The sequence below is a fragment of the Aquicella siphonis genome (assembly GCF_902459485.1).
Lineage (GTDB): Bacteria > Pseudomonadota > Gammaproteobacteria > DSM-16500 > DSM-16500 > Aquicella > Aquicella siphonis.
The window spans coordinates 862,240-1,092,925 of sequence record NZ_LR699119.1 but is presented as its reverse complement, the minus strand read 5'-3'; the positions used below and the strand labels follow the sequence as shown (position 1 = coordinate 1,092,925).

218 protein-coding genes, 4 tRNA genes and 2 pseudogenes (2 of these 224 running past the window's edge) are annotated in these 230,686 nt (G+C 47.7%); 91 read left to right on the top strand and 133 right to left on the bottom strand.

Annotated elements, in window-relative coordinates:
- Positions 1–1,049, top strand: partial view of an FAD-dependent oxidoreductase gene (locus AQULUS_RS05150; protein ID WP_148339023.1) — the 3' portion only. Its footprint begins 418 nt before the window's first position; the window shows 1,049 of its 1,467 coding nt (coding positions 419–1,467); its start codon lies off the left edge, out of view; it ends in the stop codon at positions 1,047–1,049.
- 15 nt (positions 1,050–1,064) lie between these two features.
- Here AQULUS_RS05150 and AQULUS_RS05145 read toward each other — a convergent pair whose 3' ends face one another.
- Entirely contained in the window at positions 1,065–1,811 is a 747-nt protein-coding gene (locus tag AQULUS_RS05145; protein WP_148339022.1) for a class I SAM-dependent methyltransferase, read from the bottom strand.
- A gap of 133 nt (positions 1,812–1,944) precedes the next feature.
- Positions 1,945–2,346: a heavy metal-responsive transcriptional regulator gene (locus AQULUS_RS05140; RefSeq protein ID WP_148339021.1), complete on the bottom strand. Its 402-nt coding sequence runs from the start codon at positions 2,344–2,346 to the stop codon at positions 1,945–1,947.
- Between the two features lie 75 nt (positions 2,347–2,421).
- On the opposite strand from AQULUS_RS05140, the gene AQULUS_RS05135 reads away from it, so the two are divergent.
- The gene (locus AQULUS_RS05135; RefSeq protein ID WP_148339020.1) at positions 2,422–3,180 is read left to right on the top strand and encodes a hypothetical protein; all 759 of its coding nucleotides are present in this window, start codon (positions 2,422–2,424) and stop codon (positions 3,178–3,180) included.
- Between the two features lie 71 nt (positions 3,181–3,251).
- Here the strand turns inward: AQULUS_RS05135 and AQULUS_RS05130 are convergent, their stop codons facing one another.
- Complete coding sequence (locus AQULUS_RS05130; RefSeq protein WP_172622746.1) at positions 3,252–4,130, bottom strand: alpha/beta fold hydrolase; 879 nt, start codon at positions 4,128–4,130, stop codon at positions 3,252–3,254.
- A gap of 304 nt (positions 4,131–4,434) precedes the next feature.
- Here AQULUS_RS05130 and AQULUS_RS05125 point away from each other — a divergent pair, with 304 nt between their 5' ends.
- Positions 4,435–5,292 carry a hypothetical protein gene (locus AQULUS_RS05125; RefSeq protein ID WP_148339018.1) on the top strand — a complete coding sequence of 286 codons (858 nt, stop codon included), beginning with the start codon at positions 4,435–4,437 and terminating at the stop codon, positions 5,290–5,292.
- Positions 5,293–5,357: 65 nt separating this feature from the next.
- On the opposite strand, the gene AQULUS_RS05120 is transcribed toward AQULUS_RS05125, so the two are convergent.
- Positions 5,358–6,209 carry an Lpg0189 family type II secretion system effector gene (locus AQULUS_RS05120; protein ID WP_148339017.1) on the bottom strand — a complete coding sequence of 284 codons (852 nt, stop codon included), beginning with the start codon at positions 6,207–6,209 and terminating at the stop codon, positions 5,358–5,360.
- 114 nt (positions 6,210–6,323) lie between these two features.
- Entirely contained in the window at positions 6,324–6,809 is a 486-nt protein-coding gene (locus AQULUS_RS05115; protein ID WP_148339016.1) for a GNAT family N-acetyltransferase, read from the bottom strand.
- A gap of 317 nt (positions 6,810–7,126) precedes the next feature.
- Between AQULUS_RS05115 and AQULUS_RS05110 the strand changes: the two genes are divergently transcribed.
- Together AQULUS_RS05110 and AQULUS_RS05105 are read left to right on the top strand one after the other, a co-directional pair.
- Entirely contained in the window at positions 7,127–7,273 is a 147-nt protein-coding gene (locus AQULUS_RS05110) for a hypothetical protein (RefSeq protein WP_172622745.1), read from the top strand.
- Between the two features lie 39 nt (positions 7,274–7,312).
- The gene (locus AQULUS_RS05105; protein ID WP_148339015.1) at positions 7,313–8,065 is read left to right on the top strand and encodes a MerR family transcriptional regulator; all 753 of its coding nucleotides are present in this window, start codon (positions 7,313–7,315) and stop codon (positions 8,063–8,065) included.
- A gap of 83 nt (positions 8,066–8,148) precedes the next feature.
- On the opposite strand, the gene AQULUS_RS05100 is transcribed toward AQULUS_RS05105, so the two are convergent.
- The 4 genes from AQULUS_RS05100 to AQULUS_RS05085 form a co-directional block, all read right to left on the bottom strand.
- Entirely contained in the window at positions 8,149–9,072 is a 924-nt protein-coding gene (locus AQULUS_RS05100) for a putative glycoside hydrolase (protein WP_148339014.1), read from the bottom strand.
- Positions 9,073–9,331: 259 nt separating this feature from the next.
- A complete protein-coding gene (locus AQULUS_RS05095) occupies positions 9,332–10,081 on the bottom strand; it encodes a hypothetical protein (RefSeq protein WP_148339013.1) in 750 nt (249 codons plus the stop codon).
- A gap of 311 nt (positions 10,082–10,392) precedes the next feature.
- Positions 10,393–10,590 carry a hypothetical protein gene (locus AQULUS_RS05090; RefSeq protein WP_148339012.1) on the bottom strand — a complete coding sequence of 66 codons (198 nt, stop codon included), beginning with the start codon at positions 10,588–10,590 and terminating at the stop codon, positions 10,393–10,395.
- A 164-nt stretch (positions 10,591–10,754) separates the two neighbouring features.
- Positions 10,755–11,456 carry a response regulator transcription factor gene (locus AQULUS_RS05085; protein WP_172622744.1) on the bottom strand — a complete coding sequence of 234 codons (702 nt, stop codon included), beginning with the start codon at positions 11,454–11,456 and terminating at the stop codon, positions 10,755–10,757.
- 531 nt (positions 11,457–11,987) lie between these two features.
- Between AQULUS_RS05085 and AQULUS_RS05080 the strand changes: the two genes are divergently transcribed.
- From AQULUS_RS05080 to AQULUS_RS05060, 5 genes are all read left to right on the top strand, one after another.
- Entirely contained in the window at positions 11,988–13,379 is a 1,392-nt protein-coding gene (locus AQULUS_RS05080; RefSeq protein WP_148339010.1) for a glycosyltransferase family 2 protein, read from the top strand.
- Positions 13,376–16,171, top strand: coding sequence for a tetratricopeptide repeat protein (locus tag AQULUS_RS05075; protein WP_148339009.1), 2,796 nt, complete (start codon positions 13,376–13,378; stop codon positions 16,169–16,171). Before AQULUS_RS05080 ends, AQULUS_RS05075 begins: the two co-directional genes overlap by 4 nt.
- 30 nt (positions 16,172–16,201) lie before the next feature.
- Positions 16,202–17,488, top strand: coding sequence for a nucleotide sugar dehydrogenase (locus tag AQULUS_RS05070; protein ID WP_148339008.1), 1,287 nt, complete (start codon positions 16,202–16,204; stop codon positions 17,486–17,488).
- 10 nt (positions 17,489–17,498) lie between these two features.
- A complete protein-coding gene (locus AQULUS_RS05065) occupies positions 17,499–18,470 on the top strand; it encodes an NAD-dependent epimerase/dehydratase family protein (protein ID WP_148339007.1) in 972 nt (323 codons plus the stop codon).
- A gap of 96 nt (positions 18,471–18,566) precedes the next feature.
- The gene (locus AQULUS_RS05060; RefSeq protein WP_148339006.1) at positions 18,567–18,986 is read left to right on the top strand and encodes a hydrogenase; all 420 of its coding nucleotides are present in this window, start codon (positions 18,567–18,569) and stop codon (positions 18,984–18,986) included.
- A gap of 71 nt (positions 18,987–19,057) precedes the next feature.
- Here AQULUS_RS05060 and AQULUS_RS05055 read toward each other — a convergent pair whose 3' ends face one another.
- Positions 19,058–19,951, bottom strand: a complete 894-nt coding sequence (locus AQULUS_RS05055) for a PAS domain-containing protein (protein ID WP_148339005.1) — start codon at positions 19,949–19,951, stop codon at positions 19,058–19,060.
- A gap of 181 nt (positions 19,952–20,132) precedes the next feature.
- Here AQULUS_RS05055 and AQULUS_RS05050 point away from each other — a divergent pair, with 181 nt between their 5' ends.
- Positions 20,133–20,369: a helix-turn-helix domain-containing protein gene (locus AQULUS_RS05050; RefSeq protein ID WP_232051842.1), complete on the top strand. Its 237-nt coding sequence runs from the start codon at positions 20,133–20,135 to the stop codon at positions 20,367–20,369.
- 130 nt (positions 20,370–20,499) lie between these two features.
- Here AQULUS_RS05050 and AQULUS_RS05045 read toward each other — a convergent pair.
- From AQULUS_RS05045 to AQULUS_RS05015, 7 genes are all read right to left on the bottom strand, one after another.
- Positions 20,500–20,572, bottom strand: a tRNA-Lys gene (locus AQULUS_RS05045).
- A gap of 65 nt (positions 20,573–20,637) precedes the next feature.
- A tRNA-His gene (locus AQULUS_RS05040) sits at positions 20,638–20,710 on the bottom strand.
- A gap of 16 nt (positions 20,711–20,726) precedes the next feature.
- A tRNA-Arg gene (locus AQULUS_RS05035) sits at positions 20,727–20,800 on the bottom strand.
- 29 nt (positions 20,801–20,829) lie between these two features.
- A tRNA-Pro gene (locus AQULUS_RS05030) sits at positions 20,830–20,903 on the bottom strand.
- Between the two features lie 91 nt (positions 20,904–20,994).
- Positions 20,995–21,534, bottom strand: a complete 540-nt coding sequence (locus tag AQULUS_RS05025) for a GNAT family N-acetyltransferase (RefSeq protein ID WP_148339003.1) — start codon at positions 21,532–21,534, stop codon at positions 20,995–20,997.
- 50 nt (positions 21,535–21,584) lie between these two features.
- Entirely contained in the window at positions 21,585–22,370 is a 786-nt protein-coding gene (locus tag AQULUS_RS05020; RefSeq protein WP_172622743.1) for a helix-turn-helix domain-containing protein, read from the bottom strand.
- Between the two features lie 93 nt (positions 22,371–22,463).
- Positions 22,464–23,258 (bottom strand): SDR family NAD(P)-dependent oxidoreductase, encoded by a 795-nt coding sequence (locus AQULUS_RS05015; RefSeq protein WP_148339001.1) that lies wholly within the window; start codon positions 23,256–23,258, stop codon positions 22,464–22,466.
- A 185-nt stretch (positions 23,259–23,443) separates the two neighbouring features.
- Here AQULUS_RS05015 and folD point away from each other — a divergent pair, with 185 nt between their 5' ends.
- Positions 23,444–24,304, top strand: a complete 861-nt coding sequence (gene folD / locus AQULUS_RS05010; protein WP_148339000.1) for a bifunctional methylenetetrahydrofolate dehydrogenase/methenyltetrahydrofolate cyclohydrolase FolD — start codon at positions 23,444–23,446, stop codon at positions 24,302–24,304.
- A 171-nt stretch (positions 24,305–24,475) separates the two neighbouring features.
- Entirely contained in the window at positions 24,476–24,706 is a 231-nt protein-coding gene (locus AQULUS_RS05005; protein WP_232051841.1) for a helix-turn-helix domain-containing protein, read from the top strand.
- Between the two features lie 105 nt (positions 24,707–24,811).
- Here AQULUS_RS05005 and AQULUS_RS05000 read toward each other — a convergent pair whose 3' ends face one another.
- The 4 genes from AQULUS_RS05000 to rocD all read right to left on the bottom strand — a co-directional run bounded on the left by AQULUS_RS05000 (position 24,812) and on the right by rocD (position 28,106).
- A complete protein-coding gene (locus AQULUS_RS05000; protein ID WP_148338998.1) occupies positions 24,812–24,997 on the bottom strand; it encodes a hypothetical protein in 186 nt (61 codons plus the stop codon).
- Positions 24,998–25,261: 264 nt separating this feature from the next.
- Positions 25,262–25,390: a hypothetical protein gene (locus AQULUS_RS13135; protein WP_269472866.1), complete on the bottom strand. Its 129-nt coding sequence runs from the start codon at positions 25,388–25,390 to the stop codon at positions 25,262–25,264.
- Positions 25,391–25,418: 28 nt separating this feature from the next.
- Positions 25,419–26,819: a sugar porter family MFS transporter gene (locus AQULUS_RS04995; RefSeq protein WP_172622742.1), complete on the bottom strand. Its 1,401-nt coding sequence runs from the start codon at positions 26,817–26,819 to the stop codon at positions 25,419–25,421.
- 81 nt (positions 26,820–26,900) lie between these two features.
- Positions 26,901–28,106 (bottom strand): ornithine--oxo-acid transaminase, encoded by a 1,206-nt coding sequence (gene rocD / locus AQULUS_RS04990; RefSeq protein WP_148338996.1) that lies wholly within the window; start codon positions 28,104–28,106, stop codon positions 26,901–26,903.
- A gap of 562 nt (positions 28,107–28,668) precedes the next feature.
- Between rocD and rlmD the strand changes: the two genes are divergently transcribed.
- The 3 genes from rlmD to AQULUS_RS04975 all read left to right on the top strand — a co-directional run bounded on the left by rlmD (position 28,669) and on the right by AQULUS_RS04975 (position 32,011).
- Positions 28,669–30,003 carry a 23S rRNA (uracil(1939)-C(5))-methyltransferase RlmD gene (rlmD, locus tag AQULUS_RS04985; RefSeq protein ID WP_148338995.1) on the top strand — a complete coding sequence of 445 codons (1,335 nt, stop codon included), beginning with the start codon at positions 28,669–28,671 and terminating at the stop codon, positions 30,001–30,003.
- 19 nt (positions 30,004–30,022) lie between these two features.
- Positions 30,023–30,373, top strand: coding sequence for an Hpt domain-containing protein (locus AQULUS_RS04980; protein ID WP_148338994.1), 351 nt, complete (start codon positions 30,023–30,025; stop codon positions 30,371–30,373).
- A 78-nt stretch (positions 30,374–30,451) separates the two neighbouring features.
- Positions 30,452–32,011, top strand: a complete 1,560-nt coding sequence (locus tag AQULUS_RS04975) for a peptide MFS transporter (RefSeq protein ID WP_232051840.1) — start codon at positions 30,452–30,454, stop codon at positions 32,009–32,011.
- 55 nt (positions 32,012–32,066) lie between these two features.
- Here AQULUS_RS04975 and AQULUS_RS04970 read toward each other — a convergent pair whose 3' ends face one another.
- The 4 genes from AQULUS_RS04970 to AQULUS_RS04955 form a co-directional block, all read right to left on the bottom strand.
- The gene (locus tag AQULUS_RS04970; RefSeq protein WP_172622741.1) at positions 32,067–33,239 is read right to left on the bottom strand and encodes a glycosyltransferase family 4 protein; all 1,173 of its coding nucleotides are present in this window, start codon (positions 33,237–33,239) and stop codon (positions 32,067–32,069) included.
- 13 nt (positions 33,240–33,252) lie between these two features.
- Positions 33,253–34,080: a tRNA 2-thiocytidine(32) synthetase TtcA gene (gene ttcA, locus AQULUS_RS04965; protein WP_148338992.1), complete on the bottom strand. Its 828-nt coding sequence runs from the start codon at positions 34,078–34,080 to the stop codon at positions 33,253–33,255.
- A 274-nt stretch (positions 34,081–34,354) separates the two neighbouring features.
- Complete coding sequence (locus tag AQULUS_RS04960; protein ID WP_148338991.1) at positions 34,355–34,567, bottom strand: cold-shock protein; 213 nt, start codon at positions 34,565–34,567, stop codon at positions 34,355–34,357.
- 127 nt (positions 34,568–34,694) lie between these two features.
- Complete coding sequence (locus tag AQULUS_RS04955; protein WP_148338990.1) at positions 34,695–35,540, bottom strand: ChbG/HpnK family deacetylase; 846 nt, start codon at positions 35,538–35,540, stop codon at positions 34,695–34,697.
- 37 nt (positions 35,541–35,577) lie between these two features.
- Between AQULUS_RS04955 and AQULUS_RS04950 the strand changes: the two genes are divergently transcribed.
- Positions 35,578–37,335 carry a glycosyltransferase family 39 protein gene (locus tag AQULUS_RS04950; protein WP_172622740.1) on the top strand — a complete coding sequence of 586 codons (1,758 nt, stop codon included), beginning with the start codon at positions 35,578–35,580 and terminating at the stop codon, positions 37,333–37,335.
- A gap of 51 nt (positions 37,336–37,386) precedes the next feature.
- On the opposite strand, the gene AQULUS_RS04945 is transcribed toward AQULUS_RS04950, so the two are convergent.
- Positions 37,387–37,794 carry a GtrA family protein gene (locus AQULUS_RS04945; RefSeq protein ID WP_148338988.1) on the bottom strand — a complete coding sequence of 136 codons (408 nt, stop codon included), beginning with the start codon at positions 37,792–37,794 and terminating at the stop codon, positions 37,387–37,389.
- Positions 37,787–38,755: a glycosyltransferase family 2 protein gene (locus AQULUS_RS04940; RefSeq protein ID WP_232051839.1), complete on the bottom strand. Its 969-nt coding sequence runs from the start codon at positions 38,753–38,755 to the stop codon at positions 37,787–37,789. The genes AQULUS_RS04945 and AQULUS_RS04940 overlap by 8 nt, the downstream gene beginning before the upstream one ends.
- Before the next feature lie 257 nt (positions 38,756–39,012).
- Between AQULUS_RS04940 and abc-f the strand changes: the two genes are divergently transcribed.
- Together abc-f and AQULUS_RS04930 are read left to right on the top strand one after the other, a co-directional pair.
- Entirely contained in the window at positions 39,013–40,626 is a 1,614-nt protein-coding gene (abc-f, locus tag AQULUS_RS04935; RefSeq protein ID WP_148338987.1) for a ribosomal protection-like ABC-F family protein, read from the top strand.
- Positions 40,604–41,815 (top strand): multidrug effflux MFS transporter, encoded by a 1,212-nt coding sequence (locus AQULUS_RS04930; RefSeq protein WP_148338986.1) that lies wholly within the window; start codon positions 40,604–40,606, stop codon positions 41,813–41,815. Before abc-f ends, AQULUS_RS04930 begins: the two co-directional genes overlap by 23 nt.
- An 18-nt stretch (positions 41,816–41,833) precedes the next feature.
- Here AQULUS_RS04930 and AQULUS_RS04925 read toward each other — a convergent pair whose 3' ends face one another.
- Positions 41,834–46,618 carry a hypothetical protein gene (locus AQULUS_RS04925; protein WP_148338985.1) on the bottom strand — a complete coding sequence of 1,595 codons (4,785 nt, stop codon included), beginning with the start codon at positions 46,616–46,618 and terminating at the stop codon, positions 41,834–41,836.
- 226 nt (positions 46,619–46,844) lie between these two features.
- On the opposite strand from AQULUS_RS04925, the gene AQULUS_RS04920 reads away from it, so the two are divergent.
- From AQULUS_RS04920 to AQULUS_RS04910, 3 genes are all read left to right on the top strand, one after another.
- Positions 46,845–47,159, top strand: coding sequence for a DUF4286 family protein (locus AQULUS_RS04920; RefSeq protein WP_172622739.1), 315 nt, complete (start codon positions 46,845–46,847; stop codon positions 47,157–47,159).
- Between the two features lie 86 nt (positions 47,160–47,245).
- A complete protein-coding gene (locus AQULUS_RS04915) occupies positions 47,246–47,542 on the top strand; it encodes an ArsR/SmtB family transcription factor (RefSeq protein ID WP_148338983.1) in 297 nt (98 codons plus the stop codon).
- A 61-nt stretch (positions 47,543–47,603) separates the two neighbouring features.
- A complete protein-coding gene (locus AQULUS_RS04910) occupies positions 47,604–48,656 on the top strand; it encodes an alkene reductase (RefSeq protein ID WP_148338982.1) in 1,053 nt (350 codons plus the stop codon).
- Positions 48,657–48,727: 71 nt separating this feature from the next.
- Here AQULUS_RS04910 and AQULUS_RS04905 read toward each other — a convergent pair whose 3' ends face one another.
- From AQULUS_RS04905 to AQULUS_RS04895, 3 genes are all read right to left on the bottom strand, one after another.
- Complete coding sequence (locus tag AQULUS_RS04905; RefSeq protein WP_197737292.1) at positions 48,728–49,984, bottom strand: DNA polymerase Y family protein; 1,257 nt, start codon at positions 49,982–49,984, stop codon at positions 48,728–48,730.
- Between the two features lie 146 nt (positions 49,985–50,130).
- A complete protein-coding gene (gene lexA, locus AQULUS_RS04900; RefSeq protein ID WP_148338981.1) occupies positions 50,131–50,727 on the bottom strand; it encodes a transcriptional repressor LexA in 597 nt (198 codons plus the stop codon).
- Positions 50,728–51,245: 518 nt separating this feature from the next.
- A complete protein-coding gene (locus tag AQULUS_RS04895) occupies positions 51,246–51,698 on the bottom strand; it encodes a Crp/Fnr family transcriptional regulator (RefSeq protein ID WP_148338980.1) in 453 nt (150 codons plus the stop codon).
- A 228-nt stretch (positions 51,699–51,926) separates the two neighbouring features.
- On the opposite strand from AQULUS_RS04895, the gene AQULUS_RS04890 reads away from it, so the two are divergent.
- Entirely contained in the window at positions 51,927–53,537 is a 1,611-nt protein-coding gene (locus tag AQULUS_RS04890) for a protein kinase domain-containing protein (RefSeq protein ID WP_148338979.1), read from the top strand.
- Between the two features lie 179 nt (positions 53,538–53,716).
- On the top strand, positions 53,717–54,691 hold the full coding sequence (locus tag AQULUS_RS04885; protein WP_148338978.1) for a quinone oxidoreductase family protein: 975 nt from the start codon (positions 53,717–53,719) through the stop codon (positions 54,689–54,691).
- A 138-nt stretch (positions 54,692–54,829) separates the two neighbouring features.
- On the opposite strand, the gene phnW is transcribed toward AQULUS_RS04885, so the two are convergent.
- The 8 genes from phnW to AQULUS_RS04845 form a co-directional block, all read right to left on the bottom strand.
- Positions 54,830–55,966, bottom strand: coding sequence for a 2-aminoethylphosphonate--pyruvate transaminase (gene phnW, locus AQULUS_RS04880; RefSeq protein WP_148338977.1), 1,137 nt, complete (start codon positions 55,964–55,966; stop codon positions 54,830–54,832).
- Positions 55,956–56,777, bottom strand: a complete 822-nt coding sequence (phnX, locus tag AQULUS_RS04875; protein WP_148338976.1) for a phosphonoacetaldehyde hydrolase — start codon at positions 56,775–56,777, stop codon at positions 55,956–55,958. Before phnX ends, phnW begins: the two co-directional genes overlap by 11 nt.
- On the bottom strand, positions 56,764–58,098 hold the full coding sequence (locus tag AQULUS_RS04870; RefSeq protein WP_148338975.1) for an MFS transporter: 1,335 nt from the start codon (positions 58,096–58,098) through the stop codon (positions 56,764–56,766). Before AQULUS_RS04870 ends, phnX begins: the two co-directional genes overlap by 14 nt.
- Positions 58,099–58,222: 124 nt before the next feature.
- Positions 58,223–60,439 carry a hypothetical protein gene (locus AQULUS_RS04865; RefSeq protein ID WP_148338974.1) on the bottom strand — a complete coding sequence of 739 codons (2,217 nt, stop codon included), beginning with the start codon at positions 60,437–60,439 and terminating at the stop codon, positions 58,223–58,225.
- 73 nt (positions 60,440–60,512) lie between these two features.
- Positions 60,513–61,994: a hypothetical protein gene (locus AQULUS_RS04860; protein WP_148338973.1), complete on the bottom strand. Its 1,482-nt coding sequence runs from the start codon at positions 61,992–61,994 to the stop codon at positions 60,513–60,515.
- A 170-nt stretch (positions 61,995–62,164) separates the two neighbouring features.
- A complete protein-coding gene (locus tag AQULUS_RS04855) occupies positions 62,165–62,710 on the bottom strand; it encodes a L,D-transpeptidase (protein WP_148338972.1) in 546 nt (181 codons plus the stop codon).
- 200 nt (positions 62,711–62,910) lie between these two features.
- Complete coding sequence (locus AQULUS_RS04850) at positions 62,911–63,669, bottom strand: tetratricopeptide repeat protein (RefSeq protein ID WP_148338971.1); 759 nt, start codon at positions 63,667–63,669, stop codon at positions 62,911–62,913.
- Positions 63,670–63,874: 205 nt separating this feature from the next.
- Positions 63,875–66,406 carry a hypothetical protein gene (locus AQULUS_RS04845; protein ID WP_148338970.1) on the bottom strand — a complete coding sequence of 844 codons (2,532 nt, stop codon included), beginning with the start codon at positions 66,404–66,406 and terminating at the stop codon, positions 63,875–63,877.
- A 428-nt stretch (positions 66,407–66,834) separates the two neighbouring features.
- Between AQULUS_RS04845 and AQULUS_RS04840 the strand changes: the two genes are divergently transcribed.
- Positions 66,835–68,127: a hypothetical protein gene (locus AQULUS_RS04840; protein ID WP_148338969.1), complete on the top strand. Its 1,293-nt coding sequence runs from the start codon at positions 66,835–66,837 to the stop codon at positions 68,125–68,127.
- Between the two features lie 109 nt (positions 68,128–68,236).
- Here the strand turns inward: AQULUS_RS04840 and AQULUS_RS04835 are convergent, their stop codons facing one another.
- The 7 genes from AQULUS_RS04835 to AQULUS_RS04805 all read right to left on the bottom strand — a co-directional run bounded on the left by AQULUS_RS04835 (position 68,237) and on the right by AQULUS_RS04805 (position 75,188).
- Positions 68,237–68,974 (bottom strand): hypothetical protein, encoded by a 738-nt coding sequence (locus AQULUS_RS04835; protein ID WP_148338968.1) that lies wholly within the window; start codon positions 68,972–68,974, stop codon positions 68,237–68,239.
- 228 nt (positions 68,975–69,202) lie between these two features.
- The gene (locus AQULUS_RS04830) at positions 69,203–70,603 is read right to left on the bottom strand and encodes a metallophosphoesterase (protein WP_172622738.1); all 1,401 of its coding nucleotides are present in this window, start codon (positions 70,601–70,603) and stop codon (positions 69,203–69,205) included.
- A 74-nt stretch (positions 70,604–70,677) separates the two neighbouring features.
- Positions 70,678–71,415 carry a M15 family metallopeptidase gene (locus AQULUS_RS04825; protein ID WP_148338966.1) on the bottom strand — a complete coding sequence of 246 codons (738 nt, stop codon included), beginning with the start codon at positions 71,413–71,415 and terminating at the stop codon, positions 70,678–70,680.
- 51 nt (positions 71,416–71,466) lie between these two features.
- Complete coding sequence (locus tag AQULUS_RS04820; protein WP_148338965.1) at positions 71,467–72,648, bottom strand: exo-beta-N-acetylmuramidase NamZ family protein; 1,182 nt, start codon at positions 72,646–72,648, stop codon at positions 71,467–71,469.
- A 20-nt stretch (positions 72,649–72,668) separates the two neighbouring features.
- Positions 72,669–73,991, bottom strand: a complete 1,323-nt coding sequence (locus tag AQULUS_RS04815) for a serine hydrolase domain-containing protein (RefSeq protein WP_148338964.1) — start codon at positions 73,989–73,991, stop codon at positions 72,669–72,671.
- 216 nt (positions 73,992–74,207) lie between these two features.
- The gene (locus AQULUS_RS04810; RefSeq protein ID WP_148338963.1) at positions 74,208–74,657 is read right to left on the bottom strand and encodes an Hsp20/alpha crystallin family protein; all 450 of its coding nucleotides are present in this window, start codon (positions 74,655–74,657) and stop codon (positions 74,208–74,210) included.
- 114 nt (positions 74,658–74,771) lie between these two features.
- A complete protein-coding gene (locus AQULUS_RS04805; RefSeq protein ID WP_148338962.1) occupies positions 74,772–75,188 on the bottom strand; it encodes a CBS domain-containing protein in 417 nt (138 codons plus the stop codon).
- 227 nt (positions 75,189–75,415) lie between these two features.
- On the opposite strand from AQULUS_RS04805, the gene msrB reads away from it, so the two are divergent.
- The 3 genes from msrB to AQULUS_RS04790 all read left to right on the top strand — a co-directional run bounded on the left by msrB (position 75,416) and on the right by AQULUS_RS04790 (position 78,227).
- Positions 75,416–75,946 carry a peptide-methionine (R)-S-oxide reductase MsrB gene (msrB, locus tag AQULUS_RS04800; RefSeq protein ID WP_232051837.1) on the top strand — a complete coding sequence of 177 codons (531 nt, stop codon included), beginning with the start codon at positions 75,416–75,418 and terminating at the stop codon, positions 75,944–75,946.
- A 69-nt stretch (positions 75,947–76,015) separates the two neighbouring features.
- Entirely contained in the window at positions 76,016–77,758 is a 1,743-nt protein-coding gene (locus AQULUS_RS04795) for a SulP family inorganic anion transporter (protein ID WP_232051836.1), read from the top strand.
- A gap of 16 nt (positions 77,759–77,774) precedes the next feature.
- Positions 77,775–78,227, top strand: a complete 453-nt coding sequence (locus AQULUS_RS04790) for an F-box protein (protein ID WP_148338961.1) — start codon at positions 77,775–77,777, stop codon at positions 78,225–78,227.
- Positions 78,228–78,241: 14 nt separating this feature from the next.
- Here AQULUS_RS04790 and AQULUS_RS04785 read toward each other — a convergent pair whose 3' ends face one another.
- From AQULUS_RS04785 to AQULUS_RS04750, 8 genes are all read right to left on the bottom strand, one after another.
- Positions 78,242–80,185: a hypothetical protein gene (locus tag AQULUS_RS04785; RefSeq protein ID WP_148338960.1), complete on the bottom strand. Its 1,944-nt coding sequence runs from the start codon at positions 80,183–80,185 to the stop codon at positions 78,242–78,244.
- 214 nt (positions 80,186–80,399) lie between these two features.
- Positions 80,400–80,816 carry a hypothetical protein gene (locus AQULUS_RS04780; RefSeq protein WP_148338959.1) on the bottom strand — a complete coding sequence of 139 codons (417 nt, stop codon included), beginning with the start codon at positions 80,814–80,816 and terminating at the stop codon, positions 80,400–80,402.
- 9 nt (positions 80,817–80,825) lie between these two features.
- Positions 80,826–81,572: a sulfate transporter CysZ gene (gene cysZ, locus AQULUS_RS04775; RefSeq protein WP_148338958.1), complete on the bottom strand. Its 747-nt coding sequence runs from the start codon at positions 81,570–81,572 to the stop codon at positions 80,826–80,828.
- Between the two features lie 32 nt (positions 81,573–81,604).
- Positions 81,605–82,861, bottom strand: a complete 1,257-nt coding sequence (locus AQULUS_RS04770) for an MFS transporter (protein WP_148338957.1) — start codon at positions 82,859–82,861, stop codon at positions 81,605–81,607.
- A gap of 179 nt (positions 82,862–83,040) precedes the next feature.
- The gene (locus AQULUS_RS04765; protein ID WP_172622737.1) at positions 83,041–83,691 is read right to left on the bottom strand and encodes a M15 family metallopeptidase; all 651 of its coding nucleotides are present in this window, start codon (positions 83,689–83,691) and stop codon (positions 83,041–83,043) included.
- A 79-nt stretch (positions 83,692–83,770) separates the two neighbouring features.
- Positions 83,771–84,649 carry a TSUP family transporter gene (locus AQULUS_RS04760; protein ID WP_148338955.1) on the bottom strand — a complete coding sequence of 293 codons (879 nt, stop codon included), beginning with the start codon at positions 84,647–84,649 and terminating at the stop codon, positions 83,771–83,773.
- A 107-nt stretch (positions 84,650–84,756) separates the two neighbouring features.
- The gene (locus AQULUS_RS04755; RefSeq protein ID WP_148338954.1) at positions 84,757–86,250 is read right to left on the bottom strand and encodes a carboxypeptidase M32; all 1,494 of its coding nucleotides are present in this window, start codon (positions 86,248–86,250) and stop codon (positions 84,757–84,759) included.
- 18 nt (positions 86,251–86,268) lie between these two features.
- A complete protein-coding gene (locus tag AQULUS_RS04750) occupies positions 86,269–87,537 on the bottom strand; it encodes a hypothetical protein (protein WP_148338953.1) in 1,269 nt (422 codons plus the stop codon).
- Positions 87,538–87,722: 185 nt separating this feature from the next.
- Between AQULUS_RS04750 and AQULUS_RS04745 the strand changes: the two genes are divergently transcribed.
- Positions 87,723–88,694, top strand: coding sequence for a cytochrome-c peroxidase (locus AQULUS_RS04745; protein WP_148338952.1), 972 nt, complete (start codon positions 87,723–87,725; stop codon positions 88,692–88,694).
- 109 nt (positions 88,695–88,803) lie between these two features.
- Here AQULUS_RS04745 and AQULUS_RS04740 read toward each other — a convergent pair whose 3' ends face one another.
- From AQULUS_RS04740 to AQULUS_RS04725, 4 genes are all read right to left on the bottom strand, one after another.
- Positions 88,804–89,766, bottom strand: a complete 963-nt coding sequence (locus tag AQULUS_RS04740) for a hydrolase (protein ID WP_148338951.1) — start codon at positions 89,764–89,766, stop codon at positions 88,804–88,806.
- A gap of 269 nt (positions 89,767–90,035) precedes the next feature.
- Entirely contained in the window at positions 90,036–90,899 is an 864-nt protein-coding gene (locus AQULUS_RS04735) for an outer membrane protein (protein ID WP_172622736.1), read from the bottom strand.
- A gap of 353 nt (positions 90,900–91,252) precedes the next feature.
- Entirely contained in the window at positions 91,253–91,882 is a 630-nt protein-coding gene (locus AQULUS_RS04730; protein WP_148338949.1) for a PsbP-related protein, read from the bottom strand.
- Between the two features lie 248 nt (positions 91,883–92,130).
- Complete coding sequence (locus tag AQULUS_RS04725) at positions 92,131–92,610, bottom strand: hypothetical protein (protein WP_148338948.1); 480 nt, start codon at positions 92,608–92,610, stop codon at positions 92,131–92,133.
- Between the two features lie 194 nt (positions 92,611–92,804).
- On the opposite strand from AQULUS_RS04725, the gene AQULUS_RS04720 reads away from it, so the two are divergent.
- Entirely contained in the window at positions 92,805–94,040 is a 1,236-nt protein-coding gene (locus AQULUS_RS04720; protein ID WP_172622735.1) for a dicarboxylate/amino acid:cation symporter, read from the top strand.
- 52 nt (positions 94,041–94,092) lie between these two features.
- Here the strand turns inward: AQULUS_RS04720 and AQULUS_RS13130 are convergent, their stop codons facing one another.
- Positions 94,093–94,221: a hypothetical protein gene (locus AQULUS_RS13130; protein ID WP_269472865.1), complete on the bottom strand. Its 129-nt coding sequence runs from the start codon at positions 94,219–94,221 to the stop codon at positions 94,093–94,095.
- 141 nt (positions 94,222–94,362) lie between these two features.
- On the opposite strand from AQULUS_RS13130, the gene AQULUS_RS04715 reads away from it, so the two are divergent.
- Positions 94,363–94,554, top strand: coding sequence for a hypothetical protein (locus tag AQULUS_RS04715; RefSeq protein ID WP_148338946.1), 192 nt, complete (start codon positions 94,363–94,365; stop codon positions 94,552–94,554).
- Here the strand turns inward: AQULUS_RS04715 and AQULUS_RS04710 are convergent.
- The 6 genes from AQULUS_RS04710 to AQULUS_RS04685 form a co-directional block, all read right to left on the bottom strand.
- Entirely contained in the window at positions 94,526–95,080 is a 555-nt protein-coding gene (locus AQULUS_RS04710; RefSeq protein WP_148338945.1) for a hypothetical protein, read from the bottom strand. The two genes, AQULUS_RS04715 and AQULUS_RS04710, sit on opposite strands and share 29 nt — an antisense overlap.
- A 93-nt stretch (positions 95,081–95,173) precedes the next feature.
- A complete protein-coding gene (locus AQULUS_RS04705; protein ID WP_148338944.1) occupies positions 95,174–95,647 on the bottom strand; it encodes a DoxX family protein in 474 nt (157 codons plus the stop codon).
- A gap of 31 nt (positions 95,648–95,678) precedes the next feature.
- Entirely contained in the window at positions 95,679–96,455 is a 777-nt protein-coding gene (locus AQULUS_RS04700; protein WP_148338943.1) for an HvfC/BufC N-terminal domain-containing protein, read from the bottom strand.
- Positions 96,397–97,281 carry an MNIO family bufferin maturase gene (gene bufB, locus AQULUS_RS04695; RefSeq protein ID WP_232051835.1) on the bottom strand — a complete coding sequence of 295 codons (885 nt, stop codon included), beginning with the start codon at positions 97,279–97,281 and terminating at the stop codon, positions 96,397–96,399. The genes AQULUS_RS04700 and bufB overlap by 59 nt, the downstream gene beginning before the upstream one ends.
- Before the next feature lie 5 nt (positions 97,282–97,286).
- Positions 97,287–97,595, bottom strand: coding sequence for a BufA1 family periplasmic bufferin-type metallophore (locus AQULUS_RS04690; protein WP_232051834.1), 309 nt, complete (start codon positions 97,593–97,595; stop codon positions 97,287–97,289).
- Positions 97,596–97,873: 278 nt separating this feature from the next.
- A complete protein-coding gene (locus AQULUS_RS04685; RefSeq protein WP_148338941.1) occupies positions 97,874–98,935 on the bottom strand; it encodes an SGNH/GDSL hydrolase family protein in 1,062 nt (353 codons plus the stop codon).
- 126 nt (positions 98,936–99,061) lie between these two features.
- Here AQULUS_RS04685 and corA point away from each other — a divergent pair, with 126 nt between their 5' ends.
- Complete coding sequence (gene corA, locus AQULUS_RS04680) at positions 99,062–100,129, top strand: magnesium/cobalt transporter CorA (RefSeq protein WP_172622734.1); 1,068 nt, start codon at positions 99,062–99,064, stop codon at positions 100,127–100,129.
- 11 nt (positions 100,130–100,140) lie between these two features.
- Here corA and purT read toward each other — a convergent pair whose 3' ends face one another.
- Positions 100,141–101,328: a formate-dependent phosphoribosylglycinamide formyltransferase gene (gene purT / locus AQULUS_RS04675; RefSeq protein WP_148338939.1), complete on the bottom strand. Its 1,188-nt coding sequence runs from the start codon at positions 101,326–101,328 to the stop codon at positions 100,141–100,143.
- A 190-nt stretch (positions 101,329–101,518) separates the two neighbouring features.
- Between purT and AQULUS_RS04670 the strand changes: the two genes are divergently transcribed.
- The gene (locus tag AQULUS_RS04670) at positions 101,519–102,460 is read left to right on the top strand and encodes an F-box protein (protein ID WP_148338938.1); all 942 of its coding nucleotides are present in this window, start codon (positions 101,519–101,521) and stop codon (positions 102,458–102,460) included.
- Here AQULUS_RS04670 and AQULUS_RS04665 read toward each other — a convergent pair.
- Positions 102,452–103,660, bottom strand: a complete 1,209-nt coding sequence (locus AQULUS_RS04665) for a phosphoglycerate dehydrogenase (RefSeq protein ID WP_148338937.1) — start codon at positions 103,658–103,660, stop codon at positions 102,452–102,454. The two genes, AQULUS_RS04670 and AQULUS_RS04665, sit on opposite strands and share 9 nt — an antisense overlap.
- A gap of 66 nt (positions 103,661–103,726) precedes the next feature.
- Between AQULUS_RS04665 and AQULUS_RS04660 the strand changes: the two genes are divergently transcribed.
- The gene (locus AQULUS_RS04660; RefSeq protein ID WP_148338936.1) at positions 103,727–104,485 is read left to right on the top strand and encodes an HAD-IB family phosphatase; all 759 of its coding nucleotides are present in this window, start codon (positions 103,727–103,729) and stop codon (positions 104,483–104,485) included.
- A gap of 21 nt (positions 104,486–104,506) precedes the next feature.
- Here AQULUS_RS04660 and AQULUS_RS04655 read toward each other — a convergent pair whose 3' ends face one another.
- Positions 104,507–105,355, bottom strand: coding sequence for a carbon-nitrogen hydrolase family protein (locus tag AQULUS_RS04655; RefSeq protein WP_148338935.1), 849 nt, complete (start codon positions 105,353–105,355; stop codon positions 104,507–104,509).
- A 121-nt stretch (positions 105,356–105,476) separates the two neighbouring features.
- Here AQULUS_RS04655 and AQULUS_RS04650 point away from each other — a divergent pair, with 121 nt between their 5' ends.
- The 7 genes from AQULUS_RS04650 to AQULUS_RS04620 all read left to right on the top strand — a co-directional run bounded on the left by AQULUS_RS04650 (position 105,477) and on the right by AQULUS_RS04620 (position 109,712).
- Positions 105,477–105,785 carry a hypothetical protein gene (locus AQULUS_RS04650; RefSeq protein ID WP_148338934.1) on the top strand — a complete coding sequence of 103 codons (309 nt, stop codon included), beginning with the start codon at positions 105,477–105,479 and terminating at the stop codon, positions 105,783–105,785.
- A 225-nt stretch (positions 105,786–106,010) separates the two neighbouring features.
- Positions 106,011–106,481 (top strand): hypothetical protein, encoded by a 471-nt coding sequence (locus tag AQULUS_RS04645; protein ID WP_148338933.1) that lies wholly within the window; start codon positions 106,011–106,013, stop codon positions 106,479–106,481.
- A gap of 33 nt (positions 106,482–106,514) precedes the next feature.
- A complete protein-coding gene (locus AQULUS_RS04640) occupies positions 106,515–106,742 on the top strand; it encodes a DUF1059 domain-containing protein (protein ID WP_148338932.1) in 228 nt (75 codons plus the stop codon).
- The gene (locus tag AQULUS_RS04635) at positions 106,739–107,212 is read left to right on the top strand and encodes a BON domain-containing protein (protein WP_148338931.1); all 474 of its coding nucleotides are present in this window, start codon (positions 106,739–106,741) and stop codon (positions 107,210–107,212) included. Before AQULUS_RS04640 ends, AQULUS_RS04635 begins: the two co-directional genes overlap by 4 nt.
- A 256-nt stretch (positions 107,213–107,468) precedes the next feature.
- A complete protein-coding gene (locus AQULUS_RS04630) occupies positions 107,469–107,678 on the top strand; it encodes a hypothetical protein (protein WP_148338930.1) in 210 nt (69 codons plus the stop codon).
- Positions 107,679–107,939: 261 nt separating this feature from the next.
- Positions 107,940–108,941, top strand: coding sequence for an adenylate/guanylate cyclase domain-containing protein (locus tag AQULUS_RS04625; protein ID WP_232051833.1), 1,002 nt, complete (start codon positions 107,940–107,942; stop codon positions 108,939–108,941).
- A gap of 45 nt (positions 108,942–108,986) precedes the next feature.
- Positions 108,987–109,712: an SDR family oxidoreductase gene (locus tag AQULUS_RS04620; RefSeq protein ID WP_148338929.1), complete on the top strand. Its 726-nt coding sequence runs from the start codon at positions 108,987–108,989 to the stop codon at positions 109,710–109,712.
- A gap of 33 nt (positions 109,713–109,745) precedes the next feature.
- Here the strand turns inward: AQULUS_RS04620 and AQULUS_RS04615 are convergent, their stop codons facing one another.
- From AQULUS_RS04615 to AQULUS_RS04590, 6 genes are all read right to left on the bottom strand, one after another.
- Entirely contained in the window at positions 109,746–110,348 is a 603-nt protein-coding gene (locus AQULUS_RS04615) for a YceI family protein (RefSeq protein WP_232051832.1), read from the bottom strand.
- The gene (locus tag AQULUS_RS04610) at positions 110,345–110,887 is read right to left on the bottom strand and encodes a cytochrome b (protein ID WP_148338928.1); all 543 of its coding nucleotides are present in this window, start codon (positions 110,885–110,887) and stop codon (positions 110,345–110,347) included. Before AQULUS_RS04610 ends, AQULUS_RS04615 begins: the two co-directional genes overlap by 4 nt.
- Positions 110,888–110,899: 12 nt before the next feature.
- Positions 110,900–111,484 carry a YceI family protein gene (locus AQULUS_RS04605; protein WP_148338927.1) on the bottom strand — a complete coding sequence of 195 codons (585 nt, stop codon included), beginning with the start codon at positions 111,482–111,484 and terminating at the stop codon, positions 110,900–110,902.
- A 188-nt stretch (positions 111,485–111,672) separates the two neighbouring features.
- Entirely contained in the window at positions 111,673–112,233 is a 561-nt protein-coding gene (locus tag AQULUS_RS04600; protein WP_148338926.1) for a disulfide bond formation protein B, read from the bottom strand.
- A gap of 19 nt (positions 112,234–112,252) precedes the next feature.
- Positions 112,253–112,408, bottom strand: coding sequence for a DUF5993 family protein (locus tag AQULUS_RS04595; RefSeq protein WP_172622733.1), 156 nt, complete (start codon positions 112,406–112,408; stop codon positions 112,253–112,255).
- A 56-nt stretch (positions 112,409–112,464) separates the two neighbouring features.
- A complete protein-coding gene (locus AQULUS_RS04590) occupies positions 112,465–113,007 on the bottom strand; it encodes a hypothetical protein (protein ID WP_148338925.1) in 543 nt (180 codons plus the stop codon).
- Between the two features lie 161 nt (positions 113,008–113,168).
- Here AQULUS_RS04590 and AQULUS_RS04585 point away from each other — a divergent pair, with 161 nt between their 5' ends.
- Positions 113,169–114,023: a hypothetical protein gene (locus AQULUS_RS04585; protein ID WP_148338924.1), complete on the top strand. Its 855-nt coding sequence runs from the start codon at positions 113,169–113,171 to the stop codon at positions 114,021–114,023.
- 41 nt (positions 114,024–114,064) lie between these two features.
- Here AQULUS_RS04585 and AQULUS_RS04580 read toward each other — a convergent pair whose 3' ends face one another.
- Both AQULUS_RS04580 and mltA read right to left on the bottom strand, forming a co-directional pair.
- Positions 114,065–114,358: a putative signal transducing protein gene (locus tag AQULUS_RS04580; RefSeq protein ID WP_148338923.1), complete on the bottom strand. Its 294-nt coding sequence runs from the start codon at positions 114,356–114,358 to the stop codon at positions 114,065–114,067.
- Between the two features lie 70 nt (positions 114,359–114,428).
- Positions 114,429–115,628: a murein transglycosylase A gene (gene mltA / locus AQULUS_RS04575; RefSeq protein WP_172622732.1), complete on the bottom strand. Its 1,200-nt coding sequence runs from the start codon at positions 115,626–115,628 to the stop codon at positions 114,429–114,431.
- A gap of 492 nt (positions 115,629–116,120) precedes the next feature.
- Here mltA and AQULUS_RS04570 point away from each other — a divergent pair, with 492 nt between their 5' ends.
- The 3 genes from AQULUS_RS04570 to AQULUS_RS04560 are packed head-to-tail and all read left to right on the top strand — an operon-like array spanning position 116,121 to position 119,379.
- A complete protein-coding gene (locus AQULUS_RS04570; RefSeq protein WP_148338921.1) occupies positions 116,121–117,326 on the top strand; it encodes a cation:proton antiporter in 1,206 nt (401 codons plus the stop codon).
- Positions 117,327–118,460 carry a YbdK family carboxylate-amine ligase gene (locus tag AQULUS_RS04565; RefSeq protein ID WP_148338920.1) on the top strand — a complete coding sequence of 378 codons (1,134 nt, stop codon included), beginning with the start codon at positions 117,327–117,329 and terminating at the stop codon, positions 118,458–118,460.
- On the top strand, positions 118,447–119,379 hold the full coding sequence (locus AQULUS_RS04560) for an aminoglycoside phosphotransferase family protein (protein WP_148338919.1): 933 nt from the start codon (positions 118,447–118,449) through the stop codon (positions 119,377–119,379). Before AQULUS_RS04565 ends, AQULUS_RS04560 begins: the two co-directional genes overlap by 14 nt.
- A gap of 35 nt (positions 119,380–119,414) precedes the next feature.
- Here AQULUS_RS04560 and AQULUS_RS04555 read toward each other — a convergent pair whose 3' ends face one another.
- Complete coding sequence (locus AQULUS_RS04555) at positions 119,415–120,794, bottom strand: M64 family metallopeptidase (protein WP_232051831.1); 1,380 nt, start codon at positions 120,792–120,794, stop codon at positions 119,415–119,417.
- Positions 120,795–120,968: 174 nt separating this feature from the next.
- Here AQULUS_RS04555 and AQULUS_RS04550 point away from each other — a divergent pair, with 174 nt between their 5' ends.
- Positions 120,969–121,877 carry a cation diffusion facilitator family transporter gene (locus AQULUS_RS04550; protein ID WP_148338918.1) on the top strand — a complete coding sequence of 303 codons (909 nt, stop codon included), beginning with the start codon at positions 120,969–120,971 and terminating at the stop codon, positions 121,875–121,877.
- A gap of 51 nt (positions 121,878–121,928) precedes the next feature.
- A complete protein-coding gene (locus tag AQULUS_RS04545; RefSeq protein WP_148338917.1) occupies positions 121,929–122,615 on the top strand; it encodes a DJ-1/PfpI family protein in 687 nt (228 codons plus the stop codon).
- 48 nt (positions 122,616–122,663) lie between these two features.
- Here AQULUS_RS04545 and AQULUS_RS04540 read toward each other — a convergent pair whose 3' ends face one another.
- Positions 122,664–123,029, bottom strand: coding sequence for a DUF1304 domain-containing protein (locus AQULUS_RS04540; RefSeq protein WP_232051830.1), 366 nt, complete (start codon positions 123,027–123,029; stop codon positions 122,664–122,666).
- A 64-nt stretch (positions 123,030–123,093) separates the two neighbouring features.
- Entirely contained in the window at positions 123,094–123,543 is a 450-nt protein-coding gene (locus AQULUS_RS04535; protein WP_148338915.1) for a universal stress protein, read from the bottom strand.
- Between the two features lie 119 nt (positions 123,544–123,662).
- On the opposite strand from AQULUS_RS04535, the gene AQULUS_RS04530 reads away from it, so the two are divergent.
- Positions 123,663–124,058 carry a DUF302 domain-containing protein gene (locus AQULUS_RS04530; RefSeq protein ID WP_148338914.1) on the top strand — a complete coding sequence of 132 codons (396 nt, stop codon included), beginning with the start codon at positions 123,663–123,665 and terminating at the stop codon, positions 124,056–124,058.
- Positions 124,059–124,130: 72 nt separating this feature from the next.
- On the opposite strand, the gene AQULUS_RS04525 is transcribed toward AQULUS_RS04530, so the two are convergent.
- The gene (locus AQULUS_RS04525; RefSeq protein WP_232051829.1) at positions 124,131–124,793 is read right to left on the bottom strand and encodes a class I SAM-dependent methyltransferase; all 663 of its coding nucleotides are present in this window, start codon (positions 124,791–124,793) and stop codon (positions 124,131–124,133) included.
- Between the two features lie 87 nt (positions 124,794–124,880).
- Here AQULUS_RS04525 and AQULUS_RS04520 point away from each other — a divergent pair, with 87 nt between their 5' ends.
- The 7 genes from AQULUS_RS04520 to fghA all read left to right on the top strand — a co-directional run bounded on the left by AQULUS_RS04520 (position 124,881) and on the right by fghA (position 130,838).
- On the top strand, positions 124,881–125,762 hold the full coding sequence (locus tag AQULUS_RS04520; protein ID WP_172622731.1) for a metal ABC transporter solute-binding protein, Zn/Mn family: 882 nt from the start codon (positions 124,881–124,883) through the stop codon (positions 125,760–125,762).
- Positions 125,759–126,571, top strand: a complete 813-nt coding sequence (locus AQULUS_RS04515; RefSeq protein ID WP_148338912.1) for a metal ABC transporter ATP-binding protein — start codon at positions 125,759–125,761, stop codon at positions 126,569–126,571. The genes AQULUS_RS04520 and AQULUS_RS04515 overlap by 4 nt, the downstream gene beginning before the upstream one ends.
- 4 nt (positions 126,572–126,575) lie before the next feature.
- On the top strand, positions 126,576–127,373 hold the full coding sequence (locus AQULUS_RS04510) for a metal ABC transporter permease (protein ID WP_197737290.1): 798 nt from the start codon (positions 126,576–126,578) through the stop codon (positions 127,371–127,373).
- A 121-nt stretch (positions 127,374–127,494) separates the two neighbouring features.
- Positions 127,495–128,127 carry a hypothetical protein gene (locus tag AQULUS_RS04505; protein WP_148338911.1) on the top strand — a complete coding sequence of 211 codons (633 nt, stop codon included), beginning with the start codon at positions 127,495–127,497 and terminating at the stop codon, positions 128,125–128,127.
- The gene (locus AQULUS_RS04500) at positions 128,042–128,719 is read left to right on the top strand and encodes a GGDEF domain-containing protein (protein ID WP_148338910.1); all 678 of its coding nucleotides are present in this window, start codon (positions 128,042–128,044) and stop codon (positions 128,717–128,719) included. Before AQULUS_RS04505 ends, AQULUS_RS04500 begins: the two co-directional genes overlap by 86 nt.
- A 155-nt stretch (positions 128,720–128,874) precedes the next feature.
- Positions 128,875–129,987, top strand: coding sequence for an S-(hydroxymethyl)glutathione dehydrogenase/class III alcohol dehydrogenase (locus AQULUS_RS04495; protein WP_148338909.1), 1,113 nt, complete (start codon positions 128,875–128,877; stop codon positions 129,985–129,987).
- Entirely contained in the window at positions 129,984–130,838 is an 855-nt protein-coding gene (fghA, locus tag AQULUS_RS04490) for an S-formylglutathione hydrolase (protein ID WP_148338908.1), read from the top strand. The genes AQULUS_RS04495 and fghA overlap by 4 nt, the downstream gene beginning before the upstream one ends.
- Positions 130,839–130,911: 73 nt before the next feature.
- On the opposite strand, the gene AQULUS_RS04485 is transcribed toward fghA, so the two are convergent.
- From AQULUS_RS04485 to AQULUS_RS04470, 5 genes and pseudogenes are all read right to left on the bottom strand, one after another.
- Positions 130,912–132,372, bottom strand: coding sequence for a hypothetical protein (locus AQULUS_RS04485; protein WP_148338907.1), 1,461 nt, complete (start codon positions 132,370–132,372; stop codon positions 130,912–130,914).
- 216 nt (positions 132,373–132,588) lie between these two features.
- Positions 132,589–133,305: pseudogene (locus tag AQULUS_RS13025) on the bottom strand (MetQ/NlpA family ABC transporter substrate-binding protein); the annotation flags it as partial.
- Positions 133,306–133,404: 99 nt separating this feature from the next.
- Positions 133,405–134,043: pseudogene (locus AQULUS_RS13020) on the bottom strand (methionine ABC transporter permease); the annotation flags it as partial.
- Positions 134,036–134,812 (bottom strand): methionine ABC transporter ATP-binding protein, encoded by a 777-nt coding sequence (locus tag AQULUS_RS13125; protein ID WP_148338906.1) that lies wholly within the window; start codon positions 134,810–134,812, stop codon positions 134,036–134,038. The gene AQULUS_RS13125 and the pseudogene AQULUS_RS13020, both read right to left, overlap by 8 nt.
- Positions 134,766–135,068, bottom strand: coding sequence for an ATP-binding cassette domain-containing protein (locus AQULUS_RS04470; RefSeq protein ID WP_148338905.1), 303 nt, complete (start codon positions 135,066–135,068; stop codon positions 134,766–134,768). Before AQULUS_RS04470 ends, AQULUS_RS13125 begins: the two co-directional genes overlap by 47 nt.
- Before the next feature lie 456 nt (positions 135,069–135,524).
- On the opposite strand from AQULUS_RS04470, the gene AQULUS_RS04465 reads away from it, so the two are divergent.
- Positions 135,525–136,481, top strand: coding sequence for a 2-hydroxyacid dehydrogenase (locus tag AQULUS_RS04465; protein ID WP_172622729.1), 957 nt, complete (start codon positions 135,525–135,527; stop codon positions 136,479–136,481).
- 79 nt (positions 136,482–136,560) lie between these two features.
- On the opposite strand, the gene dinB is transcribed toward AQULUS_RS04465, so the two are convergent.
- A complete protein-coding gene (dinB, locus tag AQULUS_RS04460) occupies positions 136,561–137,661 on the bottom strand; it encodes a DNA polymerase IV (protein WP_232051828.1) in 1,101 nt (366 codons plus the stop codon).
- Positions 137,662–137,786: 125 nt separating this feature from the next.
- Here dinB and AQULUS_RS04455 point away from each other — a divergent pair, with 125 nt between their 5' ends.
- The 3 genes from AQULUS_RS04455 (at position 137,787) to AQULUS_RS04445 (ending at position 140,383) form a co-directional block, all read left to right on the top strand.
- Complete coding sequence (locus AQULUS_RS04455; RefSeq protein ID WP_148338903.1) at positions 137,787–138,296, top strand: LexA family protein; 510 nt, start codon at positions 137,787–137,789, stop codon at positions 138,294–138,296.
- A gap of 165 nt (positions 138,297–138,461) precedes the next feature.
- Positions 138,462–138,839: an SET domain-containing protein-lysine N-methyltransferase gene (locus tag AQULUS_RS04450; RefSeq protein ID WP_148338902.1), complete on the top strand. Its 378-nt coding sequence runs from the start codon at positions 138,462–138,464 to the stop codon at positions 138,837–138,839.
- On the top strand, positions 138,836–140,383 hold the full coding sequence (locus AQULUS_RS04445) for a DUF2779 domain-containing protein (protein WP_148338901.1): 1,548 nt from the start codon (positions 138,836–138,838) through the stop codon (positions 140,381–140,383). Before AQULUS_RS04450 ends, AQULUS_RS04445 begins: the two co-directional genes overlap by 4 nt.
- Before the next feature lie 183 nt (positions 140,384–140,566).
- On the opposite strand, the gene AQULUS_RS04440 is transcribed toward AQULUS_RS04445, so the two are convergent.
- From AQULUS_RS04440 to AQULUS_RS04430, 3 genes are all read right to left on the bottom strand, one after another.
- Complete coding sequence (locus AQULUS_RS04440; RefSeq protein WP_232051902.1) at positions 140,567–141,205, bottom strand: SGNH/GDSL hydrolase family protein; 639 nt, start codon at positions 141,203–141,205, stop codon at positions 140,567–140,569.
- A complete protein-coding gene (locus tag AQULUS_RS04435; RefSeq protein WP_148338899.1) occupies positions 141,205–141,876 on the bottom strand; it encodes an SGNH/GDSL hydrolase family protein in 672 nt (223 codons plus the stop codon). Before AQULUS_RS04435 ends, AQULUS_RS04440 begins: the two co-directional genes overlap by 1 nt.
- 223 nt (positions 141,877–142,099) lie before the next feature.
- Positions 142,100–142,498 (bottom strand): VOC family protein, encoded by a 399-nt coding sequence (locus AQULUS_RS04430; RefSeq protein ID WP_148338898.1) that lies wholly within the window; start codon positions 142,496–142,498, stop codon positions 142,100–142,102.
- A gap of 241 nt (positions 142,499–142,739) precedes the next feature.
- Between AQULUS_RS04430 and AQULUS_RS04425 the strand changes: the two genes are divergently transcribed.
- Entirely contained in the window at positions 142,740–143,315 is a 576-nt protein-coding gene (locus tag AQULUS_RS04425) for a TetR/AcrR family transcriptional regulator (RefSeq protein WP_148338897.1), read from the top strand.
- 48 nt (positions 143,316–143,363) lie between these two features.
- Here the strand turns inward: AQULUS_RS04425 and AQULUS_RS04420 are convergent, their stop codons facing one another.
- Positions 143,364–145,610 (bottom strand): hypothetical protein, encoded by a 2,247-nt coding sequence (locus AQULUS_RS04420; protein WP_148338896.1) that lies wholly within the window; start codon positions 145,608–145,610, stop codon positions 143,364–143,366.
- 380 nt (positions 145,611–145,990) lie between these two features.
- Between AQULUS_RS04420 and AQULUS_RS04415 the strand changes: the two genes are divergently transcribed.
- A complete protein-coding gene (locus AQULUS_RS04415; RefSeq protein WP_148338895.1) occupies positions 145,991–146,374 on the top strand; it encodes a hypothetical protein in 384 nt (127 codons plus the stop codon).
- Between the two features lie 162 nt (positions 146,375–146,536).
- Positions 146,537–148,417 carry an adenylate/guanylate cyclase domain-containing protein gene (locus AQULUS_RS04410; RefSeq protein ID WP_148338894.1) on the top strand — a complete coding sequence of 627 codons (1,881 nt, stop codon included), beginning with the start codon at positions 146,537–146,539 and terminating at the stop codon, positions 148,415–148,417.
- Between the two features lie 18 nt (positions 148,418–148,435).
- Here AQULUS_RS04410 and AQULUS_RS04405 read toward each other — a convergent pair whose 3' ends face one another.
- From AQULUS_RS04405 to AQULUS_RS04385, 5 genes are all read right to left on the bottom strand, one after another.
- The gene (locus tag AQULUS_RS04405; protein WP_148338893.1) at positions 148,436–149,989 is read right to left on the bottom strand and encodes a glycine betaine ABC transporter substrate-binding protein; all 1,554 of its coding nucleotides are present in this window, start codon (positions 149,987–149,989) and stop codon (positions 148,436–148,438) included.
- Between the two features lie 10 nt (positions 149,990–149,999).
- Positions 150,000–150,764, bottom strand: a complete 765-nt coding sequence (locus tag AQULUS_RS04400; RefSeq protein ID WP_148338892.1) for an ABC transporter ATP-binding protein — start codon at positions 150,762–150,764, stop codon at positions 150,000–150,002.
- Positions 150,765–150,933: 169 nt separating this feature from the next.
- Positions 150,934–151,590 carry a hypothetical protein gene (locus tag AQULUS_RS04395; protein WP_148338891.1) on the bottom strand — a complete coding sequence of 219 codons (657 nt, stop codon included), beginning with the start codon at positions 151,588–151,590 and terminating at the stop codon, positions 150,934–150,936.
- Between the two features lie 107 nt (positions 151,591–151,697).
- Positions 151,698–151,910, bottom strand: coding sequence for a hypothetical protein (locus AQULUS_RS04390; protein WP_148338890.1), 213 nt, complete (start codon positions 151,908–151,910; stop codon positions 151,698–151,700).
- Positions 151,907–152,248, bottom strand: a complete 342-nt coding sequence (locus AQULUS_RS04385) for a hypothetical protein (protein ID WP_148338889.1) — start codon at positions 152,246–152,248, stop codon at positions 151,907–151,909. The genes AQULUS_RS04390 and AQULUS_RS04385 overlap by 4 nt, the downstream gene beginning before the upstream one ends.
- A 134-nt stretch (positions 152,249–152,382) precedes the next feature.
- Between AQULUS_RS04385 and AQULUS_RS04380 the strand changes: the two genes are divergently transcribed.
- Positions 152,383–153,261: a hypothetical protein gene (locus AQULUS_RS04380; RefSeq protein WP_148338888.1), complete on the top strand. Its 879-nt coding sequence runs from the start codon at positions 152,383–152,385 to the stop codon at positions 153,259–153,261.
- Between the two features lie 80 nt (positions 153,262–153,341).
- Here the strand turns inward: AQULUS_RS04380 and AQULUS_RS04375 are convergent, their stop codons facing one another.
- On the bottom strand, positions 153,342–155,966 hold the full coding sequence (locus tag AQULUS_RS04375) for a hypothetical protein (protein WP_148338887.1): 2,625 nt from the start codon (positions 155,964–155,966) through the stop codon (positions 153,342–153,344).
- Between the two features lie 353 nt (positions 155,967–156,319).
- Here AQULUS_RS04375 and AQULUS_RS04370 point away from each other — a divergent pair, with 353 nt between their 5' ends.
- On the top strand, positions 156,320–156,748 hold the full coding sequence (locus tag AQULUS_RS04370; RefSeq protein WP_148338886.1) for a hypothetical protein: 429 nt from the start codon (positions 156,320–156,322) through the stop codon (positions 156,746–156,748).
- A gap of 176 nt (positions 156,749–156,924) precedes the next feature.
- Here AQULUS_RS04370 and AQULUS_RS04365 read toward each other — a convergent pair whose 3' ends face one another.
- Positions 156,925–158,019 (bottom strand): alkane 1-monooxygenase, encoded by a 1,095-nt coding sequence (locus AQULUS_RS04365; RefSeq protein WP_148338885.1) that lies wholly within the window; start codon positions 158,017–158,019, stop codon positions 156,925–156,927.
- A gap of 187 nt (positions 158,020–158,206) precedes the next feature.
- On the opposite strand from AQULUS_RS04365, the gene AQULUS_RS04360 reads away from it, so the two are divergent.
- Entirely contained in the window at positions 158,207–158,917 is a 711-nt protein-coding gene (locus AQULUS_RS04360) for a hypothetical protein (protein ID WP_148338884.1), read from the top strand.
- Positions 158,918–159,000: 83 nt separating this feature from the next.
- On the opposite strand, the gene AQULUS_RS04355 is transcribed toward AQULUS_RS04360, so the two are convergent.
- The gene (locus AQULUS_RS04355) at positions 159,001–159,483 is read right to left on the bottom strand and encodes a L,D-transpeptidase (RefSeq protein WP_148338883.1); all 483 of its coding nucleotides are present in this window, start codon (positions 159,481–159,483) and stop codon (positions 159,001–159,003) included.
- A 318-nt stretch (positions 159,484–159,801) separates the two neighbouring features.
- Between AQULUS_RS04355 and AQULUS_RS04350 the strand changes: the two genes are divergently transcribed.
- Genes AQULUS_RS04350 through AQULUS_RS04335 form a run of 4 tightly spaced genes read left to right on the top strand, consistent with a single transcriptional unit; the run spans position 159,802 to position 162,545 of the window.
- Positions 159,802–160,326, top strand: a complete 525-nt coding sequence (locus AQULUS_RS04350; protein ID WP_148338882.1) for a GspH/FimT family pseudopilin — start codon at positions 159,802–159,804, stop codon at positions 160,324–160,326.
- Entirely contained in the window at positions 160,317–161,003 is a 687-nt protein-coding gene (locus tag AQULUS_RS04345; RefSeq protein ID WP_148338881.1) for a hypothetical protein, read from the top strand. Before AQULUS_RS04350 ends, AQULUS_RS04345 begins: the two co-directional genes overlap by 10 nt.
- Positions 160,984–162,105 carry a pilus assembly PilX family protein gene (locus tag AQULUS_RS04340; protein ID WP_148338880.1) on the top strand — a complete coding sequence of 374 codons (1,122 nt, stop codon included), beginning with the start codon at positions 160,984–160,986 and terminating at the stop codon, positions 162,103–162,105. Before AQULUS_RS04345 ends, AQULUS_RS04340 begins: the two co-directional genes overlap by 20 nt.
- 2 nt (positions 162,106–162,107) lie before the next feature.
- Positions 162,108–162,545: a PilV family protein gene (locus AQULUS_RS04335; protein ID WP_148338879.1), complete on the top strand. Its 438-nt coding sequence runs from the start codon at positions 162,108–162,110 to the stop codon at positions 162,543–162,545.
- On the opposite strand, the gene AQULUS_RS04330 is transcribed toward AQULUS_RS04335, so the two are convergent.
- Together AQULUS_RS04330 and AQULUS_RS04325 are read right to left on the bottom strand one after the other, a co-directional pair.
- On the bottom strand, positions 162,538–163,206 hold the full coding sequence (locus AQULUS_RS04330) for a hypothetical protein (protein WP_148338878.1): 669 nt from the start codon (positions 163,204–163,206) through the stop codon (positions 162,538–162,540). The genes AQULUS_RS04335 and AQULUS_RS04330 overlap by 8 nt on opposite strands.
- 112 nt (positions 163,207–163,318) lie before the next feature.
- Positions 163,319–164,902 (bottom strand): hypothetical protein, encoded by a 1,584-nt coding sequence (locus tag AQULUS_RS04325; RefSeq protein WP_148338877.1) that lies wholly within the window; start codon positions 164,900–164,902, stop codon positions 163,319–163,321.
- Positions 164,903–165,088: 186 nt separating this feature from the next.
- Between AQULUS_RS04325 and AQULUS_RS04320 the strand changes: the two genes are divergently transcribed.
- From AQULUS_RS04320 to AQULUS_RS04295, 6 genes are all read left to right on the top strand, one after another.
- A complete protein-coding gene (locus AQULUS_RS04320) occupies positions 165,089–166,804 on the top strand; it encodes a hypothetical protein (RefSeq protein ID WP_148338876.1) in 1,716 nt (571 codons plus the stop codon).
- A 143-nt stretch (positions 166,805–166,947) separates the two neighbouring features.
- The gene (locus AQULUS_RS04315; RefSeq protein ID WP_148338875.1) at positions 166,948–168,636 is read left to right on the top strand and encodes a GNAT family N-acetyltransferase; all 1,689 of its coding nucleotides are present in this window, start codon (positions 166,948–166,950) and stop codon (positions 168,634–168,636) included.
- 295 nt (positions 168,637–168,931) lie between these two features.
- Positions 168,932–169,768 (top strand): cytochrome c oxidase subunit II, encoded by an 837-nt coding sequence (coxB, locus tag AQULUS_RS04310; protein ID WP_148338874.1) that lies wholly within the window; start codon positions 168,932–168,934, stop codon positions 169,766–169,768.
- A 31-nt stretch (positions 169,769–169,799) separates the two neighbouring features.
- Positions 169,800–170,078, top strand: coding sequence for a c-type cytochrome (locus AQULUS_RS04305; RefSeq protein ID WP_232051827.1), 279 nt, complete (start codon positions 169,800–169,802; stop codon positions 170,076–170,078).
- A 14-nt stretch (positions 170,079–170,092) separates the two neighbouring features.
- A complete protein-coding gene (ctaD, locus tag AQULUS_RS04300; protein WP_148338872.1) occupies positions 170,093–171,667 on the top strand; it encodes a cytochrome c oxidase subunit I in 1,575 nt (524 codons plus the stop codon).
- A gap of 14 nt (positions 171,668–171,681) precedes the next feature.
- Positions 171,682–173,256 (top strand): c-type cytochrome, encoded by a 1,575-nt coding sequence (locus tag AQULUS_RS04295; protein ID WP_172622728.1) that lies wholly within the window; start codon positions 171,682–171,684, stop codon positions 173,254–173,256.
- 46 nt (positions 173,257–173,302) lie between these two features.
- Here AQULUS_RS04295 and AQULUS_RS04290 read toward each other — a convergent pair whose 3' ends face one another.
- Positions 173,303–173,905 carry a cytochrome c oxidase assembly protein gene (locus tag AQULUS_RS04290; protein ID WP_148338870.1) on the bottom strand — a complete coding sequence of 201 codons (603 nt, stop codon included), beginning with the start codon at positions 173,903–173,905 and terminating at the stop codon, positions 173,303–173,305.
- A 134-nt stretch (positions 173,906–174,039) separates the two neighbouring features.
- Between AQULUS_RS04290 and AQULUS_RS04285 the strand changes: the two genes are divergently transcribed.
- Complete coding sequence (locus AQULUS_RS04285) at positions 174,040–174,912, top strand: cytochrome c oxidase subunit 3 (RefSeq protein WP_148338869.1); 873 nt, start codon at positions 174,040–174,042, stop codon at positions 174,910–174,912.
- Between the two features lie 29 nt (positions 174,913–174,941).
- Here AQULUS_RS04285 and AQULUS_RS04280 read toward each other — a convergent pair whose 3' ends face one another.
- From AQULUS_RS04280 to AQULUS_RS04255, 6 genes are all read right to left on the bottom strand, one after another.
- Positions 174,942–175,934, bottom strand: a complete 993-nt coding sequence (locus AQULUS_RS04280; protein WP_148338868.1) for a methyltransferase — start codon at positions 175,932–175,934, stop codon at positions 174,942–174,944.
- A 101-nt stretch (positions 175,935–176,035) separates the two neighbouring features.
- The gene (locus tag AQULUS_RS04275; RefSeq protein WP_148338867.1) at positions 176,036–177,535 is read right to left on the bottom strand and encodes an ankyrin repeat domain-containing protein; all 1,500 of its coding nucleotides are present in this window, start codon (positions 177,533–177,535) and stop codon (positions 176,036–176,038) included.
- A 177-nt stretch (positions 177,536–177,712) separates the two neighbouring features.
- Entirely contained in the window at positions 177,713–178,771 is a 1,059-nt protein-coding gene (locus tag AQULUS_RS04270) for a hypothetical protein (RefSeq protein ID WP_148338866.1), read from the bottom strand.
- Positions 178,772–178,912: 141 nt separating this feature from the next.
- Complete coding sequence (locus tag AQULUS_RS04265) at positions 178,913–180,013, bottom strand: hypothetical protein (protein WP_148338865.1); 1,101 nt, start codon at positions 180,011–180,013, stop codon at positions 178,913–178,915.
- 185 nt (positions 180,014–180,198) lie between these two features.
- A complete protein-coding gene (locus tag AQULUS_RS04260) occupies positions 180,199–180,588 on the bottom strand; it encodes a hypothetical protein (protein WP_148338864.1) in 390 nt (129 codons plus the stop codon).
- Positions 180,589–180,681: 93 nt separating this feature from the next.
- Positions 180,682–182,376, bottom strand: a complete 1,695-nt coding sequence (locus AQULUS_RS04255; protein WP_148338863.1) for a thiamine pyrophosphate-dependent enzyme — start codon at positions 182,374–182,376, stop codon at positions 180,682–180,684.
- A 263-nt stretch (positions 182,377–182,639) separates the two neighbouring features.
- On the opposite strand from AQULUS_RS04255, the gene AQULUS_RS04250 reads away from it, so the two are divergent.
- Both AQULUS_RS04250 and AQULUS_RS04245 read left to right on the top strand, forming a co-directional pair.
- The gene (locus AQULUS_RS04250; protein WP_148338862.1) at positions 182,640–184,022 is read left to right on the top strand and encodes an FAD-binding oxidoreductase; all 1,383 of its coding nucleotides are present in this window, start codon (positions 182,640–182,642) and stop codon (positions 184,020–184,022) included.
- Between the two features lie 30 nt (positions 184,023–184,052).
- Positions 184,053–185,117, top strand: coding sequence for a TQO small subunit DoxD (locus tag AQULUS_RS04245; protein ID WP_148338861.1), 1,065 nt, complete (start codon positions 184,053–184,055; stop codon positions 185,115–185,117).
- A 67-nt stretch (positions 185,118–185,184) separates the two neighbouring features.
- On the opposite strand, the gene AQULUS_RS04240 is transcribed toward AQULUS_RS04245, so the two are convergent.
- Together AQULUS_RS04240 and AQULUS_RS04235 are read right to left on the bottom strand one after the other, a co-directional pair.
- Positions 185,185–186,840 (bottom strand): M28 family peptidase, encoded by a 1,656-nt coding sequence (locus tag AQULUS_RS04240; protein WP_148338860.1) that lies wholly within the window; start codon positions 186,838–186,840, stop codon positions 185,185–185,187.
- A 162-nt stretch (positions 186,841–187,002) separates the two neighbouring features.
- Positions 187,003–188,631, bottom strand: a complete 1,629-nt coding sequence (locus AQULUS_RS04235) for a hypothetical protein (RefSeq protein ID WP_148338859.1) — start codon at positions 188,629–188,631, stop codon at positions 187,003–187,005.
- A 181-nt stretch (positions 188,632–188,812) separates the two neighbouring features.
- Here AQULUS_RS04235 and AQULUS_RS04230 point away from each other — a divergent pair, with 181 nt between their 5' ends.
- Complete coding sequence (locus tag AQULUS_RS04230; RefSeq protein WP_148338858.1) at positions 188,813–190,207, top strand: hypothetical protein; 1,395 nt, start codon at positions 188,813–188,815, stop codon at positions 190,205–190,207.
- 58 nt (positions 190,208–190,265) lie between these two features.
- On the opposite strand, the gene AQULUS_RS04225 is transcribed toward AQULUS_RS04230, so the two are convergent.
- From AQULUS_RS04225 to AQULUS_RS04205, 5 genes are all read right to left on the bottom strand, one after another.
- Positions 190,266–191,429, bottom strand: coding sequence for a hypothetical protein (locus AQULUS_RS04225; protein WP_148338857.1), 1,164 nt, complete (start codon positions 191,427–191,429; stop codon positions 190,266–190,268).
- A gap of 194 nt (positions 191,430–191,623) precedes the next feature.
- Complete coding sequence (locus AQULUS_RS04220; RefSeq protein WP_148338856.1) at positions 191,624–193,057, bottom strand: carbon-nitrogen hydrolase family protein; 1,434 nt, start codon at positions 193,055–193,057, stop codon at positions 191,624–191,626.
- 136 nt (positions 193,058–193,193) lie between these two features.
- Positions 193,194–193,859, bottom strand: a complete 666-nt coding sequence (locus AQULUS_RS04215; RefSeq protein ID WP_148338855.1) for a GDSL-type esterase/lipase family protein — start codon at positions 193,857–193,859, stop codon at positions 193,194–193,196.
- A gap of 281 nt (positions 193,860–194,140) precedes the next feature.
- Positions 194,141–195,016 carry a glycosyl hydrolase family 18 protein gene (locus AQULUS_RS04210; RefSeq protein ID WP_172622727.1) on the bottom strand — a complete coding sequence of 292 codons (876 nt, stop codon included), beginning with the start codon at positions 195,014–195,016 and terminating at the stop codon, positions 194,141–194,143.
- 96 nt (positions 195,017–195,112) lie between these two features.
- Complete coding sequence (locus AQULUS_RS04205; protein ID WP_148338853.1) at positions 195,113–195,472, bottom strand: cupin domain-containing protein; 360 nt, start codon at positions 195,470–195,472, stop codon at positions 195,113–195,115.
- Positions 195,473–195,754: 282 nt separating this feature from the next.
- Here AQULUS_RS04205 and AQULUS_RS04200 point away from each other — a divergent pair, with 282 nt between their 5' ends.
- On the top strand, positions 195,755–196,489 hold the full coding sequence (locus AQULUS_RS04200; protein WP_148340273.1) for an HAD family hydrolase: 735 nt from the start codon (positions 195,755–195,757) through the stop codon (positions 196,487–196,489).
- A gap of 130 nt (positions 196,490–196,619) precedes the next feature.
- Positions 196,620–197,156, top strand: coding sequence for a hypothetical protein (locus AQULUS_RS04195; protein ID WP_148338852.1), 537 nt, complete (start codon positions 196,620–196,622; stop codon positions 197,154–197,156).
- A gap of 76 nt (positions 197,157–197,232) precedes the next feature.
- Here the strand turns inward: AQULUS_RS04195 and AQULUS_RS04190 are convergent, their stop codons facing one another.
- From AQULUS_RS04190 to AQULUS_RS04175, 4 genes are all read right to left on the bottom strand, one after another.
- Positions 197,233–199,407, bottom strand: coding sequence for a hypothetical protein (locus AQULUS_RS04190; RefSeq protein WP_148338851.1), 2,175 nt, complete (start codon positions 199,405–199,407; stop codon positions 197,233–197,235).
- 191 nt (positions 199,408–199,598) lie between these two features.
- Positions 199,599–200,747: a hypothetical protein gene (locus tag AQULUS_RS04185; RefSeq protein ID WP_148338850.1), complete on the bottom strand. Its 1,149-nt coding sequence runs from the start codon at positions 200,745–200,747 to the stop codon at positions 199,599–199,601.
- A gap of 2 nt (positions 200,748–200,749) precedes the next feature.
- Positions 200,750–202,051: a DUF5624 domain-containing protein gene (locus AQULUS_RS04180; protein ID WP_148338849.1), complete on the bottom strand. Its 1,302-nt coding sequence runs from the start codon at positions 202,049–202,051 to the stop codon at positions 200,750–200,752.
- A gap of 149 nt (positions 202,052–202,200) precedes the next feature.
- On the bottom strand, positions 202,201–202,590 hold the full coding sequence (locus AQULUS_RS04175) for a hypothetical protein (protein ID WP_148338848.1): 390 nt from the start codon (positions 202,588–202,590) through the stop codon (positions 202,201–202,203).
- Between the two features lie 241 nt (positions 202,591–202,831).
- Between AQULUS_RS04175 and AQULUS_RS04170 the strand changes: the two genes are divergently transcribed.
- Both AQULUS_RS04170 and AQULUS_RS04165 read left to right on the top strand, forming a co-directional pair.
- Complete coding sequence (locus AQULUS_RS04170; protein ID WP_148338847.1) at positions 202,832–203,797, top strand: hypothetical protein; 966 nt, start codon at positions 202,832–202,834, stop codon at positions 203,795–203,797.
- An 85-nt stretch (positions 203,798–203,882) separates the two neighbouring features.
- Positions 203,883–205,037: a site-2 protease family protein gene (locus AQULUS_RS04165; RefSeq protein ID WP_148338846.1), complete on the top strand. Its 1,155-nt coding sequence runs from the start codon at positions 203,883–203,885 to the stop codon at positions 205,035–205,037.
- 48 nt (positions 205,038–205,085) lie between these two features.
- Here the strand turns inward: AQULUS_RS04165 and AQULUS_RS04160 are convergent, their stop codons facing one another.
- Positions 205,086–206,408 carry an erythromycin esterase family protein gene (locus tag AQULUS_RS04160; protein WP_148338845.1) on the bottom strand — a complete coding sequence of 441 codons (1,323 nt, stop codon included), beginning with the start codon at positions 206,406–206,408 and terminating at the stop codon, positions 205,086–205,088.
- Between the two features lie 142 nt (positions 206,409–206,550).
- Between AQULUS_RS04160 and AQULUS_RS04155 the strand changes: the two genes are divergently transcribed.
- From AQULUS_RS04155 to AQULUS_RS04125, 7 genes are all read left to right on the top strand, one after another.
- Entirely contained in the window at positions 206,551–207,078 is a 528-nt protein-coding gene (locus AQULUS_RS04155; protein ID WP_148338844.1) for a GNAT family N-acetyltransferase, read from the top strand.
- Positions 207,079–207,142: 64 nt separating this feature from the next.
- Complete coding sequence (locus AQULUS_RS04150) at positions 207,143–207,967, top strand: ATP cone domain-containing protein (RefSeq protein ID WP_148338843.1); 825 nt, start codon at positions 207,143–207,145, stop codon at positions 207,965–207,967.
- Positions 207,968–207,983: 16 nt separating this feature from the next.
- Positions 207,984–208,520 carry a flavin reductase family protein gene (locus AQULUS_RS04145; protein WP_148338842.1) on the top strand — a complete coding sequence of 179 codons (537 nt, stop codon included), beginning with the start codon at positions 207,984–207,986 and terminating at the stop codon, positions 208,518–208,520.
- Between the two features lie 39 nt (positions 208,521–208,559).
- Entirely contained in the window at positions 208,560–210,278 is a 1,719-nt protein-coding gene (locus AQULUS_RS04140; protein ID WP_148338841.1) for an acyl-CoA dehydrogenase family protein, read from the top strand.
- A 300-nt stretch (positions 210,279–210,578) separates the two neighbouring features.
- On the top strand, positions 210,579–211,862 hold the full coding sequence (locus AQULUS_RS04135; RefSeq protein ID WP_148338840.1) for an MFS transporter: 1,284 nt from the start codon (positions 210,579–210,581) through the stop codon (positions 211,860–211,862).
- A gap of 25 nt (positions 211,863–211,887) precedes the next feature.
- Complete coding sequence (locus tag AQULUS_RS04130) at positions 211,888–213,192, top strand: M20/M25/M40 family metallo-hydrolase (RefSeq protein ID WP_148338839.1); 1,305 nt, start codon at positions 211,888–211,890, stop codon at positions 213,190–213,192.
- 143 nt (positions 213,193–213,335) lie between these two features.
- Positions 213,336–215,255, top strand: coding sequence for a hypothetical protein (locus tag AQULUS_RS04125; RefSeq protein ID WP_148338838.1), 1,920 nt, complete (start codon positions 213,336–213,338; stop codon positions 215,253–215,255).
- A gap of 48 nt (positions 215,256–215,303) precedes the next feature.
- On the opposite strand, the gene AQULUS_RS04120 is transcribed toward AQULUS_RS04125, so the two are convergent.
- From AQULUS_RS04120 to AQULUS_RS04055, 14 genes are all read right to left on the bottom strand, one after another.
- The gene (locus tag AQULUS_RS04120; protein WP_148338837.1) at positions 215,304–215,783 is read right to left on the bottom strand and encodes a hydrogenase maturation protease; all 480 of its coding nucleotides are present in this window, start codon (positions 215,781–215,783) and stop codon (positions 215,304–215,306) included.
- A complete protein-coding gene (locus AQULUS_RS04115; RefSeq protein ID WP_148338836.1) occupies positions 215,780–217,072 on the bottom strand; it encodes a Ni/Fe hydrogenase subunit alpha in 1,293 nt (430 codons plus the stop codon). Before AQULUS_RS04115 ends, AQULUS_RS04120 begins: the two co-directional genes overlap by 4 nt.
- A complete protein-coding gene (locus AQULUS_RS04110; protein ID WP_148338835.1) occupies positions 217,062–217,862 on the bottom strand; it encodes an NADH-quinone oxidoreductase subunit B family protein in 801 nt (266 codons plus the stop codon). The genes AQULUS_RS04115 and AQULUS_RS04110 overlap by 11 nt, the downstream gene beginning before the upstream one ends.
- Position 217,863: 1 nt before the next feature.
- The gene (locus AQULUS_RS04105; RefSeq protein ID WP_148338834.1) at positions 217,864–218,709 is read right to left on the bottom strand and encodes an FAD/NAD(P)-binding protein; all 846 of its coding nucleotides are present in this window, start codon (positions 218,707–218,709) and stop codon (positions 217,864–217,866) included.
- Positions 218,709–219,872, bottom strand: coding sequence for a 4Fe-4S dicluster domain-containing protein (locus tag AQULUS_RS04100; protein WP_148338833.1), 1,164 nt, complete (start codon positions 219,870–219,872; stop codon positions 218,709–218,711). Before AQULUS_RS04100 ends, AQULUS_RS04105 begins: the two co-directional genes overlap by 1 nt.
- Before the next feature lie 11 nt (positions 219,873–219,883).
- Positions 219,884–220,972 (bottom strand): hydrogenase expression/formation protein HypE, encoded by a 1,089-nt coding sequence (gene hypE / locus AQULUS_RS04095; protein ID WP_148338832.1) that lies wholly within the window; start codon positions 220,970–220,972, stop codon positions 219,884–219,886.
- A complete protein-coding gene (hypD, locus tag AQULUS_RS04090; RefSeq protein ID WP_148338831.1) occupies positions 220,969–222,090 on the bottom strand; it encodes a hydrogenase formation protein HypD in 1,122 nt (373 codons plus the stop codon). The genes hypE and hypD overlap by 4 nt, the downstream gene beginning before the upstream one ends.
- Complete coding sequence (locus AQULUS_RS04085; RefSeq protein ID WP_232051826.1) at positions 222,087–222,332, bottom strand: HypC/HybG/HupF family hydrogenase formation chaperone; 246 nt, start codon at positions 222,330–222,332, stop codon at positions 222,087–222,089. The genes hypD and AQULUS_RS04085 overlap by 4 nt, the downstream gene beginning before the upstream one ends.
- Before the next feature lie 58 nt (positions 222,333–222,390).
- Positions 222,391–224,655, bottom strand: coding sequence for a carbamoyltransferase HypF (gene hypF, locus AQULUS_RS04080; protein WP_148338830.1), 2,265 nt, complete (start codon positions 224,653–224,655; stop codon positions 222,391–222,393).
- Positions 224,652–225,392: a hydrogenase nickel incorporation protein HypB gene (gene hypB / locus AQULUS_RS04075; RefSeq protein ID WP_148338829.1), complete on the bottom strand. Its 741-nt coding sequence runs from the start codon at positions 225,390–225,392 to the stop codon at positions 224,652–224,654. Before hypB ends, hypF begins: the two co-directional genes overlap by 4 nt.
- Positions 225,392–225,733 carry a hydrogenase maturation nickel metallochaperone HypA gene (gene hypA, locus AQULUS_RS04070; protein ID WP_148338828.1) on the bottom strand — a complete coding sequence of 114 codons (342 nt, stop codon included), beginning with the start codon at positions 225,731–225,733 and terminating at the stop codon, positions 225,392–225,394. Before hypA ends, hypB begins: the two co-directional genes overlap by 1 nt.
- 6 nt (positions 225,734–225,739) lie before the next feature.
- Complete coding sequence (locus AQULUS_RS04065) at positions 225,740–226,417, bottom strand: HoxN/HupN/NixA family nickel/cobalt transporter (RefSeq protein WP_148338827.1); 678 nt, start codon at positions 226,415–226,417, stop codon at positions 225,740–225,742.
- Between the two features lie 142 nt (positions 226,418–226,559).
- Positions 226,560–227,936 carry a polyhydroxyalkanoate depolymerase gene (phaZ, locus tag AQULUS_RS04060; RefSeq protein ID WP_148338826.1) on the bottom strand — a complete coding sequence of 459 codons (1,377 nt, stop codon included), beginning with the start codon at positions 227,934–227,936 and terminating at the stop codon, positions 226,560–226,562.
- Positions 227,937–228,170: 234 nt separating this feature from the next.
- A complete protein-coding gene (locus AQULUS_RS04055; RefSeq protein WP_148338825.1) occupies positions 228,171–229,403 on the bottom strand; it encodes a hypothetical protein in 1,233 nt (410 codons plus the stop codon).
- Positions 229,404–229,589: 186 nt separating this feature from the next.
- Between AQULUS_RS04055 and AQULUS_RS04050 the strand changes: the two genes are divergently transcribed.
- On the top strand, positions 229,590–230,686 hold the 5' portion of the coding sequence (locus AQULUS_RS04050) for a hypothetical protein (RefSeq protein WP_148338824.1). The gene runs 775 nt beyond the window's last position; only the first 1,097 of its 1,872 coding nucleotides appear in the window; its start codon is at positions 229,590–229,592; the stop codon falls past the right edge of the window.

Sequence of the window (230,686 nt, the reverse complement as noted above, 5' to 3'; positions counted from 1 at the left end):
CAGCGTCGCAAATCCGTCAGCTGGCTGCGCAGATAAAACAGTTTGAAAACTTCATTTCAGGCAATCAGGACAAGTTCAGAAATTTGTCTATTGAAGATGCCTTCGTCTCATTTACAAAGGCCCATCCCATGAACAGGCAGTCCCGCCGCTTGCTGCATTATATCATCACGAATGTTTATGTATTTGAATTCGCCAGCGATCTGCAGACTCTGTCAGCCCGGGCTGATGCACCGTATAAAAACTCCACTATATACGGCGATAATGTTATCTTTCCCTATGGGTACGGCCAGATATTGCCCAAACTGGTACGGAACATTCCGATAAAGCTCAACCAGACAGTGAAAAAAATCGTCTACGGACATCATGGTGTCATCGTGGAAACACAAAACAGAAAATACCTGGCAGATAATGTCATCATCACTGTGCCGTTGGGTGTGTTAAAATCCGGGGCCATTACGTTTAACCCGCCGCTTCCCCCTAATAAACAGGTGGCCATTAACCAGCTCCGCATGGGTGTCTACAACAAAATCTATTTGTTTTATGATTCTCCATTCTGGGACAAGCAGAGTGAATGGATAGGTTTTTTGCCAAACGGCGATGAAACAGCGAACATGCTGGATATCATGAATCTCTATAAATTCACAGGCGTGCCCATTCTGCTGGTTTTCACCGGAGGCAGCTTTAGCAAACAGATGGAGCAAAAAAATGATATGCAAACGATTGCCATGATCACAACAGTATTGAAAAAGCTTTATGGCAGCCACATCCCGCAGCCTTCATCTTATGTTATCACGCGCTGGCACAGTGATCCGTACAGCAAGGGCTCATATTCCTATATACCCAAAGGAGTTGATGTCAATCAATATCAGCAATTGGCGGCACCCGTAGCGTCACGCTTGTTTTTTGCTGGCGAAGCTACTGCTGTTAACGCGCCTTCCAGCGTGCACGGCGCCTACCAGTCAGGCATCCGGGCTGCCAACGAAGTCCTGGCCGTTCTGTTAAAACAAAACGATAAACGTCTGAATCACCTCCCCAAACCGGCAGGTTGAAACGCATCCATTATTTTATTTTCCGGCCACAAACGTCATATGATTCGATCCGTTGATCACACGCTCGCGATAGATCAGATTTTTGAAACCATGTTTTTCCAGCATATACGCGGCTTCATATTGATAATACCAGTTGACGCGCATGATTTCATTTTCCTGGGCGATGAGCTTATCATTGACATGCTTAGTATAGGTATTTTCATTAATATAATACTGTTCATATTTATGAGCCGTGTTGACAGACCTGACCGTAATAGTCGTTCCGTCATGAGCGGCAACACTACGCTCATACGATTCCACTTGCGCATGTTCACACAAGGCTTCCCAGGGAACAAACAAATCGAGCACCAATTTGCCGCCGGGCAGCAGCATGTCCCTGAATTTATCCAGCGCCGATTCAGCTGACGCGCGCGGATAAATCAGCTGAAATGAGCCGACAGGTATTACAATGCCGCTGTATCGCCGCTCCACAGCCATGTCTTCTATTGATGATTCAATCAGGACAGGACGCAGGCCGTATTCCAGCGCGCGTTTTTCACAGTTATCCAGCATGGACCTGGAGTTATCCATGCCATGAATCTGATAACCACCACGCATGAGCGGGATCAGCAGACGGCCAGACCCGCACATGGGTTCCAGGATCAAATCACGGTTTGTAAAAATTTGACGATAAAACGCCGTCTCTTCGGTGGAAGCATATTGCTTGTCCAAATCATAAAACTCCGCACACAGCTTGCCATACATCATATTTTTCACTTTCATAAAGAGCGTCTAGCCGCCCCAGGTGAGGTCTAAAATTGCTTGATCCTGCCATGAATATAAATAACATAAACAGTTGTTTTGAGCGTATCCACGGCGCGCTCATCATGTGTCCGGAAATCGTATTTCTCACGCATTAGCGGCGGGAAAGGGATTTCAAAATTGGGCAGTCAGAAACCGTCTGCGTACCATCACAAGAAACATTGAGTTTTTCGAGCACGGATTTCACGCTCAAAAGTGACCGGATCTTTTCATCAACCATTTTGATTTTCTTGTCCATGATGATTTTGACATTTTTGGAACTGGAATTGGACGTTGATTTCAACTTGATAAGCTCCATGATTTCCGCCAGGGCAAAGCCGGCAGTTTTGGCATTCTGAATGAAATGAAGAAGCTCCATTGTTTCAGGAGAATAATAGCGGTAGCCGGATTCTGTGCGCCGAGCCGAGGGTATCAACCCGACTTTTTCATAATATCTTAGCGTCACCGTACTCATTTTGGCCTGTTTTGCCAAACGACCAATTGTTAGAAAGCGCATACAAGCTTGACCTTAACCTAAAGGTAAAGGTTTATTCTAGCACGGTTGTCAAAATTATCCAAACAGGAGACATTTATGCATAGCCATCATCATCAACAAACAACTGATCAGCCTGAAGTAACGCTCTGGAAGAGTATATTGTCAGCCGTGCCTGTCGTGGGAGCATTTGTTAATCCTGCGCATCACACCAAGGCGGAAGCACTTGACCAGGCATTAAGTGATACCGCCAGTCTGAGCGGCCAAACCTTAGCCATGTATACTTTTCCGGCTCAACTGACAAAAAAATTTCCTCATGTAAGCAATGACATGCAAACACAAATGCAGGTTCAAATGGGAACTGAAATGGCATTACGCATGTGGATAGGCGATGTCCTGGGCAGAGGAGCATACAGCATTGCATCCAAGCCGGTTAAAATGCTCATAAAATCCATGGACAGTGACAGCTTTTCCAAGGAGAAATGGAACAGACTGGCCCTGGAGCTCGGGCAATTGCTGCCTCTTATCGGCCCTTACCTGGGCAAGCAGACCTGGAAGGAATCACTGACACAAGGCACCGTACAAAATATCGAATATATTGCCATGCTCACGGGCGGAACAATCATGATGATGTTATCACCGGCCGGTATGGAAACAGACCCCTTAAGCGTTACAGTCAGCACTTCGCTGATGATCGCAGGAATGACTGCAACCATGCTGGCAGAAACATTGTTACACATAGCCATCAGTAAAAGCGCGGCCTATCTGCCGTCATTAACATTCTGGAAGCGGTCAGATGAAAGAAAGCCTTTGCTAACCGAAGAAGCAGATCAGACACTTTCCATTCAGATTGTATAAGCCAAGCAATGCTGTGAGCATTAGGAGTCAGACGGGGCCAGACGCGGCCCCGCCTGGTGTCTTATGGCAATTTAGCTTTTCAAAAACAGCTCAATAATTTCACTCATATATTCAGGGTCTTGAAATAATATCCCGTGCCCAGCACCCTGGATGCGCACCAGCCAAGCTCCGGGAATGGCCTCGGTAATCAACACAGCATTTTGAACCGGAGCCAGGACGTCATCCGTACCGCTTAAAACCATCACTTTGTTTTTGATGCCCGGCAACTGATCCCAGATGCCGGGTCCGGTATTTTCATCTGTGACTGCTTCAGCCTGGGCTTTCAAAGCCGCGCCATCCATTTTTTCCTGCGGCAAACCGCTCACGATCTTGAGATAAGCATCGGCCTGCTTGGCTGCATCTGCGGGAAAGAGCAGCGTTTTTACCGCCACATCGGGAGAAATACTCGGATCACTCAGCATATTGAAATATTTCGGATCAGGGGTGACCGTTTTTTTACCTCCAGCCTTTGCGCCCACAACAATGACGTGATCAAAATCAACGCCGTTATTCGCCGTCATATAAAGAAGCAGACTACCGCCCATTGAAAATCCCAGCATGTCGGGCTTGTGCAGTTTTTGAGCCTTCATGAACGATCGAATCAGGCTGGAAAGCTGCTCCATGCGGTTAGGATAAGCGCCTTGTATAGAAGACTTGCCTATGCCGGGATAATCAAACATGATGATTTCGTGATTTTTGCTTAATTGCTTCAGAAATGCGGGATGCCACATCATCATCGTATCGCCATGCCCCGTCATTAATAATAGCGGCTTGCCGTGACCAAAGCGAAAATAGGATATGCTGGCATTACCCATATTTGCTTTTTTCATGGGGCCATAAAACGTAGGAACCGAACCCGCATAACTGATTGACCCTATGAGCATAAACAAAATTAATAACCAGTTTTTCATGACATGCATCCTTGTGATCAATTCCATTATCATCCCTGAGCACGCTAACAAAGATTTAGTCTCAACGTGAAAAATGCACCAGGCTACTATAAAGTTTATCCGACTCCGCCATGTTTCCCAAGAAAAGATTAGCGCCAGGTTATTGAGTTGACCCCACTTCCGCTCTCTTCCATTTGAAAAATCAAAAATGTAATGCCTGTTTCGGGAATAAAGATGATCCGGCCCGTGCACGACTTCTTAATGCAGTCTTAAGCCGCGCATGATATGATGCCATGCAAATAATAATCAGGCAGATTATCACAGCATGAAACCATTACAAGATACCCGGCAAGACGAACTTCTTCATCATCTCCTGCAGGTCGGCAACGCAGTTAATGAAAAGACCAGACAGGAATCCTTGAAAAAGATCCAGCAGATCGTGATGAAGCTTCAGGATGAAACCGCTATTGCCCGCATGCTGCTGGATAAATATTATCGATCCATCGAAAACCACTCGGAACGTGAAGAAACCGTACAACATCTGAAAAGCAAGCTTCATGCACTTAAATTATTAGGCGACGCGATCAACAGTAAAGATTGCGAACATTTCCTGCAGGCACTTTCTGAAAGCCCCTATAGTCGCCTGAAAAAACATATTGAACATACAAAATATCTCGCCGCCGCAGAGTCATATGAAGCCAAGACCGGCACCCGTCTTCCCAAAGACACAGTCGAAACAGTGAACAATCATACACAATCCGACTCCAGACCACTTAATCCGCGTGCGTCATCATCCGCCAGACCTGATCCCGAGCCCCTCAACCATGACGGCAAACCGCCCGTCTTCATCGACAAAAAAGAATACCAGAATGGCTCAGTCAGCATAATTAAAGGGTTGACGCATCAGCAGATGTTAGCCTTGTACGAAGAAACCCTGGACGAGTTAAAACGCACACATCCAAATGCAAAATTCGATTTTAAAGCAACAGAGAAATCCATACGGATTGAAGCCAAAAGTGAAGATTTCGAAATTTTTACCGCGCTTCATGACCGCAAGATGCGGGAAAAATATGGTGTATTTTTATATTCAACCGCGAAACCCCACCCTCTGCCGTCCAAATATCTTGACTCACAAGATCAAGCTGCGCCTGCATTGAGGCAACCGACAGCTGCCTTCAGTTAAAACCGCCAGCTTTTGAACAATCAGCCTTGGATGCCGCCACCGCGGCATCTACGGCTGTCAATCCATTACAAGCAGTGTCTGCTTGCATATTTTGAGCAGTGATGCGCATAGTACAATCTAAGGAAAGGCGTAAAAATTTTTGGATTCTTATCCATGAGAAATATCAGCTCCGGCTGCAATTCAACGTAATCCGAATTTTTCAGGACACGCTCATAAATCCATCCCGAGGTGAAAAACCATTTATCTATAAACGGCAGTATCAAGCCAGGGTCATTAGAATAAAAACGCTGTCTGACATCACTGATCAAATCCGATTGCATGGCGTAATTGCTGGTGAAATAATGACTGGAATTGTCGTGCTGCAACCGCAGAAGCGTGGACGCGTTGCGGCTATCTTCCAAACCGGAATCAATATTCAAGGAAACAATCAATCCCTGAGCATTTTCAACATGAAATGTCGACCCCAATAAATCCCGTCCGTTATGTTGCGCAAGATAGGTTTCCAGATAGGTAATCGCCTCATCATCAAGAGGATCAAAATAACTGTTGATAATGAATTTTTTTGCAAAATTGGTGTTGGGATCGTAAACACAATAATTAATCGTGTTATAAAAAAACCTGTCATAAGTAATATGATCATTGAAAAACTCATCAATTTTTTGAAACACTTCGTCGCAATTCTGCGGCGGCCCCTTCAATTCCGCCTCCATGCGCACAATTTGTGTAGGATAATCTGTTGTCCGCTTCGGCAATGTGGCACGTGCCGCCCCCTCCTTCAGACTGGAATGTTCTCTTATAATGGTATTGGGCGAAAGAGGTCTGGCCATGGCAGTGATTTTTATGGGCTGGTCAATAGCCGCTGCGAAAGCAGGTAATGCAAAAAACAAGGATGCGAATGCCAGTATCTGTTTTTTCATGTCTTAAGTCCTTTTAAGATGGAATAACGTGTGAGGAACTGATTATATCTTTTATTGGTAATAAAAACATCCTCAGGCGGCTTTCTCGGCGATATCCGCATGGATAAAAACCGGTTACAAATACAATTCAAGGTCTATTTCATCACGCACGGGTATTCCATGATCACCTGTCATCCCTATGGAAGGTTTGATTTTTCTGGACACTGCAACCGAGTTGATATGTATGCCGCAGATATGAAAGCCTCTTTTTTGATAAAAGCGCAACGCATCCAGATTATCATTGGTAGTCATTAGATAAATGCGTTGACAACCTCTGTTTCTGGCGACATCTTTCAACCAGTCCAGCATCCTGGTGCCCGTTCCTTTGAATTTGTCAAAAACCTCAAATACGATGATTTCACAATCGCCATCCTGAATTTCATAAAAGAGAAACCCCGCCATTCCCTCCCTGCTTTCAGCTATGATTCCATCCAGGGAGGCAGGAAAATATTTTTTCCCGCGTATGACCAAAGGCAAGCCGCCCCAGTCATCATTCATGCGGCGCTCAAGTCTGCGGGAATCTTCGCTGGTTGCAAATCTGATTGTCAGTGTATCAGCCATACTTGTTTCTTCCTGTAAACAAAAAAATCAATCTGCCTGTTTAATCAAGGATGATGATTGTCGTTTCAGATATCAGCATGCCCAGAATGTCTGTTTTATTTCATGTTATGGAAAATAACCGTGCGAATTATACGCCGCGGTTCAAAATCGCTCAAGGCAATCACAGCTATGACACAAACGCCAATTCCTATATTAGTGATTGATTTATAAATATTTTATACTCTTTATTTGAAATCAAAGCCGCAGCCCATGACAAATAATTGCTTGTCAGCTATGATCTGGCCTGACACTCAATTGACTACTGCAGGAATCCCGGAATGACATATCAAATCACTTATGAAGCTAATCCGCGCAGCAAAGACATTCAATGTTTGAACGATGGAATCATGGCACATGCAAAAAAAATGAAAGACATGCGGCAATTGGATTTTTTCGCATTAAAAGAAATCTTGACTCTCACGTAACGTCATCCCTTATGGTGTTATCGACAGTCAGAGGAAACCATGGCATATACTGTAAAAAAACTTGCAAAACTTTCCGGTGTCAGCATTCGCACCTTGCATTTTTATGATGAAATCGGGCTGCTGAAACCGGCATATTATGGCGATAACCGATATCGTTATTATCAAGAAGAACAACTCTTGATGTTGCAACAAATCCTGTTTTACCGTGAACTTGGTTTTGCTCTTGACGATATACAAAGGATAATTGACAGTGATGATTTCAACCAAATTGATGCCTTGAATTCACACAGACAAGTCCTTGAACGGAATCTTGATCGAACAAAACAATTGATCAAAACTATCGATAAAACCATAGACCATTTGAGAGGTAAGACCACAATGAAAAATGAAGAATTATATTACGGCTTTGACTCTGAACGACAAAAACAGTATGAAAAAGATCTTGTGAAAGAAGGCGTTGTCACACAACGTTTTATGGATGAGTACAGGAAAAAAATCGATAAGTGGAGCCAGGAGGAAAAAGACCGTTTTATCGAAGAAGGCAGGCTAATCAACCAGGATTTAATCCACGCCATTGAAAACCATCTCCGTCCTGATTCAAGCGAAGTACAGACCATCATCAAAAAACATCATGGATGGGTGGGCTGGACACCGACGCGGGAGGGTTATATCGGATTGAGTGAAAAATATCTGACACCCGAATTCAGGCAATTCTATGAAAAGCTGCATCCAGGGCTGACCGAATTTATTGTGGAAGCTATGAAGATATTTGCTAACCGTGAATTATCCTGACAATCATCACGGCGGACCTTGCATTTGACGGTCCGCCGTACTACCGTAATTCTTGCCTTTATCATACATCAACACCCAGCCCATTATTTTTGCGCGGTTTCAGTTTTGGGAAGGTCGGCTCCCCGAATTTTATTGGTTTTCAGGACGTGGAACAAATTGTCATACACATTATTGGCGCTCCATACATACCATCCTGAAACGCCTTTCGCGTCTTCAACCGCGCGGATTTCCTGCAGCAAGTATCGCTGTTTTTCGGCGTTTGAAGTCTTTTTGAGATAATGATAATTCGCTGCCTCTATAAACGCATGCACTTTGAATGGCGGATTGTCATCAAATTGTCTCACCAGCGCATTCAACGAGTTATTGATGGTTTTGTAAGGTTCAGCTGAATATTTTTGATAGGGCCAGAAATGCGACGGATAAACCATAGGATTCACACCATCCACGCTGTCGGAAAACATTTTTATATCCTGGCCGATATGCATGGAGGGGTAATAGCTAACCTCGCCAAATATGTCTATTTCCATTGGCACGCGCTCTGCGTTGATTTTTGTCTTGAACCATCTGATTACCTGATAAACATCCTTGGCATGCTGAGGATTCGCAGGCTGTTTGGAACTATAACGTATATAATCCAGTTGAATGACGTCCGCACCCGCCTTGATTGCATCATAGACTAGTTTGAACTTATCTTCCCAATGCGCTTTCGAACGCACCTGTTGAGCATTGCCGCCATCAGCAAAAACAACAACACGCGTGACATTCTTGATGCCGGCAGCTTTGACTTTCGCAATCGCTGGCGCATAGCGTGAACTGAAATATTCGTGATCAATTACAAAGGTATTAATGCCTGTTGCCTTGGCTTCACGAATCAGATAATCCAGTTTCTGTGGGTTTTCCAAGGTATATTGTGTCAGATAAATACCTTTGTCCCATGCGTATGCCGAAGAAATACCGATGAAAATAAACAATGCGGGAAAGATCAATCTGAGGCAGATTTTCCACATAGCGACTCCCTTTCGGTTGTCATTTATATCTTTAGATTACCACATTTCACCGGCATACCGAATTTGCGCGTGTAACACGAGGATAAATTGAATAATACTATTCGTGAGATATTCATACGAAATTAAGATTACGAAATGATGCGCGCATTAAATCAGGTAATGTCAAAAATATTTCACAGAAAAAATTTTCACAAAATGATATAATGTTTGTTTTCAGATAATCTCTTTTTTTCCACTGCGATATGCGCGAATGGATCCACTATGCGGCTTTCGCACTTTTTAATCCATACACTTCTCTAAACAATACACCGCCCAGGGTGAATGTCATTGGCAGCAGCCATATCATTCCGACTATCAGCATTAAGGCAATCAGAGCAAACAAGCCTACGTGAACCTGACGTAAAAAAATCATTCCTATCATGTTTACAAAATACGGAATCGCCAGCAAGATAAAATACGAACCAATGATTTCCTTCCAGTACAAAATCATATTTCTGTAGGCACTCTCCAGGCCGGCGGAAACATTCGTCTTGCGAATAATGATTAACGGCAAGGCAAAGATAAACAAAGGAAGTGAAAATAAAAATAAGACACAATACAGGGAAACATGAAAAAGCAGGACAATCATATCGTGTCCCGGCGTCAGTGATACAAGCAGGTCAATAATAGTCGCCATTGCTGAATACATCACGATGATATTGAGCAGGCCTGATTGTACGCTTTTGCACTCGGCTTTAACCTGATTGATATCCAACGACATATTTATTGCTTTTCGCACGCCCAAAATAATAGCCGAAACCCAAATGTAAGCTCCAATGATGCCTTCAAAAAAGAGCAGCAAGGAAAATATGGCTTTTGCTCCCGTGAAACCGGTCATTACCTGCGCACCAAACAAAAGCAACGATATCGCGACGGTGACAAGAACCAGCAGCATGGTTAACATATAACGCTTGAATATCAGCCATTTCAACCCCGAAACAAGACGCCAGGATTCTGAAAGCATATCCATGATATTCACTCTTTTGATAGCTTGACTCATATGCATGATTACCCTGTTTATTGTGCACAAAGATTAATTATGGTCATATATTATACAGGCCATCGCGCCCGCAAGCAATCTATTTATTTGTCAGACCAGCACTGAATCAGCTTTAAAATGCTTTTAAGGAGTCTCGTGCGACGGGTTCAAGTTGAACTGGTTGATCAATACGCTGCATCGCATGGTTGCGAAAAAACCGATTTATTCGGACACGAGAGGTACAAGTCATATGAGATGTGGTTGTAAATGGAGTGACCTGATATTGCCTGTTACAATGGATGTCAGCTTTTACCATTGTATATACATAAGACATAAAAATCGGTAGTTACAATCTGTTTATTAAAATCACACCATGCTGCAATCTGATCATCTGTCTTGGTGGCAATGACATCACCTTGTTTGTGTCCTTGTATGCCTGGCGTCATTCCAAAAGCACATGGAATGAATAATAAGAACAATAATATTCTGATGACATTCATGATGGCCTGCTTCCTTGATTTGCGCTTAACTCATCAAGTATTACATCATAATCCTCTAAAAAAGAAAAATCGTCTTCCCAAACAGGTCTCGTACACACCAAACATGACAACGTGAAACATACGCATGAAGATACGCTGAAATATCACACAAATATTGATGGAAATCAGGATAGACAGAGATGATGAAAATTGAGCAGTTTGATGATCAATTGAGCTTTTGTGCGCACCTTGAATTTGGATTTGAGGATATTGATATAAGCTTCAACTGTTCGCTGCGATAAATTCAATGCAGCAGACATTTCCTTGGCCGACTTGCCTTGTAACAACAGCCTGATGCATTCTGACTGCCTGGCTGAAATGGATATCAGATTTCTTCCGGGCAGCTCTGAAATATTGGCATTATCATGACACTTAAGTGTTTGCGTATGATAGGGAACAAAAATTTGCTGTGATTCAGCCTGTGCCAACAATGACTCTCCCTGAGATAAAAAATGATCACAAAATCCCTGCAGGAAATCCAAATTATTAATGCAAAAATTAAGCGCCTGAGGATTGTCTGCAGAAGTGGCAAAACTGAAAAATTCGGTATAATGATCGTATTTGCGGATGAGTGAAATTCCATGATAAATCCTGAAATTTTCCCTTGCCCATTGAACGACCTGCTGATTAGGAAAAGCAGCAAACAAAACAATCTGGTTTTGATACAAATCAGGTTGAGCATCCAGATTTCCAGATAAATAAAATTTGTTTTCCAGAAACGCACTCAAATGATCCGGTGTGGTCGTCAAGAGTACCCGTGAACCGTTTGTATAGGATTTCCTGTAAGTAAACCAGTCGATATCATATTTTTGTAATGGTTTACTCATTATTATCATATCTGGGCTTGAAGTAAGAAAGATGTGATTTTCGCTTAACTGCATGGAGTATTCGGCTTGTCAGATGACGGATAGGTTTGGTCACATTTTATACACATTGCATTTCAAAATCAATATCGCTTTTTTATCGTTGAAATAATTAAATATTTCAATTAGTTATAGTTAATAATTCCTGTATTCTCCTAGAATATTATATCGACCACCTTAACACGCCTAAAAATATGAAAGAATGAGTGTAGAAGTTATTCAGCAGAAATTATTAGCTTATTAATACCAAACTGTTCTGGAGCAAGAAAATGCTCTCAAAGAAATTGCATTGATGACATTTTCGCGTTCCGGATTTTTTCGAATTGCAGCTTTTCAGATCAATATTGCGATACACGGTTTGATTATGCGCACAAATGAATACTAACTTTTGTTAAGGAGTACTGGATTAAATTATTTACTTTATATACAGTAAAACAATATGCAGTAAGAATTTGAAAAATAGCTAGTTCGTATAATTTAAGGAAGAATGACGATATGGCTGCCATTTCCTATTTTATTCTCGGCCCGAGTGCAATCTTAAGCATCATCGGTCTCCTTCATGGCCCCGATAAAACCAAACCAACGCCTGCGGAAGATTATCGAAGTGCGACCATAGATCTTGTTATTCCCGCCCGCAATGAAGAGAAAAATATTGTTTTATGTTTGGAATCCATTTCCAAACAAACAAGAAAACCGAACAATGTCATTTTAGTTGATGATGCAAGTGAAGACAGAACAAGCCAATTCGCAAAAGAGTATGCAGAATCGATAGGATTAAATCTTAAAATTGTACGAAACGAGAAACCAATAGGCAAAACGCCCGCCCTGGATAAGGTCGCACAAGAAAGCACTGCGGATGCCTTATTCGTACTGGATGCCGATACCACGCTGCGCTCTGAAAACTATATCGAAAAACTGATCAAGGAACTCTACGAAGGCGTAGGTATCGCTTGTGCCTGTGGAGTCATCCTGCCCGAATATGAACGTGATCGAAGACTTATTCTCCAGTCACCACAGATCGCACAATTCTCCAATACATACCCTGAAATTAGCAAAAGCTTAAGTCCGTCCTTATTACGAAAAATACAACGCAGTTTAACCAATAATTACCGGGAAGAATTATATTTATTCCTTCAAAAATTCGTTTATCGCGGAGAAATGGTTTTCTTCGGGACATTGATCAATCCGGTAGGCTGCGCTGTCGCATACAGACGTCAATATTTATTGGATGTCTTGACACATTATAAAAAACTATTCGGTTATGATTTGACGACATCTGAGGATATTTTTATTGGCTTTGCCTTTGCTGATATAGGGTATCGAAATATCCAGGTCAATGATGTTTATGCGCTGACCGTTGAACCAAAACTATCACGCCTGCCCAGGCAGATTTATATGTGGTCTTCGGCCTTTCTACAAAGCTGTTATTATTTTGATGACCTTGTCAAAACACCATTAAAATCCCTTCGCGCTCTGATAAGAGGCATAAGAAACAAGTATAGTGCGGCAGCAAAAGCCATCGTTGAAAAAAGAAAAATCAAGGAAGCATACCGCCAATCATTCAGTCCAGAGATAACCAAAAAGTATGGACGGCCGATAGGCTGGTTTATTTTCACCTCCTTGTTTGAAAAGATAGCCTATCCGACGGTGTTGATCATATTCGCAATTATGGGTCTATGGGAGCCTTTGTTAATCACCATACTTGCTGAAACGGCAATTTATACTGTTTTTATCGCATTTATGCACAAAAACAGGCGTATTCGTAACTTTATAAAGAGCATTCTTTATACCCCGATTCGTTATGCCGTCTTGTTTTACGATTACTTGGTCATATTAAATTTTGCTAAAGATCTGTGGATCACAGGTAACAGAAGGTGGAGAAAATGAATAAGCTACGGTCAATTCTATTATGTTATCTTGCACTGCCTTATTGCGCGTTCGCTGACACCAATACGGATTCGAACAACAATAAGGGATTTTTTAGCAGCATACTTTCTAAAATTCCCTATTTATCACAAGATACAGGTGATAAATCAGAAGAAAAGAAAACGGCGATTGCTCTCATACAAAAATATTCGCTGGCTGGAGATTATAAGAACGCAGAGCATCAGCTGAGCGAATATAAAAATAAGTACGGTGAAGATGACCAGTATCTTACTGAACAAGCAAGATATTTTGCGTTAACACATCAATCTGCCCGCGCCTTGGATTTGATCAAGCCGCTTTTGCAAAAATATCCGGATAACAAAACATTAGTGGACATTAAAAATTATGCATTAACGCATCCCGCAAGCTCTGCTGAGCTTACTACGCCAGCAGTGTCCGCCGGCTCACAATCCGCAAGTTATTCGAAAAGTGTTCAATTTTATCAACAAGCCGTTCAAAAAGATCCCAATGACAAAGCCGCAGCAATCGGGCTTGTCCGTACTCAACTTTTAATGGGAAACTATTCGGACGCTAGTGCTTCACTTGAAGCATATAAAAACAAATTCGGCGAAGACGACGCATATACAACAGAAAGAGCGCGTTATTACGCCTTGCAAGGAGATTCCCAACAGGCATTAACACTGATTGAACCGCTCTTGCAAAAGGATCCCGCGAACAAGACCTATCTCGATATTAAAAATTATGCCGCAACTCACCAAAGACCTGCGGAAGGTTTCAATATACAACATATTCAACTCAGCCCTGAAAATGCCGCGGCTGCGGAAGCCATGGGTGAAGGTGATTACAACAAAGCCATTAAACTTTATAAGGATGCGCTCAAAAAAGATCCTGCAGATAAAAGCGCCGCCATTGGACTAGTGAGAGCGCAGTTATTCAAAGGTAAATACAAAGCCGCCAAGAAAGGCTTGAATCATTACAAAAAACAATTTGGTTCTGACGATCAGTATTTGACTGAAAAAGCGCGATATTATGCTCTGACAGGCCAGCGTTCCCGCGCGCTCAAAATTGTTAATCCACTCATAGAAAAAGATCCGTCTAACAAAACCTTACTCGATATAAAGAATTATGCGGAAACAGCTAAAGTAGCGGGCCCAGGCAAAGCTAGAGTTGTCTCCCCTATTGAAAATGCAACTAATCTTGCCAGGAAAGCCCAGGCTAAAAAGACGGATCCGGAATTATTCTTCAACGCGGCACAGGCATATTCTTTCGCTGGCGACAAACATAATGCTTATGCCATGATCAATGACGCATTGCAACTTTCGCCTGCGAATGTCAAATATCTTAAATTCAAGGCCGCCATTGCAAGCCAGTTGGATTATAAAACTGTCGCGTATTGTACTTATCTTAGGCTTTATTATGCCTATCCGAATGATCCCGAAGTCCATTTGGGATTGGCGCGCGCCGCGGGAAGACTGGGCAACCTCGATGAATCAGCTTATCTATATGAATCCTATATAGGTAAATATCCAAATGAATCCCAACCCTGGATAGAATACGCTTACATTCAAAGCTGGCGTGGTAATTACCGAGCCGCCGTTTATGTGCTAGATCAGTACCGATGCCATTTCGCGGAATCGCAAGAATATCTGGTTGCGCGCGCACGCATAGTCGCAACAGCGGACCGTCCCACGGAATCACTCGCTATCATCAATCAGTTAATGCCCATTATTCCTGATAACTACGACCTTAATTACGCCAATACAGTGGCGCTTTATTATAATAATCAGCCCATAGAAATGTTCCAAAGCCTGGCCAAGGTAAACCAATTGGCGCCCGGCACCCAAGAAACTCAAGGTTTAATTGATTACGTTCGCACACCGTATCGCTCTAATATCTACCTCGATGGCTACCATTCCTATGACACAGATACTGTCAAAATTACACGCGGCACGCTTGGAGGACAATATTTCCTGTCTCCGGTTGCTTCGCTGTTAGGTGATATCTCAGCGGAAAGCTTGAGTGCCAGCATACGAAGCGGTTTAAATCCGGTTGAAGGCGGAAATTCATTGGAATTGTACGGGTTAAACGTTGGAGGAAATTATCGATTCAACCCTCACCTTCTCTTGCAAGGTTTGATTGGTGGCCAACATGCCAGTGATGGTGAAGGTGCGTTCACCTATAAGGGCGATGCCTTTGTGAAAGTGAATGATACACTGGAGTTTGATATTGATTTAAAACGGTCATTTTATGACGTGTCAGCACGTGCCGTATCTTTAGGGGTGAAACGCAATCTTAACCAACTCCAGGTATATTGGCAGCCTTGCATTCAATGTTATGTCAATCTGAATACTTCTTATTCAACGTTCTCTGATTCAAACACCATGAAATATCTGAACATCATGCCGGCTGTACAAGTTCTCTCCACACAATGGTTTAATCTGCGATTGGGCGTGGATGGCATGTGGTATGGATTTTCCAAACAATTAAACAACGGGTATTATAATCCAGAAAATTACCGATATTATAGCTTCGTCACAGATCTTTATATCAAACAAAGCGAAAACATTGGATATGAATTCACGATCGGACTGGGAACGCAAAAGGACGAAACATTCGTCGCCTACAGAAAAGCCAATGATTTCGCAGGTAAGGCATACATCGGAATTTATCAGGACTGGTATTTGGTATTATCCGCCGCCGAATCAACACGCGGCCGGGCAATCGGAAATAACCCAAGCCTCAGTGATTATAGAGCGTATGCGTTCGATGCCATGTTAATGAGACGGTTTTAACTGCATATAGATAATGAAGGTAATGATGTTATGGCGCATCGTAGAAAAATATCTGTAGTAGGATTAGGTTATGTTGGCTTAACAATTGCAGCCGCGTTTGGCAAGGCGGGTGAAGTTGTAGGCTACGATATTAACCAGCAACGAATTAACAACCTCAAAAATTCCATTGACACGAGTGGAGAAATCTCTTCTGAAGAGCTAAAAAAAACCAACATCCTCTACACCACTAATCCGGATGATTTAAAACAAGCTGACTTCCATATTATCACCGTACTGACTCCTATAGATAAAAACAAGTTACCGGATCTTTCCCAACTTTTGAGCGCAACCGAGACATTGGCAAAACGACTTAAAAAAGGAGATATTGTCGTTTATGAAGCCACGGTTTACCCGGGAGCGACTGAAGAAAAATGCATTCCCACCCTTGAAAAACATTCAGGTTTAAAATGCGGCGTTGATTTTCAGGTTGGATATTCTCCCGAACGTGTTAATCCTGGCGACAAAGAACATACTTTTTATAATATTATCAAAATCATTTCTGCAACCAATGATGAAACCGTCCGGGTTATGAGTGATGTATACAAAAGTGTTGTCAAGGCGGGTGTTTATCCTGTGTCATCGATTAGAGTAGCGGAGGCAACCAAGGTCGTTGAAAACACACAAAGAGATTTAAATATCTCTTTAATCAACGAGATTGCCATTATACTCAGCAACCTGGGCATGGATAGCGCAGAAGTCATCGCTGCCTCTAGGACAAAATGGAACTATCTCCCCTTTTATCCCGGTCTCGTGGGCGGCCATTGCATAGGTGTAAACTCCTATTATTTGACTTATAAATCCCAAGAATCTGGCTATTATCCTGAAGTCATACATGCCGGCAGGCGGGTAAACGAATATATTCCCAAATTCATCACTGAACGAATAGTTAAAAAGCTAATTCAGTTGGACAAAAAGGTCAGTGCCGCCAAAGTGGCTGTATTGGGGATCACTTATAAGGAAAATCTGCCTGATATCCATGATACAAAAGTGATAAATTTAATCCGGGAATTTGAAACTTATAATATCAAGGTCAAAGTTCACGATCCCATCGCCAATAAAGATGAAGTAAGAAAGGAATTTGGCATTGATCTTAGCACATGGGATAGCTTAACTGATTTGGATGTTGTCATTATCGCGGTCGCAGACAAGGAATACATGCAATTGCATAAGCCTGAATTGACCAAAATGCTGAAATCCAACGGCATTATCATGGATGTAAAGGGAATTTTAAATCAAAATGAATATCAGGATACTGATATCACCATTATGAGATTATAAGGACATATTAATGCATATTTTAGTAACCGGCGGATGTGGATTTATAGGCTCGCATATCGTAGAGCACCACATTGCTTCCGGTGATTCTGTCCACGTTGTTGATGATCTCACTACCGGCTCCTTAAAAAATATTGAACCATTTAAATCTCATCCGAATCTTCGATTTGACCAGGCTGACATTGTCACCTGGCCCGAGCTCAATAACTCCGTCGCAAAAGCGGATCTTGTATATCATATGGCTGCCGTCGTCGGTATATACCGCGTTCTTGCTGAACCAATAAAAGTTATTTCCACCAACATAGCGGGTACTGAGCGGGTTCTCAGAGCTGTTGCGGCACGAGGCAATCATCAACGTATTATTATTGCCTCATCATCCGAGGTATACGGTCATAGTCAGAAAGATTTATTAAGCGAAACAGATCATTTAATAGTCGAATCAGCCGCGCAGCCGCGGTGGAGTTATGCAATCAGTAAATTGGCTGACGAAGCATTAGGCATAGCGTATAGCAGGGCGGCAGGGATGAAACTGACAATCATACGCCTGTTTAATACCGTCGGACCAAGACAAAGCGGACGATATGGGATGGTGCTGCCTCGATTTATCAAACAAGCTGTCAGCGGCGAACCTATGACAATTTTTGGCGACGGCACTCAGACTCGCTGCTTTAGCGATGTCCGAGACATAGTGGCTTCACTGGCTAAGCTAGCTGAAAACCCGAAGGCAATCGGAGAAATCGTGAACGTCGGGAAAGATCATGAAATCACTATCAACGAATTAGCCACGATTGTGCGAGAACGTGCAAACAGCAATTCAAACATGGTCTATATTCCATATGAAAAAGCCTATACCAGCGATTTTGTCGACATTAAAAAACGTCATCCCGATTTAACCAAATTCAAATCTCTCACAAATTATAATTATAAGTGGACACTGGAAAAAACCATAGATGACCTGATTACCATGGAGTTAGAAACGAAGTAATGTTGCTGAATATTGATACGGCAGATCAAAGTATTACCTTCACTGCTACATGATAATTGATTTGTAATCAAAAAATATCGCGCGGAGATGCGGGCCATGAATCTTAATTTAATAAGGTCTGGTGTTTTTCTGTTTTTGTTAGGTTTGTTGACCGGCTTTGTTATTCCATACATGCAAAATCCCCGCCTGGGGCTTTCTAGCCATCTTGAGGGCATTCTTAATGGAATGTTTCTAGTAATTTTAGGGCTTATTTTTAAATACTTAACCTTATCATGCCATTCATCGCGCTTAGTATTTTTTCTTTCTCTATACGCCGCCTATGCCAACTGGGCCACCACTCTGCTGGCGGCAATTTGGGGGGCCGGCCGAACTCTTATGCCCCTCGCAGCAGGGAATTTTAAAGCTCTTCCATGGCAAGAAGGCCTGATAAATTTCGGCTTGATTTCATTGTCAATCTCAATGGTTATGGCGTGTCTTTTGGTTCTTTGGGGATTGCGAAAAAATATTCCTGTTTAATCCATGCTTTTTCCCGCGTCACTAACTGCTTTGCTGCAACAGATGCGGCAGACATGCATGTCAGCATTGCGTTAATGCAGCTGGTTAGATAGCGCATCATGACGCGGCGCACAGTCTTCAAATGAATTTTTATATGTCTGCGTGATAAGCTGATCAAGATGTGTGTGAATATTAGGCAGCGTGGCCATGTAATTAATCTTGGATGAATAAGCAAGATATACCGGAGTTATTTTATTACTGTCAGCAATGATTTTGGATATTTTTTTGGTAAACCAGAGCGGATTATCGCTGTCAACAATAAGGCCGAATAAAAAATTCTTATCGCCGAGCCGGGTTATAACATCCTCACTTTTAAATTCATTCAGGAATGTTTTACTCAGGCTTGTCAATATGTTATTGATAAACAAATAGGAAGAAACCTCATCAATGAGATGGTGGAATTCGACAGCCACAATGCCAATGGCAAAATATTTCTGCTTTGACTGCGCTTCTGCAATTAATTCGCGGGACTTAAGATAAAATGTTCGATAATTATATAGCCCGGTTTCATGATCACGCTCTGGTATCTGGGCTATTTCTTGACTGCTATTAATTTTTACCTCGGTCAAAATGCCGGCTATATATTGGGAATTGCGGCCATTTTCCTTGATCGGCATGATTGTAATATCATTGAGAAAGGGGGAATTATTTTTTTTAAAATTTAAGATAATTTCACGACACTGGATACCGCTCTTAATTGCTTGACGAATATTGAGCAAGCCTTGTTGATGCGTATGACCATTCTGCAGGAAACGACAATTTCTCCCTAACACTTCACCGACCTTATATCCTGTAATATGTTCAATGGCCGCATTTGCGAAAACTATTGGTTCATCATTTAAAGATTGATCACAAATCACTATTCCCACATGGATAAGATCAATAAATTGTAACAACAGAGATAACTTATTATCTAACTTTCCCATCCAGGCTGTTTCTCCTTAGCACATTGCTTGATTACAAGAATGGCAATATTTTTATATTAATTGGCAAGAGATGATTAAATATAATACATATGAAACTTAAAGTCTGTATGACTATAGACTGTTGACAAGAAATAGTCAAATGATTTATGATTCAATATTTATACAAAATAAGGTGTTTTGCGTGCCTAAAAACCAATCCAATTACAAACAATTATTCAGTCATAATTTACGTCGCTTACGAGAATCAAAAAATATCTCTCAAGAAAATCTAGCAAATCTTGCCGGTCTTCATAGAACATATGTTTCATCTGTAGAACGGGGCGAACGAAATATTTCTATCGACTCCATGGAGAAATTGGCAAACGCGCTTAATGTTGATATTCGCGAATTACTAGATCCAAAGTTACTTAAAGAATAAGGTTCTTAGAGCACAGTGCTCATAGCTGAGTGCCTCCCCCTGAAATGGGAAAGACCCAAGACCCGAAAGACCACGCTTCTACATGGCTAATAGATTTTCGAGGAGAGTAACGTAATTTATTGATTTTTAATGGGCCGCGTAGGGATCGAACCTACGACCCGATGATTAAGAGTCATCTGCTCTACCAACTGAGCTAGCGGCCCAACATTTGCAAGCCGGAGAAGCAAGCATAGCTGATGCTTGCCCCACCGTATACTAAAATTACCTGGGTGAACGACGGGGATCGAACCCGCGACAACCGGAATCACAATCCGGGGCTCTACCAGCTGAGCTACGTCCACCATATTCAAACCCTATCGCGCCCGGCAGGACTCGAACCTGCCACCCTCGGCTTAGAAGGCCGATGCTCTATCCTACTGAGCTACGGGCGCAATGGCTAAGCGGCACTGCCTTACAGTTTTCGGGGTAGAGGGATTTGAACCCCCGACATCCTGCTCCCAAAGCAGGCGCGCTACCAGACTGCGCTATACCCCGTTCATCACTCTAATATACGCGAAAAAATTGAGTTCGGATGATACTCAGTGCCAGGGAGATCGTCAATGGTCTTGTTGTAGGATCAGGAAAATTATGTACTTTTTAATTCCAGCTGATAGCAGATTTCCCTAAGTTCAATCTGGTCCCGTATTCTCTCTATTCTCTCGCAGGCCATAGGTTTAAAGTCCAGCTGCTCGTAAAACCGAATGGACGGCCGGCTGCATGACGGTACCCAAACGACCACATTATCAAAACCGCCCTCCCTGATTTTTACGAGCGCCGCGCGGCAAAGCCGTGAGCCCAGGCGCTTGCGCCGTATATCGGGCAGGATATACAAATGGCTGATTTCAGCTGCCCGCAGCAGGCTGCGCGCAGGATCTTCATAGGCTGAATAACTGACAAACCCTACAATCTGCCGATCCGCGGTGATTAGCAATGTATCAACCCCCTGCTTCAAGCGGATTTCCCAGCGTTTTTTAAATTCTCTTAGAAATAATTCCTGCATCATGCCGTCCAGAGGATGCACAGGTTCACCTACATGCAGTTTGTCAATTTTGATATCAACCATTTCCTGGATATCATCCAGCGCCGCAAGGCGTATCTCTATTGTTTGCAAGGAATAAGCTTTCATAAGTTCAATTTCATTAAATGGCAGCAAGAATACACTGGCTGACGTCAGTATCAAAGGGTATCAAATACCCCGCTGTCGGGAGATTCAAGCAGCCAGTCTATCACCTTATCTATCAACTCGGCCCGGGAAGTGACATTGAGCTTGAACTTGATTTTTTCCAGACGATGTTCAACCGTTCGATGCGACACCCCCAGCTTTCTGGCGATATGCTTGGCCGTCTGTCCGCGTACAAGCCAATATAATATCTCTCTTTCCCGTTGGTCAAAATGCATGCCCGACGATGAATCCTGTCCTGACATGACATCTACCTTCTTCATTACAGAAGGCGCAAGCAGGCCGGTTTGTATCAGAAAAGCCAGCACTTCAGCCAGCGGCATAACAGCGTCGCCTTGTGTCAGAATGGAGCAGCCGAATATTCCCGCCACCTCATCTTCATGAAACCAGGGAAACTTCACGGATACTGCGGATAAATCCACATCATCTTTGCGCGTATAAGCCTCGGTGACTACCCTGAGTGTCTGCGTATCAATAATTTCGCGGTCATTTTTAATAATACGCTGAGCTGTATCTCTTTTTGAAACATCCCGTACTGATTTACCTATTGCATCTCTAACCGAAACATATCCGCAAGTTTGCGCAGTGTGTTCGTTGAGGTCTTGCATCATACTATCCTGGTCCATGAAGTAAAAATTGATAGGCTGCCGCATGACGTGTGACACCGTTATATAATCACCCGTCCGAATCCGTTCCTTGACAGGATTAACAAGACGGATGCCCTGCTTCCAGCGCTGGATCAGGAAATCGTGGTGGACTTGTCTGGCCGTCTTGTTTGTCATTCTCTTCATCCGGTTAAAATCGGATTGACATTTTACACCAGACATCTTAAGACACGATTAAATTATGCACAACAATAAATTATCTTAAATCAATTACTTGCTTATATCTTTGGGCTTATCCAGCCAGCCGGTGATTTTCGCTGACAGCCAGCCCGGAGACAGCCGCATTGATAAAACCAGCAGTTTGTTCATGACACCGGGTATAATGAGGCGCTGTTTTTTTATCATCCCCTTGTAAGCAAGCTGCGCTACTTTTTCAGCCGTCATAACAGGCAGCATCCCGCTGACCATCAAGGTATCCTGCATGCCTGCGCGTTCCTGGAATGAAGTTCTGGTTACGCCCGGGCACAAGACCGAAATACTCACGCCTGCATTTTTGTATTCTTCATATAGCGCTTCCGAGAAGGACAAGACATACGCCTTGGAAGCGTAATAGACAGCCATATACGGTCCCGGAGCATAGGCTGCGGTCGAGGCAACATTGAGAACATGCCCTCTTCTTCTGGCTTGCATATAAGGGAGAACAGCGTGTGACAACCTGGTCAGGGCGCTCACATTCACATCCAGCATGGCCGTGGTGTCCTCAAGAGAAATATCAGTGAAGGATTTGGCAAAACCGAAACCGGCGTTATTGATGAGTACGTCAACCTGGTTCATCTCATCCCGAAACGTTTCCATGATCAGCGTGATGCTGTCCGCTTTGGCCAGATCCGCGGACAGAATCCGGGATTGGCATTGAAACCGGGTTTGCAAGTCAGCCTGTATTTGCCGGAGCTCCTCGGCATTGCGCGCAATGAGAATCAGGGAATATCCATGACGCGCGAATATTTCCGCCAGCGCCTTGCCAATCCCCCGGGTTGCCCCGGTAATCAACGCTATTTTTTCCATGTTAAAACTCCTTTCTGACGATTGCGCGCCGCCTCCGATCCTGTTGCCTGTCCAATCCCGGCAGCGCCTTCTTTCCCTTCCATACCCCGGCCGCAATAAGAAAATGCGGATTTTATATAGTATGTTATGCTACGGCGATATTTTGAAGACTCCTGTATAATCTAAATAAACGAGCGGCGTTACAGATGACAGCACAGTTAATAGATGGAAAAGCGATCGCAGCACAACTTAAAGCAGAGCTGAGCGAGAAAATAAGCGAAAAAATGACCGCGGGCCACCGTCGGCCAGGCTTGGCCGTGATCCTGGTTGGCGCAGATCCGGCCTCCGGCATTTATGTCAAGAACAAGCGGGAATCCTGCGAGCAAATCGGGATACAGTCATTCTTTTACGCACTGCCAGACAACATTGAGGAAAGCGAACTGCTCAAGCTGATCACTGATCTGAACCAGGACACACAGGTTGACGGCATTCTGATACAGTTACCTCTGCCGCATCACATACACGCCAGCAAAATCCTTGAACATATTGATCCGCGCAAGGATGTGGACGGCTTCCATCCCTACAATATCGGCCGGCTGGCACAAAGACGCCCCCTGCTTAGACCGTGCACACCATATGGCATCATGTTGCTATTGAACCATATAGGGCAGCGATTCAAGGGTTGCCATGCCGTTGTTGTGGGCGCATCAAATATTGTGGGCAGACCCATGTCGCTGGAGTTACTCATAGCAGGCTCCACGGTGACGGTCTGTCACCGTTTCACTCATGACCTGCCCTATTTTGTCAGACAGGCCGATATCCTGGTTTCCGCTGTCGGAAAACCCGGTTTGATCCACAGTGAGTGGATCAAACCGGGTGCCACTGTCATTGACGTGGGAATTACCCGTCTTGCAGACGGCACCATCACCGGGGATATTGAATTCGCGGGCGCAAAAGAGCGGGCAGCGTGGATTACTCCTGTGCCGGGCGGTGTCGGACCCATGACAGTCGCCGTCCTGATGAGAAACACACTGGTCGCGGCCGGATATTATGACCATCATCACTGATGCCAGGACGTGAAACTGCCCGGCATTCAGACCGGCCGTTTTCACTCACGCCTTCCAGCCCGGAAAAAAACGTGATGGGACAACTATGAATAAGGGAAAGGGTTATTCATTATTGCTCACTGTGTAGTCCCTAAGTATACTCATTCTTAGCCGATGCCAAGGAGGAAAGTCGTGCCGCAGAGTACAAGACTCTTTTCAGAGCGATTAAACCACTGTCTGGATGACACAGACGCACCACCATCAGCACGCGAGCGCGCCGCGATCCTGAGTAAGATGATAGACATTCCCAAACAGCTCGCCTGGAGCCTGGTTGAAGGCCAGCAATTTCCTGATTCCGAGATTCTGCAAAAAATTGCGAATGAGTTCGAAGTTGATCCTAAATGGCTTTCTGGAGAAAAATAAATTAAGGATGAGTCAATGACAAACCATAATTACTTACTGCCTGTTTTTGAAACCATTGAAGCAGCCTGGAACAAGGTCAAAGGCAGCAAAGCGACTATCTGGGGATCATTGATTCTTGTTTTCATCAGCATGTTCTTGCTCGGAATGATCGACAGCATACTGCAAGAAACCGCGCCCTCCATCGCTGTTGGTTTTGATTTCCTGGTCCAGGTCTTCGCTTTTCTGCTGCAAATGGGAATGATGTACATAGGCATCAAACGCGCACAAGACCTGCCCATCTCTTATCGACAAGTCTTGTATCCGTTTAACGGCAGGGTCGCGATCCGGGTCATCGCACTTTATTTACTGCAAGTCCTCCTGTTGATTTTTCCCATCGCCATATTGATATCAGGCGGCATCATTTTCACCTCACAACAAAGCGCGGGGTTCATTGTTCTGGGGGTGGTCTTGTGCGCCGTCGGATTCGCCGCCCTTTTTTATATCGGCGTACGCATGACTTTTTCCATGGCGTTTGTGCTGGATAAACTCACCGGCCCCTGGCAGGCAGTCGTACAATCATTCTCCATTACCCGCGGCAATTTCCTGAGAATAGTTGCTCTCATTGGCCTTCAAGGCTGCATTATCCTGATCAGCGTCATCCCCCCTCGGAATAGGATTGATCTGGACCATCCCTTTTTCATTCATTCTGTACGGCCTGATGTACCAGCGTCTGTCACTCAACAACCTTGGCGGCCAGTAATTCCGGGTTCCCATTTTTTTGCTGAAACTGAGACTGAAACTGAGACTGAATTTCTTCCAAGGATCTGGTTTTGGTTTCAGGCAACAGAAAATATGCCGCAAGCAAATAAACAAATGAAAAGGCGGCAAACAGCCAATAGGTACAGCCCATGCCTAACGCGTGCGAAACAGGCAGAAAAAATGTCGCCAGCAAGGTCGAAGCCAGCGAGTTGAAAAAGAGGCATAATGCGATTCCTTTTCCACGCACGCGCGTTGGAAAAAGTTCAGATATCGCAAGCCACACCACGACACCAGGACCAATGGCAAACGATACAATAAACGCAAACAATCCCGCCAGTGACAATATTCCCTGCGCGAACGGACTCCAGCCTAACGATTGAATCGCACCCAGATAGATTTCAGATATCATGACGCCCGTCACACCTGCCAGCAATAAAGGGCGCCGTCCCACGGTGTCAATCAGCATAACCGCCAAAAAAGTACAGAGAAAGTTCAGGACGCCGATGCCGGCAGACCCCAGCATGGATATCATGTCCGAACCGATGCCGGCATTTTTTAAGATCAGCGGTGCGTACTGCAGAAAGGAATTGATGCCGGTAAGTTGATTAAAGATGGCAATAGTCACAGCCGCCGCCGCAGGCACCCAAAATTCACGGGACAATAATTCCCGCAGCGTGCCATGCGTTTGACGCAGGCTTGCACGTATCAGACGGATATCTTCATCAGCCTGCGCAACGGAGGGGGAAAGACGCAATAAAACCGCCCGTGCACGCTGTTCCTGATTGTTTGCGACCAGCCATCGCGGCGATTCAGGAAGAAAAAACATCCCGGCCAGTAATACCGTCGCGGGCACCAGCACAACAGCAAACATGGCGCGCCAATTTCCGGAAGGTGTAAACAATAAATCCACAACATAAGCGAGCACAATGCCGAACGTGAGCAAAAGTTGAAAAAAAGTCATATATTTTCCGCGGTCATTCGCCGGAACCATTTCCGTTACATAAAGAGGCACTGCGACAGAAACAATACCGACTCCGGCTCCCAGAAACAGACGCGCTCCCAGTATCATAGCGAATGAATGCGCGAACAAGACCATTCCCACACCCAGGATAAAAACCACGCTCGACGTCATGATCAATAATCGCCGTCCATACCGGTCGCCAATTGGACCCGCCGCCAGCGTGCCTATCAATCCTCCACCCAATACCGCGCCGACTATCAGACCCGTCTGGGTGTCACTCATGGGAATCGAATTTTTCATGAATAACAATGCGCCGGAAATCACACCCACGTCATAACCATAAAGGATGCCGCCCAGACTGACCAGACCGGCAATCCAAAACATGAATGTGTGATTCTTGATCTTTGCTATCATATGTTTCTCCCTTTCCGCAAAAAATTCCCTTGCACGCAGACAGCCGCGCCATGCGCGGCGCCACATAAATGTATCAGCGGCTCATGCTTGTTCAGCTTCAGCAATAACATCCGCCAGTGTCGCCGCAACGGATTGAATTTGCTCTTCCGTGATGATAAGCGGCGGAGCGAAGCGGATAACCGTCTGATGCGTTTCTTTGGTCAAGATACCGCGTTTCAGCAGCTTAAGGCAGAGGTCGTGCGCGGAATAACGTTCATCGATTTCAAGACCGATCAAAAGTCCCTTGCCGCGCACTTCCTTGATGAGCGGAGAATGGATCGCTTTCAGCTGAGACTGAAAATAATCTCCCAGTTTTGCCGCGCGTTCGGAAAACTTTTCACTTACCAGTATATCTAGTGCAGCGCTGCCCACCGCTGCCGCGAGCGGGTTGCCGCCAAACGTGCTGCCGTGATCACCCGGGGTGAATACATCCATGACTTCCCTGCGGCTCAGAAATAATGAGACCGGCAAAATACCCCCTCCCAGGGCTTTACCAAGCACTATTCCATCCGGCTGTATTCCATCATGCTGGCACGCCAGTAATTTTCCGGTCCGTCCGAGGCCGGTCTGGATTTCATCACAAATCATAAGCACACGATGTTTTTGGCAAATTTCCGCGCAAGCCTTGAGATAGCCCGCGGGCGGCACGACTATTCCACCCTCTCCCTTGATAGGTTCCACCAGAAAGGCGGCCGTATTGGGAGTGATTGCCTTGTCCAGTTCCGAAGCGTCACCATAGGGAATAACTTTCAATCCGGGCGGGAAAGGTCCAAATCCGGCTTTATATTGCGGAACAGTAGACATGCCGACAATGGTGATGGTGCGCCCATGAAAATTGCCAGCGCAGGCAATAATTTCCGCCTGGTCCTTGGGAACCCCTTTAACGGTATAAGCCCATTTCCTTGCCGCCTTGAGGGCAGTCTCAACTGCTTCCGCACCGGTATTCATAGGCAGCGCTTTTTCATATCCAGTCAGTTCACAGACACGCTGGAGAAACAGTCCCAGCTTATCGGTATAAAATGCGCGCGATACGATATTTAGTGCGGCCGCCTGCTCACACAAGACTTTGACCAGTTTGGGGTGGCAATGGCCATGACTGACGGCAGAATAAGCACTCATCATATCAATATATCGATTGCCTGCGTCATCCCATACATAAACGCCCTCGCCGCGCACGAGCACAACCGGCAGAGGATCATAGTTACAAGCACCATACGATAATTCTCGGTCAATACATGGATTTGTCATAAGCTGTCTCGCATTAATTAAATGTTTACTCAGCAATATCACACAGCCGGCCAAGCAAATCACTTGATCATTGGATAATTGGGAATAGTGCGGCCTGATAGCGGAACCTGCCTCAAGTCTCGCACTTGTCTGGTAACTTACGTAAATCCACTTCAATATACAAGACGGAAATAAAAAACGCCTTCGAAAAGGCGTGAGATGAGAAGCAATCAGACTAATAAAAGAGTGTTTTCGAAGGAACGTCTCAAAAACCCGCTTTACCAATTTTGGAAACCTCAGAGCGCTTTAGGCTTTCCTCTTAAGCATGCCTGCAAAGAGTACATACTCGAGGACATGCACACCACGCTACAATCATGTTTCCCTCAATCATCACTGAAAGGTTTTGGATCTATTTCTTGCGAAAACACTCATTTATTAATCCCTTATTTTTAGTATAGGTACTTTTTTACACTTTTCAATTTTTATACAAGTTTGTATTTTTTTATCAATCATTATATAGTCTTAACTATTATTACAATCGCGCATTTATTAAAGTAATATCTATGCTATTATTTTCATCCTTATGAATCAGTTTGTAAAACTTGACAACGAAAAAGATTGTGCTACTGCCAGGACGCACGCGCTTAGCCATGATGGGCGCGGGATTGCCGTCATCCATCAGAAAACCACCTTCATCAGCGGCGCCCTGGCTAATGAAACCTGCACCTGCCGTATCACCCTGAAGCGCAGAAGTTATCAGGAAGCGGAGGCAGTGGAAATCCTTTCATCCTCCCCTGACCGCGCCAGCCCCCCTTGCCGTCATTACGGTGTCTGCGGAGGTTGCAGTTTGCAGCATATGAACACGGATGCCCAGATCCAGCTTAAACAAACGACGCTGCTGGACCAGCTCAAACATTTTGGAAAAGTGTCCCCTTCCGCGCTCTTGCCGCCGCTTGCCGCCAACACGATCGGCTACCGCCGCAAAGCACGCCTGGGAGTCAAATATGTCATCAAGAAAAACAAACTGCTGGTGGGATTTCGTGAAAAATCCAGCCGCTACCTTGCTGACCTTGAACAATGCGCGGTTCTGCATCCGCGGGTGGGTGAAAAACTGTCCGCCCTCGCACAACTAATTGCCTCACTGGAGCAATACCAATCTATCCCGCAAATTGAAGTGGCAGTCGGCGATCACGATGCCGCCCTGGTGTTCCGGCATTTGGCTCCGCTGCCGCAGTCCGATCTGGACAAACTGGCTGGTTTCGCCGCGGCTGAAGCATTTCAGGTTTATTTGCAACCCAATCCTCCCGCCGGCATTCAGAAACTGTATCCGGACGACGAACACCACCGCCTGACTTACACTTTGCCTGATTACGGCCTGGAATTCAGCTTTCAACCTCTGGATTTTACTCAAATCAATCTGGAAATGAACCGGCTGATGGTCAGGCAGGCTGTTCATCTGCTAGAACTTCGTAAGGATGATCAAGTGCTCGATCTGTTTTGTGGAATAGGCAATTTTACCCTGCCTATCGCCTTGCATGCCGGACATGTGACCGGCGTTGAAGGCAGCGAAGACATGGTTGCAAGAGCAGCGGACAATGCGAGACGAAATAATATTGCCCGCGCCGATTTTCACGCGGCGAACCTCACGCAGCCAATGCCTCAAGCTCCCTGGCTGCAATCCCGCTATGACAAGGTATTACTGGATCCGCCGCGCGCCGGAGCCCGGGAAATCCTGTCCTGCCTTTCCCGGCTCGCGGTCAAACGAATCGTTTATGTCTCATGCAATCCGGCGACATTAGCCCGTGACGCGGGTGAACTGGTGCATCAATATGGATATCACTTGAAACTAGCAGGAATCATGAATATGTTTCCCCATACTTCACATATTGAAGCCATGGCAGTTTTTGAAAAAGTTTAAAGTTTAATGGAGAGTATTTATGGATTTAGGGAATCTCCCAGTCATTGACTGGGAACAAGGCATCAGGCTCGCCGGAAACAAGCGCGATCTCGCGGAAGAAATGCTTGCCCTTCTCATGAAAGGCCTGCCTCAGGACATTACAGCGATAAACAATGCTTTTCATGCTCAAAATTATTCTGAATTGTTGCGTCTGGTGCATAAGTTGCATGGCGCCCTCTGTTACTGCGGACTACCCAGGCTAAAAACTATTGCCGGATGCCTTGAAACACAACTCAAAAACAATATAATGGATAGCTTACCGTCTCTGATCAAGCAACTTGATTCAGAGGTCGCATTATTACTAGGGCGCAACTCCCTCCCAAAAACATGAGAGCCGCAACGGCCTTGATGTCCCGGTAATAATAAGGGCTTGATATTAAATACAATCTCTCATGTGGAGACCGATTTCATGAATCAACCGCTAGCCAGAAAAACGTTTATTCAGAAATACAAGGATGTGATGCCAACCGGCGCAGGCGCCCTTTTTCTCATCCAGATTTTTTCAACTCTTAGTTTCAGCGTGCTTTACTCCACTCTTATCCTTTATGCCACCAAAGGATTGAACATGAACGACACCCTGGCGACCAGCATCACAGGGTCATTTATAGCCTTGAATTATTTTCTCCACTTGCTGGGCGGCTATGTAGGGGGACGTTATCTCAGTTACCGCAGCCTCTTCGGACTGGGCATGGTTTCCCAAGTACTTGGCTGTCTTCTGATTTCCGTGCCTGACTCAAACTATCTGCTCTGGGGACTGGCAGCATTTCTAGGCGGCAGCGGTCTCAATGTCACCTGCATCAACTGCATGGTGACACAATTGTTCGAGCCGGATGACAAACGCCGCGAATCCGCCTTCCTCTGGAATTATAGCGGCATGAACATAGGTTTTTTTATCGGCTTCACCATAGGCGGATACTTCCATCTTCATCAAGCCTATCGCGAGTTGTTCCTGTTAAGCGCGTTTGGCAACCTCATTGCGCTTGCGCTGACCTTTTATAACTGGAAACTATTGAAAGACCGTGACACACCCTTTGTTGACGCATCGCGCCAGGAGCAAAAAAATTTCCGCCTGATCGGGCTGGGGATTGTTATCGCACTGGTATTCGCGCTCAGAGGTTTGCTGCAGCATACCGCATTCTGCAATCAGCTGATTCTCATTATAGGCGCAGCCATGCTCGCCCTCATTATCACGCTTGCGATCAAGCAGCCCGGCAAACCTGAGCGCCACAAAATGTGGGCATATATCATCCTCGCTTTGTCTTCCGTTATTTTTTGGGCGCTATACCAGCTGGCTCCCATGGGACTTAACCTGTTCATCGAGCGAAATGTCGACCGTCATTTCATGGGCATTCTGATTGCGCCGCAATGGATACAAAACATCAATACAGTTGTCATCATCCTGGGCGGGCCGTTATTGAGTATCGCATTCACACATCTGCGCGAGCGCGGCATCAATATCAGCATCCCTTTTCAGTTTTCACTCGCACTGCTGTTAATCGGCATTGCTTTTGCCATCCTGCCAGTGGGAATCAGCTTTGCCAGCGCGCAAGGCTATACAAATTTTAATTGGGTGCTAGTCAGTTATATCCTGCAAAGTGTCGGCGAGTTATTCATTTCACCAATAGGCTACGCCATGGTGGGACAATTGGCGCCTCTGCGCTTGCGCGGCCTGATGATGGGCATGTGGATGATGGTCACTGGCATCGCGGCAATCCTCTCAGATCAATTCTCAAAAATCGCACTAGGGTCAACCGAATCCACAAATCCCTTGTTTACAAACGCCAGTTACAGTCACACCTTCGGCATGTTAGGCTGGAGCGCGATTGCAGCAGGCGCACTGTTATTCATACTTATTCCTGTTGTTGCCCGCCTCACTCAGGAAAGAAAAGCCGCCAACATGAAAGAAGTCACAGAAGAACCGCGGTCAGATATAAAGGAAGAGCTGGCTAATGATACATTGGGAGCATGATGTCCCATTACGCTCAAAATCCGGGAAACAGATAACATACACTTTTGTTTCCCGGTTATAGTTTGCAGGCTGCGCTGTATACATCTCTATACTGACTAGCAATTGGCAGCCAACCAAAGCGGGCAGCAGCCAGCAAATTTTCACTGCCGTATTCTCTGCGCGTATTTGCATCATGCAACAAATGATACGCCTCCTCTGCCCAAGCTTTTATATTCGCAGCCTCCACAATGACTGCTCGCAAACCGGATTGCCGCAGGAACCGTGTCACATTTGTGTCGCTCGCAATGACTGGCTTGCCTGCTGCCATCGCTTCCAGCTGAACTATGCCGAATGCTTCTTCCCACAAATCCGGCTGAGTGGCAAATAACACGAACCGGCTTTGCCCGATCAAACGCCTTTTGACATCGTCTCGCACATAACCTGTAAAAACAATGCTTTTTTCAGGGATTTGCGCAACGTTCTCACAATCCGTAACGAGATTAATACCGTATTGTCTGGCTTGTGCATACAGATTATTTTCCTCACTGCCTCTGCCAGCGATGACTAATGAAGTTGTCACCCCCATCTTGAGCAGGCGCGCATACATATCAATTAATACATGGAATCCCTTTCCTTTTTCAAGCCGGCCTATTCCCAGCATGTAGTTACGCTCGGGCAAAGCCGCGTACGGATGCCAGAGTTCACAGTCAATGCCGTTTCCTATGACCGTACTTTTCGCTCGAGTATCCCAGAGTTGGTGAGAAATTTCTTCCATCATGGGAGTCAGATGAGTAACAGCTGCAGCGTGTTTCAAAACCTGGCGGCATCGCCGCTGGACATTGCGGCGACGCATGCGTTTTGAATTTGTGCTCAAGATATCGCTGTGGCTGGTCACCACAAAAGGAATGCCAGTCCTTTTACTGATTTGCATAGCCATGAAACCTGCCGTATATGTTCCCTGCGCATGAATGACATCAAATTGAATCTGCGCGCACAAATCCAGGACCGGCGCCAGTTTCCGCCGGGAGTAAAAAAATCCCGGCTTGATGAAAGGACCATTGTAGACGACAGATTGAGTAATGAGTTGAACCGGTGCCTTCAATTGCGTAATAGTCTTGTCTCCGGCATATATCACCGAATCGACTTCGTGTGATTTTAACGCCGGGGCAAGCGAACATAAGAATTCCGCAACTCCGCCCATGGAACTGGCGGAATCAAGAGTACGAGGATAAAGAAACAACACACGCATGCCTAGACTCCGGTCAACCAAACACTGCTTCCATTTCATCCAGTGGAATTCCGGATGCTTCTGTCCCGCGCTGCCGCTCTAGGCCTTTAAAATCCCAGAATTTTTTATCCATTAACTGGCTCGGCTTGATAGCGCTCAATGCGTGCAAGATATTACTGGGTACTTTCGGGTTTTCCTGCGCCAGCTGGTCAATCAGATTTTTCACTCGTTTGCGCATCAAGTTTTCCTGTGATCCGCAAAGATTGCAAGGAATAATCGGAAATGCCATCGCCCGAGCAAACTCGGCGATATCATTTTCCTGACAATATGCGAGCGGCCTGATGATAATATTTTTTTTATTGTCGCTAAGTAATTTCGGCGGCATGGAACGGATTTCACCGTTGTACAAAATAGACATCATCAAGGTACGAATGAGATCGTCGCGATGATGTCCCAGTGCAATTTTATTAAATCCCTTTTCTTCCGCGTAGCGGTATATTATGCCTCTTCGCAAACGCGAACACAGTGAACAATACGTTTGCCCTTCCGGGATTTTCTCTTTCACAATGGAATAGGTATCCCGCGTCAACACTTCATGAGGTATTTTATTCTGGGTGAGCCAGAATTTTAATCCCTCATCATTCCATCCGGGCTGAGCCTGATCCAGTGTGAAAGCAAATAGTTCAAATTCCACTTTGGCACGCTGCTGCAACAAATGCAGCACGCGCATCATGGTGAAAGAATCCTTGCCGCCTGACAGGCAAACCATGATCCTGTCACCGCCCTGGATCATGTTAAAATCAGCAATCGCCTTACCCGTGTAATGCAACAACTTTTTTTCAAGTTCAGCTAACCTGGCCAAAATAATCGTCTCTCTGAAAAATATACTGGAGGTGGGATTATATACTTATCCACGAGAATGTCATGCTGGCGGAGAACGTTCATTGAACCATGTCAAATTATACGCTGTTGAAATTATTCCGGATTGAGGCTTGATCGGACTTTAAGGAAAAAATCAGACAAAAAGAAACTTGTAAGCAGAATTTATTGCAAAACCTCTGCCTCATCCTGATAAAGAAAATGCCGTCCATGCGTTTATCGCTCGAACGGCATTGATCCTGAAGAATTATTCGCTGTTACTTAACAACAGAAACGTCTTCTGCCTGAAGACCTTTTTGGCCCTGCGTAACGGTGAATTCTACGCGCATGCCTTCTTCGAGCGTGCGATAGCCGTCACCACGAATAGCTCTGTAGTGAACGAACACATCTCCACCTTGATCTCGTTGAATAAAGCCGTAGCCTTTGCTGTTGTTGAACCATTTCACGGTTCCGTTTTCACGTGCTGACATACTTATTACCTTTACTAATTAAACAAAAAACCTACATCTGAGATATCTTACCGAGGGAGTAAACCTTGAGGCAGGACACACTGATGATATTCAAGTATAACAGATTGTACAGACAATAAAAGAGTCCTCAAATCCCCCCCTGAACAACGCCGCCGCGCACAAGGGCCACATCCTGGCGCCTGCAGTCTTCCGGAAACCGATCGCCTGATAGATATTGGTACTCAGCGTATCGCGCGCTGGCAATTAAATCCTGGCTTTCTGGGGCATATAATCCGGGGTGACACATGATTAATCCCCCATCCTGAACAGACTGGAGAAACTCCACAAACAGCCGGGGATAAGCGCCAACGCGGCGAAAATCATAAATTCCAGCAAATGATTGATTATATGGAATATAATTTGATTCAAGCAATTTATTGAATGCCCGCGTCCCGGACAGACGGATAATCACCTTTTTAAACGCGAGAAAAACATCCCTGAATTTGAGCGGTTCATTCACCAGTCGGATATAAGTCTTTTGCAGGCGCAAGCGCTGATGATAAACCTGAACAACAACATCACGCACGATCGGAAACTGGTGGACATGCTGATGCCCATCGAGAAACTGCGGAAGCATACCTGCCGCCTCCTGGAACCTGTCTATCTGCGCATGGCATTCCGCCTCGATGGCACGCCTGTCAAGCTGGCGCAGCAAGGCGCTGCAAAGCACCCTGGACAAAGGTTGAAACTCTTCCCCATGTTTTTTAACATATTCACTGGAAAGCGCCCGTCCCTCCGTCAGATTCACATGCAGCCCCAGGTCTGCCACGCCGGCAAACGGGCGCAGCCATTGCGCGTGTTCAACCCAGTACGGCGTATTCACCATACAGCTGACGGCAGACAGCCTGCCGGCGCGCAGCAAATTTATTATGCCCTGCGAGACTTCAGGCGCTTGCCCATAGTCATCCGCACAAAGTACAATGCGTTTCTTCATGGTAAGCCAGCTTAAAATAATCAATGAGAATCAACAAGTGTCATCTATAAACGCATTACCTAAAAACGTCTCACGGTCACGTTCCAATTGGACAACAGACATTTTCTTCCTGACCGTCATTGTCCTCTTGTGCTACCTGCTATGGCTAGGCAGTTACCCCCTGTTCACGCCGGATGAAGGGCGTTATTCCGAAGTGGCCCGGGAAATGGTCGCCAGCGGTGATTATGTGACGCCACGCGTAAACGGCGTTGCCTTTCTTGACAAACCGGTTCTGTATTACTGGCTGCAAGCGGCAGCTATTCATCTGTTCGGAATCAGGGAGTGGGCATTGCGTTTCTTTCCTGCCGTGTTTGGCACATTCGGATGCATTCTCACTTATGCTTGCGGACGCCGCCTGTTTGACCGCCGCACCGGTTTGCTTTCTGCCATTATTCTCGCCAGCGCTCCCCTGTATTTCGGCGGAGCGCATTATGCGAACCTGGACCTGGAAGTCGCGGTATTAATCAGCGCCTCGCTTCTCCTTTTTATCACCGGCGTACAGAGTGAAGGCAACGCGCGCCGCCGGCTGCTATTGGGTGCTTATACTGCGGCTGCGCTCGCATTTTTGACCAAGGGTTTGATTGGCATTGCATTTCCAGCCATGATTACCTGTGCCTGGATCATCCTGCTGTCCCGATGGCGGATCCTGCTGAACATGCATTTGATCAAAGGGCTCTTCCTGTTCGCGTTGATTGTCTTGCCATGGTATGTACTTGCTCAACAAGCCAATCCCGAATTTCTGCATTTCTTTTTCGTGACGCAGCAAGTCAGCCGTTTTCTTTCCGCCGGGGAGTTCAACAATCCTACGCCATTCTGGTTTTACATGCCTATCGTGCTCGCCGGTTTTTATCCCTGGACGGGTTTTCTGTTTCAGTCGCTGGGTGATGCTTTTCAGAAAATACGGGCAGACCGGCATGAACACCTGTCAGAATTGTATTTACTCTTGTGGGTGGCTGTCATTTTCATTTTTTTCTCCATCCCACGGTCAAAAACCATTACTTATATTCTGCCGATATTTCCCGCGCTGGCAATGCTTACAGGACGCTACCTGTCACAATACTGGGACAAAGCGAGACAGCCGGTCATCTATTGGAGTATCGCCGCGGTATTGCTTCTCGGAGTATTCATTGCTGGCGCCCTGATCTCGCTTAGCTATTACCACTGGATGGATCTGCGCCCCGGGTTTATGCCTTACCTCAAAACCATGGCAGGCTTATATCTTGTCGGCTCTCTGATTTCGCCTCTTCTGATGGGCAGGGAAAAATTATTTCCGCTGTTTGCACTTCTTGCTGTCAACAGCCTGCTAGTACTGCTGACGCTGACCGTAGGCGCGAAACATCTCAATCAAAACACAGCCAAGCCTCTCATCACTGATCTGCAAAAAATCATCAAACCGCAAGATGAAGTCATCACTTATTTCAAGTTTTACCAGGATGTCCCCTTGTATCTGCGACGCCGGATCACGATTGTCGCTGACTGGAAATCCCCTCGTATCGCTGAAAACGATAATTGGATGCGGGAGCTCTGGTATGGCATGCCATTTCAGAATACGGATGACTGGCTGATCGATGAAAATCAATTTTGGACGCGGTGGAACGGCGAAAAACGAGTGTTTGTTTTCGTGAATGAAAACTACTTTGACCAGTTTAAACTGCGCGCTCCCAGTTATTATTTTCTGGGCCAGTACCATGACATCATGTTACTGAGCAACAAGCCCACCTTATTGTCCATGGCTGCGATGTTTCCTTACCCGTAAGGCCTGCGCATGGATCAGCGTCGTTCGCGCGCGCCGCCCGGGCTGGCGGGATTACCTGAATACCCAGAGTTTGCTGGAAATGAAGGTAAAAACCGGCAAAACAGTCAATACAATGACTAACGCCACCATATACGGCAGTTTCATGGCGAGAAACAGGAAAAACAAGGCTTCATTGGCTGCAAAATTCACTATCTGCACAAACAGCAGACGCGGAAATGCGATTCGATGCAGCGCGGAGGACTCTTGAAACGTCCACAAACGGTGCCCCCAGTAACTCATCTGAAAAGAAACCGCGAAGCCGAATATATTAGCGACCAGCGGTGGAACCGTATAACCCTGCACCATGAGAACCACCGTGCCAAAATGAATAGCGGCCGCAGAAAGACCCACAATACCAAATCGGAACAGCTGCATGAGCAATGGAAGGTAGGCATTTACCGTCAGATAGATTTTATTCATCAAAACCATCTTTAATTTGAAGTAAATATTTGGGACGCTGTTTGACCTCGGTGAAAATGCGGGCGATATATTCACCCAGTATTCCGATTGAAAGCAGCTGTATTCCCCCCAGAAACATAATGGCAACCACCAGCGTGGGAAAGCCGGGCAAGTCCGCGCCATATATCATGGTAACGGTGATGATATAAATGGCGTATACCAATGCCAGCAGTGAAATGATAAAACCAACAAAACCCCATATTCGCAATGGGACATCGGAAAATGAAGTGATGCCTGTGATCGCAAGCTCCGTCAGCTTGGAAAAGCGCCAGGAACTTTTGCCGCCCGCGCGATCCATGACTTCAAAGGGAACACCTATGGCTTGATAGCCCACCCATGCGTATAAGCCCTTCATGAAGCGGGTGCGTTCAGGAAACGCGTTTAGCGCCTGGATGATTTTTCTGTCCATTAAACGGAAATCACCCGCATTATTGGGTATATCAATTTTTGTTATTTTTTGCATGACCCAATAAAACAGGTGAGCAAGGTGGCGTTTGATATAGGATTCGGAAGCCCTGTGAGTACGCACGCCATAAACCATGTCGTACCCTTCAGCCCAATGATGCAAAAACACCGGAAGCAGGTTAAGAGGATGCTGAAAATCCGCATCCATTAAAATCACCACGTCGCCGCCGCTATGCTCTATGCCGGCGGTCAGGGCCACTTCCTTGCCAAAATTTCTCGACAACCCGAGTAATTTGACATGGAAATCCTTGGGAAGAGACCGGACCTTCTCCATGGTATGATCACGACTGCCATCATCCACAATAATAATTTCGAACCGCTCCGTGAGGCTGCTCAATACAGCCTGCAGAGATTCGATAAAAGAAACAATGACTGCCTCCTCGTTATAAACAGGCACGACGCACGAGATGAAAATTGTCTTGTTTTTCAGCATGAATTCACGTTGATTGGGCAGCATAGTCGTTAGTTTGATTCTTAATGATTAAAACTCGTTCCGGACACTTTTAAGCGCAAATTATAGCAGGGATATGACTATGCAACAATGGCGCCAGGCCCGTGCATTTTCAATGTTCTTGATTATAACGGCCGGATTTTGTTAATATGTGCATTCACATTCAAGAGGTTCTTTCAAGCATGCGCAACTAAAGCTTTCATTCGGTGACTGCCAAGCAATACGCTGACAGTCAGGGTTCAACCTGTTCCGAGAGCTTTATCATGACGCATAAAACACCCCAAATTTTGATAAACCATTTAAACTATGCCACTGCCAGCGGCAAACCCCTATTCCAGGGATTGTCACTGTTTCTGGGTAATGAACGAACCGGCATCGTCGGCCGCAACGGCATAGGGAAATCCAGCTTGCTGAAATTAATTGCCGGTGAACTTTCCCCCGTCTCCGGATCCATACAGGTGCAGGGGACATTAGGTTATTGTCCACAAATATTTCAACCTGCGGAAACCGTCACAGTGTCAGAACTGTTAAACGTCAGACAAAAAATAGAAGCCCTGACACGCATTGAAAACGGAAGCACGAATGACGCCGATTTCCTGGCTGTTGGAGATGACTGGACCCTGCACGGGCGCGTCATGCAGCAATTATCAGCTTTCGGGCTTGCTCACCTGGCCCTGGACCAGCCGGTGCATTGCCTGAGCGGAGGGGAAAAAACACGTCTGCTGCTCTGCCGGGCACTCAATACTGATGCGGATTACCTGATTCTCGATGAACCCACCAATAATCTGGATATGGACGCCAGACGCCATCTCTATCAGAGAATTTCCCAATGGGAAAAGGGAATGCTCATTGTGAGCCATGACCGCGTTCTGCTAAATCTCATGCAGCACATCATTGAATTGAACACGTTAGGCATGACCCAGTACGGCGGCAATTTTGACCATTACCAGGAACAAAAAGCACTACTTCAATCCGCGCGGGAACATGAAGCGGCTGACGCACGAAAAACGCTGGCAAAAACCAGTGCCGCGCTTCAGCTTGCGCGGGAGCGCGCAGAACAGAAACGCGCGCGGGGGCGGCGTCTGTTTACGACCGGCAAAATTGACAGGCTGTTCGCCAATTCCAAAAAAGGACGCAGCGAGCGCACACAAGGCAGAATGGCCAGGCAAAAGGAAAGCCTCACCCATATTGCGGAGCAGAGGCTGGAACAAGCGCGGGCCAATATAGAAATAACACGTGAGATTCAGCTCAATCTACAAGAGAGCTGTATACCCAACGGCAAAATTCTGCTTGAAATCAAAGAACTGTCATTTTCCTACGATAAAGAGCAGCCGGTCATCCATCAGTTTAACCTGCATCTTGCAGGGCCGGAACGGATTGCACTAATCGGGCGCAATGGCAGCGGTAAAACGACCCTGGTCAAACTCATACTGGGGGAATTGGAAGCAGAAGCGGGCAAGATATACCTGGGAACTGATCACATCAGTTATCTGGACCAGAATGCCGCCTCTCTTGATCCGGAGCTTTCCATCCTGGATAACTTTCTTGCAGTCAACCCGGACGCCACCACACTGGATGCATACGCTGCCCTGGCAACATTTTTATTCAGAAACACAGCCGCTCAGCGCCTGGTAAAGCACCTGAGCGGAGGTGAAAAACTGAGAGCGGAACTCGCCTGTACCCTGCTATCCAGGCAACCGCCCCGGTTATTGATCCTGGATGAACCAACGAATCATCTGGATCTGGAAAGCCTGGCGAGTGTGGAGTCGGCGTTAAAAGATTTTCAAGGAGCAATCATCGCGATATCACACGATGAAAAATTTCTGCATAATATCAATATTACGAGGTTAATCTATGCACCCTTCACCCACACATGACAATCCCCTGACGCGTTCAGTGTTTTTCATTATCATTTTATTCACATCACTCGCGCAAATCACAGCAGACATGTATACACCATCGCTGCCTTACATCGCCAAATCATTCAACGTACCCAACACGGCGATACAATTTACCATGGCTGTCTATATGCTGGGGTTCAGTTTGTCCCATCTGTATTATGGCCCGCTGTCAGACCGCGTCGGGCGCCGCTATCCGATTTTGCATGGAATTTTCCTGTGCATGCTGGGAAGCCTGGTCTGCGCTTTCGCGCCCTCGGTAAAAGTAGTTCTTGCCGGCCGTCTAATCCAGGGATTCGGGGTGGGAGCCTGCAGCTCAGTCGGACGTCCCGTTTTGCGTGACCTATTGTCCGGGGGCCAGCTGGCGCGTCTTGGTTCACATCTGGGCATGATCAACGTTTTTGTGGTGGCAGCCGCGCCTATCGCAGGCGGATACATACAACACTGGTCTGGATGGCGCGCAAACTTCGCAGCTCTCTTCATCTATTCTGCGGTTACCTGGATACTGTTTTTCAAAGTTCTGCCTGAGACCAATAAACATCTGGATCCCGACGCGACCCGGTTCAGAGAAATGTGCAAAAATTACTGGAAAGTCATCACGAACAGAACATTTCTCGGTTATACCTTCTGCTCCTGTTTTGCTTATGCAGGACTCATTTCCTATCTTACCATCGCGCCATTTCTGCTGCAGTCACTGATAGGCCTAACACCGGTGGAATACGGATGGCTTTCACTCTTCAATGCCTCATCGTTTTTCATCAGCACCTTTATCAACGCCCGCCTGATCATGTCCAAGGGAATTGCCAGGATGGTCTCTATAGGCAATCTCTTAATGCTGATCAGCGGATTGTCAATGTTATCCTGCGGACTGCTTGGCTGGCTTAATCCATTTGTTATTGTCACACCCATTGTTATTTTTTCCATGGGCGCAGGATTTACTTTTTCAAACGCTTTCGCCGGCGCGTTTCATCCTTTTCCCAAAATGGCCGGCACAGCCGGCGCGCTGTACGGCTGTATTCAGGTGCTGGGCGCCGCCTTGATGAGCGCGGGCATTTCCATCCTGCCAGAACACAATCAAATACCGCTGGCACTGGTGCTCACGCTTCTTGGTTTATTTTCCTTGATGTCACTGCGATTGCTGGTTGGCATAAAAACAGAGGCGCCTTGAAACAAGAAAAAGTCAATCTTACTTGGTTCTGGTAATGCAGGTGTTCGCCGGTTTCTGGACCAGTTCGTCAATATGGCGCAATTTTGCAATTCTCAAGGCGTCTTCCAGCATCTTTTTGAATTCCTTGGCCTTGTAATATTCCGGCTTTTTTTCAAGCTCTTTTTGAGACAGTTCATCCAGAATCTGCTCAATGCAGGATGGGACCGCGTCCATTTTCGCCGCACCGGTATACACCAGAGAAAGTACCTTGTGCAGCCTGATCAGTAATATCACTTTTCTTGCATTGGCATCACGATCAATTCTCAGCTCTTGCCTGACAAAAGGTAATTGCCCTTCGGATACCACATCATCGATCTTGGCGCATACGCGCATGAACGTCTCGCCCGGATCGCCTGATTTAACTTTCATTTTGGAAAAAATATACTTTTCAACGCTGGCAGTAATAGCATGAGCCACAAACTGCAAATGGAATGCTTTTAATACTGGCTGCAGCAGGGCTGGATTTTCCTCCCGGGACTCAGACCAGAGATTGAAAACGCCGAGCGGCGACACTCCGGCCAAGGCGGCACTGGAAGCTATACTGGTCATTTGCGGGTAGGCGGCAAGAAACCTTGCGGCAAATTCATTAAACCGCCCTATCGGTATGCACGACATCACGCCATGCAGTGTTTTCGCTACATGCTTGGCATAATGAGGGACAAGTTGCGGATTTTGACCGATTTGAAGAAATTTATTCACACATGCAATTGACAACGCAACCGGATCATCGGCAGGATCTCTTATTGACGCATCCCTGAGCAAACGCTTGTTATATTCAGCATGAATCGCATCGCGCCTCGCATTGATATTACAGCCCAATGCCATAATTTTTTCCACCACAAGCCTGATTTCAGCCACATCGTCAAGACTTTCCAAAATAAACGCGCGCCGCCCGGCTATTTTATCCGTATCATCAATGGCGTTCGCCAAAGAAAGCAGCATTTCAGGCATGGTCAGATACATATTTTCACACCGGGCCAGGATAATCAGAATTTTTTTGAGATGCGATGCCATGGCAAGATGAAAATTCAACAAACCATCAATATAAATATCACGCAAGCCATCCATCTGACCGGCCGGAATATTGGATAATACTTTTTCAAGAAAGTTCAGGTACGCCTCAATGTTAAGGAACGATACCATTTCCTTCTTTTCAACTTCATGCATGACAAGAATAAGCTGCGACATTAACTCATGAATGCTTTTATTGTCATATACCGCATCCTGGCTAGACTGACCCAAAAACCTCAGCAGTTTTTTGGTCAGCATGGCAAGCGTGACACCAAACTCTATGCTGGATACATCTTCCAAAAACGCCTGACCCGCATTGTTATCCATTTTATGAAAAAAAATCCTGAGGCATTTCAGGTTTTGAATCATATCAACCAGGGATTGATACTCATCTTCATCGACATTGAAATCATGACAAGATTTTTCAGCTTGCAGAATCAATGACACCACATATTCACATATCTTTTTTGCCTCGTCTTCGCCAAACAGATGAAATGGATGGAAATATTCAAGATTAGCCTGCAGCCAGGCGCCAAACAGCGGCGCCTGGTTATTGAGAAATTGATAAATACAGCGTACATGGTATTGACGCGCCAATGCGGGATCAAAAAGAGAAATGATCTCCTCGCGCATTTCAGTCCAGGGTCGATTGTCTATATAGTGATCGAGGAACAATCGAAATGACTGTCCGCTTTCATGTATAAATAAATAAGGATCAATAAGAGGGAAATCCGTGCGAAAAAGTGAACATTTGAACTCTTCCAGCCTTTGCTGGTCATTCTCTTCCGGTTTATCATTCAGCATGAGTGATACGACACAGCGGGCCCGATACACACTGACATCCGCCGGTGATCCAAACATCTCGATAACTCTCGCTGTAACAGGATCCCAGGCCGGCTGGCGGTCGCTCATGACATTATCAATAACAGTCCGTTCATAATAGTCTCGTTCCTGCAAAAACAGGGCCCGGCATTCCGACACAGAAGCATAGGCATTAAAAAATGCCAGATCACCAGATTGTATGCCCTTGCCGCCGCCCGCCCGAATATATTCAAGCCGCTTGCGCGCATATGGCAGTATATATTGTGCCAGCGCATTTGTGTCCCGCAAACGATCTGGCGGAAACAACGTAGCGATCAGGCTGCCGATAACAGGCTGAGAGCCATCAAAGTCATCCAGATGAGCATTCAGGAGTCTGGCAATGTCCCCGCTATCGGTAAGTTTGCGAACAATTTTGACGCCAAATTTTTCAATTGCAGAAATTCTTTCCAGGATGGAAACGTATTGCTGGAAACCGCCGTGAGCAGACGGATTAGGCAACATGCGCATACCAAGATCTATCAGTATTTGCGCGCTTGCTGAAAAGACAGTATCAATAAGCGCGGCTTGATACGGCAGATGCAAAAAGACCGCTTCAATTTTTGTGATGAGGTCATTAATATTCCGGACATTAATCATTTCTGATTCATGACGAAGATAGCCATTCAGATCCGATTGCGCCATATTGGCTTGAATATTCTCATATAAATTACGCTGCCAGTTCCGGTGAACACGGGCAAGCGTTTCGTCGCAATGCGTCATTAACAGCGTCAGCATTCTGTCCATTTTATAATTCAGAAATGACTTGCCAAGCGCTGCCTGGATGTTGGATTTGAAGAGAGCCGCCAACTCTGTCAGGCGATCCATCGCCTTGACAAAGCTTGCGTTGAAATGCAGGGATTGCAGCTTGAGGAATGGACACACCCCCGCATAGGGAGTAACAACATTGATTAAATACGCACCCGCTTCGCTGATATCATGAATAAGCTCGCGATTAGCCATGAGGAACGCCCTGCGGGTTGATTTGGGATTATTGAGCGCACCGGCATCAACCATTTCCTCAATCAGAACGGGTACATAAATGACATCGCCGCCTGTCAAGACACGAATACTCACAGGCAGAAATTCTGTCCAGTTGAAATGGTACATGTCTGCAAGCTGCCTGCTTCTTTCCAGGTCGAATTTTCCAGGCTGTGCCGCTTCATTTATAAAATAAGCAATCCAGTTAAAATGCGAATAACGGTCGTGATAAAAACTCTGACGGTAAAACACTGCCAGCAGCCCGAGACGGCTTGCCACCGCTTTCCTTGCCGTCTCAACTTCCGCCATATTACTATTTGTCACCGGCCAAAATTGATAATGAGCCATCAATTTCGCGATGCGCTCCCTGATCGAGGTATCGGAGAGAATACCGCTATGATTATCAATATATCTCAGAATAAAAAAGTTCAAATCGCATTTGAGCGCAGCCTGATTCAACGCAAAATAGCTTGCGTAATTCCGCTGAAACACATTGATACGAATATTGAGCGCATGCAGCAAGGGCAATCCACGAAAGTCTCCGCTGATAACATTCTCCATTAACGCGGCGGCCTCAACTTCAAACTGATGCATCAGGCATTGCTGAACCCGGGTCAGCATCTCTCCAAAATCGCGCGCGCACTCATCAAGCTTGTTTTCAATTTGCGGATTTTTGAGTTTTTTATTTGTCTGGATCCGCATCTGATAACATTGACGCGCTTCCCTGATCAATGCATCCAGCTGGTCAGCCAACGCGAGCGCGGCATCGGCTTCCAGCATGATCTTTTCCAGCACACGATGTTTAATCGTTTCAAACTGGTTAACAAGAAAATAAACAACAGGATCTTTATTGACCGCGGCGCATTCAGCCTCACACCACCCTATGGGAGGCGTAAACACGCTCAAACCGCTCACGTCACGTTGTATCATCCGCCTGAAGAATTGTCGATCCGAATCATGATCTTCTACTTCAGCACAATATTTACTGATCTGTAATACAAACTGCCTGCAACACTCATAAGTCAAGCCTTGCCGGCGCCTCACTTTAAGCTGATCGAATATTTCCTTTTTACTCTGATCTTCCCTGATGATACGATGACCGATTCTGTATTCTATTTTTTCAACCATATCATGGATGACATCATCATAGCGAAGGTCATGCAATCTATCCGCACTTTTCAAGCGAGCCGCCATGGAAGCAATAGCATGCATTTTGACGGTCTTGATCTGTCTTGCAGTCATAACACAATAGCTTTGGATTGCAAGTCTGGCGGGAATGGATAAATTAGCCCTGGAAAAGTCCATCATTTGACCAAATCTGATGATGTTGAAATCCATATTATTATAGATTTCATATAACCTTAATAATTCCTCACTGCAGCAGCAGGCGAAATGTTTTTGCACACTCCACTCATTGTGGATATCTGCGAGGCTTTCATTCCAGACAATCTCATCGTTTAATATCCCAAGATAGGTTTTATACAAGAGCATGATATGTCGATAATTGGTAATCTCCCGCCTGATTTCGCGAATACGGTCAAGATTCTTATGCAATTGTTGCCTGATCGATGGCAGTGCGGCAGAGCAGTCCGGCTTGCATGCTTCCAATTCATCATTCAATACATTGTAACGGTGTTTCTCCCTATCGGTCAGTCCTGCGCCGCTCAGCTGGCTTGCGTCCAGGTTTCTGATGCGTTCTATTAGTGAAAACAGTTCCTTGCAGCTAGGGTCGGTTGAGATAAATGTTTTTAATGCGTCTGCCTGGACACAGGAAAGAATGATATGGCTGTCTCTTGCCAAATCCATGATGACTTCATAAGTAAACGGCGTCAGGCAAGTGCTGGATGGCGGCCGCCGCGCTTGTGATGCGGCAGCAGAGTCAGGTTCTGACAGATGGGATCTTATTACGCTCATGGTTTATTTCTCGATATATTAGATTTTGAAATATCAACCAGGCTGTCCGTTTTGATCTCCCGTATTTAACTAATGCTATACCAAGTTGCGGGGCTGTTTTCAAGAAAAACCCATGCCTGTGTCTATCCCCATCTCTAAAATAAAATCATGGCTTAATGCCAGCCCCTGTTTTACTATACAATGGGAGTCACAATGGGGGGAGTCAGATATCGGATTGAGGATATTTATGGTTATCTATGAAGTTAATTTGAGTATCAACAATGATATTTTTCAGGAATATTATGAATGGCTGCTGCCTCACATTCAACAAATGCTGTTATTTAACGGATTCATAAAATCGGAAATCGGCATGGTTGAAAACAATGAAGATGACAATCAAAATCATCTTCGCGTAAGTTATACCGTAGACTCTTATGACAACCTGCAGCATTATTTTGACCACCATGCCTCTGAAATGCGCGCTGAAGCCATCAACCGGTTTGGAGATAAAATTAACGTCACCCGGCGTATCATTCTCGAACCTCTCACTCTCTGCGCCTGATATCCAGGCGTCTGGCCCCGCCCAATATCTCTTAGCGTTGCAAACGCATTAATTGACATATCGGAAAAACTCGATATAATAGCGGCATGAATCTGCAAATTATTCTGAAAGCGCTGTCCAACGAGAAACGCCTTAAAATTCTTCATTGGCTCAAAGAGCCAAAAAAGCATTTCACATCACAGCATTGCGATGTTGAAAAAGATGGTGTTTGTGTAGGCCTGATTGAAGAAAAAATAGGATTATCACAATCCACTGTTTCTCAATACCTTATGCTGATGCAGCAAGCCGGGTTGATTACTACCGAGCGGCGCGGACAATGGACATACTGCAAACGTAACGAAAAAAACTTAAAAGCCGTAATCAAACAACTATCTGACTTATAAAATAATTTATTTTTATATATCGAAAATTCGCGATATATCAATATATTGAAAAGAGGACCCTATGGCGATCCCCCACATATTTTCTACCTATACCTTAAATTCTTTATTGAGTTTAAAAAATAGAATTGCTATGGCGCCCATGACCCGCGTGCATGCCGACGCCCTGCTTGTTCCCACATCCGAGATGGCGCGCTACTATGCCCGCCGCGCCGATGCCGGCCTGATCATCACCGAGGGCACAGTGATACAACGCAACGCGCGTGGACACGATCATGTTCCAGGCATATTCAATCACGACCAATTGCAAGCATGGAGACAAGTCACCAGCGCTGTGCATGCAAACCAGGGTTTGATTTTCATGCAACTCTGGCATACCGGCCGCGTCTCGCATCCCTCCTTTCTTGATGGCTCTCTGCCTTTATCTTCTTCCGAAACTATCATGTCAGGGCGCGTCACGCGCGCACAAGGTTTGCAGTATGGCAAATCACGCGCCGCCACCAGACAGGAAATCCAGGATATCGTTCAGTCTTACGCCCGCGCAGCCAGTAATGCGTTCTCCGCAGGCTTCGATGGAATTGAGATTCATGGAGCAAATGGTTACCTCATTGATCAGTTCTTACATCATGATACTAACAAACGCACGGATGAGTACGGCGGCACACCCGAAAACATGTCGCGTCTTGCTCTGGAGGTTTTGCATGCCTGCGGCAATGCCATAGGCTATGAACGGGTTGGCATGCGCCTGTCCCCCGGCGCATATCTGAACGAGATTTCAGGCAACTTGCGTGACGGGCTGGTTTTCCGACACTTGCTGAAACAATTAAACCGTATTCCCATGGCATATGTGCATACTGGAAATTTTGATGACGCCAGGAAATTCCCCGAATTGGATAACATGACCATGACTTCATTTATCCGTACCCACTATCAGGGCACATTAATTGCTTGCGGCGGGTATACATTTGCCAGCGCAGAACTTGGCATCTCCAACAATGATTTCGATCTGGTCGCCATGGGCAGGCCGTTTATCGCAAATCCTGATCTTGTTCAGCGTCTACGCACTCAGCTCCCGCTCAAACCCTATGACGCCGCGATGTTAAATACACTCTATTAAAAAACACGCGAGTTACTCTGCCTCCATATTATCTCCGATATCACGGACAATCCTACATGCACTAGTTTTTTTTAAATGGTTTGCCTATGACCGTCCGGTTTCCATGCCGGCGCAATTACATTGGGTGTTGCAGAGCGAAACAAAAGCGGCGCCGGCCCAATGGTAAATTCACCAAACCGATCATTGATATCATCCACTACATCATTAATCTGGCAGCGCCTTATATCCGGAGCGGTAAAAAAATCCAGCTGCAACCCGCCAGAACCAGGATCCAGAGCCGTCACCTGAATCTGGCACACCGACTCACCCTCCCATCGCTGCGCCAGTAAAAATGAACCCAGCTGGAAAATCTCCCTACCGTCGTTAGTCGGTTGCAGGGTTTGACCTACTCCGCCAAGCCAGCCAAATTCCCGGCTGCGCAGACCGGCAAAAAAATGCTGCGCGTGAAAGTGGTGATGGCGCAGGCGTGACGCCAGTTTTTCACACATATGCATGAGATAGGTTTCCACCACATGCATATCCCGTGTGCCAGGCGGCATCACCTTGCCATGCCCCATTGATTTCGGGCTGGCAACCTGTGTATGCACGGGATCAGGGTCCGCGCCCTGGCACATATACCAGATACGCCGGCCAAGATTGCCGAAGCGCTTCGCCAGCACGCTGATTGGCACCTTCTCCATGTCACCGCATGTCAGCACACCGTGTCTGGCAAGAAAACCGCCTATACCCGATTTGATACCGCAAAGCTCTGTTACAAGCACATGTTTCAACCGCTCTTTCGACTGCCATGGCGGAATCACTGTAAACCCGTTGGGTTTTCGCTGTTTCGCCGCAAACTTTGCAGTGGTTTTGTCGCCGCTTACACCAACAGAACACAACAGTCCTGAAGCTTTGAAGACCAGTTCCCTGGCCATTAACCCCATTGCCTCTGGCGTACCAAACAAAGACTGACAGCGCGTCACATCCAGGAATGCTTCATCAATGGAAAAAATTTCCATATCTGGTGTCAGGGAGGCCAGTGCCTCCATGATGGCACGCGATACTTGTACGTAGCGTTCAGGATGCGCCGGCACCTGAATCAGGTCAGGACACAATCGCTTCGCTTCATCTAAGCGCATGCCTGTTTTAATCCCAAATGCACGGGCTTCATACGAACTGGTGATCACACAAGTCCCCTGTTTGCCATTTGTGACCGCCAGCGCGCGCCCGCGCCACTCAGGATGATCGAGCTGCTCAACCGAAGCAAAAAATGCATTCATATCGACAAGAATGATTGCTCTCGGCCAATACTTTCCTGCTTGTTGAGCTGTCTGCCAAAGCATAGTCATACCTGGAAATCAATTTGCACTGACCACGAGACATGAACCTCAAAATCAGTTTAATACTTCTCCCTCGCAATGATCCTCGTCATGGCGTAACGCAGCTTCATGCGAGAGAGAAAGTATTAAACGCCACACTTGCACTAAAACACCTGTCACATCTTTAATCTCAATAACCCAATAAACACACCTTGAATTCGTACGCGATGCGGCAAATAAGCCTTGGGCTTCAGGGCAGGATTGGCTGGAACCAGCGTAACCCTGTCCCGTATCCTGTAAGAAATACGCTTTAAAGTCGCATCATGCTCATCAACCAGAGCAACTACAATATCGCCTTCCCCAGCCTGTGCCGCATGCCTGCAAATCACAAAGTCACCTTCCAGGATACCTTCTTCCACCATGGAATCTCCTTTGACTTCAAGCACAAAGTGACCCTCACCTTTCACTAGCGGACCCAGGTCCAGGGTTTGCCTCTCTTCAATTGCTTCAATGGGTACACCTGCCGCAATCCGACCCATTAATGGCAGCAAAAATTCGCTGCTGCCAGCCACCTGAATATTACGGTAACCCTGCTTGTGAAACTCAAGTCGGCCGGCTGCAACCAGAGCATGTATGCTGCGACTGACAAGACTGATGGACTTGGGGCTGATACCAATGCCGCGGGCAATTTCTTGCAATGACGGGGAATACCCATGCAGGGAAATATACTGCCGAATATAATCATAAATTCTGCCTTGCAGAGGCGTTGTCATTAACTTTCACCATTTATTCACTTATTATTAGATTAGTGAATAAATGGTGAAAGATCAAGAAGAATAAAACCGGGTTGATGATTCCCGCTGCCTCTTCGTCATTCCCGCGTAAGCGCAGCAGCGTCCGGTAAAGCATGATGACGAGGAAGTGCGCGGGAATAAGAGGAATAAACAACCGCCCTTCGAGACGGCTGCTGTGCAGCCTCCTCAGGGCGAACGGTGGTGAAAATCCCGTTCGTGGTGAGGAGTTGCGAGTAGCGGCGTATTCGATTTCCGTTCGTGGCGAGGAGCCGCGCTAGCGGCGTACCTTTCGTTCGTGTTGAGGAGCCGCGCTTGCGCGGCGTCTCGAACCATGAACTCTGGTTATGGATTCCCGCTTACGCGGGAATGACGAGAGGGGTGAACAGCTCTTCAAGACAACGGGAACGACAAATGCATCGAAAAATAATCAAGGATGGGGAGCAACAGGCGCGCGAACCGAAAGCCTTGGCGCTGCGCCAGGCCAAGGCCTGCAAGAATCAAAACTTTTCGTTAAGAATATTTTCGGCGTGTTTATGCATGATATCGCTTACATGAGAATGAGCCAGGGCAAATCCATGAAACGCGGCAACGCTCAGCCGGTATAAAACCATGTCCGTCATGGCGACCACTGTCGCCGTACGTTTACCGCTGATAGAGTAAAACCCGGTTTCATTCAAGCCAATAGCATCACCTGAGCTTAAAATCGCAACCGAATTTACAACCGGTGCATTATCTTTGATAGTGACATGTCTGACATCAGCGGTTCCACTTGCAATCAGGTAAATACTGTCAACCGGATCCCCTTCCTTGACAATGGTTTGTTCCGATGCGACTTTTTTCTCGGAGAACAAGGAAGCAAGCTCTTCTGTTTCCTTGTCCGTTAACTGGGAAAACACAGGCTGTTTTTTGACCAATTGTATCCTGAGGGTTAAATCAGCTGATTCATCCATATATCACATCCTAAATGTATATATTTAATATTAATTCCATAAGACCAAGAATGCCAGTTAAAAAACACGTTAACCTTATTTTTGCTCATTAAGACACCATGAACGCAAGACAAGAAGGCATCACGAGAAGGCAAGACATGGAATTTTTTTTGACATTCGTATAATAATAATATTAAATAATTCAAACACTTAAATAATCTGATTAAAAATAACGCAAAGGAGGCCGTCATGCACAGAAGTGACAACTTCGACCCCACTCTATTTGGCAGTGAAAATAAAAAATCATCCGCAGGATTGCCTGCTGTGAGAGTCAAACCCATTCCGTATTTTCCATCGCAGGGTGATATTGCCGATATCACGGACGCCGAGCACTGCGCCCTGATACCACATACAGAAGTCGCGACCATCTTGACAAACATAGAAAATATCCGCAAATCCCGGATAGAGCGCGAAGATGACAGGTACGCCAAGAACATGATAGGTGCCCGCTTCAATATCGTACAAAAAGACAAAGAATTCTATGCCATTTATCGGCTGCTGGGAAAAGGTGCCAGCGGAAGAGTCAAAGCGGTACAGAATATTCGCACAGGAAAATGGCGAGCCATGAAAATCCTCCCGGTTGCGCCGCAAATAATCACCAGCGAACAAGAGATGTTAACTGCCCTGGTAAAAACACAATCCGCAGCCACTGAACACAAGAACCTGCTGCTGTTAGGAGAATCCACCAGTCAGGAACCGATAGGAAAAAGAGATTCCGCCGTCAAAAATCCATTTCGGCTCACCTCGCTGCGTCCCGATAAAAATGAAATTCAGTGGAATATGCTGATGGACCTCGCAGAAGGCGTGCCTGTCAACTATTTTACGGATAAAAACACATGCGCACAGTATGTATTGCCAACCCATTACTGGCTGCAAATCGCCCTGGATATGATTCAGGCATTAAAAGACCTGCATCACCATCCCGCTTATCCTCTGTTGCATTGCGATATCAAGCCTGACAACATCATTTATGACATGGCGCGCAAACGTGCAAAGCTGATAGATGTTGCGCGTTCACTACCCAAGGACAGCAAGGGGATTTGCTCAGGCAGCGTCAGAGGAAGCTTTACGCACTGGACGCCTGCCCAGCGCATACAATGGAGAAATATCAAGACCGGCGGCTCCGTCGCAAACGATGAAATGCTGTTTAGCGAATCCGCCGACATACACGCTCTGCTGATCACCCTGGCTGAACTGTTCGGCCTGTTCGAACCGCCCCCAAACCCGAAATCATCCAATGATTTTCTTAAATTTCTAAATACGTTCAATCCGGATACAACCTATGTTGTCAAAAAAGACCATCCTTTGTATCAATCGAATACCCGGATCGGCGATCAAGGCATGCGTGAAAAAATTCTGGATTTCCTGCATGAGTCCACATCACATCCACCGGAATCCACACCCACCCTGGACGCTATGACCGGATTCTTTACTTCGATGCGCATAGCTTGTCTGACATTTGAATCCAGAATCAAGGTCGGCATTCTCGACGCAAACCACTATCTGGAATTAAAGCATGAAGAAAAAATGAAATTATGCGCATCCCTGGCCGCCATACAGGAAGTGCAGCTCGTCGATACCGCTGAGCATACGGATTATGAATACATGAAAATCCGCTGGGAATTACAGAAGATGGGCATCAACGTGGTGGGCACCCATGTTTACATTGCCCGTGAACCAACCCAGCTGAAAGAAATGATACAGGTTGAATATAATTCAGGGAGATTAAAAGATAGTTTTGAGTTTCACGACGTGAATGCATTGACACCTGTCAAACCCAATCACTTCGCGCTTGTTTGAACCGGGAACAGCGCACATGAAAGCAGACGCCGCTAGCAGGATGTTTGGCATGCAATTTCCTTGGGCATGAGCATCACACTGGAGTATAATTCCAGTGCCTTGAACGCGTACAATCTGTCAATCCGCGAACTGAAGCACGAGAGAGGCTTTGAAAAAACAGATAACATTAAGGATATCACATGAAAGCCATTCGCATTATGGAATACGGTGAAACCGATGCCTTGCAGCTGCTGGAAATGCCCGTCCCCCAGCCTCGGGCTGGTGAAGCGCTGGTACGATTGAAAACTGCCGGGTTGAACTTCATTGACATCTACATGCGCAAGGGCGTGCCGCGCGTCGCCCTGCCTGTTCCTTTCACTCCCGGACGCGAAGGCGCGGGCATAGTGGAAGCAATAGGCGACAACGTTACCGACATCAAACCCGGCGCGCGCGTTGCGTTTACCGGACAAGTGGGTTCTTACGCTGAATACATTCTGGTTAAGGCAGCAGAATTAATCCCTCTTCCTGATGATATCAGTTTTGAACTGGGAGCGGCTTTTCCGCTGCAAGGGATGACTGCCCATTATCTCACGCACGATTATTATCCCGTCAAAGCGGGAGATACGGTGCTGGTGCACGCCGCGGCAGGCGGTGTGGGATTATTACTGGTGCAATGGCTTAATCATATGGGCGCGCGGGTAATAGGAACCGTTTCTACAGAAGAAAAAGCGGAAACTGCCAGAGCCGCGGGAGCACATGACATCATATTGTACACGCAACAGGATTTCGTCGCGGAAACACTAAAACTGACTCATGGAAAAGGCGCAGATTACATCATTGACGGCGTCGGCAAAACCACTTTTACCAAAGATCTGGACGCTGTCCGCCGCATGGGATGGATAACTCTTTTTGGTTCTGCAAGCGGCCCTGCAGAACCCTTGCTGCCTAATTCATTACAAGCCAAATCCATTACTGTGTCAGGCGGAAGTCTCTTCAATCATATTCAGTCCCGGGAAGATTTGCTCCGACGCTCGAGGGACGTAATAGACGCTATACGCGCAGGCTGGCTCAAGTTTAAAATTGACCATGTCTTTCCGCTTGCGCAGGCATCGGAAGCACAGCATTTGCTTGAAAGCCGCCAAACTTCCGGTAAAGTGATATTGAGCATGGAATAAGCTTACAGATTCCGGCATTCAACACGCAAGGCGTGCACAATAAGAAAACGCATGATTGCAGTCGCCGCCTTGTCCCTGGCTGGCTGCTATAAAAAAAATCTTCACCAGGAAAGTCCTGCGTAACGCGTACGTGCAACGCTATCTGTGCTGCGCGATATATCTTCGCACTTGTTCCACAAAGCGCAGGACATCACTTGGAAACAAGTGTCCAATAGAGCCAATTCGAAATGAGCTCCGGTTTGCCACCTTGCCAGGATAAATAACAAAACCTCTCTCCTTCAAATACTGATAAAAGCCGGCAAACTCAAACTTCCGGGTAGTTTGCGGAATGCGATCCGGCTCAAGAAATGTAGTGATGATTGGCGATTGCAAGGCCTGATCGATATAGGTTTCAAAACCCAGTTCAGTCATGCCGGCCGATAATAATGCCTGGTTTTCCCTGTATCGCACCGCTCTTGCCCTCACTCCGCCTTCCTGCTCAAGCTCCGCCAGCGCCTGCCTGAAGGCCAGCACAGCGTGCGTGGGCGAAGTGTAGCGCCACTTGCCAGGGTCAGCTTCCATCTCCTTCCATTGCGCAAATAAATCCAGCGATAAGGATTTGGAATTGTCCCGGCATAAATGATTCAGAGTTTCACGCTTGCAAATGACAAATGAAAACCCGGGCACCCCTTGAATGCATTTATTGGCCGAACTGATGAGAAAATCCATATTGAGACGCGTGACGTCGATTTCCATGCCGGCGAAACTGCTCATGGCATCGACAATAAAATATTTTCCATGCTGGCGCGCGAGATCTGACACTGTGTCCAGGTCATTGAGAATACCGGTCGTGGTTTCGCAATGAACCATGGCAACATGCGTAATGGAAGGATTGTTTTCGAGTATTTGATGAACCACTGTGCTGTCGAAAGAAGTGTTTTCAGGAGCCTCGTACACCGTATGAGGCAAGGACAAGACCTTTGCTATATCCGTCATGCGCCTGCCATATACACCGTTTTGCAGAATCAAGATGTGATGCCGCGATTTGTTCACCGAAGAACCCAGCACAGATTCCACGCCGAATGTGCCGCTTCCTTGCATCAATACCGTCGTGTGGCTGGATGGATCACATCCGGCAGCCGCGAGCAACCGTGCGCGAATTTCCATGACCACTCCCTTGTAATCCTCATCCCATGTGCAAGAGTCAAACCTCATTGCAGCTCTCACGGTCGGACTGGTTGAAAGAGGCCCGGGAGTCAACAAGATATAGGGGTTTTGTATCTCTTCATGCTGCATAAACTTTCCTCATGGCAAGCGCATCGTTTATTTTCAAATGGATTGATTCAATCAGACTGGGAAGTTCGTCAATGGTTTCAATCACATGATCAGCTCCGGCCGCAAGCATTTCATATTTGATATGCCTGACCCTGTTACGCAGCTCTTGTGCCGGCATGTCCTTCACCTCTTTTTCTGCCAATCCCAGCATGCTTCCACCCATAATCACACCCACGGATCGGCACCCGGCGTTTGCGCCTTCCTGGATGTCAACCAGCGTATCACCTACTTTAATGACATTGCGGACATCTTTCACTTCCAGCACTGCGAGATTTTGCTGCAACATGTAAGGATAAGGACGCCCATGGCGGACTTGATCAGCGCTGACAACGGCATCCGGACTATAGCCTTGCTCTCTCGCGCTATTGGCGACAATAGTAATCATCTCCCGGGTATAACCCGTCGTTGAACCTATCTTGATATGGTGAGCACGCAGATAATCCTGGACCGCCAAAACACCATTGATAAGACCGGTATGTTGATGCAGCGTTGAAAAAATATTTTTTTCAAATTGCTGATAGATTGTTTCAATGTCATGCCGTTCAGGGAGCCTGCCATATAACAAATTAAAATCATCGCGAACCTGCTTCAAATCCATGATGGCTGTTATATGATCGATCTTGAGCATGCCCATGGGTTTGCGTATCTCATCAAGCCCGACATCCAGGTTGCGGGCGGAAAAAGCATTTTTCATCGCATGAATGGGCGCCATGCAGCCATAATCGACCGTTGTGCCGGCCCAATCAAAAATCACCGCTTCAATTTGTTTCATAGATAATTTCTGCCTCCATTTTTTTGTATTCTGCCGAAATCACTCTGGCGAAACTGACAGTCATCATATAAGCCATAAACAGAAAAACCGATAAAAGCAGGATGACTGCCTGATACCCCCACAGATCCTGCAGCCATGGCAGCAGCAGAACACCGAGGAAAGACCCGAATTTCGCAAATCCTGCAATCAGACCGTGACCGGAGCCGCGGATTTCAACGGGATACGAAGTCGCGGAAAGCAGGTAAGTTGTCACATCAGGGCCCAGATTAATCGCGAAATTGAATACGACAAACAAAATAATGATGATGGAGTCCAGGCGCAAATCAGTATAAAAATATCCCGCCAGCAAAAACAGGCTGATGCCGGCCCAGAAAAACCCAAATTTTTGCAATCTTATCAGATCCACTTTTTCGATAACAAATATGGCCGCCAGGGCGCCTAATGCAAAAAACAGATTGATAATCAGCGTCCCCCAGACCGTGCCGCTGCTTAATAAGGGATGATAGGATAGGGCGAAATGGTTCTGGAGTGTATTGATCTGCATCGCCTGGAGTAAATAGGGAACAAAAAAATTGATGCCGTAATATGCCACATCCATAAGAAACCACGCCCCCAACAGGCACAGGGTAACGCTGCGATAATCAGGACTGAATAAAATCCTGGCGCCGTCGAACAACGACCTCCCTGCCTCGCCAGTTTGGTGACTTGATGTTATTCGCGAATTTTCAGCATAAAGCCACTGCTGACTCTCGGGCAGCAAAGTTGACCAGATATAGGCGGCCAGTGACGGCACAGCAAGACTGGCTATCATTACCCGCCACAATACCGGATCCCGACAGACACAGGACAACAGGATTGCCACGATACAAGCGGCCGGCGCCGCGAGGCAGTTAATAAACATCAAGACAGCCGATTGACGTGCCAGCGCAGCAGCCGGCGTCATTTCAGTCAGATACGCTGCGCACAAGGGATACAGTGTTCCCGCGAGACAACCATCTAACAGGCGCACGATCAACAGGGAGGAATAGTCAAAAATCAAACTGCCTGACAGACTGACCAAGACCAGCATCAGAAAATTCCAGACCAGCAAGCGATGCCGGCCGAATAAATCCGCCAGTCGGCCAGCCAGCACCGCCCCCGTCACCGCGCCTAGCGGAACCGCCGATTGCGCGATACCGATTTGCCAGTTTGACAAAGTGAATTCGGCCGCATAAAACGCCTGAATCAATGAAGAGCTGTAAAAAACATATCCCGCAATAAACAATCCCAGCGAACATAGAAAGCTGACGGCGCGGGCTTTTGAACACTCCGGTTCCAGCATTGCATCATCCCTGATTCATAACCTGAATGCAGGAATTATACAGGCGAATGACAAATACGTGAAGTTATGCGCTGTCAAATAATTATATCAGGGACATCCTGTAAGACTTGACAATCCATCATCGCTAATGCGTAGCCAGTTTTAAGTTCGGATTTGCAGGCTTTTGCTCTGCTGTGTCGCTGCCTTCCTTGAACACACCCAGTTTAGACAATTGAGCGGATTGGCTTGCCTGACTGATGATACGCGCTTCGACAATAATTTTAGACAGCAGTGTATTCTGTCCGGCAAGCGCGCCTGGCGCAGACACTTCCGCCAGGCTTTGTTGAGCTTTCTCCATGAGCGCCAGAGCGCGGGAACTGCATGATTGAGAGAGAAGCCGCTCCATGCAGACCAAAATTTCATTATACAGAGAGCGTTCGTGCTCCGGCATGAACACATAAGCTGCGCGCTTCTCTTCAGCATGAACCAGAAAGAGCCTGACGAGCGGAATCAGCGATTTGCACCTGCCATTCATTTCTGCTTCAGACAAGATATCTGACAGCCTTGCCAGCACCTGATTATAATTGTAGTCTTCCGCCGTGAGCACCTTGATATCCGAGGACTTTGTCGCCAGGTGGCAGACATCATGTAATGACTTGAACGAACCGCTAGACTTGCTGCGAATGCCTTCCGTGCCAAACGTGTTACCCTGGTTGCCGGTCATCAAGAGCACATGTTGCGACTTGGCCACAAGCTGGAAAATACGCAATTGAAATTCATCAGACAATGACACCTCTTGAGACCTGGCGAAATATTCCAGCATTGTCCGGCACAAATCATGATAATAAGTAATGCCGGTTCGGTTTTCCCCGCTCGCGCAACCAAACCAGACAGCGACGGTCTGCAGGGATTTATCCGCGAATTGCGATGCAAGCTGGTTATTCAAGGTGGCGGCCTGCGTAAGAAAGTGAATAATATCCAGGCCCTTGACATATAAATCAAGCGGGGTGAATTGACCTTGCAGTTTTTCAACCTGCTCAACCATGCTCAGAACACGAGCCACGTCAGGGTGAGACGCATCCAGTTTGCCCGTGTTGGCCTTGATAATCTCCGTCAGACTGCGAATTCCCGAATAATTATTATATTCAATCATCCTGAAATAATTTAAACATATCTTGGCAAAAAATACCCGCCTGTCAGTCAGGCGCGAGGAAGCTGATTCAGTCAGTTTGATGCTGCGGCTGTCGTCGGCCGTGTAATTTCGTCTGTTTATCCATTCATAAGTTTTTAGCCATCTGTCGCCCAAGTCACTATTCAGGCAAATCATGACCATGGCATCTGCCTGACATAGTCGTTGTTGCTGCAGCATATTCAGATATGTCATTGTCTGCGCGGTCTCTTCATCCTTGTGACTCAGGTATGCCGCTGTAGCCGAATGAAAATAGGAATTGATAATTTCTGGCTTGGCTGTTCCGGACTGAGCGAAGACCGTCTGCTGATAAGAGTTTTTGCATAGCGGGATCACTGCTCTTAGCTGGCTGGGAATGACGCACTTACCAGACAGGATCGCACCTTTGTGATATCGTACAAGCTTCCTGTTAAAATCGGATAATTCATTAAACCACTTCTGGTCATCCAACTTATCGAATAACATTGTCTGGTCGGCGGTCAGCTCGCTGCACGGCTCATCAAGAATGATCATTCGCACACATTTGAGATCGCTTTCTGTCTTGATGATGGTGCACACCCGCATGGAAGGTCTCTCCAGCGCTGCCCAGTCTTTTGCCTGGTCAAGCGCTGAATTGATGAAATTGATGTCCAGCTGATCCGCAAAGGCGTGAACGACATTGATAAGCAGACTCTTTCCTTCCGACAGAATACGCAATAACCTTGCGTCATCCGCAACCGCCATCATTTCAAAAAATGAATCCGTAATGATTTGCTTGACATGCATGACCGCCTGCAAACAAGCGTTTTGATCAATCTGATAAATGCGGCAAAGCGCGAGAGCTGCGAGCAGGTATGCATAAAACAGGCGAAGATAATTCAGGGCTTCAATGTTTTTTTCAAGATAAGGAGCCTGGTCGACGATGACCATATCCACATACCGCACCCATACCGGCTTGTCACCGTCTATCTCTGTGACAAATGATGAAATACCATGCTTGTTATCGATGATGGACCTGAGCGTTATAATCTGATCATAGATTTCTCTTATCAATTCGCTTGCGGACGGACATTTGCGATCCCGCATGTCAAGACATCTTATCGCGTCTTCCTTGACGGGAACGGCCTCATCGAAACGGAACTTTCCTAGAATGCTCGAAACCATCTTGATTTGTGCAAGCATTCCTGACCGCATATTTTCAGCACTCCCTTTTCAACATCGTGAATGGATATGTTTCATCAGCAATATATCATGCCGGCAAAAAGGGTCACACTTTTGTGACGGTGGACTTGGCGGCGGCAACTTTGGATGTTTCAGCCTGGGAAACCTGCGTGAATCTGCTCCAGCAGGCTGTCCCGAATTCCGCTTCCTGCTCCATCATTTTCAGTGCGACGACGTATGATTTCTCAGTCAGCTCTTTTGCCTTGCCTTCATCAATCACAGCAATATCTTCTTCTGAGCGGGCAAATACGGATCCGAAAATGGAAAAACTGGCAAATGAAAAAGTCATAAGCTGGGATCGCTTGACGGCGTGAACCAATTCATTGTACATGAAAATGACTCTTCCAGGATCAATGACCGCGTTGTCAAACGCCTCATGGCGGACCGCCGCGTTTTTTTTATCCGCTATCAGCCGCATATTGCGTATATGGCATCGAACCAGAATCTCATGAATCACCCGGTCTGAATTTCTTTTGAGAAAATCATGAAACAACGGCATCTTGGGCAAGACCGCCCAGTATTCACAATTGATCATGTCATTTTTCGCGCAATACATCTTAATGACATTCTCACCCTTCACAGTCAGCTTGCCGGGAATGGTCAATTGCGCCAGAGGCCTGAACCGCTGCGAAATATCCAGCATCCAGTCCAGAAATTCGTAAAAGCAGATGTCCAGGGTTTCCGGACAGGTCTCCAGTTTTTTTACCAAAGCTGTTTCCTGGGGTGTAAAAGGATTATTGCTGAAATAAGCTGTTGCGACCGCGTCAAGACTGGGAAAATACCATGGCTTCGCGTGTGTAATATTGGGAAAGTGTATAATATCCTGCTCATGAAGTTGAAACGCCGTTTCCGGATCGCGGCTGATCAGGTGCCCTGGCAAGACATTATCCACATTGGGGCGGCCGCCTTTGACTTTGCATGTCACATCCCAAAACGCGCAATCAGCATCGAATATTTGCAAATCAGTGGTGATATTCCCGCAGTGCGCATCGTCTTCATGCATGCGGAACAAGACAGCAAGCAGACGGATAAACCGGGTTCGATATGCCGGATCCTTTAATGACTCTTGTGTCAACTGCGAATCCTTGTGCTTGAAAGTGTTGAAATTTGGAATTTCGAGTGAACTCAGGGCAACAGGTTTATCGTTTTCATCATAACGGACATAACAGCGAGTCACCCCGTACAACAGCGACATACTGTAAAGATGGCCCATGAAGGATTCGCAATATAACATCGCTTCATTATCATTGAATTTCAAAAAATGCACGCTTTGATCTTTTGGGTTATTTCCACAAACAACCCGATGAGATGAATTTCCCAGTCCCTGATCAGATTCATCATAGGAAATCTGCGCTAACGGCAAAGAATAAGGAGGATGAGACTCAATGATTTCAAAATCCTCTTCATGCAAATCTTCGCCGCTATCGACAAGGACAAAGCCTTCGTCTGCGTCGTCGTTTGCCTCAATATCAAGAGAACCTGATGCCAGTGGTTTAGCTTCATTGTTACGCAGGCTGTTCAATGCCATACACCACCCCTATGATCAAAATATGTACAAACCATTTTGACGTATTATTATTAAAAGGATCTTAAATCCATTCACTGAATATTTATGAGTTAACATAGAAACATTAAGGAAATCTTAATGAAAACGTCTGCTTGAACCAGCGTCAATCGCGCAATGCGGCCAGGACTCTGTCACTCGTAAGGCATGACGATAACTCTGGTGCCGCGATACTGATTGGCCAGTGAGGGACCCTCAACAAAATGATAGCGCAGCCATTTCGCGTCATCGATGTGCAGCCTGACACAGCCATGACTGGCATTACGGAACTGGATGTCCGATGATCCGTGCAATGCCTGCCCGCCATTAAAATACATGCAATAAGGCATAGGCGCATCGTCGTATTTGTTTGACACACAGTTGCTGTTACCAAGCGAATAAACGCGAAATTCCCCGGTTTTTGTCCGGCAAGAACTGTCTGTGTCGGGACAATCATCCGCGCCCGCCGTGGCGATGCCCCAACGCACCAGTTTTCCGGAAGCATTGTATGCACCCCACATATGTTGTCTTGGATAAACAACCACCGCTTTTTCCGCATGACTCTGAACCCATGCGGGAACCGGGGCGCCTTCCGTATCAAATGGCGAACCGCTGATTTCAATGACCTGGGCGTAAGCAGTTGACGAGAAAAATATACTGACAGTGGCGGGTAATAATAATGAACAATGGATGCGGGGCAAAGTCTATCCTCCCTGTCATTCATGCTTTCATTTTACCCCAGAAAAAGGCCAGCCAGTTTTTTTCAATCTATCTAATTGAAATATAATGGCAAAATCTAATAATCAGGTATGACTGGCCCAAACAGACGCGCAGCCAGGCATCATGCCGCGCCCGGCGCGCTTCCACGGATCAGCCAGGCGCGGCATGAAATGAGATGGAATCAGGTGGGGGTCAGCCTTTCTATGAGCTTAATCGCGCAGGGCTCAACCATGTCTCGCGCCTTTTTATCCGCCTGTGTTGCAGGTTTTGTGGTTAACGCCTTATTCAGCCACATAATGGCTTGTTCTTTATCCTTGGGAACCGTGATGCCATATGCGTAACGTGCAGCAATTGCATATTGAGCAAATGGCAGGCCTTTTTTGGCCGCTTCGCGATATAATTCAGTCGCCTTGGCTCTGTTTTGCTGTGTGCCCATGCCAATATCGTAATCCATGGCGAGCTTCAGCTGCGCATAAGCACTGCCCAGAATCGAAGCTTTAAAATGCGTCAGATAAAAATCAACCTTGAGTTTTGAAGCGTCCGCGGGATTCGCAGGCAGCGTGAAGCGCCCCGCCATTTTATCCAGCACCTGCGTACACAGCTTCATACTGTTGAGATAACTGATTTCACCTGCGCTCAGGTTTTCCCGGGAAACATAAGTACATTGTCCAGACTTGATCAGTGATATCAACCTGGGATCATCATCCACGGAAAGCGGGGGATTTTGCTGCTGGCAATGATAATATCCCTGGACCGCGCAATCAGAAGGCTTGCAATGATTGTTTTTGTCCGTTCTGGGCGTAGGCCAGCATTGACTGCAAGCCGGATCCCACTGTCCATTCATATAAAGACCACCGGATGTTTTCGCATACACAGCCGCCGGGAGCATACATAAGGCAGCCGCAATGGCAACTGCATTTTTCATGTGTCGTCTTTCCATGTGCACCTCATTTATCTGAGTTTGACATTCATCACCGGCCGCTGATGAAAAAGCCGTTGAAGTTCCGGCTCGACTCGAGCAGCAGCCATCAGATAATCTAGCACAAATCCCCCCGTCACGCGTCAAGTAAAAAAGCCCGCAAGAGATGTGTGAAACCTGATATTCCGGCCCAGCCAGGTTTCACACCCGGTCTCCGGAAGCTGTTTCATAATGCGCTGGGCGCGGGATTGGACTGGTCTCCTCCCAGAACCGCTGCGATGAGCTCACAAGCCGCTTTAGGCGATAAAAGAGGCCGATGTGAATCCCTCGCAAATATGCTCACATCCGCTACGGACTGTGAAGGGCGTGTACTAGACGCATCCTGAACATGCCAGGACAGACCGCCAAGCTCCCGCAGCGGCATCTCCATGACAGCCGGCATCATCCTCGCTTGCGCCACGCGTTGTGATTTTTGAAGTTTGAGAAAAGCAAGCACGCGCTCTCCCATATCCAGCATGGCATCAAGTTTCCTGTCAATTTGGATGCGCTCATCTTCAGCCGCATGATCTTCATTCAGTTTGAATGAAAAATATTCTCGCATTGATTTCAAGGAATCACACAGTTGCGTATACGCGGATATTTCAGCATTAAACTCTTGCCGCGCGGTTGATTGACTTTCCTGCGGCGCCTCCATCCGCTGGATTTCCAGAATACGATTGCTGATTTCGCGGAGTATAAGATTAACCTTCGCCAGTCTGGTGATAGGCGCGCTTTTTTCCATTGCCTGACCGGAATCCGCCCGCTGCCCGGATGAGAAATCGGCCTGTAAATGACGCTCTATCCTCATTAACTCCCTGTCAATATCAGCATCTGTCACCAGCGGCGCTTGCGCACTCTGAGAAGGTTTTCTGGCTGAAGAGGAAAGCACGGGCGCTGCATCTGCCGCGATGGCCTGTCCGTCAATCCCTGGCGTTTCCGTCGGCTTGCATTGCGCATCCGCAGCATGGCGCGCTGGAAAAGCTGCTTTTTTGCCCTGAACAATTGCCGCCGTCTTCATGAATGGCAAAATATTTTGTTCGCTATTTCGCACCGCTTCGGGCTGCATGTGATAAATCTGCGCCAGCAGGCCCGCAACTTCAAACATCTCGTGTTTCACCGATTCAACCGTTGGTTCCTGTTTGTTTTTTGGAACACGGTCTCGGTACTCCTTGATACGTTTGTCTAGACGGGAAATGATAGCGTAAGTGGAATCAAGAATAGCCTTGATCTGCTCCGGAAACAATTCCTGGTCTTCCAGCTGCATTGCATTTCTATTCATCTTTTGTATGCGCGTGAATGATTCCTTCACGGCGTCAACGCTATTTTTTACCTGTTTGCATAACAATCCAAGGACATTGAAAATCCGGCTGAAATGCAAAGGGTTCTTGACATAAATTTCACCCAGTTGTTTGATGCTTTTCAGCAAATGCGTGCTCAAATACTGAATGGAAATTGTCTGGTGTATCAATGCCGCGAATTGTGCCAGTATTTTTGACCGGTTATATAGATCCGCGTCAGTGTCAACCGGAATAAACTTTGGTGTTGTGTTAATTGTCCTGGCATCCAAACGTGTCGTGATAAAATTTTTACATTTCCTGAATTGGGTTCGAATACTTTCCATTTGCTCTTCAAGCAGCCGCAGCTCTTTTGATTCGTCTGAATTGAATTTGAGCGACGCCCCCCTGAGATACTCAAGACGCTGCAATTCCGGCAGAACAAACAGCCGATCAGGCGGTATGACCTCACCGCAGCCCAGGCGCGTGTCCGGATCCAGTGTATGCAGGTAGTAATTCGCAAGAGAAATCACCCAGTTCTTGAACGGGGAATCCGGAACATGCTTTTCGGAATCCGATCTCAATACCAGGCCCTTGATTTCCGAGTGTATGTATTTGCGTCTCAAAAGCCCCTGCGTAAGCTCATCCATGGTAACCATTTTGACAAGATTCCAATCCTTCTCTTTCACGACCAGTTTGGCAAAACTGCGAACCAGCTGGCTGGTATGTGAAATGCAGGCTTCCCGCAGCTCAGTCACCATTCCTTCCAGTGACAATGCGTCACGATGCCTCTCCAATTCCTGCTGCGCCGTAAGCAGATAGGCATAAACCGGGTTTAGGCGGCTGAAATGCTGGGTGTTTTCGCGATCCTGCATAGAGGCGTACGCATTGATGAAATTGGTGATCGCATCGAGGTAAGCGATATCATAATCATAACCTTCAAAGTTCAGGCATTTTGATTCGAGAATATAAAGCAGATAGGAAATCACACCTGCTGTAATGTCTTTGTGATCGTCGCGGCTAAAATAATATTCCTTCAGCTTCAGCATGGCATTGAGTACGGACTCACGATAGTTAGACAAGATGATATCCGTACACCTGGGCATGGATTTACCGATATCTTCAACTTGATCATCTGTAAAATGCATGGAGTCTACCGTGCTTGACGGCTTGTCAGGATCCAATTTGAATATGGGCGGAAACCCCTTGATTTCATGATTGTCAGGGATAAAAATGCGGGCCAAATGTTTTTCATGCAAATGATTGATCGCTTCAATAGCTTCCCTATGCTTTTTTTCCTCATACTGTTTATATGCCTTATATGTATAGGTCGCGGCGGCCACGGTGACAGCCACACCCGCAGCGGTGGCGATGACAGGCAATGCGGCCGGGTTGGCAGCCAGACTGAGAGCCGAGATACTTCCAAGCGGATTTCGAAAGGTCATAGCACTAAACTCCTTTTAGTTGTCATGCACATTCCATTTATCCTTCCCACTCTTAAATCCTCCTCTTTTGAACTTAAGGTTTGCTTAAATGGCAGTGTTCGAGGAAAGATTCCGGATCTTATGTGTGAAATCTGGCCATGCCATGAATTTGTGAAGCAATCATGGCGGCATGAACAAGGGCAGCCGAGATTGATGGATGCAATCCCGCTAACAGCCGTGTCAATCCCGGCTTAAAAAGAACAAATCATTGCGAATCCGGCATGTTCATCACGAACTCATGCCTGAAAGAAATTTATCATTTCAATTACTTATAGATAATATTTCATAGCCATATCGAACAATCCGGACATGCACGCCACGTGCGGCGACAAGCAATTCAACACCAGAAGAATTATAATATTAATAAGAAGAAAAACGAGGGAAAACTTATGGATATAAGATCAACCTCATCAGGCTCAGTCACCTTCTCCAGCGATGATGTCATTCAGAATAATGGCGTTTTTATTTACAAGGCGCAGGTGCCCGCAAAACATTATCCCGTGACGAAGGGATTGCCTTTGGCCAGCGAAACCAGTCTGGATATAACAGGCAAGTTAGCGTCATTGGGCTTGACCTTGTTTGACATTGCCACCAATTTCACTCTGACATTTCTGGCCGCGCAACATCATCATCATAACAGACCCGTCAATTACAGCCATGTCCTGATGCAACAAAAAATCCATATGCAAATGCAGGAAGAGGAATACTACAAATCCGATATCATGAAACCCCGGCACGGACATGCTTTCGGGGCAAAAGACGATATCTTATTCAATCACTCGGATCGTCCCGATGCTGAGCATGCAAACATCTGGCTGGTCTCGTTCCAATCGCCTGACGATATCAAACTGAACAAACTGGACACGTCCCAGGCAATCGTCTGTTTTTCCAGGGAAGATGCCCTGCATCTGGCGCAAAGCGCAGGCGTTCTCGCAGCTCACACCACCCCATCCCTTTTTGCGCCGCACCCGGTAGTTGTCAGCACCCCCTCCGGCATGATCAAGAGCATTGCCAAAGACACTATCTATGACAACCAGAAAAACATGTTACACAGACGAAAAAATGAAATTCTGGATTACATCGCCCGCAACAAGGACTTGCATGACAATATCATGAAATTTGTCATGCCGCCGGCGGCGCGCCTGAATGAGCTTGATTATCATGCCCTGGCAGACACCTTGAAAAAATACGCGCTCGTGGAAGCGGGCAATACTAATAGAGATGCGCCATTTTATCATATGCTCACGGTGTTTTTACAACTAGATGCGGATGTGTATAACCGATACATGGAACATGTCAAACACAGCGACAGCATCCAAGGTGAATTCGATAAATTTGATCGTGAAACTGCGGCCTTGCTGAGTAAAGTGAATGCATACACTGCAAGCGCTTTGCGGTCTTACATCCGGGACAAGAAAGATGAAATACTGAAGATATGTGAGAAGGAAAACATGACCACACTAACATCGTTAAAAATACTTAATCATTTTGTCACCGACTTGCACACTCTCGACTACTCCAGAATTTACAGAGAATCATCGAAAAAAAGCATGTTATTTGACGTGGATCCCGGCCTAATAAAAACCCTTATCGACAAGCAATTAAACATGACTGATACCACTTCCTATGTCAATCATCAGGCCAGGGAAGAACTCAAACGGCCAGACACACATCCGCATTGAATCCAGCATGACGGCATGCGCTTATATCTTAGAAACAAGGCGGATAACCCGGCATCCGCCCCCGCCTAAAATTCCAGCGAGGGATTGTTTTATCCGCCTTGAGTCATTATTAATAACGCATTGTCAGATTATTTCTCTTTGGTTTTTGTACTTCATGGCTCAGCGCGCTATCAACCGAGATCATGGCTTCGAGTATTTCTTTCGCATTATTGATGCAAGGCTGCATACTGCTGTTTGACTTTCTGCAGGAGGCAAAAAACCTCATACCCGCATAATGCTGGTTTTCCGCGGATTGCGCCCTCTCAAGCGCATCCTTCACTTTATCCCTGGCTTCTGCCACCACTTCAAAATATGTTTTTTGTGGAATTGACCGCAGCAAATCGTCCATAGCCTGATTAAACTGCATCAGGATCGGCTTCTTGTTACTGCCGCTGTATTGATTCATTTCCTTTTTTACTTCCGCTATCTGACGAACAATTTCATTTTTTCTGTCTTGAAGTCCCAGCGCTTCGTAAACGAATGTTTCTGGCTTTTTGAGAGCAGGCACGGCTTTGTAAATAAACTGCCGGAACGCTTCCCTGTCAACCTCACTCCCATGCCGGCTTTGGACTCTGAATGTTTTTGCCAGATAAGCGCGCATAAAAGCAATATTTTCCAGCTGCGACATGAAGTATTCCTGAACTTTTTGAATTTTCTCTTCATCCAGGCTGATGACGTCGCACGCACGGTTGATTTCATCTAGCCTTTCATTAATGAAAGCTCTCAATTCATCGCCGACGTAAGCATTATTTTTATAAATCAGAATGTTTATACGTTCTTCAACTTTCACATAAGCATGACTTCTCATATTATCATCCCCGCTGATATTAACCGTCCGCACCATCGTAATTTGATGGATGAATTTTATGATCATTCTACAAAGCGGTTATCAACACGAAGATGACTGAATAATTACAAGTTTGTCATTTGAGGCGGACAAGAAGGCAAGGAGCCGGAGTGCACAGATGAGCCCGGAACGGCGACCGCTAAAGCAATCCATTAAAAATTGACTGCTAGCCGTTTATTTTACCGAGAATTAATTCAGGCATTGCATGTAATCCTCCGGCTTCACATGATGGATGGCGCACCAGTAATACGGATTCCACTGCGTGGTGATAGGCTGGCTTTTGGTTTGAAGCGCATAATAGGATTTATAATAATCGGCTAATATACCGCGCGGCCGCAAACGGTTCATGCCGTCAACAACCGGGCATTGATGACAATTCTGCGCATAGGTGCGCTTGAAATCATACTCCCTGAGCCACGATTGCCCGCCATTCAAGGGAAAATAATAAGTCGTGTAATCAGCTATCTGTAATGTGGCATTTGAATAAGAATAGATTTTAAAGCCGGGATTATTACCGTAAACAGGACTGATCGAGGGAACGCCCGTAACAGGCACCTCATGACCATTCGGAAAGGTCAGAACCTGGAACCAGTCTGAATGCAAATGACCGGCAAATATGCCGGAAATCTGCGGCGCAAACTGGCTCAGCTCCGCCTGAAAGCGCTGGATATACTCATTCTTCCATAAGGAAATCAGGCGAATCAACCGCGTGCGCAAGGTTGCGTACACATCCACACCCTCGGGAATATGCATGGCGACAAGCACATGCTGGCCCCTGTTTTTTGCCTGCAGCAATTGTTCATGCAGCCAGTCGAGCTCTGCCCGCGCGGCCTGACTTATCCCCTGACCTTTGGCCTTGGATGAAAACAGATTGGTATTGAGGATGATCAACCGCAAATCCCGCTGGCCAGACAAGGTCACGGCATAATAGCCCGCGCGTGGAAACTGCGCCCGCATGGTCTTGCGGTCAGCTGGTTCAGAAAGCAGCCTGGACCAGAGCAAAGAAACATCCCTAAAAAAGCTCCCGCCAGGCTGGGTAACATAATCACCCCGATAAGAATCATTGTTTCCCACCGCAATATAAATATTCAGATTTGGAAATGCAGCAACCAGCTGGGCTGTTAAAAACTCAAATGTCTTGAGCGTGAAAGCCTGAAACCCGCTGTAACTGGTGTCACCAGAATATTTTTTATAATCGGAACGAAAGTTGTGCCCCAGTGAATCACCCAGAACCATTACAAATTTAGCCCCTGACTTTTCCGCGGCGTGCCGGGACGCAGCGAGCGCCGATGTCAATAAAGGGTAATTTGTGTCTTCACCGTATTTTGCCGGATGAGTATCGAATTCGGCGAATATCCCTGCCCATTGCACCGAAGGCGCACGCCGCAGCTTTTCGATCAGCGGACAAGGTTTCGTATAGCCGCAAGAGACAAACGGATCGAAATGAATATCCGACAAAGCTAGAAAGCGGGTTTGCCGGGTCTCCGCGGGGAGCGGGGACGGCGGCTTTGCCGCAGCGGCGGCGCAGCACAGAACAAGGAGCAACATCAGACAGCGCACCGGACAAAGCCAGCGTCTCAGCAGGTTCATAAGCAATTCCATAGTCATGAACGGATAAAAGACCATCCCCATTTTATACCGGCACCTGGCGGATAAAAAGAGTGTTAGTCGACATCAAAATTGAAATAGGTATCCGGATAAGGTTCCGGCCTGAAAGTAAAATGCCACCATTCATTTTCGTACGGCTCAAAACCATTAGCGATCATGACTTTTCTGAGCAGCATGCGGTTCCTGAACGCAACGGCAGAAATTTCCCGGTTCATGGCGTGCGCCGCGGGATCCAGACAATCAAAACCCGTGCCCATGTCCATGGTGTTATCCGGAAAGCGTTTGCCAGGCGGCGCATCACAGGACACAAGCGGCACGCCGGGATGATACGCCGGCTGATGGGCGGCGGGGATTGAAACGATGGTCAAATCCACCGTGCTGCCGCGGCTATGCCCTGAACGTAACGCGACATAACCCAGCTTGAACACATCAGCCTTGTTCACATGAGGATAAAATTCCAGTTTCATTTTCTGATCGGACTTATCCCGGCTCCAGACAACAAAATCTTCCACCGCCTTGACGGGGCGGTAACAATCATACACTTTTAGTGATAATGAGTAGCGGGATAATTCTCTCTGCGCACTGCGCAAGGCATTGGCAGCCTGCCGCGTCAAAATGCAGACTTTTGACTTGTAACCGCTTACGGGTCTGCCGATAAAATTATGATAGCCGGCGTAGCGCATTTCCTGCATGATCTCCGAATCGACAGCACTCAAATATACAAATCCTGGCGGCAAAGCGTAAACAAGCTGGATGCCGCAAAACAAAAAAAGCAAAAACCGGAATATTTTCATATTGATTCCCTGAATTTCAATCCATGCGCCTGAACCGCCCTCTTGCAAAGCTTATTCAAAATCCGGATAAAGCAGATATTGTTTGCGTATGAGTTTAAACGCGCTCAAACGAGGCTCCCAGCTTTTCCTGATGTCGCTCTCGCTCACGCCGTCGCGGATCTGTCTCATCAACGTATTCATGTCCGAATCACTCTCTCCGATCGCAAAAAAACGCTTTTTGTCAGGAAACGCACGATAAGCTTCCATAATATACCTGATTTGCAGCTTCCCACCGATCTTCTTTAATGTCTCTCTGCGCGTGCCTCCCAGATTCCAGCCATGGCATATCTTGTTTTCATAAGACGGGTGCCGCGCGCCTGTTCTCGATGTCGGCTTGAATGAAAATGCAGTTTTGATAGCCGGGTGGCCGAACACCTGGAATGGCGTATCCGTCCCCCTGCCCACGCTGATTGCCGTTCCTTCCATCATGCCTATGGAAGGATACCAGTAAATGGACTGGATATCCGGCAAATTGGGCGAGGGCGCGACAGGCGGCTCATAAAGACTTTTATGAGAATAATGAGCATTAGGAATCACCGTCAACTTCAGGAATTTTGCTTTTGACCTGGGCTTTACCTCCAGCCATTCCTCGCCCACCAGCATCTTGGCATATTCGCCAACCGTCATTCCATGCACGATAGGGATAGGCTGCATGCCGGTAAAGGATTTATATTTCGGATTCATGACCGGGCCGTCCACATAAAACCCGTTGGGATTGGGACGATCCAGGATAATGAGAGGCTTGTCGTTTTCAACCGCGGCTTCCATTAATCTCTGCAAGGATGAAATAAAGGTATAAAAGCGCACGCCCACATCTTGTATGTCGAAAATGAGAACGTCAACATCCTCCAGATCGGACGGTGCGGGTTTCACTTTCCTGCCGTACAGCGAAATGATGGGAATACCTGTTTTCGCATCCTTGGAATTTTCGATTTTATCACCATCATCGGCATCGCCGCGAAATCCGTGTTCGGGAACGAATATTTTTGTCACCTGTATGCCATGACTGCGCAGCATATCCACAAGATGAGCATTGCCCACTCTGGAACTGTGATTCGCAAATACACCAACTTTCTTCCCCTGCAGCAGCGGCAAATACAATGCGGTCTGTTCCGCGCCAGGCTGTATGGGCGACCACACCGTCAAACCCAGACACCCCAGCAGAAACACCAGAAGAAAGATTGTCTTTTTCATTCTATACTCCAGCATCAGACTCAAACGTTTTTATAAGCGCGGCTCAATTCACCTTTTCCGGTATTATTCAGGCCGATTTGAGTGATGTTCACAAAACTCGCCGAGAGGATATTGGCTATGGTTCGACGATCCGAGACCAATTGGTTTGTTTTGGCCGGCACTGGATGCGCCCTGCTGGTCAGCATCACCATCCAGGTTTGCGTCACCGGATCTATCCATATTGATGTCCCCGTCCAGCCCGTGTGTCCATAAGAATTGACAGGGAATAACACGCCGCGGTTAGAATAGCGCGAATCAATATCCCATCCCAGCCCGCGGCTGTCGAGCAGAGTTTCGGGTGTCTGCCGCGTTGTCATTTTAAAGACAGCAAGCGGACCAAGGAAATACTTTATCCTCTTCGATCCAAAATGATATTCACGCGGCAGCTTTCCTCCGTTTAACAATGCCTGGGCATAAATTCCCAGATCATGCGCGTCAGAAAAAACACCAGCGTTACCCGCAACACCGCCTAGCGCATAAGCAGCCGGATCATGAACCTGGCCCCAACGGAGTTTTTTATCAACGACTTCAGTCGGCGCGATCTGGTCACGCAGGTTCTCAGGCGGTAAATAACGGGTATGCTGCATGCCAAGCGGTTTGAAGATGTTCTCCTGCACGTAAACATCAAAACGCTGACCGGAAATCACTTCAACGAGATAGGCCAGAACAATAAAATTCACGTCACTATAGACAAAAGACTTCCCCGGAGCATGTTGTAAAGACAGAGTGGTCACTTGTGCAAGCGTTTCGCGCTCACTGGCATGACCGGAAAGATGAGAAATTTCAGGCGGCAGACCTGATGTGTGTGTCAACAATTCCCGTATAGTGACAGATCCCTTTCCTTTTTTCGCGAATTCAGGCCAGTATTTTGCGACCGGCGCATCAATATCCAGCTTGCCTTGCTCGACCAGTTGCATCACCGCTGGCGCTGTGGCAACCACTTTAGTCAAAGAAGCAAGGTCAAAAATGGTATCAAAACGCATGGGAGCCGGATCCGGCAATATTCGCCGGCTGCCGAATACCCCCCTATAGAGAATACGCCCCTGATGGCCGATCAATATCACCGCGCCGGGATACTGACCCTGGGCTATCGATTTCTCAATCACCGGCGCGATATTTTTCAGCAGATCGGTACGCACATCTTCCGCCTGGTCGATATAGACTTCGTGCGTACCGCGCGGAAACTGTCTGGTCTTGCCATCGCCATTTCCTGCTGATATCACGCCTGGCAGCACAGCCAGAAACAGCCACAGATAACCCGCTGAAAAAAATGATTTTAATTGCATGATAAACAAAAATCCCATGTCTGATCACTTATTAATCAGGGGATAGTATCATCTGACCTGCATTCATACAAGTTATGCCATGCACGAACACTGCAGCCATGAAAGCTGCAACCGGGAACCTTTTATTAATAAACTAAAGAAAAAAGCGAATACACCACGGACACTTGTTGAATGTCCTCCATGAATTCAAGTTTGACAGATTGACAGACTAGCCCGCGCCTGCACGATGACGGATTATTTCACTTTAATGCTGCGCTTAGTGCCTTGTTTATTTTTGGGTGCAATAATTTCCAAGACCCCGTTTTTAGTCTTGGCGGAGATTTTTCCCGCATCCACCACATCCGGCAAGCTGATGCTCCGGCAGAATGTCCCTTTAGACCGCTCATAGCGGACATAATTTTTACGCTCTTCCTTGGTCTTGGTTTCCTTCTGTCCCTTGATGGTCAGGATATTATTATCCATGCTTACATCGATTTTTTTGGGGTCAACGCCGGGAATATCTGCCGTGATCAAAAAATGCGACCCCGCGTCCTTGACATCTATCGTGGGAATCCAGTCTGAATTCAGCAGATTGGAAAAACCATCTTCTTGTTCAATCAATGTCGGATCAAACAAACGGTTAATGGTTTGCTGCAACTCAGCCAGGCTTGAAACCAAAGGTGGACGCTTGATAATTTGACTCATGGCAAAACCTCCTTTTTCCGGGTCACCTGTTCATCTGTCAGAAAATTTTCCACTGTTTTTTTCCCTGCTCATCATCATGCGCCAAGACCAGATGCCTGGCGCATGCACTCCCTGTCAATGATGAGATACCGCTTCTGCGAGTTCATAACAAAGTTTTGCATTCCTGGATTTTGTCGCAATATCACCCAAGGATATAATTCCTGTCATACGCTTGCTCTTGTTAAGCACAATCAGCCTGCGTACCTGCAGTTTTTCCATTTGCTGGATTACCTTCTCCAGGGGGTCATCTTCCAGACAGAAATATACACCCTTGTGCATGACTTCCCTGACTGTCTTCTTGTTGGGATCCCATCCTTCGGCAACTGCCTTGATCGCGATATCCCTGTCGGTTAAGGCACCGATCAGGCGGTCGTTCTCACCTACCGGAATAAAACCATAATCATGGGTCCGCATTTGATCCGCAGCCTGTTTAAGTGTGGCACTGGGTGGAAGAAATTCAGGTTTACGTGACATAACATCTTTCGCTTGCATACGCACCTCCTCGCTTGATCTGCTTTTCGTTTCATTTATGAAAGCTTTTCAGATGCCAGGATCTATTCCTTAAGTCATATGCGCGTGAGTAGGCTATAATAAATATAGCATATCCTCAGAAATTGATTGTTAAGCTTGATGCTAACACATTGAAAATTTTTACAATGATCCCGACAAAACCACTCTAAGGCATAAGAGCAGCGAAATATTTTACGGGAGACGACTGAATGTCAGGAGGAATGATCAAAATCATAGCGGCGGCAGTTGCGTTCGCTGCTGCTTCATCCACCGCGGCTAACACGCTTTACCAGCGCCCCGGTGATCAGTATCTCAAGCAGCATCTGACGCCCCTTCAATACGAAGTCACGCAGGAACAGGGAACTGAACCCGCCTATCAAAACGAATACTGGAACAATAAAAAACCCGGTATTTATGTTGATGTTGTAACAGGCGAACCCTTATTCAGCTCGACGGACAAATATGATTCGCATACCGGATGGCCCAGCTTTACCAAACCTCTGGAGGCAGGCAATATCATGACAAAACCGGATCATAGTTACTTCATGGAAAGAACCGAAGTTTTGTCCAAGCATGGTCATTCTCACCTGGGCCACTTGTTTAATGACGGGCCTCCTCCCGCTTATCATCGTTATTGCATCAATTCAGCAGCACTTGAATTCATACCTGTGGATCAATTGCAAAAACGTGGTTATGGTCAATACCTTCCCCTCTTTCAGTCTGACGCCAAGCAAAAATAACCCGTCTGCCTTATCGTCGGCATGCCAGAATGGTTTATGGCTCGCATTTTAATATGCGAAAGGTATAAAATGGCAATCACTTCTGAATTACAACCCGGATTAAAGGTCATCATGCTGGCTATCATCGAGGCTTACCGCGCGGGATTACTGGATAAAAAACATTGGCTTCCCAATATCACTGCCGGCTTGATTGTAGGCGTCGTTGCCCTGCCGCTGGCCATGGCTTTCGCCATCGCGTCAGGGGTCAAGCCTGAACAAGGCATATACACCGCCATTGTTGCGGCGGTTCTGGTAGGTATTTTTGGCGGCAGCCGGGTGCAGATTGCCGGACCCACCGGGGCGTTCATCGTTATACTCGCCCATGTGACGGCGCAATATGGTGTCGAAGGCTTGCAAACAGCCACCATGCTGGCAGGAATTATCCTCATCCTGATGGGCGTCATGAAACTGGGTAATGTTATTAAATTCATTCCCGACCCGGTTATTGTGGGTTTCACTACCGGCATAGGATTTATCATTTTCGCCGGGGAGTGGAAAGATTTTTTTGGTCTCACTGTCAACGTTCCCCTTAGCGCGCATTTTTACGAAAAATTATTGTCTGCTGGCGCCGCCCTGCCGGACCTTAATCCCGCCACCACCGCTCTTGCGGTCATGAGCTTGTTGGTGATGATCATTTCCCCCCGTATTTTCAGGCGCTTGCCGGGACCATTAATCGCCATGCTCGCCGCGACATCGTTGCAAATGATATTTAAATTCCAGGACGTAGCCACCATAGGCAGCGCATTCGGCGGCATTCCCCAGCATCTGCCTACTCTGCAATTTCCCACCGTCACCTGGAACAAACTGATTGAATTAATCGGGCCGGCATTTTCCATCGCCCTGCTTGGCGCAATCGAATCCCTGTTGTCCGCCTCGGCCGCGGACGGCATGGCAGGCACGCGTCACCACTCCAACCAGGAATTAATTGGCCAGGGGCTGGCAAACATGCTCGCCCCCCTCTTCGGCGGTTTTGCCGCCACTGGCGCCATCGCCCGCACGGCAACCAATATTCGCAATGGAGGCAGCAGTCCGCTTTCAGCGCTTACGCATTCCATATTTCTGGTGCTCGTGATCCTGCTGCTTGCGCCGCTAGCCGTTTATATTCCGCTTTGCACACTGGCCGCGATATTATTTGTGGTTGCCTACAACATGAGCGACCTTCCGCACTTTGTTCATATCATCAAATGCGCGCCCCGTTACGATGTCGTGGTTTTATTGACGACCTTCATACTCACCGTTTTTACGGATCTGATTATCGCCGTAAACGCCGGCGTCTTGCTCGCCATGCTGTTTTTTATTCGCCGCAGCAGCGAGACTGCAGGAATTGCCCAGGAAACACCCGATAATGTACATCAGGAACTGAAAAACGCAGGCATTGCCGATCTGCCGGCCGATACCGTTATCTATTCTATTCAAGGACCGCTCTTTTTCGGCGTAGCTGAAAAAATTGAACACGCCCTGGCTGTGACGCACAATGACCCGCAAGCCATTATTTTCCGGCTCAGACACGTACCCTTTATGGATATGACAGGCCTGGAAACTTTCAGCGAGTTGCTGACACAATATCATCACCGCGGCATCAGGATTTATCTTTGCGAAGCCAGCGCTAACGTTTGCCAGAAACTGGCAAACATAGGTATATTGCAGTTGGTCGACGGCAAGCGTGTCTACCTGTCATTGCCCGAAGCTGCGCGCGCATCTCAAACCCCGGAACAACAGGCAGAACTGCCCGCCGGAATACCGCAGCCCGCAACCCCTGCATTGACACATTGAGAGAGGCGCCATTTTTATGTTCAGCTTTTTTAAACAACTTCCGGAAGAACTCATTCTCGATCTGGTGAACAGTCTGCCTGTAGACGATCAGGCTCGTCTTGCGCAAACCAGCAGCGACATGAACCGCATCGTCAATCATCCCACCACCGGGCTGACCCATTTCAAATTCATGAATCGGGGATGTCAGATTGGCAGGGCTGTCATAACATTCATTTATAATGATCCGCCATTTTATTCGCAATTGATTGTGAGAGATGTTAACGCCAGCCAACCCGCCGCGACCATGACATTTTCAGTCTCACCACATAAAGCCGACGAACTCGCACAAGCATTCGACAATCACGATGTCCCTCTCACTGACTGCCTCGCACGCCTGGAATTACCTTCCATTATTACCCGCATTGACATGATAAACCACAACAATGAAGATGACATTGCCGCTGCAGCCAGAGCTTATACTTGTGACTGACGGAACAATCTTTGTCAGACATATCCCACGCCCTGACCCGGTACTTCTTTTCCTGGTTTCAGTTTTTTATTAATACTGATGAGTGTTTTATCAATCACCTCGGCATCTTTGCTTTCTATGCTGGACTTGAATTCATCATAAAGATCGGTAACAGCTCGTAATTCCATTTGCTTGCTCTGGATATCGCATCCTGGCCGAGACAATTCTGCTTCCATTTTATTCAGCATCGCCACGCATTTGTGGTATTTTACCTTGTTAAAAAAGAAATCCTTCTTAGTCATCTCCACTACCGGCATCAATTCCAGTGCCTGATTGGCATATTTGACAGCCAGATCAAAATCATTTTTCTTTATTGCCGCCTGCGTCAAATTGGAATAAATCCTGGCTTGCTCATCCAGGTGCATGCCTTTTAACTGTCTTTCCAATATATCCAGCGACAGCTGGTAACAAGTTGTCGCCTTATCAATATATCGACTAACAAAATATTGATTACCCAGCTGCTTATAACTCATCGCCAGATTGAATAACGCATTCGTGACACGGTCTTTTTCAACCGTGCAGGATGCAGGAACTATCGCCAGCGCCCTGGTCAATGATTCGAGGCAGACTGCCAAATCATGGGCGTGTATGATGTCATTATGTTTATTCAGCAGGATTCGATTGCTCTTTTCCATATCAACCGATTTTTCAAATGCGGCGAGCGCTTTTCCGAGTAAGTGCATGGCCAGACGGCGGTTGATTTCATTCAATCCTTGAAGGATGATTTCCTGTTCTGAGGCGACCGATGTGGCCGCCAAAGCCTCCTGATAACGTTTGCTTTCTCTTTCCATGGCGGATACCAGGGCTTCATGTTTGATACGATAATCACTCTCGAGTTCGCCTGCATGAGTGCCCATGGGAATACTGACGAAATGCTCATACCGTTTCCAATCAAACTCCAATTCATCGCGAACCTGACTCACCGACTCAATCAAGGCATTGGCCCTGGACACTCCGCTCCAGATACCCACGCCCAGGCGATAATCCGGCTCGATTTGAGCGTCACCCATGGGAGCAGTCATTGGCGTCAATGCATCTTTTAGCGAATAAGCCTCATTCACTTTACGCGGGTAGACGTCGAAAGGAATAAATTTCATTTTTCCCTCATCCACGGTAAATTGAACATTTTCATTTTCAGTCTTCAAGTGAATCAGCGCACGCAGCCATTCCAGCTGCCGGCCTGGATCCGCCTCTGCTATACTCGGCGGAATTTCAAAATAAAAATAATAACGATACCTGTCAGGCTGGCCGGAAGTCCCTTTAATGGTATATCGTCTGGAAGAAAATTCAGGCTCAATAAAATGCGGCCACCCGAATTCGGTACGCAATCGTTCCAGCGCCAAAGTATGCTTGAGAGGATCATGGTGTTTTTTTTCAGAGACAAGCGCCGCATTCATTTCATCCATGGTGACATATGCGATAAAATGATTTTTAATCGGATTGTCACCCACGTCTTGTATGGTAAATGGTTCCATGCCGGCGTGTTTTGCATTGACCAGCTTCACCAATGTTCTTCTGGGCCCGGTGCAGTCCAGAGCCAGATCACAGGGCAGCATAAGATCCTCTTTCTTTGGACGACTGACACGCACTTTCTCGGCGTCGCAATCTTCCACTTTGCCCTGTATGATTTTCACCCCCATGCTGACCGCGATCTTGTGCAGCGACATTTCCATATCCTTGATAAACATGGATGTACCCGTATCATCACCTTGCTGAACAACGGGGATATATATCTTCAATCCTTGGCTGATCAAGTCCAGGGCCTTGTTCGCGACCACACCCGGGCGGTCATATTGCCCCGCCCTGGGATCCACCAGTGTGACAGTGGTGCTAAGCCCCAGGCTCTTGATTATCTGAGTAAGACGGATAGCCATATACAATCCGATAGGGCCCGCGCCTGCAATTACAATGTTTTTCATATTCCACCCCCCTCGCCAAGAGTTGAATATTTTGTTTTGGACTTCGTTTGCCTATGATTTATTTAACTATAGCCCAGATTGGGAAGACAAAAATGAAGGCGGCAGGCTCAAGACAATATTTGCCAATAGATTAATGTACTTAAAGAATATCTTATGAACCTTTCAGAAAGGCCCGGACTCAGGAATAAGCGCCTGGATGCGCAAGGTTTTTCTGCTAGCTGAATAGCCGGATTGCCAAGATGACAAGCAGTATGAATTTGGCCGCCTCGAGCATTCCATACCACGCATGTGCACTGGTTGGCGGTGGGGATACCCCAGCCAGAATCAGGTCAACGCGCGCGCTTAATATAGGAAAAAGCCAGATTATCTGCGCGGCCATCGCCAAGGCTAGAACTGTCAAAAACGCCCAGTCCCATTTAGGCAACGAGGCCCAACACGCACCTACCATCATGGCGGCAAGCAACACTAGCTGCGCTTTATTGAACGCGCCAAATACGGTCCGTCCCACATCAAACGCCACCGGTTTGGTCAGCGTGGGCGTGGAGAATTTTACGACACTTTCCATGCCTATCGCCAGTATCATGCCTATCCACAGGACAGCGACCACTGAAATCATTAAATTCATTTTCATATCGATTAACTACCTTGATGAATGCTGACGGTTTTCATTGCCTTCCTCAATCCAGAATTTGGTCGCGCCCGCAACCGCGGCTGGAATCGTAAAACAATTCAATACTGGAATCATGGAACAAACCAGAACACTGACGCCAAAACCCAGCGAACTAAACCGCCGAACATTAAGCCACGCGCGCACATCCGGCATGGAAACGCGGTGATTATCAGTAGGGTAATCCATGTATGTAAGCGTCATGAGCCAGGCATGAAACAGAAACGATACGACCGCGGCTGCCGCCTGAACAACCGGAATAAAAAACAAAATCAATATGAGTAACGCGCGCGGTATATAGTATCCTATGATGGATAACTGCCTGGCGATGATGCGGGGTATATCCCTGAGGTTATCCGCCAACCCGCGCTCTTCCGGCACTTTCCCGGTGAGATATAACTCGACTTGTTCGGCCAGAAAACTGTTAAATGGCGCTGACACAATATTGGCAAGCGTGAAGAAAGTATAAAGAATGATAATAAAAAAACTGAGAAAAAATATCAGCCATAATACCGAACTCAGCCATTGAAGCCATGAAGGAAGAAGCTGAGCGAACCATTGGTCAAACTGAATAACAAAATGACGCAGCAAAAAAAACATTCCGACAAACAGCATCACGTTGATCAGCAAGGGAATGATGACAAAACGCCGGAGCCCGCGGCGCGTGATCAGCTTGAACCCGTCAAAAAGATAACCGGCTCCAATAACAAGATTATTCATATGCTGGCATTCTCATCTCGTTAATTCATTTTTCATGCCGAAGACAGAGAGTGTCCGTCCCCGGGCTGGCATTCCTGTTCGGAATGGTATTGTCGGAATTTTGGCAGAAACAGACAACAAACTCCTACGCCAACGATACACAAGACACCGCCGGACACAATGGAAGCGGTGATCCCGAACGCGGCGGCAACCAATCCGGTTTCCGTATCACCCAGTCTGGGGCCGCTCAGATAACTGATCATTTCTATGCCGGCAAGCCTGCCCCGGAATTCATGTGGAATGGTTTCATTCCACATAGTCATGCGAAATATGCCGCTGATGCCGTCGAACGCACCTGCCAGCGCGAGAAAAAACCAGGCTACCCAGAAATTCGCGGATAATCCAAACAATACAATGGCCGCGCCCCAAAGTGTCGCGGACACGGCAATCGCCACGCCATGCCGTTTCACATGTTTGACCCAGCCGCTAAAGAATGAAATCACCAGCGCGCCCACCGCTGGCGCGGCATAAAGCATGCCCAGAACTTTCGCCCCTCCAAATGACATGGCAATAGCTGGAAAAATGGCTGTAGGCATGCCGAAGATCATGGCAATAAAATCCACCACGTAAGTGCCAACCAGTTCCTGCCGGGAAAATGCATAGCGAAAACCCTGCTTGAGAGAAGTCAGCGTGGAATCATCGCGAACATTTTGCGGCTTGGGAATATTACGCATCAGAATTAATGCGGTCAGCGAAACCATGAAACTTGCCACATCCACCATATACGTTGCAACAAGACCAACGCTGGCGATCAGCAATCCTCCTACTGCCGGACCGCCTATCATCGCCACACTGCCTTTCAGGGACGCCAGTGAGCTGACAGTCGGCAAATCCGATTTTGGGACAATTTGCTGCACAATACTTTCCAGTGCCGGCCGGTGCAAGCCGTTAAATGCGGACATAAAGGAAGAAACAACGAACATAACCCAAATCTGCGGAACAGGCAGCCAGGCGTTGACAGCCAGCAACAAACTTCCCGCGGCGAGCACAGCTTCAGCCGACAATAAAAGCATGCGTCTATGATATTTGTCGGCAAATACACCGCCTATCAGCGCGGTGATTAGCAGCGGCAGCAATTGCACCAGACTGAGCAGTCCCACCATTAACGTAGAATGAGTCTGGGTATAAACCTGATACGGAAGCGCAACCCCTGTGATCATAGTCCCGGCAAAGGAAACGAACTGACCGATATACAACAAGGTAAAATTGCGATTACGGCGAAAGATGTTGAAATTGATTAAGTAATTCATAATTATTAAGCCTGCCAAGGCAACGATACTATAGGAGTTTTGCCTGCAAAAGGCAATGGCGTTAACAGGCCGCAGGAAAACCTGTATATCATTTATCCTTAGCGGCGCACGGCCAGTCTCCGCCCACCCTGAAAAAACGCGTTTTTTGCGTTGTCTCTAAGGGCGAAGAATCACTGGATTCACACTGATCCATAAATGGCATAAGGCCTGCGGGCATGATAAGCCCAATATTTATCCCCATAAGACCAGTGCCACCATTCTGCGGGATAATTCACGAAGCCGGCTTGAGACAAAACATTTATCAGTATCTGTCTGTTGGCTTTTGCCTGACTGGAAATATTGGTTGCCGCCGTGAAATTACGGTATTCGTTTTTATCAGGTGTCTCATCCAGTATCCCGCCCATATCCACTTCCCTGCCTTCGGCATCCAGTAAGGTGATATCGATCGCTCCGCCGGTTGAGTGAGGAGGAACATCCTGGGGTGGAGCCACAAATTTGACCGTCTCCTGTTTGAGAATCTCTTCATCCCATTCCGGATTGGCCGCGGCCAGAACAGAATAATATTCCTGATACATTTCCCGTTGTAAACTGACAGGCCGATGTCCTTCGGAAAACAGAAACACCATGCCTTGCGGCAAAAGGGCTTGTGCCTGCACCAGTTTATCTGCCACAGTCTGGCGTACTTTTGTATACCCATCATAATAGCTCGCTCTCGCCAGACTGATGTTAAACCCCAGATCTTTCAAATCGACCAGGCATTCATGACACTCCTGAACACGCATGGCCCACACCTTCGGGTCTGAAATCAATGGAAAATCCACTACTTGCATGGTTAAACTCCTCACTCTTAGTCTATGGCGCTGAAACATGAACCAGGCCGCCTGCATGGCAGATTGAACTGCGGCGAGCTCAGCCTGGTGTCTGACTCTTTTCCCTTTTTATCAGGCGGAAATACCCAATCAGCATACTGGCAAGCAAGACCGCGACAGCCAGGACTGGCAGCGCCAGGTTAGCATGCCTGCTCAGTGCCGTAATCATCTGTGCGTTCGCATAATTTTTATAGACCAGTGAAGCAATAGTCAGCGAGACAACCCCGAGAAATACCGGGCGAATCAGGCGCGCGCCTTTAGTGATAGCGAGATGCGCGCCAAGGCGTCCCCCAATGATTTGACCCAAAGCCATGGCGATCGCGAAACGGTAATCAATATTGCCTCCCGCCGCGAAGCAGAGTGTTGCAATAAAACTGCTGTTCAAATTGAACACCTTGGTATAAGCCGTTGCTTTAATTAAGTTATATCCCAGGAAAAATGTCAGGGCAAACACCCAGAATGAACCTGTGCCCGGGCCGAAGAACCCGTCATAAAATGCGAGAGCAAAGCCGAATAATAAATAAAAAATGGATTCGCCCAGCCTGGCCTCCCTGTCCTGGTGCCCCAGCTTGGGCGAACAGACTGTATAAACGAAAATAGCGCATAACAATAGGGGAATGATTTTATGCAGAAATTCACTACTCATCAGTTGTGACGCGACAGCGCCCAAAATACTGCCGGCCACCCCCCACAACACACCTTTATATACTTTTTTCAGGGAAATATAGCCATGACGATAGTACTTAAGTACCGCCATGAATGTTCCAATCGTTCCCTGTAACTTGTTTGTGCCAAAAGCAATATGCGGAGGCATGCCTATGCTCAAAAGCATAGGGAGACTAATGAGACCGCCGCCTCCGGCAATCGCGTCAACTGTACCGGCGAACATGCCGGTAATGAATAATAAAAATAAAGTCATAACGTGAATTCTGTAAACCAGGAAAATGTGATATGCGTCTCATGGAAATATATCATGGGCAGAGTTTCGCCCGCTACGCGAATTCGCATTAAGAAAAACAGACAAGGCTAACCGCCCAGATATCTTGCACGGATATGATCGAGAAAATATCCAGCTTCCAGAGGCTTGCCCGTAATACGAGTAAGTAGTTCCTGCACAGGCAGAGAAGAGGCAGCTTGGTAGATATTCTCACTCAGCCAGTTATGGAGATGGTTAAACTTTCCGGACTGCACTTCGCCGCTGGAATGCGGATGACGCTCACTAAACACTGTAAATAACTGGGCAGCCATCATCCTTCCCAGTGTATAAGCCGGAAAATAGCCAAACGCTCCTCCTGGCCAATGCACATCCTGCATAACACCATTTTTAACATTACCTGCCGTGGACAATCCCAGATACCGTACCATCAAATCATTCCAGGCTGCCGGCAAATCCTGTATGGATAATTCCCCGCTGAATAGCGCTTTTTCAAGTTCATACCGAAGCATCACATGCATGGGATAAGTGACTTCATCCGCGTCAACGCGGATATATCCTGGCGTGACCCGCGTCACCAGCCGGAACAGATTTTCGAATGTGAAAGCAGGCTGGTCTCCAAACCGCTGCACCAGCAAGGGCTGCAGATATTTTATGAATGGCATGGAACGGCAGACTTCCATTTCAATCAGCAGTGACTGGCTTTCATGCATGACCATGCTATCAATTTGCCCCACAGGCTGGTCAACCCAGACACCAGGCAAGCCCTGCTCATATAATGCATGGCCTGTTTCATGGCAGATTCCGAAGAGCGACGAGAGAAACTCGTGCTCGGTATAACGAGTCGTCATACGCACATCCGAAGGCCCGCCCGAGCAGAATGGATGATGACTGATATCCAGGCGTCCACGGGTAAAATCAAAACACAAGGCATTCATCACCGCAAGGCCAAGGTTTCTCTGACTCTCAACCGGAAAAGGCCCGACAGGCGCAACCGCCGCATCATCACTCTGCCTGCCGATGATCTGCGTAACCAGAGGATGCAGCGCCTGCTTAAGCTGGGAAAATATGATGTCAATATTTTTCTGGCTGAACCCGGGCGCATACAAATCCAGCAAGGCATCATAAGCCGTCATACCCAATGCCTGACCTTCTCTTTCAGCTGCCTCCCTGACCAAATTGAATACTTTCTCGAAGAAAGGCAGAAAATCCTTCCAGTTATTTTCCGGGCGTAATTTGCGCCATGCCTGCTCGCACAGGATTGCGGCCTTGGCAGACTCTTCTGCCAGCCATGAAGGCAGGCTGACACTGCGGATGTATTTTTTCTCTATCAATTTCAGATTCATCGCATCCCAGGTTTCCAGGGTATCATCATGCCGGGCTTGGTCTATCAAGGATTTCATGCGCTTGGCGGTCAGCATGCGATGAATGGTGAGATTAAGTGTCGCAACAGCACTGGCGCGCGCTTCCTGGGCACCTTCCGGCATCATGACTGCTTCATCCCACATCAGGATACGCTGAGCATATTGCAAGTGTGAAATACGCGCATAATACTTCTTTAATTGCTGGTATTTTTTTATAGCCATAATCTTCCTCAAATAGGGTTAGACATGCCCATGCCAATATTCAGCAGACAGACAGTCTTCAAACAGTGAAGTCAGCTCATCATGATGATATTGATGTTCGACAAATTTCAAGTCCTGATAGCAGGACAGCATTTTTTCGCGTGAAATGGCATACCGGGTATTAAAATAATGTATGATCATTAAATCCTCAATCTTCTGCTTTCGCTCACGATCCTGAATCAGTTGATACAACTGAATCAGGGATTCTGCCTGTAATGGCTCATCCTCCGCCTGCACGGCTAAAACATGGCAGTATTCCGCCAACCTGACCGCATCTTCCAACCGCCCCGCCATTCCCATGATACTGGCGGTATGCAAAGCAAAATCCATATGACAGAAACGGGTATTTTCCATCGTAACGCGCCGCCATGCCAAATGATAAAGATGCTGAATGTCCGACAAAACTTTTCTATCCACGCCCGCCGTTAACCGCAACTCACATTCACGCAATTTTAATATCGGATCCACGGATGATGGGTATTTCATGGCCTCGCATCCCAACAGATTGACGGCCCTGCGAGTATCGCACAAATTAACATAGGCGATAAATCTGGCTTCAGGAATAAAACATTGGTGCATTCCTGTTACCGGAACCGGAAAATGATCCAGGTAGTTTATCAATTCACGGTATTGCTTCAAATGAAAATAGAGTTTGATCCTCTCGAGCATCGCCTGGAGGATGACCGTATCAAACAAGACCTTATCCTGGCGCAGCGCGGCATCCATCAAATTCTTCAACAGACTGTTTTCACGCATGCATCCATGATGATCTTCATGGCGGATAAACACGTTTGATTTTTCAATCGCATCATAAAAACGCCCTTCATGTCTGTCGATGGTAATGAGATGGATCCAGGGCTGGAACAAGTGTTTCAATAAATCAGTCTGCCTGGTTTTGCCGCTCCAGGCCAGAAACAAATGAATTTGAGTATAGCAAAGGTCTCGCGCCCTTTTGTTTTGACCTGACAGGATGAAAATCCGGACAGCCTGATTCAAGACATCCACTGCCTTTTCAATCCACAGCCGCGTCAGCTTGTTATCATAGAGATCACGCAATTCTTTGCGTAAGGCTTCCGCCCATATCAGCAAAGGCTTGCATATCTGTCGGGGGCGGGGCGAGACCAGATTAGTCATTAAAAAAACAGAAGAGCCATCTTTTTCTCTTGTTCGCGGCTCAGTTTTTTCCACCTCGGTTTTATTGGCATTGCCAGCGATTGCGGCATCATTCCGCCTGCGTTTTTTATGCATAAAATTCCATTTTATTCTAAATGATTTGACTGATATTTCAGCCTGGTTGGCTGGATGTGGCAGATTGAAGAAGCAGAGAAGGGCCTGATTGCAACTGGCTTGAATTTAAGTATGATATTTCCCGGAAAAAAATACAAACTTCTTATTCACGCCAGGTTTTGAAAAATAATTTTTAAGGACATACTATGCGCAATAAATTCATCACTGGATCATGTATATTGATTAGTCTGATCCATCTCGCCCATGCACAAGAACCCTTGCAGCCTCTTCCGGAGAAAGTTCCTCTTAATGCTGATAAAGTGTCATTGGGCGCACGTCTTTTTCACGATCAGCGCTTGTCTGGCAATAATACTATTGCCTGCAGCTCATGCCATAATCTCTCTACAGGAGGAACCGACCATACTGCAGTATCCAGCGGCATAAACGGTAAGCAGGGTGAAATCCGCGCTCCCACAGTCTATAACAGCGCTTATAATTTCAGACAATTCTGGAATGGCCGGGCCGCCACTCTGCAGGAACAAGCTCAAGGCCCGGTCACCAATCCTGTTGAAATGGGAGCTAACTGGCCGGATGTCATCAAAAAGCTGAAAATGGATCCTGGCTACGTTAACGCCTTTAAAAAGATTTATCATCAGAATATCGACATGAACAATATTGTCGATGCTATTGCAGAATTTGAGCGCTCGCTTTCAACACCCTCGCGCTTTGATGATTATTTGCGCGGCAAAACAACCGCCATCACACCACAGGAAAAGCATGGATATGATTTATTCAAGTCTTATGGCTGTGTCGCATGCCACAACGGTGTCAATATTGGCGGCGGCATGTATCAGAAGATGGGTGTGGCAAAGGATTATTTCAAGGACAGAGGATTGCCAGTCAAACCTGCTGATTTAGGCGTTTATCAAGTCAGCAAACTGGAAAAAGACAAACATGTCTTCAAGGTACCGAGCTTACGCAATATCGCCCTCACCGCCCCTTATTATCACGATGGGGCAGCGCAAACATTGGATGATGCCGTATTCAAGATGGGCAAATACCAGCTGGGAATTGAAATATCTGAGAAAGACCGTCAGGATATTATCGCGTTTTTAAATTCACTCACAGGCAAGACACTAGACACAAACAAGACAGCAAGCCTATCTACCCAACCCTGATCTTGCATGACGCCGTGCCATGTGATAGTCACGGCGTTTGCAATTTGTTTGTTAGCCAATCGGGCTAATTGTAAAAGTGTGTAATGACCTTATTCATATCATCTAATGGTTATAAGTGCAATTTCAAAAATTCGGGCACTCTTTCTTCCAGCCAGTACTGGGGACGCCATGGCACGCTGCCAGAGACAAATCCCACATGACCGCCCGCATCAGTCACTTCCAGCATAATGTGCGGTGATAATTCACTCTCATTCGGAATAACATCTTCTGTCATGAATGGATCATCCTTGGAATGCACTAAAAGTGTAGGAATCTTTATCGATTGCAGATACTGCCTGCTGCTGGAAGATGAGTAATACTGATCGACACTGGCAAACCCATGCACAGGAACCGTATATTTTCCATCCAGATCACGAATACCGTCGATTTCCGAAAGCGCGGCAAGATCAATAGGCGATGAGATTTTTTTAAATTTTTGCAATAATCGGTTTTTCGCACATTTAACCAGATACCATTCGTAAAACCGGGAAAACCCCTGCGTGATCCGGTCGGCCGCCTTGTGCAACTCAAAAGGCACAGAAATAGCAGATGCTGCTTTCAATGGATTTTCATTACCTGTTTCACCCAACCACTTTAACAAGACGTTGCCGCCCAGTGAATATCCTATCGCTGCGATTTGAGCATGACGTTCTCTATCCAGTATGGAACGCACCACAAAATCAACGTCGCCTGTTTCACCGGAATGATATCCTCTCGCCAGCCGGTTGGGTTCGCCGCTGCAGCCACGAAAATGCATGAACAAGCCGCGCCACCCTTGCTGTTTGACAGCAAGCAGCATGCCTTTTGCATAGTGGGATTCGATAGAGCCTTCAAAACCATGCAAAACCAGTACAATCGGCCCGGATTGATTTCGTCCGCACCAATCCAGATCAATAAAATCACCGTCAGGCAATTCAAGACGCTCACGCTCCAGACTCAGGTTTTTAATATCGGCGCGGCAAATCGCAGGCCATATTGTTTGCATATGAGAATTGGGAAGCCACCATGCAGGTTTAAATTGAGATCCGCTCATACCGTCACCATCTTTGCTATCAGATCAGAAATTTAAATCTTTACATTTATTAATATAGTCATAATAGCATAATTTCACAAACATCCTTGCCGAAAAAAAGTGAAACAATAACAGAATCAAAAATTTCCAACCAGAAGCATGTGAAAGAGTGTTAAAAATGAGCAGATTAGACAATCGGATTAATAGACTGTGTGCAAAAATATATAGAATTTAAACAGAAGGGAAACTACTGGAGCGGACTGCGAAACCTGCAATCCGCTCCGTAGACTTTATGCAAAGTGGTACAACAAGCTCAGCATATATTCATTGTTGGATGGCTTGAATTTGCTGTTGCTGGCCAACCGGGTGGTGTTATCAGCTGAAGTGATCGACTGGCTAACAGAGGTTGAATTGAAAGAGGTATGCGTGAATTCGCCTCTGACGCTGACGTTTTCAGCAACATAGGTTTCAATGCCTACGCCGTAGTTGAAGCCGTTTCTCCAGTCACTGGAAGACCGTGTGGTGGCAGTGTTGGCATCAAACACATTGGTGTAGGTTTCGGTAACCTTGAAGTTGCTTCTCAGGTAACCTAAGCGAGCATAAAACAAGGACGAGTCGTTAACCTTGATACCTGGCAACAGCGCAACGCCATAAGAAGTTCTGGCTTTCATCTTGGCATAATAGCTGGAGTCTGGATCGCCAACGGTGGTGCTGGATGTCCAGGTGGTGTCAGCATTGCTGGTGTTGGCATTGAGTTCAGCACCCAGGTAGAACCAGTCAAAGTAACGGCCGTAACCAGCGAACAATCCGCCCATCCAGCCTGTGGCAGAGTGGTTCAGCGCCAAGGAAGATGAATCAAGCACTGAGTTTGATGCAACATCAACGAAGTCAACATTGCTGGACTGATGAATTCTGTAAGAATCATAACCAACTCCAACACCGACGTAGAAGCCGTCATGCAACATCATGACTGGCGGGCATGGTGGTGGAACTTCCGCTTTGAAATTCGCTTCGCCTTTGAAATTTTCTTGCTCGGCAACCATCTTAGTTGCTTTGTGAGAAGATTTGTGAGCTGCAAAACCCGTGGTGGAAACCATGAGTAATGAAGCTGCGGACACTGCGACGAAAATCGCGGATAAACGTGGGTGTTTCATGTACATCTCCTTATGGGTAGGACATTTATATTTTGTTTTCAAATCATCCTGGCTTGTGAAGCCAATTACAAAAATATTCGAGCGGATACTTTAATAGAATGTTTTAGTAAGAACAAGTACTTTTGAAAAAACTTATTCTTTTATTTGACGAAAAAAATCACACGTCTAAAAAATAAAATCACAATGTATACAGTAATAGATTCTAAACATTCCTGTACAGGTATTTACGCGATTAAAATGAACATATCAAACACCATTATCAACACATCACGACCTGATAAAAACATGCGTGAGAAGACAAGAAGAAGACGCGCGCGGGGAAAGTGAACAAATTCCATACGACGAAAAATTTGTCAGTTGATTGCCCAGGTAGCGAGCATGGCTTTGGCTATATCAAGATAATCACCATACATCTCTATGGGAGCGGTATATGCCCAGGTATAAAAAACCAGGCCATCTTGTCGCGGCACCACAATCTGCCATTGCTCAATAATACTGCCTTCGTACGTATAAATAAAAGTCAGATATTCCCCCTTGAGACTGGAGCCATCCGGCTGAATCAGGGAGAAAGGGCCGTGTGCAAGAAAGTTTGCTTTTGGGGATTCTTTCAATACCTGCTCTCTGACATCGGCAATGATGTCATCAATGGACTTATATTCACCGCCTGATTTCTTACTCAAGACGGTCTGAATATTTACCGTGGAATAATAAGCAGCGGTTCCTTTTTTGCCACTGAATAATACCGATCCTTCTTCTGTGTTGTCATATATCCAGTCAGACGGATACTTGATACTAAATTTACTTCCTCGATTTTCATAAAATTTATCCAGAGCTATTTGATTTGTTGATTTATTGTCATCCTTGCTTGTTTTTGGTGAATTATCTTCCTTTCCATTAATGGCACTGGTAGCCGCGCCCGTTACCAGCACAAACACGGCTATGAATACCACCGTCCCAATGATTTTCTTATTAAATAACCACATGGCCACTCCTCGTTTATTATCATGACCAAACTGTTATGGAATGCAGTGACACACTATATATTATCATAGCCGATTTTTACGTGATGAAATGTGGTACACTCGCACGCGGCGCGCGCTATGGGGAAACAGTGGTCAAGCGGACAATGGCAAAGATGAGGGGCGGGTTGCGTACAATTTGTCCCGGCCGCCACGCGTTGAGCTGTTTGGCTGCTAACAGCCGGGACAAATAATTCTTGAAACAGCTTATCTTATTGTAACTGCATCTGCACTTTAGCCTTCATGGTTCCGGGAGTCTTGATCATTCCGTTTAAAGGATCAAATTCCGGTTTCTGGTCTTGCACCAGAATGATCTGGGTCGCAAATTTGGAAACATCGATATTGATTCCATACGGGCCAGTATAAGTCTTTAACTTGCCGCCAACGGGAATGGGATCAATCACCAGCTGATATATCTTGTCCGTGCAACCCAACCGCGGCCCCACATGAAAAGTGTAATCATTCTGGTAATCGACTTTTGCACTCCAGCAAGGTGATTTACCGCCATTATAGGCGCTTACCATGACAGATGTCTGAGTCATGGTCGAATCCTGCAGATCGGTATTGGCCAGCAGGTTGGTAATCTGTATGGATTGTGAGATCGGCCCCGCCGCGCTTAACGGCTCTGCCGCTGACAAATGTGAAAAAAGGACAGCGCTGGCTGCCACTGCAGATAATAACTTGAACTTCATGTCATGACTCCCCGATTAATGGATTGAAAAAATATCGAATGCTTACAATCAAGCCAGCGATTGTACTCAATTTGTACGGCCCAAACAACGGTCCCGCCCAGACTGGCCGCAGCCACAGGGATACACTGGTCACGGTGAAAAAGTGTATATTATTGTTCTGGTGGATATTTCAGCCAAAGGAGCGCGCCAGCTTTATGAAGAACACTATGTTCATCTTGATTCTATTAAGCATCGCGCTGGGTATCATTTTCGGCGTATTATACCCTACCATGATGATTTCAATCAGCTGGATTGGTCAGTTGTTTATCAATTTATTGAAGCTGATTGTTTTACCATTGATTTTTTGCGCGCTGGTCAGCGCTATCACCAGCCTGGGGGGCAAGCGACTGGGCTCGATAGGCTTATACACAATGGCTTATGTCATGGTAAGCGTGTCTATCGCCGTGACCATAGGATTAGTCTTGTTAAACCTGTTCAAGCCGGGAATTGGCATTCCGCCCAGTCTGATTCTGGCAAACGCCACCCCTCTTGACCTCAAGCCTGTTCCGCTTTCTTCATACCTGCTGTCACTATTTCCTCCCAACATAGTGGAGGCCGCGGCAAAATATGAAATCATGCCCATCGTTTTCTTCAGCATCGTATTTTCCATCGCTTGCATTTCTGTAGGCAAGACCGCCCATCCTGTTATTGATTTTTTTGTGGGATTACGCGATGTCCTGATACGGATGATTATCTGGCTGATGTATCTCACACCCATAGGGTTGTTTTCATTGCTGGGCACCGCTGTAGCAGAAGCCTCTCTGCAGCATCTGTTACTGCAAAGCCTGAAAGGCATGTTGTTATTCATCTTCATCTTTCTGTCCGGATTATTATTACAAATTCTGTGGCAGATGATACTGGTGACCTTGATCACCGGACGAAATCCCAGACATCTGCTCTCAGCGGCATCCAATGCGTTACTCACCGCGTTCGCCACATCAAGCTCCATGGCCACACTGCCCGTCACCCTGATGGTCGCGAAGAATGAAAAAATAAATGATGATGTCGCGCGCTTCGTTCTTCCACTCGCCACTACCATCAACCTGGCCGGAACAGCCATGTATGAAGCAGTGTCAGCATTATTTTTTTGTCAGATACTGGGATTTGACTTATCCATTCCCGCGCAAATCGGCGTCTTTCTGACGGCAATTCTCGCCGGCATGGGCGCGACCGGAATACCTGAAGGCGGCTTGATCACCATGGTGATGGTCTTGCGTAACGTCAACGTGCCCGCATCCGCGATTGGATTATTGCTTCCGTTTGACCGTATACTCGATCGTTTCCGCACCATGACAAATGTCTGGGGAGATCTGGCGTGTGCGGCGATTGTCGATCATTACCAGCAAAAGCGCAGCACGCACACCGCCGTGAATCATGCGAACACTCCATGAACCGTGTCACTCGCCGGCTATGCCGGATCTGTCCAGAATCATCACGCATGACTCAGTGCACGTAATAATAATTTTGAGTCAAACGATCAGAACGGTCGGAACGATTGACTGAAAACAATTGCGCGCCTATGCATAGCATGAGTAATGCGCCGAATACAGCAATGATAAGAGGCTTAGACATAATCACTCCGTGAATCAGGCTAAAATCCATCTTAGAGAATGTCTGTGCGGAATGATTTCATTTTCATGGATAAAATGACGGGTGTCTATTCGGTGTAACCCTTGGTTCATTTCAAGTAAATGAAATTACTGGCAAATCATCATGTATGTCTTGCTCGCCGCCGCCGTCGCGGCGAACCTGCCCGTCTATAAGCATGCGGGAATGAACCGGAAAATCATGCCATGGTTTACGCATCTCGTCATTCCCGCTTGTCTCGTCATTCCCGCGCAAAAGCGGGAATCCAGCCCCCCACGAGGCACCGTCGTCAAGACTCGGCTTTGCGCGAAACAATGATAGTTCCAATAGTAGTCTGTTTTGATGGAGAATTATCTGCGTTCCACCCTGCCCTGAGGGCTTCGCCGCAATCCATGGCTTGCAACCCGCGGAATCGCACTTCGTATTTTCCTGGCTTGGCGGGTGCTTTCAATGTGAATTCCGCCGAACCTGCTCCCTGCGGGCCGCCATTATAAATACAAGCTTGCGCGCTGCGGCGGGCCAGGCCGATAATGATTTGGTTATTAAGGCTCTGGTAACAGTTAGGACAATTGTAATTATACTGAATGACTGCCTGAATGGTTTTGCCCGGCTTGATCATGATTTGATTACCCTGATTATTCATATTCAGGTTGGTGAGTGTCACATGTTTGTAATTTACTATAGGAGGCTGCGGCGGCTGTTCCGTCAGCAATGAAGTTCCTGCAGCAGGCTGCGCCGGCATTTGTTCCGGAGCCTGGCTGGTTGCGCAGCCGGCAATGACCAGCGCACCCATGCCGGCAAACATTCCATTACGCAGATTGGCATTAAAAAGTTTTGCGGACATACATTCATTCTCCCTGATGAGACATGGTTATATACTTTATACCCATTACCTCTCAGGATGACAACCTTCACGCCAAAGACAAATCCATCCGTTTCAAACAGGATGCCTGCGCTTCCACCACCAGATGACAGCCTGGTCCAGACTGATTTTTCCCGTGCCATGCAGCAGAATCACCAATAAAACGATTCCCCAGCAGATATGATCTTTCAGACCGGTGTAACCTGCCGGTGTCCATAACACAGGGTAGGACACCACCGCCATGATGTTAAATACAAACAGAATCAAAGCGGGTATGCGTCCGCCCAGGCCCAGCACCAGGAATGCCGATATACCCAGCTCAATAATAACAGCCAGTACTGCCGCCATTTCCGGCGGCAACAACGGCACTTGATACTCGTATTGAAATAATAAAAGTGTGCTGCTCCAGCTGCTGGTTTTGGTCAGGCCTGACGCAATAAAGGCTTTTGCCACCCAGCAACGGATAAACAAGTCGCCTAACGGCTGCAGGAAAATACAAATGCGATCGAAAATACTCCAGGCGCCGACCACCCATTGTTTGAAAAGCATATCTGTTCTCCTCTGCGATTCTGACAGGCTTTCATCTGATTTTAAAATCAGCAAGCCAGCCTCGCTCAATCATGCGCGGGAGCAATTCGACAATATTCACTTCAGGAAGTGACACATGGATGTTTTCGACAACCTTCGCCAGATTCATTCCCTTTCGTATCCAGGAAAGCACCTGCCATTCCTCTTTTGTCAAATAATCAATACGCATGACATCATGCACACAACACACAAAATAATAAAATATTGCACTATCAGGCAGCACGATGTCTGCGTCTCCCTGGCATTCAGGCTGGTTTTTCTCCCAGATTTCATGAATGGGATATTGCGAGGCCAACAGGGAAAAATCCGCCGGAATGTCAAACACGAGACGTTCGCCATGCTCGGCATAACATTCTCCCAGTTTCTGAAAATTGATTGCGGGCGAGGATGGCGCTATCGACACTTTATGCCATGCCCATTCCAGTCTGGCCACATCAGGAAGATAAGGAAGCGACTGCGCCGGCGCATAGTGCCGGATGAATTCCGCGAAATCAGCGCCATACCGCGCGAGATCAGGAAAATATGACGCATGGGAGGAAATGTAAAAGTTAATCATGGCAATAAAAAAATCTTCGCCTACCAGCCTGTGGACTACAGGATAAATTTCCTTTAGCGCGGTTTGCAGCGCGCCAAAACTACTGCCGCGGTATATCGCGAACAATTCATTTTGCGTCAGGCCTGAGCCGGCAATGATGACTTGTAAAAACTCATCACTTTCCGAATTCAATCCCATCGCAAACTGGCGTTGATACTCGTGCAAAGTTAACATGATGTGTCATGATTTCCTGTGCTTGCGCGGCTTCATACTGTAATCGTTCGAACGCCGGTATTTGATTATCCCATTCAATGATGGCGGGAATTGCACCCCATTTACTCAATGCTTGCCTGAACAATTCCCACACCGGCGCATGCACGGGCGCGCTGTGCGTGTCCAGCAAATGCGTGCCGCGGTCTTCAAAACCCGCAAGGTGAAACTGCCTGATACGCCTGCTGTTCAAGCCCGCGATATAATCTTCCGGGTTAAAATGATGGCTGCGCGCGCTCACATAGATATTGTTAATATCCAGCAAAATGAAGCAATCCGCTTCATCAGCAACCGCCTGCAGAAATTCCCATTCATTGAGTTCGGCATAACGGCACGAAAAATAACTTGAAACATTCTCAATCATGATACGCTGTCCGAGAAAATCCTGGACTGCCCTGATGCGCCCCGCTGTATGCCTGACCGCTTCCTCAGTATAAGGGAGCGGTAATAGTTCATGAAAATACTGGCCGCCGAACGATGTCCAGCATAAATGATCTGACACCATTACCGGTTCGACACGCTGAATAAGCGATTTTAATTTTCTGAAATATTCCCAATTCAGAACATCCGTGGATCCCAGCGACATCCCTACCCCATGGAGGGTGACAGGATATGCCGCGCGGATCTTTTCCAGGTGGCGCAATCCAGGGCCGCCGTCGAAGAGATAATTATCCGACAATACTTCAAACCAGGGAATGGCCGGATAATTCAATTCAACATGCGCATAATGACACGCTCTCAGGCCCACGCCTACACTGCCAAAAAGATCCGTACGCAGCTTGTCATTCAAGCAAACTATCCTTCTGTGGTGCTGCCGCCGACTATTTTGTTGCAAGTTCCTTTTGGCACACCCAGCCAGGCGTCTTTTGCGCCATCTGCCTTGGCTTGTCCCGCACATGCCTCTGTTTTGGAGGCACAATCATTCTTGCCCGCTTTTGCAATACCGTAACATTTCTCGAACCCGCCCGGCATGGCTTTATTAAGCGTATCACTCGTTTCCTTTTGCATTTTCATGCTGTCACTCATTTGATCCGCCAGCGTTCCCGAGCCAATTCCCATGGCAACGACCGCACCCAATGCGGCTATCACGATTTTCTTGGACATAGCACATCCTCCGGTTAATGTGTTTGACCTTCCGTCATTTTTTCTCGCAACAAGATATATCGTGACTCAGCCAGCCGCCGCTGTCCATTAGGTACTTCCCTCTCTCCCGGTTAAGCAACTGTAAATGAGAATGTTTTTGTCATGAAAAATCGGGATTGTTCACCTGTTGAGAAACCTCCTGAGCCTGCTTTTCCGGCCGCAGCAGCAGGCGGCCGGATTGCGCCACAAGTTCATGATCAGGTTATCAACAAGACATCATTTTTCGGATCATGTATTGCTCAGCCGATCTGATTGCCCAGTTTTTCAATCACAATATCGGCCAGGATACGATGAACCACTGCCGTGGGATGAATAGAATCCCAGAATATATATTCATCAGGATTCGCGCATGGCATATTGCCTGACGCATAAGACATGCTCATTTGATAGGTGTATGCAAGCGCCGGTGTGTTGAGAATATAATTACTCATGGCCCGTGCATCAAAATCCGCAGGGACTTTTTCGTTGCCGGCGGCGACAGCTTGTTGAATTTCCTGCGTCAATCGCTCGTCTGTCAGTATTCTTGAAAACAGATATCCGCCTTTCCAGCAGGATTCAGCAGTATTAGTCAAGTGCACGTTATATTTCTGATTGTACTTCTCAGGATCAGCCATCACATCATTAAACATGTCATATATATTGACTTGGGTGATATTCACTCCGGGATTTGACTGCCGGATTTTCTGCATGGCTTCATCGAGCTTTTGATTATGCAGGACAGTCAAAACGTGCAAGTTCGCCATGGACTTGTTTCTAGCTTCCGGTACTCGCGACAAATCCGGTAGATTCAGTATCAGGAAGTTTTTACCGCCATAGTAGGACAATGTCTTGACAGCCCAGGCAATTTTATTCACCACTTTATCAGTTGCCGAATCCGCATTGGCATCCGAATCAAAAAGATAATCATTTCCGCCTATCCAGATCGCGAACAACACCTTGCTTCTGTCCCTGAAGAGAGAGTCAAGGAGGTAAGTATCCACTTCCGCCTCAAGAATGGTGGGAGAAATGAATTTCGGTGTGGGCATGTGGAATACCGCTGTGGCGCCGCCCAGCGCGTATATCTTGTAATCCGCATAATTTTTATTGTAATAATGGTGACCGACATTCTCGGCCCATGTCTCGCCGTTGGTAAAACGTCCTTTGAAATACGGCGGCGACTTGGGAAGAATATGAAGCAGCAGGGAATACAAGTTACCATTATCCGTCAGGCTGTCGCCGAAAAAAACAATCTTGTTGATATTGGCGGCGTAAGCATTGAATACACCCGTCAGCAGCAAAAGAAAAAGAAGAATTTTTTTCATGTGATGAGCTTCCTTGATGTTAAGAAAAATCCTAGTTTAGCCAGCCGTACCCGATTGGAAGACGGCATGGCCCATTGCCCGATTCTCAACTCATTGTATAATGGATGCAGGAAAAGGAAACCATCCATGTTCTCAGAAGTCCATAAGCGGGCGAAAAAAGCCGGACAACCCCCGGGAACACCTGTTTACACAGGTGAAAAAAGCCGGGAAAAGCCGATTATTACTGTCACCACTTATAATGCCAGTGAATCGGAAGAAAGCAAGGGGGACAGCCTGGAGTCCTGCATGGGCGCACAAAAACCCGGCTATGTTACCTGGGTGAATGTTGAAGGCCTGCATGACAGCGGGCTTATCGATCAAATCGCAAAACAGTTTCACCTTCATCCCCTGACTGTCGAAGATATCCTGAATGTTGAACAGCGTCCCAAGGTCGAAGAATTTGACGGTTATATTTTCATCACCCTGAAAGTATTGACCTGGCAGGCCAAAATGGCCAAATTCAATATCGCCCAATTGAGCCTGGTGATAGGAAAGGATTATATATTGTCTTTTCATGAACATGATTCTTCACGCTTCCATGATATTCGCAAACGTCTGCAAGGGAGTGCAAACCAGCGGCTGCGCCAGCACGGCAGCGATTATCTTGCATACCGCATGATCGATGCTGTGGTAGACGAATATTTTGTTGTGCTCGAAGCACAAGGAGACCAGATCGAGAAAATCGAACAACGCGTGATCACCTCGCCGAAACCGCAGACAGCGCGAACACTCTATCGATTGAAAAGGCAGATGCTGCTTTTAAGAAAAGTAATCTGGCCCATGCGGGAAGCAGTCAGCCACTTGCTTTACGTTGAAGACGAACTCATCACATCCTTTACCCGGGTATACCTGCGCGATGTCTATGACCACGCCATGCAGGCCATAGACACACTGGAAACCTTTAGGGACATGTTATCCAGCATATTGGACATGTACTTGTCAGCACTCACGATACGCATGAATGAAATCATGAAAACGCTGACCATCATCACTACCATCTTCATTCCCATTACTGCGCTGGCAAGCATTTACGGCATGAACGTGCCCGGTGTTCCGCTGATGCATTCTCCCTGGGCTTTCATGGTGATCCTGTCTCTCATGATCTTCATGATCATGTTCATGATTGTTTTTTTCAGAAAAAAACGCTGGATATAATGCTTCCGCGATCATGCCCGCACTTCCACCCTGATCAAGTCATGTGCCTGTCTTGCTCTTGCTCTCGCGGTTTCCACACTGTCACCAATGGCCAACACCACACCCACGCGCCGCTCACCTTGTACTTCCGGCTTGCCAAACAGCCTTAGCTGCGTCTCCGGGAGATCGAGCGCGAGATCAAGATGGTGATAGCGGATCTGCGACCCGTGTCCGCGCGCCAGCAAGGCGTGCGAGGCAGCGCATCCCAGCTGGCGCAGTGAAGGGACTGGCAGCCCCAATATGGCGCGCACATGCAACGCGAATTCAGATTGATCCTGCGAAACCAGCGTCACCAGACCCGTATCATGCGGGCGAGGCGAGACTTCACTGAAATATACCTGGTCTCCCTTGATGAAAAATTCGACTCCAAATAATCCATAACCTCCCAAGGAATCTGTCACAGCCCTGGCCATCTGCTGAGCGGTACGCAGCAAGGCTTCCGGCATGGGATGCGGCTGCCAGGACTCACGATAATCGCCATTAATCTGTGCATGGCCGATAGGCGCGCAAAATGTTGTGCCTCCGACATGCCTCACGGTCAATAAAGTAATTTCATAATCGAAAGGAATGAACGCTTCGACAATCACCTGGCCGGATTGTGTCCTGCCCGCGGTTCGCGCTATCTCCCATGCCTTATCGACTTCATTTTCGCTGCGAATAATGCTCTGCCCTTTGCCGGAAGAACTCATGATCGGTTTGACGACGCAGGGGATTCCGACGGTTTTCACTGCCTCATGATACTCATTCAGGCTTGACGCGAAAGCATAGGGAGAAGTCATGAGATGCAGCTGCTCGGCGGCAAGCCGGCGAATGCCCTCGCGGTTCATGGTCAGTCTGGCCGCTTTCGCGGTAGGCACAACACAATAGCCTTTCCCTTCCAGGTCAATCAAGGTATCGGTAGCCACCGCTTCAATTTCCGGAACGATAAAATCAGGTTTTTCCGCTTCTATCACCGTTCGCAGGGCATCGCCATCGAGCATGGAAATAACATGACTGCGATGCGCGACCTGCATGGCGGGCGCTCCCGCGTAGCGATCAACCGCGGTGACTTCCACTCCCAGCCGCTGCGCCTCGATCGCGACTTCTTTTCCCAACTCTCCCGCGCCCAACAATAGCATACGCGTGGCGGTCGCCGTGTTTGGTGTGCCGAGTACAACCATGTGTTACTCCCTGAAAGGATTGTTTGAACGAAGGTTACCCGGAATTGCGTCAAATGAAAATGGGTTGTGCTTCATTCACCGGCGTCCAGACGTCACATAAAATGGTTGCCTTTGACACGTTCCCGCGTAATAGTAAGATGATTAGCATAAAACAAATCCGATAGGGAACTAATAAAGAGGAGCAGCAAACATGATGAACCGCGCCAGCACATTGCGTTACCCTGCCTTGAAAGACATCCACGCCATCAATGACACCGGACTGATAACTGAAATGTGGCTGCTGATTTTTGCCATGCTTTCTCCCCGGGATCTGATTCGGCTATCGGGTGTTTCGCGTCTGTTTTATTATCTCACCAATGATAAGATCGTCTGGAATAAACATCTTGCCGAACAAGGTACCGTTCACGATTCTCACTGTTATCCCAATGACAAATTCCAGTTTTTCGCGATTAACCGGACACTGGCTTCCATTGTCTGCAATCCTGATCACCCGATTATCGGCTTTATGCTCAAGCATAAGACGCAATTATCATCAGCTGACAGAAATTTCATCCGTATTATCACTTCCCCTGTTTCTGATAGGAAAACCTCGCGCGAACAACTCACGAAAACCAACAGGCAATTATTCGACTATTTTCAGGAATCACCATTTATTTTTTGCACCGGCTTTGTGAGTATTCCCGTCGTTCGCACTTACGTTACCAGCCTGACACGGTCCGGCGGCTTTACACAGGACCTGGACAGATATTTCTCCCAACCTGCTCTGATGAATATTCCGCATCATCACGCCACCGCCTGTTTACAGCGGCTGTTATTATGCTGCCTCCTGGCGGAACTGGACGAGCAGTCATTCGGCAAGACCTTGAGCGCCTATCACATTTCCGAATCCTATCAGTTTCCTCAATTAGCAAGCCTGCACGGGGTCATCACTTCGCCCGTCACCTGCGCGCAGGACTTATATGCCTTGAGCAGAATATTCATCCGCCACCAGCATGCGCACATCGACCGTGCGTTTGTTTTGCAGTTTTACAACAGTTATCAGAATTTCCTTGGCCGCGCCGGGAATCATGAAATATTAATTTCCGAACTATCCAAAGAAGTATCGGACATGTGCCCGCAGTTATCATTGTGAGCAGGCTGCCGCACCGCGGACATATTGCGAAGACGGCTTGAGCGCGCGCACCTGGATGACACCGCCTATCCCGGCGATTTGCGCCAAGACTCCGTCATGCACGTCACTGTTTACATCTATCAGGGTATAGGCGATTTCATCCAGAGACTTGTTCATCAGGCTCAAAATGTTCAATCCTGCCGCCGCGAGCCTAGATGAGATTTGGGCGACCATATTGGGTATATTCGCATTGACAATCGCCAGCCTCACGCCGGATTGAGCCGGGGAGGCGTCAACAGCGGGGAAATTGGCTGCATTAGTGATTGAACCATGCTCCAGAAAATTGCGTACCTGTCTGGCGATCATGACTGCACAGTTTTCCTCTGCTTCACGAGTTGAAGCGCCCAGATGAGGCAGGCTGATGACACGAGGATGACCTTTAAGGTCGGCGCAAGGGAAATCCGTGACATAGGCAAACACTCTTTCCACTTGCAAAGCCTGGGACAAGGCTGCCGTATCAATTATTCCTTCGCGGGCAAAATTGAGCAACACCACTCCCGGCTTCGTCAATGCCAAACGATCCTGATGTATCATATTGCGGGTCGCTTCCGTTAAAGGAACATGAAAACTCACAAAATCGCAGAGGCCGAGCATCTCTTCCATGCTCTCTGCCTGGCGAACATTCGCGGACAATTCCCAGGCACGGTTTATCGTGATGGTGGGATCATAGCCAATCACCTGCATCCCCAGGTTCACGGCCGCGTTAGCGACTTTCACCCCCACACTGCCCAATCCGATGACGCCCAGGGTTTTTCCCATTAATTCAAAACCGACGAATCGTTTTTTATTTTTCTCAATCTCGTCATGAAGATTCATATTGCCTTGCAGCGATTCCACATAATTCCAGGCCTGGCAAATATTGCGGCTTGCCAGCAGCATGCCGGCAATCACCAGTTCGCGCACAGCGTTGGCATTTGCGCCAGGCGTGTTAAACACAGGTATTCCACGCCGGGTGAGAGCAGCGACGGGAATATTATTTACGCCAGCCCCTGCCCGTCCGACCGCCTTGACTGAAGCGGGAATAATCATATCGTGCAGCGACTGGGAGCGGACCAGTATCGCATCCGGCTGCTGGATCTCGGGAGATACTTCATAACGTTCACGAGGGAACTGCTCAAGGCCCGCCGCAGCGATAGTATTCATTGTCAGGATTTTAAACATCTTTGCTCCCGGAAAAAATATGATTTAAAGTAGAGGTATAGTCAATTCACTTCACGGGTATATAACATGACCTCACCAAGTTGGCAATTAAGCTCCCCTTTATCTGCCATCGTATTTGATTGTGATGGCACGTTAAGCGCAATCGAAGGCATTGATTTTCTGGCAAAAAACAATGGCGTGGGAGAAGCAGTCCAGTCGCTGACCCAGGATGCCATGAGCAAAACAGGATTGAATCCCGCCCTCTACCAACAGCGCCTGGATCTGGTCTTTCCCCGGCGCGAGCAAGTCTACGCGCTGGGCCATCAGTATTTTGCCCACCGCATTCCTGATGTCAGCGATGTCATCAGCTTGTTCAAGCGTCTGAACAAATCCATGTATCTTGTCTCTGCCGGCGTCAATCCCGCCGTGAAAATGTTTGGCGAACTACTGCAAATTCCGCCTGAAAATGTCTATGCCGTGGACTTGCGCTTTGACCAGCAGGGCAATTTCCTGGATTTCGAGCGCAGCTCTCCCTTGGTCAATAATGACGGCAAACGGGAAATTGTCAGACAGATTAAAACCCGTCATAAGAACGTATTGCATGTGGGTGACGGCTTGAATGATGTCGTCACACTCGACCTGGTCACGCGGTTTATTGGTTACGGCGGCGTGGCATACCGCAAGAATATTGCCGAATTATGCAGGTTTTATATCAATACCCGGTCGCTTGCCTCACTCCTGCCTCTCGCATTGACAGTGGAGGAATGCGCAAACCTGCTTCCAGAAGAGCAAACGCTTTATCAGAAAGGACTGGCTGCCATACAAGAAGGCAAAGTTCAGGTCTGAGAACCGCTCCGGATTTGATAGTCAGGCTTCCGCCAGTGCCTTTTTATAGGCAACGCTCATCATTTCGAATAATTCCGGATTTCCCAGCAGCCGGATTTTCTTTTGCTCCTTCAATCTGGCAAGCGGAATGGGATAAGACAGTAATACTTCTTGGAATGCGTCTGCTTTTGCAATCATTTCACCTTCGTCATTCAGAATGCATGCACAACCCGGACACGCCTCTTCCCCCTTGTCCCAAATAATATCGCTGACAATGAACCAGCAGTGATTGTCAAATGCCCGGCTGATGAAATGGCTTTTACGATGCAGGTAATGAAACATGTGTGTCTCTTTCTGGACGCGATTAAAAGACGGACAGAAAATAACCCTCGCGCCTTGCAAAGCGGCAAGATAAGCCGGCTCCCGGTATACACTATCCAGACACACGATAATTCCGTATTTCACCCCTTTTTTTTCAAAAACAGGAAAGTCTCTTCCAAGAGCATAATAATCATATGGAGCATAAGTATAGGCTTTTCTGTATCTGCCCAGGCATTTACCCTTCTCAATGGCCACCACCGTGTTATAAATTTTGTCTTCCACCATTTCATTGACGCCAAGCAGTACCGTTGTTTTTTCAAACGAGGAAAAACGATTGCAAATTGCCCTGAATTCCACGCTGTTTAAATCAAGCGCATGCCGCATGGCTTCCTCTCTTGAAGAAAAGTATCCATGCAAAAACGTCTCAGGAAAGCAGAGTATGTCAACCTGGAGTTTTTCCGCGAGCTCAGTGATTTCCAGAACCTTGTCCAGGTTGGTTTGTACGCTATCTTCACTGACCGGCCCTTGATAAGCCGCCACATTCAGATAGTCATTCATATTCATATTCATGCGCCGTACGCCTTGTTCCCATAAAATGTTTTTCTATAAAAATAACATCTTCTGTATACCTTAACATATCCGTCACTCTCGCCTACTATACTTAAAAATAATGGAAAAGGAACAGACTGTCATGTGGCTTCAGATACGCAACCTGTTTTTTATCGCTTCCGTCACCGGCATTATTCTCCAGGCATGGCAGCTTTATATTGGCGGATTCACCTTGTCGGAAAATTTCAGCTTTATTATTGGGTACGGCATAGGATTTGGATTAGTCACGACGATTATTTGCAGCCTCATTGTCGGCATTCCAGCATCGATTTACTGGCTGATAAGCAAAAACACTCTTCCCGGCGCCGTCACCTTGTTATGGCTGCTTTGGATTGCACTTGCCGTAACCGTCGCATTGATTTTATTCGGAAAACTGAACATTACCCTGTGAACGAGACATGGGATCTGCCGCTTAATCTGTCGGCACAGCCACACGCAGTGTTGTCGCAAAGAGCCCGATAACATGTTTTTTTAAAAAATGTGTGATAACAGCAGGTTAACCTTGCATACTTCTGCTTAAAACTTGCTTCCCGCGCCAATCAAACCTGCCATTTTACCATTCAATCCGCAACTGGTGCTAAAATAATACTTAAGACATAGTCAGGGAGTCGCGCTGATGAGAACTACAAGAATAGTCAGTAAACTTGCCGCATCCATCACTATCATATCGTTCTGCTGTGTCACGCTTTCAATCCCGTCAGCACATGCAGGATACCTCATACCGCCAGCTCCCGGCCCGTTTGTTGAGTGCGTCAATTGCTGCGGCAGCTATCCCGTCAAGCCTCACAAGCATAAGCACAAAAAACATTATAAAAAAATCAAGCATTACAAGCATTACAAATATTATCGCTACATTCCCTGCAACGCATATTATTACGCCTGCCCAATGCCCGTGGTAATGGCGCCCTGCGTCACAGCGGCAGGCTGTTATCGCATACAAACTCATGAATTTGTGGAATTCAATACTTCACCCAACGCTTATGGAAGCGGAAGGTATATCGATAACACATATGATAATTATGATCCTGACATGAGCACCGGGGATGATGATCCGACCATCTATCCCGGCATGAATATTGACAGGTAATCCATATAGTTTAACCGCGCGAGGAATATTCACATGAAACAAAATGAACTGGGCTTGAAAAATGGAAAGTGGCTGATTGCCAATTGCGGAAATTATCCCAGCGAATCCAATTGCAAGGTTGTCCTGATGGCGCCGGATAATCAGCGGGAAGATTTACTGGATGCGGTGGTGGACCACGCCGTCAAATGTCACGGACATGCCAATAACCGCGAACTGCGCAACGAAATCAGCAAAATGCTGGAAACCATGATTGTGTCATGATGCTTCCAGTCCGTGATCTGATCATAATACTCTGCCGCCGTCTGCCTGCAGGCATGCTTGCGTGCGCATGGTTTTACGCAGGACCGGTTATCTCGCAAAATGTGGATATGAATAAAATCACACAACAAGATATCAACGCCGTTTCCACCACCACAAGCGGCGCCATTATGCCGAATAACGTCATCATGAATCCTAACGCGAAACTGCCCGCAGTAAATCAGGCTTCGCAGCAAACCACCGCGGCCACTCCCGCCGACACGGAAATTGTGACCGCCATACTTTCCCGTCTCTCCCAGGAGCAAACACTGGCATCTTCCAATATTCAGGCGGCCTGTCATGAGGGAGAAGTGACATTAACGGGAACAGCATCCTCTATGGCACAAATCAGCAACGCCATCAATCTTGCGAAATCCATTCCCGGCGTCAAGACAGTGACATCCCGGATTGTCATCAAGGGAACCGGGAAATAGACCGGACTGATCGGATTATCAAGAAGGATGCCACGATTTTTTTCGAATCTTATCACTGTCATACCAGACAAACAGCTGCGCCATCACCGAATCCGCCGCTGAACGTAGTATAATATTCTTATCACGATATTCTATCGCGATTTGTTCTTTAAAATCGGATTGCTGCTCAATGGATGAAGCCATGTAAACGGTGTGACGATTCTGTTTTCATATTAAAAAATGACAGGAACAAAAAATGTAAAACGAGGGGGATGCCATGAAAACAATTTTATTGATCACCATTCTTAGCAGCGCTGCGCTGCTGGCAGGCTGCACAAACATGGGGTGTTCGCAGGGCGGTGGCGGCTGCGGTTATTATGATTATCCATCACAATGCGGTCTGCCCAGCTGCACGGACAATACTTATATCATCGAATTTTCCAATCCATGCCCTGGCCCGTATGATTGCATGGTGGTGGATCCGTGATAAGCATGCATTCATGTCAGGGGCAGGCGCTATAATCCTCAGGTCTATCCCTGCAGGCATTCTAGCCAGGTATGAGCGCGGCTCTCCCCTCCCTGCAATAGATGATTCATTGCAGGGTAACAGAGCCGTTTAACCAAGTGAACATGGACGCAATCCACAAAGCCACTGCTGACAGATGGAAAACCTGACTGCAAACAATAGCTAATCACTTGCCATCAAGGCTATAATCATAATTAAGACCATAGCGAAAGAGATAAGGATATGTTTAATTTTATAGCCAAGATTACCATCTTTGCTCTTACTCTGATCAGATGGGTTTTGTTAGCCGCTTTGCTTGTCACTCTCTTTGGCGTGGTACTTCCGTATATTTCCAATGTCACCTCTTATCACTATTTACAACCTGTCATTCAATGGGAAACCACACTTAATCAAACTGTCAGGGACAATATTCCCACGCGAATTGCTGGATATGATCTTTCGCGCGTCATCACCCTGATTGCACTGCTCATTTGCATGGATTTAACCAGGAGTTTTTCCGAAAAGCTGCGTTTTATTGGGCAGAAGCAGCGCATGATGGATGAATTACGCAAAATACAGCAGACTTATAAGTCTCCCACTCAACAAGACAAAATCGCCTTGCTGGAAAGCAAGATGGAACAAGCCAGCCTTTCTTCAGGCAAAAACCGACAGGAATTACTCAAGGAATTTGCGAACATCAAAAAGGAATTGGAAAAAATCGGCCGTGACCTCGCTTTTCTCGCCATCGACGTGGTAGATTCCACCGGAATGAAACAAGGCGAAGATCCTGCGACAGTGGAACTGGATTTTTTGGAATACCATAATTTTGTCGAAGCCAAATTCAAAGACCATGGACTTATCAAGGCATCCTGGACGCCTGACGGCGTCATGGCGTGCTTTAATACCGTGGAAGAAGCCGTAAAGGCCGCGGAAGATATTCTGAACAGCCTGAATTATTTCAATCGTGAAGTCAAATCCATGAAACGGGATTTCTCCATTCGCTGCGGTGTGAATGGCGGCCGGGTATTTTATGATGACTCCATACCGCTGGAACAATTCAGTGACCGCGTCATCGACATCGCCGGCCACATGCAAAAGCACGCTCCGCCCAATTCCATATTAATTGCCAAACAAATGATTGAGCCGGTCACCTCACGTGAAAATTTTCAGCCGACCCAGCGCATTGTGGACGGCCTGGAAGTGTGTGAATGGGTGAAAACCGAGGACAAATCCACACCCAAGTAGAACCGGAACCGGGCTGCCATTTTCCATATTAAAAAGATCATCATCATGCATACGTCACATCATTTTCAGGGTATTGCACTGGTCACAGGAGGCAATCGCGGATTAGGTCTGGAGACCTGCCGGCAACTGGCCGCGAAAAATTATCTGGTACTGATGGGATCACGCGATCCCGCAAAAGGCCGAGCGGCGGCAGATACCTTGTATGCAACCCCTGGGCTGGGCGGCAAAATCACGCCTTGTGTTCTGGATGTCACAGATGAGGTTTCCATCCAGGCACTATACCAGTATGTAAATAATGAATACGGCTGCCTGGATATACTGATCAATAACGCCGGGATTCATTATGATACCTGGGAAACCGCATCTGACGCAGACATTGAAGGCACGGTGCAGGAAGCCTTGGATACCAATCTGTTGGGCGCATGGAGAATGATTCGCGCATTCATGCCGCTCATCCGCCAATCTGCTCATGGACGCATAGTCAATGTTTCCAGCGGATCCGGATCAATCACCGCCATGGGCGCAGGTCCCCCGGCGTATCAGGTATCCAAGGCTGCGCTCAATGCGCTGACGCGGACATTGGCGGGAGAACTGGAAGGAAGCGGCATTCTGGTCAACGCTGTCTGCCCTGGGTGGGTCGCTACGGATATGGGAGGTGCAGGAGGAGGCCCGGTCAGCGCAGGCGCAGCCAGCATAGTATGGGCTGCCACTTTGCCGGACAATGGACCTCATGGCGGGTTTTACCGTCATGGCAAACCCATTCCCTGGTAGCGCTTATACATGCATTCAATGCAAGCCTTGTGCTCACTTCCGTACGACCGATAAGACGAAATCGATTCTGACATCATTTTTGATTTCATCTGTGCCTGCCCAGTCACCCTGTCCGACACCAAAATCATTCCGTTGTATCGTTGTTCCACCTCTGATCCGCGCTTTCGTGTCTCCTGCTTCTTCAACCGAGAACGTAATGACAACCGGTTTAGTGATATTGCGGATGGTAAGCGTTCCATCTGCCTGATATGTCTTCTCTCCTGTCTTTTTGAACCGGTCCGCCTTGAACACGGCCTGAGGAAAAACCTTGACATTAAACCAGTCAGGCGTTTTCAGCGCATCTACCAGATCACTGTAAGAAGCAGACACCGAACCTGTATCCACCACGATATTTACCCGACTGTGCTCCAGATCGGAGAGGCTGAATTCTATGTCGCCCTTGAATGTCTTGAATGAACCGCTCACAGGCGCGCCGTTTTGTGTGGCCGTAAAAACCAGACTGCTCTTGTCAGACACAATCTGCCAGACAGCCACATCAGCAGACGCGGCTCCAGGATAAAACAGTATCAGGTATTGCAATACTGTCATGATGACGATTGCCAGATCACGCTTCAGACAGAATCCCGAATGCCTCATGGCAGCATCCTCCGCAAGATATCATCCTTGTTGATGAAATGGTGTTTTAACGCTGCCGCGACATGGAGACAGATCAGGGCAATCAAAGTGTAAGCCAGATATTCATGTATCTCCCGGAAATAAACCCGCAATTCTTCATTAGGCGCCACCCAATCAGGCAGCACAAACCAGCCGAAAAATGACACCGGCAGACCCGCGGCAGACGACATGATCCAGCCCGTGACCGGCAATGCCCCCATAAGCAGGTAAAATGCCCAATGAGTGCAGCGCGCCGCTACAGCTTCCCACACAGGCAGGTATGGCTGTAAAAGCGGCGTCACATTTCCCAGCCGCCATGCAACGCGAACAATGACCAGTCCCAGAACCAGTACACCCAGCTCTTTATGCCAGCCATAAAACCTGAGTTTGCGCAGGCTCACCGGCAAACCGGTCATGTAAAGACCCAGAATCAATAAAATAATGATTAGCAGCGCCATTACCCAGTGCAGGAAGATGGCCACTGATCCATACTCATATTGTGAATTTCTGACATTTGGCATAACACAGGCTGCCTATTTTTCCAGATTCGCTTCCGCACCAATTTCTATCTGTACTTCATCACCCAGTGCGGGCGCATACTTGTCCAGGCCAAACTCGGACCGTTTGAAAGAAGCAGTCGCCTTGAAACCAAGTGATTTTTTGTTTTTCATGGGATGCATACCTTCCTTGAGAAGCTTTACATCCAGCGTGACAGGCTTGGTAACACCCATCATGGTCAATTTTCCGTAGACTTTTCCTGTATTTTTACCAGTCACTTCCACCTTGGTACTTTTAAAACTCGCTGTTGGAAATTTTTTGACATCAAAAAAATCACTGCTTGCAAGATGCTCATCCAGCTTGGGAATTCCGGTTGCGATATTTTGCATGGGAATGGTGACGTTCACCTGACTGTTTTGCGGCTTGGCATCATCGACAACCAGTTTGCCTTCCACCATGGTAAATTTTCCGGTCTGAATGGAAAATCCGAAATGATTGATATGCCAAAGCACGTAAGTATGCATGGGATCAAATTCGTATGTTTCAGACGCCAGTGCGTGAAGCGGAAATAAAATCAGAAGCGCGGGTAAAACTAGCAGACGGATCACGAAATGTTTCATATGATTCACCTTTTGATAGATGGTTTGATACAAACAGCCATCAGGATAACATTTTCTATCTCGAGAGCAACTACTCGGCAGATCAGATGAAGTGAAATCATGGCCGTGGCAGACAGGTGATCTGGCAGCACGTATTTGTGCTGCATGCACAATAAATGCACATACCCGCAAGACTCGCTTTCCTGTTATCAGCGGCTGACTATACGGTAGTGCACGGGGTTATCAGGGCATTGCGACAATCCGCATTCCATGTAGACGGCAACCAGGTTTGCCGCAGTCAACACTACCATAATGGAGAAAAGAACATGAACCAGCACGGAAACACGGTGAGGAAACGTGGCCTGCTCATATTGCCGGTCCAGACCCATCAGCAAAATAGTCACTGTCACTACCGTCATGCTGATGATGAATGACCACGTATAGAGGTGAAAGCCTAAAAGAGCATCGCCATAAGACCCTGTTCCGGGCACGACATGCAAGGCAATTTGCCGCAATGCGACAAAGCTGGTGTAAATAGCGCTGAACAATGCAATAGCATAATGGCTGGGACGCATTCCAAAGCGAAGGTTTAATAAAAACCCGAATGCTATGCCAAGAAAGCCGATACGCTGCAACAAACACAAGGGGCAAGGCAATTCATTCAATATGATCTGGAATGCGAATGCCATGAATAATGTCGTCAGAATTCCCGCGAGTTCCAGCAGATTGAACAGTCCCGCGAAAGAACGAGTAGTCAGTTTTCCTGTCATATCCTGTCTCCCTGACTTGTTAAAGTTGTATTGTCAATTGTGAACTGACGTGATGCAAAAACCAGACGACCGCCAATACCATATTGACGGTAAACAGATTGAGTGCCGCCTGCCTGTAGCCTGTCCATGCCGTTATAACAGCGGCAAGCAATATGAGAAATAACAACACCATCATGTTCACACCCTCCTTGTCTGAAATATACCTGCAATCTCCCGGCCTTTTTGACTGGTTCAGTGGCAGCTGTTAACGTGATCCAGGATCCAGTCGGATTTCTGCGCTGGAACCGGGCCGTCATAATGATTATTTTTGCGCTGCAAAAAGAGCAGAAAATTCGTGCCAGTCATGGCATTTTCATAGTTGAGCCGCAAGACCAAAGCATTTTTGCTGACCAGCGCACCGTCCTGGGAGAAACTGCCGCAAGCATTTTTCTTGCCCCAGAATATATTTTTCAGCACGCCGTTTTGGCATTGCGCCCAGATTCTTTTGCCCTCTATCGTTCCCGAATCCGCGGCATAACTGACTGCAGAACTGCTTCCCGCGATACGCCCATCCTGGTGATATAAACTGATGGTGACCGGCCAGGGACCTCCATTTCCAAACAAATCCGCGGGATCCGTCATAAATCCCTGCCAGGTGCCGGTGTAATCTCCGCATGCCGCCTGATAATAGGCGGGCAGCGTGATGACTGACACTGCCTGGGCATAGCCGCACCAACCCGAAATCAGCCAGAATAATCCTGCCAAGCCCGGAATCAAACCGTGTTTGAATTTCATGGTATCCTCCTGTTCCTAATATATAGTTTGCCTGGTTCGTATGACATATGCCATTGGTCCGTCGCAGATGACCACCCACACTATTCTGATAAAAATTGCTTTTTCGTTTCGCATAAATTCATTTAGAATGCAGACTTAAGATAATCAAGCCGGGATCGCACATGCGCCACTCAAGGATAGCATTATTCGCCGCCTTATCGGCAGCCGCACTGGGAACAGTCTCATCCTCTCTTTATGCGGGTAGTATGGGTTACTATATCGGCATTCAGGGAGGGTACACGGCAACCAACGCTTCTGACTTGCCCGAATCGGATGTCCTGCCGGATTTTACCCAGGTCGCCGCCACCATACCGGGTTCCTCTGTGATGGTGAATAACTCCAGCGTGACCATCAGCTCTCTGGGCGTCAATTCCATTGACGTGACTTCGTTTGTAAACAAGACCAAAGACAATGTCTTCACCGGGAGATTATTTTTCGGTTATCAATTCTATTCCAATCTCGCAATTGAGCTGGGATACACCAATTTCCGCAGCACCTCCCTCAGTTATGACGCCTCGCTGAATGCCGCGACCACCCTGTCTCTGGATAATTCCGCTCCCATGCCCGCTACCCTGGCGGTGGAATCGGACAGCCGGCACGACTCCATGCAGCAAGATGCGATTGACCTGGTTTTCAAGGGCATATTGCCCATGAATTATGGAATTGACTTGTTTGCCAAGGTCGGAGGGGTATGGTTATACACCCGCACCCAGACAGATATTACTATTAGCGGCATTTCCAGCATCACTATCAACGGCACCGCCAGTCAGATCAATCCTCCGGCCGCTTATACCATCACCACAAAAAAGCGCAGCGGCAAGGTTTACCCGACTGTAACAGTGGGAATCGATTATTATTTTATCCCTGACATGGCGCTGGAGCTGGGACTCACACGAATCACAGGAAATGCTGGCGGCAGTTCTAACAATATGGATTTTGTTTCCGCAGGTGTCTTTTACAATATCAAAGCACTCTAGTCCAGGATCCGGTTCCGGCAAACGAAGCGCGCCTGACAGATTCATTTCTCCCTGACACGACCGCATTTCCAGCACTGTGAAAACTGCGCAGCCATTTGCTCACCGCAATCGCACTGCCAGGGTGCGCCTGTTTTCCCTCGCAGCAGTTCTCGCGCAGCCTGCGCCTGATTATCATCCAGCACCCACAATTCCGGAACACAAGCATTCGCGGGAAGGTCGCCAACACCTCCGGAAAGATAATAATTTTTGATAATCGACGCAATGCCGTTATCTTCAAGCATTGCCTGATAAAAGCTGACCAGCGTAATATCCTGCGATGAAAAAATTTTTTCCATTGATGTGCCTCTGTTTCAGATGCCGGGAATGTTTATTATACCGATATTCCACGCATACAGACGGTAAAAATCAAGCCTGGGTGCGCGGCAGCAGAATCCAGTATTGTCCCGGGCTGTTCATATGGCCGGCGATATACGCCGCCTGGTCACCCGAACCCCAATAAACATCGCCGCGCACTATGCCCTTGATGGCGCCGCCGGTATCCTGGGTCACGAGCAGGCGTTGAAACGGCTTGCTGGCATGTTTCCCATCATATGCTGGCACGGATGTACTCAGCCAGACTGGCGCACCCAGGGGAAGATAGCGCTGGTCCACAGCCAGCGAACGCCGAGGTGTCAGCGGTATTTTTTCCGTTCCCAGGGGTTGGGAATAGTCCAGTTTTTTAAAAAATACGTAAGAAGCATTCTGGTTCATCAGATTTTCAGCCTGGTCTGGATGCCGCATAATCCATGCGCGAATCGACTGCATTGACACGGCTTCTCTGCTTATTTCACGTTTCGCTATCAGTATTTTGCCAATGGAAGTATATCGATGACCGTTATCACCCGCGTAACCTATAATGAAGCGCTGCCTGTCAGGTAATTCCACCAGCGATGAACCCTGGACCTGGGCAAAATAAACATCCACCGGATTATCGGCCCAGGCGAGCACTCGCGCTTTTCCTGCAAGCGCGCCCTTGATAATGGCACGCCGCTCAGGATATGGATAAAGCAAATGATCCTTCACCTGGCCAACCAGCGTTTTCCCTGCCATGTCAGGATAAAACGCCCCCAGATCGATTTTCACCCAATCATCAGGAAGTGCGTGCACCGGAACCGTATAGCGTTTATCCGCCTGCAACCGCGCATGAATAACCGGCATGTAGTAGCCGGTGAACAATCCTGTCGAATCCTCCCGATCACGGACGTGAAACGGTACGAACCAGGATTCAAAAAACTCGCGCGCAGTCCGGTTATCAGCCTGATGAAGCGCTGCCGCTGCTTTGCAGACAGCCTGCCACGTCTGCGTGGAAACATGTTCCTGAAGAGCGGCTTTGTACGATTCGGGATTACGATTGACTATCTCCGCGCAAGATTGTCTGAACGCAAGCAATGCCTCCGCCTGATTGTCCCGCTCCCATCCGGGCAGGCGAGCAAATGTGGTTTTGGATAGAGTCATGCCGGAGCCGGAGGCAGCCGACCCGTATGCCATGCCGCACGGCAACACGATCGCGCTCAAAACAAATATGATCATCTGTCGTATACGAGAACTGTAAATAGAAAATTTCATATAATGATAATCATCCCGGCGCGCGCACGCGCGCCTGCCAATTAAAATATCATCCATCTCGCAAGACGGAAATTGTCAGCGCAATTCAATGACGATTCAAACAGAATGCAACGACCCTGAGCCCGGATGATAACACAAGATCTTTCAGCGCAAAATGCATCATGATTTCACACTGGAAGAATAGAAACCAAAGATTCATACTGAGTTTCTCGCGTTTGAATCTGCAGACCGAAATATTTTTATTTGCTTTCACTTTTATAATCAGGTAGCTTTACATGATCTTATTACTGAATACGCATTATTTTTACTCAATATCGTTAATCAATGAAAATTCATTTGTTATCGCGGTATAATACAGCGCAGATGACCTGAAAACATATCTGAACGGTTTCCCTGGCCCTTGCTGCCAGGATTGCATACCGTATGCGAGGGAAATGAATGAATACTCGCTGTCTGTTTTTAAAGCTGCGCGCAATTCTTGAGGATTGACCGATGCATTTTTTACCGACATTTCCATTACATGTTAACCCCGTGACACTGTTTGGCCTGACACTTTTGCTTGGCCTGATAGGCGGCGAAGTCGCCAAACGCATTCCTTTCCTCCCTACCATTTCAGGTTACATTGCCGTGGGTTTTCTGGTCGGTCCCGAAGCATTCAAAATTGTCACGCCTTCTTTGCTGGCCAACGCCAGAATTTTCGTGGATATATCCCTGGGTCTGATACTTTTCGATCTGGGAAGACACCTGGATTTCACATGGTTAAAACACGACCGCGGAATCGTCCGCATGTCGTTACTGGAATCACTGCTCACGTTTGTCTTTGTCTTTATTGTTCTGTATCTGTTCGATCTGCCCTGGATTTACGCCTCGCTGACTGCCGCCATTGCCATTGCGACAGCCCCTGCGGTCGTCATGATGATTGCCTACGATCTCGACTCCAAAGGCCCCGTCACCCGCCGCACCCTGATCCTGACCAGTCTGAATAATTTATTCGGACTGGTCACGTTTACGCTTCTGCTGCCCCTGAGTCAGCAGGATGCTTCCATTCCGGTTATCATCATGCACACGTTTTACCGCCTCCTGGGATCCATTGTATTCGGCGTTATAACGTTCATGATCACCATTGGCATTGCCAGATTAATTGGCAAGCGCAAGGAAAACCAATTTGTATTATTCGTCGGCAGTGTCATTTTCGCCATCGGCCTGTCCAGCTTTCTCAACCTTTCATCCATGCTGTCAGTTTTTACGCTAGGCATCTGCGCGAGAAATTTTGATCGCAACCATGTATTGACAGAAGTCGATTTTGGCTGGCTGGCCAGGCTGTTCTTCATTTTGCTTTTTGTCATCACGGGCGTAAATCTGCAATTGAAAGGATTATGGCTGGCAACTACCGTCGTTCTGGCGTTTATCATCGCAAGAACCGCTGCGAAATCCCTGGGCATCTGGCTGTTTGCCCGTTCCAGCCGCTTGACAAGACAACAGACATGGGCATTATGCCTCACTCTCACCCCCATGGCCGGCGAAGCCATAGGCATGTCTAACATTATGCTGGATTTCAATCCCAATCTTGGATTTCACTTGCTGACAATCTCTGCGACCGTCATCGCGATCCTCAATATTCTGGGCCCGATCGCCACACAATTCGCATTCGTGAAATCCGGCGAAGTCATTTCAGAAAAGCCTGCCGAGGAAGCCTAAATGAGCACCTTACCACCATTCACACAGAGCGAGCCCTTTTCCCTGGGTGTAGAACTAGAGCTACAGCTGGTGGATTTGCAAAATTACAACCTGGCAATGGAATCAAAAGATTTTTTGCGCCGTCTGTCTGAAACCCGACATCCCGGTGAAATCAAGCCCGAAATCACGCTGGCGATGATTGAACTGAATTCTTCTGTACACAAGACTTATCAATCATTGATCAGCGAATTACATGTGCTGCGAGATATTGTCGCAGAACAGGCGGCGCAAACCCATATAGGCGTTTGCGGCGGCGGCGCGCATCCCTTCCAGAAATGGGCCAAACAACGCATCTTCCCTACCGCCAGATTTACCAATGTATCCGAGCAATACGGCTATCTTGCCAAGCAATTCACCGTGTTTGGACAACATATTCACATAGGCTGTGATAACGGCGACGACGCACTGTATCTATGCCATGCCATGGCGCGCTACATGCCTCAGTTTATCGCGCTCTCCGCCGCATCGCCGTTCAATCAAAGCGTGGACACTTCTTTCGATTGCTCGCGATTAGCCGTCATCAGCGCATTTCCATTAAGCGGTACGCCTCCATGGCTGTTGTCCTGGGCAGATTTCTCGACATTTTTTGAAAGCATGTTTAATCTGGGCATTGTCAAAAGCATGAAGGATTTTTATTGGGACATCCGGCCCAAACCTGAATTTGGAACCATTGAAATACGCATCTGCGATACGCCGCTGACGGTTGACAAGGCGGCAGACATCGCTGCCTACGCGCAAATGCTTGCCTGTTGGCTGATCGACGCCCGGCCGGAAATCCACAGGGAAATTTACCTGACCTATCTCTTTAATCGATTCAACGCAGCACGATACGGATTAGAAGGCGAGTTTATCGATCCTGTCCGGCATCATCACACACCGCTGACAGATGATATTTTACAAACCTGCATACAACTGAAACCTTATGCCGAGAAACTGGACTGCGAGGCAGCGTTGCACCGCATTAAAACCTGTGTTGACTCGCGGAAAAATGATGCGGCATGGATCAGAAAGCGTTTTGCTAAATACAAATCCCTGACAGACACGGTCAGAAGCCAGACAGAACTCTGGAGCAGCCGGAACAATGAAACGGAATAAACACCCCGCGGGCATGAACAAAAAACCAGGCTCCATGGCTAAACTGACAGAAAACATTTCACGGATATTCCGCGATCAGGGGAAAGCATGGCTTGCCAGCCTGCCTGATCTGGTCAGACAACTGTCCATTCATTGGGACCTTGGCCAACTGGCGCCTGTAGATAACATGACGTTCAATTACGTGCTTAAAGCAGTTCGTCATGGAAACATCCCTGTCATATTAAAAATATCCTGCGATGAGAAATCCCTCAGCAGCGAAATAGCAGCGTTGCGATATTTTCATGGCCGCGGGTGCGTCCGGCTGGTTGATGAAGACATTTCATCGCACGCCATGCTATTACAACAAGCCATTCCGGGAATCACACTCAAATCTCTCTATCCCGCTCAAATTGAATTGGTCATGGATCAATACGCGGCCACCATGAACAAGCTGTTGGCCAATCCTTTGCCGCAACATCCGCAATTTGACGCTATTGATGTCTGGTTAAAAGTCATAGACACGATGAAATCCGGATCGGTTCAGGAGCATTTACTGCAAAAAGCCATCATCTTGAAAAATGAATTATTACGCTCAATGGGTCAGCAATATGTACTGCATGGTGATTTGCATCACGACAATATCCTCGATAATACAGAAGAATGGATAGCAATAGACCCAAAAGGCATCATCGGTGATGCTGAATTCGAGGCTGCCGCGTTCGACTTCATCCACGCGAGCGAAATGCAAAATGAAAATCACGTTCGCAACCTGTTCATGACGCGCACCAGTCTTCTTGCGCAAAAGGCAAACCTGAACCCTCATCGTCTCAGGCAATGGACATTTGTTCGTTTGGTATTATCCGCCGCCTGGTCACTTGAAGATGACTGTGATCCCGGTTGGGCAATCAGAATGGCGGAAATGCTGGCTCTTGTGGTGTAAACCACAAGACCGGCCAGGCACGCTTCGTTACCGCATCACTCCTGATAACCCAGACTATCCAGAATCACATCCTGCAAGGCCCGCGTGCAAATGTCGCAAAAGTGCTTTTTATCTTCCATGACGCAATTCAGACCCGGTTTATGACTGCGGCCATACGAGCCGGTTGAATCTGCATAACCGCCACGATAGGCGCCATAGACCGGCGGCGAGGAGTGCCAGGCAGAGTCAGGTGTCGGAAGCTGGGTACTTGCATCAACAAATGATTTCCATTTCAGGTTTTCATACCGGGTGTCTGTCAAAAAGGTAATATTCTGAGACCATGGTTCATTAATACCATAGGCGAACTCCAGCTCGGTGCGTCCCCCGCCTTCATACTCTTCATTCAAGCCAAAAAAATGTCCGAATTCATGGAGCAGCAGATAGGTAAAATAGTAATTATTTGCGGCAGGAACAGCCGTGTGCGACATGTAATTGCCTACTCCCCAATATCCGCTGTCATTGACAAGCACAAGAGGGTAATCGTATGCAGCAACCGCCAATCCCGAGCGGAATTTATCTTCACGCGTAGGGTAAACAATGTTATACCAGCGTCCGAAGTTATCCCAGTAAGGATAATATAATCCCAATGAAGTGCCATATTCGGGAACCGGAAATCCCAGGTTCTCCGGTTTTCCCAGTTTACGGTCCGACGCCTGAAACACTCCATAAAAACTCATGTAATCAATGCCCGGAAATTTTTCATTCTGCAACACTTGCACGGTCTTCATGGCATGCTGCCAAAATGCCTTCTCTTCATTTTTCAAATAACCTTCGGCATAAATAGTCACCCTAAGCGACGGAGATTTCCTGGAAGCCGAAAGTTCCTTGATGACCACATTCTTTTCAACCGGCGGCTGCTTCTCCAGCAGCCCGGGCGATACGGCTTGCGAAACAACCCGTTCCATCACACCCGTATCAGGATTTTCAGCATATAATTCGAATGTCATTTCCTTGACCGGAACCGGGAAGCGCAAGTTAACCGCCCGGGCAAGCCGGCGGTATTCTTTTCCAGTGCCTATACTGTCATAATATACAGTAGCACCACCCTGGCTATCCCTTAACACGCCCAGATAGCTGCCAAAACGCGGTTTTCGTCCGCTGCGCCTGATGAGTGCCGGCGTACCAGAAGGTTCAATAATCATTTTACTGACATGATAGGTTTCATCCGTTTCCCGCCAGTCAATCTGTATGCGCAAAACATCGATGGCTTGATCATTATTCACGGTTTTTAAACGTTCCACATCGGGCAACTTCAGACGCGAGCTGGAATATGCCGTATCCGGCGGCACTTTTTGCGGGTCCCAATATGGATTGGCTAACGCTGCCTGGCTCATTATCCATAAAATACCCATGACCCCTGTCAGCACTAACCTCATGATCAACTCCCTGGCTCCGTTATCCCAAAATACATTTCGATAATCAAAATGATAAATAAATGATATTCATGTAAAATGCAAATACCATAACGACAGGGCTGCCATTCTTGCAAGCCTGGGTACTCATGGCGATAACTGTTATACTTGACGTATATCAGTATCAGCAGGACAAGTATGAACGACTCACATCATCACACCGCCCATGCCTCAAGCGAATACCGACTGGTGTACGCCCTGATATTATCATCCGTTTTTCTTGTCGCGGAAATTGCCGGCGGCATACTGACGCACAGTCTCGCGCTTATCTCGGATGCGGCCCATATGCTTACAGACGTCACCGCCCTCGCTATCGCGCTGGTTGCCATCAGGCTGGGTAAGCGCCCCGCGGACAGGGTCAGAACATTTGGCTATTATCGCTTTGAAATTCTGGCCGCGGCCTTTAATACCATATTATTATTTCTGGTCGCGCTCTATATCGTGTATGAAGCCTATTCCAGACTGAGCAACCCGCCGGAAATCCAATCCCTGGGCATGCTGGTGATCGCCCTTATCGGTCTGCTGGTGAATCTCGCGGCCATGTGGATATTAACGGCATCAAAAGACAAAAGCCTCAACATGAAAAGCGCCTATCTCGAAGTCTGGAGTGATGCTCTGGGTTCGATAGGAGTGATTGCAGGCGCGATCATTATACGATTCACGGGCTGGAGCTGGGTCGACTCGCTGGTCGCTGTTCTGATTGGTATTTGGGTATTGCCCAGAACTTGGGTATTGCTAAAAGAAAGTATCAATGTCTTGCTGGAAGGCGTGCCCGCTCACATCAATCTCGAAACACTTGAAGCTGCGGCTCGCGGCGTGGACGGGGTAAAAGACATTCATGAATTGCACGTCTGGACGATCACAAGCGGCCGCGTCAGCCTGACCGCGCATGTTGTCATCGATAAAAGCCGCGATTGCGAACAGGTATTGCAAAAGATTCGCGAACTGTTCGCTTCACAATTCGGGATATCTCACACTACACTACAACACGAAAGTAAAAAATGCCTGGATGGAGAAGAAATCTGCAATCTTGGCATACACTCTTGACTGTACCCGCAGCCGCGCTGCTGACACACTGGATAACGGGAGACTGATCGAATGAATCGCAGACTGGGAGTACTTTTATACGAACAGGCGCAGCCTATGGATATCATAGGACCATGGGAAGTGTTTTCCATCTGGAAAAATGTCTTGCACGCTCCGCTTGAGATGATTCTGGTATCCGAAAACGGCACACCTGTTGCCTGTGATAACGCGGTGATTCTCAACGCCCACACTGATTTTGATCACTGCCCGGATCTCGATTATCTGGTGATACCCGGCGGCAAGGGGCGACTGCAGCAAGGCAATAACGCCAGACTGCTCGCTTTCATAAAAAAGCAGTCTGGCTGCGCCAGACATATCCTCTCGGTCTGCACAGGCGCATTTCTATTATGCCAGGCCGGCGTCGCGGAGAATGAGTTCATGACAACCTATTGGCGCGCGCTGCCCGAATTGCGCGCCGCGTATCCCATTCACATCAAGGAACAGCGTGTCGTCAAATCGGGAAAAATCTTTGCTTCCGGCGGCATTTCCAGCGGAATCGATCTGGCGCTGGAAGTCATCGCGGATATCGCTGGCAGGGAAACCGCCGGACAAGTGCAATTATTGTTTGAATACTCCCCGGAAGCAACACTCTACGCGACACTGGATACCGCAAGCACACTTCCCCCTTATTATAACCATCTTGCTCCGGCGGACCTGCCTGAATACATCGCGAAATACATAAAATCGAATTCAGGATGATTTTTCAAAGAACATTTACTGGCATTGTTCAACAGGCGATTTCAATTTTCACAAGGCGGAGTAAAACAGCAGACAAAGCGCGATCAATGCCGGCAGTGCCTGAATGAATAAAATTCTCCTGTTGACGCTGACCGCGCCGTAAACTCCAGCAACCGTTACACAGAGAAGAAAAAACAGTTTCAAATGCCAGGATTCGGCCGCATCGCTTGAAACCACGCTCCAGATCAGCCCCGCGGCAAGCATACCGTTATATAACCCCTGATTCGCAGCCAGATGCGCGGAGGAGGCGGCAAACTCCCGCGAAATTCTGAACGTCTTTAATCCCACAGGTTTTTCCCAGAGAAACATTTCCAGCACCATAAACCAGATATGCTCAAACGCGATCAGTATAATCAGTGCATTTATTATCAGCATGACAGCCTCCATTATTTCACTCCTGTTTCAAAAACCGGGTGCGCCTTCAGCCGGCGCCGGGCGTTTATTCTCTGGCACGTATCAACAGAACCGGTATATGCGCAAGGCGCACGACACCTTCAGCAACGCTCCCTAGCAGCAAGCGCCTGAAGCCGCGGCGCCCGTGCGTTCCTATCACTATCAGATCCGCCTTGCCATTTCTGGCTTCATCTATGATTTTTTCAGGTACATGATCACTGTAATCTGAAATTTCGATCAGCTTCCCTTCAACGGGAACTTGTGCGGCGCGCGCCATTTCTTCCATTTTATGCAGAAGCGACAAGCCGTATTCACGCATGGAGGTTTCATATCGATTAAAATCAATCGTGATGCCTTCGGCGGGCGCCAGGTACTCATCGGCAATATAAATAACGCTGATTTTCGCGCCCTGGTCTTTTGCCAATTTTACCGCCTCGCTCATGGCAGTCTCTGATGTTTCACTGCCATCCACGGGAACAAGGATTTTTGCATACATTAAGCGCACCTCCCTGAGTCATATTTCAGAATAGTGTATCTGTTTAAAGCAAACCGGCAGCGGTTTCCATTTTTATGCAGATTATCCTATCATATAACCAGCCACAGGAGATGATTACCATGTACGGATTACATGTCACCTTGTATGACTCGTTTGACAACGCGGTAGCAAGCACGATCAACGCACTCAAGGCCGAAGGGTTTGGCGTGCTGACCGAGATTGATGTCAAAGCCACATTAAAGCAAAAATTGAACATTGATAAACCGCCTTATCTCATACTGGGAGCATGCAATCCTGTTCTCGCTCATCAAGCCCTGGAAATTGATCCTGATATCGGTTTGCTGCTGCCCTGCAATGTCGTGATACGCGAGGAAAATGACAAGAGCATTACAGTCAGCATTCTGGACCCGGATGCCCTGATGTCGCTTACCGACAAACCAGAAATACGCCAGATTGCCCGCTCCGCGCGTGAACGGCTTGAACGTGTCCAAGCCAGCCTGCAAAAATCGTCATAGTAAAACCGGAGACGCTCATTGAACTGCGTCAACCCTTACCTATGGCAGATGAGCATTCTCGTAAAACCGGCATCAGGGTTCGCGATAATCCGCAAGATGAAGACGGGCGGAGATCACCACAAAACCGCCCTCGCCATAACCAGAACGCACGGCTTGCGGTGTCGTGATATTTTCCAGCGGAGAAAAAATCGTCTGATAGATGGATTCCTCCCTGAAATGAAGCGCATGAATCAGTATCAGCATTTCATTCACCGTGTAAAAATGCGCATGCCGGTAAAACGGATTCACCGGCTTTTTATTTTCATATTCTTTTACCAGAAATGAACCCTTGTCCAGCATCGCGATCAGTAATAGTCCTGTCGGCTTCAAAACACGCACGGCTTCAGACAAGGCCTTCAGAGGATCATCCAGATAACATAACACCGTGCCAAACAATAGGTAGTCAAACTGATCGTCCGGAAAGGGCAATGATTCCGCCACGCCCGGATGTACTTGCACCCCCCTGTTCCCGGCAAGACTGGCAAGCTTTGCTGAGGGTTCCACTCCTTCACGAATACCCAGAGCGGCAGCGAACCGTCCGGAACCTGTCCCGACCTCCAGGCCTCTTCCCTGCGCTGGTATAATTTTTTTCAATGCGAGAACTTCCGACTCAAACACAGCGACGTGCCGGTCAAACCACTGATCATAACGGTCTGCCAATTGATCGAACACCTTGATGGACTCATCATTCATCATTGCCAACTCGTGTAATTTTTCTAAAGATTCATCCTGTATGATGCTATTATAGCAAAATCCTGAGCATGCATGACTGGGGTCAACAGAATGATAGCAAAGAAAATTCTCTCATTAATCATCGTATTTCTTGCTTTCATCAGCCCATTCGTCACCGCAGCGCCAATTCAGGTCTTGTGCGCAGAAAATTTTTATGGCCAAGTGGTAAAGGAACTTGGCGGCCCGCATGTCAGCGTCACCAGCGTCATCACCCATGTTTCCGGCGATCCGCACTTATTCAGCATTCAGCCCGGCGTCCTCATTAAAGCCGCCTCAGCAGACCTCATTATATTCAACGGGGCCGATTATGATCCCTGGATAAAATCCATTCTTTCAAACACAGCCCGGAAACACCCTCTTGTCCTTGAGGCAGCCCGACTGATGAATATTAAAAATGGAAGCAATCCCCATATCTGGTTCATGCCTCAAACCATGCCCGTGCTCGCCCGTCATGTGACTGATGCGCTGACACAACTGGATCCGGCGCACGGCGACGATTATGCACGGCAGCTCAAGCACTTTAACGATTCTTATGGAGCTGTCCTGAAGAAGGTTGACAATCTGCAAAAACAATTTCACGGAACACCTGTGATCGCCACGGAACCATTATTCAACTATATGACAGACGCGATTGGTTTAAAAATGCTGGGATCAGGTTTTCAAAATAGCATCATGAATGATATTCCGCCCACCGTGTCACAAATCCGGGAGTTTGAAAATGCTCTTAATGAACACAAAGCCAAGGTATTCATTTATAATAATCAAGTTATCAATCCCATGACAGAAAAAATGCTCGCTCTTGCAAAAGAGCAGCATATCCCCGTCGTCGGGGTCAGCGAGATCATGCCATCTGACACCACTTTCACGGCATGGATCATGGAGCAATTGGCGAAACTGGACAATGCCCTGAATCAGAAACAGGAAAATAAATGATTAACCATACATCCCGTGATGTCATCACCACCCGCGGCCTGACGCTGGGATATGCCGGCAAGCCCATCGTTGCGAATATTTCCATTCAGATCAGCAAAGGCGAATTCATCGGCATACTCGGTCCAAACGGATCGGGAAAGAGCACTTTTCTCAAGGCAGTGTTAGGACTGATAAAACCCCTGTCCGGAGACATACGAGTACTGGGAGAAGCGCCGGCGCACGGGAGCAGCGACCTGGGTTACATGCCGCAAATGCGCCAATACGCGAGCGCAGCCAATCTTAGCTGCCGCTCCATGCTGGAAGCGTCATATCAGGGTACATCATTTGGATTACCTCTTCCGTCCAGGAAAAAATCCGGCGAAATCGGCCGTTTACTGCGCCTGGTAAAAGCGGATGATTATGCGGACAGACCCGTACAACAATTATCAGGCGGAGAAAGACAGCGTATCTACCTGGCGCAAAGTCTGCTAGGCAATCCGAAAATTCTGCTGCTGGACGAACCATTGTCGAATCTGGATCCGCACTATCAGGAAACATTCATCAACCTGTTAAAAGATATTCAAGACAGGCTCGATATCACCATACTTTTCACCGCGCACGACCCCAATCCTTTGCTCAAGGTGATGGACCGCGTGATGTTTTTCGCGAAAGGCAAGGCGGCCATTGGTCAGACGCATGAAGTCATTACTTCGCCGTCATTAAGCGCCTTGTATGGAACATCGATAGAGGTGATAGAATTCAACAACCGCTTGTTTGTGTTCGGCGATGGTCAAAATGTACTAGGACAGGTAGCACATCATCATGATTGATACAATGACGGAAATATTTGCTTACGAATTCATGCGTCATGCGTTTCTTGCCGGCACCATGGCAGCCATACTGGCCGGGATCGTTGGATATTTTGTTATTCTCCGCAAACTCGCTTTCGCCGCTCACGCTCTGGGTCATATCGGATTTGCCGGCGCGAGCGGTGCGTTACTCGCAGGTTTAAGCCCCATGACAGGCCAATTGCTATTGACTGTTCTTGCCGCAATAGGAATAGGATCCTTAGGTGAACGCGCGCATAAAAGCGATATGATCATCGGAATTATATTATCATTTTGCCTGGGGCTGGGGACACTGTTTCTGCATTTCTACAATGGATATGCGGGACAGGCCAGCATTATTTTATTCGGAAATCTGCTGGGCGTATCAGATCAAGACATCAGCTTAATGACCTGGCTGATGACAGCCAGCCTCATCGGAATCGGCATTCTTGCGCGGCGCCTGATTTTTAGCAGCATCGAACCTGAAATGGCCGAAGCAAAAGGAATTTCCCTGTACTGGATGTCAGTGTTCTTTGTCGTCATCCTGTCCATGGCTGTGACGCTGGCAAGCCAGGTTGTCGGTGTCATTCTGGTATTCACGCTTTTGATCGGACCTGCCGCCATAGCCGTGCAATGCACCCATCATACCTGGGCCGGGATAATGCTGAGTGTCGCTCTGGCCATTCTGGTTGTCTGGATGGGCATTGTTCTGACGTTTTTTACTGACTGGCCCATCAGTTTCTGGATCACCGCTCTGGTATTCCTCCTGTATCTGCCCACCGCGTTTAAACGCACCGCCGATTGAGTGATGTCTTTTTTGCCTATCCGCATTCTGCCGGTTTTGCCCTTCGCCACTATCAATAGATTCAACACAGTTAGAATTCGGCTGTTCGGGTATTTCACTTAATGATAAAATGAATTATGCGATGGATAAGTTATTTTGGAGAGCCGCCATGCAATATTTTTCACCTTCCGCTCCCTATATTCATCCGCCTGACAAAAACATTTCCCGAATGAAAACGGAAAAGATCACGTTTTCACTGGTAAAACATGTATATGAACAAACAATTACCGCCATGCTGGCTTCCCTGTTTTGCACCAGCCTGATTTTATTCGTTTTGTACGACTCCCGAAATTCAAATGTCATATTATTAGTCTGGGCGGCGTTCACGTTCAGCGTCACTTTCGCGCGTATCGCGCTGGTCCTGTTTTTCAAAAGCTATGATTACGCCGAAAACCGTCTCAAGCTCTGGGTTAATCTCTACATCCTGGGGGCGCTGCTAGGAGGCGCATGCTGGGGCTTAATGGGTATTTACCTGTTTCCATCCGCCAATCCCGTCGAACAGACTTTTATGATCCTGATGGTGGCCGGGGTGACAGCGGGCGCCGTGCCTTTATCAGCGGCAATCCCGGGCGCGGCAGCGGGATTTTTAATCGCTGCCATTGTACCGCTTATTCTAACGATTGCCCTGATTGACAATCACGTCTATCATCTGTTTGACTTTGCCCTGTCTGTATACCTTAGTTTACCTGATTCTGATCACACTCAAGACGCATAAGCTGATAAAAAATTCCATCGTCCTGAAATACGATAATGACATTCTGTTAATCAATCTTGAAATCAGCAACAAAAAGCTTGCGCAGGCGGCGACTCACGATCCCCTGACCAAAATTCCCAATCGCAGGCTGTTTCAAACCAATCTGGCCAACGCATTGGCACGGGCGCGAAAAAACAGCCGCATCCTCGCTCTCTTATACATTGATCTGGACAATTTCAAAACCGTAAATGATTTGTATGGCCATCAAACTGGCGACCGCATCTTGCAAATCATGATTAACCGCCTGCGCAACTACTTCCGAAAAGACGATATTCTTGCCCGCCTGGGAGGCGATGAACTGGCTGTTATCATTGAAAATGTCAACGGTCATGAAGACATTGAGACCATAGCGCGCAAGATCTGCTACCTGATTGCGATTCCAGTCAAACTTCAGAACGCCACGCTGCAAATCAGCGCAAGCGTGGGCATCAGCGTGTATCCCGACGACGGCGCGGATGAAGAATCCCTGCTGAAATGCGCGGATACATGCATGTACTACGCAAAAGAACACGGCGGCAATAAATTCTATTTTAGTGAAAAATTGACAACATGATTTCCGCAATGTTTTCAAACAGCGTTTATTGAGCCTGTTGACATTTCGCTCGTTTGCCTTATAACTCACTTGATGCACTCATCCCCGGCGAGGCATGCCGGAGAGTTGAAATCATTCCTGGAAACATACGCACATTTTTCACGAAAGGAGCAGCCATGAAAGTTAAAGCAGCCGTCGCGCACCAGGCCGGCGCACCCTTGACCCTCGAAACCGTTGATTTGGACGGTCCCGGCAAAGGTGAAGTACTGGTGGAAATCAAGGCTACAGGCATTTGTCACACTGACGCTTATACGCTGTCAGGCAATGACCCGGAAGGACTGTTCCCCGCCATACTCGGCCATGAAGGCGCCGGCATTGTGATTGAAGCAGGCCCGGGCGTCGCCAGTGTCAAACCCGGCGATCATGTCATTCCACTCTATACGCCCGAGTGCCGTGAATGTGAATATTGTCTGTCACAAAAAACCAATCTGTGCCAGGCCATACGCAGCACTCAAGGGAAAGGCCTCATGCCGGATGGAACCAGCCGCTTCAGCCTGGACGGCGGCCCTCTATACCATTACATGGGCACTTCCACTTTCGCGCAATATACAGTGCTGCCTGAAATCGCCGTGGCAAAAATTCGTGAAGACGCTCCGTTTGACAAGGTTTGCTATATCGGATGCGGCGTTACCACCGGCATAGGCGCTGTCATTTACACCGCGAAAGTGCATCCCGGCGCAAACGTAATCGTTTTCGGGCTGGGCGGCATCGGCCTTAATGTCATCCAGGGCGCCCGCCTGGCCGGCGCCAACATGATTGTCGGCATTGACATCAATCCCCGGCGAAAACCACTGGCGGAAAAATTCGGCATGACGCATTTCGTCAATCCGGACGAAGTTCAAGGCGATCTGGTTCCTTATCTGGTCAACCTGACACGCGGCGGAGCGGACTTCAGTTTTGAGTGCGTGGGCAATGTGAGCCTGATGCGCCAAGCCCTGGAATGCTGCCATAAAGGCTGGGGAACCTGCACCATCATCGGCGTCGCAGGCGCCGGACAGGAAATTTCCACTCGTCCTTTTCAGCTGGTGACAGGACGCACCTGGAAAGGATCGGCTTTCGGCGGCGCGAGAGGACGCACGGATGTTCCCAAAATCGTGGACTGGTACATGGAAGGTAAAATCAACATCGATGATTTGATCACACATGTCATGCCGCTGGACCAGATCAATCATGCTTTTGATTTAATGCATCAGGGTGAATCCATACGATCAGTGGTGACTTATTCATGACAGTGAAAATTGACACCGTCATGCAAACCAGGTGCTTCGGCGGCACACAAGGCGTCTACCGCCACGATTCCGCCGCGACACGCTGCGGCATGCGTTTTGCTGTTTATCTTCCGCCTCAGGCCCGGCAGTCACGCGTTCCCGTGCTTTACTGGCTGTCAGGACTCACTTGCACGGAAGAAAATTTTATCATCAAGAGCGGGGCTCAGCGGAAGGCGGCCGAATGGGGCATCGCGATTATCACACCGGATACCAGCCCCCGCGGCTTGAATCTCCCGGGCGAGAATGAAAGTTATGATTTTGGCGCCGGCGCGGGATTTTATCTGGATGCCACCCAGGCACCGTGGTCTGGGCATTACAACATGTATACCTACATCACCGACGAGTTGTTTTCACTGGCCGCAGCACATTTTCCCATCGATTCATCGCGGGCAGGGATATTCGGACACTCCATGGGCGGACACGGCGCCTTGACCATCGCCGTCAAAAATCCGGGACAATATCACTCCGTCTCCGCGTTTGCTCCCATTTGTTCCGCCATGCGTTGTCCCTGGGGCATCAAAGCCCTGGGAGGTTATCTGGGACAGCATCAAGAAGCGTGGAAAGAATATGACGCGGCAACATTGATTGAATCAAGAGGATGGAAAAATTCACCTATACTGATTGATCAGGGCACCGAGGATACCTATCTTCACACACAGCTTCAACCGCAATTCCTGCAGGAAGTCTGCGCGCGTGCCGGGGTGGAGCTCGAACTGCGCATGCAGGATGGTTATGATCACAGTTATTATTTCATCGCAAGCTTTATGGATGATCATCTGAAGTTTCACGCAAAATACCTGATGAGCAAGTGAACCATCGAGAGAGGCGGCTGCCGCGTATATCGGGCGCCGCCACGATCATTATTCCACAGCGGTTTTTAGTTTTTCAATACTCCCTCTTACGATGACTGCCTTTCTCGTTCACATCTGAATAACCCCTGTCTTCATCGCTTTCATCATAATAGTAGGATATCGGTTCCTTCTCTTGTTTCTTGTCTTTCTTTTCGGGTACCAGCAAGGCCTGCATGTCACTAATGAACCCGGTACTTTTAGGCGGTATTGGATTCAAAAACACGCGCCTGTGTGACAATATTTCCCTGTATGTTTTTCCACCCAGGTGCGCATCACCGGGTCCTTGTGCCTCATAGCGGCTTTCCAGCCAGTCATTGAATTTTTTTCTTAATCCTTGCATGCTGGTTACATTGCCGATATCGGTCTTCAATTCAGTATAAAAATCTTTTTTTATCCCTGCCAGAAGCTTGGCATCGCCTTTCAGGCCTGTTAATCGCTCTTCAATCGCAGTCAGCATTTTATGTTTGACCTGCAGGAATTTCAGGCCTTGCTCAGGAAACAATGAATTATATTGACGTCTCATCGCATCGATAGAGACGCGGCGGTGCGCATCCTTTTCTTTAAACGTGCCATTATAGACATCAATGTCAGCAAGAATATCCTCCACCGCCCGGGGATTTTTTATGAGGTAATCGATGAATTCGGGTACCTGATACAAGCTCTTGATCAACTGGTTTCTGCGCTCAATCAGATGTCCTGCAATTTCATCCACAAGATGGGAATCAGAGACATACGCATCAGCGATATCCGCTATGGCTTCATCCGGAAGCAATGCGATTTTGAGCATGGCTTTGAATTTTGCCGCGACAAAAACCGGATGACACATCAGTACATCCGCTTTGTCTGCGGTAATTCCCCATGCAGCCTGGCTTTCTTCATCTGTGCTGGGAAAGCGCCTAAGCTCATCCGGCACAATATCATGTTCAACATCCTTGCCGCCCCTGACTGCATATCTTTGCATGATGGGCCACAGGCTCATGCCATGATCAATTTTCACCACTCTATTATGCTTGTCAAACCCGATATTATCTTCATGCAAATCGATTTCTTCGAGAAAATAACAAGCCACCAGAATCTCGGCCAGGTCTTTCAACTGCTGCGGATTTTTGAAATTCAAAGGGCGTTTCGCCAGCGGCTTGAATCCTTCCACGCCTTTTGAAATGAGCTCCAGTGTTTTTGAGTCGTCATAACGCTGCGCAACCGGGCGATTTTTCGGTTCACGCACGCCCACCATCAGTCTGTAATAATCACCCAATGCCGCTTCAATTTGAAAATGTTCAGGCTCTTCTTTGGTTGGTTTAATTGTTTTCAGAAACCAGCCTCTGCCTCTCAAATGTTCTTTATGTACCTTGTGAACCAGATCGACGTGATGCGCCGAATCCTCCGCCTTTTCCACCTCGACACCTTTGAGACGTTCCAAATGGCTTGCTGGCACTCTCTTTACCCGGCGTTCTCGCGATTTCTCTTTTCCTCTCTGACCTTCTCGTCTGTGCATATGTCACCCCCCTCGTTTCTTGTATCGTGATGACTTCCGCTTTTGGACGGCATAAATGAATGCAATCAATGCCTAAATTAAGTATAGGCGAGATCAGAATAATGAGAGGGGCGCGCAAATGTCTTGTAACCTGTTGATGAAAATAAAAGATTTCCCGGCCGCCAGATAGCGGCGGCCGGGGTCAGTCAAATAAGAGAGACAAGAGAGAAGTGTGAGCTATTCCTTCCAGGCGGGAATGGCCGCGCCGCCGGGATAGATTGTTTCAGCCGCTTTGACGACCGAAGGCGAGTGCATGACTGCAACCAGTTTTTTATATACAGGATTATTTTCATCACCTTGACGCACAACAATCAGATTGGCATAAGGCGAATCACGATCTTCCTTCAGGACAGCCTGACTGATAGTCAATCCGGTAGGGCCAATGAAATCATTGGTGATTGCGGCCATATCCGCATCTTTTAACACTCGCGGCAGCTGCGCCGCATCCAGCAGCCTGAATTGAAGAGCTAGCGGATTTTTTATGATGTCAGCCGGCTTCGCATAGGTGCCCGCGCCTGGTTTCAAGGCAATCAGGCCGGCTTTTTCCAGCAGCAGCAATGAGCGGCCGCCGTTACTCGGATCATTGGGAATCGCGATCACCGCGCCGCGGCGCAGTTCTGACAGTGATCTGATCTTGTTTGAATAAAAACCCATGGGATAAACAAATGTCTTGGCAATGGGAACCAGCGCGTAATGACGCGACTGCATCTGTCCTTCCAGATATGGCTGATGCTGAAAAATATTCGCGTCAATACTGTCGTTATTCAATGCGGTGTTAGGTTGTACGTAATCATTGAACGTGACAATCTGCAAATGCAAACCATATTGATTTCTTGCCACTGACGCCGCGGCCTTCATGACTTCTTCGGATTGTCCGCTCATCACGCCCACTCGTATGGTATCTTCAGCCAGGGCTGCTTTAGGCCAGAACTGATAAGTGAAGCATGCGGCCCAGAGCAACGCGCTCAACAATAAAACCGGTCTGAGTGACCGGCGCTCAGCCAGATAATCACCCGCCATTTGCACCAGCTGCACCATTACAACCAGCAGAATGACGGTTTCGAGCATGACAGTAACATTAAAGCGCTGATAACCATAATTGATTGCGAGCTCACCCAGTCCGCCGCCTCCAACCACGCCAGCCATGGCTGAATAGCCGATCAACCCGATTATCAGCAAGGTTGCGCCGCGAAGCAGCGCGGGCAGACTTTCAGGTATGAGAATGCGAGTAATGATCTGCCAGTTTGACGCACCCATTGCATTGCCTGATTCTATCAAGCCGAAAGGCACTTCAGACAAGGCATTTTCACAAATGCGCGCGTAAAACGGGATGGCGGCGACAGTCAGCGGCACCAGCGCCGCATTGGTTCCTATGCTGGTGCCCGCCAGAATGCGGGTCAGCGGAATCAGCGATATCATAAGAATGATAAAGGGAATGGAGCGCGTGACATTGACGATCATACCCATTGAACGGTGCGCCCAGCGGTTTTCCAGCGCCTGTCTGCTGCCCGTCATGAATAACAAACAGCCCAGAACCAGGCCTGTAACAATACTGATAAAACCGGAAATGAACACCATGTAAAGTGTTTCCCAGAAGGCTTTCACGAGAGATAACAATGCCAGATCATGCATACCCTAATACCTCCACAGAAACGGATGATTGTCTGGCAAAGTCCAGCGCCTCATGAACTGCCGCATGCTCCCCGCTTAACAGACAGACAGTGAAGCCAATGGAAGCATTCTGGATATTTTCAATATTGGCCTGGATGATATTGATCGTGATGTCAAACTGCTTGACCAGATTGGAAATCAGAGGCTGACTGCTGTTATCACCTTCGAATGTGAACCGCACCAGGCAGGATTTTGCGGTATCGGGTTCCAGATCAAGATGATCCGTGATCTGTTTCGGCAGCTCCATATGCAAGGCTTTTTGGACCAGCTTTCTGGTCACATCCGATTTAGGTCTGGCGAAAAGCTCCACAACAGGCCCGCACTCAATCAATGCGCCCTGTTCCAGCACGCCAGCCCGGTGGCAAACATGCTTGATCACTTCCATTTCATGGGTAATCAACACAATCGTCACACCCAGATCTTGATTGATTTCTTTTAATAAATTCAGGACTGCCAGGGTGGATTGCGAATCCAGCGCTGATGTCAGCTCATCGCAAAGGAGAATATCAGGCCGGGTCGCAAGCGCTCTGGCAATCGCAACGCGCTGCTGCTGGCCGCCGCTCAACTGCGCAGGATAATGATGTTGATGCTCCTCCAGGCGCGTTAACGTTAGCAGGGACGTGACTTCTTTGCGTATTGTTTCCCTGGTCAATCCCAGAAGTTCCAGCGGCAATGCAATGTTTTCATAGGCAGTGCGCGATTTCAGCAGATTGAAGTGCTGGAATATCATACCGATTTTTTTTTCGCTGCTGATTCAGCTGTGCGGTATCCAGCTGAGTCAAATCCACCTTGTCTATATAGACACGGCCGCTGGTGGGTTTTTCCAGCAAGTTCAGCGTGCGCAATAAGGTGCTTTTACCCGCGCCGCTCGCGCCAAAAATACCGAATATCTCGCCGCGATGAATGGCAAGATCAATCTCTTTCAATGCCTGAAACTGTTTTTGCTGTAAATAAAAGGTCTTGCAAACCTGTTTCAACTCAATCATCTCAAATCACCTCTCGTGGGCATCAGCCTGCTGAACATGCATAAACCAGCCAGCCATGCTGTCACCTTGCGCAAAACCGCCGCACGGATAACAGCAGGGAACCGGCCCAAAGACTATCCGCACATTCGACAGAGCCCGTAACAGGGAAAAAAAGATGTGGAGCGTTGGTATGAACCGCTCAAACCCTTAATGAGATAACAAGTTAATGTTAATGCAGTAAAAAGACTCACAAAAATCCCCCTTGCTGATAAAGGGGCTAAAACGGAATTAAATCAACGGGATGACAACCATGTAACCTGACGATGACCCCTAACGCTTTAGCCGTATTTGTTCATGCGCCCGCAATCTGAAACTCAAATCGGCGCCGTTTCAACCATTAGGTTATTACAGTTTCAATTATTGCGCAAGTTTGTTACGATGCCCGTTTTCATTAATTTGATGGTAGCAGCTCCGCAAATGGCTATTCTCATCCTGGTCGGCAGACATGACAGTGAAAGGCACTCCATGCAATGGTTTAGTCAGGCATGGAAACAGGCGTTGCTGGATCTGGATCCTGCTCTTGATATCCGTATCTGGCCCGATGCGGGAAACCATTCAGAAATTGAGTTGATACTGGTCTGGAACCATCCGCCGGGTCTGCTCAAGCAGTTTCACCATGCCAAGGCAATTTACTCCCTGGCGGCGGGCGTCGATCATATTTTCGTCGATCCCGATATAGATTCTCGCCTCCCTATCGTCCGTATCGTCGACTCTTATATGGCAAATGACATTGTGCAATATGTCGCCGCCTATGTCTTGCAATACATCAAACGCGTGCAACACTGGGCAGACAAGCAGAAAAACAGTGTCTGGTACAAGCAGCCTCCGTTTACTTTTGCTGATAAAGCCATAGGCATCATGGGGCTGGGCCATTTGGGCGGCAAAGCTGCATCCATCCTTCAGCAAATGGGCTTGACTGTCAATGGATGGAGCCAGTCTCCCAAGCAATTGCCCGGTGTCAACCAGTTTGCGGGCGACGCCCAGTTTCATGAGTTTCTGTCCCATACGGATATCCTGATCTGCATGCTGCCGCTGACGGCGAAAACTGAAAATATCCTGAATCGGAATACATTTTCATATTTGCGCAATGGCGCGTATCTGATAAACGTAGGACGCGGACAACATCTGGTGGAAGAGGATTTGCTAAGCGCCTTGTCCTCAGGACAATTGAGCGGCGCGTGTCTTGATGTATTCAGACAAGAACCTCTGCCGCAAAACCACCCGTTCTGGTCACATCCGGATATTCGTGTCACGCCGCATATCGCTTCTGTTACCAATCCGGTTACTGCTGCGCCGCAATTATATGAAAACTACCGGCGCCTCATGGCAGGACTGCCGTTATTCAATCGCGTAGACCTGCAAAAAGGATATTGAACCTGCTCTCTCCCCGTCATGCGGATCCGTACAGCCAGAGAAACAATCCGCGATACTTTTCCCTGAACTCCCACAGAGTTTATCCCGGCATGCTCAAAGCCGGGAAAGTTGTTTGAACGAACTGCATTTGGTCTTTATCACAAAGGTGCACACCCAGACCCAACAATCTGACAGGCAGATCACTTTTGACGAACGCAGAGTCAAACAAGGCTTCGAACTGCGCGAAATTCAATTCCGATGCGCCGCATTCAACAGAAGCCTGCCTGAAATTACTGAATTTGATTTTCACAAACTGGTTTTTAATGTGGCCATCAGGCGCGTTGTCACGCACACGAATACACAGTTTCTCGTAAAGAACTTTTAATGCCCCCAGGCAGACAGACTTGTCTTTGACATCGCTGGGAAAAGTGTGCTCAACACTCAACGATTTTCTTTCCCTATCCGCCATGACGGGACGATGGTCTATTCCGCGGCACTGATCATGCAAATGCTGGCCCAGTTTTCCAAACTTTTCCGTTAGAACGGCCACAGGCAATGACTGCAAATCCAAACAGGTTTGAATCCCCATGCGATGCAGTTTTTCCGCAGTCACTTTCCCCACCCCGAATAATTCAGCAACAGGCAGGGTCCGGATAAAGCTCTCAACCTGTTCCGGCTTAATGACGAACATGCCATTCGGTTTCTTCCAGCCGCTGGCGATTTTAGCCAGAAGCTTGTTGGGAGCAACACCTGCGGACGCCGTTAGCTGCTCGGTATCCAAAATTTTTTGCCGTATGGCTTGTGCGATCAATGTTGCGCTGCCCTTGCAATACGGTGATCCGGTCACATCCAGGTAGGCTTCATCCAGTGCCAGCGGTTCAACCTTGTGAGTATATTCCCTGAAAATCTGATGCAGACGTTGTGCCACCTGTTTGTATTTCTGCATATTAACCGGCAAGATAATCAGATGTTTGCATAATCTGACAGCCCTGGAAACGGGCATGGCTGAGCGTACACCGTATTGCCTTGCGGCATAATTACTCGTGCAAATCACGCCTCTCGCGTTCTGCGGGCCGCCCACCGCGACCGGCTTGTCGGCAAGTGATGGATTGTCACGGATTTCAATGGCCGCATAAAAGCAATCCATATCAATGTGTATGATCTTGCGTGTCATCTCATGGCGCGGAAGGAAGATATCCATGGTTTCAAGTCAACTGCCCCGAAAGGATTACATGGCTAATTACATCTTAAAGCCATAAAATAAACTTGATTACGTACGATTTCAAGTGTATCTTGCCTTCCTATGATGAATATAAAGGCACCAGCATGAAACACGGCGGAGCGCGCAAGGGCGCCGGAAGACGGCCGCAATTCGGCTGCAAGACCAAACCGATGCGCATACCCGATGCATTAATCGCATCCGTGCAAAAACTCATCCTGCATAAGGGATATCAACTTCCGCTATATGACACGAAAGTACAAGCCGGGCCGCCCTCGCCCGCTGACACTTGCGCTGAAACATCCTTCAATTTGCATGAGTCACTGGTTCCGCATCCGGCACAAACATTTCTGGTTCGGGCATCTGGCGACTCCATGATTAACGCGGGAATCCATGAAAATGACTTGCTCATTGTGGACCGCAGCATCCAGCCTGTGGATGGAAAAATTGTCATCGCATCTGTAGACGGTCATCTGACAGTCAAGCGGCTGCATCGAAATCCGGATGGACAATTCACCTTGATACCTGAAAATCCCAGGCATAAACCCCTGACAATCAGCGCAGAAAGCCATGTACACATATGGGGCGTGGTATTACACGTGATTCATTCCGTCTGATGTTATTTTTTATTTATTCTAGAATCGTTATCAAACACGGGATAAAAATGCCATTCAGCAGGACAGAAATCGGATAAGAATTCTGGCTGATAAAAGTGGTTGAATGTATTATACTTAATAAAAACCACTCGTAACTTATAATTGACAAGAAAACACACGAAGATTATGAAATCCAAATTATTCCAAAATAAATTAGCCGTCAAAAAATCACCCATGCATGGTTATGGTGTCTTCGCGGAAAAAACCATACGCAAAGGCGAAAAAATTGAAGAATGCTACATGATTGTTTCCAGGGGCGGCGACAAAAAGCTTGAGGATTATTACTTCGATGCAAACGGCAAATATGCCATATTTACCGGCTTTGGCATCATTTACAATCACTCGGACGATCCCAATGCGGATTACAAGATTAACATGAAAAGCCGGGTTGTCACATTCAAGGCCGTCCGAACCATACACAAGGGTGAGGAAATCTTCGTATCTTATGGTGACGAATGGTTTAGCAGCCGCGGGTTAAAGCCCAAAGCCCACAGAAAGAAATGAACCGGAAGTCACAGTCTGCTCGATCATTTCCACCGGTTCCTGTTATTATCCCTCACATGAACCCCATACCCAGACTGATCAGCAAAACCAAACTCATGCGAGGCTATCGCTGCCTCAAGTGTATTTATTTGACCATACATGAGCCTGCGCTTGAAGCACCCGTCACGCCGGATCTCCAGGCCTTGTTTGACCAGGGCAATCTGGTGGGTGACGCGGCCAGAAAACAATATGCCGGAGGAGAACTTGTCGATAACAAACCCTGGGATTTTACCGGCGCCCTCGCCAGAACCAGGGAATTGATTACTGCGGGATCACCTATAATTTATGAAGCCGCTTTCGAGTACATGGGATGTTACGCAAGAGCCGACATCATTCAGTATTCCCCCGAAACAAAACGCTGGCGCATCTATGAAGTCAAGTCAACCACCAAAGTCAAGCCGGAACACCTTGACGATGTCGGCCTTCAAGCCTGGATCATGGCAAAGAGCGGCCTGCCTTTAGAAAAAATTCATATCGTTCATCTGAATCCTGATTGCCGCCATCCCGACTTGACACACCTCTTCGTCGAAGTGGACGTGACCGAGCGCATCCGTGAGAATTATCTGGAAATCAAGCCAAAAGTAAAAGAAATCTTGACCGTCATCCGGCAGGAAACCGTTCCTGATATCGACATCGGTCCTTATTGCCTGTCACCGACTGAATGCGGTTTCACAAGTCATTGCTGGCCGGAAAAAAAAGTGCCTGAAACCAGCATATTCAATTTGCCCGGATTGCGCGAAAAAAAATGGCAGCTCTATTACGAAGGCATTATCCAGCTTGACGATCCCCGGCTGCGCGGCCTGAATGATTTACAAGAGCGAATAGTCACCTGTTTCAAGACCGGGGAACGATATCTTGACCGTGACGCCGTCAGATCCGCCCTGGCAGCGTGGAAATTTCCGCTGGTTTTTCTGGATTTCGAAACCATTAATCCAGCCATTCCGCGGTTCGCGGGATGCCACCCCTTTCAGCATATTCCCTTTCAGTTCAGCGTGCATGTCTGGCAGTCACCTGATTCCGCCGTCACTCATCTTGATTTTCTTCATGAAGCGGACGACGATCCGCGGCCAAGCCTTATTTCCGCGCTATTGGACGCCTGTCAGACGCAGGGTTCCATTCTCGCCTATTACAGCAAATTTGAATCTGACCGTATCCGTGAGCTGGCTGACTTTTCTTCCGAACACAGCGAAGCCCTGGTCAATCTTCTGGAGCGCCTGGCCGATCCTCTTGAAATCATCCGCGCCTCCGTATATGACAATGCCTTCGCCGGCAGTTTCAGCCTGAAACGTGTTGCTCCGGCGCTGCTGGGACAAGCTTACAGCTATGAGGATATGCTGGTCGCAAACGGCGGTGACGCCCAGCGGGCATATGAAGAACTCGTTTCAGCGCGAACCTCACCCGAGCGGAAAAAACTGCTGAAAAAAGCCATGCTGGACTATTGCGAGCAGGATACACGGGTCATGGTTGAACTCGTCAAGTGGTTATTTAACGTATGCCGCGCTTAAACTGCACGGCCTCCTTTCTTCGCCAGATTCAGGACAGGCCCTTCGAGACGGCACTGCGTGCCTCCTCAGGCCTGTCCTGAGCTTGTCGAAGGAGCGAACGGTGGTGAAAATCCCGTTCGTGGTGAGGAGCCGCGTCAGCGGCGTCTCGAACCATGAACGGGAATCCCGCACCATCACATTTTGTCAACATCTGCTTTTATTCGCCGGATTATCAACTGTTTCATCATGGCAATCGGATGGCTGGATTCTGGATTGCGCAGACTGACGGCGCAGCTCATGACTCGAGGGCGCGTGTTGTCTGTCATTGCGGTGCGTATGGCATAAGACGCCGAACTGATTGAGACGCAGCCTGTCACACGAATGCGTTCTTTCCAGGACACGAACTTGCCTGCCCATTTGTGATTTGCGCTTTTGTTGAGCGACGGCCGGATCCATGAAATGAAAGCGGTTTCGATACCGCTCACAAAAAATATAGGCAAGCATGGCATGCACATCTGCCGTCGGATGCACGTCATCCCAAAACATATACCCTGTCGCAGGCGACGTCCCGTTTTTCAATATGCGGAAATCTCCGGATTTCGTGTACGGCTGACTTAGCTTGGACTTGTCCATCTGATATTTTTCCGGATGATTGAACATTTCGGCAAATTCACGGTTTACATCCACCGCTTCAATCGTGCAGTCAGGGTATTGCTTTTGCAATCCGGCACAAGCAGCCATTAACCGCCTGTTAAAATACGCCGAGCAGGCTCTCGCGTTTTCGCGCTCATACTTGTCTTTAGCCTGAAACCGGGGTGTCAGCGACAAATCAGGCAGGTTCATCAAAAAAAATGACGATAACCATGAGCGACAAGCGTTTCAATGTTTCTTATCCTCTCCGCCACCGCCTTGTTGACTTCGGTCATTGACGGCCGCTCATTCACCGTGATCAAGTCATTCGCGCCAGACCATTCAATGATCAGCGTTTTGGCTTTTTCTTTTGGCGGCAACACATTGGCATGTTCTTCATCATGCGCGAGAAGATCCGCGCGCTTTTCACGCAGTGTGGACAATATCAACCGGGTAAAAAAGCGCTTGATGCTTATGCTGGGAACCCATTTGTAACTATGCGAGGTCAGCCCTCCCTCTGTATAACAGCGAACGAATTCATTATCGCGGTAATCAACTTTTTTATCATCACGCAAATTGAAATAATACTCGATTGCCCGTCTGACATGGATATCGTTATTAATAATGGCATCCGCCATATCGTCACTGCGCCACTTTTTATCATTCTGGAATTTTTTAATCGTGAATTCATTGGCGAGCGCGGCGATGAAATGATCACTCCACGGCATGCCGTTTGTAAAACTGTCGCCGGGAGCCGTGCCGGTCAGGCCAGCCAGCAGACTCATGGGAATAAAACCAAACAATTTTTTCTTATAGATAGTGCCCCTGTCCGAGAGACTATCGCCCATAATGATAATGCGTGAAATGTCAGGTCTTGTGATCATGCGTATTCTCCTTCGCCAGTTATGTGTCCTTTTGCATCTTCATTTCATTTTATGAATCGAAGATTAAAACAGACTTAAGACTGCCTGGAGCACTTTCATAACAAGACATTGACATGAATTGAAACATTCAATTTATCAAATGAATATCATCAATGTCCTATTGCGGAAATATTTTCATGTCTGCGCCGCCCCGCTTCGGGAAATTTGCGGGGCGGGCAGCGGCTTATGTCGCATCGTCAGGATAGATAACAGAATTTGCCTTGGGGCCTGACCATATTTCTTCTTCACTCAGTGTGGTTTCAATGAATTCAATGGGTGTTCCATGATCGTCTATCATGGCGACCCTGAAGCCGGCGAATGGATAATATGGACCCAATATGACCGTCTTTCCCGCAATCGCTTCGTCAATACTGCTGACCCTGAATGCCACATGCGGCACTGTCTTGATCAGCGGATGCAGGGGACTGTCTTCTTCAAACCGATGATACTGAATACGGAATTCACTGTTCTCGCCGCCTGATGTGAACATTTTAAATGTTGAACTATATCGCTCGCCAGGGCGCTCCTGCGTGGTGGGAATGCCCATGTGATGATATTCATAGGTAACCGTTTTTATACTCATTGACCACCCCCTCATGGACTGCTTTTAATTTTGTGGCCCGCTGCCGGACAAACTCACACTGATGTTTCTCACGGCTCTTTGTCCGCAAAAGGCCTGCCACGGCATAAATTGATTTTTTTCAATAGCCTGCGCGCAGCAGCGCTTGTTCTGGCACCGGGAGACTGATATACTTGATTGACCAGTCAGTCAAGTATCATAACCCGTGATTGACTGACTAGTCAATTAATATCGGAGACGGCCCATGAATCATCTGACGACAAAAGAAAAAATCCTCGCCGCAGCCAAAAGCCTGTTTGCTGAAAATGGATTCGCTGGAACGTCGATAGGCAAAATTGCCGCGCTCGCGCAAGTTAATCACAGTCTTGTTTTTCATCACTTTAAAAGCAAGGAAAACCTCTGGGTCGCGGTCAAACACGATATCGTTGAACAAGCCTCTGGAAAAACCGGGACACTCCCGGATACCGGACTCCCCTTTGAAAAATTCCTCGAAGAACTCTTTGCGCAAAACATGAAGTTTTACCGCAGCAATCCCGATGTTGTAAAAATGATAAACTGGCAGCGCGTGGAACGCCGGCACAGCCGAGCCATCGGTATCACCCTAAATAAGGAAACACGAGCCTGGCTGGATGCATTCAGACATTACCAGAAAAACGGGGATATTGACAAAAAGGCCGCGCCCGAATTTATCATGACCCTGATTTTGTCTATAATCAGTTCCGCCGCGCTTGACCCCAATATATTCATCCGGGACAAGAAGCAGCAGGAAAAATATCTGCAATTTTGCATCAAATGCATTCTCAAATCGTTGAGAAATTAAAGCGCGTGACTACCCTTTCCTCGTCATGATTGTATTGTGACGATAAAATCAGTGTGTATGCCGCATGCCCACAACAGCCGCGCCCATGTCAAGATTGGCTGTTGATTCCAGAATATCTGTTTTTAAAGCGTTAAACGCGCGCGCAATGGCTGGCATCTGTATTCCCTCCTCCAGGATTCTCATCGCCTTGGGATTCAGTTCGTACGCGCGGTCTCGTAAAAACAGGCGAAAATGACTCAAGACAAGATCCAGTATAAAGTCTCCATGACGTTCCATGATTTTTCTCAAGGGAGCCAGCTGAAGCGCCAGATTCCTTGCTTCCAGCGCGCGCGCCGTGCGAAACTCAATCCATTTCTGCCGGACATCCTCTCGTTCGCCGCTTGAATTGAGTAACGGCAGGGGTGCCGAGGTATTGCCCTCATCATTCAGCATATGCAAATCATCCGGCATGTGCAGCATTGCGCAGGATGTGTACATCGCCTTGTCGGTCAATGCCAGTATAATCAGTTGAACATATTTCTGGAAATTGAAAACGGGGCGGTCACACAAACTTTGGTAATTTTGGTTGTCCTGAGTGGTAAAATAATTTTTAGTGATATCCGAGACCGGGGACAATGCGGTATCGGCAGACGTGTCAAGAATAGTCGCCCGTGTCGGCCAGTATCTGAAATTTGCAGCGGTCAAATTCGGAAAATTGATATAATCATTGACGTCCAGGATAAAATCCTTTGGCAAAGGCTTTCTTCCCGGACTCTTGAACCGGTACGTCAATGGATAAACAGCCAGGTCACCATCCACGTTGCAGCCGTCGCTGGAAAGGTTTTTCGCATGGCCGTCAGGGTCTTGCATAAAATACCGCGAAGTCAGTCCTATCGCCTGCCCGCACAGGATACGAAAATGCAAGACATCTTCAAGTGAAACGTGCAGACTCGCCACCATGCCGTCGTCAATCTGTATGTTCGCGTATTTACTGCTCGGATTTGTCTGTTCGGCCGCCACATCCACCCAGTTTTCCTGAAGCGTGCAGCTTATTCCATGCAAGTGTTTGAGATACAAGGCCGTCTCATCAAGCAGCACCTGATTGAGTTTTTCAATCGCCTTGTCTATTAATATCATTTCCTTGTCATGCTGGTGCTGAGTGGCGACATAACTCGATTTGGACAGCAAGATAGCTGATTTGCGCTTCATCAGCACGCCCCGCAATTCTTCCAGCTTGCCAAATGTGATCGTGGGGATGTTAAGCTTGAGGAAGGCCTCCAGCTTTGGCTTGACATGCACCGCGCTGCTCTCGTCACCCAGATAATAGTTGCCCGTATTCCGTGCGAATTCCCAGACCTGATAGAAATAATTGCTATCGCCGGATACTTCTCTTTTCAGCAAGGGAAGCATTTCCCTGATGACGGCGAACAACTCATCCAGTTGCCGGAGGTCTTCCGCGTCACGTTTTTTGATCATGCATTTTAATGACGAAAGTTCCAGGTCCTGCTGCTGCAACGGCTTGTCCCGATTCGGCTTGAATCCCGGCAACAGCTTGGAAAAGACACCGATATATTGCGACATTTCATCCCTGACTGTATAACAGGTAGGAAAATGACGCGGCCCAAGGAGTTGATACGCTATGCTGTTCGCCGACTCAAGAGACGACATGACGGAACCAGGCTCATTTTTTTTATAAAATCCCATGCCATGGATATGCCCCGTGAATGAAGTGATGCCTATCAGTTTTTCATGATCCAGCAGCTCAATAAGCTGTTTGTAACCTTGTTCGGCATGGCTGGAAACATCGATTTTCAGAAATTCACACAAGTCCGCCAGGTTTTTTGGTTCCACCGGAACCAGACTGCAAAGCCTCAGTTTTTTATCCGCATAATAAAGCTTCTTGTCCGTCGTGAAAATATAGCAAGCCGTGCTTTTTCCGGGCAATTGATTAAGGTCAAAATCATGGGGACAGGGAGGAGAAACAACGACATCGCATCCTCCCTCGTTAAAGCTGACAACATCAACCGTATGCGATGAACTCTTGACGCCCATGGTCGCCTTCATGCTGTCGCTGACTTTTTTTGAATGAATCAGAAGGGTTTCGCACACGGTGGCCGAAGGCCAGGATTCTGTAGAAACAGGCTCCACCAGTATGAAGCTTTGCAGCAAAAGATGGGCCTCGGGAGAAACGGACTGGTCAAGGGTGGACAAGATGGCAGCCGTGGACCCGGGATAAGCCGGCATGTCCGTACCGCCCGGGTGACGCAGTTTGTCCTGTTCGCTTGTATATGCCTCTTCGTGCCGTGCGCTTTGCATATAATTATTCTCGGCTTCCCTAACACATTATTGACCATAACAGGGAAATATTAAGGAAATATTAAATTACACTGTGCCCCGCGGGCACCGCCCGGCCCAGCCTGAAATCGCATTTTCAAAACATAAGTATATGAATTTAAATACTATAAATTCAAAACAGCGGTGTGCGCGCAAAATTTCTTACAGTACAACAACCGGCTGGCAAGGCAAAAAGGCTGCCGTATTCACCCGAACATCCCGCATACGCTGTCACACCAGGAAAAAACCTTTCAGGTATGGAAAGTGTGTGATATCAGCGGGTTGGGCAGCCAGGGAAATCATGCCGCGTATGATTTACGGTATACTTAAAGTAAGAGAACCATGGATGCGGCACAGCCAACATGAATAAAATCATTCAAGGCAAAAGCAAAATGATAGTGACATTATTCCTCTGCCAGGTATTCATGAACTGGTTATATGTGGCGTGGGTTCAATCGCATATTTTCACCAGCGCCCATGCATGGCTGGCGATTCTCCCCTTGTTCGGGTATTTTTATATTGTTTTTACCATACTCGCGAGCATTGAGCTTCTGCATAAAACACGGCTGGGGCTGGGACTGGCTTACAGCGTCATCATGTTCGGAATCGTTTGCGCCGTCATTTCATACAGCATGGTTTACAAGCAAGACTATGTCTTTGGCTGGGTCATCACTCCATTGATAGCTGTTAATTTTGCTGTGGTTTTCTATCTGGCCTTGAACCAGACTTATTTTGATTCAGACTGACAACAGTGGCGGGTCATCCTTCCCCAACCCTGGTTTGCCCTGACAAGCCGGACCGGGCTGTGCACCATCGATTCTTGTGCAAACACACCGCAGCGGTTACTCTTATAGATAGGACAGACGGAAGCAAAACCGGGACTGACTGGCAGGGGCACCCTCACCGCGATGGAATGCATCAAGAAAATCCGAAAATTGTGCGGTCAAATTATCGTCACGCTTCGATTCAGTATTCTTTCCATCTTCATATCGCTGTTTGTCATTTCCAGCATCATCGTGACGGCAACGTATTACATGAACTCATCGCGAGATATTATCTACGTCGCGAACAAATCCATGCACGACATTACTCAATCCCTGAATCAGCTGTTTCTCTCTGAAATCAGGGTGGCGGAACAGGACGCTATTTTCACGTCGCTTTTAATGCAAAGAAACGCCCTAAATACGAATGACGCCAGCGAAATGATCAGTTACTTTTTCACACAGGCCGAGCAGTTCAATATCGCGCAAGCGATTTACTGGGGCGACGTAAAGGGCAATTATGTTTCAGCGGAATATGAAAACGATCATACCATCACCAGCCATTACATCGATCGCAACGCGCGCCCCCCGTACGAGCTGGCCATCAAACGCGACCGCCATGGCAAGGTTGTCGAATATAAAAAATCCGGCGCTGTCGATTACGACCCCAGAGCCAGACCCTGGTTCAAAGAAGCTGAAGAAGCGGCAAAGCCGGTCTGGACCCGTGTCTATCTTTACAAGCCCTCGGACTATCTGGGTATTACGCTGGCCGCACCGGTATACGATGACAACAGACAGCTCAAAGGCGTACTGGGTGTGGATATCCGCCTTGACTGGATTTCCGCCTACATTAACAAACAATATGTCAATCCACACGGCGTCTTGTTCATCGTGCAGGAAAACGGCGATCTGATCGCCTATCCGCATTTTGATGAACTTCCCAGACACAATTATCTGATGCACATTAGTGAATTACCGGACAAATGGATTCCTGAGTCTTTTACGATTTATAAAAACAGCGGCCAGACGAGCTTTTCCTTTCAGTACGACGGCAAAAGATATCTAGCGAATTATCGCCCGATACCCATGCTGAAAAAACAGGGTTGGCTCACCGGCATTGTGGTGCCTGAAAATGATTTCATCAGTCAATTGAATGAAACGCGGATCACCAACATACTGATGAGTCTGCTCGCGCTGCTGATTGGTATTTACCTGGTTTCCATCCTCGTCAACAATATTGTCAACCCCGTCAAACGTCTCATCAGGGAAACCGCCCGAATCAAGGAATTCGACCTTGACGGCGATGGCAGGGTCGCTTCACGCATCAAGGAAGTGCTATTGTTGTCAGATGCGATTTATTCCATGAAATCAGGTCTCAGGGCTTTCAAGCGCTATGTGCCTTCCGAATTAGTCCGGCAGTTGGTCAAACGAGGCGAGAGCGCGAAACTGGGCGGCAGCAAAAAACAAATTGTCGCGCTGTTCAGCGACATCAAGAATTTCACCAACATCATGCATACCTCCGACCCTGATCAACTGGCCTCCCAAATGAACGAATATTTCGATGTCCTGTCATCCGTTATTACGCATGAAGGCGGCACGATAGACAAATATATAGGCGATTCAATCATGGCTTTTTGGGGCGCGCCCAACCCGATTCAAAACCCCTGTCATCATGCAGCGGAAGCGGCGCTGAAATGCCTTGAGTCATTGGCGGTTCTTGAAAAAAAATGGGAATCGGAAGGGAAAATCCCGTTGAAAACGCGCATTGGAATCCATTATGGTGAAGCCATTGTGGGGAACTTCGGCTCAAGCGAGCGCATAAACTATACCGCCATCGGCGATACCATCAATATTGCCAAGCGGCTGGAATCCCTCAATAAAAAATATCATACGCACATTCTTGTCAGTGAAACCGTCTATTCAATCATCCAAAATCAATACATCTTTAAATCGGAAGGCCGCACACTGCTCAAAGGTTTGCGGCTGGAAATGGAGGTATATTCATTGCTGGGGCGCAAAAAACCGTAAACTTGACACGGACTCTTCTTACGGAATGAATTTGTGCGCCCGCAGATAATCATGAGCCGCCGTATACGGCGCACGATGCATCACATCCACCTGATAATTGAGCTCGCGCATCGCCTGGCCGCTCAGGCTGCCCAAGAGCGGTTTCAATGCCCATTCCACTTCCGGGTGCAGCTTCAGCACTTGAGAGCGAATGACGGGCGCCGCACTATAGTCGGGATAAAATTTTTTATCATCGTTTAATAAAACCAGATCATAAGCCGGGATCCGTCCGTCGGTGGAAAATGCATTGATAAGGTTAACCTGTCCGTTTTTGATGGCGTCGTACATCAAACCGGCATCCATTTGACGTATTTGCCCGAAATTTAAGTGATATGTCTTCTCCAGGCCGATCAAGGCGTCTTCCCGCTGCATGAATTCAGCCGGCACGCCTATGATTAACCTGTCTTCTATCAGCAGCAGGTCGCTGATGTCTCTAAGATGATATTGCCTGGCAAATGCCGATTTGACCGCCAGGGCTTGTGTATTGTTAAATCCGAAGGGAGCCAGCCAGTCCAGATCAAACTGCTTTTTATACTCGCGTCTCACCTGCGCATACAAGTTCCGGGCATCAGGAGGATGGTGGAGCTTCAACACGGTCAAATAAGCTGTTCCGGTGTATTCGGGATACAAATCAATTTCATTGCTGAGTATCGCCGCGTGACAAATCGCCGTGGTCCCAAGATTGAACCGTCGTTCTACACGCAGACGTGTCCGCGCTTCTATCATCTGCGACATTAACTCACCCAGCACTATCTGTTCGGTAAAGTTCTTGGACGCTATTCTGATCGATTGACGATTTTCTGAAAACAAATCATGTGCCGCGTACATGACACCCAACGCAATCAGCGCGGCAGCTGACATCATGAAAACAGCGAACCACACCAGTTTTTTCCTGCGGATTTGAGAAACTGCCATTCTGGATTCAATCAGGGCAATCAGATAATCAAACCCCAGCGCCATCGCGGCGGCGGGCACAGCGCCCAACAGAATCAGGTTGGCATTATTCAAAGCCAGCCCCTGATTGATGAAATCACCCAACCCTCCGGCACCCACAAAAGAAGCGAGTGTCGCAACACCGATGCTGATGGAGACTGAAGTGCGTATCCCGGCAATAATAACAGGACACGCCAGCGGCAGTTCCACCATGGTTAACCGCTGCCACCGGGTAAACCCCAGCCCGCGTGCGGCTTCAATACTGTCTGGCGAGACATTCTCCAATCCCGCCACCGTATTTCGCAATACGGGCAGCACGCCATAAATGGATAACACCAGGATGGCCGGTTTCACGCCTATGCCTAACACCGGTATGAACAACGCAAGCAAGGCCAGACTGGGCACTGTCCAGACCGCGCTGGCCAGACCCAGTACCAGAATTTTCATTTTATGCAGCCGCCTGACTATAATACCCAGCGGGAGACCTATCATCACGGCCAGTGACGTGGCGATACAGACCAGATAAAGCTGCTCCCATAGCTTGGTCAAGAGCACCGGCCATTCGCTTGCCACAAACTGCATGAAAGAATCCGTCATCATGATTCCCTGGTTATCTGTTTATCGAATCTGTCAATTTTGAAAATTGAAGCAGGGGTTTTTGAATCAGTTCATATACGAATTCAGTCGCCGGCTTATCAAGAATTTCCTGCTTGCGTCCTGTCTGATGGATTGTGCCGTGATGCATGATGATCATGCGGTCCGCCAGGCGGAAAGCTTCAAAAATATCATGCGTCACAAACACGATGGTTTTGCGCAACTCCGAATGCAGCCGTAATAATTCATCCTGCAGTGACATACGGGTTATCGCATCCAGAGAGGCGAAAGGTTCATCCATCAGCAGATAATGCGGATTGTTAGCCAGTGCGCGCGCGACACCCACCCGCTGTTGCTGGCCGCCCGAAAGTTCCGACGGCATGCGTTGTGAAAAAAGCACGGGATCCAGATTGACCAACTCCATCAGCCTGCCTGCATCCATTCGCCGTTGCGCGGCCGGAATGCCTAGCAGCCTCAATGCAATGACAATATTTTCTTCCACCGTCATGTGAGGAAAAAGACCCACCCCCTGAAACGCATACCCCATGGAACGGCGCAGTTTGATGGGATCCATCTGCATGATATCCCGGCCATCGATTTCAATGGTGCCCGATGTGGGGTCAACCAGGCGGTTGATCATTTTCAAAGTAGTGGTTTTGCCGCAGCCGGATGAACCCAGTATGACTAACAATTCGCCATCCAGGATATCCAGGGAGATGTCATTGACGATATACGTGCCGCCCTGGTCATAAGTTTTTGAAATATGAGATAGCTTGATCATCGGCGCGGACTTATTTCAGAGAGTCCCTACAATATTACATGATTCAGCCGATTTTGTCAGAGCCGATTCCGCCTCAACGGTGAATGCGCGATCCCGCAATCAATCCCGTGAAAATCACGCAGTGCGCAGACCGGCATCCGCGCACCCGTCTTCAATAAATGTCACCCGTTCAAGATTGTTTTTTAATGTTTTCGGTTGGATTGGCGGCAGGCTTCGCCTGGTTTGCCGGAACCGTGCTGGTCACTTTTTGCTGCGGCTTGCCCGGATTCGTCTGTGATGATTTCATTGGTTTATGATCCGGATAAACCATGACCGGCATGATTACCGGGAAAATTTCCTTGTCCATCATACTCCATTGATCATCAAAGAAATGATTCATTTCATGCATCATGCGCTGCATGGATTGATGCATGGCTTGTTGCTGCAAGCGCATTTTCCTGACGATTGCCTCAGCTTGCGCGGATGTCAGCTGCCCGGGTTCGCCAAATTGAATCAGCTGATAAGTGACTGGCTGCTTGCCCTCATTCACTGTTCCTTGTGAAAACCGCAAGCTCGTCCGGATAGAGTGTGCGTTATTGAGGTCGCTGGATTTCACCCAACCGACATTGCCATTTTTGGGATCCGCTATTTTTACCCATTGCCCTTCTCCGGGCGAATAAATCGGAATAATTCCTGACGCCGGGTCCACTTTGGCCACGACTTTGGCATCCGCTTTTGGCTGTTCATATAACTGCAATTCCTTGGCCATGACGGGCGCAGCGTTGCTCAAAAAAACGACAGAGCCTGCTAATGATATAAAATAAGCCAGTTTGAAGTTGAATTTCATAACCTTCCTCCATATATAACATACCAATAGTTTGTCAATGTTAGATAATGGTAAGGATTAAATTAAAAAATTCAAGTCACGGGTCAGAAACAAGGCGTCAAAGCCGGTTACTTGCTTTTGCGCTTTTTGACTGCCATATATGCGACCACAGCGAGTCCTGCAATTAAAGCGGCACCCAGATAAAGACCATACTTTTGAAAGAAGTCCAGCGCTTCTTCCGTTGGGGTGTTAACTGAAACGATATCGGCAAGCGCCCTGGATGAAGACAATACCCAGATTAACAGGCCGGACAAGATGACAATACCACGATTTATTTTCATATCAATACTCCAATCGCCGCGCTGACAACGTTCATGCAAACGGATACGATAACACAGTTTGACAGACTGGCCTTTAATTGCAACTTCAAAAGACCGGCCTCAATAAGAATAACCAATAATTCGACCGGAAAAAATGCCTCCCATGGCGTCAATTCAAAATCGAAGGATAAAAATTTGAATAAGGTCCAGGCAAGGGGAAAACTGACCAGATTAACCGCAATGATGGCTATCACGTAATCACGTATAGTGATTGATGTGTCAAACAGATAACGTTTGATGATCCCGGCAATCATTAACTCGATAGCAATCGTCAGAAAAAGAAGGACAAGAATTTTCATAATGACGCCTGATTCCATCCTGATGAAGAATATTGGCTGGCAAGAATGTCTTATGTTATCGTAGATGTAAAGCACATTATCCTGAACCGGACACGATACGGGCTCACCACAAACTTCAGCGACGCGCCAAAACCATGGAAAAACACAATCCTGTTTTATCACTGCCTCTCGCGACGGCCCTGGCCGCAATCAGCAGTCTGATGCCATTAACATGCTATGTCTTGTCGTTGTCCGCATTCGGCATTCCTCACGTTTATTATGAATTGCATTACATCAGAGAACGGTTTTCTTCGCGCCTGTCTCTGCCGTTCAAGTCCGGGATCCTGCTTGTGCTGACAATGATTTGTCTCTGTAATACCGCCGCCTTGATCATGCCTTTTCAACATGTCATGGAAATAGTATTGCTGATTGCCGCATTGTTGTTCTTGCTGGCTTATTTCTTCGCTCCCAGCCTGATGACGCTGGCAGGCATTTTTCTTTTCACAGCCGGCATATTATTTAACCCCGTGCTTGTTTTTTTCATCATGGCGTTTTTGCATAATCTGACCCCCTGGGGGTTCCTAAAAGAACGCGGCGCAAGCGGGCGCGCCTGGATTATTTTTATTTTGCTGCCTGTTGTTGTGTTTTTTCTTTCTATGCCGACCGCGCTGGATCATGCGCTTTACAGCCCCGCTGATGCGGAAACTTTTCTGGCGCATTACATCCCGGTCAAGTGGCAAGATATCGATTTTGTCAAGCCGGTGTTTGCAGCGGCAGTTTATTTACAACTAACGCATTACGATACAACGATAAGAGTCATGCCAAAATTAATGTCCCAAGGAATCAGGCCGCACCGGCTGGTTTATGTCGTGTTTGCGCTCGTGTGTTGTGCATTCATCTTCAGTTTCAAAACCAGCCGCTCCGTGTATTCCATACTGGCAGGATTTCATGCATGGCTTGAAGTGCCTATCCTGCTGGCGGTGTTTGCCGGCTACTTTGAACCAGAGAGCCGCGCGGCGGCTAGCGCTTCCTGACTGCTCAAACAGGGATGTTTGCGAGACTCATTCTCATCGCGGAACTCTTTCTCATTATCAGCACAGATTGACATCCATTCTTATATTATCATGCGCGAGTCATGGCGCTGCTGCGGAGCGGGTGATTCCAGAACAAGCAGGTTGTGCTTGGTCAGATCGGATATGATACCCCCTAACCGCTTGTCATGGGCGGCCGCTTTTTCCACTTCATCTTTCAATACATATTTTGCCTGGACGTTTGAATCTCTCGTGTCTTTCATTTTTTTTAACTCTGTCAACACTCCTTTCGCAACAGTGAGCTTGACATCTTTTGACATTTTCCTGTGGCGACCTAAAAATGTGAAATAGTTGCTTTCCTTTTCTCGCTGCGAGATATATTTATCCAGTTTTGTAATGTAATACTGCGGTGTTCCCGGCAAAGCATGTTTATCGCGCCACGTGGTCAGCCAGGAAGGAATACCCGCCTTGTTTTTGTTTGCTTCCAGATAAGCATCAACCGCATTCCAAATCAAATGAGTATGCTTGTTCAGGCCGCGCCCTTTCACCAGCGTGGGCGCGCCATGCAGCAAACGCTCGAATTCTTCCTGACTGATGGGGTTGCCTTTTGAAATGGATTTGACGAGGTTGTAATAGGCTGAAGACACTCCGCCGCGGTCAATCGCGTCTTTGCAGGAAAAGTTAAAGCTTTCAGGTCCCAGCTTGGCAATGATGTAATCGGTTAGCTCAAACTTGATAAAATGAAAATAGACTGCCTGCTGGTCGGCCTGACTCAGCTTGGCTCCCGGCTGAAAGCCCAGCGCGGAAAAGCTTTTTTCCAGCAGTTCAGACAGTATTGCATTTTCATTGCTCTTGCTATACGTAAATCCATCGCCATACAGGCAGGCTTTTATTCTGTCGCTAATGTGAAAATCATTCTTGTGGGTTTCCGTACTGCTTCCATTCGCGATAGCAAGTATCCGGGACTTGACGTCACTATAATTCCCCGCATTTGGACGGACACGATCATCGGCAAGATGATGATCCATCATGCCCTCATCTGACGGCAGTGTGATCACGGCCACATTTTCATTCCCGGGCTTATCTTCCAGACGCTCTAGTTCTCTGGTGAGATACGCCTCTCTATCCTTGTTCTTCAGATCAAATTTCTTGCCGGCCCCGCCCACTCTGCTCAGATTATTGAAATAAATATGCAGGATGCGCGGGGGAACCTTATTGGCTTGATAACTGTTCTGGGTTTGCGCATGAATATCAGTGATATTTTCATTGATTTTTTTTAATTCAGATTCACGCAGGGCGCGCGACTCATTGTTTCTTAGCGCCGCGCGATTATAACCATGGAGAAACATCTGCTTTCTTTGCGGCTCAAGATCCAGTTTCTTGCAGACATTAGCCGCGCGATTCACATAATAAATATCGTTATTTACTCGCACAAACGCAGCGTTTGACCGGATAGCCAGCCGGGGAAGCGCGGCGATGGTGGGCGCTTCGCTCATGACCATCAAATCGCATGTTTGCAACTTGAGAAGATAATCCGATTCATACTGATTCTTTTTCGCTTCAAACTTTCTCTGTTTCATTTCCAGGAATTGTTCGAACAATGGGTTGGCATGAAATCGAGATTTGTCAATCTGACCTTGCGTTCCAAACCGGATCTGCAAAGGATCATCCGCGGTTTTATAATGCAGATGAACTTCCGAAGGCTGGCTTGTTGTCATCATGGGTTTGAATCTTGAACTGATATTCGCCCACAATCTCGCCAGAGGAGATTCAGCGGAGCGGGGAGTATCGACATTCGCACCGCTTTTTCGCTTCACTGCGGATGACCCGCCCCGGGTGAGCCTTTTCTCGACTGCTTTCTTTAGCTCGGACTCATCCGTCTGCCTGACTGACTGCACATCCTCGCGAATCATGGAATAGGCACGGTCTATGGCAAAATTGGGATTGGAATAGACAAGTTCAATTAATGGATCCAGCTCACGCAGTTTGAGATTGAGATAGTTCAGCACACGCTCTTCTTCATCCTGGTTATAAACCGGTTTTGGCGGCGCGCTTTTCTCGATTTCTTTCTTGATTTCATTGATTCGTTTGATTTCATCCGCGCGCTGGCGCCGCAAATTTCTGACATATGCTTCGAGTGCCAATAGAAACGCCGTGTAATAATTTCCATATGGTTTGCTGACATCATATTTACTGTTGCTTGAACAATAGTCATCTACATTTCTAAATCCGCGCAAACGGCGCAGATCAGATGGAATTTTGTCTGCAAGCAGCCTGAGATATTCATAGCTGTTTATATTTCGTAATTCATCATCCGTGTCAATTTTTTCCGGGCTAGGTATGCCGGTGATAGAGGTATAAACGGTTTCAAGCCGCTTTTTCAAGGCGAGAATCTCGGCCAGATTCAGCTGGCCGCCGTCAAACGAGATCCCGAGTCGATTGTCGTTTTTATCCGAGCGGCCTCCGCGCACTGCCTCCAAAATCAGCCTGGCAACTTCAGCGCGGTCTTGTTCACGACTCAGATAGTCATATTTTCTTGTCGGATCGGGGTCAATCTTGTGAATCAGCAAATAATTGACAGTGCCATACTCGCCCCCGTCGCGTAATTTGCCGTGTGTCTTGCCTAGCTCCTTGCCTTGTTCAATTTCAAGGATTCTTCGATTACATTCGCGAATAGCTTTTAACAAATACACTTCTAGTTCACGCATAGCCACTCTCGTTTATTCATCTGCTTAGTTTAGTTATATTTGCTTTATTTAAATTATAGGCCATTATAGGCCGCCGAAGTTAAAGCAGTATTAACGTCGCAACGGCTTCTCAACCTGAACGCCGCAATACCGCCAGCCTCCGTGTAAATCATAAATTTATCTATATTTTTCAACTCATTGAAAACATTGCCGCAATCATGGGCGCGTCTATGCTTTATTTTGTAAAGTGGGTTTTTACCCAGGTATGGAGTAAAATAGCGTCTATGCTTTATTTTGTAAAGTGGGTTTTTACCCAGGTATGGAGTAAAATATATACATGGCAAGACAAACCATCACAAACGAAGGAGACCGTTATGAATGCCGCACAGAAGATAGCATTGATGACCAGTTTGTCGTTATTCACATTGGGCGTGCACGCCGCGGACACATCCTCCTCTTCCACGGCCGCCGCAGCGAAAAATCCTGACATCGTCGGCAATTATCAGTGCCATGGGTATGATCCATTCGGCAAAACCGAGTACGCAAACCCTGTCACTGTCACCAAAAATGGCGATACTTACAGTTTTCAATGGCTGACCTCCAAGGGATATCCCTTTATTCTGGGAACAGGTGTATTCAGTCCTGATGTGAGCAATATCGTTTCTGTTGTATTCTGGGATCCGCAAAAAGCAGATTATTTTGGCACGGAAGTCTTTACTGTCGGCGCCAATGGATCGCTGAACGCAACCTGGACGTTACAAGGTGACAACCTTGTCGGCACGGAATCCTGCACCAAAAAATAGCCGGCCATCCTCTTGCTCAGGTTGATCTCAAGGGATGAAGGATGAGCAACTCAACCTGAGAGGGTAGTTTCCCGACGGCATGGCCGCAGGAGATGATTTTAACTTTTAACTGGATGAAACGTCAGGCTGTCATCTCCCCGGCTTTACTTGCTTTATCCCGAAACGGTCCGCGCGTGTCAGCCGCCCGCTGCCGCGTTCTTTATTTTCGGATTAATGATCCTGAACCATAACGGAGGACATAATGCCAGCAAAATCATCGCGGGGTATCCGGATGGAAGCTGAGGACTGGTGTCATGATGCAGTAATAGCTGAAAACGTTTTTTAGACTGCTGATGATGATCAGAATGCCGCTGCAAGTGAAACAGCATCAGATTGGATAATAAAAAATCGGAATTCCACGAATGCTCCTGGCTCACCGGCTCATACAATCCGTTGGCGAGTTGTTTTCGCGCCAAGCCGTAATGCTCTACATAGTTAATGATTTCCAGCACGATGATGGCTACCGCACTTTGCACAATAAAAAAAGCCAGCCCCAGCCAGCCGAACAATAAAGCGAGCGCGACAGCAAGCACCAGACTCAGCGTATGCCACCAGATCAGTTCATTACGCCATCCCAGGGGGTTAAAACCGCGGCGAACCAGCCTCTCCCACTCCAGCTTCCATCCGCTCAGGAAATTAAATGGAAGCACACCAAGCAGAAACTTGTAAACTGACTGATTGTATTTCGCCGTGGTACGGTCACGGCAGGTTCCCACCCAGACATGATGGCCTCGAATATGTTCCACCTTGAATGTCGAATAACATACCGATGCCAGCAGCAGGCCGCCTGCGAGGCGCTCATGAAATGAATTCTTGTGAATCAGCTCATGCGCCGCCGTAATTCCCACGCTGCTATTCACCAGACCAATACTTGCCGACCAGCCCAGCATGCCCCATATGTTCAGATTCGCGGCAATCATATAATACGCGCCAAAAACGAGCATCAGATATTGCAGCGGAACACAAAGCGAGGTGATAAACTCATAATAGAATTCCGTCGATAATTTTTTTTCTGTCGTTTTATCCGGATTGCCAGAATCGTGTCCCAAAACATGGTCCAGCAGCGGCACCAGAATAAATGAGAACGACAGTGTCAGATAAGCCGAAAGATTGGGCGCGTGACTGTATTGTCCCAGCAAGGCGGACAAATACGGCATCAATGCCAGGAGAAGAAATGCAAGATAACCCAGTTTCTTGAGATGGAAATAAGCCGGAGAAGCCGTTTTTGACATATCGAAACACTCCTGTCCAAAACCACGAATCATTCTCTTTTGGAAATCAGATCAACTCTTGACTTGCTCTATTTTCATATCATGAGAAAATATGACGTGCAAGATCAGCGTGCCCGCGGCAGCTGAGAATTGCATAAATGATTTTTGTCCCTTAGACTGATGCACCAACATATGGAAAATGACTGTCATGAAAAAATATTGCTTCACCATTCTTCTCATCCCCTCCCTGGCGTACGCAGCCGGAGACAATGCCATTTTTGATGACCATACCTGGTATATTGGCAATCATAGCTTGAGAGTGAACAAACACGAACCCTTTCCTTTTAACGGACAGATATTTGATCACACCGTTGCTTATGTAACGCCGGATGGCATGCACGGCAGTTCGGATGCCTGCCGGCTGTCCTCATCTGATTCCATCAGCTGTTATTCAGGCGACCGGGTCACCTATCAAGCTGATGCGCATTCAGCCACGCTATCCGGCCGGTTTATCAGTTCTTATACTTACTATGACAAAGACCATGTACCTGAAGCAAATCCGTTGAGCGCAGCCTGGCAGCGCGTGCCGTCAGGACCTTCCCTGCATTGCCGCAACGGTGACTTGGTACGCATGGTCATTCCTTATCACGAAAAAGACGCGACCCGGCTGCGGAATATTGAACGATACTTCATGAACAACGGATATTCCTCAGGAGACACTTATTACCTTGTCAAAAACAGCACCAGCGGACACATTGCACTCAGTCCCCTGCCAAACCAGGTTTATTACTCAGCGTTTTATCTTTACGATTCAAACGGCAATCCCATCACGGATTTCAGCAAACTGGACACGCTCGCCATGCTGAATGACAGTGAAGGGAAATTTGATCCGCTCTGCAATCTGGTTAAAAGCCGATAATATTGCCGGGTCCGTCAGGCGCGCCTGGCGGACATCCCCTGACATTATTGCTTTCTCAGCCTGGAACTGACTTCCATCACCTTTCAGTAAGGCAATATCACCACCAGCGTGCCGATTGTCACAAAATTGAATCGCAGCCATTTGGCATCCGCCACATGCATACGTATGCAGCCATGACTAATATTGGCTCTAGCCACTTCATAAGATCCGTGCAAGGCTTGGTATTTATTGAAATACATGCAATACGGCATGGGCGCGCCCCCGGTAGGCAAGGGGAATGAAGGTGAGGTACAGCGGCTGCTGCCCAGTGAAATGACTCTATGCGACCCCACAATGGTATGACAAGGGCGTCCTACATCCTTGCACCAATCTGCCCCCGCCGAAGCCACCCCTGAACGTATCAGCCTTCCGCCGGCATCATAAGCTCCCCAGGCATGTTCACGCGGATCCACGAGCACCATTTTTTCGCCAGGGGGGTTAATTTGCCGCGGCAGGGACAAGGCGGCGGAAGACAAGGCAGAGAAACAAGTCAAAGATAACAAAAAGAACATGACGGGTGCTTTCATGGTCCACTCCTTATTATCCTTATCTTTATATTTATTATTTTACTTGCAAATTAAAGTTAAAGATTAAGAACAGGATTACCCCGATAAGCAATTAATAGCATTCAATATTTTTACATGACTCGCCCTTTCGTTTCCTGGCCCTGACGTGGTGAGACCATGATTAGTAATACAAACGAACCCATATCAAGCGGATATGCATTAAATTGAATAGGGGCTAACCGGGCAAGTTAAGAAATAACATGCCTTACGGCAGCCAGCGCCGGGAACATGAGAATTGGCTGAAGATCAAAAATGATTCTATTATAATGAGCTTATTACATGGAGTTGTTCTCTGAAATGCCGTCAAGAATACAGGGATTCAATCTGCTGGAACTCTTGATCCTGATCGCCGTGATCGGGATCCTCACTGTCACAGCTGTTCCTGCATTTATCAATTATCTGCAAACACGCCGCCTGGTCGGCGCTAGCGAACAATTATATTATGCGCTGCAATATGCCCGCAGCGAAGCCGTCAAACGCAATACGACTGTTTATGTTTCATTTCAGACTGGCAGCAACTGGTGTTATGGAATCAATGCGAACACAACATGCAGCTGCAACGTTGCCAACAGCTGCGGCCTGGGCAGCACCCAGGCACCCGCATCAGGTTCCATTTCTCTCGCGGCAAGCGGACTGACAAATAACGCATTACATTTTGAGCCCAATCACGGCGCGGCGAACGCGAGCAGTACCCTGACATTTACAGCCAGCGGGCCGGCCATCAGTGCCAGCGTGAAAGTCGGGTTGCTGGGCAATCCATTTCTGTGCTCTTCACAAATAACAGGTTACGCCGCATGCAGTTAATGACGAAGCAAGACCTGATATTGAAACAGCAGCAAGGACTCTCGCTGGTGGAATTACTGGTTGCGCTGGTTGTCAATATCATCCTGCTGTCAGCACTCATCGCCGCTTTCTCTTCGACAATCAGTCATTACAATAATGTCAATAATGCTGACACGTTAAATCAGCAGCTGGAATCAGCGTTGCTGCTGATGGCGAATGATATTCGCCGAGCCGGGTACTGGGGCAATGCGATGAATGATGTCAATACCGGCCTTAACAATAATCCTTTCATGGCAGCGGATACCGATGTCAGCATCAATGGCGGGAACAACTGTATCTTGTTCACTTATGATTATGACAACAACGGATCCGTCCAGGCAGTCACCAGCGCATCAGATGATGAGCGATACGGCTTTCGCGTCGTCAATCAAACCCTGCAGGCACGGCCGCCCGGAGCGCCTTTTGACTGCACGGCGGCTGCCAGCGCTTGGGAGAATGTGACCAATCCGTCCATTCTCAGAATCACCGCCCTCAGCTTTTCTCTTTCCACCGCCACTGTGCCGGCGGGACAAGCGTCCAAAGTCATGCAGATACGAAGCGTCAATATTTCTATCACCGGTCAATTAACCAGTGACGCCACTGTCACCAAGACACTGACTCAACAGGTAAGGATCAGAAATGACAAATATATACCCTGATCGCGCCAGTTATCGCATAACATCTGGACCTGACTCTTGGCGGACGAGACAACAGGGCGCCGCCACACTCATTCTGACCGTGATTTTACTGGTTGCCGCGGTGCTCATCATTATTTATGCCGCCAACCACAGCCTGACGCAGCAAAAAACCTCATCAAACCTGTATGCCAATAATCAGGCGTACGAAGCCGCTGAAGCCGGACTGGAATTTGGCATTCAATACCTGAGCAAGAACGCCGTCAGCATTTTAGCCAGCCCTGCAGGCGGGTTCATCAATTACGGCCCTGCCAACGCCAGTATCACCAATGTGACCCAGGGGAATAACAGCCGGTTCTCCATTGTTTACACCAATCCTACCGCCAATAACTATGACCAGATATGGATTGCGGCAACGGGAACCAGCACGGACGGTTCATCAAGCCGCACCGTCAGACAACTGGTGCAGAAAAAGCCGCTATTGATCACTCTGCCAGTCAACCCGTCATCCATCCTGGGCAGGGCGGATTTGCAGGGTTCGGCGAATGTCACCAACCTGCAGGGCAATACCACCATTGTCGCCGGCTCTACCATTTCCTTTAAGGGATCGGCATCCACGACTACCACAACAGGCGGTTCAGATAAAAACACCACAGGAGCGGACATTCAACCCAATTCGCCTTCTTTAAACGGAATGTCTGCCGATCAATTTTTTCAAACCTATTTTGGCACCAGTATGGCAACGATAAAAAATATGGTTGCCACCTTTTATCCCAGCGGATCCAGCCCCAGTCTGGACGGCGTCACCGGCACTTCCATCTGGGTGGATCAGGATTACAGTGAAACAGGCAATGCCACCATAGGATCCGGCAGCGCGCCCGTATTGCTGATCGTCAATGGCAACTTCAATATCGGCGGGACGGTAACCATTTATGGCTTCGTGTTTGCAACAGGCAACATCAGCTCATCGAATGGAACGCCTGAAATTATTGGCGGTTTCGCATCCGCGGGAAATCTCTCACTGCAGGGCAATCCCAGCATCACTTATGACAATTCCGTGCTGAATGCCACCATTCAGTCCACCGCCATTTATGCAAAAATTCCCGGCAGCTGGAAGGATTTCTAGCCATGAACCCTTCTTCTGAAGCACAGCAGCTGGGACAGGGATTAATCGAAACCCTCATGATTGTGTTATTCATTTCTGTCAGTATCCTGGCGCTCATCCGCTTCCAGCATTATCTGTCATACAGCACCAGTTATACCCAGCAGCAAACCGTCGCGAACCTTCTCGCCGCGAATAAAATCGAACAATTACGGGATTATCAAGTGATCAATACGACTGGCGGGTATGCCGCCTATCAGGATATCGCTTCCGGCTCATCCAGTACCACCATAGGGAGCGCCACCTATTCTCTTGCATGGACGATTAGCTCAAACACCAGTCCGACTTATAAAACCATAGATGTCACCGTGACCTGGACAGACCGCCAAGGCAGCACCCAGGCAGTAAGACTGGTAAGCCGTGTTGCCAGTATTGATCCTGCCGTTTCAGCGTTGATCAAATAGGGCTACGGGATATTGCGTGTTGCTGCGAGTCAGATAAGCGTGCATGAATTGCTTCCAGCTTTCCTATCAAACTTTCCACGTCGTGTCTGCGGTCTTTTTCTTTTGCAGTCATGGCAACCAATACATCGTGAATCGATATAGCCGCTGCAGCCGGCATGCCCTGCAATGCCAGAAAATCACTGACTGGCGGTATTTCGCCTGATACGAGAATTTTCATCTTCGCAGTCAGTTTTTCATTTTCATCCAATGGCCACATGACACGCCATATCTCCATAAAGATTTGCCCAAACATGCAGACGTCGCTCTTTTCATCGATATTCTCGCCGAATATCCATTCAGGCAACACATGCTCGAATGCGCTCCATCCTTCAGGATTGACAGCCCGATCACCGGCCGCTTTATTAGCATGGGCAGGCAAGCGAATATACACGTTTTGAATATCCCGTTGCCCATTCACTTCCACAATAAAATCATTGAGGGATATACTGCCAAGAACACACCCTTTTGCGTGATGGCGTCCAAGCGCTTTCAGCATCATCACACATAGATTGAGGCGCTGGGCAGAGGTAAACAGACTGAGCCCCAGATGCCTGCGCTCTCTCTCGAAAAAATCCGCGAGATAAATTGACATATTATACGTAAATATATTGTTTCTCTGCATGAATCCCGCCTCGTTATGTGCTTTATATATAATGATTTTTTGCGCATTATACGCAGATTTTATTAAGAAAAACTTAAGAGTCAAACCGGCATCCTGCATCTTGGCGCAAAACTCATGTCTTTGGCGCTCGAGAGAGAATAGCATGAGAGCGGTCACGCAGCAGTTGTTCAAAATCTTCATGATAGCGAGTGACAGACGTCGTCGTCCTGCCGCGCTGCTCATCGAACAGGGAAAATGCCTGTGCGATCTCATCTGCTGACAGAGCAGACTTGGCTTTTACCATAGCAAACGCTTTTTCCTTGATCATGCCGACAATTTTATTCCAGGTTGCAGTATTGGCGAACGTTTCCGCACGGAAAAAATGCCGCTCTTTGCGTAGAAACTGGCAGCGTTCATCACTTTTAAGTCTGTTCAACAAAGCCAGCAAGTCATCCAGACGATTCGTCATTTTAAGGTATTCTGCGACAGCGACAACCGCACGGGCTTTTCTTTCCTTGAGTGATGCCGCCGCTCCAGACATGGAATCAATGAGATCCTCCAGCCTGGCATCCGGCAGTTCAGGTTCTTCATCAGACCAGCCTTCACTGCTTGAGGCGGGCGCGGAACGGACATTTTCACGCGCAAGCTTTTTTTCAGGCTGCAGGACATCCAGTGTCCCGTCAGATCTCAGCGTGCGTATCTTTTCAGGATGCTGCAATAAATCATTGATTGGCAGCGCCGCCGCGTAACCGGCTACATTCAGGTAAAATTCCGTGCTCAATCCGCGCCCGCGCGCATGCTCAATAATCTCTCCCTCAACACCGGCATACCGCCGCCACTCTCCCAGGCGCATCAGTGGTGTAACATGAGCATAACCAAGGTAAGCCTGTTTGGCTGCGACACCAAATGAATTCATCCCGGGCGGCTCAGGCGCCGCAGTCAGTAAAAAGCGCATGAGCTGCCCATCCTGGTCTCTGCCCTCGGCAAACAGATAACGGTAATTGCCATTAAACGAAAGACATGAGCACACTGTCAGATTTCCCGAAATCAGATACCGCTCATAAAACGGATTGCGCGTTTTCAGACTGAAATCCACGCCAGAGTCAAGATCAGGCAAATCATCCGCTTCCACTCGCGTCGGAACATGCTGTCTGTTATTTTTCAAATATCCGATGGTGCGATCCCGGACATCAATTTCAAATATCCCCTGGTTGGGCATGGCTGTTTCACTATCAAACTCCCTGGGACGCTCTGTATGCCGGCCTGGAAACGGGCAGGTAAACGCGTCGACAAACGCTTCGATGTTTTTCATTTCCGCAAAGCGTGACGCATTCACATCGTCCTGAAATGTCTGCATCATGGCCAGATTTAACAGTGGCGGCAAGTCACAACTGAATTCCTCATATGCCTTGCCAAATTTACCTTCGACGGCGGGAGCGACACGCCAGACAGCGTGTGATTTGCTGAAATAAAACAGTCTGGGCTGCAGCTGGTCACCCTCCTCCACATAACCAAATACAACCGGATAACCTTTGTAATAATAAACATCAGAAAAGTACATGTCCCTGCCCGAGAAACGAGTCATGTGCGTGATAGGAGCAAACGTCAATGGATTGACGCCGGCAAATTCAGCTGCCCGCTCCCCGCCGACAGGAAAATGGATTTTACGCCTGGGGGACGATTGTGCATCGTATTGAATTACTCTTGGCAGTGACATAATAATTACCTCGGATTGTATCGAACTCAATCCACTTTTCCTGATCGCGCCATATCAATTATAACATTGACACAAATTTCTGAATATTATTGATTATCTAACAATGACTTGGATATTAAAATCCGGCACGCACCGCATCAACTATACTAATAAAACAAAGCAACATTCACGCGAGGATTACCTCGAATGACCAAGTCACGCATTGATCTGCCTGAACCAGTTGTTACCGATGAAACGTTTAATCAATTGTTTAAACTCGATGATACGCAAAAAAATACCTTGAGTTCATACATCTCCAGCCTGAATCTGAATAAAAACCAGAGCAACACGCCTCCGTTTCCCTGGGATTATGTCAAGGCTGCCATGGTATTCAGAAAGGAAAATTACCCCGGGTTCAGAGAAGCCATGGAGGAAATAACCCGGGCATTTTCAGATGACGAACACAACAGCCACGCACAAGCCCTGGTCAGTTCCATTGAATCCATGAAAGGCAAATTTATTGCGTTGTTTTCCGCGAACAAAATCGATCCCGGCTCATATCATACCTATCCCCATGGCGTTGAAATGTCAGCCGACCCGGGCGAATTTGCCAAATCGTATTTCAACCAGAATTGCGGGACCCGGTTTGAAGCGGAATTATGGCGTGCGATGGTTGATGCGATCGGCGCAGCACACGATATCATTCAGGGAAAAGCTCCGCCGATTAACGAACGTGAAAGCGCGGCCGTGTACATCCATGAAATGAAAAAAATGCTGGACGCCTTCATGATTGAAAACAAGGAAAATCTGACGCCCGGACAAATAACCGCTTTGGAACAATTTCGCGACCAGGCTATTCCCTTTCTGGCGAATGAATGCCTGATTAACGGCACGTATCTTCTATTTAACTCCGGAAAGCGGGATTTTGCCAACATACTGCATCAGGTTCATGAAATTGTCACGCCTGGCAAAAAAGAATTTAATAACGGCAGCGAACTGGGTGATACCAAACTGGCTGCCGCCATCATGACAGTCGCCTTATCCGATACCCGCCGCAGCGAAATGACTCATGTATTGAACAGGCAGGAATTACTGAATTCCGTGCCTGATCACCTCATTGAACCGCTGGAAAAAGTCTTGCGCATGACCGGCCTGCTGAATGAAGGCGAGCACATCAATGACTTGCGCGACCGGAATGACACACAAAAACTCCGCGATATAGAAGGGTTTTTATTACGCGTCGGACAGAATATCAGAATGACAACAGAATTGGCTGGCGTATTCAAGAAACCCGGCGCATCAGACCGGCTCTCCATTCTGGAACAAGGCCGTGTGGCGCCCAGCGAGGGTTTCAACGTAGACGTTGACACGCAAAATCATTTACAGCCGTTCCTGGACAGCATAGGCGGGCCGTTTGGCGAAGCTGCCTTCGCAAAAGCACTGGGTGAGATTGATCAGAAGGAATTACTCGCCCTGGCTGAAACACAAGGCATTAGCGACCTTGTCAATACAGACACGCTGGATTTGTCGGGATGGCAAAATCACGCGGTTCTCCTCGAAAACCTGCGGACAGCCTGCGCCCGGTTAAAAGATAATCCTGACGACTTAAAAAAAGTGGCGCAGGTTTTGATATTTATCGCTTCCAAACCCCCGGGGCATCACGTTTCACCGGAAATCCATCAGTCCATGCAGAAGGAATTGCAGGCCCTCAAACAGGAAATTTCCACTGTGAAGTGGGGACCGGATAATGGTGACAAGGATAAACAAATGGAATCCCTGGAGAAGAAAAAAACCTGCCTGGAAAAGGATATACGTGAAATTGAAAAAGCCAATCCGCATTTGACGGCAAGCAAACGAAAAGCTCAGGAAATGATCGCGGATGAATCACGATCACACACCCTCAACAGTCGTCAGACATACTAGGGCCTATTGACAATTTTACCATCTTAACCATAACACGATGATTTTCCACACGCCGTTAATATTGCATTAAGAAAAATCAGGTATCTTGCATATTATATTGGAATGTCTTATGGATTCGATAACCATTCAGCCTGAACACATTTATGCAGCGCGCCTCGACCACACCTCAATCACCTGACCAGCAACGCACTGAATCTTCAGCGCTGATTAACGCCATTTTGAAAATAGCCGGCGAGGCGGCAGATTCACACGGCCGTCATTTTATAGATGATTTGTTAAAAGTGCGTCGTACGCATGACGGCAGACTGCATATTTACACTCAACACAGCCAGCAGAAAAAATACCATCTCAGGGATGAATTGTTCGTCAAGATTCTGGGACTAGAAGTAGACAACGTACCTGGTCATTATGAGTTTTTTGTCAACATTGCGGCCTGCCTGAAGAATCAACAGGTTCAGGAAGAGATCGCCTTGATCTCTCAGCCTGAAAATCCCGGTCGCGGCGGGCAGGATCATCCTGCGCCAAAAAATTACCGATTTGTCACGTCCCATGGATTAACCGAAGATATTACGCTTTATGTCGATGAAACGCCTGTCGGAAAAGTCAAGATCAATAATCCCCGCCGGGAAGAATTGTCTTTGGCCCGCCTTGACATCTATCCCGAATTTCAACACAAGGGTTATGGAACGTTATTAATGGATCGGGTGATACAAATCTGCCTGGAACGATGCGCATGCCTTGATATCGCTGTCGACCCTGCCAGAGACCCGCAAGATAATCCCCTGGTTTTCTATGTAAAATTTTTGCAGTCGCGAAATATCCCGTTCGCCAAAGATAGAAATCATGCCGCTATTTTTTTTGGCTGCCAGTGCAACCTTGTCATTTCTATCGAAGATATCCTGCGCGCAGTCTGGGGAGTGGACCCGGAAACGGAAGAAATGAGTGCCGCACAGATACTCGCCATGCGCCGTTTTGGCTTGTCCGCTGAACAAGTCAAACCTCATTGGTTCGGCCGCCTCGAATACCTGGCTTTGGAACGCGGCATGCAATACAACGATTTGGAAGAAGCGACTACCTGTCATCTTCAGATGATGGCATATCATGCCGTGCCGGATTATCGTCTGATACGCGACCTCTCACCTGTCACGCTCGCCATGCTGAGCCTCCTGCCCCCGCAACATCTGCAAAAAGCTGAACTTTATGAAATTGCCGGCAAACTGGATCTGGATTCCCTCAATGTGACACAAAGAGAAGCACTCAAAAGAATTCTCCCGCAATTTCCTTTCGACTTCATCATCAGCGGACAGTTTGCCGGTTTGGTCGGTCAGTTAAAAACACTTTCCGCGCCGAAATCGGCTTGTCTGGCTTATATTGCCGTCTCTGATATTTTAAAACCGGATACCCTGTCCAGCCTGGCTGAAATGGATGATGATTTCATTATGGAATGGAATCGTCATACCAAGTTTTCGTCCAACCCTGTTCACTTCCATCGTTTCCTGGCCCAGATTGAAACGATTAAGGCTGAACATGTATCCGGAAAACAGGCCCTGAATTACCAGAAGGAAATTGATGAATGGATTAAGTCAATCAATGCCAGACCCTCTTCTCCCAGCCCTGACCTCGAATGCCTGATAAGAAAATATAAAAAAGAGCCATTATTGCCTCAATTCCTGTCCTCAGACCGAAAAAAATTAAAATATTTCCATGAATTGTTCAAACCGCATTTTTCCGATACCCATTCCTCATCTGAGTCGGCGCCACAGCCTGTTCCCTTGAGTGCGGTTGTCCAGACAGACGTTTCAAAACCCTCACATTCTTTCAAACCGGGTTAGCATCCGCCACTCGGCTTCCGGGCGATACTTCCTGTCGAATCCGCTTACAGACAAACCGCATTTTAAAAAGATTTGAACAAGCTCACTATATCTTATTGTTTATATACCAGATAATGATTGCATCTCGCGCTGCAATTCTTTAATTTAACAGTTGGAGTTTCGTCCAGGCAAGGACGGTCCTGACATTGTACTGACGATGGCTAAATCCGTCATCAGCCAGCCAGGGAAAGACTCCCGTTTATGATTGTATCGCGAGCGCGATATAACATGGCAGCAACACAACCAGGATGTGCTGATGAAAATCATTCGAATGGGATTGATCTGCCTTTTTTTCTGCTTCTTCACACCCGCAGCATGGGCCGATCTGGCATTAAACATGCCTTATGGCGTCACGCCCGTCAGTCATGACATTTACCGGCTGCATATGACCGCCCTCATTATCTGCTGCCTGATCGCCTTGATTGTTTTTGGCCTGATCGCGTATTCCATCATCATGTTCCGCAAATCCCGTCACGCGGTCCCCGCACAATTTTCTGAAAACAGACTGATTGAAATCATCTGGACCACGATTCCCTTTCTTATTCTGATCGCGCTCGCAATACCCGCGACACGCATTTTGGCTGATATTCATAATACCGATGAATCCGCAATCACGATCAAAATTACCGGGCATCAGTGGAAATGGGAATACGAATACCTGGATAACGGCGTACGCTTTTTCAGTTATCTTTCCACACCGCTAGACCAGATTTATGGGCATGCCGCCAAAAGTCCGTGGTTTTTGCTGGAAGTTGACAAACCCATGCTGGTGCCGGTCAACACAAAAGTCAAACTGCTGATCACTTCTGACGACGTTATTCACTCCTGGTGGGTTCCGGAGCTTGGCATCAAACAGGATGCCATACCCGGTTTCATCAATGAAAACTGGATCAACGTCACCGCTCCCGGAGAATACCGAGGCCAGTGCGCGGAATTGTGCGGTGTCAATCATGGATTCATGCCAATTGTTGTCAAAGCCGTATCACAGGACGAATATAACCAATGGCTGAATCAGCAGCGCACCGCCATGCAGACGCAGCAGCCCCCCCGCAAAACTGACTCAGGAAGAACTGCTGGCACTGGGCAAGAATGAATATGCGCGCAACTGCGCCATGTGCCATCAAATGAATGGTGAAGGATTGTCTTACTCCTATCCGGCTTTGAGAGGCAGCCGCGTGGTGGCCGCGCCGTTGAATGAAACCATTGCTTATGTCATGCGCGGCGTACCCGGCGCCGCCATGCAGCCATTTGGCGACATACTTGACGACACAACACTCGCCGCCATCATCACTTATATCCGGAATGCCTGGGGAAATGACAACCTCAATCAGCATCAAAACTTTTCATTAACCGCGTCACCGCAGGATATAGCTGCCGCACGGCGCGGTTTCAGTTCGTCATAACGGAGTCAAACGCAATGAATGAAACAGCTCATGTCCCGCATCATCCGGAAACCGGATTCAAGCGCTGGCTTTATACCACGAATCATAAAGACATAGGCACATTGTATCTCGTTTTCAGCCTGGTGATGCTGTTTGTCGGCGGCATCCTGGCGCTGTTGATACGTGTCGAACTGTTCAAGCCGGAACTGGTATTGTTCAACCCGGAAATCTTCAATCAAATGACCACCCTGCACGGATTGATCATGATATTCGGGGTGATCATGCCGGCAATGACCGGCATCGCCAACTGGATGGTTCCGCTTATGATCGGCGCCCCTGACATGGCCCTCCCGCGCCTGAACAACTGGAGTTTCTGGCTGCTGCCCTGCGCCTTCTCCTTGCTCATCAGCACACTGTTCATGAACGGCCCCGCGCCCGATTTTGGCTGGACGTTCTATGCGCCTCTTTCTTCCACATACGGGCCCAGAAGCACTGATTTCCTGATATTCACCATTCATATGTTAGGCATCTCTTCCATACTGTCCGCGCTGAATATCGTCGTCACGATATTCAATATGCGCGCACCGGGCATGCACTGGATGAAGCTGCCGATGTTCGTCTGGTCGTGGCTGGTGACCGCGTTTTTACTACTCGCCGTCATGCCCATACTCGCCGGCTGTGTGACCATGGTTTTGATGGACAGACATTTTCACACAAGCTTTTTCAATGCGGCTGGCGGCGGCGATCCAATACTCTTTCAACATTTGTTCTGGTTTTTCGGCCACCCGGAAGTCTATATCCTGATACTGCCCGGTTTTGGCATTATATCCGCCATTATTCCAACATTCGCGCGCAAGCCTTTGTTTGGTTATCGGCTGATGGTGCTGGCAATCACGGTGATTGCGCTGCTCGCCTTTCTTGTCTGGATGCATCATATGTTCACCACCGGCGCGCCTTACCTCGCGCAAATCATCACCATGTATCTGACCATGCTGATTGCGGTTCCCACCGGAATCAAGATATTCAACTGGATTGCCACGCTTTACAAGGGTTCGATCACCTTTGAGACACCCATGCTGTTCGCCCTGGGATTTCTGGTCATGTTCACCGTAGGAGGCCTCTCGGGCGTGATGCTCTCGCTGGTTCCATCCGATTATCAGTATCGCGACAGTTACTTCGTCGTGGGACATTTTCATTATGTGCTCGTATCAGGATCCCTTTTTTCCATTATCGCGGGAGTGTATTACTGGCTGCCAAAATGGACCGGGCGCATGTATAACGAAACACTGGGACAAATGCATTTCTGGATGACTGTCATCGGATTGAATCTTACCTTTTTCCCCATGCATTTTTTAGGCCTGGCTGGAATGCCGCGCCGCGTACCTGATTACGCCATTCAATACACTTCATTTAACCAGCTGAGCACCGTCGGCGCGTTTATCTTCGGATTCGCGCAGCTTTTTTTCCTGTATAATATCCTGAAGACTTGCATGCGAAAAACTAGCGTCCAGCTAAGTGACAAGGTATGGGACGGCGCGGAAGGTTTGGAATGGACTGTCCCCAGTCCCGCACCTTATCATACATTCGAAGTTTCGCCGTCTCTCAAATAACCAGGGATGCACTCATGCGCAAGATGATGGAATGGATACGCCGCAATCGGAAATTTATTTATTTTGTCGTCTTTTTTTTCCTGCTCGTCATTCTGATTCAGACCATTAACAACATCGTCATTAATGCCAGACTCGCCGCCAACTCTTATGTCAGCACCGGTCATTTTCCTGCTTATCCTCAGGCAGACTTGAAAAACAAGACCAAAGAACAAATTGCCCGTATCAAGCGCGGTGAATTTCTGGTAAAAGCCGGCGATTGTATTGCCTGCCATACTCTCACCACCGGCAGTGGCGCCCGCGCCGCCTTTACCGGCGGCCTTCCCATGCAAACGCCTTTCGGGGTGATTTACAGCCCAAACATCACGCCCGACAAGGAAACAGGCATAGGAAACTGGACAGATGATCAATTTATCACAGCGATGCGGGAAGGCGTTTCCCCCCAGGGATTTTATTATTATCCGGCATTTCCATATTTGTATTTCAATAAAATCACCACCCCGGATTTGCTCGCCATCAAGGCTTATCTCGACGCGATCCCGGCCGTCAGGCAGGAAAACAGGAAAAATGACATGATTTGGCCGTTTAACTGGCGCTTTTTGCAATTAGGATGGCGCATTCTGTTTTTTTATCCCCAGCGCAGCGGCCCTTATCAAACAGATCCTGCCCGGTCTGCCGCCTGGAATGAAGGCGCCTACCTGGTACAAGGACCCGGCCATTGCGCCATGTGCCATACCCCTTCTTATTACCTGCTAAGCCCGGCGGTTTCACTCGGCGCGCCTATCAAAAAATATGATTTGACCGGTGCGAACATAGAAGGTTATCTCGCGCCTAATATCACCAAGTCCAATCTGGGCGGGATACCGGACAATCAGCTGCTTGACATATTCACCCAATACCGTCTGCTGGGAGGCAGCCCGATTCAGGGACCCATGTACGAAGCGATTCACGACAGCCTGATACAATTGCCCACACAATCATTATTATCCATGCTGCAATATCTGAAGACCGTGGAAAGCGAACTGCCTCCCCCTTCCGGTATTCGGGCGACGGACTTGGGTAAAAGTATTTATAATAATTATTGTTCTGCCTGTCACGAAGCCGGCATCGGGGGCGCGCCGCGGTTTGGCGACACGACTACCTGGAACACGCTGGCAAAAAGCGGAATGCAAAAGTTATATGCGATTGCCATTAATGGCGGCGGCAACATGCCGGCCAAAGGGACTTGCATTACCTGCAATAATTTCGAGATTGAACTGGCGGTGGATTATATCGTTTCAGCTTCAGGCCAGAAACAGGAGGATTACACCGCGCAGGAACCTGTTCCTCTCTCCGGCGCGCAAATCTATCAGGCTCATTGCAGCCGCTGCCATGATAATACCCAGACTACCGCCCCGCAGCTAGGTGATCGGAAAGCCTGGCAGCCTATAGAAGCCAACGGTTTCTTGCAAACCTATCAAAATATTGTCACCGGGAAAAAAGGGCACCCCGATCATGGGGGCTGCACGAAATGCACCGATAAAGAAATCATAGCCGCGTTGAAATACATGATGCAAAAAGGCAGCACAAATAAAAACTATGATTTATGGTGATCATATAACGTCATGCTGAATTTGTTCGGGTTATGCCTGGCCGGTTTCACTTTATCGGCATGCGGCCCTTGGTGACCGCCGGTTTTTTGATCTGATACCCGCCTGTATCAAACAAGGTATACGCCAGCGTCACTTCCTTCACATCACGGGGAAGCTGCGGATCCAGATAAAAATTAACAAACATTTTTGCTTTTTCGTTCTTGGCGAATGCTTGCTGGGTAAAACAAAAGCATTCGATTTTCTTGAAAAAACGCGCTCCGTCAGCGGGCGTGATACTGGGAACCGCTTGTATGGTCACGTTGTTACCCGTGTTATTTTCCGCATAAAAATAAACCGTCTTGCGCTCACCCGGATGAAGTCTTACAAAACGCTGCTCCGGTGTAAACACAAAGCGCATATTGCCGTGAACCGAAGCCGTGAATTCCACCTTGATGGTGCGCGAATCATCCCGCCGCATATCGGACGCCGCGCCGGCTTGAGACAGGACATTTTTACCGTTAATTCCTGCCTGCTTGCAGACAAAGGTAAAGATGGGCACCATCAGATAGCTGAATGCGAACATGAAGATCACGCCGCCCGCCAGCAGCCAGACCAGCCGCCTATGATCCCTGAATTTTGTCTTATCATATCCGGTTGAATCTTTAGGCAAATACTTATCCCTCTCTGATCGCTGTTCCTATCCTTGTTCTTGATCCGCTTCAGCGCGGCAGTTACCGCGCGCGGCCCCCGCCAATCAAATCAGTAGTATAATATAGAGATGGAACGACTAGCCAGGATGAAAATATGGATACGAAATCCGGAAAATATTATCTCCCCTCCCCCAGCGGCTGGCCTATCAAGGGATCGATTGCTCTGCTTTGCCTTCTGGCTGGTGTAGCAAACTGGCTGCACAGTCAGTGGTACGGTCCCTATTTAACAGCTTTCGGATTCGTCATGATGATTTATGTTGTGCAGGGCTGGTTTGGAACCGTCATCCAGGAAAATCGTGACGGCAAACTTCATCCGCATCAGGTTGAACAATCCTTTAAACTGAGTATGTTATGGTTCATTTTCAGTGAAATCATGTTCTTCAGTTCTTTTTTCGCCGCATTATTTTATACACGTTTTTTTGTGCTGCCAGATCTTGGCGGTCAGACCAGCGTCAGTCACATTTTGTTATGGCCGGATTTCCAGCCCGCATGGCCGCTGATGAACAATCCGGATCCCGCCAATTATATCGGACCATTACAAGGCATGGGAGCATGGGGAATCGCCGCGATTAATACGCTGGTTCTGCTGACCAGCGGCGTGACTGTCACAATAGCGCATTTTGGCCTGTTAAAAAACCGGCACACAGTGATGCTGGTATCACAGCTCGCAACCATCTTGCTAGGCATCACCTTCCTCGCTCTCCAGCTGCATGAATACGGAGAAGCCTATTTTATCAAAAACCTGACCTTGTCTTCGGGAATTTACGGATCCACATTTTTCATGTTGACCGGGTTCCATGGTCTGCATGTGACCATAGGCACCATAGGGTTGATCGTTATCTTTTATCGCATGATGAAACAGGATTTCTCACCGGATAATCATTTCGCATTTGTCGCCGTGTCATGGTATTGGCATTTTGTAGATGTGATCTGGCTGTTATTATATGTATTTGTATACTGGCTTTAACAAGCCTGCCGTGATTACGCGATGCACAGTCAGCGTGACAACTGGACCTCCATGATACAAAACGCATTCTGCAACTCATAAAGCTTGTTGATGGTGAGCCCTGACCGTGTAAACAATTCTTCATATTCCGCATATGTCCTCACACGGCCACGCGTGACATTAAGCATGTTGATATCATTCAGGCACGCTTGCAAATAAACCGCCCCCGAGCCTTGCAAAACACGCTCCATGACAAGCAGCTTGACTGGCGGCGCTAGGAAAGGCTTGAATTGACCCAGCAGTCTCAGCGCCATACTGTCATCCTTGCCATGAATGACTGACTTCATGATATACAGATCACCGCCGGCTGGAATACCTTCCAGAAAATCACCTCCTATAAAACGACATCTTGAAGCGAGACCTTTTGTCTTGAAATATCTTTCCGCCGGCTCCTGCAATTCCGGCAAATCAAAATTGATGCCTTTTGCATTTTTATATTTCAACAAGATGGCAGCCAGGAGTGTGCCGATTCCACCGCCAATATCAACCAGAGTTTGATAGGGAGAAAAATCATAGGCTTCAACAGCCTGCCTGGCGAACCATTCCGAATTTTCCATCATGGCATGATGGTATACCTCACCGGCCTCGACATTATCCTGAAAATACTGGCCTGACGGTTTGCCAAATTGCAATTCAAACGGCGACAGATCTGACCGCAGACTGTTTAACAACTCACTTGCGGCAGGATAAAAGTATTGCGAATGAAGCCGGATAAAATGTTTCAACCCTCCTGAACGGGATGAGACCAGGCATGCCGATTCCGGATTGATCTGAAAGACGCGGCCTGAGAGTTCATCAAAAAGCCCTTTTGCCGAGAGATAACGCATAATGCGATACAATTTATCTTCGTTCGAACGAGCCAGTCCGGCCAATTCAGCTATGGATTTGGGCCCCGACTGTAAATGGTCGGCGATATTCAGGCAGGCAGCAACATAAAGGCATTGAGTATCGTAATACGCAAACAGCAAGTCTCTGATTAGCACAAATCATCCTCATTGATTCTTTCAGGATTTCAAACAAGCATTGATCACCATCACATGATAGGCCACAACCCGGTAAAGAGTAAATCGATATGCCAAATGGATTATATCATTCTAAATTCGGACCCTGGCGATGGCGCCTGCACATCAGAAAGATAATCCTGCGCTTTCAGCTTGGCCATGAATTCCATGATTCTTGGATTAATTTCTTTTTCGAAATAAGTCAGGAGTTCCGGAACATTTTTTTCCAGCCAAACTTGTCCTTCTTTTGGACCCATGGTCACCAGTATTTGCGGAACACGGACAATCAATTCCGCTGCCCACTCGGAAGACGGGTAAGCATTATAAACCGTTTCAATGATCTTATAAGCCTCGTGTTCCTTATCAGTAGATATTGCCGCCGCCATTTCACCCAATCTTGATTTCGTCAGCGCGACTATCGCCGCAAATTTTTCCCTCAAAGGATTGGAATAGGCATCATTTGGAAATGGCTGACTGGCATTCTGGAATAACTGATTAATAATAAAATGCGCCGATTCGTGCATGATAACAGCCAGCACTTCCACCGCCTCCAGTCCTTTTGTCGCGACAAAGACCGAGTTCTTGTTAGTGTATAATCCGCGCGGCTCAGGAACGAATAATTTGAGTGAGCTGGTATCCTCGGCATCGACACAGATGATCTTGAACCTTTTCCCCAGCTCTTTTTCAATTTTTGCAAGTGCGGTGTTATATATTTCGGCTTCAATCGTATCCGCCTTGGGTATCATTTCAAGCAATTCACTCTGCTGTCCGAACAAAGTCAGACGCCGTATTTCGGGCGCCACGCCTCTTACCGCGCATAAGCCCATCATTTTGATCATCGTATTCAGTATGGGATTTGCCTGACAATTCTTCAAAATACCGGGAAACTGGCTTTTGAGATCTTCATTCTCAATATAGAGAACCGATTCAACCGCATGTTCCGAGTCAAGTTTGCTGCCGTTTTTTACAATCGGTTTCAAGGAACCCAGGCTAATAATCGATTGCTTTTTCATTTTTTGATATTCCTTGACACTCATCCCGGCTGGAATCACGACTTCATTCACTGCCTGCCCGGTTTCTTCCAGCAGCTTTTTTTCAATCAAGGTAAATTTTTTAATGCTGGCAAGATTTAACGGCGTCACTCCGCTTTTGTTTTCCACATCGGGGTCCGTATCCTCATAACTCAAAAGAACATCCACCAGCGCCTGGCTTCCGCTGGAAACAGCATAATGCAAAGGCGTATTTCCATTCTTGTCTCTGACGTTCAGATCCAACGCATCAAATTCGCTGATAAAATCATCCAGCATCCTGATATACGTATCTTCGTTTACCTGGAATTCATCCTCGTGACTGGCTGCTCTCGTTTCACCCTCTGCGGACTTCATACTTTCAGCAAGTTCCTGCTTGAATTTATAATCTGCAATATTGACTGAACACATATAATGCAAGAGCGTCTTTTGTTCCTGACCGAACCTTGCGCGCAAGCACTTGGTGTCTTCTCTCACCAGCGCAAGAAAACGGCTAAAATCATTGGTTCTCAGCGCATTCTCAAATTCCCTCAAAATGGTTTTGATCTTGGCCATCGCACTCTCCTCGCTGTCATGCTTGATAGCGTTTTGCCTGATTGTGTTTTATTCAGTTTATTTTAAGTATAGACAGGATTACGGAAATTGCGTTTCGCATGAATTAGCAGAAGATACATTAACTTGGATATATTATGTGTGAATGGCAAAAAATATTAAGAGACGGACAGAAAAACATTACTTGGATTTATTCAATTTTGTTTCAATTCCGGATTCATTTTCCACCTTAAATTCCGCTTGATAACGGGCACTGACAAATGCATTTTTAGCAAACCAGTTTGCATAATCCGCCCTCACTGGCGTCAGAAACGCCTTGAAATCCCATCCGATTTTCGTTTCATAATTAAAAGCACCCAGCTCAATCCCTACTGCTGCCGCCAATCCACGTATCATCCATTCCACAATAGCCGAATTGCCCCTGCCAACTGGCTGCATTCGCGCGAGAATATGAGCCAATGCACCTGCATTTACCAGGAAATCTTCCACGCTTTTATCCGACGTCCATCCAAGACATGCCTTGAAGTGATCATCCATCTCCCTGAATTTATCCTCCATATACTCAGTTTTACCTTCATACATGAAATCAAACGGCGTCATGGGATGTTCGACCTGAATCCGCGTACGGGGGTCTTGATCGCCATAGTCTTCGAATGTTATGGTCAATTCCGGTTCCGCATATTCTCCCTGTTCAGAAATCTTTTTACCGGTTTTGACTTCCGGACTAACCAAGGGGTTGGTCATTTTAATCGTATATACCATGGATTGATCCGCGCGCTGGCTGCGCGAAATTTCATAACAACCATAATCGACAGCATCCTTTCCCTGCATGCCGGCAGCAAGCTTGCCTATCAATTCGAAGATCGCATCTTTCTGGCCCGGCAAATCCCGTATCAATAGGAAATCATCTGAAGCACGGAATCCCGGTTTGTTGAACCATCCGAACTGGTGAGTCAGCGGCTTGTGCTTCAATTCTTTTGCGATGATGCGCCTCTCATTGGCAAGAAACGCATAGGCGCACCCTGCCATGGAATTCAGGACACCCGGCGGGCAGCGAATATCATCACGCAAAACAGGTTTGCGATCGGGATAAGCCGAGACGTTACTGGAGAATCTTTTGATCACGTCACTGGAAAACTCAAGCCAGCGGCTTTGTTTGGACAAATCTCCAAATTCCTTCTTTCTGTCAGGCGATGATGCCATCCCGGCTGAGTCTGCTTGAAAAAGACGATTGTTCATCTTCACGGCCTCCTGATTCCAGTATAGTTCATTACAAAATTCATTTTGTTCAACAATCGGATCAAGTACATGATTTTTCAGCTTATGATCGTTCGGCCATTCCCCGCTCTAATGGGTCGTTTTTCAAATAACCATGATTCCTCAGGGCGGCGGCGACCTGTCTTTTGAAACCTTAGGAACTTGCACCATTTCATCATCCTTTTGTTTACTTGTTCCTTCTCCACCAGAAAAGAGACCGGAACGAGCGGCAGAACTAACCGGCGCAGGCGTCCCGGATGCCAACGATGAAGCCGAGGCTGCTGCCGCAGCCGCAGACAGCGATGCCGCGGTAGATTGGCGTGAAATGTCCAGCAATCTTTTTTCCAGCACCTCTGCGCTGATAAATATTTTCAGCATATCCGACTCGAACTCCAGACCTGTGTCCATGTATACCGAATCACCCACGATATGCATTTTCCTGGCTGGTATATCAATACTCACATGATGTCTAAACCGGGCTTGGGCAGATGAATCCCATTGAGAGGGATCAATGATGATATTCTTGCACCCTGAATCACTAATATGTTTTCTAATATAGCCGGCCAACTGATCCCAGCTTATCCCGTAAACATCCACTGAATCCTTTGCGTATTGCGACACACTTAACATGGATGTTGGATTGACGATATCGCCCGACACTCCCTTGACAAGGCGTTCATAAATGACCGGAATGCGCCTGCTGTCTTTAAGAAAAGCCTTATGAGCTTCCACTTCGTCTGCAATTCGGGATTTGTTTGCCGCTTCCGCTTTTCTCACCGCTTCGGTGTATTTGCCTACTTCCTGTTTGACCTGCTTTTTGATACTTTCACCACTAGCTGTATCCAGAAATAAATAATAATCGTCATGATACACCATTGCCTTGATAACCTGGATGATTTTCTCCCTGTGAGGAATATCCTTGGTTTCATAAGCAGCAGAAAAAGTCTTTAATGCCGTCGCTTTCGTTCTCATCGCATGCCCGATAAACTCGGCTGGCGACACTTCAGGCGGAACCTTGGTAATACGCTTCTGAAAATCAGAATAATACGACAAAGGCTTCAGGAAAAATACTTTGTAATTTGAAATCAGAAAATTGACAGCGTCATTAATTTGCTGATCCGTCAGACCCAATATCTTGGCGGTTTCCATGACCGCCTTTCCCAGCCTTATGTCTGCAATTTTTTGAGTGCCTTCAGGATTATTTTCGCTTTCTGACCGCTGCATTTAATCCACGCCCCGTTTATTTATTTTTGAATAATTGAATCGATAATTCTTATACTTAAGTATAGTTCATGCTGTTTTGATTATAACAAGGGATTATTATAGAAAACTGAAACGCAAAACATAGAGAAATATCATGCAACCCTATGGTTTAAAGGGTTTTAAAGCAGAATGATTTTTTTGGGAAATCAAATTATCGCGCGAGCGTGCGTGTGCGTCAGCATATCGATAATCGGCAGCTCGCAGTCCCGGTATGCCGTCAGATCAGAACGCAGACTGATAATTTCATTAATCACTTGCGGAGCATGAGTGTTAACAAGATATGCATCAATTCTATTCAGCATGCCAGTCACATCGGAAATTTCCGCGGCACTCAACGGGGCGGCATGATCGGCATTTTCCTGCATATTTTTCATTGTGTTATCGATGAGAATCTGGCAGGGCCTCACTACATTTACCAGCAAGCTGCTGGACATCGCGGATATAAACCTCAGTCGAAACGACTGTGCGCCAGCCAATTCATCAATTAAATTTTTCAATTTCTCCAGTCTGGCGCACAATTCATGGATATTCATCATTGCATCATCTCGTAAATAAATCTAAATAAACTGATTGAATAAACCCCTTGATTCTACCTGGCGCACGCCAGCATAAACAACCCCCGGCTCTTGTTAAAAACTCGTCACCGCATCCACGGCTTCCCTGATTTTCGCCAGCGCAACTTTCTCTACCAATTTCAGATTCAAATGCGGCACATTTGGCAGTTCATGCGCCGCGACGGTGATATCAACAATGGCGGGTCCGTCAGCAGCCAAACCCGACTCCAGAGCTTTAATCAAGTCTTCAGGTCTTTTGGCAGAAAATCCATGTCCGCCGCAGGCACGCGCAAACGCGGCAAAATCCGGATTGGGAAATTCTATGGCCGAACGGAATGGCGGCAAACCGATGGTTTCAGCTTCCAGGCTGATCAATCCAAACGCTGAATTATTATAGATGATCACCTTGACTGGAAGTTGATGTTGAACCGCCGTCATGAATTCACACATTAACATGTTAAATCCGCCGTCCCCGCACATGGCGATGACCTGGCGCGAACGGTCCAGGGCCTGGATTCCATTTGCCTGAGCCAGCGCCGTTCCCACCGCCGCGTTATTGAATGAGCCAATAATACGCTGTGCGCCTCTTTGGCGAATCCAGTTGCCTGACCACAGCGTATTCAGTCCGGTATCAAACACGAAAACAGCATTATCGCTCGCCCTGTCACTCACTGCCCGCGCCGCCGCCTGGGGATGGATAAGATCTTTACTGCGCGCCAGATCCGCCTGCCCATCAATCATCTGATCCCATTGCAATCGCTCATGAAAAATCTCATCGAAAAAATGCTTATCTTTTTTTTGTCTCACCCGTTCTAGCAAAAACCTGACGGCAGGGCCCACGGAACCCGACACGCCCAGTTCAGTAGGAGTCCGTCTGCCCAATACTTCTGCGCGCTCATCAATTTGAATGACCCGGCATTGACCGGGCAGGAAATCCGAATAAGGATAATCCGTGCCCAGCATGAGCAGCAAATCACACTTCATGACTGCATGATACACTGGCCGCGTGCCTATCATGCCAAGACCTCCCATCCAGTGCGGATCATCATACGGCATGATATCCTTGCCTTTTACAGTATGAACCAGCGGTGCTTTCAGATGTTCGGAGAGAGCAAGCAATTCAGCCTTCAGGCCATGGCAGCCCGCACCGCACAGTATGACCACCTTGTCTGCCTGATCAATGGCCTGGGCCGCCTTATCCAAATCCTCCGCACTGGCCGAGAATTCCGAGCGCGGTTTCAATGTTTCCACGCTTGCGACGCCAGCCGGCGCTGGCGCGCTGATCACATCCTGAGGAAGAGTCAGATGAGCCACACCCCGTCCGGCATATGCCGCGGATACCGCCTGATGAATGACAAAAGGCGCCTGCTCGCCTGTCAAAACTGTTTCCGTGTAAAGTGATACATCACGAAATAAAAGATCCGGTTTGGTTGTTTGTATATAATCCAGGCCCTGCATTTTACGCGCCATGTCTCCAGACAGTGCCAGCACCGGGGCGTGATCACGCGCTGCTTCATACAACCCCGCTACCAGATGAGTACTGCCAGGCCCGGTTGTTCCCGCGCACACGGCAAGACGTCCGGTCAGCTTGGCCTGGCCGGCGGCGGCAAGCGCCGCGCCTTCTTCATGACGCACGCCTATCCATTCAATTGAACTGTTCTGAACAGCATGACCCAGCGGATTGAGAGAGTCGCCTATGAGTCCAAAAATCTGTTTGACTCCGATTTTCTCCAGCGTGCCGACCAGCACTTCCGCGACTGTTTTTCCCATTGCCTGCTCCTTCCTGAAGACTAATATCGTTCCTTCTTAATTTAGAGTACTCGCAGACAGTTTGCATAAGCAAGTCTGTCATGCGCCGCATCGCCTGAATCCCGCTCCATCTTTACCTCTTTACCTTCTACCCAAGTAAATGATTAATAATGACCTCGCTTGTTACACCGGAAATTTTAAGGTAACGTGATTCTTATACACAACCGGTTTAAACCAGATCTCAACCAGCAGTCCGGCCAACGTTAATTATCAGGATGATTATCATGCGCAATCAGCCACAACTTCAAAAATTTCAATCCCTGCTGCGAGGCCGTCTGATCACCCCTGCAGATGAGGATTATGACAAAGCACGCGCGGTTTATAATGGCATGATTGATAAAAAGCCCGCGCTCATTGCTCAATGTGTAGATGCTGCAGATGTCATCGCGGCAGTCAATTTCGCAAGAGACAGCGGCATGAGAACGGCAATCAGAGGCGGCGGCCATAACGGCCCCGGACTGGGCACGGTCGAGGATGGACTGGTGATTGATTTGCGGCGCATGAAAGGCATACAAGTGAATCCGGTCAATCGCACGGCACACGTTCAAGGCGGCTGCACCTGGGGCGATGTCGATCACGCCACTCACGCATTTGGTCTTGTTACACCCAGCGGATTCATTTCTACCACCGGAGTAGGCGGTTTGACATTGGGCGGCGGCATTGGATACCTTACCCGCAAACATGGCCTGACCATAGACAATCTAGTCAGTGTGGACATGGTCCTCGCTGACGGTTCATTCGTCACGGCAAGCGCTGTTACCCATCCTGAACTCTTCTGGGCCGTGCGCGGCGGGGGCGGCAATTTCGGTGTCGTCACATCATTTGAATTCCAGCTTCATCCGCTCAGCATGGTTTATGGCGGGCCCATGCTTTGGCCTGCGGAGAGAGGCGCCGAACTGCTGGAAATCTGGCGCGATTACATTCTGTCCGCGCCCGAAGATATTAATGGCTGGTTCGCGTTTCTGACAGTTCCGCCTGTTGCGCCGTTCCCGGATCAATTTCATCTCAAAAAGATGTGCGCCATTGTGTGGTGCGATACCGGACGTGCTGATGAAGCTGAAAAACGATTTGCGTCCATCCGCAAACAATTTGGAGAACCCGCGATCGATTTCACCGGGCTCCTGCCCTGGCCCGCCTTGCAGACATTGTTCGACGCCTTGCTGCCGTCAGGATTGCAATGGTATTGGAAAGCCGACTTTTTTAACGACATCAATCGCGAAGCCGTTCAACTGCACGTCAAACACGGCACTCGCCTGCCCACTCCGCTTTCAACCATGCATATCTATCCCATTAACGGCGCGGCGCATCGCATCGATAAAAATGGCACAGCCTTCAGCTTCAGGGATGCGAATTTCGCCCAGGTCATCGCGGGCATCGATCCCGATCCCGCCAACAATGATAAAATCATCGCCTGGGCCAGAGAATACTGGCAGGACTTGCACCCTTACTCGTCTGGGGGCGCCTATATCAATATGATAATGGATGAAGGACAGGACATGGTCAAAGCGGCCTACAGGGACAATTACGGCAGGCTGGTCACCATCAAAAACAAATACGATTCCAACAATCTGTTCAGGATAAACCAGAATATCTCTCCCAAAGGATAATGCCGCCTTGTTCCGGCAGGGGAAGCGCGAGTGAACGACTCCGTTAACGAAATGAACGCGGAACACACCTGGAAACACATCGGTCTCGTGATATTATCCATACGCTTTGTACAAGGATGGATATTCTGGGGCGGTGGATCTCGCCGTTTCATCTACGATCCCGAGAAACTCGATCCGTATTCTTCACAATGGATGGCCAATAAACTTCAAAGCGCCATGCCCGGCGCCATGCTGGGACTGGAACAGCTTGTCAGTTTCATGCTGCAGCACTTCATACTCTTATACACCAGCATCATCTTGTTCAGCCTGGTTGAACTGATTTGCGGGTTAAACCTGGTCTTTGGGTTTTTTACCCGTGTATCAGCTTTCATGACCGCGCTGATCAGTATCGCCCTCATGCTGTTATTTGGCTGGCAAGGGTCCACTTGCATGGACGAATGGACCATGGCCGCAGCCAATCTTTCCATAGGGTTGACGCTGGCGCTTTCAGGGGGATCCTGGCTTTCAGTAGACCACTTTCTTGCCATGCGCCATCCCGCACTTGCCAGAAAATGCTGGTTTATAGCACTGGCAAGCGGCCCCCTGTCCGCGGTCCGGTTAAAACAGGCCAGTCTGGTATTTTTAACCTTTAGCATGATCTTTACTCTGCTGACATACAATTATTTACGTGGTTCGGTTTTCACGCCTTACCATAGCGGCCCGGTCAGCACAGGCGAGCATCACCTTGCGATTGATCATGTCCGATTACAAAAAAATGGAAGCCTCTCGTTTAATGCATATGTGGATGCCGGCACACCAGGAATGCCGGCTTATATCATCAGGATTGAGCTGGCTGATTTGAACGGCTCGGATATGGAAACCTGGACGGGCAAGGAGTTAAGCGCCTTGCCAGCGCAAAATATCAGGAATTATTACGCATACAACCGCATCACCACCGGACCCTACGGTCTGGTCGCCCCACTCAGCGCAAAAGCTGAAATCGTGCTGCCTGCCATGACACATAACACCGCACTGCATTCTTCGCCGTATCAACTCAGAATTTATACCGTCAGCGGAAAACGCTTCACCCTAGAGGTTCAGCCTTCACAGGAATGATCACTCTCTTCAACATCAGGCAGGAAGCGGCACGCATGACGCACCGCTATGCTTGAAACAGAATAAATCAGGCATGGGGATGCCTGATAAATTTCGGAGGTTTAGACATGTTCGCAAACTGATACGCCGACAGATACGCCAGGCGCAGAATTTTTTGCATCTTGGGATAGTCAATCTTATCTGCCGTATCGGAAGTATGATGATAATCAGGATGGAAACCGGTAAACCACCAGAATGCCGGCACATCGTTCAGCACGAATGGAAACTGATCACTGCGGAAAAAGGTATTCAAAGCATTTTCACTGTCAAAGCGGTCGTCGATCACCAGTCCGACAACCTGGTTTTCCTGCCTGACGATCCTGTCATAATCCGGACTGAAATGCGCACCTATCAGATTAAGGCGGTTGCGCGTATCCTTGGGGATGGCGATCAAGCCCTTGGTCTGGGAGCTGGGCTGTTCATCCCGGCCTATCATGTCAAAATTGATCATGGCTCGCGTTGTTTCAAGTGGGCGTAATGGATGCGAAGCCATATAATACGAGCCCAGCAATCCACGCTCTTCTGCGGCAAAAATCACAAACAGGATGGAGCGCTTTGGTTTCATGCCCGTCCTTGCGGCATCATTGACAGCGAATGCGCGCGCCAGCGCGAGCACACCGGCTGTTCCCGAGGCATTATCATCCGCCCCATGCCATATTTTACCCGCTGAACGCCCGTCATGATCATGGTGCGCCGATACGATGATTGTTTCAGATTTCAATACGGGATCTGTTCCTTCCAGCAAAGCCGCCACATTACTGGTTGCGGCAATTCTTCTTGAACTCACACGTTCTTGCATACTGATTCTGGTATTGGCTATGACACGGGACCGCGGCACCAGATCACGGTCTATATCGCTCTGAAGGCCGGATAATGACAAAGGCCCGGCAATGATCCGGGCCGCCTTGTCTGACAGCACTGCTACCGGTATTTGCAATTCATCGTTTTCAAGCGTCATGGATGGCAGCGGAAGCTTGCGCGACGCGGAACCGCCAATACGCAAATAGCGCTCCTGGTTAGAAGGATGTTTGCGATTGGGCTCCGGAACGATCAAAATGCCAATCGCGCCGTGTTTTTGTGCGTTCAAGGCCTTCACGCGCGTTGTCGCATAAGGCGTGTTGCCCAGACCGTTGAAAATGGACGCGGGATTGGTTTCCTGGGGTTCGTGCTCAAACACCATGACCAGCTTGCCTTTGACATCCAGGCCTGCGTAATCATCATATTTCAATTCCGGAGCCGTAATGCCATACCCTGCGAACACCACACCCGATTCCAGGTTGATATCACGGTTGAAATCGGTATAAACATCGGGCTTTTTCCACATTACCTTCCTGCCGGCGCGCTCCATGGCGACAAAACTCTGTTTGCGGTCGGGTATATATTCAATCACATTGAATGTCTGCAGATAACTGTTCCCATTGGCCGGCTGTAATCCCGACTGTCTGAAAGCATTGGCCAGCCACTGAATTGCGCGTTCATCGCCGCGAGTCAAGGCAAGGCGTCCCTCCATCTGGCGAGATGTCAGATAAGCCAGATCAGAACGTATATCAGCCTGCTGTATGGAATTCCAGCCAGTCAACAGGGAAAGAGGAACCGTCTGCGCACCCGATGCGGGCAGGATGAGCAAAAGGAAAAAAAACGGGACAATCCGTGGAATAAAACGAATGAAAACACCTGGGTGCATAATCTTGCCCTTCCTTAGTAAAATGGTTCATATTGCGTGCGGCGCATGACAAGAAAATGATTATACTCAAGGACTCCAGAAAGGAAAGCACTGACATTTGGAGTCCCTGGCGGCTTCATACAGTCAGGCAGATTGACTGGATACGCCGACCGGCATATGTGCTCAGTGATGCTGAGGACCATTGTCAATCGAGCGACTATCGACAGACGATGAAGGATCGGGAGCCGTCTTCATTTCCGAATCCCTGCTTGCCAGACGGGAATCCGCGGTTTGCTCAAGTATGCGTTTTCGGAATGAATCGAGAGTAAAATCTTTCATTTTTTCTTCAACCTTGTCGAGATGATCCTGGTGCTCAATGAGAAATTTCGCTGTGCGGACAGCCGCTTTCTCCAACTTGTCGCTGGCACGCATGTTACGATCGGAACGAAAATTCTTCTGCACACTCTCATAAGCGGTTTGGCCTTTTTTGTTCACCTTGAGCGAGCGCTCCGTCATGTCGCGAACAGGCCGGGTTTCCTCGCCCGGTATCGTCCTGGTATCTGCATCCTCCAAAAACCGGGACGACTGCATGGTCCGGTTCAACGACAAGGGCACGTAACATGCACGGACTTTGACATCATCAAGATCCGCATAAGAAACCCTGTCACCGGTTTGATGACTTTCAAGGTAGCCAAACAAGCCGGTGCCATCGTATTTGGGGTCCAGATATTGTTCCAGGGTGTACAAGTGCGCAACGTCATCAATAGAAAAGACAGAACATCCCGCGCCTGAATTTTGCCGCTTTTCCAGGGAATAATAAATCGGCGAATCCGGAAACAAGGCGGCAAAATGTTTGACCGTCTCAGTGGCGAATGAATTATTGTTCAGCGCGCCCAGTGAATCAATAATAAAGAGAGAAGCACGACCCTGTTCGTCAATTTTGACCTCTCCCGCCACCCAGTGAGTTCCCGTCAGAATGAACTTTTCCCGCGCAGGCCTGGGACCGTCTTTGAGAATTTGAAGAAACCCCCTGAATTCACTCTCATGTTCCTCAAAATTATCCTTGCGTAAAACTGTTGGATGAAAAGACTCTCCTCGTCGCGAGGCAATTTGCGCGCATGCCAGCAAACCACCCTCATAATTGATTCGACCAAATCCGTTAACAAATTGCTGCATCATGCCAGAGATAAAAACGCGCGTGCGCTCATTTTTCATATCCAGCAGGACGCGGCCCATAACCTTTTTTTCATTATCCAATCCTTCAAAGATTTGATGAAACAGCTCAGGATGCGCCGACTGCAAATCATTCAGCAGGGCTGGATGACATTTTTTTATGCAAAGCGGAATCAAGACATTCAGGATTTGCTCGCGCCGGACCTCATCCATGCGCTTCAATACAAGATTGGCTGCATCGCGAAACTCCAGATTGGAAGAAAGCAGGTTAGCCATTTGTCTGGGATCCCAATACGGGGCAACATGAAGAAGAAGATCAGTGCAGGTTTCCGGATTGGTATGACTAAGATTATTTAACACCTTGGCAAGCGAGGCAGCCAGCGCCTGTTGCAAATAACTTGCGACTTCTCTGTCTTCACGGGCGGCCTCGTTCAGATAATCAAGCAAGGCCTTAAATTTATGCGTATTTGCGAGATAATCCTTGGCGAAGAGAAAACTGAAATAATCCGGTGAAAGCGAACCCGATTTTTTTTGTATTTCCTTAAGCACTAGCGCATGCTCTCCAAGCAGGATTTGCGCCTGACTGCTTAACACAGACTGAATATTTCTGCGAAAAAGCGGATTTGCCGTTCTTCTCATATACATGACTCCTAACCGGAATCCGGATATCTTGCGGCAGATATTGATATAAAAATTATAGATTAAGGCGGCGAATATTCAAGGCGGCCCGGATCATGCCGTCTCATGGTCCGTCCAGGAACGTCACGCGCGGCGTGCCGTGCTATAATTAACATATAATTATCATTTGCAGAGTCTTAAAGTGAAAACCATCATTATTGATTGGGATCACTGTGCGATTAGCAATGACGATTTAAAGAAATTAATTGAGAAAACGATTTTTCCTGATGTGAATGTCGTTATCGCTTCTTCTTGTGTTTCCAGTGATATCATCAAAAACCGGTTAAATGATCTTTGCCCTGGGCATGCAAACACCATTCAGGATATTGTTATCCTTCAGCCCGAGACATTCATGGCCCAGAGCGAATCAAAAAAAAACATAGGCCACAACAAACTTGATTTGATGGATGATTATATGCCTCAGGATGCGGACTATAATGATTACTTGTTTATATCAAACAATTTGTTTGCAAGGCAAAAAATAACCCAGGCTGATATCCCTGTCGGCTCCAAGCTGCCTGAATACAAAATCAGAATGGCCAAAGACCCTGACCGTCCGGTGCAGCAGCATTGGCAAAATTTCTCATTTGAAACATCTCAAACCCTATTCCCGTCCACAGGAAACCGCTTTGGCGGAAAGGTCAGCGTGGTTGACAAGACCCGTTCGGACAAGACTTCTTCATGGTACGCCAAGGAAAAGCCCGCTGAAAAAATCAACTTTGTCCAGATCGAAGTATTCACTGGTGAGTTGTTGAGATTTTTACTGGGCGAAACCCTGCCAAAGACTCGGTATCTCACCCGAGATGACAATCTGTTTGTGCTCTCCAAAAGGATTGAAGGCTTCACTAATCTGAATTCCGTTGAAGCACTCGAAACGCTGAAAGAAAATAACTACAAAGGGTTGCTGCCTTTGCTTTTTGCCTGCATGTTCGTGGAAGAAGCCGATTTGAAACCTGACAACATCGGTATCGATGCAAAGGGTAACATTACCAAAATTGATAATGACGGCACATTCACCAGCATCACCTTCAGCATGTCAGGAGCAAACGTGCCTACGTATTCCGCTTTGCGCCAAAATTTAGTGGAACAATTCGGATTTTCAAAAGAAGATATAGATTCACCCCATGCGCCAGAACATTATTCTCCGCCACTCTGGCCTAAAACTCTTTTTACTGACAGCGCGGTGATTAGCAAGGAAAATCAGGAAGACATGTATTACTTGTGGGCAAAAATACTGTCGGCATCAAATGTCATCCTGCAAATCATGAGTAAAACCATTGACTCAGCTCCATTGAAAGCAACCCTGGAGGCGGTATTAACCGCCAAAATGGAAAAACTGAATACTTATATGAAAGATCACCCTGGATTCATTGAATTTATGTCGAATAATGGCGAAAGGGTAATGAACAGGATTCGGGAGGAAATCGCGGAATTTGCAAAATCCAATCGACGTTACTTTGCCGGCGCCAATGCCTCTTTGCTCAAGCCCGTGGAATTCTTTCAAGGCAACAGCCTGGATTATAGAAAATCCGACTAAGATTAATGTGAATAATGATCGCAGCCATTCCCTCTCGTGACACTTTGGCCTGTCGGTCTCATTTTTTTTGCGTGTGCGGCCTGCGCGGATGGTCAGGCTCTCTGACGGTAATGACTCCGTCTTTTTGCATCCGCAGATATTGCCTGAGGGAAGCCGGCATTTTGGGATCCAGGGGATTTTGCTTGACACTCAGAATTTCCATCATGGCTTCGTTTTGGACCGTCGATATGGCAGCTTCATGCCCGGCAAGCTCCAGAGCCCTAACCTTGACAGACTTGATGATTTTTTTCAGGCTATCACCACGCATAGAAAAGAGAGAGCTTCTCGCCGCGCGCCTGTTGACCTCTGGCTCAAGCATATGGAGTTTGATTATCCTCATCAAGTCCTGCAACATCAGAATATTATCAATCCGTTGTATGGTATGAGGCAACGTCTTGAAAATCTGTTTTTTCGCCTCGACATCTTCGCCTTTCATCGTCATGATCAAGGCTGTAATAAAGCGGCCGTCGGCGACCGGATAAAAACTCTCATCCGCGTTGTCAGGGTTATAGTGTGCGGCCAGGTGGGCAGGTGTATAACCCCCGTGAGAGAATCCGGTATGCCTGATCGAGCAAAACTGACCGACAGGGTAATCGCTTTTATCCATCTCTCCCGGCCGTATGCCCTCGGCATTGAGTATATTTTCAATTTCATATAACGCTGTGCGAATTTTTGATTCCTGTCCCGGAACAGGATAGACCGTAATCTGCATCCCCTGACCTATGCGTGTGGCTGCTTCAATTTCTTCACGCGGAAATCGCTCCCGGACATCTTGCTGAATATCGCCTGTCGCAGACATTTTGACAGCAAACATGCTCTCGCTCCCGCCGGCATAGCGGTTGCCGGTTTGTCTGGGATAATCTTCCATGTCTCTGTATGTTTCAGGAAGAATCGTCACCTTGAACAAATCACAACCGTTCGCAGCGAGTATCGGAAACACAAGGTCCCACGCCCGGCCCAAATCAGCAGGGTCGATGCTGATATGAACCTTCCAGTTATTCTTTTGTATTTCACTTTCAGTCTCCCTGTCCAGCGAGGCATGACTGAAAATAACAAATGGCCTTGGCCAGCTGACATACATTTTATAATCCGCATGTCCGGCAACCGGAACATCATCCGTCATCCTGCCAAACTCCTGGCACAGTGCGCCATATCTCCAGTTTTCTTTTTCATCACGCTGCATACTCAGCCCTCATGAAATGGTATAGGCTTATACTTGATGGTATCCTTTCTTTATTATATCCCAGGGCGTTCCTGTTAAAGGATTTCAATACAAAACAATCAGCTAGCTGTTTATACCGCTTCTTTCCGGCAAATCTGTCAGGATGATGACAGCGCCGGAGAAACTGAGAATGTTCAATGAACACTCTCAAGAAATTACTTCCTTCTTCCGGGACGCTCGTTCATGGCCGGATCCATGCCGCCACTCCTGGTATTTTCATTTTTCGGAATGGGCTGGCATCGCTGTCTGACATACACGTCAATCCTGCTTATCGCCTGATCAAACCACATTTTCGCCTCACCCTGAATCACACCACGATGCTCTTCATAAATCCTGATGATCTGTTGTAAATCCTGACTGAATGTTATCAATTGCTTGTCGCCAAGCCAGCCCATAACGGGAGCGGATATTTGCAGCGCAATTTTTCTTAATTCGTCAATCCATAGATTTTCACTCTCAACATCCTTTCCACCGCCAGTTAATACCAGCAAGCCGACACTTTTGACCGCACCGGGAATAGCCGACATGAACCATTTGTCACTCAAATCCCAGTCTTTGAAAGAGGGTGTTAACGCAGATCTTAAACTGAAGCGGCGGACAACTTCACGACTTGGACCTGTCGGCTTGGTACCCAGCAGACGCGGACCGGAAGCACCTTGATGCCTGGAAACCGGGGATTTTATATTAAGAGGTATAGCTGTGACCGCACAGCAAATATCCGTGCCGATCGCATTCATGGGAACAGCCTGCATGGTGGTCAACACTTTATTTCCAAGCACTTCGGCATTAATTCCCATACGTTGATACCGCCAGTTATTACCGGTGCTGTCTGTTTTGGTCTGCTCCCGCATAATAACGGGCTGGGTCATGTAACATTGGGTGCTTTCAAGCGTTTTCAGTATTCCGCAATTTTTATTTCCCTCCAGTTCGCACACCACAAAAAGCCCGTCGTTTTTGCTGCTGGTCGCGATATTGCTCTGGCGAATATTTTGGCCGTTACAAATCAGCACATGTATATGAACGGGGTTGTTGCCGGCTTCCTCTCGCAAGACACACTCTTCATGATCCAGGCAGATTTCAAGTCCAATGCGTAACCCATCAAATTCGAAAATTCCCGGCTTTTTCCCCTCCGTCATCGGGACAACGCGGTCACCCGACCTGATCGGGCCTGTGGATTTCTTTTTATCATAGGAATCCATGCGATTTTTCGAGATGAGATAAGAAGTGATTTTATACGAATCAAGATCAGCGGAGAAATAACATATCGCTCCGGATATAATCAACACGCGCTCACTCACATTATGGCTGAGTGCCTGCAATTTATCCTGAAATAATTGATGTTCTTTAGCGCTATATGCCTCCTGGCCACCTTGACATGAGGACGGAGAAAAAATATTTTCCGGTGCGATGACAAGACTAATTGAATTCTGATCTATTGCGCTCTTGTTTTCAAAATCAGTTGCGGCTTCTCTAACTATCGATTCAAACGCTTCGATTTTATCTTCCAGGCTCTTGTTCTTGAATGTCTGCCAATCGGGATTCCAGGTATAAACAAAAACCACATGGCTTTCGCTATTTCGCACTTGCATCAAGCACCACTCTCGCCTTTATCATTTTTTATGTGGCGCGATTATACCGATAGCGTATTAACGAAATATTATGCAACAAGCTGCCCGTCCGGTTCCGAAGTCCTTTCCGGATAAACCGGCAAATAGGTGTGAGACGTCAGGGGAACAAAGACTTGATTTTTTCGTCCAGCAATTCCGCCACTTTTCGGTGTGCCGCCAGGTCATAATGCACACCGTCAATCGTTGACGGTGACACATTTATTGATAAGTCCATGAAATGACATTGCTTTTCAGCCGCAAGACGCGCGAACAGCGGGATCGTTTCCATGGCTTTCCTGACAATCCCCCGGAGAAAATGGACGCCATTTTCATCCGTGAAATTTTCCACGAACGGATAGGGGATGGCCGAGGTGGTAATGAGAATTTCCGGTGCCTGGGTCAGTCCCGCCCCATATTGTGATGATTGTATCAGCTCTATCAGGTCCGCGAGACCGTTTTTAATGTCTTCCGGTGTGCGGTTGAAGTAAGTTTTCATATCGTTGCCTCCCAGCCCAAGCACGACCAGGTCCACAGGCGCATGCGAATAAAGGCAAGACGCCAGATAAGTTTTTCCATTTCTATCCGGCGGCACGGAGTAATCAAGATTCGTTGTTCGGCTATTCAGCCCTTCTTCAATGACATAATAATTGTCACCTAACAGGGTTTGCAAAAGCCCTGTCCAGCGTTCATGGCGTGAGTATCGCGATTTCAGCTGCGAATGATCCGCGGCAGGAACATACCCCCACGTATTTGAATCGCCATAGCACAAGATGGTTTTTTGCATTCATTTTCTCCAGATAAATTCAGGCATCAGAAACCGGCGCAATCTGACGCCTCTCTCTGTCTCACATGGCAAGACATTCGCCCGGATTTTCTTCTGTCGTCGCGGTAAAAGTCGTTGTATTCAGTGACGGCCGCCCGCTTGAATACACGGCAAAAGGATTTTGCGTCACGGCAGCCGGCCTTGGCCCGCAGGGGCTGAAATTTCCGGCACAGTCTATTATTATGCAGTTATTAAGACAACATTAAATTTCATAAACCGTTTGATTCCCGTGTGCGTGGAAATTACCTGATTTTATCTTGCAGGCAGCCAGGCAACACATCTAACCGCAATTGGTCATTTTCACTCCTTAGCAGCCTGGAGAGATAATCCTGCGAAGTTTTCGTAATATCATAGACCATCATGCCTGCCAGGTGATTATTGACAGAATACTGTCCAATCGCGAACGGGTCCGGATAGAATCGCGAAGCCCATCCACCCAGCATCAGCCGATCGGCAGTCATGCCATTTTGCAGATATTGCGTAAGCCTGCCGTCAAAATTTCCATTTGAATACGACATCTCCCATCCATAATCGAGGTATTCTGAAAGTTTATGACCGTTATAAGATTCCTTGAAATAATAATAATCGTTAAACAAGGCCTTGGTCAGCAGCTTGCCTTTAAATGCCGGATTGGATTTGATCGCCTGAGCAATCATGGTGATTGAGTAATTATTCGGCTTGCAGGTCGAATATTCATCATCGATATCAATGCCATCAAGATGAAAGTTATTGACCGTGCTGACGATAGCATTTGCGAATTTTTTTGCGGCAACGGGATCAGTCATGCAAGCCCATCCGGCGTTTTCATGATTACCCAGCAAAGTGACCAGCACCTTCATGCCTCGCTTTTGCAAGTTTGCCACTTGATCTGAGTTAAGTACGGCGGATACATTGCTATTAAAATAGATTTCGGGTGAATCGGGTGATTTGCCGTTTATATTAGCCGCAAATATGGAAACGATATCAAAATAAGGTTTCTTTGTATCTGATCTTACATAACAGGCCGTATTTTCCATATTATTTGCATTCACTTCCACGTATGCCATGTTAGCGGCATTCACATTATTCACAGCCATACTTATGAAAACAGCCGCACCTGCGAGATTCGATTTTTTCATGAAATTCCTTGTCATAGCGATATGAATTTATGACTAGCCGTCAACTTTTATATTTCCGTTTATTACACGTACCAAGCAAAATGGTAAATGGTTCTGTCAAATACGGTCAAGGTCGCGTCGTGTAAATTCATTCAAAACATCGCCGGTATTTAATGTTGACTTAGGCTCAATTAACATGACATGGACTTCGTTTTCCGCGACCGGCAAGTGCTCCACGCCTTTGGGAATGACAACAAACTCACCCTCATTCAGATAAATGTCTTCCCCTCTCAATCGTATTAACAGCCTGCCCTTGATGACATAAAACAATTCATCTTCGTTGTCATGTTTATGCCAGGCAAACTCGCCTTTGAGCTTGGCAAGCTTGATATGCGAATCATTCAAGTCCCCAACCACCTTGGGCGACCAGTAATCCTGGAATAAATCAAATTTGTTTTTGACATTGACTTTTTGCATACCAAACCTCGCCATTGCATTGAAAATAGCCATCCTGGTCCACGATCATCATAATAAAGTATACTCTTGCGATACACAATCTGATGTGCCAGGCATTGTCTGTGCAAGTTATCAGATGTACCATTTGCGCACCAATCAGGCTTCAGAAAAACCATCATCCGCACTGAAGCCTTTGAGTCAGTTATTTGCAGAAATACCCCGCCGCCATTTGACTTTTTACGAGTTTAAAGGAAAATGAACACCATTGCCGTGCCAAACACCCGCCTGAAAAGTGAGGAAATCATGTTTAAAGCTGTCATATTTGATTTTGATGGCGTTATCCTGGACAGCGAACCCCTGCATTACCAGGCATGCTGTACCGTGTTCAAACAGTTGGGATACGCGCTTTCTTACGATGAATATACCGAGAAATATATAGGGACATCCGACAAGGACATGTTTCCCCTGCTGCTGAAAACCATAGGCCTTGATTTCACCTCTCATGAAGTCCAGTCATTAATCAACATGAAAGTCGAGGCATATATTCACATCATCCGGCACCATGACAGCCTTCCCATGATACCCGACCTCGATAACTACCTTTCAAGCATAAACAGAGATACCACAAAAATTGCCATCTGCAGCGGTTCAACAAAAAATGAAATCCGGATTGTTCTCGAAAGACTGCTTCAAGGCAGATTACAGTCTCTGTTTGACTGCATTATTACATCGGACGATGTCACCCACGGCAAACCTTCGCCCGAAGGATACCAGTTAACCGCAAACAGACTGGGTGTTAAACCAGCTGATTGCCTGGTCATCGAAGATTCACCCCATGGCGTAAGAGCCGCCAAATCGGCAGGCATGTACGTCACCGGGCTTTCCACAACCTATCCCGCCAGCCAGCTCGCGCACGCAGACAAGATAGTGTCCGGATATCGTGAATTGATGCAACTCCACATCGGCGACCCCAGCCTGTCAGCACCCCAGGTCAGCCTCAAGAAAAATGTCAAAGAAAACGCGTCAGATTATTCTTGATATGACATACTGTACGCATACAATACCAATCTGACTGCTTGAAATTCGCTTCATGTCCGGCTGTATACGGGCCAATCAGTCTGGCTAAATGGCATAAACCCATTAATAACCCTCATTAAGGATTGGAAAAATGTTCAGCAAACGAAATCAACCGGCGTTATTGACCGAGATGGCTGACAAGCTTAAACGACTCACCACTGAAAAAGCGTATGTTATCAAAACATCATCCCATGAAGTGACCACGGGCAAAACAGATGGAGGCTATTATCTGCTTGATCAAAACAGTCAAACTGTCCGGCAAATCTATACTGACACCGCCAGCCTGATTGACGCCATTAAAAGCGCGTTGCGCATCCAGTCGGATAACGCCAGAATTCACTACAGCAGTCTTGTTAAACCCAGGCTTTTTGATGAATTGCCCCCCGCGGTGCAAAAGCTTTTCACCGCCAGTAAAGACTTTGCCGATCCGTTAGCCACCTTGACCAGGGCAGCCGGCTTGCAGCCTGATGAGCATCCCTCACAGGAACGATTAATCCATGCCTTGACAGAGAACGGCATTCAAATCAGCACCGCGGATATCGTGAAATTATTCATTTTAAGCCAGACCATAGACGCTCACTGCGAAAACCATCTTACTCGTGAAAATGCGCCGTCTTACAAAATGTAAAGCCATCCATGTCAGAGGAGAATAAATATCGCTTTCCTCTGACATGCAAAGATCAGCCTCAAAGCCTGTAAGAAGATTATGCGTGATTGATTGTAAATGCACGAGCTTCTTTCTCTCCCAGCACCGGCTTTGCGGCCATCAGGCTCTTGACAGCCGTGTCCACCCGCGTCTTGTCTGAATTGATCGACAGCGTTTCCCTGCCAAACAAGCCGCGGCTTTTCCCTCCTGATGGAACCAATAGAGAGTGATCCTTCAGCATTTGAGGCAGCACTTCTTTCAGAAACTGCCGATCCACCGGCACACTCAACGGCAGGTTCACGTTGAGACTCTCAATTAATGCAAATTTCAATTTTTGAAATGGCTTGGATTCGAAAGCATATCCTTTCGCATAGGTTTTCAGCACAGCATCCACTGTTTTTTCCAATACACGAATTCTATCTTGTGAACTCTCACTCCAAAGCCTGATTTCCTTTGACAACTGCTCCCGCAATTCTCCGGGAATCAGGCTTTGCAATTTTTTCATGTCGCCTTTACTGACGTGATCAAGGGTGAATGGATTTGCATCACGATATTTACTGTTTCGCAAATCAGAAAGTGCATTCCAGACCGTTTTGTACGCCACGCTATATTCCTGTGACTGCAGAATGGGAAGATTGATCAAGGCGTTTGCCTGCGCGAGCGACATGGTATCCGGCATCAGACACCTGGCAATCGCCTCGTCCAGCAAATTGCCGATAATGATTTGCTGCGTCATCCTGTTCTGAAGCGGAAATCCCTCATGATAACCCTCCATTAACTCGCCGCCATAGGCCAGGTCGAAACGTCTCTCACAGACAAAGCGCGTGATCATATCCGTATTAACGGTCAATATCTCCGGCGGCTGGAAATCCACAGGTCGAAAGGGAACATTCGTGTCAATGAATTTTCTCAAGGGACTATGCATGAATGCGGCTTGCACCTCAACATTAAATACATCACGCCAGAAACTCACCAGCGGCCCGCCGCGGCTTTCCAGCGCCGACAATGTAGCGCTCTCCCGTATGTTTCCGTATAACACCATAGCCTGCGGGACACTCACCAGATATTCAGGATCGCTCAATGTACCTGGAGGAAGGCTTCTTGATTGCTCTTTTGAGCGGTATGACTCCATGCGCGATACCAGCAGCGCGTTTAATTTCATTTCCATGGCTTCGCTTACAAATAGCCTGCTGGTCGAAAGATTAACCGTATCATCAATCGCACGCTTATACAGGATTTCCTGATTTGAAGGCGGAGCAGTAGGCTGACGCCTCGGATAAGGAATAGTATCATTGCCATAAGTCAATTGCGCAGCGAGGTGCGTAAATTCATGAATCAAGGTGCCAGCCAGTATTTTCTCATCCCGCGACCCGCCCAGTCGCAATACATTTTCCTGCGTGTCGTAATCTCCAAACCCGGATGATTTAGGTGTTAACCCCGAAATATTATCCGCCGCCGCTATAAATATCCGTATGACCTTATTACCGGGCTCTCTTTTTTCAACAAGCGAACTAGCCACCAGATCCATGGTCGGCCTGAATTCCGGATGATTGTAAAGATCATCAATGATATTTTCGAATTTCATCCGGAATGATTCGTCTTCATAAGTGATCGCCGCCTTGATGATCGCGGGAGCTGTCTGCGCCGAACTGAAATCCAGCCTGAGACTCGCTTCTCTCGTCACTTCGTCAGGAAAAACTTTTTGAAATAACAGCTCTACCTTGCCCGCGGACGCAGCCACGCTGAGTGTGTAAGGACTAAATCCCCTGGCATCCCGCATATGAATCAGATCGCGGTTCTTCTCCAGCAGATACTGCACAAGGTCAATATTGTCCGCATAAATCGCCTTATGAAACAAATCCACCATCAGTTTGGGATTTCTTTCAATCATGATATCGATCAGTCTTTGATAACTGCGGAAATCATGCCCATACATGACAACAGGCAGCATCTCTGCGGCTGATTTGCCTCCTTTGTTCACAGCTGAAAATATGGCTTTCGGTGAATCAAACAGCATGTGAAGCAATATCAGGTATTTTTCGATGTTAGCCCTGTCATTGGGATTCTGACTATCAAGATCCGCCAACCTGGCGAGAACAACTTGTATCGGTGTCTTGCCATCTTCATCAGCGAGATTAATCAAACTCGCATCATCGCTTAGGATTTCAGCGACGCGCTTGACGTCCCCTGCTGCCGCTGCAACATGAATGTTTACGGCTGGCATTCTCTGCATGGATTAGTCAGACTCCATGAGATAGTAATACTTAAAGTATAATCAATACCTAAATATTTATTTCTCATGGATTCAATAACTTGCAAAATGACAGCCAAGGCATTTCCGGCCGGGCCAGGCCTGCTGCCAGCACCGGCAAGAAAGCTCTTGCCGCCATTAATCAGGATTGTGTTTAGCGGATATTCCCTGAACTAGGAATTGATTTTATAAATGACACTGTCAACTCTGAATTTCTGATCAGCCGCAAGACTGTTGGCAACCGCCAAAAACATTCCGTCATCAGTCTTGATAATAGCTGAATTCACACCGCCATAAGTAGTAATGGTCTGTATGGTTTTAAATCGATGATTTTTCCATAGATACAGGGGTGACAACAATACCGTTTCCGGGTTGGCGCGCTGACCGGTGATGAAACGGGTTTGAAAAAGATATTTGTTTTCTCCTGATTCAAAGAAAGTAAAATTCCTGCCGCCGGCTCCGTTCAGCGTTTGATACGACTCAAATCGTTTTCCATTCCACAGGAATATTTCGGAAGCATGGCTGATGTTTGCAAAAGCCAGATAATGCCTGCCATCGATTGCAAAATACCTGAAACTGCGGCCGCCCGGCTGTGTGAAAGCCTGGAACAAGACAAATTTACCTTTTTCCCAGCGATAGAGACTGGAGGATTGCAAATGATCGGTCAATCCCAGGTAATGAACGCCGTCGATTGTGAAATAACTCCAGCCATACGCCCACTTGGTCGGAAAAGATTGGAATTTCTCAAAGCGGCTGCCATTCCATTCAAACAAGGTCGAGGATGTGTCTGCCTGCGCCTTGGAGGCGGGCGGCACAACACCATTGGCCAACGCAAGAAAATGGCGCTTGCCTATGGAAAAGAATTTCCAGCTTTTTGACGCATAGGCGTAAAACTGCTGGAAGGGAAAGAAACGTTTGCCATCCCATTCATATATCATGGAATAGGAATGAAGGTTGAACGGTGGGGCGGGCCCGGATTCGATAGAAGCGACAGCCAGAAAAGCACGTTTGCCGATAGTAAAAAACTCAGCTCCCTCATTGCCATGGCCGGGAATACGCTGATATTCGACAAACTTGCCTTCACGCCACTGGTAGATTATAACCGGCACATCGGCATTGCCGCCATTCATGTTCGCCGGCAAGCCTTCCACATCTGCCGCAAGCTGGGAAACCGCAATAAAGTGCGCGCCGTTCAATTCAAACGGCGTGATATCTCGCGCCCCGGAAGTTTTCAAATATTGACAAGGCACGAGAACTTGCGCGGACTGTGCCGAAGCGGATGCCATCCATAATAGGAAAAGAAAAAACAGTAATCGCTTCATGGTCATTTTATGCCAGGATTATTTTCAGGATAAGTATTGATGCCTTTGGGGAGCCCTGTCGTCAAACCAGGTATGGCGACCTTGCTGATATCCCAGTGCTTGGCAGCAAGCTCGCCCGAAACCCAGAATGCCACCGTATTGGATAGCATTTCCGTAGGCTCGGACAGGGAGTACTTCAGCCGTATCAAAAAATCATTGATAGCGTTTGCCTTGGAAAATGGATAATCCCCTGGCATTGGCGGTCTGCCCGGAAGATTAATGCTGGGTATGGTAGTAAACACATCTTTTGCCACATGCGTACGGTTGAATACCGAAGTCCAGACACGGTTGTAATAAGTATAATCTTCCCGGCTCAGCTCGTTTTGGCCTAATGTGGGCCTGACTTCCGCATAAGGCGCGATAAATATTCTGTCATCAGGCAAGGTATTGTTTGACAATGCCTTGACAAATGGAACCAGCCAGTTGCTCCCGGCGCTGACTCCCGCCGTGACATTGCTGCCCGCCACAAAGCGGATAATCACTTTAGCTTTAGGCCAGTCAATGTTCAGTTTTTCGATTTGCTCATGAATTTCCGTTGTACTCTGATACGCGGTCAGCATAAATGTCGCCACCATAATGGTGTTATAAGGAATGGGGTATTCCTTATTGCCCTCCAGAAAGTCGCCTTGCAATGACGCCATCGTAAACGCCTTTTTCCCGCTCAGGACATCACTAATGTAATTGCCAGACATGGAACAGGCATAATCCACCATATTGCGAATAGCCGGCAGATATGGCTTCCATACGGGAGCATTAATTTTGTTCAGCCAATTATCCGCTTGCTGCGCATTGATGGTTTTCACTGCCTTGATGTCTTTTAACAGGCTTTCAAGCCCGCTTTTCCAGGCATCGCTTCCATATTCCTTGGCTTTTACGAGATAAGCCAGCGCCGGCCCGATATGCGAGATGGCCGTCATTTCCGTAAAACCCGAGTCCGGCGCTGTGCGCATCAGAAACGCCATCTGCCGTTTACCTTTGTTGTCATACACATATAAGGTGGAATTGATGAACATGACCAGAGGTGCGTTTTCCTGTATCAAATCAGGATTGCGGGCAAGCTCTGCTTCATATAACAGTTGAGAAATATTGATTTTTCCTTTCGGAAAGTTCTTATCTCCCTTGCCCGTGAAATCATAGAACAGGTCATGAAAAGCCTGGGGCGTTTTGTAAGCCTCAGGGCCGCCTTGCGCACAAGATTCAAATGTGACCAGCAAAGACGAAATGCATAATACTGAATAACATAAACGGCTTAACCCGGCTTTCATGCTGCAATCCCCACAAACGTGTTGAGCGATTGTAACACGCGGGCCAGAATCCTCATACAGTTTCCCTGGGTCAGCCATCTGTCACAAAATAGACATTTTATCGATCTTTTTCATTCCGATTGACTCCGGCGTTTCCCGTTTCCCAGGAATCAGGACCGTCTGAATCCGAAATAACACAACATCAAACCCAGAAAGAAATCAACTATTCCGGCCGCATAGGCGAACAAGGTGTTTTGCACAAACAGGATTGATAATTGATCTACAAAATGCGGATACAAGATGATGCTCGCCCCTTTTATCAGTATGACCCAGGACAAAATAGTGATAATGACACGCCAGTCCCATTTCCATATATTGTGACTCACCACCATCATGATGCCGATAATCAAGGTGAAAAATCCCGTGATAAACATCAACGGTGCGTCCCTGATCAAGGCATCAACATAACCTGCAAATTCACGCAAGTTCACCAATAATGCGACGCTGACAATGACCAAATAGATACCCAGTACCTTGCTTAAAAATCTGGAAATATTCATCGTGAATTTCTCCTCTAACAGCATCCTCGCGAGCAAACAAAACTCCTATCTTAATTTTAGCCCGCATTTTTACAGGCAGTGCGGCGCAGCCATGCGAACGCCAGGCCAGCCAGTGCAGCATCTATATGAATAAGAAGATATTTCCATAATCTGGAAAACCTTTTGGATGAGGTATTCGTTATTAGGGCACAACAACTATAATGTTATTATACGATCTGACAGACTAAACAGGATCCTGAGCATGCAGCGGAATTTTTCTCAGAGAAATGAAGAAATCATGATCGAGAACCAGCAGACTTTTCTGTTTTCTCAAAACATTGGCGAACTGGATGAGGCTGATGTTTTTATTTGTGAACCGACCAGTCAAAACAAGCGTTATGCCTTTAGCATCAACGAACTAGAGCAGGCTATTGATCTTGATCAATTCAAATTTACAAATGTATATACAAATAAATTGTTTTCCGAAAGCGACCTGACTGAATTGGCGCTGCGAAGCAAAAAAATCAAAGCCCACATGGATCACTATATAGAGAGTAACAGACAGACACTGGAATCCATCAGCAGGCACACATTGGAGGAAATGCAAAAATTCATTTCAGGCGCTAAATATTACAATATCGATGATGAAACCGTCATAGAAAATTTGAAACGGCATTATTCTGAAGAAGAATTAAAACAACTTGGCGGCGCCGGCGTCACCCTTGGCGACCTGGTGCGAAAAGATGCGTTTATTCGCTTTCATCACTATTACGACGAATTGAGCGAAGAAGAAAAAAATGCGCTGGATTCCATCCCCGAGGTAAGAAAATTATTTCACTCTTATAATATCACCACATTCAATGATATTTTTTTCTTGCCGCCTGATTCGTGCGCCGGAGGCGCTTCAGGATTATGCAAATTGATTATGGAGCAGACAGCTCCTTTTCAATTGGTTAATCGCGTGCTTTTACACCTGAAGGACAAGGATAAAAACGAGGAAACTGGAATAGCAAACACGCAAGCAGAAAGCAAATCCAAACCGGATGAAGCAAAGGCGTCTGCGATCCCTCGTCCTGTTACAATCGATCCGGCGCATTCAGGCTCAGGGCCCGCGATGCTCAATTTCATGCATTATCTCCATTCCCTGTTTATTTCTAAAAAATCCCCTCCCTCGCAGAACGAGAAAGCGGATTTAACTCCCGGCAAACCCAAAGGCAGAAAGAATTAATATTTATTTTTTGCCGAATATCACGCTCCGTCAAATTCACACAGATGTTATACTGTGATAAAGGAAGTACGTGAGTACGTAAAAAATGCCCACAAACAGCACACACAGAACAGGTTTGCACTTGTTCAAACTGGCCGGTTTTGAAGTGAAACTGGATTGGTCATGGCTGTTTCTGGCAATTTTGATCACCTGGTCGCTCTCTGCCGGCTATTTTCCATCAAGTTTCCCCGGCCTTGCTCCTCATACTTATTGGATCATGGGGATAATTGGCGCTCTTGGGCTTTTCTTGTCGATTATTCTGCATGAACTCTGCCACTCTCTGGTGGGGCGGCACTACGGAATCCCCATTGAAGGAATCACTCTCTTTATTTTTGGAGGCGTGGCTGAAATGCGCGAGATGCCGCCCAATCCCAAAGCCGAATTTTTAATGGCCGCCGCTGGTCCCTTGTTTAGCCTGGTGACCGGCATCTTGTTATATTATCTGTTTCAGTTCGGCGCAGCCAGCAATTGGCCGATCACCATGACAGGCATACTCCGCTACTTAAGTCTCATCAATATTGCCGTGGGTATCTTTAATCTGCTGCCCGGTTTCCCGCTCGATGGCGGACGGATTCTCAGGTCACTGTTATGGTGGTGGAAAAATGATTTAAAACGGGCAACGGCGATTGCGTGCCAAAGCGGAGCCGCCCTGGGTTTTGGCATGATTCTTTTTGGCATCCTGCTTCTGATCCAGGGAATTTACATTTCAGGCCTCTGGATGTTCTTGCTCGGATTTTTTTTGCAACATATCTCAAAAATGTCTTATCAGGACTTACTCATCAGGGAAGTTTTCAGCGGCGACCCTGTCAGGAAATACGCCAAAACCCGCCTTGTCATTGTACCGCCTGATATCACAATACAAGAACTGGTGGACCATTATTTTTACCGCTATTATCACAAATTGTATCCTGTTGTGGAAAATGACGAGCTTGAAGGATATATATCCTTTAATGAAATACGGGAAATAGAAAAGAGCGAATGGACCCGGCTAAAGGTACGCCAGGTCATGCGCAAATGCGGTCCGGACAGGGTGATTGACGCTGATACCGAGGTTTCCAAAGCCTTGCAAATCATCACCGCGCAAAACCAGGGACGCCTGATTGTGACCGAACACGGCAAACTTTACGGCATTATTACCCTCAAGGATTTGCTGGATATCATGACAATACGAACGGGGCTTATAGACAGAACCAAAGAATAATCTGTCTGCTTCACAGCATCCCGAATCGAGCAGCTTTCTTATTAAAAATCAAAACTTACCCAGCTTCCACTTGTTATCTTCATTCAGCGGCTGCACAGCGGTTGTGTCATCTATGTGAATCAGACTATCGAACTGAAAAGGAAGGCGTGTGAAATAATAATGACTGGCGCGCTCGGATTCGGGCCGATAAATAACGCCGATTGCGCGCTGCAAGCGGGGAAGATGTAAATAATGTTTGAGCTGGTCATTTTCACGCAAGTCCAACAGAAAACTTCCATATCCGACGTGATGAAATAATTCTTCATAACTTCCAGGCAGGCCGGGACTGATTCGCTTGCATTCCGCTGCGGCATCCCAGTCCGCTGCGGCGGTAACAAACCCCTGGTAAGTGGAAAATCCTATGCTATAAGCATGGATATCATATTGTTCACGCACCAATTGACCCAGATTGATCTCGCCCTGATCACCCATCTCGGTGGCTCTGGCATCGCCAACATGGGAATTGTGCGCCCACACTATGATTTTTGCCGGCCTCTCAAATCGATTTTCCAGATACCCAGCCAGAACATTCAGTGTTTCCGCCATATGTTGATCACGCACATTCCACGATTGAACATGCCCTTCAAACATGGATCGATAATAATGTTCAGCATTTTTGATCAGACGCGCATTTTGCGCGGCATAAAAATATTCCTCTTCTGCCGTGATGCCATCACGGCGCAGATAACCCAACGCGTGATTTTGCATTTCAAGAAATTGTTCAACTGCTTCTTTCAGGCACGTCTTCTTTTTACCCATACTGGTTAAATAGCCGTATGTCTGAGGATCAGGCTTGATATGATCAAAACAGGCATAACGAACGCGGGCGCGCTTCGCAGCATCGGGATCTACCGTCTCAAGATATTGAATCACCGCTTGCATGGAAGAATACAGGCTATATAGATCCAGGCCGTAAAATCCGATTTTTTGCCCACGGGCTGCCAATCCATCGTTGTATGCACGCAACCAGATTAAAAACGGCGGCATTTGTGTATTGCGCCACATCCACGCTGGAAACCTGGTAAAACCTTCCAACGCCTTGTTCCAGTTTTCTTTATCTTCCATTCCTTGCAGATAACGATGAATGCGGTAGGCATCCGGCCAATCACCTTCGATCGCAACCGCCATGAAATCTTTTTTCTCGATTAATAACTGTGATATTTCAATCCTGGCCTGATAAAACTCGCGCGTGCCATGAGTAGCCTCGCCTATCAGTACAATCCGCGCATCACCGATTTTATCCAATAATGATGCATAACGCTCCGGCTGCTCTGACAGCGATTGAACAGCATTGGCAATGACTTCAACCAGTTTTGCTTGAATCAGTTTCATTCGCGCAGTCCTCTGGCGGTTCACGGCCAAATGGATTATCATATTTATATATTATCTGATATTGGCGGGCAGATGATTAATTTTGTCAATTCAATCATAGCCATCATGATCTGATGTTCATGTCATAAAACGGCGAACAGAGATGATGAATTATCCTGAGCACTTAATCGCAAGCTTGCAACTGCCGGACGGCACGGCAGTAACCATACGACCCGCCCGGCCAGAAGATGTTGACTTGATAAAGAATTTTTTTCGCCAGCTTTCCCCTCAGAGAAAACATGCTCTTTTCATGGAAAATTTTCGGGAGCTGCCTCAAGACATGCTGACCCGGCTAGCTGCGGTTGATTACAATCATGACATGGTGTTGCTAGCAATGCAGTTAAAAAACGGCAAGGAATCACTCATCGCGCTTTCGCGTTACGTTACGACCGCGTTTCCTGATGAATGTGAGTTTAGCGTGGTTGTGAGTGATGAATGGCAAAATTCAGGCATAGACTCGCATATAATGAATGCCTTAATCAATGCCGCCAAACAGCAAAAGCTGAAAACCATGACTGGCATGTTTCTCGCCAGCAATATCGAAATCATGCGTCTGGTCGAACATCTGGGCTTTGCAGTCAAAGACAGTGACGACCCGACAGTCAAACACGCGACCAAATCCTTATCTTGATCTTGCCAGACTGACCGAGGCGGCGTGTTTTGACTTTTGATCGCATTAAGGCGGGATATCTGACATGGTCAATGTCATCAAAGCTTCAGGAGAAAGCGTGCCGTTTGACCCCGGCAAGATCCGCAAATCATTGAACCGCGTAGGCACAGACCGCAATCTGATCGAGCAGGTGGTAGATGAAGTATCGAATGAATTGACAGAAGGCATGTCAACCCGCGAAATCTACCGCATTGCATTCAGGTTGTTGCGCAAGAAATCACAGGCACTGGCGGCGAAGTATCATTTGAAACGGGCAATCATGCAATTGGGGATATCAGGATATCCGTTTGAGAAGTATGTTGCCGAACTTCTGCGGCACCAGGGTTTCCAGGTGAAAAACAATCAGATGGTGCGGGGTTACTGCGTAAACCATGAAGTAGACGTGACAGCAAGAAAAAACGGCAAAATGCTTTACGTGGAATGCAAGTATCATAACCGTCCCGGCATTTCATGTGACGTCAAAGTCTCCCTGTATTTCAAGGCACGTGTCCTGGACATAGAAAAAGCGCACAGGCATGAAGCTTCTTTAAACGTCGAAGGATGGCTGATCACTAATACACGTTTCACTGACGACGCCTTGAAATATGGAACATGCGCGGGATTACACCTGATTTCCTGGAATTATCCGCAAAAAGGCAGCCTGAAAGACCTGATTGAAATATCAGGGTTGTACCCCATCACCTGTATCACCAATTTTACACGCGCGGAAGTCTCACGATTGATGTCAAATAACATCATTTTATGCCAGTCCATTCACAATCACCCTGCCCTGCTGGATTCCTTGCGAATTCCCGGACCGAGAAGAGAATCCATCATCAGGCAATGCCATACGCTGTGCCAGCCAACATAAATTACTGGATGTCCTTATGAAGAAAAAAAACCTGCCTTTGTCTCAAGTGTACCGTCTTCTGGAACCAGGCCCGGTCGTGCTGGTCACGACTGCCCATAAAGGCAAAGCGAACATCATGACAATGTCGTGGCATACCATGATGGATTTCGAACCTCCTGTCATCGGGTGCGTAATCAGCAACCGAAATTTCAGCTTCAATATACTAAAAGCAGCCAAGGAGTGCGTGATCAACATTCCTTCTGTCGATTTGGCGAAACAGGTAACCGGATGCGGAAACACGACCGGACGGAAAACCGACAAATTCAAGACGTTCAAACTCACATCCGCTCCCGCAGCCTGTGTACACGCGCCGTTGATTGCTGACTGTTATGCTAACCTTGAGTGCAGGGTCATAGATACGACATTGACTGTCCGCTACAACTTTTTTATTCTGGAAGTTGTCAATGCCTGGATTGCGTCCACCAGAAAAAAACCACGCACTCTTCATCATCAAGGTAAAGGCGTATTCATGGTTGCGGGCGACACCATCAGACTACCCTCCAGGATGAAGTAACGGCAGAAACACGGTGCATTTGCTAGGGATGAATGGCTGATGAATATAAAAGCGGATAATACAGGAAAAGGTCGCCAGGCCATATCTGATTGGCTGATGGACTGCCGGAAAAACGTCTATGCTGCAGATAGGGATTACGCGCACACGATTAAGCATGCGCTGCCAGCCGATTTTACAAGACTCCATCCGGAACTGGAATCCTTTGGGCTGAAGGTGGCGGCTGAGCTGGAACCGCTGGTGACGGAAAACAATCTTTCGTACAATCTTCCCCGCATCGAGCATTACGACGCGGCGGGCAACCCGCACCAGCGCGTCATCCACCATCCGTCATATCGTGAAGCCGGAAACATTATCTACGGCACGCAAATGTTAAAGCGCATGTCCCGCCCTGGCGGAATGACGGAATGCCTGGCGTTTCTGTTTTTATCCTCGCAGGCAGGCGAAGCAGGCCACAACTGCCCCGCCGCGTGTTCCGCCGGCATCATTCGTGTGCTGCAAAAAACACCGGATTTTCCTGGAAAACAGGCTTACATTGAAAGATTGACGGCGTCTTCTTACGATACGAATTATACAGGGGCACAATTCCTGACTGAAATACAGGGCGGTTCCGATGTTGGCCTGAATGCGGTGGAAGCCCGCCGCGAAAATGAAAACGTTTGGCGCATCCGGGGTGAAAAATGGTTTTGCTCAAACGCGGGCGCGGATCTCATATTCCTTACCGCACGGCATGATCCCGGCATTCCCGGTACAAAGGGATTGGGATTATTTCTCGTACCGGCTTTATGGAACGGAGAACCCAACCATTACTTCATCAGAAGACTGAAAGACAAGATTGGCACACGCTCCATGGCGACGGGTGAAGTCGATTTTCAGGACGCCTATGCCTTGACACTGGGAAATGTCGAAGATGGATTTCATCTGGTCATGGATAATGTGTTACATCTATCCAGGCTGTTCAATACCATATGCGTACTGGGCATGGCAAGGCGCGCGTTTTTTCAGGCCTGCCATTATGCCCGCCGCCGCATCGTCTTTTCAAAATCCGTCATTGCACATCCCCTGGCCGCGGAAAACCTCGCACGCATAAAATCAGAAAATTCAGCCATGCTGGCTGCCGTATTTGCGACAGCACGCCTGCAGGATGAATATGATACCGGCGCCGCCAGCGGCGAGAATGTAAAACTTTTACTGCGTCTGCTGGTCAACATGCAAAAATACCTGTCAGCGCAGTGGTCCGTCCAGCATATTCATCATGCGCTGGATACGCTTGCCGGCAACGGGACGATCGAAACCTTTTCCGCCATCCCGCGCTTGCTGCGCGATAGTATCGTGTGTGAAAACTGGGAAGGCACGCATAATGTTTTGCGCGCGCAAATACTCAAGGATATTTTAAAATTTGACCTGGATTCCCTGTATATTTCCTATATGCGCGCCGAGATGAATAAACTCAAAACACTATCGGAGATTCTTCAGCCGGTACAGGACGAACTTGCCCGTCTGGAAACCCTGATAAAAACATTTCGTGAACAGGAAACGGATTTGCAGCAACTGCAAATCCGGCAACTTGTCGATCGCATGGTTATCCTATATTGTGCCGTCATGCTCTATCATGAGGCAGTTGATCAGCAAACCCGTGAAAAGTCAGATTCAAAAATGGATTGCTTACGGTATTTTTGCCTGACGCGCCTTGGCAGCCAGAAAGCCAGCCTGGATCGCGGCTATTTGAATCTGATATCACGAATCATGCAAACAGACTAACATTTTTTCGCGAATATCGAAGGTGCTCATTGAACTGCGCCAGTCTTTAAGCATGACAGATGAGCGACTGGATTTCAGGATGAAATCCCTTGCCACATGGATGTGGCGTATGGAGCGAATTAGTCATGCTTAAAGACTGGCGCAGTTCAATGAACATCCTCCCAATATCAAAGCCGCCTCTCTTAGATTGATGCTGTACCATGATTCCAAGACCGTACATATTGACTTCACCAAGTCATTCTTTTATTCTTCTGTCCACTTTCCAATCAATCACATCCCACACCCCATGAGGTTTGCAGAATGCAAGCGTTAGCTAAACGAAATATGTGGCATATTATCCTGGGCGGGACTATTGGCAATTTAAACGAATGGTACAATTTTTTATTGTATGGGTATCTTGCTTCCACCATTTCGCAGCTTTTTTTCCCATCAAAAAACTCACTCCTGTCCCTCACTTTGACTTTTACCGTTTTCGCCCTCAGCTTCTTTGTGCGCCCATTAGGCGGAGTCCTGTTTGGCTGGATTGGAGACACTTACGGCCGGCAGCGCGCTCTGATCTTATCACTGGTCATGATGGGTGTGCCCACGTTATTGATTGGCTGTCTGCCTACTTATGACAGTATTGGCCTGGCCAGCCCGATACTTCTTTGCCTGTTACGGATCAGCCAGGGATTATCCGCCGGTGGAGAACATACTGGATCGGCCGTCTATATCGCCGAATACGCGCCTGCGTCGCGCCGGTCACTATGGGTCAGCACCGTGCCAACCAGCGCCGCGCTGGGCATTTTAATCAGCTCAACCGCATCTTTGCTGATCATTAACAGCTTTTCCCAACAGCAGCTTTTGGCATGGGGATGGCGTGTAGGTTATTGGGCCGGGGCCGCTCTTTGTCTTGTCAGTATCCTTTTACGTATCACCATGCCCGAAACGCCATATTTCAGAAACCGGCAGAATGAAAAAATGGAACGAAAACGCTACCCAGTCTCCGCATTATTGAAGGATCACCGTGTATTCAAAAATCTGCTCATTGTAATTGGTCTGGCAAGCTGCTGGGGTATTTTCTATCAGATATTGTTTATCTGGATGCCGACTTATCTTACTAACGTGCAGCACTACAGCCATGAATTTGCACTGCAAGTAAACAGCTTTTATATTTTATGCCTGGCCTGTCTGGTATTGATGTTTGGATATGTTTCAGATTATATCAACCGCAAGGCAATCCTGTACGCCTCCTGTATCGCCATGGCTATTCTGGCTTACCCCTTGTTTGTCATGTTTTCATCCGGCTCTATCTCGCAAGTTTATATCGCCATGGGAACTTTCACCTTCATCTTCAGCCTGTTCCTGCCGACCGCGTTTGTCAGCATGGTTGAATCGTTTGACACGCTAAACCGATACACAGGCCTGTCATTCGGCTTCAACATCGGCCTGGCTGTTTTTGGCGGAACTTGTCCGCTGATTGCGACCTGGCTGATAGAAATGACAAAAAACAATTCCTCTCCCGCGATATATATGATTCTGGCATCGTGCTTCGCACTCTGGACATCCACTCATATCCAGGAAAAGAGAGGTCAGCCTATTTAATTCACCCTGAAAAATGGTCATTTGCATGCGTGTTACACGACAGCTTCTCCGATTAAGTATTCTGATTATTGTGCTTGCTTCCAGGACGGCGCAAGCCATTCCTCTGGATCAGACAGAAAATCAAATCATTGACCATATAAAACAGAACCGCACCAGACAGATACGGATGCTGGAAGAACTGGTCAATGTAAACAGTGGCACAATGAATATACCGGGCATCCGCCGTGTTGGAAATCTGCTGCGGAATGAGCTTGAGCAACTCGGATTTAAAACCAGGTGGGCAGATCTGCCAGCCGGCATGCAGCGGGCCGGCACACTGATCGCCGAGCGCACGGGAACAAAGGGCAAGAGACTGCTACTGATAGGACATCTGGATACTGTCTTTCCCAATGACGCCACGTTCAATAAATTCGTACGCCGCGGCAATCATGCGACAGGTCCCGGCGTCATTGACGACAAGGGAGGCGATGTCATACTGCTTTACGCCTTGAAAGCCCTGGAGGCGGCCCATGCTCTGAATAATACATCCATTACCGTCGTCCTCACAGGAGATGAAGAAAATTCCGGAAAGCCCGTCTCAATCTCAAGAAAATCCCTGATCGACGCCGCCCGTCACAGCGATGTTGCGCTGGATTTTGAATGGGCCATCACGGCCGATACCGCAGCGATTGCCCGCCGCGGCATAGCGAAATGGGTGATTGAAGCACGAGGAACCGAAGCGCATTCGTCTGAAATTTTCCAGAAAACCGCCGGATTTGGCGCCATCTATGAAATATCGCGCATTCTCGACACCATGCGGACGGCACTTTCCGGCGAACGCTATCTGACTTTCAGCCCAGGCCTGATTTTCGGCGGCACCACAGCTCGTTATAATAAAAACGCATCGCAAGGCGTGGCATTCGGGAAGGATAATGTCATCGCGAAGAACACAATGGCAACCGGAGACTTGCGCTTTTTAACACTGGAGCAAAAGCAATCCGCTGAAAAACAGTTTGAAGCAATTGTAAACAATCATTTGCCCGGAACAATCGCTTCCATCAAGTTTGAAGACGGCATTCCCGCCATGCCGCCTGCTTCCGGCAATATTGAATTATTAAAAAAATACAGCAACGCCAGTTTTGATGCGGGACATGGCCACATCAAACCGCTGGACCCCGGCCTGAGAGGCGCGGGCGATATTTCACATATCGCCTCTATCGTACCGGCAAATCTGGCCGGACTGGGCGCGCTGGGAACAGGCGCGCATTCGCACGCGGAAACCATCAATCTTGACTTTCTGACAGTGCAGACAGAGCGCGCCGCCTTGTTGATTTACCGGCTCACGCGTTAATGGAATCTTTCCCGCGCCAACCCTGCCTCGCGACAAACGACGGCGATCAATGTATCCGCATATGCAAGCTGTTGTTAATTAATAATCAAATAAATTCCACATCGATTATACTTTAATAATAAGCACGCTGACGCGAGGACAGCATGAAAGCACGCAGCAATGACATCAAAGCCGTCATTAATGGTATTTGGTTTTCACCTGACGGCAGCGTCAGAGCCAGTGTAATTGATAATCTGGTGAAGATCAAAGCTGATATTGACGCCGCAGGATATGAAAATGAATATCAGGTATGCTTATGGACCGACGCGTCCATCCTCGATCCGCAAGCCAGGCATGTACTCGAACAAAACGGCATCGTCATCAAGGATTATCGCGACATCAACTGCACCGATGAAAAATCCATCAAGCTCATGAGATGGATAGATCGTCTGGTCAAACTGGGCAATGAAAAAGACAAATTGCCCTACGCCATGGCCGCAGACACATTACGCCTTTTTTTACTGTTAAAAGTATATCCTGATATCCACCCTGAAATGACAGGAATATATATCGATTGCAACGACATACGCCTGAAAAATATTCCCGACCCGGAAACGCTTAGACGCCGGCTGGCGGGCAGCCAGACAGGGCTTGCGCTCAATCCGCTTAAATACCAATTCAATACCGATCTGGTTTATGAAATTATGCCCATGATCAATAATGACGTGATTCTTGCTTATCGCACAGGGCATGAGATTGAATTCGATGAATTTTTAGATTGTCATCTGAACAATCTGGAATATATGAATGCTGAAATCAAAAAGCGGACAGGGCATGGTTTCATCAGGGCTTACCGGAAATCACAGCATATCAAGGAAAATTCTGATGATATCGCGCTTGCCGAAGCGATTGAATTCGGCATACCGCATACTTTTAATGTGTATGTCTGCCACGCACCGCCAAAAGTATATTTATACAATTGGGGCGCGGCCATACAGGTGCGCCCCGTAGAGATAGAATCTGCCGTCTCCTATTTTGAAATCGAACACCATAAGGAAGAAGGCTTGACCTGGGCGCCCAAGACCGGCCAGAAAAGACATGGGTTATTTGACAACGTAAGCCCGGATGCCGCCGAAAAATCCGGCTTCTGGAAACAATTATTTCATGACCGAAACAACATGGTTACTGCATTCAGAAAACTGCATGAAAGCGGCATACCTTTCTCACCTTACGAAGACTATTTGCGCAGCCACCCTGACTCTGCTGTTTTTATCGCTGAAGGAGCAATATTGCTGCATCATGATGCTTCACTCGCGCGTCTCTATCAGGAAATATTGTCAAAATGGGAGTCCGAACAGCATGGTTATTATTTTTCCTCTGCCGATAATGTCGCGCAATGCCTGGCGCGTCTTCAAGCCAGCGCAATGCTGAATGATCTAACGTCACGTCTTGTAGCTGATCATCCTTATCACGCTCACACCCTGGCTTCAAGCTGGACGGGGTTGAGTGAAATGGAACAGGATCTACCGCATATAATTATTCAAATTTCCGACGATCACCCAGTGCAAATGCTGGCCGCGGGGTTCAAATTGTTAGGATACGGCAAGGTTGAAAGAGATGAAACACTTTACATCCTTAGGAAATATTCATCCCTGCTTGATAAAAATCATGGCTCGCAGTTTAGCAGCTACCTAAATGATGAGATGGACATGCTGATCAGCATGGGCGCCATGACTGCGAGGACGTTCGATATCATGGCCAATTATCTTGACACCCGATTTAACGCTTCGGCTGACGAATCACACCATGATATTGATTTTGTGCTGGATGAAAAACGGATTGCCACCCAGCTGGTCGGCATCCTGCAGCAATCATCTTCAGCGAAAAACACCCAGTCAGAGGAAATGCTCGAGAAAATTCATTCTGATCCTCTTTACCAGAATGCGTTGTCCGTCTATGCTGCCAGCCTGCTGGAAAAAATGAACTTCCATGATCTTAAAAATTTACGCGTGGAACAGATAAAAAGCGAATTACAGGAAATTGCCCAACCGCGCCCCAGCAGAAGAAGATTCCACTTCGATTGACCCGCTTTTTCTGCCTGATTCTCCGTCAAAATCCATCCTTGCCCGAAATTAAATCAGGCCCGCCAATGTGCGGGTTATCTCAGCCTCTACACGTGCAACGAGGTGACAGACGGCCCGCGCCACTGAAGAAGAAATATCCCTGCCATGAGCCGCCTGAAGGATTTCAACGCCATAAAATATGATGTTTTCGGGCAATTGGTTCAGCGCCCGGCCTATTTGCAGCGCCTGCGCCACCCCCATCTCATGCGATGAAACAATGCATTGCGCTTCTTCAATTTCCATATTCTGGAACCGATGAATCGCGCCGATCGCACCGCCCGACACGACCGCATCGATGATATAAACGATATTTTCCCCTTGCCAGTAGTCAAGCAACCGCATGCCGGGCCTGTCATAGATTTCAATACACAGCATATCCGGCGCATACGATTGGATTGCTGCGCGCTGGGCCAGCAATTCCGCCGCTTTCCAGCCAGCCTGGTCATCACCGTAGGGTGAACCGATGCCTAGTACTTTTATCCTGCTCATAAACGGTTGACTTTCAGACTGAGAAAATGTGTGGAACAGGATATGCAAGGGTCATAGTTTCGGATAATTCTCTCACTGTATGCGCGCAATTCGTCAGGTGACTTGTCCAGACCCAGCTTCAGCAGCGAATATCGCAAGTCTTCCTCAATACGCGCCTGATTCTGACTGGTCGGGGGGATAATGCGCGCAGACCTGACTGTTCCGGCCGCGTCGAATTCATAATGATGCCACAACATCCCTCTGGGCGCCTCGGTGCAGCCGAATCCATGACCGGCGCGCGGCACGGGCGTACTGAAAGCAGACTCGGGAAGGGTGTAATCACTCAGAATACGAATGGCTTCCAACACACAATAGTATATTTCAACCGCGCGGGCAAGAATGCTTTGGTGCATATTCTTGGAAGGGAAACGAATGCCCAGACGTTTCAACAATAAATGAATTTCAGCAGGCAGATGCCCGTAGCAATTGTTTACTCTGGCCAGCGGGCCCACCAGATAATCCCGCCCCTGCAGTTTACAATGCAAGGCGTTAGAGTACGACACCTGATATTCCTTGAAACAGGAATCAAATTGATTGCCAGCAATGTTCAACCCATGATCCGAGACAATATTCCCTTCATTCATCGGATATTCAGCAGGATGATAAAGTGAAACACATACAAACTCATGTGAATTATCAGGAAGCGGCAATGCGGCGAGCCAAACAATCAAATCCTCGCAATCGCGGATTCTCTCCTTCGCCAGCTTTAACAGCTTGCTTGCCTGATCCGGACCGGGTGCGCGATAAAATCCTCCTACACACGCGCCAACAGGATGAACTGAGCGCGCGCCGAATAACTTGATCAATTCATTCCCGAAAGCCTGCAGCCTCAAACCGCGCCGCACTTCCTGAGGGCACTGCCGCGCCAGCTCGGCCGCAGACTTGCATCCGAATAAATCAGGCGCCGCGAGAAGGTGAATATGCAAACTATGACTTTCAATCCATTCGCCGCAATAGAATAACCGGCGCATTTCACGCACCCAGGGACCGGGATTTATATCGAAACAGTTTTCAATCGCATGGGCGGCACTCATTTGATAGGCAACCGGGCAAATCCCGCAAATGCGGGCAACCATGTCCATGACATCCGTATAAGGACGATTTTCCAGGAATTTCTCAAACAGGCGCGGCGGCTCATAAATCCTGAGGCGCAAGGATTCTATGGCCTGATTTCGAATTGTCAGTTCCAGCGCGCCTTCTCCTTCAACACGCGCCAGAATCGGAACATTCAGAGTGATACTATGACTCATTGATGATTTTAATTCCCTTGAAGTATTGACCCGCCTGATTGAATGCGGGCGCTTGATTGTTGATATGCAAAAACCGGGCGGCGATGGCGTCCTTTGACAATCCTTCATACTGTTCAAACCAGCGTCCCAGCGATTTTGTATTTGGGTTTTCGTGGGGGCCATAGCAACCGTAGCAGGCCCGGCCCACAGAGGGACACAAGGCACCGCAGCCTGTTTGTGTCACCGGCCCCATGCAAGGCTGATTTTTCGCAACCAGAACACACACATTGCCATTGCGCTTGCATTCAATACAAACGGAGTCGTGTTTGATGCGCGGCGAAGCGCGAGACAACAGCGAGCGGATGGCTTCCATGACTTGCCCTGTATTTACCGGACACCCCCATAACTCCCAATCCACGCGTATGTGGTGCGATATGGCCGTAGAATTTTCCAGGGCCTGAATCGTACCCGGCGCCGCATAAACCGCGGCCATCCATTCTTTGTGGCTGGCAAAATTTCGCAGCGCCTGTATCCCTCCCGCAGTCGCGCACGCACCTATGGTGATAACATAAGTACTGTTCTCGCGTACCTGCCGGATACGCTTTTCTTCATCAGGCGTTGAGATGCTGCCCTCCACAAAGGCGATATCGACTTTTGCACCCGGATCCACCATTCCAAATTCGGAAAAATGCACAATGTCCATCAGACCTGAAAGCGTGATTAACGCTTCACCTGAATTCAGAAATGCCAGTTGACAGCCGTCACAAGAAGTGAATTTATGCACCGCCAGCCGTGGTTTGGTGAAATCCATGCTAAAATCCCGCTGTTCTGAATAATCCCTTGATTTCCGGATAGGCGAAAACAGGGCCATCCTTGCATACAAAAAGACCGCCATACTGGCAATGACCGCAATGCCCTATGCCGCACTCCATGTTTCGCTCCATGCTCAGATAAATAGCCTGCTCTGGAATCCCCTGTCTGTCCAAGGCGCTGATGGCGGTATGCATCATCATTTCCGGCCCGCACATCATGCAAATGGTTTTATCCGGATTCAGCTCAAGTGTTTGTATCATGTCCGTGACATAGCCCACATTCCACGGCCACTTTGGTCCCGCCTGGTCAGCAGCGATGTGGATTTCAGTATGCGGCGACTGCTGCCATTTTTCATATTGTTTGCGAAAAATGAAATCATCACTGTGTTTGACACCTTGCAGGATTTTCAAATTTCCATACTGGTTTCTTCTTGCGAGAATATAATTGATAATGGACACCGTTGGAGCACAGCCCAACCCTCCCGTGACAACGACAATATCTTTGCCTTGAACCTTATGCAGCGGCCAGCCCCGGCCGAACGGACCGCGGATACCAATGCGGTCACCTGGCTGCAATCTTTGCAGCGCCCTGGTGACGCGCCCCAGGGCGCGTATGGTATGACTGATAATATGCGTTTCTTCCGGGTCGGACACGATGGATATCGCCACTTCGCCGACACCATAAAGATAGACCATATTGAATTGTCCCGGGTAAAACGAGTAAAGATGATGGTGATGACGCTCGGCGAAACTGACATGCAGCGTAAAAATGCTGGATGATTCATGCGTGCATTTCACGACTTCGGCTTCGACAGGCAAATACGGATCCATAAGAATTCCGTTCATCACGTTTTTTCCCTTTCATTCGATTCGCCGGAAATCGCAGCCAGTTCCTGGGTCAGGTCAATACCAACGGGACACCATGAAATACAGCGGCCGCAGCCCACGCATCCACTCACGTCAAATTGATCAAACCAGCTGCCAACCTTATGCGTCAACCATTGACGATAGCGTTTTCGCGTATCATCGCGGATGATTTTTCCATTCAGATAACTATGGCCGGCGGTAAAACAGGAGTCCCATTCGCGCGTGTGCTCACTGCAGGAGCCATCCAGGTTTTGCCTGTCCGACTCGCTATGGCAAAAACACGTGGGACAAACCTGGGTGCAGTTGCCGCAGGAAAGACAGCGGTCAGCCACCTCATCCCAGCGCGGATGATCCAGATTGGAGAATAATAAATCACGCAAGCCATAGCCATTATCCAGCGGAATGCGTTTGACCTGCATCGCGGCGGCATGCTCGACATTTTGAACGGCCTGGCTGCATTGAGCCGACCTTGCCTCTTCCAGGCTCATTTCAACCATGATTTCCCGGCCGCGCGCGCTGCCGCATTCGACGGCAAAACCGCCATCGATTTCAGTCATTAAAATATCATACTGCCTGGCTCCGGCGGCTCCGCACACACCGGCGCTTTTCACATTTGGACCCGTACCGGCTGAAACACAAAAACAGTTTTGTGATGAATAACTGCAATTAACAGCAACAACAAATAAATTCTCACGGCGTGCCTGGTAACGCGGATCAATATTTTTTCCATGCAGAAAAACCTTGTCCTGAACCGCCATCGCCGCCAAATCGCAGGCACGCGCGCCCAGAATGGCAAGAGGCGCTTCTTTGGGCTGATGCGGTTTGAATTCCAGTTTGCCCTCTTCATTACGAACCACCTTCCACACCGTTTCCCGCGGCCTGAACAAAACCGGTTTAATGGCTTGCGCCCCATTTGAAAAGGCAAACGCTTTTTTTTCATCTGTCACTTCCAGCCGGTATTGTCCAGGAGACTGGTAATCGCGCATTCCCCACGGTAGTTCACTGGCGCGATCCAGCTGTTCATACACAATGGCGCCATCACGCGCTTTCGGTCCTATGCAGACAAACCCGGCATGGCCTAAGGCATCTATCAGATCTTGCAGCCCGTCATGCGGAAGAAAATAACTGGTTTCTCCATTCATTCCCTGTCCTCTTAACAAATCCTGGGTAACTGCTCTCCAGCAAGCCAGTCTACAATCCGCATACCGCCCAGCCGTGTTTTTAGTTGAACAAAGTGCCGTGAATCCTCAATTACCGTCCCTATCACAGCCGCAAAGGTTCCCAGGGGATGGGAGCGCATGACAGCCAATAATGTATCCGCCTGACCGGATGGGCAGACGGCCACCAGCTTGCCTTCATTGGCGACGTAGAGAGGATCAAGACCCAGTAATTCACAGGCGCCCGCCACTTCCCTGCGCACTGGAACACAGCTTTCATCGATCACAAAGCCGGTTTTTGACTGCACAGCCAATTCATTCAATGTGGTGGCCAATCCTCCGCGCGTGGGATCGCGCAGACAATGAATGCCGGGAACCGCCTTCACCATGTCTGCGACCAGTTCATGCAGGGCAGCGGTATCAGACTGTATGTCAGTCTGAAATTGCAGATGATTCCGATGCGCCATGATGGCGACGCCATGATCGCCTATGTAACCATTCACCAGAATACTATCCCCCGGCCTGGCATTATTTCCTGAAATATTGACATGATCCGGCACGACGCCGATACCTGTAGTCGTGATAAACACGCCGTCGCCTTTCCCGCGCTCAACGACTTTCGTATCACCCGCGATGATGGCGACATTCGCCGCTTGCGCGGCGCGCGCCATGGATGCCACGATTTTTTGCAAGTCCGCCAGAGGAAAGCCTTCCTCCAGAATAAAGCCGGCTGACAGGTACAAGGGTTTGGCGCCAGACATGGCGATATCATTGATTGTTCCGTAAACAGCCAGACAGCCAATGTCTCCACCCGGAAAAAACAGGGGAGAAACAACATGCGCGTCAGTTGTCATGACCATGCGGCCTGCGGATACGGAAAAGAGTGCCTGGTCATTTCTTTGTGCCAGCCATTCATTGTCAAAAGCATCAAAAAATAATTGGTCAATCAACTGCGCCATCGCGCGGCCGCCGCTGCCATGGCTCAATTCGACATGACCATTTTTGAAGTTCAGCTTGGGCCCGGTTATTTTACCGGAGAGCCCCGTCACTCTAGCGCCTGTCTTTCCAGCCAATGCTTCCGTCATATGCTGTTTACCCGTCCGTAGGCATATACTGCCGCGCATGCCCCTTCTGATGACACCATGCACGATCCAAGCGGATTTTCCGGCGTGCAGACTTTTGCGAATAATTTGCAGTCAGTGGGTTTTTTAATGCCGCGCAGTACCGCGCCGCATTCACATTGCTTGTGTTCCAGGCCGTTTGTTTCAGGGAGCACAAAGCGCTTTTCCGCGTCAAACTCTGCATAGGCATCCCGGATTCTCAATGCACTGAGGGGAATAAAGCCCAAACCCCGCCATTCAAAACGATCACGCAGTTCCAGGACTTCATCCATGATTTTTTGTGAAACCCGGTTTCCAGTCCGGTTAACCGCGCGCGTGTACTGAATCTCGACTTCACAACGGTTTTCATTGATCTGACGTATAAGCATGAGAATGGAATGCAACACATCCAGGGGTTCAAACCCGGATATGACAATCGGCTTCTGAAATCGTTGGCTCACACTCTCATAGGCCTGGCTGCCAATGACAATACTCACATGCGCCGGCCCTACAAATCCATCCAGTTTCACTGATCCCTCTGTTTCACTTTGTGACTGCAGCAGACTTTCCATCGCCGCGGGTGTCAGCACATGATTACAGAACACGCTGAAATTTGTCAGTTTCAATGCTTTTGCCTGAAGGATAGCGTGAGCCGTGGGAGGCGTGGTGGTTTCAAATCCAATCGCGAAAAATACCACTTGTTTATGCGGGTTTTGCCGCGCGATGGCCAGTGCGTCATCGACTGCATAAACCATGCGAACATCCGCACCCTCTGCCTTGATTTTTAAAAGATTTTTTTGGCCCGATCCCGGCACTCTCAACATATCGCCATAACTGCACAATATCACTGAGGGATGAGAAGCGAGCGCTATTGCCTTATCAATACGCGCGATAGGCAAGACACAGACAGGACAGCCCGGGCCATGAATCATTTCTACATGATCAGGCAGCAAACCCGGCAGCCCGTATCGATGAATGGCATGAGTGTGGCCGCCGCAAAACTCCATGAGTTGATAGCGGCGGCCGGGCTGAGCATGCCGCGCGATTTCCCGCGCCAGGCCGGCGGCGAATTCACCCTTGCGGAAATCCTCGATATACTTCAATGATCATTTCCTTCCTGAAACAGATCCGCGAATAATTGCAGTGTTTTTTGTGCCTCCTGTTCATCCAGCCGCGTCAGCGCGTAGCCGACATGAATGATGACATACTCTCCCGCTGAGACCGTCTCCAGCAAGGAAGTGGAAATTTCCTTTCTGACGCCGCCCAGACTGACAATGGCGCGCTGATCTTCAAGTAATTCGATAACTTGTGCAGGTAAAGCCAGACACATAAACATCCTTTTCATTTTCACTCGGCACTCATGCCCGGCCAGACATCGGTCTAGCAGCCGGGATTGACCCGCATCACATTCTCCCCGCAATCCACGCCTGCCCCAGCGACAAACCGCCATCATTAGGCGGAATGCTGCGAGGCAGTATGGCTTTTAATCCTTTTTCAGCCAGCCGGTTAATCAATCCCTCGGCAAGCACTTTATTCAAAAAACAGCCTCCGGCTAATAGTACCACATCAACGGAATGACATTCCGCTGCCTTTATGATCCATTCAACCATACCCGCTGTCAGAGTTCCATGGAAGAGATTGGCTCCCCGCACAGGATCCATATCGAATAAACGCGCCAGCACCGGCAGCATGTTCAGGCATCCGTTTTCCACTCTCCATCCCTCTGGCAAAATCACCGGTTTCGTCACCAGACTTTCCAACTGCATCGCCGCCTGTCCTTCATATCTTGAAACTCCCGTGACACCCAATATGCCGCTTGCCGCATCGAACAAACGGCCGCCGCTGCTGGTCAATGAAGTATTAAGACCTTTTTCCAACAGGGAAGACAAGAGGCCGGCATGAGGATATTGCCCGAATCGATGCGGTATTTCCTGGCCGCGCCCCAACAAATGCAAAACACTCGCCGCCATGCGCCAGGGTTCGCGCGCGGCGATGTCGCCGCCTGGCAGCGGCAAGGGAGTGAGATAACCCAGCCGCTTGCAGGCAGTATTTTCCAGCAAAAACAATTCACCGCCCCAGGCTTCCCCTTTTGCGCCGTATCCGTACCCGTCCAGCGCCAATCCCAACGCAGGTGTCAGTATATGCTGTTCAGCGGCAACAGCGGCCAGGTGCGCGTGATGGTGCTGGACAGCATAAACGGGAAGGCCGTAATGCTGCGCAAATTGTGTCGTGTAAAAATCCGGATGGAAATCATGCGCGATCCGCTCAGGACGGATATCAAGAAATTCCATGAAATGATTGAGTGACTCATGAAAAAAATCAATGGCAGCCTTGTTATTCAGCGTGCCGATATACGGAGAAACGAATGCTTCATCCGCGCGCGTAAGGCAAAAAGTATTTTTAAGATGTCCGCCTAACGCCAGGGTTGAAGGAAGAGCGTGCGCTAGTCTGACAGGTGACGGCACATAGCCCCTGGAGCGGCGGATAAAAACCGGCGCATGGTCAATCACGCGCACCACCGAATCATCCGCGCGGCATACAATTTCACGGTTATAGAAAATGATACGATCAGCAATGCCGCACAACTCACGCAGTGCCGTTTGATCATCCGCCACCAGCGGATCGCCGCTTCGATTTGCGCTGGTCACGACCAGCACATAGGGATGGTCTTCCTCCAGCCAGGCGTGCCCCGCGGGAAATCCTGCCAGGGCGTGAAACATCAGGTAATACAGCGGAGTATAAGGAAGCATGACACCGATTGTCGACAATCCAGGCGCGATGACATCCAGGAAGTTCCGACTCACGCCAGAGTGCAAATGACTCGCGCAAACATGACTATCAAAGCCGCGGCCGGGCAGCAGCACGATGGGACGCTCCTTGCTTTCCAATAACCGTTTGGAATGTTCACACACATGCGCGAGACAGCTTGCGCTGGCGGCATTGAGCGTCATCAGTGCCAAGGGTTTCGCTTCACGGTTTTTGCCTTCGCGCAGCCTTCTTACTGTCCCGCTGTTTTTCGCATCACAAATGAGTTGATAACCTCCCTGGCCTTTTAAAGCAATGATTTCTCCGTCACGAAGATATTGTGCGGCCTGGGCGATGGAGTGTGTCAGACGCGGACCGCAAGCCGCGCATGCTACGGGTTGGGCGTGATAGCGGCGGTTTTCCACATCGGTATAGTCGCGGCGGCAATCCGGGCAAAGCGGAAAAACATCCATGGAGGTATGGTGGCGGTCGTAAGGCAGCCGCCGCGTAATTGTCAGACGCGGGCCGCAATGAGTGCAGTTCAGGAATGGATAGAGGTAATAACGGCTTGCCGGATCAAACAATTCAAACAGGCAGGCGTCACAAATCCCTGCGTCCGGCGAGATCAGCGTATTCACCGGGCCGGATCTGCTCTGAATAATTTGAAAGGTCTTTTCGTCCTGCTCGCGAGGAATTCGTTTCGATTGAACCTGATAGACTCTTGCCAGAGGGGGAAGTTCCGCCATCAGACACGGTAAAAAGCTGGAAACAGAGGCTCCCTGTATTTCTATCAGCACACCCTCGGCATTATTCTGTACCCATCCGGTCAGATCCAGACGGCGTGCGGTTTGACAAGCATGGGGCCGGAATCCAACACCCTGGACCTGGCCTTTGATGTGGATACGCAATCGTTCCGGTTTCATTTCTGTTTCTGCATCAGCCATTGATACCAATGTGTCAAACCCTGGCCGTTGTTGGCGGACAAAGCGATGACTTCCAGACCGGGCCTGATTCGCCGCGCGTAATCCATGCATTTGTCCACATCGAATTCGACATAAGGCAGCAAATCAGTTTTGGTCAAAATCATCAAATCCGCGAACCGGAACATGTCGGGATATTTAAGCGGCTTGTTGTCACCCTCCGCGACCGAAAGCACCACGATTTTATAATGCTCTCCCAAATGAAAGTGGGCGGGACACACGAGATTTCCGATATTTTCAATGAATAAAACCATGCGTTCGCGTAACGGGAGCTTTTCCACCGCGTGTCCGATCATATGCGCGTCCAGATGACAGACCTTGCCTGTATTAATCTGCACCGCCGGCGCGCCGCTCGCTTCAATCACTGCAGCATCGTATTCGGTCTGCTGGTCGCCGACGATCACCGCAGACAGTATGTTTTCTTTCAATGCCGAAATGGTTTTAGCCAACAAAGTTGTTTTTCCGGAGCCGGGACTGGACATCATGTTAATTGCCAGGATTCTGTTTCTCGAAAAAAAATCCTGATTTTGTCGTGCGAAGTGATTGTTACGGGAAAAAATATCCTTTTCGATATTTATCCATTCGTGATCGTCATGAGCATGGACAGCCATGGCACTGTCTCCGTGCGAATGAACCGCCATGTCATGATTGTTTTCCGAACAACCGCAAATCCCGCACATTATTCCGCCTCCATGGATTTAACGCGTAACTCTTCTCCTTGAATAACAGTCAGCGCATATCCTCCGCAATCATCACAGGCATCGGAGTACTGACTGATATTAACCGTTTTACCGCAGGATTCACAACGTGCCTTTCCAGGAACGCTAATAATTTCCAAGATGGCGCCATTGGCGATGGTGTTCCTGGCGGCCACAGTAAAGCTGAATGCCAGGGCTGATGGCTCGACTGCAGCCAGCGCACCGATTTCCAGACTTATCTTTTTAACACGCTTCTGCCGCCTGCCCGCGGCAGACTGAAGAACGATTTCGATAATGTTTTTGCTCAGCCATAATTCATGCATAATCAATCAGATCAATTTGCTCAGATTAAACGCGCCTACAGACAGGCTGAAAACGGAAATCATCAATCCCAGCATGCTGGAAAACAGCAAAGAGATTTTGTCCGTTCTTCCAATCAACGCGGAAACGAAATAACCATTTATACCATCCGACAACATCATTCCCAGTGTAAAGACCACGCCCAATATTCCCGAAAACAGCCACCCCGTCAACAGGGATGCGGAAATGGAAAACAATGCCGCCTGGCTGAGGGTGTCAAAAGAGATCGCATAGAGCGCACCGATTAACATGATAAAAACCGGATGGCATCTTGGCCCCAGCAGCAGGGTATAAAACCGTGCCTTCAGACTCACGGCAGAAACAGCGCATTGCGAGCCTCGCAATACATTCCAGAGGGTGGCAAACCCAAATGCAAACAAAAAAAATATCGATATGGCCACGCCAAATGGATCAAGCCAGGCGGGAAGCTGTGACTGCATGATACCGCTGCCAATTATCAGACTGGCAGCCGTGACTATCAAACCATGCCCCGATGAAAATAATATGCCGCTCATTTTACTCAATTGCTGGCGCGAGCGCGTAGTCCGAGTGATTGCATCGATAGTGGCGATGTGATCCAGGTCAAAACCATGCCTGAAACCCAATCCAAACGCCGTGATAATTAAAACTATCCCTGAAGTATTCATTCGCCTTGATCCTGAACCGGCTCAATATATCCATTCAATTGCAATGCATGATGAAAACGCAGTATAACGCCGACGGATACTTAATATCCAGGGTAATCCGCGTGTGAATCCCCGCTTATGCCTGGTTTCTCTCATTCCATGATTATACTTTTTCTTTGGTAGTTTTTCTTGTCTGTCCAGAATGATTTTTACCAGAAAGACGGTGACCGTGCTTCTCAGTGAAAGCTTGAATTTCAGGGATAATCATCTTGCGAAACTTGCTCCCACTGAACAAACCATAGTGTCCCACCGTTTCAGCCAGGAAATATTTTTTCATTGAATCCGGCAGGCTCTTGCAAAGTTCAAGCACGGACTTGGTCTGACCCATGCCTGTAATATCGTCACGCCCGCCCTCAATCGCCAGAATCGCCGTATTCCTGATATCTTGCAGTCTGACATTATGACCGCGTGATTTATAGCGGCCCGTCGATAATAATCGCTCCTGAAACACGGTATTGATAGTCTGCATATAAAATTCAGCGGTCAAGTCCATAGTTGAAAAATATTCGAGGTAGAATTTGACCGTCTTGAATGCGCTCTCTCGATTATTTTCAGAAAAGTCATCTATCGCCTTCTGCAGAGATTCAAAATGTCGCTGCAAATTCATACTCATAAAACCTGCAAGCTGCATAAAACCGGGATAGACCAGCCTCATGGCGCCAGGGAATCGTCCGGGCACGATAGAGATGACATTCTGTTGAAACCAATCGTCGCCTCTAGAGGTGGCAAGCTCATTGACAGACGTCGGTGACTGACTCGTATCTATAGGTCCGCCAAGCAATGACACGGTGCGCGGCACTTTGGGATCGTTTGCAGTAGACATCAGGGCGAGCGCCGCCAGCACGGGAACAGTTGGCTGACAGACAGCCATGACGTTAAGATCGGGCCCCAATAAGCGTAAGAATGAAATCACATATTGAATATATTCATCCAGATCAAATGATCCCTCAATCAAGGGAACGTCCCGTGCATTTTTCCAGTCAGTAATATAGACGTCATAATATGGCAGCATGCTCGCAACCGTATCGCGCAGCAAAGTCGCATGATGCCCCGACATGGGCGCAACCAAAAGCATTTTAGGCATAATGTTTTGATCGTCATTAAGTTTTTTAAAATGCAAAAGATTGCAAAAACTCTTTCTGTCTACAATTTCCTCTGTCACATCAACATATGCATCACCGACTTTCACTTCGTTGATATCGAAACCCGGCTTGTCGTATATATTGGTGAACATACGGTAGACATACAAATAGCCCGCCATTTTCCTGTATTGACTGGCTGCAAGCCGTTGACATTCCGAATACATTTCCTTTTCCCTGTCTGAAAGATAGGGAATATTCACTGGCAGATCAAGCGAATCGGCCATTCTTTTAAATCGCTTCGCCATATTCATGCAATAATCAGAATAAGGCTGCAGCGATCGCATGGCAAAATCATAGACATTATAGAGTGAGCGGTTATCAAGCGGATTATGAAACATGCCTGTTTCCCTTTTAGCGTGCTGCATCTATGATGATGACTTTCATCCGTTTTGAATTCATATATTTAATTATATCACGGCCACGCAATGGCTGAGCCATGGTTTGCTTTTATCATGAATGCAGTTTGACGACCCATCATCCGCAATCATGTTCACGCACTTAACTGTTTAATTTAATAAGGAATTCTGCAAAAGCAAGCCTCTGGGCTAGACACATTATGATATCTTGGTTCATCAAACCCTTCCTGGTCTGTGCATTCTCTTTTCTTCCTCCTTACGCGCAGCTTCTATCTTTTTGCTCCATCGTTCTTCACCCATGCGATTGACTTCCCGGTTCAGGGCACTTTTTTTAACCGTGTCATCCATTATCCTGGAAGCCTTGGTCAACGGACTGGAGGAGAAGAGAGAAGCAAATCGCCCTCTCTTTTCCACATTCAGATTGTTTTTGATTGTGTGCTGAATATTTTTTAATGACGTTGATGAAGCTTTCAAAGCGGTTTTATGCTGCTCCAGATCCGCTTTTCTCCGGTTCAGCCTGGCTTGTTCTTTTTCCAGTCTGGATATGGTGGAAGCAAATTTCTTCTTCTCACTTGCCTCATCACCGGATTCGTTTCCTTCAGCCTCAGAATCGACGTCCATAAGATCGATATCTGATTGTATTTTTTGTATCTTGGCATTTATTTTCTTGATTTCGTCGCCAGCCCGCCTGTATTCATCCGCTGGGCCGGGCAGCGCCTGTAATTCCCTGACCGTTTTTTTAATAACACCGGCTTGCTGTTCGCTGAGCTTGTGTTCGCGCGCGAACTTTTCCAGCTTGCCCACCAGTGTTGCAATAAGCTGTCTGAAATCTTTCAATGTGGGAATATTGAATTCTATCTCCAGATCTTTAAGCAGGGATATCGCTGATTCCACCTGCTCATCCTGCAGGGTGTTTTTATCCAGAATCCTTTTGATTTCGCCTAATATCATCGAATACCGCATCGATTGCTGGTAAGGCCTGGCAATAAATGATTCCGGCGCCTCCGTGATAAATTTGCCTTCACCCCCTCTCGGATCCGGTTTCTGAAATGCATTTTCCAGCCTGGCATACAAGTCAGGATGATTTTTTTTCAAGTCTGCGAAAAAAGCCTTGAAGGCGACTTGCCGGGTCTCCGCCGCGAGAATTGCGCGCCATGTCACCATGAACGCACTGTCTTCCTCGCCGGAATTGATGATATCGGAGATTCCTTGTATTGACTCTTGCACATCGCCAGACGTGTCCAGCTCCTCGAAAGGATTGCCTCTCAGCACACGATACGGTCTTAAAAATGCATCCAGTTGATCTGTCTCGCTTTGGGGAAGCTCATCCATTAGTTCTTCCACTGCATCCACGAACCGGTTCATGTTTTCATGAAACTCACGGGTGACTTTGTGAAACTCATCCACTGGCATTCTAACAACTTCCAGATCCGACCGCTGGGTATTCATACTCATCCTCACTCAGGTTTGCTTTGTATCAAAAATCATAGACTGCTATCGCCGTCACGCAGCAGCCTCTCCTAATACTTTCATAAGGTTGCTTTGCTATAGTATGCGCGTTTTTATCAAAAAAATGTCATGATTTCAAATGGTTAATATTAAAACACTCACGAGGACATAAAGGACCGCTCGCATATGCGCATCAGACCGCAGCAAAAACTTCACTCCATTTCCTTGAATAAACGTTATTGGCCGGAATTATTCAGCATCCGCTTTCTAAATCTAACTGACAGCGAAGGAAATGCCCTGGCAATTTTTGAATCCGATTACACCAAGTTCCAGAAATACCTGTCTAACAGCAAGATCCTTGATTTCGAACATCTGTCCGCAAAAGACAAGCTCGCTCATCTGGCACGCGCGAACATCAGGATCATCCGTTATTTTTCGGCCGCGAACCTTCAACATCATGAACTTGACATCAGGCAAAGTTCTTTCACGGCGGACGGAAACATCGTCAGCAACGGCGGAAATCTGCTGAAAAAGGCAGGCCATCAAAACTGCGTTGCGCTTTACCAGGGGAAAATCTATATTCATCCCAAAGTCAGGTCGGTGCCAGGCTGTCTTGATGCCGCTGACAGCGCTGAAAGCGAACAGAAGGGAATCATTGGCGTCAGCCATTCGTCTTTATGCCAGGGTTCGGATGTGCCATTCGCCGGATCCTTCATCCATGATGAAAAATACGGCTGGATCATTGAAAATACCACCGGGCATTACAGCACGCGCGCCTATCAGCTGATTCTGTTTCTGGAAGTATTAGCCAAACAAGGCGTTGACTTGTCATTGCTGACTGTCAAAACCTGGATCCCGCATGAGCCCAAACGACGGCCGCCCAGCCTGCATGAAGCAGATTACGACACGCATTATGAAAACGCGGCAGCGTTTCTGGCCCGGGCACAGAAAAGTAAAAAATCCCTGGATAAGATTATGTTCACCAATTCACGAGTCAAAAGCTGTGTCGCCGCGCTGCAATCTCCCGCGCTGGACTCTTCCGACTATATATTGCTTGTCACAAGCATTCTCGCTGAACGTCTGGGAAATCAGTGCGAACACATACGCGCGATCAAGCATTTATATTTGACGCACCAATATCATAGTGCAAAATTGTTGATAACCTCTCTTTGCCGGCAGCATGTCAAGAAAACAAATTCTCTCTTGTTTGCCGAAATCATGAACAAATCATCCTGTCTGCATGACAATCCGTTAAAAAATGAGAGCCGAAGATATTTTGAAGC

What these genes read in the sequence shown, in the direction of transcription:
- AQULUS_RS04240 (WP_148338860.1), bottom strand. Translation starts at nt 186,840, where the DNA reads ATGCACCCAGGTGTTTTCATTCGTTTTATTCCACGGATTGTCCCGTTT.
- AQULUS_RS04830 (WP_172622738.1), bottom strand. Translation starts at nt 70,603, where the DNA reads ATGAACCTGCTGAGACGCTGGCTTTGTCCGGTGCGCTGTCTGATGTTG.
- AQULUS_RS04465 (WP_172622729.1), top strand. Translation starts at nt 135,525, where the DNA reads ATGGCTATTCTCATCCTGGTCGGCAGACATGACAGTGAAAGGCACTCC.
- AQULUS_RS04645 (WP_148338933.1), top strand. Translation starts at nt 106,011, where the DNA reads ATGAGAACTACAAGAATAGTCAGTAAACTTGCCGCATCCATCACTATC.
- AQULUS_RS04535 (WP_148338915.1), bottom strand. Translation starts at nt 123,543, where the DNA reads ATGTATGCAAAAATCCTTGTTCCCGTGGATGGCAGTGAAACATCAGAG.
- AQULUS_RS04375 (WP_148338887.1), bottom strand. Translation starts at nt 155,966, where the DNA reads ATGCGTGAACTAGAAGTGTATTTGTTAAAAGCTATTCGCGAATGTAAT.
- AQULUS_RS04180 (WP_148338849.1), bottom strand. Translation starts at nt 202,051, where the DNA reads ATGAAAGCCGGGTTAAGCCGTTTATGTTATTCAGTATTATGCATTTCG.
- AQULUS_RS04810 (WP_148338963.1), bottom strand. Translation starts at nt 74,657, where the DNA reads ATGAGTCAAATTATCAAGCGTCCACCTTTGGTTTCAAGCCTGGCTGAG.
- AQULUS_RS04395 (WP_148338891.1), bottom strand. Translation starts at nt 151,590, where the DNA reads ATGAAATTCAACTTCAAACTGGCTTATTTTATATCATTAGCAGGCTCT.
- AQULUS_RS04065 (WP_148338827.1), bottom strand. Translation starts at nt 226,417, where the DNA reads ATGAATACTTCAGGGATAGTTTTAATTATCACGGCGTTTGGATTGGGT.
- AQULUS_RS04430 (WP_148338898.1), bottom strand. Translation starts at nt 142,498, where the DNA reads ATGAGTATAAAAACGGTTACCTATGAATATCATCACATGGGCATTCCC.
- AQULUS_RS04910 (WP_148338982.1), top strand. Translation starts at nt 47,604, where the DNA reads ATGGCGATCCCCCACATATTTTCTACCTATACCTTAAATTCTTTATTG.
- AQULUS_RS05080 (WP_148339010.1), top strand. Translation starts at nt 11,988, where the DNA reads ATGGCTGCCATTTCCTATTTTATTCTCGGCCCGAGTGCAATCTTAAGC.
- AQULUS_RS04515 (WP_148338912.1), top strand. Translation starts at nt 125,759, where the DNA reads ATGATTAACCATACATCCCGTGATGTCATCACCACCCGCGGCCTGACG.
- AQULUS_RS04730 (WP_148338949.1), bottom strand. Translation starts at nt 91,882, where the DNA reads ATGTGGTTATTTAATAAGAAAATCATTGGGACGGTGGTATTCATAGCC.
- AQULUS_RS04175 (WP_148338848.1), bottom strand. Translation starts at nt 202,590, where the DNA reads ATGAATATTTCCAGATTTTTAAGCAAGGTACTGGGTATCTATTTGGTC.
- AQULUS_RS13135 (WP_269472866.1), bottom strand. Translation starts at nt 25,390, where the DNA reads ATGAATGAAAAAGGGATGGTCCAGATCAATCCTATTCCGAGGGGGGAT.
- AQULUS_RS04340 (WP_148338880.1), top strand. Translation starts at nt 160,984, where the DNA reads ATGACAAATATATACCCTGATCGCGCCAGTTATCGCATAACATCTGGA.
- AQULUS_RS04815 (WP_148338964.1), bottom strand. Translation starts at nt 73,991, where the DNA reads ATGGGATTTTTGTTTATCATGCAATTAAAATCATTTTTTTCAGCGGGT.
- AQULUS_RS05055 (WP_148339005.1), bottom strand. Translation starts at nt 19,951, where the DNA reads ATGGGAAAGTTAGATAATAAGTTATCTCTGTTGTTACAATTTATTGAT.
- AQULUS_RS04595 (WP_172622733.1), bottom strand. Translation starts at nt 112,408, where the DNA reads ATGATGGTGTTGTTATTTCTCATATTGCTTGCCGCTGTTATAACGGCA.
- AQULUS_RS04270 (WP_148338866.1), bottom strand. Translation starts at nt 178,771, where the DNA reads ATGAACAATCGTCTTTTTCAAGCAGACTCAGCCGGGATGGCATCATCG.
- AQULUS_RS04860 (WP_148338973.1), bottom strand. Translation starts at nt 61,994, where the DNA reads ATGGCATTGAACAGCCTGCGTAACAATGAAGCTAAACCACTGGCATCA.
- coxB (WP_148338874.1), top strand. Translation starts at nt 168,932, where the DNA reads ATGAAAATCATTCGAATGGGATTGATCTGCCTTTTTTTCTGCTTCTTC.
- AQULUS_RS04170 (WP_148338847.1), top strand. Translation starts at nt 202,832, where the DNA reads ATGCAGCGGAATTTTTCTCAGAGAAATGAAGAAATCATGATCGAGAAC.
- phnW (WP_148338977.1), bottom strand. Translation starts at nt 55,966, where the DNA reads ATGCAGCATGAAGAGATACAAAACCCCTATATCTTGTTGACTCCCGGG.
- AQULUS_RS05130 (WP_172622746.1), bottom strand. Translation starts at nt 4,130, where the DNA reads ATGAAAAACTGGTTATTAATTTTGTTTATGCTCATAGGGTCAATCAGT.
- AQULUS_RS04530 (WP_148338914.1), top strand. Translation starts at nt 123,663, where the DNA reads ATGTACGGATTACATGTCACCTTGTATGACTCGTTTGACAACGCGGTA.
- hypA (WP_148338828.1), bottom strand. Translation starts at nt 225,733, where the DNA reads ATGCATGAATTATGGCTGAGCAAAAACATTATCGAAATCGTTCTTCAG.
- AQULUS_RS04120 (WP_148338837.1), bottom strand. Translation starts at nt 215,783, where the DNA reads ATGAGCAGGATAAAAGTACTAGGCATCGGTTCACCCTACGGTGATGAC.
- AQULUS_RS04725 (WP_148338948.1), bottom strand. Translation starts at nt 92,610, where the DNA reads ATGAAGTTCAAGTTATTATCTGCAGTGGCAGCCAGCGCTGTCCTTTTT.
- AQULUS_RS04205 (WP_148338853.1), bottom strand. Translation starts at nt 195,472, where the DNA reads ATGCAAAAAGTCAATGTCAAAAACAAATTTGATTTATTCCAGGATTAC.
- purT (WP_148338939.1), bottom strand. Translation starts at nt 101,328, where the DNA reads ATGGTTGTACTCGGCACACCAAACACGGCGACCGCCACGCGTATGCTA.
- AQULUS_RS04085 (WP_232051826.1), bottom strand. Translation starts at nt 222,332, where the DNA reads ATGAAAAGGATGTTTATGTGTCTGGCTTTACCTGCACAAGTTATCGAA.
- AQULUS_RS04135 (WP_148338840.1), top strand. Translation starts at nt 210,579, where the DNA reads ATGCAAGCGTTAGCTAAACGAAATATGTGGCATATTATCCTGGGCGGG.
- AQULUS_RS04055 (WP_148338825.1), bottom strand. Translation starts at nt 229,403, where the DNA reads ATGAATACCCAGCGGTCGGATCTGGAAGTTGTTAGAATGCCAGTGGAT.
- AQULUS_RS04555 (WP_232051831.1), bottom strand. Translation starts at nt 120,794, where the DNA reads ATGAGGTTAGTGCTGACAGGGGTCATGGGTATTTTATGGATAATGAGC.
- AQULUS_RS04315 (WP_148338875.1), top strand. Translation starts at nt 166,948, where the DNA reads ATGCAGCGCGCCTCGACCACACCTCAATCACCTGACCAGCAACGCACT.
- AQULUS_RS05065 (WP_148339007.1), top strand. Translation starts at nt 17,499, where the DNA reads ATGCATATTTTAGTAACCGGCGGATGTGGATTTATAGGCTCGCATATC.
- AQULUS_RS04425 (WP_148338897.1), top strand. Translation starts at nt 142,740, where the DNA reads ATGAATCATCTGACGACAAAAGAAAAAATCCTCGCCGCAGCCAAAAGC.
- AQULUS_RS04520 (WP_172622731.1), top strand. Translation starts at nt 124,881, where the DNA reads ATGATAGCAAAGAAAATTCTCTCATTAATCATCGTATTTCTTGCTTTC.
- AQULUS_RS04285 (WP_148338869.1), top strand. Translation starts at nt 174,040, where the DNA reads ATGGATACGAAATCCGGAAAATATTATCTCCCCTCCCCCAGCGGCTGG.
- AQULUS_RS04485 (WP_148338907.1), bottom strand. Translation starts at nt 132,372, where the DNA reads ATGCACAGACGAGAAGGTCAGAGAGGAAAAGAGAAATCGCGAGAACGC.
- AQULUS_RS05025 (WP_148339003.1), bottom strand. Translation starts at nt 21,534, where the DNA reads ATGAAAGCTTATTCCTTGCAAACAATAGAGATACGCCTTGCGGCGCTG.
- AQULUS_RS04330 (WP_148338878.1), bottom strand. Translation starts at nt 163,206, where the DNA reads ATGCAGAGAAACAATATATTTACGTATAATATGTCAATTTATCTCGCG.
- AQULUS_RS04185 (WP_148338850.1), bottom strand. Translation starts at nt 200,747, where the DNA reads ATGAAGCGATTACTGTTTTTTCTTTTCCTATTATGGATGGCATCCGCT.
- AQULUS_RS05120 (WP_148339017.1), bottom strand. Translation starts at nt 6,209, where the DNA reads ATGAAAAAACAGATACTGGCATTCGCATCCTTGTTTTTTGCATTACCT.
- AQULUS_RS04590 (WP_148338925.1), bottom strand. Translation starts at nt 113,007, where the DNA reads ATGAAATTCAAACACGGTTTGATTCCGGGCTTGGCAGGATTATTCTGG.
- corA (WP_172622734.1), top strand. Translation starts at nt 99,062, where the DNA reads ATGTTCTCAGAAGTCCATAAGCGGGCGAAAAAAGCCGGACAACCCCCG.
- AQULUS_RS04630 (WP_148338930.1), top strand. Translation starts at nt 107,469, where the DNA reads ATGAAAACAATTTTATTGATCACCATTCTTAGCAGCGCTGCGCTGCTG.
- AQULUS_RS04980 (WP_148338994.1), top strand. Translation starts at nt 30,023, where the DNA reads ATGGATTTAGGGAATCTCCCAGTCATTGACTGGGAACAAGGCATCAGG.
- AQULUS_RS04100 (WP_148338833.1), bottom strand. Translation starts at nt 219,872, where the DNA reads ATGAATGGAGAAACCAGTTATTTTCTTCCGCATGACGGGCTGCAAGAT.
- AQULUS_RS04850 (WP_148338971.1), bottom strand. Translation starts at nt 63,669, where the DNA reads ATGGAAAGACGACACATGAAAAATGCAGTTGCCATTGCGGCTGCCTTA.
- msrB (WP_232051837.1), top strand. Translation starts at nt 75,416, where the DNA reads ATGTCAGGAGGAATGATCAAAATCATAGCGGCGGCAGTTGCGTTCGCT.
- AQULUS_RS04195 (WP_148338852.1), top strand. Translation starts at nt 196,620, where the DNA reads ATGTTCAGCAAACGAAATCAACCGGCGTTATTGACCGAGATGGCTGAC.
- AQULUS_RS04565 (WP_148338920.1), top strand. Translation starts at nt 117,327, where the DNA reads ATGAGCACCTTACCACCATTCACACAGAGCGAGCCCTTTTCCCTGGGT.
- rlmD (WP_148338995.1), top strand. Translation starts at nt 28,669, where the DNA reads ATGAATCAGTTTGTAAAACTTGACAACGAAAAAGATTGTGCTACTGCC.
- AQULUS_RS04840 (WP_148338969.1), top strand. Translation starts at nt 66,835, where the DNA reads ATGGATATAAGATCAACCTCATCAGGCTCAGTCACCTTCTCCAGCGAT.
- AQULUS_RS04110 (WP_148338835.1), bottom strand. Translation starts at nt 217,862, where the DNA reads ATGGATTTCACCAAACCACGGCTGGCGGTGCATAAATTCACTTCTTGT.
- AQULUS_RS04820 (WP_148338965.1), bottom strand. Translation starts at nt 72,648, where the DNA reads ATGAAAAAGACAATCTTTCTTCTGGTGTTTCTGCTGGGGTGTCTGGGT.
- AQULUS_RS04455 (WP_148338903.1), top strand. Translation starts at nt 137,787, where the DNA reads ATGAAACACGGCGGAGCGCGCAAGGGCGCCGGAAGACGGCCGCAATTC.
- AQULUS_RS04665 (WP_148338937.1), bottom strand. Translation starts at nt 103,660, where the DNA reads ATGTTTAAAATCCTGACAATGAATACTATCGCTGCGGCGGGCCTTGAG.
- AQULUS_RS04275 (WP_148338867.1), bottom strand. Translation starts at nt 177,535, where the DNA reads ATGGCCAAGATCAAAACCATTTTGAGGGAATTTGAGAATGCGCTGAGA.
- AQULUS_RS05140 (WP_148339021.1), bottom strand. Translation starts at nt 2,346, where the DNA reads ATGCGCTTTCTAACAATTGGTCGTTTGGCAAAACAGGCCAAAATGAGT.
- ctaD (WP_148338872.1), top strand. Translation starts at nt 170,093, where the DNA reads ATGAATGAAACAGCTCATGTCCCGCATCATCCGGAAACCGGATTCAAG.
- AQULUS_RS04925 (WP_148338985.1), bottom strand. Translation starts at nt 46,618, where the DNA reads ATGAGCGTAATAAGATCCCATCTGTCAGAACCTGACTCTGCTGCCGCA.
- AQULUS_RS05085 (WP_172622744.1), bottom strand. Translation starts at nt 11,456, where the DNA reads ATGAGTAAACCATTACAAAAATATGATATCGACTGGTTTACTTACAGG.
- AQULUS_RS04945 (WP_148338988.1), bottom strand. Translation starts at nt 37,794, where the DNA reads ATGAATAAAATCTATCTGACGGTAAATGCCTACCTTCCATTGCTCATG.
- AQULUS_RS04450 (WP_148338902.1), top strand. Translation starts at nt 138,462, where the DNA reads ATGAAATCCAAATTATTCCAAAATAAATTAGCCGTCAAAAAATCACCC.
- AQULUS_RS04130 (WP_148338839.1), top strand. Translation starts at nt 211,888, where the DNA reads ATGCGTGTTACACGACAGCTTCTCCGATTAAGTATTCTGATTATTGTG.
- AQULUS_RS04405 (WP_148338893.1), bottom strand. Translation starts at nt 149,989, where the DNA reads ATGATGACGGATTCTTTCATGCAGTTTGTGGCAAGCGAATGGCCGGTG.
- AQULUS_RS04210 (WP_172622727.1), bottom strand. Translation starts at nt 195,016, where the DNA reads ATGAAAAAATCGAATCTCGCAGGTGCGGCTGTTTTCATAAGTATGGCT.
- hypE (WP_148338832.1), bottom strand. Translation starts at nt 220,972, where the DNA reads ATGACGGAAGCATTGGCTGGAAAGACAGGCGCTAGAGTGACGGGGCTC.
- AQULUS_RS04650 (WP_148338934.1), top strand. Translation starts at nt 105,477, where the DNA reads ATGTGGCTTCAGATACGCAACCTGTTTTTTATCGCTTCCGTCACCGGC.
- AQULUS_RS04805 (WP_148338962.1), bottom strand. Translation starts at nt 75,188, where the DNA reads ATGCAAGCGAAAGATGTTATGTCACGTAAACCTGAATTTCTTCCACCC.
- AQULUS_RS04495 (WP_148338909.1), top strand. Translation starts at nt 128,875, where the DNA reads ATGAAAGTTAAAGCAGCCGTCGCGCACCAGGCCGGCGCACCCTTGACC.
- AQULUS_RS04755 (WP_148338954.1), bottom strand. Translation starts at nt 86,250, where the DNA reads ATGGCTATAAAAAAATACCAGCAATTAAAGAAGTATTATGCGCGTATT.
- AQULUS_RS04420 (WP_148338896.1), bottom strand. Translation starts at nt 145,610, where the DNA reads ATGCAAAGCGCACGGCACGAAGAGGCATATACAAGCGAACAGGACAAA.
- AQULUS_RS04640 (WP_148338932.1), top strand. Translation starts at nt 106,515, where the DNA reads ATGAAACAAAATGAACTGGGCTTGAAAAATGGAAAGTGGCTGATTGCC.
- AQULUS_RS04700 (WP_148338943.1), bottom strand. Translation starts at nt 96,455, where the DNA reads ATGTTAACTTTGCACGAGTATCAACGCCAGTTTGCGATGGGATTGAAT.
- AQULUS_RS05145 (WP_148339022.1), bottom strand. Translation starts at nt 1,811, where the DNA reads ATGAAAGTGAAAAATATGATGTATGGCAAGCTGTGTGCGGAGTTTTAT.
- AQULUS_RS04610 (WP_148338928.1), bottom strand. Translation starts at nt 110,887, where the DNA reads ATGCCAAATGTCAGAAATTCACAATATGAGTATGGATCAGTGGCCATC.
- AQULUS_RS05020 (WP_172622743.1), bottom strand. Translation starts at nt 22,370, where the DNA reads ATGACAAACAAGACGGCCAGACAAGTCCACCACGATTTCCTGATCCAG.
- AQULUS_RS05070 (WP_148339008.1), top strand. Translation starts at nt 16,202, where the DNA reads ATGGCGCATCGTAGAAAAATATCTGTAGTAGGATTAGGTTATGTTGGC.
- AQULUS_RS04890 (WP_148338979.1), top strand. Translation starts at nt 51,927, where the DNA reads ATGCACAGAAGTGACAACTTCGACCCCACTCTATTTGGCAGTGAAAAT.
- cysZ (WP_148338958.1), bottom strand. Translation starts at nt 81,572, where the DNA reads ATGAATAATCTTGTTATTGGAGCCGGTTATCTTTTTGACGGGTTCAAG.
- AQULUS_RS04235 (WP_148338859.1), bottom strand. Translation starts at nt 188,631, where the DNA reads ATGAGAAGAACGGCAAATCCGCTTTTTCGCAGAAATATTCAGTCTGTG.
- AQULUS_RS04655 (WP_148338935.1), bottom strand. Translation starts at nt 105,355, where the DNA reads ATGAATATGAATATGAATGACTATCTGAATGTGGCGGCTTATCAAGGG.
- AQULUS_RS04440 (WP_232051902.1), bottom strand. Translation starts at nt 141,205, where the DNA reads ATGAACCTGCCTGATTTGTCGCTGACACCCCGGTTTCAGGCTAAAGAC.
- AQULUS_RS04360 (WP_148338884.1), top strand. Translation starts at nt 158,207, where the DNA reads ATGAAAAAATATTGCTTCACCATTCTTCTCATCCCCTCCCTGGCGTAC.
- AQULUS_RS04295 (WP_172622728.1), top strand. Translation starts at nt 171,682, where the DNA reads ATGCGCAAGATGATGGAATGGATACGCCGCAATCGGAAATTTATTTAT.
- AQULUS_RS04215 (WP_148338855.1), bottom strand. Translation starts at nt 193,859, where the DNA reads ATGCAAAAAACCATCTTGTGCTATGGCGATTCAAATACGTGGGGGTAT.
- AQULUS_RS04620 (WP_148338929.1), top strand. Translation starts at nt 108,987, where the DNA reads ATGCATACGTCACATCATTTTCAGGGTATTGCACTGGTCACAGGAGGC.
- AQULUS_RS04445 (WP_148338901.1), top strand. Translation starts at nt 138,836, where the DNA reads ATGAACCGGAAGTCACAGTCTGCTCGATCATTTCCACCGGTTCCTGTT.
- AQULUS_RS04685 (WP_148338941.1), bottom strand. Translation starts at nt 98,935, where the DNA reads ATGAAAAAAATTCTTCTTTTTCTTTTGCTGCTGACGGGTGTATTCAAT.
- AQULUS_RS04150 (WP_148338843.1), top strand. Translation starts at nt 207,143, where the DNA reads ATGGTCAATGTCATCAAAGCTTCAGGAGAAAGCGTGCCGTTTGACCCC.
- AQULUS_RS04605 (WP_148338927.1), bottom strand. Translation starts at nt 111,484, where the DNA reads ATGAAACATTTCGTGATCCGTCTGCTAGTTTTACCCGCGCTTCTGATT.
- AQULUS_RS04400 (WP_148338892.1), bottom strand. Translation starts at nt 150,764, where the DNA reads ATGATCAAGCTATCTCATATTTCAAAAACTTATGACCAGGGCGGCACG.
- AQULUS_RS04145 (WP_148338842.1), top strand. Translation starts at nt 207,984, where the DNA reads ATGAAGAAAAAAAACCTGCCTTTGTCTCAAGTGTACCGTCTTCTGGAA.
- AQULUS_RS04790 (WP_148338961.1), top strand. Translation starts at nt 77,775, where the DNA reads ATGTTCAGCTTTTTTAAACAACTTCCGGAAGAACTCATTCTCGATCTG.
- AQULUS_RS04200 (WP_148340273.1), top strand. Translation starts at nt 195,755, where the DNA reads ATGTTTAAAGCTGTCATATTTGATTTTGATGGCGTTATCCTGGACAGC.
- AQULUS_RS04525 (WP_232051829.1), bottom strand. Translation starts at nt 124,793, where the DNA reads ATGATGAATGATGAGTCCATCAAGGTGTTCGATCAATTGGCAGACCGT.
- AQULUS_RS04635 (WP_148338931.1), top strand. Translation starts at nt 106,739, where the DNA reads ATGATGCTTCCAGTCCGTGATCTGATCATAATACTCTGCCGCCGTCTG.
- AQULUS_RS04320 (WP_148338876.1), top strand. Translation starts at nt 165,089, where the DNA reads ATGACCAAGTCACGCATTGATCTGCCTGAACCAGTTGTTACCGATGAA.
- AQULUS_RS05090 (WP_148339012.1), bottom strand. Translation starts at nt 10,590, where the DNA reads ATGAATGTCATCAGAATATTATTGTTCTTATTATTCATTCCATGTGCT.
- AQULUS_RS05135 (WP_148339020.1), top strand. Translation starts at nt 2,422, where the DNA reads ATGCATAGCCATCATCATCAACAAACAACTGATCAGCCTGAAGTAACG.
- AQULUS_RS04105 (WP_148338834.1), bottom strand. Translation starts at nt 218,709, where the DNA reads ATGAACGGAATTCTTATGGATCCGTATTTGCCTGTCGAAGCCGAAGTC.
- AQULUS_RS04955 (WP_148338990.1), bottom strand. Translation starts at nt 35,540, where the DNA reads ATGAAGAAACGCATTGTACTTTGTGCGGATGACTATGGGCAAGCGCCT.
- AQULUS_RS04580 (WP_148338923.1), bottom strand. Translation starts at nt 114,358, where the DNA reads ATGGAAAAAATTTTTTCATCGCAGGATATTACGCTGGTCAGCTTTTAT.
- AQULUS_RS04265 (WP_148338865.1), bottom strand. Translation starts at nt 180,013, where the DNA reads ATGCAGCGGTCAGAAAGCGAAAATAATCCTGAAGGCACTCAAAAAATT.
- dinB (WP_232051828.1), bottom strand. Translation starts at nt 137,661, where the DNA reads ATGGATATCTTCCTTCCGCGCCATGAGATGACACGCAAGATCATACAC.
- AQULUS_RS04370 (WP_148338886.1), top strand. Translation starts at nt 156,320, where the DNA reads ATGAATGCCGCACAGAAGATAGCATTGATGACCAGTTTGTCGTTATTC.
- AQULUS_RS04770 (WP_148338957.1), bottom strand. Translation starts at nt 82,861, where the DNA reads ATGAATTACTTAATCAATTTCAACATCTTTCGCCGTAATCGCAATTTT.
- AQULUS_RS04670 (WP_148338938.1), top strand. Translation starts at nt 101,519, where the DNA reads ATGATGAACCGCGCCAGCACATTGCGTTACCCTGCCTTGAAAGACATC.
- AQULUS_RS04305 (WP_232051827.1), top strand. Translation starts at nt 169,800, where the DNA reads ATGAATGGTGAAGGATTGTCTTACTCCTATCCGGCTTTGAGAGGCAGC.
- AQULUS_RS04435 (WP_148338899.1), bottom strand. Translation starts at nt 141,876, where the DNA reads ATGATCACAAGACCTGACATTTCACGCATTATCATTATGGGCGATAGT.
- folD (WP_148339000.1), top strand. Translation starts at nt 23,444, where the DNA reads ATGACAGCACAGTTAATAGATGGAAAAGCGATCGCAGCACAACTTAAA.
- AQULUS_RS04365 (WP_148338885.1), bottom strand. Translation starts at nt 158,019, where the DNA reads ATGTCAAAAACGGCTTCTCCGGCTTATTTCCATCTCAAGAAACTGGGT.
- AQULUS_RS04715 (WP_148338946.1), top strand. Translation starts at nt 94,363, where the DNA reads ATGTATGTCTTGCTCGCCGCCGCCGTCGCGGCGAACCTGCCCGTCTAT.
- AQULUS_RS04585 (WP_148338924.1), top strand. Translation starts at nt 113,169, where the DNA reads ATGCGCCACTCAAGGATAGCATTATTCGCCGCCTTATCGGCAGCCGCA.
- AQULUS_RS04560 (WP_148338919.1), top strand. Translation starts at nt 118,447, where the DNA reads ATGAAACGGAATAAACACCCCGCGGGCATGAACAAAAAACCAGGCTCC.
- AQULUS_RS04780 (WP_148338959.1), bottom strand. Translation starts at nt 80,816, where the DNA reads ATGAAAATGAATTTAATGATTTCAGTGGTCGCTGTCCTGTGGATAGGC.
- AQULUS_RS04690 (WP_232051834.1), bottom strand. Translation starts at nt 97,595, where the DNA reads ATGTCCAAGAAAATCGTGATAGCCGCATTGGGTGCGGTCGTTGCCATG.
- AQULUS_RS04355 (WP_148338883.1), bottom strand. Translation starts at nt 159,483, where the DNA reads ATGAAAGCACCCGTCATGTTCTTTTTGTTATCTTTGACTTGTTTCTCT.
- AQULUS_RS04660 (WP_148338936.1), top strand. Translation starts at nt 103,727, where the DNA reads ATGACCTCACCAAGTTGGCAATTAAGCTCCCCTTTATCTGCCATCGTA.
- AQULUS_RS04385 (WP_148338889.1), bottom strand. Translation starts at nt 152,248, where the DNA reads ATGAAAATTCTTGTCCTTCTTTTTCTGACGATTGCTATCGAGTTAATG.
- AQULUS_RS05100 (WP_148339014.1), bottom strand. Translation starts at nt 9,072, where the DNA reads ATGTGGAAAATCTGCCTCAGATTGATCTTTCCCGCATTGTTTATTTTC.
- hypB (WP_148338829.1), bottom strand. Translation starts at nt 225,392, where the DNA reads ATGTGCGGGATTTGCGGTTGTTCGGAAAACAATCATGACATGGCGGTT.
- AQULUS_RS04505 (WP_148338911.1), top strand. Translation starts at nt 127,495, where the DNA reads ATGGATAAGTTATTTTGGAGAGCCGCCATGCAATATTTTTCACCTTCC.
- hypF (WP_148338830.1), bottom strand. Translation starts at nt 224,655, where the DNA reads ATGAAACCGGAACGATTGCGTATCCACATCAAAGGCCAGGTCCAGGGT.
- AQULUS_RS04570 (WP_148338921.1), top strand. Translation starts at nt 116,121, where the DNA reads ATGCATTTTTTACCGACATTTCCATTACATGTTAACCCCGTGACACTG.
- AQULUS_RS05095 (WP_148339013.1), bottom strand. Translation starts at nt 10,081, where the DNA reads ATGGATATGCTTTCAGAATCCTGGCGTCTTGTTTCGGGGTTGAAATGG.
- phnX (WP_148338976.1), bottom strand. Translation starts at nt 56,777, where the DNA reads ATGAAACAAATTGAAGCGGTGATTTTTGATTGGGCCGGCACAACGGTC.
- AQULUS_RS05060 (WP_148339006.1), top strand. Translation starts at nt 18,567, where the DNA reads ATGAATCTTAATTTAATAAGGTCTGGTGTTTTTCTGTTTTTGTTAGGT.
- AQULUS_RS04870 (WP_148338975.1), bottom strand. Translation starts at nt 58,098, where the DNA reads ATGCTGGAACCGGAGTGTTCAAAAGCCCGCGCCGTCAGCTTTCTATGT.
- rocD (WP_148338996.1), bottom strand. Translation starts at nt 28,106, where the DNA reads ATGACAAATCCATGTATTGACCGAGAATTATCGTATGGTGCTTGTAAC.
- AQULUS_RS04940 (WP_232051839.1), bottom strand. Translation starts at nt 38,755, where the DNA reads ATGCTGCCCAATCAACGTGAATTCATGCTGAAAAACAAGACAATTTTC.
- AQULUS_RS04250 (WP_148338862.1), top strand. Translation starts at nt 182,640, where the DNA reads ATGCGCAATCAGCCACAACTTCAAAAATTTCAATCCCTGCTGCGAGGC.
- AQULUS_RS04720 (WP_172622735.1), top strand. Translation starts at nt 92,805, where the DNA reads ATGAAGAACACTATGTTCATCTTGATTCTATTAAGCATCGCGCTGGGT.
- fghA (WP_148338908.1), top strand. Translation starts at nt 129,984, where the DNA reads ATGACAGTGAAAATTGACACCGTCATGCAAACCAGGTGCTTCGGCGGC.
- AQULUS_RS13125 (WP_148338906.1), bottom strand. Translation starts at nt 134,812, where the DNA reads ATGATATTCCAGCACTTCAATCTGCTGAAATCGCGCACTGCCTATGAA.
- AQULUS_RS04410 (WP_148338894.1), top strand. Translation starts at nt 146,537, where the DNA reads ATGGAATGCATCAAGAAAATCCGAAAATTGTGCGGTCAAATTATCGTC.
- AQULUS_RS04550 (WP_148338918.1), top strand. Translation starts at nt 120,969, where the DNA reads ATGAACGACTCACATCATCACACCGCCCATGCCTCAAGCGAATACCGA.
- AQULUS_RS04705 (WP_148338944.1), bottom strand. Translation starts at nt 95,647, where the DNA reads ATGCTTTTCAAACAATGGGTGGTCGGCGCCTGGAGTATTTTCGATCGC.
- AQULUS_RS04765 (WP_172622737.1), bottom strand. Translation starts at nt 83,691, where the DNA reads ATGCAAGTAGTGGATTTTCCATTGATTTCAGACCCGAAGGTGTGGGCC.
- AQULUS_RS04615 (WP_232051832.1), bottom strand. Translation starts at nt 110,348, where the DNA reads ATGAGGCATTCGGGATTCTGTCTGAAGCGTGATCTGGCAATCGTCATC.
- AQULUS_RS05125 (WP_148339018.1), top strand. Translation starts at nt 4,435, where the DNA reads ATGAAACCATTACAAGATACCCGGCAAGACGAACTTCTTCATCATCTC.
- AQULUS_RS04960 (WP_148338991.1), bottom strand. Translation starts at nt 34,567, where the DNA reads ATGTCAGCACGTGAAAACGGAACCGTGAAATGGTTCAACAACAGCAAA.
- AQULUS_RS04255 (WP_148338863.1), bottom strand. Translation starts at nt 182,376, where the DNA reads ATGGGAAAAACAGTCGCGGAAGTGCTGGTCGGCACGCTGGAGAAAATC.
- AQULUS_RS04220 (WP_148338856.1), bottom strand. Translation starts at nt 193,057, where the DNA reads ATGCAAGTGCGAAATAGCGAAAGCCATGTGGTTTTTGTTTATACCTGG.
- AQULUS_RS04540 (WP_232051830.1), bottom strand. Translation starts at nt 123,029, where the DNA reads ATGCTGATAATAAATGCACTGATTATACTGATCGCGTTTGAGCATATC.
- AQULUS_RS04710 (WP_148338945.1), bottom strand. Translation starts at nt 95,080, where the DNA reads ATGTCCGCAAAACTTTTTAATGCCAATCTGCGTAATGGAATGTTTGCC.
- AQULUS_RS04905 (WP_197737292.1), bottom strand. Translation starts at nt 49,984, where the DNA reads ATGACTATGCTTTGGCAGACAGCTCAACAAGCAGGAAAGTATTGGCCG.
- AQULUS_RS04350 (WP_148338882.1), top strand. Translation starts at nt 159,802, where the DNA reads ATGGAGTTGTTCTCTGAAATGCCGTCAAGAATACAGGGATTCAATCTG.
- phaZ (WP_148338826.1), bottom strand. Translation starts at nt 227,936, where the DNA reads ATGTTTCATAATCCGCTTGATAACCGCTCACTCTATAATGTCTATGAT.
- AQULUS_RS04625 (WP_232051833.1), top strand. Translation starts at nt 107,940, where the DNA reads ATGTTTAATTTTATAGCCAAGATTACCATCTTTGCTCTTACTCTGATC.
- AQULUS_RS04545 (WP_148338917.1), top strand. Translation starts at nt 121,929, where the DNA reads ATGAATCGCAGACTGGGAGTACTTTTATACGAACAGGCGCAGCCTATG.
- AQULUS_RS04335 (WP_148338879.1), top strand. Translation starts at nt 162,108, where the DNA reads ATGAACCCTTCTTCTGAAGCACAGCAGCTGGGACAGGGATTAATCGAA.
- AQULUS_RS04915 (WP_148338983.1), top strand. Translation starts at nt 47,246, where the DNA reads ATGAATCTGCAAATTATTCTGAAAGCGCTGTCCAACGAGAAACGCCTT.
- AQULUS_RS04260 (WP_148338864.1), bottom strand. Translation starts at nt 180,588, where the DNA reads ATGATGAATATCCATGAATTGTGCGCCAGACTGGAGAAATTGAAAAAT.
- AQULUS_RS04920 (WP_172622739.1), top strand. Translation starts at nt 46,845, where the DNA reads ATGGTTATCTATGAAGTTAATTTGAGTATCAACAATGATATTTTTCAG.
- AQULUS_RS04165 (WP_148338846.1), top strand. Translation starts at nt 203,883, where the DNA reads ATGCCCACAAACAGCACACACAGAACAGGTTTGCACTTGTTCAAACTG.
- AQULUS_RS05015 (WP_148339001.1), bottom strand. Translation starts at nt 23,258, where the DNA reads ATGGAAAAAATAGCGTTGATTACCGGGGCAACCCGGGGGATTGGCAAG.
- AQULUS_RS04795 (WP_232051836.1), top strand. Translation starts at nt 76,016, where the DNA reads ATGGCAATCACTTCTGAATTACAACCCGGATTAAAGGTCATCATGCTG.
- AQULUS_RS04225 (WP_148338857.1), bottom strand. Translation starts at nt 191,429, where the DNA reads ATGCAGCGTGATGAAAAAGAAAACTGGAGATATGGCGCACTGTGCCAG.
- AQULUS_RS04470 (WP_148338905.1), bottom strand. Translation starts at nt 135,068, where the DNA reads ATGATTGAGTTGAAACAGGTTTGCAAGACCTTTTATTTACAGCAAAAA.
- AQULUS_RS04745 (WP_148338952.1), top strand. Translation starts at nt 87,723, where the DNA reads ATGCGCAATAAATTCATCACTGGATCATGTATATTGATTAGTCTGATC.
- AQULUS_RS05075 (WP_148339009.1), top strand. Translation starts at nt 13,376, where the DNA reads ATGAATAAGCTACGGTCAATTCTATTATGTTATCTTGCACTGCCTTAT.
- AQULUS_RS04415 (WP_148338895.1), top strand. Translation starts at nt 145,991, where the DNA reads ATGAATAAAATCATTCAAGGCAAAAGCAAAATGATAGTGACATTATTC.
- AQULUS_RS04735 (WP_172622736.1), bottom strand. Translation starts at nt 90,899, where the DNA reads ATGAAACACCCACGTTTATCCGCGATTTTCGTCGCAGTGTCCGCAGCT.
- mltA (WP_172622732.1), bottom strand. Translation starts at nt 115,628, where the DNA reads ATGAAATTTTCTATTTACAGTTCTCGTATACGACAGATGATCATATTT.
- AQULUS_RS05105 (WP_148339015.1), top strand. Translation starts at nt 7,313, where the DNA reads ATGGCATATACTGTAAAAAAACTTGCAAAACTTTCCGGTGTCAGCATT.
- AQULUS_RS04930 (WP_148338986.1), top strand. Translation starts at nt 40,604, where the DNA reads ATGCACCCTTCACCCACACATGACAATCCCCTGACGCGTTCAGTGTTT.
- abc-f (WP_148338987.1), top strand. Translation starts at nt 39,013, where the DNA reads ATGACGCATAAAACACCCCAAATTTTGATAAACCATTTAAACTATGCC.
- AQULUS_RS04115 (WP_148338836.1), bottom strand. Translation starts at nt 217,072, where the DNA reads ATGAGTCATAGTATCACTCTGAATGTTCCGATTCTGGCGCGTGTTGAA.
- AQULUS_RS04140 (WP_148338841.1), top strand. Translation starts at nt 208,560, where the DNA reads ATGAATATAAAAGCGGATAATACAGGAAAAGGTCGCCAGGCCATATCT.
- AQULUS_RS04825 (WP_148338966.1), bottom strand. Translation starts at nt 71,415, where the DNA reads ATGAAAATATTCCGGTTTTTGCTTTTTTTGTTTTGCGGCATCCAGCTT.
- AQULUS_RS04345 (WP_148338881.1), top strand. Translation starts at nt 160,317, where the DNA reads ATGCAGTTAATGACGAAGCAAGACCTGATATTGAAACAGCAGCAAGGA.
- AQULUS_RS04865 (WP_148338974.1), bottom strand. Translation starts at nt 60,439, where the DNA reads ATGCGGTCAGGAATGCTTGCACAAATCAAGATGGTTTCGAGCATTCTA.
- AQULUS_RS13130 (WP_269472865.1), bottom strand. Translation starts at nt 94,221, where the DNA reads ATGTCTAAGCCTCTTATCATTGCTGTATTCGGCGCATTACTCATGCTA.
- AQULUS_RS04390 (WP_148338890.1), bottom strand. Translation starts at nt 151,910, where the DNA reads ATGAAAATAAATCGTGGTATTGTCATCTTGTCCGGCCTGTTAATCTGG.
- AQULUS_RS04835 (WP_148338968.1), bottom strand. Translation starts at nt 68,974, where the DNA reads ATGAGAAGTCATGCTTATGTGAAAGTTGAAGAACGTATAAACATTCTG.
- AQULUS_RS04995 (WP_172622742.1), bottom strand. Translation starts at nt 26,819, where the DNA reads ATGATAGCAAAGATCAAGAATCACACATTCATGTTTTGGATTGCCGGT.
- AQULUS_RS04760 (WP_148338955.1), bottom strand. Translation starts at nt 84,649, where the DNA reads ATGACTTTATTTTTATTATTCATTACCGGCATGTTCGCCGGTACAGTT.
- AQULUS_RS04845 (WP_148338970.1), bottom strand. Translation starts at nt 66,406, where the DNA reads ATGACCTTTCGAAATCCGCTTGGAAGTATCTCGGCTCTCAGTCTGGCT.
- AQULUS_RS04895 (WP_148338980.1), bottom strand. Translation starts at nt 51,698, where the DNA reads ATGGATGAATCAGCTGATTTAACCCTCAGGATACAATTGGTCAAAAAA.
- AQULUS_RS05115 (WP_148339016.1), bottom strand. Translation starts at nt 6,809, where the DNA reads ATGGCTGATACACTGACAATCAGATTTGCAACCAGCGAAGATTCCCGC.
- AQULUS_RS04885 (WP_148338978.1), top strand. Translation starts at nt 53,717, where the DNA reads ATGAAAGCCATTCGCATTATGGAATACGGTGAAACCGATGCCTTGCAG.
- AQULUS_RS04380 (WP_148338888.1), top strand. Translation starts at nt 152,383, where the DNA reads ATGGAAAAACACAATCCTGTTTTATCACTGCCTCTCGCGACGGCCCTG.
- AQULUS_RS04190 (WP_148338851.1), bottom strand. Translation starts at nt 199,407, where the DNA reads ATGCAGAGAATGCCAGCCGTAAACATTCATGTTGCAGCGGCAGCAGGG.
- AQULUS_RS04785 (WP_148338960.1), bottom strand. Translation starts at nt 80,185, where the DNA reads ATGAAAAACATTGTAATTGCAGGCGCGGGCCCTATCGGATTGTATATG.
- AQULUS_RS04600 (WP_148338926.1), bottom strand. Translation starts at nt 112,233, where the DNA reads ATGACAGGAAAACTGACTACTCGTTCTTTCGCGGGACTGTTCAATCTG.
- AQULUS_RS04155 (WP_148338844.1), top strand. Translation starts at nt 206,551, where the DNA reads ATGATGAATTATCCTGAGCACTTAATCGCAAGCTTGCAACTGCCGGAC.
- AQULUS_RS04740 (WP_148338951.1), bottom strand. Translation starts at nt 89,766, where the DNA reads ATGAGCGGATCTCAATTTAAACCTGCATGGTGGCTTCCCAATTCTCAT.
- AQULUS_RS04160 (WP_148338845.1), bottom strand. Translation starts at nt 206,408, where the DNA reads ATGAAACTGATTCAAGCAAAACTGGTTGAAGTCATTGCCAATGCTGTT.
- AQULUS_RS04970 (WP_172622741.1), bottom strand. Translation starts at nt 33,239, where the DNA reads ATGCGTGTGTTGTTTCTTTATCCTCGTACTCTTGATTCCGCCAGTTCC.
- AQULUS_RS05110 (WP_172622745.1), top strand. Translation starts at nt 7,127, where the DNA reads ATGACATATCAAATCACTTATGAAGCTAATCCGCGCAGCAAAGACATT.
- AQULUS_RS04510 (WP_197737290.1), top strand. Translation starts at nt 126,576, where the DNA reads ATGACGGAAATATTTGCTTACGAATTCATGCGTCATGCGTTTCTTGCC.
- AQULUS_RS04325 (WP_148338877.1), bottom strand. Translation starts at nt 164,902, where the DNA reads ATGTCACTGCCAAGAGTAATTCAATACGATGCACAATCGTCCCCCAGG.
- AQULUS_RS04125 (WP_148338838.1), top strand. Translation starts at nt 213,336, where the DNA reads ATGAAAGCACGCAGCAATGACATCAAAGCCGTCATTAATGGTATTTGG.
- lexA (WP_148338981.1), bottom strand. Translation starts at nt 50,727, where the DNA reads ATGACAACGCCTCTGCAAGGCAGAATTTATGATTATATTCGGCAGTAT.
- AQULUS_RS04750 (WP_148338953.1), bottom strand. Translation starts at nt 87,537, where the DNA reads ATGCATAAAAAACGCAGGCGGAATGATGCCGCAATCGCTGGCAATGCC.
- AQULUS_RS04975 (WP_232051840.1), top strand. Translation starts at nt 30,452, where the DNA reads ATGAATCAACCGCTAGCCAGAAAAACGTTTATTCAGAAATACAAGGAT.